This is a genomic window from Candidatus Polarisedimenticolaceae bacterium (assembly GCA_036275915.1).
Classification (GTDB): Bacteria; Acidobacteriota; Polarisedimenticolia; order Polarisedimenticolales; family DASRJG01; genus DASRJG01.
The window spans coordinates 230111-460796 of the sequence record DASUCV010000022.1 but is presented as its reverse complement, the minus strand read 5'-3'; the positions used below and the strand labels follow the sequence as shown (position 1 = coordinate 460796).

The 230686-nt window shown below is 68.0% G+C and carries 189 protein-coding genes and 2 pseudogenes (1 of these 191 only partly in view); 84 read left to right on the top strand and 107 right to left on the bottom strand.

The window, feature by feature from the left end; genetic code table 11:
• The first annotated feature begins 224 nt into the window (after positions 1-224).
• A pseudogene (locus VFV19_18730) lies at positions 225-1087 on the top strand (IS3 family transposase).
• A gap of 1468 nt (positions 1088-2555) precedes the next feature.
• Here VFV19_18730 and VFV19_18725 read toward each other — a convergent pair.
• The 3 genes from VFV19_18725 to VFV19_18715 form a co-directional block, all read right to left on the bottom strand.
• Positions 2556-3920 (bottom strand): hypothetical protein, encoded by a 1365-nt coding sequence (locus VFV19_18725; protein HEX4826342.1) that lies wholly within the window; start codon positions 3918-3920, stop codon positions 2556-2558.
• Between the two features lie 263 nt (positions 3921-4183).
• Positions 4184-5071: an ImmA/IrrE family metallo-endopeptidase gene (locus tag VFV19_18720; protein HEX4826341.1), complete on the bottom strand. Its 888-nt coding sequence runs from the start codon at positions 5069-5071 to the stop codon at positions 4184-4186.
• Positions 5058-5453 carry a transcriptional regulator gene (locus tag VFV19_18715; GenBank protein HEX4826340.1) on the bottom strand — a complete coding sequence of 132 codons (396 nt, stop codon included), beginning with the start codon at positions 5451-5453 and terminating at the stop codon, positions 5058-5060. The genes VFV19_18720 and VFV19_18715 overlap by 14 nt, the downstream gene beginning before the upstream one ends.
• A gap of 206 nt (positions 5454-5659) precedes the next feature.
• Between VFV19_18715 and VFV19_18710 the strand changes: the two genes are divergently transcribed.
• The 5 genes from VFV19_18710 to VFV19_18690 all read left to right on the top strand — a co-directional run bounded on the left by VFV19_18710 (position 5660) and on the right by VFV19_18690 (position 9863).
• Complete coding sequence (locus VFV19_18710) at positions 5660-6199, top strand: hypothetical protein (GenBank protein HEX4826339.1); 540 nt, start codon at positions 5660-5662, stop codon at positions 6197-6199.
• Positions 6200-6203: 4 nt separating this feature from the next.
• Complete coding sequence (locus tag VFV19_18705) at positions 6204-6695, top strand: hypothetical protein (GenBank protein ID HEX4826338.1); 492 nt, start codon at positions 6204-6206, stop codon at positions 6693-6695.
• Positions 6696-6735: 40 nt separating this feature from the next.
• The gene (locus tag VFV19_18700) at positions 6736-7182 is read left to right on the top strand and encodes a Mov34/MPN/PAD-1 family protein (GenBank protein ID HEX4826337.1); all 447 of its coding nucleotides are present in this window, start codon (positions 6736-6738) and stop codon (positions 7180-7182) included.
• A 5-nt stretch (positions 7183-7187) separates the two neighbouring features.
• A complete protein-coding gene (locus tag VFV19_18695; GenBank protein HEX4826336.1) occupies positions 7188-8627 on the top strand; it encodes a ThiF family adenylyltransferase in 1440 nt (479 codons plus the stop codon).
• A gap of 417 nt (positions 8628-9044) precedes the next feature.
• Complete coding sequence (locus VFV19_18690; protein HEX4826335.1) at positions 9045-9863, top strand: aldo/keto reductase; 819 nt, start codon at positions 9045-9047, stop codon at positions 9861-9863.
• A 180-nt stretch (positions 9864-10043) separates the two neighbouring features.
• Here VFV19_18690 and VFV19_18685 read toward each other — a convergent pair whose 3' ends face one another.
• The 4 genes from VFV19_18685 to VFV19_18670 form a co-directional block, all read right to left on the bottom strand.
• Positions 10044-10994, bottom strand: coding sequence for a hypothetical protein (locus VFV19_18685; GenBank protein ID HEX4826334.1), 951 nt, complete (start codon positions 10992-10994; stop codon positions 10044-10046).
• Between the two features lie 89 nt (positions 10995-11083).
• Positions 11084-13870 carry a putative Ig domain-containing protein gene (locus tag VFV19_18680; GenBank protein HEX4826333.1) on the bottom strand — a complete coding sequence of 929 codons (2787 nt, stop codon included), beginning with the start codon at positions 13868-13870 and terminating at the stop codon, positions 11084-11086.
• Positions 13871-13945: 75 nt separating this feature from the next.
• Positions 13946-14710, bottom strand: coding sequence for a polysaccharide deacetylase family protein (locus VFV19_18675; GenBank protein HEX4826332.1), 765 nt, complete (start codon positions 14708-14710; stop codon positions 13946-13948).
• 1 nt (position 14711) lies between these two features.
• Positions 14712-15908, bottom strand: coding sequence for a glycosyltransferase family 4 protein (locus VFV19_18670; GenBank protein ID HEX4826331.1), 1197 nt, complete (start codon positions 15906-15908; stop codon positions 14712-14714).
• A gap of 105 nt (positions 15909-16013) precedes the next feature.
• Here VFV19_18670 and VFV19_18665 point away from each other — a divergent pair, with 105 nt between their 5' ends.
• A complete protein-coding gene (locus VFV19_18665) occupies positions 16014-17705 on the top strand; it encodes a glycosyltransferase family 39 protein (GenBank protein ID HEX4826330.1) in 1692 nt (563 codons plus the stop codon).
• Between the two features lie 30 nt (positions 17706-17735).
• Here the strand turns inward: VFV19_18665 and VFV19_18660 are convergent, their stop codons facing one another.
• A complete protein-coding gene (locus VFV19_18660) occupies positions 17736-19247 on the bottom strand; it encodes a peptide ligase PGM1-related protein (protein ID HEX4826329.1) in 1512 nt (503 codons plus the stop codon).
• A 93-nt stretch (positions 19248-19340) separates the two neighbouring features.
• Here VFV19_18660 and VFV19_18655 point away from each other — a divergent pair, with 93 nt between their 5' ends.
• Positions 19341-20195, top strand: coding sequence for a cobalamin-binding protein (locus VFV19_18655; GenBank protein ID HEX4826328.1), 855 nt, complete (start codon positions 19341-19343; stop codon positions 20193-20195).
• 14 nt (positions 20196-20209) lie between these two features.
• Positions 20210-20953, top strand: a complete 744-nt coding sequence (locus VFV19_18650) for an endonuclease/exonuclease/phosphatase family protein (protein ID HEX4826327.1) — start codon at positions 20210-20212, stop codon at positions 20951-20953.
• 42 nt (positions 20954-20995) lie between these two features.
• Here the strand turns inward: VFV19_18650 and VFV19_18645 are convergent, their stop codons facing one another.
• The 4 genes from VFV19_18645 to VFV19_18630 form a co-directional block, all read right to left on the bottom strand.
• Positions 20996-23389, bottom strand: a complete 2394-nt coding sequence (locus VFV19_18645) for a serine/threonine-protein kinase (GenBank protein HEX4826326.1) — start codon at positions 23387-23389, stop codon at positions 20996-20998.
• Positions 23386-24810 carry a serine hydrolase gene (locus VFV19_18640; protein HEX4826325.1) on the bottom strand — a complete coding sequence of 475 codons (1425 nt, stop codon included), beginning with the start codon at positions 24808-24810 and terminating at the stop codon, positions 23386-23388. The genes VFV19_18645 and VFV19_18640 overlap by 4 nt, the downstream gene beginning before the upstream one ends.
• A gap of 28 nt (positions 24811-24838) precedes the next feature.
• Positions 24839-26962, bottom strand: coding sequence for a S9 family peptidase (locus VFV19_18635; GenBank protein ID HEX4826324.1), 2124 nt, complete (start codon positions 26960-26962; stop codon positions 24839-24841).
• A 125-nt stretch (positions 26963-27087) separates the two neighbouring features.
• Positions 27088-28131 carry a DUF2914 domain-containing protein gene (locus tag VFV19_18630; protein ID HEX4826323.1) on the bottom strand — a complete coding sequence of 348 codons (1044 nt, stop codon included), beginning with the start codon at positions 28129-28131 and terminating at the stop codon, positions 27088-27090.
• A 181-nt stretch (positions 28132-28312) separates the two neighbouring features.
• Here VFV19_18630 and VFV19_18625 point away from each other — a divergent pair, with 181 nt between their 5' ends.
• The gene (locus VFV19_18625) at positions 28313-29329 is read left to right on the top strand and encodes a hypothetical protein (protein HEX4826322.1); all 1017 of its coding nucleotides are present in this window, start codon (positions 28313-28315) and stop codon (positions 29327-29329) included.
• Between the two features lie 14 nt (positions 29330-29343).
• Here the strand turns inward: VFV19_18625 and VFV19_18620 are convergent, their stop codons facing one another.
• The 6 genes from VFV19_18620 to VFV19_18595 form a co-directional block, all read right to left on the bottom strand.
• Positions 29344-30375 (bottom strand): MBL fold metallo-hydrolase, encoded by a 1032-nt coding sequence (locus VFV19_18620; protein ID HEX4826321.1) that lies wholly within the window; start codon positions 30373-30375, stop codon positions 29344-29346.
• Complete coding sequence (locus tag VFV19_18615; protein HEX4826320.1) at positions 30375-31010, bottom strand: NAD(P)H-dependent oxidoreductase; 636 nt, start codon at positions 31008-31010, stop codon at positions 30375-30377. Before VFV19_18615 ends, VFV19_18620 begins: the two co-directional genes overlap by 1 nt.
• Positions 31011-31146: 136 nt before the next feature.
• On the bottom strand, positions 31147-31575 hold the full coding sequence (locus tag VFV19_18610) for a hypothetical protein (GenBank protein HEX4826319.1): 429 nt from the start codon (positions 31573-31575) through the stop codon (positions 31147-31149).
• A gap of 71 nt (positions 31576-31646) precedes the next feature.
• The gene (locus VFV19_18605) at positions 31647-32210 is read right to left on the bottom strand and encodes a hypothetical protein (protein HEX4826318.1); all 564 of its coding nucleotides are present in this window, start codon (positions 32208-32210) and stop codon (positions 31647-31649) included.
• 2 nt (positions 32211-32212) lie between these two features.
• Complete coding sequence (locus VFV19_18600) at positions 32213-32755, bottom strand: BON domain-containing protein (protein HEX4826317.1); 543 nt, start codon at positions 32753-32755, stop codon at positions 32213-32215.
• A 13-nt stretch (positions 32756-32768) separates the two neighbouring features.
• Positions 32769-33026, bottom strand: a complete 258-nt coding sequence (locus tag VFV19_18595) for a GlsB/YeaQ/YmgE family stress response membrane protein (GenBank protein HEX4826316.1) — start codon at positions 33024-33026, stop codon at positions 32769-32771.
• 225 nt (positions 33027-33251) lie between these two features.
• Between VFV19_18595 and VFV19_18590 the strand changes: the two genes are divergently transcribed.
• Entirely contained in the window at positions 33252-34892 is a 1641-nt protein-coding gene (locus VFV19_18590) for a DEAD/DEAH box helicase (GenBank protein HEX4826315.1), read from the top strand.
• Here the strand turns inward: VFV19_18590 and VFV19_18585 are convergent.
• Positions 34889-36163 carry a hypothetical protein gene (locus tag VFV19_18585; protein HEX4826314.1) on the bottom strand — a complete coding sequence of 425 codons (1275 nt, stop codon included), beginning with the start codon at positions 36161-36163 and terminating at the stop codon, positions 34889-34891. The two genes, VFV19_18590 and VFV19_18585, sit on opposite strands and share 4 nt — an antisense overlap.
• Positions 36160-36999 carry an AraC family transcriptional regulator gene (locus VFV19_18580; protein ID HEX4826313.1) on the bottom strand — a complete coding sequence of 280 codons (840 nt, stop codon included), beginning with the start codon at positions 36997-36999 and terminating at the stop codon, positions 36160-36162. The genes VFV19_18585 and VFV19_18580 overlap by 4 nt, the downstream gene beginning before the upstream one ends.
• Before the next feature lie 66 nt (positions 37000-37065).
• Here VFV19_18580 and VFV19_18575 point away from each other — a divergent pair, with 66 nt between their 5' ends.
• Positions 37066-38868: a serine hydrolase domain-containing protein gene (locus VFV19_18575; GenBank protein HEX4826312.1), complete on the top strand. Its 1803-nt coding sequence runs from the start codon at positions 37066-37068 to the stop codon at positions 38866-38868.
• Here the strand turns inward: VFV19_18575 and VFV19_18570 are convergent.
• Together VFV19_18570 and VFV19_18565 are read right to left on the bottom strand one after the other, a co-directional pair.
• Positions 38809-39909, bottom strand: coding sequence for a DJ-1/PfpI family protein (locus VFV19_18570; protein ID HEX4826311.1), 1101 nt, complete (start codon positions 39907-39909; stop codon positions 38809-38811). The two genes, VFV19_18575 and VFV19_18570, sit on opposite strands and share 60 nt — an antisense overlap.
• Positions 39906-40916, bottom strand: coding sequence for a GlxA family transcriptional regulator (locus VFV19_18565; GenBank protein HEX4826310.1), 1011 nt, complete (start codon positions 40914-40916; stop codon positions 39906-39908). Before VFV19_18565 ends, VFV19_18570 begins: the two co-directional genes overlap by 4 nt.
• A gap of 101 nt (positions 40917-41017) precedes the next feature.
• Between VFV19_18565 and VFV19_18560 the strand changes: the two genes are divergently transcribed.
• Positions 41018-41329: a cytochrome c gene (locus tag VFV19_18560; protein HEX4826309.1), complete on the top strand. Its 312-nt coding sequence runs from the start codon at positions 41018-41020 to the stop codon at positions 41327-41329.
• A gap of 3 nt (positions 41330-41332) precedes the next feature.
• On the opposite strand, the gene dacB is transcribed toward VFV19_18560, so the two are convergent.
• Together dacB and VFV19_18550 are read right to left on the bottom strand one after the other, a co-directional pair.
• Positions 41333-42898, bottom strand: a complete 1566-nt coding sequence (gene dacB, locus VFV19_18555; GenBank protein HEX4826308.1) for a D-alanyl-D-alanine carboxypeptidase/D-alanyl-D-alanine-endopeptidase — start codon at positions 42896-42898, stop codon at positions 41333-41335.
• A 17-nt stretch (positions 42899-42915) separates the two neighbouring features.
• Positions 42916-44313: a serine hydrolase domain-containing protein gene (locus tag VFV19_18550; protein HEX4826307.1), complete on the bottom strand. Its 1398-nt coding sequence runs from the start codon at positions 44311-44313 to the stop codon at positions 42916-42918.
• Positions 44314-44390: 77 nt separating this feature from the next.
• Here VFV19_18550 and VFV19_18545 point away from each other — a divergent pair, with 77 nt between their 5' ends.
• Complete coding sequence (locus VFV19_18545) at positions 44391-45602, top strand: amidohydrolase family protein (GenBank protein ID HEX4826306.1); 1212 nt, start codon at positions 44391-44393, stop codon at positions 45600-45602.
• Positions 45603-45654: 52 nt separating this feature from the next.
• Here the strand turns inward: VFV19_18545 and VFV19_18540 are convergent, their stop codons facing one another.
• Entirely contained in the window at positions 45655-46131 is a 477-nt protein-coding gene (locus VFV19_18540) for a peptidylprolyl isomerase (protein ID HEX4826305.1), read from the bottom strand.
• A 229-nt stretch (positions 46132-46360) separates the two neighbouring features.
• On the opposite strand from VFV19_18540, the gene VFV19_18535 reads away from it, so the two are divergent.
• The gene (locus VFV19_18535) at positions 46361-46819 is read left to right on the top strand and encodes a hypothetical protein (protein HEX4826304.1); all 459 of its coding nucleotides are present in this window, start codon (positions 46361-46363) and stop codon (positions 46817-46819) included.
• 20 nt (positions 46820-46839) lie between these two features.
• Here VFV19_18535 and VFV19_18530 read toward each other — a convergent pair whose 3' ends face one another.
• Entirely contained in the window at positions 46840-47283 is a 444-nt protein-coding gene (locus VFV19_18530; protein ID HEX4826303.1) for a MarR family winged helix-turn-helix transcriptional regulator, read from the bottom strand.
• Between the two features lie 30 nt (positions 47284-47313).
• Here VFV19_18530 and VFV19_18525 point away from each other — a divergent pair, with 30 nt between their 5' ends.
• A complete protein-coding gene (locus VFV19_18525) occupies positions 47314-49086 on the top strand; it encodes a chloride channel protein (protein HEX4826302.1) in 1773 nt (590 codons plus the stop codon).
• Here the strand turns inward: VFV19_18525 and VFV19_18520 are convergent.
• Both VFV19_18520 and VFV19_18515 read right to left on the bottom strand, forming a co-directional pair.
• Positions 49083-50144, bottom strand: a complete 1062-nt coding sequence (locus VFV19_18520) for a sensor histidine kinase (protein ID HEX4826301.1) — start codon at positions 50142-50144, stop codon at positions 49083-49085. The two genes, VFV19_18525 and VFV19_18520, sit on opposite strands and share 4 nt — an antisense overlap.
• Entirely contained in the window at positions 50141-50899 is a 759-nt protein-coding gene (locus VFV19_18515) for a LytTR family DNA-binding domain-containing protein (protein HEX4826300.1), read from the bottom strand. The genes VFV19_18520 and VFV19_18515 overlap by 4 nt, the downstream gene beginning before the upstream one ends.
• Before the next feature lie 115 nt (positions 50900-51014).
• Here VFV19_18515 and VFV19_18510 point away from each other — a divergent pair, with 115 nt between their 5' ends.
• From VFV19_18510 to VFV19_18500, 3 genes are all read left to right on the top strand, one after another.
• The gene (locus VFV19_18510) at positions 51015-51824 is read left to right on the top strand and encodes a hypothetical protein (GenBank protein HEX4826299.1); all 810 of its coding nucleotides are present in this window, start codon (positions 51015-51017) and stop codon (positions 51822-51824) included.
• Positions 51825-51875: 51 nt separating this feature from the next.
• Positions 51876-52952 carry a hypothetical protein gene (locus tag VFV19_18505; protein HEX4826298.1) on the top strand — a complete coding sequence of 359 codons (1077 nt, stop codon included), beginning with the start codon at positions 51876-51878 and terminating at the stop codon, positions 52950-52952.
• Between the two features lie 96 nt (positions 52953-53048).
• Positions 53049-55121, top strand: coding sequence for an alkaline phosphatase D family protein (locus VFV19_18500; protein HEX4826297.1), 2073 nt, complete (start codon positions 53049-53051; stop codon positions 55119-55121).
• Between the two features lie 3 nt (positions 55122-55124).
• On the opposite strand, the gene VFV19_18495 is transcribed toward VFV19_18500, so the two are convergent.
• From VFV19_18495 to VFV19_18480, 4 genes are all read right to left on the bottom strand, one after another.
• Entirely contained in the window at positions 55125-55898 is a 774-nt protein-coding gene (locus VFV19_18495; protein HEX4826296.1) for a phytanoyl-CoA dioxygenase family protein, read from the bottom strand.
• Between the two features lie 125 nt (positions 55899-56023).
• A complete protein-coding gene (locus tag VFV19_18490) occupies positions 56024-57667 on the bottom strand; it encodes an MFS transporter (protein HEX4826295.1) in 1644 nt (547 codons plus the stop codon).
• 18 nt (positions 57668-57685) lie between these two features.
• Entirely contained in the window at positions 57686-58900 is a 1215-nt protein-coding gene (locus VFV19_18485; protein ID HEX4826294.1) for a M28 family peptidase, read from the bottom strand.
• Positions 58900-59478, bottom strand: a complete 579-nt coding sequence (locus VFV19_18480; protein ID HEX4826293.1) for a hypothetical protein — start codon at positions 59476-59478, stop codon at positions 58900-58902. The genes VFV19_18485 and VFV19_18480 overlap by 1 nt, the downstream gene beginning before the upstream one ends.
• 159 nt (positions 59479-59637) lie before the next feature.
• On the opposite strand from VFV19_18480, the gene VFV19_18475 reads away from it, so the two are divergent.
• Positions 59638-63816 (top strand): S8 family serine peptidase, encoded by a 4179-nt coding sequence (locus VFV19_18475; GenBank protein HEX4826292.1) that lies wholly within the window; start codon positions 59638-59640, stop codon positions 63814-63816.
• 88 nt (positions 63817-63904) lie between these two features.
• Here VFV19_18475 and VFV19_18470 read toward each other — a convergent pair whose 3' ends face one another.
• The 12 genes from VFV19_18470 to VFV19_18415 all read right to left on the bottom strand — a co-directional run bounded on the left by VFV19_18470 (position 63905) and on the right by VFV19_18415 (position 76632).
• Entirely contained in the window at positions 63905-64453 is a 549-nt protein-coding gene (locus VFV19_18470; GenBank protein HEX4826291.1) for a porin family protein, read from the bottom strand.
• Between the two features lie 140 nt (positions 64454-64593).
• The gene (locus VFV19_18465; GenBank protein HEX4826290.1) at positions 64594-65454 is read right to left on the bottom strand and encodes an SAM-dependent methyltransferase; all 861 of its coding nucleotides are present in this window, start codon (positions 65452-65454) and stop codon (positions 64594-64596) included.
• A 103-nt stretch (positions 65455-65557) separates the two neighbouring features.
• A complete protein-coding gene (locus VFV19_18460) occupies positions 65558-65956 on the bottom strand; it encodes a cytochrome c (GenBank protein ID HEX4826289.1) in 399 nt (132 codons plus the stop codon).
• On the bottom strand, positions 65953-67962 hold the full coding sequence (locus VFV19_18455) for a c-type cytochrome (GenBank protein ID HEX4826288.1): 2010 nt from the start codon (positions 67960-67962) through the stop codon (positions 65953-65955). Before VFV19_18455 ends, VFV19_18460 begins: the two co-directional genes overlap by 4 nt.
• A 10-nt stretch (positions 67963-67972) precedes the next feature.
• Entirely contained in the window at positions 67973-68683 is a 711-nt protein-coding gene (locus VFV19_18450; protein ID HEX4826287.1) for a hypothetical protein, read from the bottom strand.
• Entirely contained in the window at positions 68680-69450 is a 771-nt protein-coding gene (locus VFV19_18445) for a cytochrome b N-terminal domain-containing protein (GenBank protein ID HEX4826286.1), read from the bottom strand. The genes VFV19_18450 and VFV19_18445 overlap by 4 nt, the downstream gene beginning before the upstream one ends.
• The gene (locus VFV19_18440) at positions 69447-69893 is read right to left on the bottom strand and encodes a ubiquinol-cytochrome c reductase iron-sulfur subunit (protein HEX4826285.1); all 447 of its coding nucleotides are present in this window, start codon (positions 69891-69893) and stop codon (positions 69447-69449) included. The genes VFV19_18445 and VFV19_18440 overlap by 4 nt, the downstream gene beginning before the upstream one ends.
• A 10-nt stretch (positions 69894-69903) precedes the next feature.
• Positions 69904-71739: an FAD-dependent oxidoreductase gene (locus tag VFV19_18435; GenBank protein HEX4826284.1), complete on the bottom strand. Its 1836-nt coding sequence runs from the start codon at positions 71737-71739 to the stop codon at positions 69904-69906.
• Positions 71740-71745: 6 nt separating this feature from the next.
• Positions 71746-72324, bottom strand: coding sequence for a plastocyanin/azurin family copper-binding protein (locus VFV19_18430; protein HEX4826283.1), 579 nt, complete (start codon positions 72322-72324; stop codon positions 71746-71748).
• Between the two features lie 10 nt (positions 72325-72334).
• Positions 72335-73747 carry a hypothetical protein gene (locus VFV19_18425; protein ID HEX4826282.1) on the bottom strand — a complete coding sequence of 471 codons (1413 nt, stop codon included), beginning with the start codon at positions 73745-73747 and terminating at the stop codon, positions 72335-72337.
• Positions 73748-73842: 95 nt separating this feature from the next.
• On the bottom strand, positions 73843-74520 hold the full coding sequence (locus VFV19_18420) for a LuxR C-terminal-related transcriptional regulator (protein ID HEX4826281.1): 678 nt from the start codon (positions 74518-74520) through the stop codon (positions 73843-73845).
• Between the two features lie 87 nt (positions 74521-74607).
• Positions 74608-76632: a M13 family metallopeptidase gene (locus VFV19_18415; GenBank protein HEX4826280.1), complete on the bottom strand. Its 2025-nt coding sequence runs from the start codon at positions 76630-76632 to the stop codon at positions 74608-74610.
• Between the two features lie 55 nt (positions 76633-76687).
• On the opposite strand from VFV19_18415, the gene VFV19_18410 reads away from it, so the two are divergent.
• From VFV19_18410 to VFV19_18400, 3 genes are read left to right on the top strand one after another with little or no spacing between them, the layout of a single operon-like run.
• On the top strand, positions 76688-77749 hold the full coding sequence (locus VFV19_18410) for a family 16 glycoside hydrolase (protein HEX4826279.1): 1062 nt from the start codon (positions 76688-76690) through the stop codon (positions 77747-77749).
• A 7-nt stretch (positions 77750-77756) separates the two neighbouring features.
• On the top strand, positions 77757-79022 hold the full coding sequence (locus VFV19_18405; GenBank protein HEX4826278.1) for a crosslink repair DNA glycosylase YcaQ family protein: 1266 nt from the start codon (positions 77757-77759) through the stop codon (positions 79020-79022).
• A 52-nt stretch (positions 79023-79074) separates the two neighbouring features.
• Entirely contained in the window at positions 79075-79476 is a 402-nt protein-coding gene (locus VFV19_18400; protein ID HEX4826277.1) for a septal ring lytic transglycosylase RlpA family protein, read from the top strand.
• A 9-nt stretch (positions 79477-79485) separates the two neighbouring features.
• On the opposite strand, the gene VFV19_18395 is transcribed toward VFV19_18400, so the two are convergent.
• A complete protein-coding gene (locus VFV19_18395) occupies positions 79486-81984 on the bottom strand; it encodes a prolyl oligopeptidase family serine peptidase (GenBank protein HEX4826276.1) in 2499 nt (832 codons plus the stop codon).
• 596 nt (positions 81985-82580) lie between these two features.
• Here VFV19_18395 and VFV19_18390 point away from each other — a divergent pair.
• Positions 82581-84956, top strand: coding sequence for a hypothetical protein (locus VFV19_18390; GenBank protein ID HEX4826275.1), 2376 nt, complete (start codon positions 82581-82583; stop codon positions 84954-84956).
• Positions 84957-85016: 60 nt separating this feature from the next.
• Here VFV19_18390 and VFV19_18385 read toward each other — a convergent pair whose 3' ends face one another.
• The 5 genes from VFV19_18385 to VFV19_18365 are packed head-to-tail and all read right to left on the bottom strand — an operon-like array spanning position 85017 to position 94410.
• The gene (locus VFV19_18385) at positions 85017-88637 is read right to left on the bottom strand and encodes a hypothetical protein (protein HEX4826274.1); all 3621 of its coding nucleotides are present in this window, start codon (positions 88635-88637) and stop codon (positions 85017-85019) included.
• A gap of 37 nt (positions 88638-88674) precedes the next feature.
• Positions 88675-89430, bottom strand: a complete 756-nt coding sequence (locus VFV19_18380; protein ID HEX4826273.1) for a methyltransferase domain-containing protein — start codon at positions 89428-89430, stop codon at positions 88675-88677.
• Positions 89427-90386 (bottom strand): glycosyltransferase family 2 protein, encoded by a 960-nt coding sequence (locus VFV19_18375; protein ID HEX4826272.1) that lies wholly within the window; start codon positions 90384-90386, stop codon positions 89427-89429. The genes VFV19_18380 and VFV19_18375 overlap by 4 nt, the downstream gene beginning before the upstream one ends.
• Positions 90383-92203, bottom strand: coding sequence for a hypothetical protein (locus VFV19_18370; GenBank protein ID HEX4826271.1), 1821 nt, complete (start codon positions 92201-92203; stop codon positions 90383-90385). Before VFV19_18370 ends, VFV19_18375 begins: the two co-directional genes overlap by 4 nt.
• Positions 92200-94410, bottom strand: coding sequence for a protein kinase (locus VFV19_18365; protein ID HEX4826270.1), 2211 nt, complete (start codon positions 94408-94410; stop codon positions 92200-92202). The genes VFV19_18370 and VFV19_18365 overlap by 4 nt, the downstream gene beginning before the upstream one ends.
• A 27-nt stretch (positions 94411-94437) precedes the next feature.
• Here VFV19_18365 and VFV19_18360 point away from each other — a divergent pair, with 27 nt between their 5' ends.
• Positions 94438-97107 (top strand): serine/threonine-protein kinase, encoded by a 2670-nt coding sequence (locus VFV19_18360; GenBank protein HEX4826269.1) that lies wholly within the window; start codon positions 94438-94440, stop codon positions 97105-97107.
• A 4-nt stretch (positions 97108-97111) separates the two neighbouring features.
• Here VFV19_18360 and VFV19_18355 read toward each other — a convergent pair whose 3' ends face one another.
• Genes VFV19_18355 through VFV19_18335 form a run of 5 tightly spaced genes read right to left on the bottom strand, consistent with a single transcriptional unit; the run spans position 97112 to position 99666 of the window.
• Positions 97112-97681 (bottom strand): hypothetical protein, encoded by a 570-nt coding sequence (locus tag VFV19_18355; protein HEX4826268.1) that lies wholly within the window; start codon positions 97679-97681, stop codon positions 97112-97114.
• A complete protein-coding gene (locus VFV19_18350) occupies positions 97678-98220 on the bottom strand; it encodes a zf-HC2 domain-containing protein (GenBank protein ID HEX4826267.1) in 543 nt (180 codons plus the stop codon). Before VFV19_18350 ends, VFV19_18355 begins: the two co-directional genes overlap by 4 nt.
• A complete protein-coding gene (locus tag VFV19_18345; protein HEX4826266.1) occupies positions 98217-98780 on the bottom strand; it encodes a sigma-70 family RNA polymerase sigma factor in 564 nt (187 codons plus the stop codon). Before VFV19_18345 ends, VFV19_18350 begins: the two co-directional genes overlap by 4 nt.
• Before the next feature lie 60 nt (positions 98781-98840).
• A complete protein-coding gene (locus VFV19_18340; GenBank protein HEX4826265.1) occupies positions 98841-99365 on the bottom strand; it encodes a hypothetical protein in 525 nt (174 codons plus the stop codon).
• Positions 99366-99423: 58 nt separating this feature from the next.
• Positions 99424-99666 (bottom strand): YtxH domain-containing protein, encoded by a 243-nt coding sequence (locus VFV19_18335; protein HEX4826264.1) that lies wholly within the window; start codon positions 99664-99666, stop codon positions 99424-99426.
• A 42-nt stretch (positions 99667-99708) separates the two neighbouring features.
• Between VFV19_18335 and VFV19_18330 the strand changes: the two are divergent.
• Positions 99709-100533, top strand: a pseudogene (locus VFV19_18330) (DUF72 domain-containing protein).
• A gap of 13 nt (positions 100534-100546) precedes the next feature.
• On the opposite strand, the gene ligD reads toward VFV19_18330, so the two are convergent.
• Entirely contained in the window at positions 100547-103063 is a 2517-nt protein-coding gene (ligD, locus tag VFV19_18325) for a DNA ligase D (GenBank protein ID HEX4826263.1), read from the bottom strand.
• Positions 103064-103103: 40 nt separating this feature from the next.
• Between ligD and VFV19_18320 the strand changes: the two genes are divergently transcribed.
• Together VFV19_18320 and VFV19_18315 are read left to right on the top strand one after the other, a co-directional pair.
• On the top strand, positions 103104-103994 hold the full coding sequence (locus VFV19_18320; GenBank protein ID HEX4826262.1) for a Ku protein: 891 nt from the start codon (positions 103104-103106) through the stop codon (positions 103992-103994).
• 4 nt (positions 103995-103998) lie between these two features.
• Positions 103999-104841, top strand: a complete 843-nt coding sequence (locus VFV19_18315; GenBank protein ID HEX4826261.1) for a tetratricopeptide repeat protein — start codon at positions 103999-104001, stop codon at positions 104839-104841.
• Here VFV19_18315 and VFV19_18310 read toward each other — a convergent pair.
• Genes VFV19_18310 through VFV19_18295 form a run of 4 tightly spaced genes read right to left on the bottom strand, consistent with a single transcriptional unit; the run spans position 104835 to position 108058 of the window.
• On the bottom strand, positions 104835-105485 hold the full coding sequence (locus tag VFV19_18310; GenBank protein HEX4826260.1) for an alpha/beta family hydrolase: 651 nt from the start codon (positions 105483-105485) through the stop codon (positions 104835-104837). The two genes, VFV19_18315 and VFV19_18310, sit on opposite strands and share 7 nt — an antisense overlap.
• Positions 105486-105501: 16 nt before the next feature.
• Positions 105502-106659 carry a hypothetical protein gene (locus VFV19_18305; GenBank protein HEX4826259.1) on the bottom strand — a complete coding sequence of 386 codons (1158 nt, stop codon included), beginning with the start codon at positions 106657-106659 and terminating at the stop codon, positions 105502-105504.
• A gap of 11 nt (positions 106660-106670) precedes the next feature.
• Complete coding sequence (locus VFV19_18300) at positions 106671-107516, bottom strand: HEAT repeat domain-containing protein (protein ID HEX4826258.1); 846 nt, start codon at positions 107514-107516, stop codon at positions 106671-106673.
• Positions 107513-108058 (bottom strand): RNA polymerase sigma factor, encoded by a 546-nt coding sequence (locus VFV19_18295; protein ID HEX4826257.1) that lies wholly within the window; start codon positions 108056-108058, stop codon positions 107513-107515. The genes VFV19_18300 and VFV19_18295 overlap by 4 nt, the downstream gene beginning before the upstream one ends.
• A gap of 120 nt (positions 108059-108178) precedes the next feature.
• Between VFV19_18295 and VFV19_18290 the strand changes: the two genes are divergently transcribed.
• From VFV19_18290 to VFV19_18240, 11 genes are all read left to right on the top strand, one after another.
• Positions 108179-109993, top strand: a complete 1815-nt coding sequence (locus VFV19_18290) for a hypothetical protein (GenBank protein HEX4826256.1) — start codon at positions 108179-108181, stop codon at positions 109991-109993.
• Between the two features lie 25 nt (positions 109994-110018).
• The gene (locus VFV19_18285; protein HEX4826255.1) at positions 110019-110765 is read left to right on the top strand and encodes a tetratricopeptide repeat protein; all 747 of its coding nucleotides are present in this window, start codon (positions 110019-110021) and stop codon (positions 110763-110765) included.
• The gene (locus VFV19_18280; GenBank protein HEX4826254.1) at positions 110762-111499 is read left to right on the top strand and encodes an ABC transporter ATP-binding protein; all 738 of its coding nucleotides are present in this window, start codon (positions 110762-110764) and stop codon (positions 111497-111499) included. Before VFV19_18285 ends, VFV19_18280 begins: the two co-directional genes overlap by 4 nt.
• A complete protein-coding gene (locus VFV19_18275) occupies positions 111496-113256 on the top strand; it encodes a putative ABC exporter domain-containing protein (protein HEX4826253.1) in 1761 nt (586 codons plus the stop codon). The genes VFV19_18280 and VFV19_18275 overlap by 4 nt, the downstream gene beginning before the upstream one ends.
• A gap of 4 nt (positions 113257-113260) precedes the next feature.
• Positions 113261-113416, top strand: coding sequence for a hypothetical protein (locus VFV19_18270; protein ID HEX4826252.1), 156 nt, complete (start codon positions 113261-113263; stop codon positions 113414-113416).
• On the top strand, positions 113413-114072 hold the full coding sequence (locus tag VFV19_18265; protein HEX4826251.1) for a glutathione S-transferase family protein: 660 nt from the start codon (positions 113413-113415) through the stop codon (positions 114070-114072). The genes VFV19_18270 and VFV19_18265 overlap by 4 nt, the downstream gene beginning before the upstream one ends.
• A gap of 35 nt (positions 114073-114107) precedes the next feature.
• Positions 114108-114548: a hypothetical protein gene (locus VFV19_18260; GenBank protein ID HEX4826250.1), complete on the top strand. Its 441-nt coding sequence runs from the start codon at positions 114108-114110 to the stop codon at positions 114546-114548.
• Positions 114545-115870: a transglutaminase domain-containing protein gene (locus VFV19_18255; protein ID HEX4826249.1), complete on the top strand. Its 1326-nt coding sequence runs from the start codon at positions 114545-114547 to the stop codon at positions 115868-115870. Before VFV19_18260 ends, VFV19_18255 begins: the two co-directional genes overlap by 4 nt.
• 84 nt (positions 115871-115954) lie before the next feature.
• Positions 115955-117217 (top strand): efflux RND transporter periplasmic adaptor subunit, encoded by a 1263-nt coding sequence (locus VFV19_18250; protein HEX4826248.1) that lies wholly within the window; start codon positions 115955-115957, stop codon positions 117215-117217.
• 4 nt (positions 117218-117221) lie between these two features.
• Positions 117222-118436 (top strand): ABC transporter permease, encoded by a 1215-nt coding sequence (locus tag VFV19_18245; GenBank protein HEX4826247.1) that lies wholly within the window; start codon positions 117222-117224, stop codon positions 118434-118436.
• A gap of 12 nt (positions 118437-118448) precedes the next feature.
• Positions 118449-119720 carry an ABC transporter permease gene (locus tag VFV19_18240; GenBank protein HEX4826246.1) on the top strand — a complete coding sequence of 424 codons (1272 nt, stop codon included), beginning with the start codon at positions 118449-118451 and terminating at the stop codon, positions 119718-119720.
• On the opposite strand, the gene VFV19_18235 is transcribed toward VFV19_18240, so the two are convergent.
• Both VFV19_18235 and VFV19_18230 read right to left on the bottom strand, forming a co-directional pair.
• On the bottom strand, positions 119721-121076 hold the full coding sequence (locus VFV19_18235; protein ID HEX4826245.1) for an aminotransferase class I/II-fold pyridoxal phosphate-dependent enzyme: 1356 nt from the start codon (positions 121074-121076) through the stop codon (positions 119721-119723).
• 20 nt (positions 121077-121096) lie between these two features.
• Positions 121097-122326 (bottom strand): MFS transporter, encoded by a 1230-nt coding sequence (locus tag VFV19_18230; GenBank protein ID HEX4826244.1) that lies wholly within the window; start codon positions 122324-122326, stop codon positions 121097-121099.
• Between the two features lie 94 nt (positions 122327-122420).
• On the opposite strand from VFV19_18230, the gene VFV19_18225 reads away from it, so the two are divergent.
• Positions 122421-123083: a TetR/AcrR family transcriptional regulator gene (locus VFV19_18225; protein ID HEX4826243.1), complete on the top strand. Its 663-nt coding sequence runs from the start codon at positions 122421-122423 to the stop codon at positions 123081-123083.
• Here the strand turns inward: VFV19_18225 and fdhD are convergent.
• Positions 123080-123964 carry a formate dehydrogenase accessory sulfurtransferase FdhD gene (gene fdhD, locus VFV19_18220; protein ID HEX4826242.1) on the bottom strand — a complete coding sequence of 295 codons (885 nt, stop codon included), beginning with the start codon at positions 123962-123964 and terminating at the stop codon, positions 123080-123082. The two genes, VFV19_18225 and fdhD, sit on opposite strands and share 4 nt — an antisense overlap.
• A gap of 61 nt (positions 123965-124025) precedes the next feature.
• On the opposite strand from fdhD, the gene fdnG reads away from it, so the two are divergent.
• Genes fdnG through VFV19_18205 form a run of 3 tightly spaced genes read left to right on the top strand, consistent with a single transcriptional unit; the run spans position 124026 to position 129941 of the window.
• Positions 124026-127094 carry a formate dehydrogenase-N subunit alpha gene (gene fdnG / locus VFV19_18215; GenBank protein HEX4826241.1) on the top strand — a complete coding sequence of 1023 codons (3069 nt, stop codon included), beginning with the start codon at positions 124026-124028 and terminating at the stop codon, positions 127092-127094.
• Positions 127091-129259 carry a 4Fe-4S dicluster domain-containing protein gene (locus VFV19_18210; GenBank protein ID HEX4826240.1) on the top strand — a complete coding sequence of 723 codons (2169 nt, stop codon included), beginning with the start codon at positions 127091-127093 and terminating at the stop codon, positions 129257-129259. Before fdnG ends, VFV19_18210 begins: the two co-directional genes overlap by 4 nt.
• Complete coding sequence (locus tag VFV19_18205) at positions 129249-129941, top strand: formate dehydrogenase accessory protein FdhE (protein HEX4826239.1); 693 nt, start codon at positions 129249-129251, stop codon at positions 129939-129941. Before VFV19_18210 ends, VFV19_18205 begins: the two co-directional genes overlap by 11 nt.
• Here VFV19_18205 and VFV19_18200 read toward each other — a convergent pair.
• Positions 129938-130615 (bottom strand): outer membrane beta-barrel protein, encoded by a 678-nt coding sequence (locus tag VFV19_18200; protein HEX4826238.1) that lies wholly within the window; start codon positions 130613-130615, stop codon positions 129938-129940. The genes VFV19_18205 and VFV19_18200 overlap by 4 nt on opposite strands.
• Before the next feature lie 222 nt (positions 130616-130837).
• On the opposite strand from VFV19_18200, the gene VFV19_18195 reads away from it, so the two are divergent.
• Positions 130838-131218, top strand: coding sequence for a hypothetical protein (locus VFV19_18195; GenBank protein ID HEX4826237.1), 381 nt, complete (start codon positions 130838-130840; stop codon positions 131216-131218).
• On the opposite strand, the gene VFV19_18190 is transcribed toward VFV19_18195, so the two are convergent.
• Positions 131190-131816: a sulfite oxidase-like oxidoreductase gene (locus tag VFV19_18190; protein HEX4826236.1), complete on the bottom strand. Its 627-nt coding sequence runs from the start codon at positions 131814-131816 to the stop codon at positions 131190-131192. The genes VFV19_18195 and VFV19_18190 overlap by 29 nt on opposite strands.
• Before the next feature lie 24 nt (positions 131817-131840).
• Here VFV19_18190 and VFV19_18185 point away from each other — a divergent pair, with 24 nt between their 5' ends.
• A complete protein-coding gene (locus VFV19_18185) occupies positions 131841-132836 on the top strand; it encodes an AraC family transcriptional regulator (protein ID HEX4826235.1) in 996 nt (331 codons plus the stop codon).
• 44 nt (positions 132837-132880) lie between these two features.
• Entirely contained in the window at positions 132881-134740 is a 1860-nt protein-coding gene (locus tag VFV19_18180) for a PDZ domain-containing protein (protein ID HEX4826234.1), read from the top strand.
• A 71-nt stretch (positions 134741-134811) separates the two neighbouring features.
• On the opposite strand, the gene VFV19_18175 is transcribed toward VFV19_18180, so the two are convergent.
• Positions 134812-137412 carry a serine/threonine-protein kinase gene (locus VFV19_18175; GenBank protein ID HEX4826233.1) on the bottom strand — a complete coding sequence of 867 codons (2601 nt, stop codon included), beginning with the start codon at positions 137410-137412 and terminating at the stop codon, positions 134812-134814.
• 62 nt (positions 137413-137474) lie between these two features.
• On the opposite strand from VFV19_18175, the gene VFV19_18170 reads away from it, so the two are divergent.
• Genes VFV19_18170 through VFV19_18155 form a run of 4 tightly spaced genes read left to right on the top strand, consistent with a single transcriptional unit; the run spans position 137475 to position 142463 of the window.
• Complete coding sequence (locus VFV19_18170; protein HEX4826232.1) at positions 137475-138041, top strand: DUF6624 domain-containing protein; 567 nt, start codon at positions 137475-137477, stop codon at positions 138039-138041.
• Positions 138025-138987, top strand: coding sequence for a threo-3-hydroxy-L-aspartate ammonia-lyase (locus VFV19_18165; GenBank protein HEX4826231.1), 963 nt, complete (start codon positions 138025-138027; stop codon positions 138985-138987). Before VFV19_18170 ends, VFV19_18165 begins: the two co-directional genes overlap by 17 nt.
• Positions 138988-139034: 47 nt before the next feature.
• A complete protein-coding gene (locus VFV19_18160) occupies positions 139035-139883 on the top strand; it encodes a hypothetical protein (GenBank protein HEX4826230.1) in 849 nt (282 codons plus the stop codon).
• A 27-nt stretch (positions 139884-139910) separates the two neighbouring features.
• Entirely contained in the window at positions 139911-142463 is a 2553-nt protein-coding gene (locus VFV19_18155; GenBank protein ID HEX4826229.1) for a protein kinase, read from the top strand.
• Here VFV19_18155 and VFV19_18150 read toward each other — a convergent pair.
• On the bottom strand, positions 142460-143080 hold the full coding sequence (locus tag VFV19_18150; GenBank protein HEX4826228.1) for a dienelactone hydrolase family protein: 621 nt from the start codon (positions 143078-143080) through the stop codon (positions 142460-142462). The genes VFV19_18155 and VFV19_18150 overlap by 4 nt on opposite strands.
• Complete coding sequence (locus VFV19_18145) at positions 143077-143997, bottom strand: ring-cleaving dioxygenase (GenBank protein ID HEX4826227.1); 921 nt, start codon at positions 143995-143997, stop codon at positions 143077-143079. Before VFV19_18145 ends, VFV19_18150 begins: the two co-directional genes overlap by 4 nt.
• A gap of 81 nt (positions 143998-144078) precedes the next feature.
• Between VFV19_18145 and VFV19_18140 the strand changes: the two genes are divergently transcribed.
• The 4 genes from VFV19_18140 to VFV19_18125 all read left to right on the top strand — a co-directional run bounded on the left by VFV19_18140 (position 144079) and on the right by VFV19_18125 (position 150368).
• Positions 144079-144462 carry a hypothetical protein gene (locus VFV19_18140; GenBank protein ID HEX4826226.1) on the top strand — a complete coding sequence of 128 codons (384 nt, stop codon included), beginning with the start codon at positions 144079-144081 and terminating at the stop codon, positions 144460-144462.
• 78 nt (positions 144463-144540) lie between these two features.
• Positions 144541-145755, top strand: coding sequence for an efflux RND transporter periplasmic adaptor subunit (locus VFV19_18135; protein ID HEX4826225.1), 1215 nt, complete (start codon positions 144541-144543; stop codon positions 145753-145755).
• Entirely contained in the window at positions 145755-148796 is a 3042-nt protein-coding gene (locus tag VFV19_18130) for a CusA/CzcA family heavy metal efflux RND transporter (protein ID HEX4826224.1), read from the top strand. The genes VFV19_18135 and VFV19_18130 overlap by 1 nt, the downstream gene beginning before the upstream one ends.
• Before the next feature lie 15 nt (positions 148797-148811).
• Positions 148812-150368: an FAD-dependent oxidoreductase gene (locus VFV19_18125; protein HEX4826223.1), complete on the top strand. Its 1557-nt coding sequence runs from the start codon at positions 148812-148814 to the stop codon at positions 150366-150368.
• Here the strand turns inward: VFV19_18125 and VFV19_18120 are convergent.
• Positions 150365-150730: a hypothetical protein gene (locus VFV19_18120; protein HEX4826222.1), complete on the bottom strand. Its 366-nt coding sequence runs from the start codon at positions 150728-150730 to the stop codon at positions 150365-150367. The genes VFV19_18125 and VFV19_18120 overlap by 4 nt on opposite strands.
• A 92-nt stretch (positions 150731-150822) precedes the next feature.
• On the opposite strand from VFV19_18120, the gene VFV19_18115 reads away from it, so the two are divergent.
• On the top strand, positions 150823-151539 hold the full coding sequence (locus tag VFV19_18115) for a hypothetical protein (protein HEX4826221.1): 717 nt from the start codon (positions 150823-150825) through the stop codon (positions 151537-151539).
• Positions 151540-154263 (top strand): protein kinase, encoded by a 2724-nt coding sequence (locus tag VFV19_18110; protein HEX4826220.1) that lies wholly within the window; start codon positions 151540-151542, stop codon positions 154261-154263.
• Between the two features lie 60 nt (positions 154264-154323).
• On the opposite strand, the gene VFV19_18105 is transcribed toward VFV19_18110, so the two are convergent.
• Both VFV19_18105 and VFV19_18100 read right to left on the bottom strand, forming a co-directional pair.
• Positions 154324-154539 (bottom strand): hypothetical protein, encoded by a 216-nt coding sequence (locus VFV19_18105; protein ID HEX4826219.1) that lies wholly within the window; start codon positions 154537-154539, stop codon positions 154324-154326.
• 63 nt (positions 154540-154602) lie between these two features.
• Complete coding sequence (locus VFV19_18100; GenBank protein HEX4826218.1) at positions 154603-155241, bottom strand: TlpA disulfide reductase family protein; 639 nt, start codon at positions 155239-155241, stop codon at positions 154603-154605.
• Positions 155242-155276: 35 nt separating this feature from the next.
• Between VFV19_18100 and VFV19_18095 the strand changes: the two genes are divergently transcribed.
• From VFV19_18095 to VFV19_18085, 3 genes are all read left to right on the top strand, one after another.
• A complete protein-coding gene (locus VFV19_18095; protein ID HEX4826217.1) occupies positions 155277-156191 on the top strand; it encodes an aldo/keto reductase in 915 nt (304 codons plus the stop codon).
• Positions 156192-156206: 15 nt separating this feature from the next.
• A complete protein-coding gene (locus VFV19_18090; GenBank protein ID HEX4826216.1) occupies positions 156207-156653 on the top strand; it encodes an SRPBCC family protein in 447 nt (148 codons plus the stop codon).
• Positions 156654-156757: 104 nt separating this feature from the next.
• Positions 156758-157363: an OmpW family outer membrane protein gene (locus VFV19_18085; GenBank protein HEX4826215.1), complete on the top strand. Its 606-nt coding sequence runs from the start codon at positions 156758-156760 to the stop codon at positions 157361-157363.
• A gap of 57 nt (positions 157364-157420) precedes the next feature.
• Here VFV19_18085 and VFV19_18080 read toward each other — a convergent pair whose 3' ends face one another.
• The 5 genes from VFV19_18080 to VFV19_18060 form a co-directional block, all read right to left on the bottom strand.
• Positions 157421-157885 carry a hypothetical protein gene (locus VFV19_18080; protein HEX4826214.1) on the bottom strand — a complete coding sequence of 155 codons (465 nt, stop codon included), beginning with the start codon at positions 157883-157885 and terminating at the stop codon, positions 157421-157423.
• Positions 157886-158050: 165 nt separating this feature from the next.
• On the bottom strand, positions 158051-158800 hold the full coding sequence (locus tag VFV19_18075; protein ID HEX4826213.1) for a hypothetical protein: 750 nt from the start codon (positions 158798-158800) through the stop codon (positions 158051-158053).
• A 23-nt stretch (positions 158801-158823) separates the two neighbouring features.
• Positions 158824-159855 (bottom strand): hypothetical protein, encoded by a 1032-nt coding sequence (locus tag VFV19_18070; protein HEX4826212.1) that lies wholly within the window; start codon positions 159853-159855, stop codon positions 158824-158826.
• Positions 159852-160556: a right-handed parallel beta-helix repeat-containing protein gene (locus VFV19_18065; GenBank protein HEX4826211.1), complete on the bottom strand. Its 705-nt coding sequence runs from the start codon at positions 160554-160556 to the stop codon at positions 159852-159854. The genes VFV19_18070 and VFV19_18065 overlap by 4 nt, the downstream gene beginning before the upstream one ends.
• A 103-nt stretch (positions 160557-160659) precedes the next feature.
• Positions 160660-161133 carry a DoxX family protein gene (locus VFV19_18060; GenBank protein ID HEX4826210.1) on the bottom strand — a complete coding sequence of 158 codons (474 nt, stop codon included), beginning with the start codon at positions 161131-161133 and terminating at the stop codon, positions 160660-160662.
• A 149-nt stretch (positions 161134-161282) separates the two neighbouring features.
• Between VFV19_18060 and VFV19_18055 the strand changes: the two genes are divergently transcribed.
• The gene (locus VFV19_18055; protein HEX4826209.1) at positions 161283-161597 is read left to right on the top strand and encodes a helix-turn-helix domain-containing protein; all 315 of its coding nucleotides are present in this window, start codon (positions 161283-161285) and stop codon (positions 161595-161597) included.
• Here VFV19_18055 and VFV19_18050 read toward each other — a convergent pair.
• Positions 161587-162723: a PP2C family protein-serine/threonine phosphatase gene (locus VFV19_18050; GenBank protein HEX4826208.1), complete on the bottom strand. Its 1137-nt coding sequence runs from the start codon at positions 162721-162723 to the stop codon at positions 161587-161589. The two genes, VFV19_18055 and VFV19_18050, sit on opposite strands and share 11 nt — an antisense overlap.
• Before the next feature lie 85 nt (positions 162724-162808).
• On the opposite strand from VFV19_18050, the gene VFV19_18045 reads away from it, so the two are divergent.
• Positions 162809-164296, top strand: coding sequence for a M20/M25/M40 family metallo-hydrolase (locus tag VFV19_18045; protein ID HEX4826207.1), 1488 nt, complete (start codon positions 162809-162811; stop codon positions 164294-164296).
• Positions 164297-164307: 11 nt separating this feature from the next.
• Here the strand turns inward: VFV19_18045 and VFV19_18040 are convergent, their stop codons facing one another.
• From VFV19_18040 to VFV19_18020, 5 genes are all read right to left on the bottom strand, one after another.
• Positions 164308-165414, bottom strand: coding sequence for an AI-2E family transporter (locus VFV19_18040; GenBank protein ID HEX4826206.1), 1107 nt, complete (start codon positions 165412-165414; stop codon positions 164308-164310).
• Positions 165415-165518: 104 nt separating this feature from the next.
• On the bottom strand, positions 165519-166544 hold the full coding sequence (locus VFV19_18035; GenBank protein ID HEX4826205.1) for a HEAT repeat domain-containing protein: 1026 nt from the start codon (positions 166542-166544) through the stop codon (positions 165519-165521).
• Positions 166541-167830 carry a HEAT repeat domain-containing protein gene (locus VFV19_18030; protein ID HEX4826204.1) on the bottom strand — a complete coding sequence of 430 codons (1290 nt, stop codon included), beginning with the start codon at positions 167828-167830 and terminating at the stop codon, positions 166541-166543. Before VFV19_18030 ends, VFV19_18035 begins: the two co-directional genes overlap by 4 nt.
• Positions 167827-168528 carry a hypothetical protein gene (locus VFV19_18025; GenBank protein HEX4826203.1) on the bottom strand — a complete coding sequence of 234 codons (702 nt, stop codon included), beginning with the start codon at positions 168526-168528 and terminating at the stop codon, positions 167827-167829. Before VFV19_18025 ends, VFV19_18030 begins: the two co-directional genes overlap by 4 nt.
• Entirely contained in the window at positions 168512-169096 is a 585-nt protein-coding gene (locus VFV19_18020; protein HEX4826202.1) for a sigma-70 family RNA polymerase sigma factor, read from the bottom strand. The genes VFV19_18025 and VFV19_18020 overlap by 17 nt, the downstream gene beginning before the upstream one ends.
• An 80-nt stretch (positions 169097-169176) precedes the next feature.
• On the opposite strand from VFV19_18020, the gene amrB reads away from it, so the two are divergent.
• Positions 169177-170310 carry an AmmeMemoRadiSam system protein B gene (amrB, locus tag VFV19_18015; GenBank protein ID HEX4826201.1) on the top strand — a complete coding sequence of 378 codons (1134 nt, stop codon included), beginning with the start codon at positions 169177-169179 and terminating at the stop codon, positions 170308-170310.
• Here the strand turns inward: amrB and VFV19_18010 are convergent.
• Positions 170307-171665 carry a cyclase family protein gene (locus VFV19_18010; GenBank protein HEX4826200.1) on the bottom strand — a complete coding sequence of 453 codons (1359 nt, stop codon included), beginning with the start codon at positions 171663-171665 and terminating at the stop codon, positions 170307-170309. The two genes, amrB and VFV19_18010, sit on opposite strands and share 4 nt — an antisense overlap.
• On the bottom strand, positions 171658-172050 hold the full coding sequence (locus VFV19_18005; protein HEX4826199.1) for an MmcQ/YjbR family DNA-binding protein: 393 nt from the start codon (positions 172048-172050) through the stop codon (positions 171658-171660). The genes VFV19_18010 and VFV19_18005 overlap by 8 nt, the downstream gene beginning before the upstream one ends.
• A 37-nt stretch (positions 172051-172087) precedes the next feature.
• Between VFV19_18005 and VFV19_18000 the strand changes: the two genes are divergently transcribed.
• Both VFV19_18000 and VFV19_17995 read left to right on the top strand, forming a co-directional pair.
• A complete protein-coding gene (locus tag VFV19_18000) occupies positions 172088-172258 on the top strand; it encodes a hypothetical protein (protein ID HEX4826198.1) in 171 nt (56 codons plus the stop codon).
• Between the two features lie 20 nt (positions 172259-172278).
• On the top strand, positions 172279-173223 hold the full coding sequence (locus tag VFV19_17995; protein ID HEX4826197.1) for a methyltransferase domain-containing protein: 945 nt from the start codon (positions 172279-172281) through the stop codon (positions 173221-173223).
• Positions 173224-173226: 3 nt separating this feature from the next.
• Here VFV19_17995 and VFV19_17990 read toward each other — a convergent pair whose 3' ends face one another.
• Genes VFV19_17990 through VFV19_17980 form a run of 3 tightly spaced genes read right to left on the bottom strand, consistent with a single transcriptional unit; the run spans position 173227 to position 175564 of the window.
• Positions 173227-173817: a carbonic anhydrase gene (locus VFV19_17990; GenBank protein HEX4826196.1), complete on the bottom strand. Its 591-nt coding sequence runs from the start codon at positions 173815-173817 to the stop codon at positions 173227-173229.
• A complete protein-coding gene (ribA, locus tag VFV19_17985; protein ID HEX4826195.1) occupies positions 173814-174545 on the bottom strand; it encodes a GTP cyclohydrolase II in 732 nt (243 codons plus the stop codon). Before ribA ends, VFV19_17990 begins: the two co-directional genes overlap by 4 nt.
• A complete protein-coding gene (locus VFV19_17980) occupies positions 174536-175564 on the bottom strand; it encodes an FAD-dependent oxidoreductase (protein HEX4826194.1) in 1029 nt (342 codons plus the stop codon). Before VFV19_17980 ends, ribA begins: the two co-directional genes overlap by 10 nt.
• 53 nt (positions 175565-175617) lie before the next feature.
• Between VFV19_17980 and VFV19_17975 the strand changes: the two genes are divergently transcribed.
• Complete coding sequence (locus VFV19_17975) at positions 175618-176730, top strand: NAD(P)-dependent alcohol dehydrogenase (GenBank protein ID HEX4826193.1); 1113 nt, start codon at positions 175618-175620, stop codon at positions 176728-176730.
• Between the two features lies 1 nt (position 176731).
• Here VFV19_17975 and VFV19_17970 read toward each other — a convergent pair whose 3' ends face one another.
• The 7 genes from VFV19_17970 to VFV19_17940 all read right to left on the bottom strand — a co-directional run bounded on the left by VFV19_17970 (position 176732) and on the right by VFV19_17940 (position 188509).
• Entirely contained in the window at positions 176732-178735 is a 2004-nt protein-coding gene (locus VFV19_17970; GenBank protein ID HEX4826192.1) for a DUF4185 domain-containing protein, read from the bottom strand.
• 17 nt (positions 178736-178752) lie between these two features.
• Positions 178753-181464 carry a bifunctional serine/threonine-protein kinase/formylglycine-generating enzyme family protein gene (locus VFV19_17965; GenBank protein ID HEX4826191.1) on the bottom strand — a complete coding sequence of 904 codons (2712 nt, stop codon included), beginning with the start codon at positions 181462-181464 and terminating at the stop codon, positions 178753-178755.
• A 66-nt stretch (positions 181465-181530) separates the two neighbouring features.
• Positions 181531-182457, bottom strand: coding sequence for a hypothetical protein (locus VFV19_17960; protein ID HEX4826190.1), 927 nt, complete (start codon positions 182455-182457; stop codon positions 181531-181533).
• 219 nt (positions 182458-182676) lie between these two features.
• Positions 182677-183924, bottom strand: coding sequence for a phospholipase D-like domain-containing protein (locus VFV19_17955; protein ID HEX4826189.1), 1248 nt, complete (start codon positions 183922-183924; stop codon positions 182677-182679).
• A gap of 82 nt (positions 183925-184006) precedes the next feature.
• Positions 184007-185884: a DUF4910 domain-containing protein gene (locus tag VFV19_17950; protein ID HEX4826188.1), complete on the bottom strand. Its 1878-nt coding sequence runs from the start codon at positions 185882-185884 to the stop codon at positions 184007-184009.
• Positions 185885-185999: 115 nt separating this feature from the next.
• Positions 186000-186542 (bottom strand): hypothetical protein, encoded by a 543-nt coding sequence (locus tag VFV19_17945; protein HEX4826187.1) that lies wholly within the window; start codon positions 186540-186542, stop codon positions 186000-186002.
• On the bottom strand, positions 186539-188509 hold the full coding sequence (locus tag VFV19_17940) for a hypothetical protein (GenBank protein HEX4826186.1): 1971 nt from the start codon (positions 188507-188509) through the stop codon (positions 186539-186541). The genes VFV19_17945 and VFV19_17940 overlap by 4 nt, the downstream gene beginning before the upstream one ends.
• 71 nt (positions 188510-188580) lie before the next feature.
• Between VFV19_17940 and VFV19_17935 the strand changes: the two genes are divergently transcribed.
• From VFV19_17935 to VFV19_17915, 5 genes are all read left to right on the top strand, one after another.
• Positions 188581-189321: a hypothetical protein gene (locus VFV19_17935; protein HEX4826185.1), complete on the top strand. Its 741-nt coding sequence runs from the start codon at positions 188581-188583 to the stop codon at positions 189319-189321.
• On the top strand, positions 189318-190052 hold the full coding sequence (locus VFV19_17930) for a hypothetical protein (GenBank protein ID HEX4826184.1): 735 nt from the start codon (positions 189318-189320) through the stop codon (positions 190050-190052). The genes VFV19_17935 and VFV19_17930 overlap by 4 nt, the downstream gene beginning before the upstream one ends.
• Positions 190053-190100: 48 nt before the next feature.
• Entirely contained in the window at positions 190101-193439 is a 3339-nt protein-coding gene (locus tag VFV19_17925) for a kelch repeat-containing protein (GenBank protein HEX4826183.1), read from the top strand.
• A gap of 38 nt (positions 193440-193477) precedes the next feature.
• Positions 193478-194497 (top strand): hypothetical protein, encoded by a 1020-nt coding sequence (locus tag VFV19_17920; GenBank protein ID HEX4826182.1) that lies wholly within the window; start codon positions 193478-193480, stop codon positions 194495-194497.
• 93 nt (positions 194498-194590) lie between these two features.
• Positions 194591-195955: an NAD-dependent succinate-semialdehyde dehydrogenase gene (locus VFV19_17915; GenBank protein ID HEX4826181.1), complete on the top strand. Its 1365-nt coding sequence runs from the start codon at positions 194591-194593 to the stop codon at positions 195953-195955.
• On the opposite strand, the gene VFV19_17910 is transcribed toward VFV19_17915, so the two are convergent.
• From VFV19_17910 to VFV19_17900, 3 genes are all read right to left on the bottom strand, one after another.
• Positions 195952-198702, bottom strand: a complete 2751-nt coding sequence (locus VFV19_17910) for a serine/threonine-protein kinase (GenBank protein ID HEX4826180.1) — start codon at positions 198700-198702, stop codon at positions 195952-195954. The two genes, VFV19_17915 and VFV19_17910, sit on opposite strands and share 4 nt — an antisense overlap.
• A 46-nt stretch (positions 198703-198748) precedes the next feature.
• A complete protein-coding gene (locus tag VFV19_17905) occupies positions 198749-199297 on the bottom strand; it encodes an ECF-type sigma factor (GenBank protein ID HEX4826179.1) in 549 nt (182 codons plus the stop codon).
• Between the two features lie 75 nt (positions 199298-199372).
• Complete coding sequence (locus VFV19_17900; protein HEX4826178.1) at positions 199373-199915, bottom strand: hypothetical protein; 543 nt, start codon at positions 199913-199915, stop codon at positions 199373-199375.
• A 133-nt stretch (positions 199916-200048) separates the two neighbouring features.
• On the opposite strand from VFV19_17900, the gene VFV19_17895 reads away from it, so the two are divergent.
• A complete protein-coding gene (locus VFV19_17895) occupies positions 200049-201224 on the top strand; it encodes a hypothetical protein (protein HEX4826177.1) in 1176 nt (391 codons plus the stop codon).
• On the opposite strand, the gene VFV19_17890 is transcribed toward VFV19_17895, so the two are convergent.
• From VFV19_17890 to VFV19_17880, 3 genes are read right to left on the bottom strand one after another with little or no spacing between them, the layout of a single operon-like run.
• Entirely contained in the window at positions 201193-202074 is an 882-nt protein-coding gene (locus VFV19_17890) for a phospholipase D-like domain-containing protein (GenBank protein ID HEX4826176.1), read from the bottom strand. The two genes, VFV19_17895 and VFV19_17890, sit on opposite strands and share 32 nt — an antisense overlap.
• Positions 202071-202982 carry a metallophosphoesterase gene (locus VFV19_17885; protein HEX4826175.1) on the bottom strand — a complete coding sequence of 304 codons (912 nt, stop codon included), beginning with the start codon at positions 202980-202982 and terminating at the stop codon, positions 202071-202073. The genes VFV19_17890 and VFV19_17885 overlap by 4 nt, the downstream gene beginning before the upstream one ends.
• On the bottom strand, positions 202979-203557 hold the full coding sequence (locus VFV19_17880) for a hypothetical protein (GenBank protein HEX4826174.1): 579 nt from the start codon (positions 203555-203557) through the stop codon (positions 202979-202981). The genes VFV19_17885 and VFV19_17880 overlap by 4 nt, the downstream gene beginning before the upstream one ends.
• 306 nt (positions 203558-203863) lie before the next feature.
• Between VFV19_17880 and VFV19_17875 the strand changes: the two genes are divergently transcribed.
• The 3 genes from VFV19_17875 to VFV19_17865 all read left to right on the top strand — a co-directional run bounded on the left by VFV19_17875 (position 203864) and on the right by VFV19_17865 (position 214194).
• Positions 203864-208567 carry a hypothetical protein gene (locus VFV19_17875; protein HEX4826173.1) on the top strand — a complete coding sequence of 1568 codons (4704 nt, stop codon included), beginning with the start codon at positions 203864-203866 and terminating at the stop codon, positions 208565-208567.
• Positions 208568-208653: 86 nt separating this feature from the next.
• The gene (locus tag VFV19_17870) at positions 208654-212160 is read left to right on the top strand and encodes a DUF11 domain-containing protein (protein HEX4826172.1); all 3507 of its coding nucleotides are present in this window, start codon (positions 208654-208656) and stop codon (positions 212158-212160) included.
• A gap of 84 nt (positions 212161-212244) precedes the next feature.
• Positions 212245-214194, top strand: coding sequence for a matrixin family metalloprotease (locus VFV19_17865; GenBank protein HEX4826171.1), 1950 nt, complete (start codon positions 212245-212247; stop codon positions 214192-214194).
• Here the strand turns inward: VFV19_17865 and VFV19_17860 are convergent.
• The 5 genes from VFV19_17860 to VFV19_17840 form a co-directional block, all read right to left on the bottom strand.
• Positions 214191-214439: a PF20097 family protein gene (locus VFV19_17860; GenBank protein ID HEX4826170.1), complete on the bottom strand. Its 249-nt coding sequence runs from the start codon at positions 214437-214439 to the stop codon at positions 214191-214193. The two genes, VFV19_17865 and VFV19_17860, sit on opposite strands and share 4 nt — an antisense overlap.
• Entirely contained in the window at positions 214436-214627 is a 192-nt protein-coding gene (locus tag VFV19_17855; GenBank protein ID HEX4826169.1) for a DNA-binding protein, read from the bottom strand. The genes VFV19_17860 and VFV19_17855 overlap by 4 nt, the downstream gene beginning before the upstream one ends.
• Before the next feature lie 10 nt (positions 214628-214637).
• Positions 214638-215507 (bottom strand): SPFH domain-containing protein, encoded by an 870-nt coding sequence (locus VFV19_17850; protein HEX4826168.1) that lies wholly within the window; start codon positions 215505-215507, stop codon positions 214638-214640.
• 136 nt (positions 215508-215643) lie between these two features.
• Entirely contained in the window at positions 215644-216348 is a 705-nt protein-coding gene (locus VFV19_17845; GenBank protein ID HEX4826167.1) for a hypothetical protein, read from the bottom strand.
• 44 nt (positions 216349-216392) lie between these two features.
• Positions 216393-216554 (bottom strand): hypothetical protein, encoded by a 162-nt coding sequence (locus VFV19_17840; protein HEX4826166.1) that lies wholly within the window; start codon positions 216552-216554, stop codon positions 216393-216395.
• A gap of 129 nt (positions 216555-216683) precedes the next feature.
• Between VFV19_17840 and vorB the strand changes: the two genes are divergently transcribed.
• From vorB to VFV19_17810, 6 genes are read left to right on the top strand one after another with little or no spacing between them, the layout of a single operon-like run.
• Positions 216684-218087 (top strand): 3-methyl-2-oxobutanoate dehydrogenase subunit VorB, encoded by a 1404-nt coding sequence (gene vorB / locus VFV19_17835; protein HEX4826165.1) that lies wholly within the window; start codon positions 216684-216686, stop codon positions 218085-218087.
• Complete coding sequence (locus tag VFV19_17830) at positions 218084-219502, top strand: 2-oxoacid:acceptor oxidoreductase family protein (protein HEX4826164.1); 1419 nt, start codon at positions 218084-218086, stop codon at positions 219500-219502. The genes vorB and VFV19_17830 overlap by 4 nt, the downstream gene beginning before the upstream one ends.
• 2 nt (positions 219503-219504) lie before the next feature.
• Positions 219505-220563 carry a cytochrome c3 family protein gene (locus tag VFV19_17825; protein HEX4826163.1) on the top strand — a complete coding sequence of 353 codons (1059 nt, stop codon included), beginning with the start codon at positions 219505-219507 and terminating at the stop codon, positions 220561-220563.
• A complete protein-coding gene (locus VFV19_17820; protein HEX4826162.1) occupies positions 220560-221279 on the top strand; it encodes a cytochrome b/b6 domain-containing protein in 720 nt (239 codons plus the stop codon). Before VFV19_17825 ends, VFV19_17820 begins: the two co-directional genes overlap by 4 nt.
• Positions 221263-222879, top strand: coding sequence for an ATP-binding protein (locus VFV19_17815; protein ID HEX4826161.1), 1617 nt, complete (start codon positions 221263-221265; stop codon positions 222877-222879). The genes VFV19_17820 and VFV19_17815 overlap by 17 nt, the downstream gene beginning before the upstream one ends.
• Before the next feature lies 1 nt (position 222880).
• Positions 222881-223528, top strand: a complete 648-nt coding sequence (locus VFV19_17810) for a response regulator transcription factor (protein HEX4826160.1) — start codon at positions 222881-222883, stop codon at positions 223526-223528.
• Here VFV19_17810 and VFV19_17805 read toward each other — a convergent pair.
• Positions 223525-223818: a hypothetical protein gene (locus VFV19_17805; protein ID HEX4826159.1), complete on the bottom strand. Its 294-nt coding sequence runs from the start codon at positions 223816-223818 to the stop codon at positions 223525-223527. The two genes, VFV19_17810 and VFV19_17805, sit on opposite strands and share 4 nt — an antisense overlap.
• 121 nt (positions 223819-223939) lie before the next feature.
• Positions 223940-226717 (bottom strand): fused MFS/spermidine synthase, encoded by a 2778-nt coding sequence (locus VFV19_17800; GenBank protein HEX4826158.1) that lies wholly within the window; start codon positions 226715-226717, stop codon positions 223940-223942.
• Between the two features lie 195 nt (positions 226718-226912).
• Here VFV19_17800 and VFV19_17795 point away from each other — a divergent pair, with 195 nt between their 5' ends.
• From VFV19_17795 to VFV19_17780, 4 genes are all read left to right on the top strand, one after another.
• Positions 226913-227860 carry a hypothetical protein gene (locus VFV19_17795; protein HEX4826157.1) on the top strand — a complete coding sequence of 316 codons (948 nt, stop codon included), beginning with the start codon at positions 226913-226915 and terminating at the stop codon, positions 227858-227860.
• Positions 227861-227874: 14 nt separating this feature from the next.
• Positions 227875-229146, top strand: a complete 1272-nt coding sequence (locus VFV19_17790; GenBank protein ID HEX4826156.1) for a hypothetical protein — start codon at positions 227875-227877, stop codon at positions 229144-229146.
• Positions 229147-229249: 103 nt separating this feature from the next.
• Entirely contained in the window at positions 229250-230593 is a 1344-nt protein-coding gene (locus VFV19_17785) for a hypothetical protein (GenBank protein HEX4826155.1), read from the top strand.
• Positions 230590-230686 carry the 5' portion of a hypothetical protein gene (locus tag VFV19_17780; GenBank protein ID HEX4826154.1) on the top strand. 2069 nt of this gene lie beyond the right edge of the window, so 97 of the gene's 2166 nt are visible here — the first part of the coding sequence; the start codon lies at positions 230590-230592; its stop codon lies off the right edge, out of view. Before VFV19_17785 ends, VFV19_17780 begins: the two co-directional genes overlap by 4 nt.

Genomic DNA, 230686 nt, shown 5'->3' with positions numbered 1-230686 from the left:
CGCCGTGCCGAACCGACTCTTCAGCTCAAGAGCATCTGGGAGACCAAGCCCTCGGAGAACCCTAATGGCGCTCTTCAAGTACGTCCCTGCTGAACGAATCGATATCCTCACGAATCGGCGAATTGGAGTTCCCAGGATTTGGTGGAGGCGCGTTAGCATCGGGATAGCACGAGAGGTCAAAGCCGATGTCCACGCGATTCCGTATTGGGCGAGTTCGATCGACCTATGAGTTCATCAAGGCACACCGAGACCGATACGACGTTCAGTCGATGTGCCGCATCCTCGAAGTCGCCCAGAGCGGCTACTACGAATGGCTCAAGCAGCCGATTTCCAATCGAGCCCAGGAGGATGCGAGACTTCTTCGCCTGATCCGCGCTGCCTTTACCGCAAGTCACGGAGTCTACGGCGCTCCACGAATCTTCCTGGATCTGCGGGAGGCAGGCGAGACGTGCAGCAAGCATCGCGTCGCTCGCCTCATGCGGGTGAACAACCTTCGTGCGCTTCACGGCTGATCCGGCGCTGGTCCGTTGGAAAACCGGCGGTATTGATCCCAAACATCCTGCAGCGACGGTTTACGGTCACACGCCCCAACAAGGCCTGGGTCACGGATATCACGTACATTCGGACATGGCAGGGCTGGCTTTATCTCGCGGTCGTCATGGATCTATTCTCGCGCAAGATCGTCGGCTGGTCTGCAAGTCCCACCATCCGTCGTGAACTTATTCTCGATGCGGTGCTGATGGCTGTACGCCGACGACGACCAAGAGGCACGCTGATTCATTCGGATCAAGGTTCCCAGTACGGGAGCGACGCGTGGCGTCGATTCTGCCGCTCCAACCACCTCGAGCCAAGCATGAGCCGTAAGGGGAACTGTTGGGACAACGCCGTGGCTGAGTCATTCTTCAGCAGTCTGAAGAAGGAACGGATCAAGAAACACATCTACAAGAGCCGGGAGCTCGCGCTGAAGGATGTCGCTGACTACATCGATGGGTTCTACAATCCCACTCGCCGTCATGGTCATCTGGGCGGCGTGAGCCCCGAGCGGTTCGAAACGGATCAGAAATCGGCCCGACGGCGTCTCCAGTGAATCCTGGGAACTCCAATGCGGTCATCGCACCAACGCGGGAAAACGCTTCTGAAGGTGTCATCCATCCCAGTGTCTGTCGAGGCCGCCCGTTGAGCTCGGCGGCGATCGCGTCCAATTGCCTCTGGTTGTCCACCGTCAGGTCTGTGCCCTTGGGAAAATACTGGCGCAACAGACCATTGCTGTTTTCGTTTGTCGCCCGTTGCCAGGGGCTCCGCGGATCGCAGAAGTAAACCTGTACGCCGGTAGCGACGGTGAATCGAACGTGCTCGCCCATCTCCTTGCCGCGATCCCAAGTCAACGATCGCCGCAGCTGCTCGGGGAGATCACGGACCTTGTCTGCCAACGCATTCCTGACATGAATAGCAAGGCGACCCTTGCTGAGATTCATCAGCATGACGAACCGGGTCTGTCGTTCCACCAACGTCCCGATGGCGGACTTTCCATTCTTACCGACAATCAGGTCGCCTTCCCAGTGACCCGGCACCGCTCGGTCTGCTACCTCAGCGGGTCGATCACTGATCAGCACCATGTCTGTCAAATGACCACCGCCGATGGCGCGTCCGCGTGTCCGTCGTTGGGCTCGTCCTGTGCGCAGACAGCGAGTGAGTTCCTTGCGTAAGGCCCCGCGGCCCTGCACAAACAGTGATTGATAGATCGTCTCGTGCGACACGCGCATCTCCAGATCGTCGGGGTAGTCGTGGACCAATCTCGCCGCGATCTGTTGAGGCGACCACCGCAAAGCGAGCCACCGCTCTACCTCACGTCGAAGCCTAGGCGACGCCGCCAGCTTGGCGGTCTTCGGTCGGCGCACTCGCCGGCGAGCGCGCTCCTCAGCCCGCCAAGCTCGATACCGAACTCTACGACCACCGGCCGAGACTTCTCGTGACACGGTCGATGACGACCGGCCCAGCCGAGCGGCGATCCGGCGGCACGACTCGCCAGCAAGGAGGCCACGCGAAATCTCCTCCCGCTCAGAAAGCGACAGACGCAGCGGTGACTGTGGTGTCACTCTCGGCATCAACCCTCCTGTCTTCACCAGAAGGCGCTGCACCGACTTCGCGGAACACCCGATGGCCACAGCGGCAGACTGGTGCGTCTCACCGGACCGATCTCGACGCTGCAATTCCAGCCGCTCAGCAGAAGTCAATCGGTGTCCGTTACCCGATCCCCGGCCCATCTTGCCACCTCCTCAGGACGATCCAGATCATGATCTAATCGCCACGAGTGGTGCGCGGACCACTTGAGAACGCCGGGGGAAGGCCAAAGCGCGTGCTGTGGCGATCGTGCGAATCTGGGGTCGCGGTGCCAACAGTCAAGACTTGCGCGTAGGTGGCTTCACGGCCCGTGGGTTATACGGGCTATTTACCGCTGTCGCACCTGGCTTGTAAGCATCACTGTTCCGACGTACTGCAGCTGGATCATAAGGGCTGACTTGCGGACGGGGCTTAGGCTTGTCGCTCATGTCGTTCTACTCCGTGAATTGATCGATGTAGTAGTTCCAAAACGCATTTGTCAACATTCGGTCACCCGTCATGACGCGATAGACTGAGTTCGAAATTCGCTCACGAAGCAGGAGGTACTCCTGGCCGTCCTCCTGAATTGTTTCGACAGTGAACTCCAGCGAGTTCGTCATGATTCGTTTCACCAACTGTGCGCATTGGTCGACCGTCCGAACAACCAAGACGCCGTTGGCGACACCTGATTCGAGATCAACCTGAATCCCGAGGGGGTGATGCTCCTTCAAAGTCTCGGCACGGCGGTCATAGTGCGCTTGCATTTCATGGATGAGGAGCGCGCCCGCAGCCGCTTCGTCCCAGGAGGCGGGATCGATCAGCCACCGTCGAACGTCGCCGTCCACCCACGCCAAGCCGGGATTCAGCAGCCTAAGTTGCTCAAGGATTATTCGCTTGCGCTTCTCACCGTCCGCGCCAGCAAGTATTTCATCGACATATGCTTCGTCCACCAAAGGGACGAACGCGATAACCGGCTTACCCTGAGCGAGAGTCGAGGCAAGCTCTGAGTCTTTGCCAAGGGTATCGGATTCCTGGACGAGATAGATCGTGCAGGTTGCCCTGCGCAACATCAGAGCCTCTGATAAGCCCTTGTCGATTCGATGAGGGCAATACGCCTGGGTTGGATCAAACCACCGCAGCTTCAGGGCTGTCAGCGCGGGATGGCTGAAGATCTCCTGCGTCAGCTTGCTGACGGCCACGTACTCCTGAGGTCGACGCATCGAAGTTGCCACATACACATCAAGGTGATCAGAGGCCAAATAGGATTCGTGATTCCTTTTTCCTGCGGCCATCACCGCATTCATCCTGGTCTCCGCTTCTCGGGCTGCAGGATCGTTCGGGTGATCCGCAAGGCGCTCCCGAATCTCTCTTTGGATGATGTATCCGAGATACGGGGTGTCCTCTGCATCAACCAATTCAATCGGCGTTATTGGATTGTTTCTCGCCTGAAACGCGTCCTCTGGCAGAGGTGCTAGGTAGCTGAGCACGCGTCGGAGCTCAGTTGGGTCCCTTGAAAGGGTCTTGAAGCCGAACTTCGTGTTTCCATACAGCAGAAGGGACAGCTTCGTCAGCCGTTCTGTGGCGCGTTCAAGGGCGTCAAGGTCCTTGATGAATGCCCCTGGGATGTACTCGGTTCTCTCATCAACGAGGTATTGAAAGAAGGTCTGACTCACGCGGTCGTATCCGAGGAGGAGAAGCAGCTCATTCAGTTGGCTATATCCCAGGGGCGATCCGCCGGCGCAAAACGCCGCGAGGTTCGCCGACCGATCAGCGGGCAGCGGTGCGTCTTGGCCGGTGAGACGACGAAGAATGTTGATCAACGTAGTCCATTGGTCCATCGCTCGCGGATCCTTCTTTACGCGCCGAACCTATCGCGATCGTCGAGGATACAGCGGACCAAGTCAAGGTGAAACAGGGGAGCGTCGATCCGGGATGGCACCTGTCGCTCGCCACAGTCCGTTGTCACAGGCGAGCTCGGCCGGGGCGTTGGCAACCGCGTACTTGGCGCACGACCCGCCAGGCGAAGTGTCTAGCCCGCGTGTTCCGCCGGTAGTCGCGCAGCGTGCTCACAAAGTACCCGCTCCTACCTACGGCGTTTCTTTCCAGGCCAAGGGAGATGTCCATCTAGCTCCTGCAATCCGAGTTCTTCCTCATCCTCTCGGAGGCCAACGGCATCGTCGTCGTCGCGTGCACGACGCTTCAACGGTGGCACTTCATCATCGTCAAACCATAGCAGTGTCAGGGTCTGATCCCACTGGTCCAGATACCTGGCTTCCTCGAGGAGCTTGCCGCCGCGTTCCCAATTGCTGAACCAAACAGCGGCGTCAACTTCTTCCCGATCCATCGGCCCGCCTGCGTGTGCCCTGTGTGAAAGGGTACCGCGCGGCAGATCAGTCCGAGGTGGAATCCAAGCGCTGGCGTCGATCAGCGATTTGGACCTCGATGCGTATCTGATTTTCCCATGCTCGGAGAGCACGAATGCGCACGGCGTCGTGACCACGCTGGCAAACCGGGAGCCGGTTGCAGTTGTGGATGCGAGAAACCGGTCAGCCAAGGCGTCCACCGCGGCCAGCCCGGTGGACGATTCCACCGCCGCGGGTTGAAACGACTTGTACGGCAGAAGCAATTCTGCGGCGAACACGTCGCAAAAGATCTCGGCGAGCGGTCGCTTGGCGTAACTCCATTGCGGTTCACTGTGGTCGGACTGGAGCCCGAGGACGATGTGCGCGACCTCGTGACATACCGTGAATCGCTGGCGCTCCGGACGATCTCCGGCGTTCACACAGATATATCGCTTGCCGTCGTGAGCGAAGGACATGCCGGGTTCGTCGGGCCCGAGATCGGTTTGTGGGCGAATCACGGCGCCAACGCTACGCGCGTAGTCCTCAACCGAGACCGGGATGGCGGTCGGATTCACGTCGATGACAAACTTCCGCGCCTTATGAACGACTGCAAATTCAGTGAGTGCCATGCTCGTCATCCAGAATTCTGCGTACCCGCTCGAAGAGCTTCGGCAAGTCCGGTCGGGCAGCGCCACGGAAGGCGATCGCCGCCACCGAGGTGAAAAGCTCGTAGGTGATCGTCTTGTCGTCGAGCACGAAGGCCACGAGGGCGGGGTTTGTGTCGCTGTGCTCCGCGATGTATCGGAGCATATTCCCCTCGCGCTTGCCGACGACCTTCAAGGCGCGGATCAATTTTGAAAGCGTTTCTTCTGAGGGGGACTCCTTGTCGCCGGCTTCCAAGCGATAGATGTACGCGTGATCGACTTCTGCGAACTGCGCCAGTTCGCGCAACGACAGTCCTCTTTCTTCGCGTAGTCGCTTAAGCAGCAATCCGAGTGCTGGCTGCGCCATTCCTCCTCCTTGACAGGGCTACCGTGGACCTCTAGCATGTTGTCTGTATGGACAACAGACCTCTGATCGGCGCAAGATTCGTTGGCCTCACGAGGGAATTTATCACGGTCACGTCGTTGTCCCAATGGACAGCTTACCAGGGCGCCTCGACCCCCCGAGCGCAGGGTTCGTGGATTCGTTGGCGCCTTTCGGAAAGGTGAAAAGTCATGGCCGATCAGAACGTTGAATTGTTCGTTCACGCACAGGGCGCGAAACCGACGGTCGCCACGGGGTCCGCAGCGGAAACGCTCCGCACGGTGCTGGTGCGGGCCGGGGTCATCACCGGCGAGGGGGGAGAAGTTTACGTCTTCGTGGGCGAGTGCGGTGAGGCGCTGACCGAGCTGGAGGACGTCGAGGACGGAGTCGACAAGCACGACCCGGCTGACGTCAATTTGACGCTCGAAGAGCTCGATCTCAGGCGGCACCGGCATGTGCACGTCCACAAGTGCCGGCACGTCGCAGTCGAGGTCCATTTCAGCGGCCAGACGAAGCGCCACCGCTTTTCACCGGCTACGACGATCGCGGTCGTCACGACATGGGCGCGCCGGAAGCTGCACCTCGACCCGGCCGCGGCCGCTGAATACGTTCTGCAGCTTTGCAACTCCACCGAGCGGCCGAGGGCCGATCGGCACTTGGGCGAACTCGTGCAGGCGGCCGTCTGCTCGATCTGCTTTAACCTCGTCCGGGAAGTCACGCCCCAGGGATGAGCACATGGAGCAGCCTGACCAACGCCTCTTCCAAGCTGACCTCTTGTCGGCCGATTTCCGAAATGGCGTGCTGAATGGCTGGTGGGGCCGGCCCGAGAAAGAGATGCAGCCGACCGATCTGACTTGGCCACGCGTGATCTTCTGGATCGAGGCGGCGACCCGCGCTGGCGCGCCGGACCGTTTCTATCTTTCGCTCGACGCGGCCGGGTATCGATCCGTCGCACCAACGGGTACGTTTTGGGACCCCGCCACCAACGCTGCGCTCGATCTCGCCAGGCGTCCGAAGGGGAAGCCGGACAGTCGCTTCGCCAAGGTATTCCGGACGGACTGGAACAACACCGTTTTCTATCATCCATACGACCGGGTCGCGGCTCAAAGTCATCCGAATTGGACCACCGAGCAGCCGCACCTGGTTTGGACCGCGGACCACACAATCACTGATTACCTCGCGGAGTTTCATGCACTTCTGAACAGCGGAGATTACCTTGGCGTCTAGCGTCCCCGACACGACGATTCAGATTCCCAGGCTGACGTGGATGCGGGTGATTCTCCAATTGCGGCGACGCGGAGGCGGCAGGCGCGAAAGCGGCGCCTTCTTGCTGGGTCGCCAACAAGGGAGAATCACGCGCGTCACGACGTTCGTCTGCTACGACGATCTCGATTCGGTTGCCTATCAAGCGGGCGCCATCGCCTTCCACGCAGACGGATATGCCGCGTTCTGGAAATACTGCCGGGAAAAAGGTCTCGCTGTGCTCGCGGATGTGCACACGCATCCCGGCGATGGCGTCGGACAGAGTTCGATCGACCAGCGAAACCCCATGATGCCGATCGTCGGTCACACCGCGATCATCGTGCCGAAGTTTGCTCGCACGAGTTCGTGGTCGTTAAGCGGCGTCGGCATCTATGAGTACCTCGGCGATTTCAAATGGCGAACCCACGCGCCGGGCGACAAGACACGGCGGGTGGTCTTGACTCTTTGGTGAGACGCATGACCACGCCCGACATCCAGCTCTCGCGCATCTCCAAGTTGTTCGTCGACCGCGATGAAATGAACGTGGAGGACGCACTCGCCCGTCGGCAGTCGCATGGCGTCACGCTAGTGTGTGGCTCTGACGTGGCGTCCTCGTACACGCTGCAACTCGCCGTCCTGACGGCTGCCAACATCGCGACGCGCTGCTTTCCCGGCGCCGTGCGCGTCTCCCTTCACGCACATCTGGCGGAAACGCCGCTGTTGCTATGGCCTGTGCTCAACCTCACCTTCGGCCAGGCGCTCATGAACATCTTGGGGCCAAAGGCTTTGACGGGCTTGGGGAGCTACCAGCCGGGTTGCCACGCCGTGGTTTTCGGAAACGCCGTTCCGCCGATCAAGGCCCTCCGCGTCACGTTCGACGGCTGGATTGCGAAGGTCGGTCCCGCTTGCGAGATGGAACGCCTGACCGAGCGGGAGTACTGCTCCGTCTCTGGCATCCTTGCCGCCGCTCTCGCAATGTCGGAGATATTCCTGTCGTTCGCCGATTTCTGCATCGAGGCGGGCCGACGTACGGTCGCGCTATCTCTCTGGCAGCCTGACGCTGACGTTCGCGACCCATCAGCGCTCGGGGTTCCCGCGGAGTTCCTACCTGGCGACCTCTGGGTACTGGGCTTGGGGCACTTGGGGAACGCCTATCTGTGGGCGCTCGCCACCTTGCCGTACGCAAATCCGCGATCGATGGAGCTCTTCCTGAACGATTTCGATAAGGTCGCATCGGAGAATCTCGAAACCAGCCTCATCTTCAGAACTAACAATGTTGGTTCGTACAAGACGCGGGTTTGCAGTGCGTGGCTGGAGCAACGCGGATTCAAGACCAGAATTATCGAGCGGCGGTTCCATTCTGACTTTCGTTGTCACACCGATGAGCCGCAGCTGGCGTTGTGCGGTTTTGACTCAAACTCGGCGCGTAGACACTTAGCCACGGCCGAGTTCACGCGGGTGATCGAGAGCGGGCTCGGAGGGATGACCAGCAACTTCGACACGATCAGTCTCCATTCACTTCCCAATCCCCGAAGAGCAGTGGAACTTTGGCCGGACGTCTCCCCAGAAGAAGTCGCACTAGAACAGGAGCATCGAGCGCGCGTAGCTCGTGAGAGTGCCGCCTACGCGCGCCTCCACGGTGATGAGTGCGGACGCGTCCAACTCGCTGAAAAGGCGATCGCGGTGCCTTTTGTTGGCGCAGCCGCTGCAAGTCTTGTCGTCGCAGAATCGATCCGACTGCTACATGGTGGGGCGGCGTACACAGATTTCAAAATGGGACTGGTCGCTCCTGCCGGCGGGATCGGAGTGACGTCCGGCAATTACGGCGCCCACGACTTGGCGGGTCTGACCTACCGCGACTCCCAGGCTCCGACAGGCCACGGTCCAAGGACTAACGAGGGACGCCCGACTTCGTGAACCCGTCTCCAAAATGTCTCCAGGACTGCGGTGGACTCCAGGGGACTGGAGGGGACTCCAGGGGACTCAACGGGGCAACGGATTCGGCGGAGAAACGAGCCCTGGCAGCGGAAGTCGCGCGCCATCGCTCTTTTCGTTTGAACCTGGACGCGGGTTCGATTCCCGCCGCCTCCACCAAGCGCGACGAAAGCAGTGCGCTTTCAACCGTTTGTTCTTCAGGCGGATGCGGGAAGACTGCCCGCCGCCTCCACTACTCAACTCTCTCGGAGAACGCAACTTAGCGTGGCTCTTCTTGCCCGTTGTGCTCCTGTTATGCTCCGGATGCGAGCACGAACCCGTTCACGCGGGGTGCCGTTTCCGACGCAAGCTCAAGTGGAGATGCCAATGCAACAGGTAGTACTTTCAAACGGGCTCCCGATGCCGATGCTCGGATTCGGCGTGTTCCAAATCACGGATGCAGCGGTTTGCGAACAGTGCGTCGTCGACGCGATTGCGACCGGGTATCGGTTGATCGACACGGCCGCGTCCTATCTCAATGAAGAAGCTGTAGGTCGGGGAATCCGGCGCAGTGGAGTCGCCCGGGAGGAGTTGTTCGTCACGACAAAGCTATGGATCCAGCGAAACGGGTACGATGGGACCATAGAAGCGTTTGAGCGATCCCAGAAGCGTCTGCAATTGGACTACGTGGATCTCTATCTCATCCATCAGCCGTTTGGCGACGTGTATGGCGAATGGCGTGCCATGGAACATCTGTACGCGGAGGGAAAGGTCAAGGCAATTGGCGTCGCGAACTTTCAGCCTGACCGCGTCATGGACCTCATGCTGCACAACGAAGTAGCACCAACGGTCAATCAGATCGAGGTCAACCCCTTCTTGCAGCAGCATGAGACGCAGACGTTCTTGCAGTCCAACGGAATCCAGCCTGAGGCATGGGCTCCATTTGCCGAGGGGCGGAATCATCTTTTCGAAAATCAGACGCTTGTCATGCTCGCAACAAAATACAAGAAGAGCGTAGCTCAGGTGATACTTCGCTGGTTATCGCAGCGCGGAATCGTGGTGTTATCCAAGTCAGTGCGGAAGGAACGAATGGTAGAGAACTACAACGTGCTCGACTTCGATCTGAGCACCGAGGACGTCGAAGCCATCGCGACACTCGACACTGGAACCAGCAGTTTCTTCGATCACCGCGACCCGGACAAGGTCAAGTGGCTGGGCTCGAGGAAACTGGATGTGTAGTGGGATTGGATCAGAGAGGGAAGCACCAGTTGGAACGGGGGGTGCGTAGGTCGGCAGGAGCGCTGTCCGCTTGGTCAGCGCTTCCTGAACTCCCCAAGCAATTCTCGACCACGACGATGCGGCTCTCCTGAATCAGCGCGACGACACTGGGACCAACGCGAGGCCTCGAAGCCGAACGAGTTATCTCCAGGTCGCGTCGGTGCCCGAGGGACAGACGCAGCCGTTGTTCGCGGTATTCAGGTTCACGTGTCCGGCTGGTGAGCTCAGCCCCGTCGCGTTCTTGAATTCCCACACCGCGCAGCTCGTCGCCGTCTGGCGATACACGCACGTCGTCGTGGTCCCGGTGCCGCAAATGCAGTCGTCATCGATGACGGCGGGGAACGGCCACGCCGCCCGCGCCTCGACGGCCAGGGTGTGGGTGTAGGTGGAGCCGGTTCCGGGTGTACCGAGCGGCGCGCAGTCGTCGAAGCTCTGCCCGAGGCCGTTGAAGTGCGCGGGCTCGCACGCGCCGCTGCAGCAGAGGTTCCCTCCGCACTCGCAACCGTTCGTCGCGGAGCCGTCGCAGTTCATGAACCCCGTGTTGCAGGCGATGGTGCACGTTCCGCCGCCGCAGCTCGGGGTGCCGTTCACCGTGGAGCACACGTTGCCGCAGTTGCCGCAGTTGTCCGTGTTGGTGGCGAGATTGCGGCAAAAGCCGCTGCAGCAGGACGTGGTGACGCAGTCGAAGTTGTTGAAGCACTGCCCGCCGTCGCTCTGCGGGCATGCGGCGCCGGTGCGCGGATTGCCGTTGGATCCGGATCCCAGACTGCTACCGCAGGCATTGCGGCTCCGGACCAGGTAGTAGCGAATGCCCGTGAAGCCGCTCTCGTCGTACGTGGTCGCCGACGTCCCGCTGGCGAGGCATTGCGCGGCCGAGAAATCTCCGGGGGTCGAGCTGCCCAGGACGTCGTAGAGGATGGTGGTCGAGCCGCCGGCATCGGCGGGTGGCTGCCAACTCAGGTGCGTCGGGTTGCTGCCGGAGACGGTCAGGTTCCGGGCCTCCGAGGGTGGAGTCGAGCAGACTTGCGCGCTCGCCGTGGAGGCGGCGGTCAGGAAGATCCCGAGGATCAGCGAGCTGCGCATCAATGACATGGCGTGGGTCCCCGCGTCGGTGTCCGGCGGAATGTACGTCGAAGATCCGTCCGGAGGACAACATCTTTCCCCCCGATGCTGAACTCAGGTCACGGGCACGCGCCCGAGGAGTTGACGGTGCGGAACCCCGCGCTCGCGTCGCCGGCAGATCCCTCGCCCGCGGTGTTCACAGCGGTCACGAGGTACCAGTAGAAGTCTCCCTCTTGCAGGAGCGATGGATCGCCCGCTCCCCAGGACAGCGCGGCAGCGCCCTCGTAGACGGTGCAGGAGTTGGCAGTTCCGTCCAGCAGGGCGGGTAGGCTCGAGCGCGTTCCTCGGTACAGGTTGTAGCTCCAAGCTCCCGCGACGGACGGCCATGCGAGCGTGTCCTTGTCGATCCAGTTCAACGGAGCAGCCTCGACGGGGATCGAGCAGGTCTGAAGCGTCACCGTCCCACATTCCCCGCCGGGCGGGAGGCAGCAGACCCCTTCGGCAGTGGCGAAGTAGGTATACGTCCCGCCGCATTGGAGGCCCTGATCTTCGTATGCGGTGCCCTCGAGCGGGATGTCGGTGATCTTCACCGCGTCCGAGCACGAAGGTCCCTGCGCGCGCCAGACGGAGTAGCCGGTCGCCCCGTCGACGCCGGTCCACGACATCGAGACCGATGTGTCGGTGGCCGAAGAGAAGGCGGTGATGGGGATGGGGCTGACCACCGAGAGCGAATAGGCCTGGCTCCCGGCGGACTCGGTGCCGTCGAGCGCTCTCGCGACGACGGTGAAGTCGAAGGTCCCCTCGAGCGTGGGGACTCCTTCGAGGGTGCCGGTATCGGCATCGAGCGCGAGGCCCGGAGGAAGCGCGCCGTCCCAGATCTCGAAGGAGAACGGACCGCCGGCTCCGCCGCCGCTGAACGCTCGGATGGTCTGACTGTACGACGTCGCGAAAATGCTGATCGGGAGAGAGACGGGAAACACGATGATCGGGTTGGGGTAGCAGGGAGCAGGATCGAAGAGCTCCGCTCCCGTCAATCCGAGGGAGCCCTTCCATCCTCCCGCCACGAGGACCTTGCCGTTCGGCAGGCGCGTGGCGGTGTGGAATTCCCTCGTCGTCGCCATCGAGCCGGCCGGACCCCAGGTTCCCGCCGAAGGATCGTAGAGCTCAGCGCTGGAGAGGAAACCGCTCCCTCCGGAACCTCCCGCCACGAGGACCTTCCCGCTGAACAGAAGCGTTTCCGAGTGGAAGAATCGCGGCGCGATCATGGCGCCGGTCGAGGACCAGGTGCCAAGCGATGGATCGTAGATCTCGGCGCTCGCCACGAGCCCGCTCGTACCGAGACCTCCGGCCACGAGCACCTTGCCATTGGACAGGAGAGTTGCCGTGTGGCCCGAGCGCGCCGAGACCATCGAGCCGGTGGGGCTCCAGGTTCCGGACGACGGGTCGTAGAGCTGCGCGGTCGGGACGGCCCCGCTGCTCCCCGAGCCCCCGGCCACGAGGACCTTCCCGTTGGGGAGAAGGGTCGCGGTGTGGTTGAGCCTGGCGCCGACCATGGGGGGCGCGGCGCTCCAGGTTCCGGACGACGGGTTGAACACCTCCGCGCTGGCGAGAGCAGCGCTGCCTGCGGTGCCTCCGGCCACGAGCGCCTTCCCGCCGGGGAGGAGCGTCAGCGTGTGGTTGTAGCGCGGCGTCGCCATCGCTCCGGTCGCGCTCCACGTTCCCGACGCCGGGTTGTAGATCTCGGCGCCGGCGACGGCGAAGCCGGAGACATCCGTTCCACCGGCGACGAGGACCTTCCCGCCGATCAAGAGGACGGCCTTCTGCCCGCCTCGAGCCGTGGTCAGCGGGCCCGTGGGGCTCCACGTTCCGGCCGCGGGGTCGTAGAGAACGCAGCTCGAAAGAGCGCTGGCCGGGTTGCTCGACCCATTGCCACCCGCCACCAGGACCTTCCCCGCCGGGAGAAGCGTGGCGGTGTGGCCTTGGCGAGCCGCGGCCAGCGATGCCGCCTGCGTCCATGCGGGGGGCAGCGTGCACGTCGAGACCGTGACGGAGTAGTTCTTCGTCCCGACGCAGCCGTTGGCGTCAGTGGCCGAGATCGTGAAAGACGAAGGGCCCGACGTCGTGGGGAGGCCCGAGATCGCGCCGGTCGCTCCGTTCAAACTGAGCCCCGACGGCAGAGAGCCCGCGGCGACCGCGAAGGTGTAGGGAGCCGCGCCTCCGCTCGCTGTGATCGTCTGGTTGTAGGGAACATTCACCGTGGGGTTCGGCAAGGACGACGGCGAGAGTGAGATCGTCGGGCAAGTGACGGCCACCGTGTAGGCCTGGCTTCCCGTGCATCCCCGGGCGTCGGTCGTCGTGACGGTGAAGGAGAAGCTTCCGGTTGCCGTGGGCGTGCCGGTGAGCGCGCCGCTCCCGGCGTTCAGGCTGAGCCCGGGTGGGAGCGCGCCTGCCGTGACGGCGAACGTGTAGGGGGGGTTCCCACCGCTCGCGACGAGGGTCTGGTTGTAGGCCACTCCGAGGGTCGCTCCGGGCAAGGAGGACGGAGAGATCGCGAGAGTGGAGCAACCGATCACGATCGAGTAGGGCTGGCTCCCGGTACAGCCGAGAGTGCCGTCCGCGCCGCTGGAATCCAGAGCGGTCACCGTGAACGCGTAATTACCGAGCGCGGTCGGCGTGCCGGAGAGGACGCCGTTCGAAGCCAACGAGAGCCCCGGAGGGAGTGCGCCGGCCGAGACGGCGTAGGTGTACGGCGCCAATCCGCCCGTGGCCGAGATCGTCTGACTGTACGCCGTCGCGAGCGTTCCCCCGGGGAGACTCGGGGGTGAAAGGGTGATGGGTGGGCACCCGGCCGAAGCTGGCGTCCAGAGAAGACAAACCACCGTCAAAATGAAGGTGAGAACCCGCATGCCGCCCCCCCCCAACGCCTCGGCGCGAATGTACCGCGAGAACAGCATGCAGCCAAACGTCTTGGACGCCGCCGCTTACGCTCGCGCCCCAAGAACGGTGCGAAGGAACGACCGCAGCGACCGAGAGCGGTAGCGGGCGGTGATGCGACGGAGAGCCAGCGAAGGGGTATCGGCGGTGTTGACGCCGAATTCCGTTGTGCAGGCGGTTCGATAGCCCGCCTCCAGGACCATTTCCGCCACTTGGCTGTTCCAGGAGCCGAAGGGGTAACAGAAGTGATCGATCGAGACCGCGAACAGATCTTCGAGACGCTTCTTGCTCGCGACGATCTCCTCGCGGGCGCGGACGGGAGAGATGCGAGTGAGATCCGGGTGCGTCATCGAGTGCGCGCCGATGGAATGTCCCGCGGCAACCCACGTGCGGACCTGCGCTTGGTCCATGAGCCGCTCCTCCACCTCTCCGCGCTCCGCGTCCCACGCGTTAGTCCCCCCCAGCAGGCCGGCGACGAGGAACTGGATCGCACGGAATCCGAACCTCTCGAGAGGCTCGAGTCCGTGGTCGAGCACGCTCGCGCACCCGTCGTCGAACGTCACGACCACGCTCGGCCTCGCACTCACCACGGCGCCGGGCAGCGCATCGAGGCTCCCCGAGGCGAACCCGGCGCGGCGCAATTCGCCGAGCTGGCGGTCGAAGAGGAAGGTCGACAGGTAGAGTCCCTTGCGTCGAACGCGGGGCGGCCGCGGTCCGAGCTTGTGGTACGTGAGGATCGGCGTGCCAGTCGAAAACAGGGACCGGAACTCCGCGAGGCGTGTGTAGTAGGCCGGCAGCTCGGCTCGGCTCACGCTAGAGCCGCCCCGCGCAGATTCGGCGGTAGATGCCGAGGACTCGCCGGGCCGACTCCGAGCGCGTGAATCGGGCGAGCACGTGCGCCCGCCCGGCCTCCCCGAGCGTGCGCCGCGCCTGCGGATCACGCGCCAAGTCCTCCATGGCGCGGGCGAGGGCCGCGACGTCTCCGGGCGGCACCAGAAGGCCGTGCCGTCCGTCCTCGAACGCCTCGGGAATGCCGTCGAGCCGCGAGGCGATGACCGGCTTCCCGTTCGCGAGCGCTTCCCAGAGCACGATCCCGAGCGCCTCGGTGCCGACCGCGGGGTGAACCACGACGTCAAGTGCGTTCATGACACCGGCGACATCGTCCATGAACGGGACCATCGTCGCGATGCCGTCGAGCGAGGACGTGCGGATCCGCTCCCGAAGATCGGCCTCCATCGAGCCCCGCCCGACGATCGCGAAGCGCGCCTCCGGGAAGGCGGCGTGAACCTCCCGCGCTGCGGCGAGGAATTCCATCTGGCCCTTCCCGCGCGGATGGTTGAAGACTCCAATCACTCCGAAGACGACGTCCCGCTCGCCCCACCCGAAGCGGGAACGCAGCTCGCGGCGAAGCCCGGCCGGTGACGGCGCGAATCGGTCGGTCTCGATGCCGCCGTGCACGACGTGCAGCCGATCGGAGGGTCCGATGAGATCGCGCCTGAGGACCTCCTCGACCGCCCGTGAGACCGCGATGACGTCCGCCGTCCGCAGCAGCAGCCACCGGCTCAAGGCCCGAGGCCGCTTCATGAGGTGGCGGGTGACAACCGCGCGCGTGTTCCGTCCGGAGGTTCGCGCGGCGAGAACCGCAGGCCAGTAGTCGCGCCCTTGATGTGCGTGCACGACGTCCGCGTCGAAAGAGCGGACGAGCGAGGCGAGCGCGCGCCCCACGCCCACGGGCCGGTTCGTCCGACCGGGAAGCCACACCACGCGCACTCCTCCGAGCCCTCGCGCGAGCGGTGCCCAACGGCTCTCCTCGGGGATGACGAGAGTGACCTCTTGGCCGAGCGCGGCGAGCCCGGCGGACAGCTGGAGCGTCTGGTTGTCCACGCCGCCGCCGCTGAGGAGCGAATTGACCTGGACGATGCGCAAGGGACGCACGCTCTGGGCATCGGGCATGCTCGCATCGTCCTGCGCCGCACCCGACGTTCGCTCGACGACCATGTGTCGTCCCATGGAAGGACAGGACACTACACCCCGCGGGCGCTACTGTCGCTTAACGGTGACCCAACAAATCCCTGCCGCCGCCACCACGTCCCCCGAAGCGGATACGCTGCGCTCATGACTCGGAGAGGACATCTCGTCACGGCGGGCGGCGTCGCGGCGTTTCTCGTCGCAGGGACGGTGTTTATCTCGGGCCTCGGCTCGCTTCCGCTCATGGAGCCGGACGAGGGCCGGAACGCCGAGGTGGCGCGCGAGATGGCGGAGCGCGGCTCGTGGCTCGTGCCGACCCTCGAAGGGCTACCGTACCTGGACAAGCCGGCGGCGTACTTCGACGCCGTTGCCCTCTCCCTGCGGGCGTTCGGCAACGATGCCTGGGCCGCGCGCCTCCCCTCCGTCGTCTGCGGCTTCGCGACGCTGGCGCTGCTCTACGCGTTCTCGCTGCGCGTCTACGAGCCGGTCACCGCCGCGCTCGTGGTGATCGTCGCGGGCACGGCGCCTCTGTTTATCGCATTCTCACGCATCGTGATCATGGACGGCGCCTTGTGCGCGTGCACGACCGCGGCGATTCTGGCCGGGTTCATCGCGGAAGCCGGGGCCATGCCCGACCGGCGCTGGCACGCCGCCGGTGCCGCCGCCGCGGGGCTCGGTACGCTGGTCAAGGGCCCCGTCGGTACGATCGTCCCAGCGCTTGTGCTCGTCGCGTTCTTCGTCGCCGACGGACGGCCCCGCGCGCTGCGGCGAGTGTTCGCACCGGTGAACGTCGCGATCGTCCTCGGCCTCGTACTTCCGTGGTTTCTCCTGCTCGTCCGGGCGCACCCGGAATTCGCGCGCTACGGTCTCGTGGAGGAGTCGCTCAACCGGTTCTTGACCCCGGCGTTCCATCGGGGCAAGCCGCTCTGGTTCTTCTTGCCGGTCTTCCTCGCGACGCTCATGCCGTGGACGGTCCTGCTCGCTCCCATGGCAGTCGCCGCGTGGCGCGAGCGCGCCCGGCTGACCTCTGCCGATCGACTGCTCGTCGCTTGGGCGCTCGTCGTCCTCGTGTTCTTCTCCCTCTCGCGTACGAAGCAACCCGCGTACATCCTCTCCGGCGTCGTCGCGGCCGCAGCGCTCGTCGGCCGCGGGCTCGGCTACGCGTGGCGTCGCCGTGATGGGCGCGCGTCGCACCTCGTCGCGCGGACCGCGATCGTTCTCGCGGGGATGGCGCTCGCCGGGGCCGCCGCGCTCGGGTGGCTCGCGCTGCGGGGCTCGCAAGACGGCCCAAGCGCGTGGCTCGGCCTCGTGTGGCCGCAGCTCGTGTGCGCCCTCCTCCTGATGGCGCTCTGCGGGCTCCTCGCGTGGCGCGAGCGGCGCGTCGGGTTCGCCGTCGCCGCCGGATGTGTCGTACAGATCGCGCTGTTCACGGTAGCGCTTCCGGGTGCTGCTGCCTATGCGCGCGCTCGCTCGGTCGAGCCCCTGGCGGAGAGCCTCGCCCGCGTCCCGCAACAGGTCGAGATCGCGGCGTACGAAGGCTACCCAGCCGGCCTCTCGTTCTACCTCGACCGGACGATCACCCTGATCGGCGACGATGCGCATGCTCTCCCGAGCAACTTCGTGCCCTACTGGCTCAGGCGGTCTGCCGCGCTCCCGGCGACGATCGTAAGCTCCGCGGGGCGCGAAGCGTGGATCTCCTCGCGCGGTAACGAAGTCCTGGTCCTGGCGCCGGCGGCCCAGCGCGAGGCGCTCGCGTCGTGGCTCGGTGACCGCGGACGCGTCCATCCCGTCGGCGCGAACTGGTGGGGCGCGTTCATCGCCCCGCGCGCAGGCCGCTGAGTCAAATTCGCGCCGGCGGCGCGGCGCACGCTACGCGCGACGCGCGGCCTCCACGTCGAGCGCCGCGACCGTGTGCTTGAACAGGACATCGGCGTCGGCGATCGTGTCGGCCACCGCGGTCAGGCCGACGCGGCCGCACTCGCCAAGAGCGCTCATCATGTGAAAGACGACTCCGGTCTGTCGCGTCGGCTCGAAGTGCAGCCGGCGGCACACCGCGATGTCGAACAGATCATCCGGCGTGAGCCGGCGGTAGGCCGGCGACTCCACGTCGTCGCTTGCGACGAAGAACTTCTCACGGCCGGACGGGGCCAGGAAACGCCCCGCCTCGGGGTCGTAGACGCCGTCGGTCAGGAACTGCAGCGTCAGATACGGGTGCGTCGTACCCCCTTTGCGTAGGTTGATCTCGATCGCATACACCTTCCAATCTCCGGCCGGCTCGCGCACCGCGACGAAGTCGAGGGCGAAGCGGCCGATCACCCCTTCCTCGGCGAGGCGCGAGCCGACGCGCGCTGCGTCGCGCATGATCGCGGCGGCGTACGCGGGATCTGCCGGAAACCTGCAGCCCATGTAGAGCTGGCCCGACGGGCCGCCCAGAATCTGGTCGTGCGTCGAGAGCCGCTCGACCTCCCCGAGCGGTGATATGCGTAGCTGCGCGCTCGGGCTGCGAAAGTCGTCCCCGGCGATGCGCTCTTCGGCAACGCCCCCGACCGCCCTTAGCTTCGCCATGTAGCCGTCGTGCGTCATGGAAGGCGTGTCGAAGCGCATGCCGCGGATCCTCGAGCGGATTGCCGTCCCGCTGCCCCCGCCGGCGAGATCGGACAGATCGACGATGGCGTTGCCTTCCCCCGAGACGCCTTCGTTCAGCTTGACGATCACCTGCGCGATGGACGGTTTGCGCGCGCGCATCTCCGCGATCGCACCGGCGAGGTCGTCCTCGGTCGTGAGCCCCTCGGCGCCGAGAGGATGATCGACCCCGAGCTCGGCGAAGATTCGCCTGCACCCCGACTTCGTTCCCAGGTGGAAGTGCTTGGGATCGCAGCCGTACATCGGGATACCCAAAGCGACGGCAACGTCGCGCTCGTACGCCGTGGTATTGAACGGAACGAGGTGCGCGCGATCCGGGTCGGGAATCAGCCCACGGATCCGCTCGAGCAGCTCGGGGCGACCCAGCAGCTTCAGGCTCAGGGGCCTCGAGGACGGATCGAGCGGGGACACCAGGAACAGCCGTCGTCGCGCGTGGCTCGCGATGACACCCGGGAGGAGCCCCAGGTAGTAGTCGATCACCGCGGGTGCGATGGCGAGCGACGTCACGTAGACCATGCGTGCGCGCGGTTGGCGCAGGAGGAAGAGAAGGAAGAGAAAGCGCTCCTCATAGGCCTGCTGAACGGCACCAGGGAAGACCTTGTCGACGGTCATCGAAGGGACGACCACGATCGTCTGCTCGTCCTCTCCCATGGCGCGGATGGACCGCCAGAGGGGGACGAGCTTGCGCTGAAGCTTTTCGAACCGCTCCTGCGTCTCGGCTTCGTCGTTTATCTGCAACGCACCTTCATCCGCGGAAAGTTAACCACTTCACGTGGGGAGAGGGAAGGTCGCAGATCATAGAGCCGCTTCTCTCGCCTGTATGATTACGACGTGAGCGGGTTCCCTGAAAGAATCGTCTGCCTGACGGAAGAGACGACCGAAACGCTCTATCGGCTCGGGCAAGGCGATCGGATCGTGGGCGTCTCCGGGTACACCGTTCGCCCGCCCGAGGCGCGTTCCAAGCCGAAGGTCTCAGCCTTCATCAGCGCGAACCTGGACAAGATCGAATCGCTTCGGCCCGATCTCGTGCTCGCGTTCTCGGACCTGCAGGCGGACATCGCCGCGGCGCTCGTTCGCCGCGGAATGACGGTCATGGTGTTCAACCAGCGATCGGTGGCCGAGATCCTTCAGATGATTCGCGCTCTCGGGGGACTCGTGGGTTGCCCCGGCGAGGCCGAGTGCCTTGCCGGCGAGCTGGAGTCCGGCATTGCAGCGATCCGACGCTCCGCCGGAGTCTTTCCAAGACGGCTCCGCGTCTTCTTCGAAGAATGGGACGCGCCTCTCATCTCGGGGATTCGGTGGGTCGAGGAGCTCGTCTCGATCGCCGGAGGCGATCCGGTTTTCCCGGAGCTCGCGCGCGCGGCTCTGGCACGCGATCGGATCGTCGAATCGGAGGAAGTCGTGCGCCGCGATCCGGAGGTCGTGTTCGCTTCGTGGTGCGGCAAGAAGGTCAGGAAGACGAGGATTTGCGATCGACCGGGATGGAACACCGTGAGCGCCGTGCGCCATGGCCGCATCTTCGAGATCAAATCGACCTACATCCTCCAGCCAGGGCCTGCATCCCTCTCGGAGGGACTCCGCCAATTGCACGCGTTGTTGGCGCGATCCCACGGGGTCGAGATCGAGCGCGAGCTCGCACCGCTCGAAAGGCTCGACGTGGAGCTGACGGCGATGCCTCGGGCCTAGGTGCGGACGGACGAATGTCGTCCCTTCGCATCGTCGCGTACAACTTCCTCGCTGGAGGCAGCAGGAAGCGCGCCGGACACTGGTCGCGACTGATCCGCGATCTGAAGGCCGATCTGCTGCTGGTCCAGGAGTGTCGCCGCCCCGAGGAGGCTCCGAACGAGAGGTTCCGGCCTGCCGGGGAGGATGCTTTGGTCTGGGGTCGGGCGGGCAGGTCGCTGTGGGGCAGCGCCATCTTGGCCCGCTCCGCGCGACTATCGCCGATTGCGGTTGCCGGCTACGACGGCTGGATCGTGGGCGGCACGCTCGAGAGCGCGACGTGGACGAACGGCAGGCCGGTCCGGGCGTTCAGCGTTCATTGTCCGGTGGGAGACCGCGGGTACGTGCGCACGATGCACGAGATCCTCGACCGTCTGGCTCCCTTGGCGGCCGGGGCCGATCTGATTCTGGGAGGCGACTTCAACGTCGTCGTCGGATACCGCCGTCCCGAAGAGAGCCGCACGATCAGCCGCGGTGAGCGCGGCATCCTGGAGAGGCTTGCGGGGGAATTCGATCTGATCAGCTGCTGGCAGGCCGCGAATCCCACGCGCGCCCTCGCGCAAACCTTGAGGTGGAGCGCCAATCGCGCCACGCCCTATCACTGCGACGGAATCTTCGTCCCCCGGTCGTGGATGGAACGTCTCACATCGTGCCGCGTCGTCCGAGGCTCTCGCTGGGACGAGCTCAGCGACCACAACCCGGTGATCGCGAATTTTTCATGACTGCCACCGACATCTGCGCGGCGCGACCGCAATGTGAGCCGATCAGTCCCCGCACTTCGCCATCTCCTCGTCGAACCTCTTGATCCAGACCGCCTCGTCGGGGTTGTCGCCCTTCAAGGCGCTTTTTGCCGTGGCGGCCGTGGCGCTCGCGGCGCGCCGGTCCCGCTCCTGGCACTGGAGCCTCGTGATCAGGACGAGCGTCTGCATTCGTCCTCCGTCGGTGGGCGCTCTGCCCGCATCGTAGATCGCCAGCGACGCCTGGTACTCCTTCATCGCGCCGGTCGGATCGCCGAGCCCCTTGAGGCAGCTGCCGCGTTGCGAGAGAGCGACCGCGACCTCCGTGCTCTTGTCCCCGGCGCCTTTGCGGAACGCCGGGATCGCCCCGTCGGTCAGCTCGAGAGCGCGCTGGTACTCCTTGTTCGCCAGAGCGACCGCGCCGACGTTGAAGCGGGTGCGGGCGGCCGCGAAGCTGTCGGCGCCGAAGATCTTCTCGCGGATCGACAGCACCTGGTTCAAGAGCGTGAGCGACTTCTCGAGGTCGCCCTTCTTGTAGGCGACGGCGGCCATGTTCTCGAGAACGCGCGCCGTGGCCTGGTGCTGCTCGCCGTGTTCGGCTCGCTCGATCGCGAGCGCTTCTTCGTAGACGGCGTTGGCTTCGTCGTAGTGCTCGCGCTGCATCTTGATGACGGCGAGGTCGTTGAGCTGGGTGGCGAGCAGGATGCGGTCACCGTGCTCGCGGTAGAGCGCCGCCGCGGCGGTGGACAGGCGCTCGGCCTCGGCGAGATCGCCTTTCCAATTCTTGATCAAGATGGCCCGGTTGGCCTGGATGTCGGCACGCTCGGCCGTGTGGTCGCCGGGGAGCCGATCGAGGATCGCTTGCGCGTTGTCGAGACACTTCCCCGCCTCCTCGTATTGCGAGAGCTCGGTTCTGACGCGTCCCGTCGAGCTGTAGTTCATCGCCAGATCTTTCGCGTGCGATGGACCGAGCGCCGCCAGGACCGTCCCCGCGCGCTCGTACGTCTTCGCGGATTCCTCGAGGTCGCCGTTGTCGTCGAGCGCCCAGGCCAGCCCGCGTAGGGCCTGGACGTGGGCATCGGTCCCGGCTCCCGCGCCGGCATCGTGCAGCGCGACGGCGCGCCGCAGCTCCTTCAGCGATTCATCGAGCTTGCCGAGGGAGTGGAAGGTCGCTCCGAGGAGCATGCGCGCGTCCGCTTCCACCTCCGGCTGCTGCTGCAGCGTCTTGTCGGCCTTCTCGGAGGCGAGGGTCAGCACCTGGGCGACCGTCACGTCCTTGTCGCCCTGCGATTCGGGGTCGGCGGCGCTGAGCATCTGCTCCATGAAGCCGTTCATGGCCTTGGCGCGGGCGCTCTCTCGCCGCGCCCGGACCGCCTCCCACGTGGCCGCGACCATTCCCACCGAGAGAGCCAGGAAGACCGCCGCGGTCCCCGCCACGAGCGCTTTGTGCCTCAAGCCGAACTTCTTGAGCTGGTAGCCGGTGCTCGGCGGCCGAGCCACGATCGGCTGATCCTCCAAGTAGCGGTGAAGGTCGGCCGACAGGCTCGCGGCCGAGGTGTAGCGGCGCTCCTTGTCCTTCTCGAGCGCCTTGCGGACGATGGTGTCGACGTCTCCGCGATACGCGCGACTGACGGAGCCGAGCGAAGGAGCCTCCGTTCGCAGGATCGTCTGGACCGCATCGGGGAGCGTCCGTCCGATCTCGTACGGCCGCTTCTTGGCGAGCAGCTCGTAGAGGATGACGCCGAGCGAGTAGACGTCCGTGCGCGTGTCGACTTCGAGAAGATCGCCGCGAACCTGCTCGGGGCTCATGTATTGAAGCGTGCCCAGCACCTGTCCCATGTCCGTCTGGCGCGTCGCCTGCGCATCGCTGTCGGTGACACGCGCCAGGCCGAAGTCGAGGACCTTCGGCTGCCCGTGCTCGTCGACGAGGATGTTGGCCGGCTTGAGGTCGCGATGGATGATGCCCCTTCGATGCGCGTGCTCGACCGCGTCGCAGACCTGGATCACGAGCGTCAGCCGCTCGCGCAATCCCAGGCCGCGCGCATCGGCATACTCGGTCAACGGGCGGCCGTGGATCAGCTCCATCGCGAAGAACGGCTGCGCGCCGAAGCTGGTCTCCGCGGTCCCGGATTCGTAGATCTGAGCGATGCCGGGATGCTGGAGACGGCCGAGCGCGGTCGACTCTTGTCCGAAGCGCCGAAGAAGATCGCTATCGGCCCATGCCGCCTTGATGACCTTCAGCGCGACCCTGCGGTGGGGCCGCTCCTGCTCGGCCTCGTAGACGGCGCCCATCCCGCCTTCCGCGATGAGACGCAGAACCTTGTACTGACCGATCGCCGCCGGCAAGGACCGGGCGGCGGCTTCGGAGGCCAGCTCGCCCGGGGTGCGGGTCGCCTCGTCGTCTCGCGGGTCGTCGTTCATCTCGTCCCCCCACGCTCGAGAACCGCCTTCTCCGGCTCGTGTCCAAACGAGGACATCGTCATCCCAACGACCTTGCCGGCGCCGTCGCGATCGAAGCTCAGGGTGTTCAGGGTCTCGGCATAGAAGAACTGGTCGGGCGCCGTGGGAATCGCCTCGGCCTTCCGGCCGCCCGACCGTTGCGTGTAGAGCTTGCCGGCATCGTACGTGACGCTGCGGGTCGAGTCGGCGTCGATCCTGTAGATGCCGACGTATTCGCGCAGCTTGCCTTCGGAGACGGCGATGCGAGGCCGAGCGTCGTACGGCTTGCCCAGCGCCTCGGTGACGATCCGTTCGGCGACCGTGTCGGAACCCGGCTGATGGTCCTCGTCGTTGCTGAGCACCGCGACGAAAAGACGATCGTCGGGCAGCCTGATGCCGTCGCTGCTGAAACCGTTGATCCCGCCGTCGTGCTCGATCACGCGATGTCCATCCCACGAACCGATTTCCCATCCGTAGCCATAGCCCGTCGAGGCGCCGCTCGGCAGCCGGTGCGCCGTCCACGCGCGGGCGAGAAGCTCCGGCCGGACCAGCTTGCCGGCATAGAGCGCCTCGTCCCATCGGGCGAGATCGTCGACCGTGGAACACAGGGCTCCCGCGGCGTACGGCTGCGTCATGCTGAGAAACGGCGCGTTCACGAGCTTGCCGTTCTCGTCGTGCGAATACCCGGAAGCGCGATGCGGAATGACCTGATCGTTGCTTCCGATGTAGGTCGACTTCATTTTCAGGGGATCGAGGATGCGCTGCTGAAGGAACGCGCCCCACGCCATCCCGCTCGCCTTTTCGATGACCGCACCGAGAAGGAAGTAACCGGAGTTGTCGTAGTGCCACTGGGAGCCGGGCGGAAAGTCGAGAGGCTCCTTCGCGAAGCGATCGATCATCTCGGGGACGGTGTAGTCGTTGCGCATGCCGGACTCGAAGTCGGGCATCTCGGTGTAGCTACGGACGCCGGAGGTGTGCGTGAGAAGATTCTCGATGGTGATCTTCTCGCCGCCGGCCGGATAGTTCGGCAGGAACTTCTTCAGCGGATCGTCGAATGCGATCTTCCCCTCCTGGACGAGCATGAGCACCGCTACCGCGGTGAACTGCTTCGTCATGGAGCCGATGCGGAAGACGGTATCCGGAGCGTTCGGCACTCCGAGCTCGACGTTCGCCATGCCGTAACCCTTGCGCAGGATCGTCTTTCCGTCGCGTACGACGATCGCCGCGGCGCCCGCTCCGCCGGGCGGATACGCGGCCGAGAGCTCGGCGTCGATCCTGGCCGCAATCGGATCGGCGGCAGCGGAGGCGAGCGGCGCGCGGGCGAGGGACATCAGCGCAAGCGCCATGACCGGGGCGACGCCGCGCGGCCAAACGATTCGAGCTGCGGCTCCGGTAGGATCCATCAGGAGACGATCGTCCGTGGCCTCGCCTCTAGCTGCGGCGGCCGATGAGGTTCAGCAGGAACGCGTACTCCTCCGCCGTCTCCTGCAGGCGTGCGAAGCGGCCCGACTTGCCGCCGTGCCCCGCCTCCATGTTGATCTTGAAGAGGAGCGGGTTGGCGTCTGTCTTCATGGCGCGCAGCTTCGCGACCCACTTCGCCGGCTCGTAGTACTGGACCTGCGAGTCGTTGAGGCCGGTGGTGACGTAGAGAGCCGGGTACGCCTTCGCCTGCACGTTGTCGTAGGGCGAATACGAGAGCATGTAGTCGTAGTACGGCTTCTGCGCCGGGTTGCCCCATTCGTCGAACTCGTTCGACGTGAGCGGGATCGAGTCGTCGAGCATGGTCGTCACTGCATCGACGAACGGCACGTGCGCGACGATGGCGCGGTACTTCTCGCCGGCCATGTTGGCGACCGCGCCCATCAGCAGGCCGCCGGCGCTGCCGCCCATGGCGAACACCTTGTCGGGGGCGGCGTACTTCTCCTTCACGAGGTAGTCGGTCACGTCGATGAAGTCGGTGAAGGTGTTCTTCTTGTGGAGCAGGTGTCCGTCGTCGTACCACTGCCGGCCCATCTCCTGCCCGCCGCGGATGTGCGCGAGCGCGTAGACGAAGCCGCGGTCCATGAGCGAGATGGACGAGATGCGCAGCGCCGGATCCGACGACGCCCCGTACGATCCGTAGGCGGTCTGGTACATCGGCGCGGTGCCGTCCTTCTTGAATCCCTTGCGGTAGGCGAGCGACACCGGCACCTTCGTGCCGTCGCGCGCCGTCGCCCACACGCGCTCGGTCACGTAGTTCGACGCGTCGAACCCCCCGAGGACCGGCTGCTCCTTGAGGAGCTTGCGCTCGCCCGTCTTCATGTTGGTCTCGAAGGTGCGCGTCGGTGTGACCAGCGAGTCGTGCGTGTAGCGCAGGAGATCGGTGTCCTGCTCGAGGTTGACGCCGAGCTCCTCGGCGTAGGCCGGCTCGTCGGAGCGGATGACCGTCGATGAGGCGAGATCGGACCACGGCCTCACGCGAATGCGCAGCAGCCCCTCGCTGCGCTCGTTGACGACCAGGTAGTCACGGAAGAGCGCGAAGTCCTCGATGAAGACGTCCTTGTCGTACGGCAGGACGTCGCTCCACTTCTCCACCCCGCCGGTCACGTCCTTGTCGGCGACCGCCATCAGCTTGTAGTTCTGGGCGTTCAGGTTGGTGCGGATGATCCAGCGGCCGGCGATGTGATCCGCGCCGTAGAGATGATCCTTCGTCCGCTTCGCGAGGAGCTTGGGCGCCGCCGCCGGCGCGGCGGCGTCGATGAACAGAAGCTCATCCGCGACCGTGCTTCCCAGCCGGATCAAGACGAACTTGTCGTCCCCCGACTTGTCGATCCCGAGGTAGTAGGCGTGGTCCTTCTCCTCGTACACCAGCGGGTCGGTCTTCGGGTCGGTCCCCAGCACGTGCCGCTTGACGCGCGTCGACAAGAGCGTCGTCGGATCGTTCTCGACATAGAAGATCGTCTTGTCGTCGTTGGCCCAGACGGCGGCCGGGCTCAGCCCCTTGATCGCCTCGGGGCGATCCTTGCCGGTGGCGATATCGCGGACCTTGAGCGTGTACTGGCGCCGGCCGGCGGTGTCCTCGAGGTAGGCGACGAGCGCCTGGTTCATGCTGATCGCGCGGCCGCCGAGCGCGTAGAACGGCTTCCCCTCCGCCTGCTTGTTGCCGTCGACGAGGATCTGCTCCTTGTCCGAGCCGACCGCGTGCCGCGCCTGGATCGGGTACTCCTTGCCCGGCTCGAAGCGCGAGTAATAAATGTAGTCCTTCCACTTCGACGGGACGCTGCTGTCGTCCTGCTTCAGCCGGCCGATGAACTCCTTCGACAGCTTCTCGGTGAGGTCCTTGTACGGGGCGCTCTCGGCGGCGTAATAGGCGTTCTCGTCCCTGAGGTACTTCAGGACGTCCGGCTTCGAGCGCGTATCGTCGCGCAGCCAGTAATAAGGATCGTTGCGCGTCCCGTTCGGCGACACGACGTCGTGGGGCTTCTGGGCGGCAACCGGCGGCTTCAGCTCGACGTCGGCGGGAGCGGCGGCGAGCAGGAGGGTCGCCGCCAGCGGCAGGGAGATCATACGGATCATCGCTTTCTCCTCAGGGATTGAGCGGGATCCTACTACGGACCCCCCTCAGACCCTTCGCGAGAAAGTCGCGCGCCTGAACCCGCAGGATTGTTGCCGCTACGCGGCGCTTTCAGGATCAGGAGCCTTCAGTCGGCTGCCACGCAGGTGAAAGCGGCACTCGCGATCACGTGTCCTTCTGGATCGCGCGCTTCCACGGTCCAATCGCCGGTCGATCCTTCCGGAAGCGGCCGGCGGCTCTGCGTGCGCCAGTGCGCGCCGTTGACGTTGAGCTCCGTGACGGCGACCGACCGGCCGCCGTGCAACCACACATGTCGAATCTTGTCCCCAGGTCGGCCGCCGGTCACGCTCGTCCAGAACGATACGACCGTCCCTTCGCGAAACCGGTCCGCGCGACCCACGAGGTGATGGGCGACGACGTCCGTTCCCACGCCGGAGTCCTCGACCTTCATCGGGCCCGAGCTCGATGACTCCGCCTCGACCGGAGGCGCGGGCAAGCGCTTCGCGGCGCTGGCGACATCGGAGACCCGCGCATTCCGCTCCGCGTGCTTCGGTGCTTCGACGGCGATCGGCTCGGCTGGAGACGCCGGCAAGGGCTTCGCCATGGTGGCGACATCGGAGACATCCTTCGGCGGGGGCGGGGCGGCCGGGGCGGCCACTGCAATTCGCTCTGCGTGCTTCGGCGCGCCGACGGTGGCCGGCGCATTCCGAGCTTGGACAGTGGCCCCAGGAAAGAGGAACGCCCAGACCGCGACCGCTGCGAGGCCGGCTCCGCTCAGGCCCAGCACGATCCACTTGGTCCTCGTTCCGATCCCGCCCGTCTTGACTCCATGAGTCCGGGCGAGCCTCTTGAGGATGGCCTTGGCGTCGTCGTCGAGAACATCGCCCGCGCCGGCGATCCGTCGTTCCCTCGCGTACGCCTTGAGCAGATGCTCGTGATCCAGCCCGAGGTACTCGGCGTAGCTGCGAACGTAGCCGCGCGTGAACACGTCGGCGGGGAGGGCCTTCCAGTCGTGGGCCTCGATGGCTTCCAGATAGGTCGTTCGGATCTTGGTGGCGTCGGCCACCTGCCGGAGCACCTGACCGCGGCGCTCCCGCTCGGCTCGAAGCTGGTCGCCGAGCGGCGTCACGCCGTCACGCCGCGATGGCGAAGTGATGCCCTCGCTTCCCATACGCCCTCTTTTCAAGACGCCTCGCAGCAAGCCACGTGCCCGGGCGGAAACCGTTCTGCGACTCGAAGGAGCTCGCTCATCGAGCAGGCCAAGCACGATCTTGGCTCGCTCGGTTTCGAAATCGTTACGGCGTCGGTCGTATACTCATTGGCTCCGCTTCCGGGGATTCCGTGGAGCTCTCATGCGTCGAACGTTCGCTTCGATCCTCGCGCTGACCGCGGTGCTTTCGGCCCCAGCCGTTCGTGCTCAGGCCGAGCCGGTCAAGCCGTCGTCGGGAACGACCCCGAAGGACAAGCAGAAGACCCAGCTCCTCGCTCTCGTCGACCACACGAGAGCGCTCGCGCGATGGATGCCGAACGAATCGTCCTTCCTCACCGTGCTCGACCGGGTCCAGGACCGCTTGGCTGCGGCGAAGGAGAGCGATCTCGCGCCCTTGGCCGAGTTCGACCCGTACGTCTCCAACCTCACCGAGACGCTGGCGAGGATGGAAAGTCGCGTCAGCACGCTCCAGACACCCGTCGACATCTGCGATCCGTCACGCAAGAGGGATCTGTTCCTGCTGTTCCTCGACGTGCTCGACGTCGACGGCCAGGGACAGGTCCAGGCGAAGATCTGCGAGAAGCTCTCGTCCGAGCAGGGAACGGAAGGAAGCCTCTCGGAGGCGTGCGTCGCGACGAGCCTCGGCCTCCTCGCCGCACGATCGATGCAAGACCTGATCGTCGCCTGCGATCCGTCGCTGACGCACGCGAGCGCCGATGCCGCTCGCTTCGAGAAGCTGAGCGTCGAGCTGGCCGGGGTGCAAGCCGGCGTCCAGGCCAGCGTGAAATCGGTGAAGAGCGAGATGACCCAGGCCATGACCGTGGTTGCGGGCCAGATGATCGACGTGTCGTCGCTGCAGACGAAGCAGCTCGGAGATCTCACCGTCCGCCTCGAGATCGAAAAGGCCTTGCAGCAGGGGACGCCGTACGGTTCGCTCTATCTTCCCGCGGCGAACGGCGGCCGGCTCGAGACCGTGCGGGCCATCGTGGACGAGACGATCGGAAACGTCGTCCGGTCAGGCGAGTCGGCGAATCAGGCGACCGAGAAGCTCGCGGCGGGCGACGACCAGGTCAAGCTAGGCCACTTCAAGCAGGCGTTCCGCTTGTACAGCGATGCGTACAAGGCGGCGGTGGCGCTGCCTTCGAAGCCGCGCCCCTGACGCCAGTCCACACCTCACGTCGCGCGCAGAGCGTAGAGCGATCCGACGACGCTGGGCCCGTAGTGTCCTGGCGCGAATGCCCTTGCGAGTGCCGCCTTCGCACGCCACCCGGTGCAGTGCCCCGGCGCGACGACCCGCGGCTTGATCCGATGGGCGAGATCGTGGACGGTCGCCTCGATCCGCGGCTCCATGCCGGGGCCCGCCAGGTGATAGCCGCCGAGGATGACGTCGATCGGCTCGCCCGGAAACGCGCTCTGCGCTCCGAGCGCTGCGTTGACGACGCCGGCGTGCGAGCACGACGAGAGCACGCTGACGCCGCGACCGCGCACGCGCGCCGCGAGGAAGCGCTCGTCGAGGATCAGGGGATCCGGCACGGCGTGTCCGTCGCGTATCGTGTGGTGTCCGACGAATCCCGCCTCGTACGGCGTCACGCGCATGATCTCGCCGCTGACGAAGAAAAACTCGGCAAGCGCGTGCGCCTCCGCGTGTTTCGCGATGCGCCCACCGGCACGCTCGAGCGCCTCGAACGTCGGCTCCGGGTTGAGCAACACGAGCGTCCCGTTCGGGGTCATGAAGCCGCGCTGCTCGGGCCGGTCTCTGTGAAGATCGATCATCGGCGGCGGGAGCCCTTCTTCGCGGCGCGACCGGGCGATGGCCGCCACCACGTCCGGAAATCCGCCGCTGTGATCCGCGTGCCAGTGCGAGAGGCACACGGCTTCGATGGACGCGAGCCGGACGTCCAGTCGACGCGCGTTCTCCAGCCAGACATCGGCGGAGGGTCCGACGTCGAAGAGGACCGAGCGCTCTTCGGAGCCGCGCCGCCCCGTGACCAGCGCCGAGAAGCCGTGGCAGGCGAGGCACACGTGATCCCATGGCTCGACGCAATCGTGGCCGTCGATGGGCGCGCGATGAGGTAGACGCGCGATCAGCTGTCTGAGCTCGGGGGATTGCGGAACGCCCTGATCCACGCTGGAGAGCGTGTCGCTCTCGTTGTCCACGACGACGAGCAAGTCCAGCGCATCGAGCGCCGAGTCGACCGGGAGCATCAGCTCTGCACCGGATCCACGCGATCGGCGCCGGCGCCCGGAGGCTCACCGAGGAACTCGACCCATGCTCTCTTGATGCACGGGTAGTTCTTGGCGGCCTCGGCGAGCGAGAGGAATGCGTGGAGATTCTTCCCGAAGCGCACGCGCAATGCCTCGTCGGCGATGTCGTCACCCACGAACGCCTTGTGTGCCATCGCGAGCGAGAACATGTCCGGGAAGATGCGCGCACCCAGATGCTCGAGCGGCATCCGCAGCGCCCACAGGCCGCGATTGCCTCCGGCGAGAGATGGCGAGGCGGACATCAGGAGTCCGTGCTTGCCGTCGAACGGCTGCGGCCGAAAGCGCGAAGTCCAATCGATCAAGTTCTTGATCGTGCCGGGCATGGAGGCGTTGTACTCGGGGGACGAGATGATGAAGGCATCGCTCGCGACAAGTCGGTCACGGAGCGCCTTCGCCCCCGCGGGGATCCCGTGCGCCGTGTCGATGTCGCCGTCGTAGAGGGGCACGTCGAAGTCGCGCATCGATGCAAAGTCGACGCTCGCACCGAACTCACGCGCCATGCGCGAGGCCAGCCCGGCCATTTTCCGGTTCAGCGATTCGTCGCGGAGGGCTGCTGCGAATACGAGGAGCCTCAGTGGCTCCGGTGACGATGGGTTCGCGATGATGAGGCCCTCCGCGCGCCCTACTGTGCTCTCGTCAACGGGGGAGAGTCAAACGGTGCCCGAGCGATTGCGGGCCGCGCCTTCGGGCGCGACCCGCAATCGCTCCCGCTTACCTCTTCTCGATCTTGAAGTCCGAGAAGTCGATCCCGACGTCCATGCCTTCGCCGGCACCGGAGAGAGCGATCGAGACGGTACCCTTGGTCATCACGGCCACCTGTCCGGCCTTGACGACGCCGGCATGGGCCGAGCCCATCGCGTACGAGCCGTAGATGTCGTTCATCGAGTGAACGCCCGAGATCTCGGCCTTGCCGTTGTAGATCTCGGTCTTGCCGAATGTGACGCCACCGCCCTTCACGCTGATCGCCACTTGCGCGGTCTCGCCGTTGCTGCAGGTGATGGAGCCCTCTCCCTTGGCCGTCTTGTACATCGCCGACCAGCCCTTGAGGGAGTACGTCATGTCGCAGTCCTTCTTCGGTGCATCGGCCGACCAGGCGGCCGGGGCAAGGACGAAGAGGAACGAGGCCGTCGTTGCCGTCATGATGGATCGAATGAGATTTCGATTCATGGTTGGGACCCTTCCTTTCTTGGATAAATGAGCGGGACGAAGACTCAAGCCTTGAACGGCGCCTTGACCACGACCTTGACGCCGGAGATCGTCTGGGTCAGCGCGTGACGGACGGTGGCCACGGCGGCCGAGCCGACCCTATCGGCCGCCTTCAGCGCTCCATCCGCTGCGGCCGAGGCGGCTTGCTCCGCGCTCACGCCGATGCCCTTGGCGGAATGAATGGCGCCTTCCACCAGTCCGGTCGCCGCGAGCTCGAGCGCGCCGCCCGCGGCGGCGGTGTGATGGATCACCGCCTCGGCCGTGTGGCCGATGGTGTCCATAGCTTCGGTGCCGACGTGCTTGGTGCCGCGCAGCACGCCGACCATCGTTCCCTTCGCGGCTTCGCCCATGTGGGCGCCGATTTCGGACGCCCCTTGGATCGCGCCTCCGGCGACGTGGCCGATGGCCGTCGTCGCCGAATGGCCCACACGGCCTGCATCCGTGAGCGCCGTGGAAAGCGCGCCGCTGACGGAGTCGATCGTCGCCTTGGCGACGTCACCGGTCCCCTTGACGGTTCCCATGACGCCGTTCTTCACCGACTCGACCAGTCCTGTCTCTTTCGTCGTCATGACTAGGCTCCTTTGATCGTCAGGTTCGCCTGGACATCCTTGACGCCCTTCGTCTCGCGCGTCAGCTTGATCGCCTGATCCTTCTCCTTCTCGCTGCCGACGCTTCCCGTGAGGAAAACGACGCCGTCGCGCGTGTCGACGTCGATCTTGTGCGCCTTGACCAGCGGGTCGTCCATGAGGCGGGTCTTCACGCGGATCGTCGTTCCGGCGTCGTCGATCGTGACGCCGATCGTACGATCGGGCTCGGGGGCTTCGCCGCGGGTCGACGCCGTCCTGACCTCGATCATGTCCCTGACCTCGACGACGCCCTTGGTTTCCCGCGCAAGCGCGAGCGCGCGCGCCTTCGCATCGGCGCTGTCGATGTTCCCCGTGAGTGTGACGACGCCGTTTTCGGTCGTGACCACGATCTTGGAGTCTCGAACGGTGTCGTCCACGGCGATCTTGGTCTTGACCTTCGTCGTGATGCCCACGTCCGTGTGAGCGCACGCCGCGGTCAGAAGGACTGCCGCGATTGGCGCGAGCCATGACACTTTTCGATGGGTCATCGCGTTCCTCCTCTCAAACTTTCCTGAGCAGCCGCACGAGTGCCACGACCACGACCGCTCCGAGAATGGCGACGAGAATGGCGGGGATGAGTCCCCCGGAAGTCGTGAATCCGAGGGATCGCATGAGCATCCCTCCGACGACCGCTCCGATGATGCCGAGGCCGATGTCCATGAGCACGCCGTACCCGGCACCTCTCATGATCTTCCCGGTCGCCCAGCCGGCCATCAGTCCAACAACGATCCACCACACGACGTACATCGGACCCTCCATTCAGGGAGTGATCGCATTCCCGCTGAAGCGCGCCGGTGTGTCGGTCCGGCGACTCGGGAAATCGATCGTCGTGCATCGGATGTTGCGATGCGCGTGCCGACGACCGGAATTTGAATTTTTCCGGGACTCGTCCACGAAAGCTCAAGCAAACTGCGCCTGGTTCGGCGCAAGCGAGACGAAGAGCCGCGGTGTTGTAGCGTGTAAGTCCTACATCGAAAGGTCCACATGAACTCAGACGACGACGTCACTCCACCGCGGTTCGAGGCTCTCGGCCTCTCGGGTCCGCTTCTTCGCGCGCTTCAGGAGATCGGGTACGAAGCGCCGACCTCGATCCAGGCGTCGGCCATCCCTCCGCTCCTCGCGGGAAACGATCTGCTGGGTCAGGCGCAGACCGGCACCGGCAAGACCGCTGCCTTCGCTCTTCCTCTGTTGAGCCGGCTGGATCTGTCGCTCGCCTCTCCGCAGGTCCTCGTGCTCACGCCCACGCGCGAGCTCGCGATCCAGGTCGCCGAAGCGATGCAAACCTACGCGCGCCACCTTTCGGGCTTTCACGTCCTGCCGATCTACGGTGGCCAGAGCATGGAGACGCAGATCCGGCATCTCGCGCGCGGTGTGCACGCGGTGGCAGGAACGCCCGGACGCATCCTCGACCACCTGCGCCGTGGCACGCTCAAGCTGGATCGCCTCTCGGCCGCGGTGCTCGACGAAGCCGACGAGATGCTGCGCATGGGCTTCATCGACGACGTGACGACGATCCTCGAGCAGGCCCCCTCCACGCGTCAGATCGCGCTCTTCTCCGCGACGATGCCTCCCTCGATTCGCAAGGTCGCGGAGAAGTACCTGCGGGAGCCCGTGGTCGTCCGCATCGCCACCCGGACCACGACCGTGGCGACCGTGACCCAGCGCTACTGGGAGGTGACGGGGGTCCACAAGCTGACGGCGCTGACCCGGATCCTCGACGCGGAAGACATCGACGCCATGCTGATCTTCGTGCGCACGAAGAACGCCACCGTCGAGCTCTCGGAGAAGCTCGAAGCGCGCGGCTTCCCCTGTGCGCCACTGAACGGCGACATGGCGCAGTCGCTGCGCGAGCGCACCGTGGAGCGGCTCAAGCAGGGCGCCCTCGACATCGTCGTGGCCACGGACATCGCGGCGCGCGGCCTGCACGTCGAGCGCATCAGCCACGTCGTGAACTACGACGTGCCGCAGGACCCGGAAGCCTACGTGCACCGGATCGGACGTACGGCGCGCGCCGGAAAGGAAGGGCAGGCGATCCTGTTCGTGTCGCCCCGCGAGCGTTTCCTTCTGCACGCCATTGAACGAGCGACCGGTCAGAAGATCGCCGCGCTACGTCTTCCGACGCCGAAGGACATCGCCGATCGCCGGATCGCGCAGTTCAAGGCGGGAATCTCGTCGATCCTCGCGTCGGAGGATCTCGACCTCTACGCCCGTGTGATCGACGAGTACCGCGAAGAGCAGGGCATCGAGTGGCGCGACGTCGCCGTCGCGCTCACGTACCTGGCGCAGCGCCAGCGGCCGTTCGTTCCCGCGCGGCCGAAGGAAGAAGAGCCTCAGGCCGTGAGCGCCCCCGTCGAGAAGGCGAAACCGGCCAAGCCGCGTGCGCCGCGGCCCGGGAGACTTCTCTACCGCCTCGAAGTCGGGCGTGAGCACGGCATCTCGCCCAAGCTGCTCGTGGACATCATCGTTACCGAGACCGGGGTCGAGCGCCGTCACATCGGCGACATCACGATCCACCGGACCGACACCACGATCGAGTTGCCGGCGATTCCCCGTGATCTGCTGCGTCACCTGAAGAAGGTGCGCGTGAAGGGGCGTCCGCTGCGCATCGCGCTCGCGAACGCCTAGTGGTTCGAGGTGGACTGGGCGCCGTGAATCATCGCGGCGGCGAAGGCGGCTTCGACGTCCCGTGCCATCTCCGGCGACACCTCGTGCGCGACGCCGGGATACATCTTGAACGTCGCCCGGAGCTTCGCCGCCTCGTAGAGGCTGCGCGCCTCATCCCAGCGCGCGACCGGCGTCTTCCCGAACGCCTTCATGACGAGGGCCTCGTCGTCGGCCGTGAAGCTGTCGCGGAAGGGGACCGAGTCGTTCGCGTCCTGGTCGCCCATGAATAGGAACAAGCTGACCTTGCGCAGTGCTCCGAGATCGACCTTGGCGCCGGTCAAGTCCGCCACGTCGGCGATGCCGACCGGATAGGTCCACGCGGTGCTCGGCGCGATCGGCCAACCGCCCGGAGAGCCGATCGCCGCGGCGAGCACGCGCTCGGGGTGGAGCATCGCAAACCGGCCGGTGAAGCTTCCCGAGGCCGAGAAGCCGCTCATCAGCACCCGGGGTCCGATCTTCTTGCCGAGGAGCGATCGCGCATGATCGATCATCGCGATGAGCTGGAGATCGACGCGCGCGACCGAAGGCGTCTTCGTCGTGAGCGCATCGCGCGAAAGGGCGTGCGTGTAAACCTCCGGCGTTCGCGGGAACATCGGCACGAGCACGGCCACGCCGAGGCGGTCGGCCATGGCGACGGCCCCCGCCAGCTCGCATGTGGCCGATGCGCGCAGGAGCTCGAGGTCCTCGGAGAGGAAGCCGGTGTTGTTGGGAATGACGAGCAGCGTCGTCGCGTCCGCCGATCGCGGTGCCAGGAGCAGGTAGGGCCACGAGAATCCCGATGCCGGAGCGTGCTCGGAGAGCCGGGACGCATCGACCTGGCAGCGCCCGACGACCGAGCCCTTGACGCCGATGAGACCGTGGCCCGCGGCGCCGCCGACCTCGATGACGTATTTCCCGGGCGCCAGCGCGCGCACGAAGCGCTGCTCGCCGCTCCGGCCCTTCCAACCGGCGATTGCCTCGCCGCCGGGTCCGGTCATGCGCACGGAGACCTCGCCCTCCGGAGCGGCGAACCACAAGACGACGGTGGTGGTCTCATCGCCGTGGGACGGCGCCACGAGCAGCTCGACCGACCGGGGCGACGAAGAAAACGTCATGCGCTGGGTGAGGTTGAAGCCTTCCTTGACCAGCAGATCGTTGCGCGTGTCGGCTTCGGCCGCGAGCGCGTCGTCGGCCCGCACCGGTCCGGCGTAGGCCAGAAGGACGGCCACGAGGATCGGAAGGAGTCGCCTCACGCTCGAGACTCTCGGCGTGTGCCGCTGGGAGTCCGGCCGTAGGCGGCACGGAAGCTTGCCGTGAAATGAGCGTGGCTCGCGAAGCCGCAGCGGAGGGCGAGAGCGGTGAGGTCGTGGCAGCCGTCTTCGATCTCATCGAGAGCGGCGCGCAAACGAAGCGAGACGATGTGCTGATGAATGCTCCCTCCCGTGAGCGCGGCGAAGGCCCGACAGAGCGCGAAGGACGATCCGCCGACGACCGAGGCGACGTCGGTGAGACTGAGCTTGCGGCGGAAGGTCTCGGCGAGGAACGCGCGCGCGGCCGCGACGCGCTGGGTCATCCGGCCGGACGGCCGGCGCCGGTCGAGGTGCGATCGCGAGGCACCTTCGTGTGCGCACAGAGCGTGAGCGATCACCTCGTGAAGGGCTTCCTCCACTCCCAAGGGGTCCGCCCGCGGGCCGTCGCCGAGTCGTTTCGCGAGCCGCCGTCGCATGAGGTCGGCCGCAAAGCTCGAGGCGGACGTCGATCGCCGGAACGGCAGCTCGGGGTCCACTTCCATTGCGTTCGTTTCCCACCAGCCGGCGCCGATCTGAATCCACAACCCTGCGTTGTCCGCGCCGAGCGGATGCTCGATGCGGAAGCGCTCTCCGGGATTGAAGTAGGCGATCGCATTGCGATCGACGCACTCGGGTTCCCGCGACCGGTGCTTCACGAAGCTCCCGTGCTCGAGCAGCTCGATGATCGCCATCGGCGCTTCCGCGCTCGACGTCGAGGGGTGCTCGTCGCGGTGCCAGTGCGTCGCGACGACCTGGAGCTCGTCGAGCTCGAACAAGACGCGGGTCCCGAGGCGAGCCATCCGTGTTCTCCAACGAGCACGATTTCGACAGCGGAGCGCCGGCGGCCCCGCCTATCCTTTCTGCCGATGGCCGCCGATCGCGTCCGATTCTACCGAATCAGCCTCGTGATGCTGCTTGGCGTGGCCTGTTCGAGCGCGAGACCCAGGCCGCGCGTGGAGCCGGGGGGCGGCGCGCTCCACGAGTATCTCGATCGGCTCGCACGGCTGGGCGCCTTTAGTGGTAGCGCGCTCGTGGCGCGCGGCGACACCGTGCTCCTGGACGGCGGTTACGGCCTCGCGGATCGGCGGCGCGGGATCCCCGTGACGCGCGCGACGGTGTTCGACATCGGATCGGTCGCCAAGCAGTTCGCTGCGGCCGCCGTCCTGCGGCTCGAGATCGACGGACACATGCGCACCGACGATCCGCTGGAGCGTTACTTCCCGGACGCTCCACCGGACAAGCGAGCGATCACGATCGACGAGCTTCTGACGCACACCTCGGGATTGCCCGGAGACTTGGAGACCGGTGACGCGCGCGTGACGGCCCCGGACGATCCCAAGCTGGCGGCCCGGCTCCTCGCCCTCCCGCTCGAGTCGGCTCCGGGGACGACCTTTCGCTACTCGAATGCCGGATACGCGCTCGTCCGTCTTGCGATCGAGCGGGTGACGCACGAGCCCTACGAGCGCTACGTCACCGATCATCTCCTGAGACCGGCAGGCGTGATGCGGACCGGATGGCACGGTGACCGGGCGCTCTGGGCGCCGGACCAGGTAGCCCGGGGAGCGTGGGGACTGTACGACTCGGGATCGCCGCGGGATTGGCCCCTCCGTGGGGCGACGCTCGGAGCGGGCGAGATGGTCTCGTCGCCGGAAGAGCTGTTTCGCTGGCTGCGGGCGCTCGACGCCGGACGGGTGCTTCCCGAGGACGCGCAGCGGAAGCTCTTCACCCCTCGCGCTCGCTGGGACGGGGCCGGCGCCGAGGGGCGAGGCCCGGATGCGCATTACGCGTACGGATGGGAGGTGCGGACGAGAGCGGATGGAACGGTCGGCCTCATCTTTCACAACGGAACGTACGACAACTTTCGGACCACGGTGAGGCGCTACCCGAAAGACGACGCGGTCGTGATCGTCGCGACGAACGCCCGGCAGCAGGACTCGGGCGACCGCGCGGACGAAGTGGGGAACGCGTTGCGCAACTTGATGCTCGGCAAGGAGGTCGCCATGGCGCCTCCGACGATCGATCTTCCCTCCCGCGCGCTCGCCTCGTTCGCAGGGACCTACGAGGCCGTCCCCGGCGCCGGTTTCCATCTCTGGGTCACACCGCCGAACCGGCTCTGGCTCGCCCCCCATGGGCAAAGAGCGTTCGACGCCATCTGGCGGCCGGACCGCGAGCGGGCGACGCTCCAGGAGTCCGTCGCGCGTCGCACGCTCGAAACCATCGACACGCTGCGTTCCACGCCCTGCGTCGCGACCCGCTCGGGATGGAGCGGGATGTTCTGCGACTTGATCGACAGCCTCGGTCCGTTCGAGCGTGCCGCGCTCGAAGGCGTTGCGCCTTTGACCTGGTCCAAGGACTCGTCGATGAGCTACACCGTGTTGCACTTCGCGCGTGGTCAGATCGCGGTCACGTGGGAGTGGCGCGGCGAGGAGCTCGTTCAAACGATGTCTTCCGACGACGTTCCCGAGCCTCAGAGCGTTCCGCTCGCGGCGACGGCTCCGGCGGAGCTCATCATGTACGACTGGTTCACGGACCGTACCCTGCCGGTCCACTCCGGGCGAGACGCCATCGTGGTCGGCGACGGCCCGGAGCGGCTGCGTGCAGAGCGCGCTTCAACCCTCTCGGACGATCGTCAGCTTGACGGAGTATTTCCCCGCGGCGCCGGGCAGTGACTCGACGAGCAGCGTGCCGCCCCAGGGCTTTCCGTCGCGCCCCGTGAATTTCCAGCGGCTCGTGCTCCCGGGAACGCTCGTCCACTTCCCTTCCTTGGTGCAGACCTTCCCGAAGTGATCCGATAGCTCGGCGGCGCTGAGGCGCGAGGTCCCCTTGGCGACGACCTCCCAGCGATCGGTCCCGCCCTGCGTGCTGACGATCTCCCAGTCGCCCGTTCCGTCCAGCGACGCGTCGATCCAGGTTTCGATCTGCGTGTCGGCGAGCGTGCCGCGGGCGAGGCCGCCGTCGGCGCGCCAGTCGTACTCCTCTCCGAGCGCGACCTGCTGCGCCTGGCCTTTGCCGAGCGTGAGCGCGACGACGTGGAGCGCGCCGTCGATGCCCGCGGTGAGTCCACCGGTGGTGATGATCTTGCCGTTGTCCACGAAGCGCTGGTCGTCCACGACCTTCGTCTTGGGATACTCGGCGGCGAGCCTGGAGACGTTCCCGTGCGTCGTCGTCGCGGTGAGGCCGTCCAGCAGGCCGGCCTTCGCAAGGATGAACGCGCCGTTGCACACCGACATCGTGTGCTGCGTCTTCGCGGTCGTCTCCTTGACCCACTTCAGGGTCGCGGCGTTCCCCAGCGTGCCGGCGACGCCGCCACCGGGAACGACCAGGATCTCGGGCAAGGGCGCATCCGCGAACGTGTACTTCGGGACCACCGTCATCCCCGCGACCGTGGTGATCGGGTCCTTCGTCTCGGCGACCGTATAAACGTCGAATCCCGCCCCTTGGAAGATCTCGTACGGGCCGGTGTAGTCGATGATCTGGACGCCGTTGAAGATCAAGATGCCGACCTTCTTCTTGGCGGCGGCCTGCGCCTTGGCTTCGTCCTGGTCGATGAGCGCCATGCCGCACTTGGGGCACGACCCCGGCTTGTCCGAGACCTCGGCATCGCACGGCAGGCCGCACGGAGGACAGACGTAGTGCTTGGGCTTCGCCGTCTCCCCGTGAGAGAGCGCGGCGGCGAGAACGACGGACGCGAGAACGATCGTGATTCTCATGCGAGCCTCCGCTTTCCGTGACGGTTGAACCGCTCCCGATAATGGCCGGGGGGAACGCCGACGACGCGCAGGAACGCCCTCCGCATCGCCTCCGGGGTGGAGAGACCGCTCATCGCGCAGATCGTCTCCAGGTCATCCGACGTCTCCTCGAGGAGCCGCCGCGCCGTCTCGACGCGCACGGAGTTGACGTAGCGGGCCGGCGTCGTTCCGACCTCGCGCGTGAAGACCCTCGCGAAGTTGCGGGGGCTCATCGCGACGCGGCGCGCGAGCCTCTCCACCGAGAGATCCCCGCCGGGGTGCTCGAGGACAAACGTCTGGAGATCGCGAATCGGCTCGCGCTCCGCCTGCTGCACCGAAAGCTGCGCGCTGAACTGAGCTTGGCCTCCAGGACGCCGGAGGAACATGACGAGCGCGCGCGCGACCGCGAGCGCCGTTTCGCGCCCTTGATCTTCTTCCACCAAGGCCAAGGCGAGGTCCATGCCGGCCGTCACACCGGCGGACGTGTAGACCGCGCCGTCCTGCACGAAGATCGTGTCCGACTCGACGCGTACACCCGGATACGAGCGCGCCAGCTCCTCGCAGGACCCCCAGTGCGTCGTCGCGCGCCGGCCCTTCAACAACCCGGCTTCGGCGAGGAAGAACGCTCCCGTGCAGACCGAGGCCAGGCGTCTCACCGAACGAGCCTGGCGGCGGATGAAGCGCAGCAGCTCGGGATTTGAGCGGTAACGCTCCGTTCCCATTCCTCCTGCGATCATCAGTGTGTCGACGCCGCGACCCACCTCGGAGACCGAGCGGTCGGCGTAGAAACGCAAGCCCGACGACGCTCGAAGCGGTCCTCGCGTCAGGCCGACGATCTCGACGCCGTAGGCGTCGTCCGCTCGCCGGCCGTTGTCCTTGAGCCAGCGCGAGGTCCGCGAGAAGACCTCGAGCGGGCCCATGACGTCCAGCATCTGGACGCCGGGATAAGCCAGCATCGCGACACGCAGCGTCCCTCGTTTCTCCGGCATGGAAAGAGGATGACCCCGTGCGGGGGCGGTGACAATGACAATGTTCCCACCTTTCCTGCCAACGGTTATATGCTCAGCACCCATTCCAAGGGAGACACACCATGCGCCCTCGTCTTGCACTCGTCGCCGCCTCGATCCTGATCGCCGCGCCTCTCGCGATGGCCGCGGACGCTCCCGCCCCGGACGGGAAGGCTCTCTACGAGAAGAAGTGCGCCATGTGCCACGGCGCGAACGGCGTCGCGAAGCCGGCGGGGAAAGGATCGGCGAACTTCAACGATCCGGCCTGGGAGGGAAAGGTCGCGGACGCCGACATCGAGAGCGCGATCACGAAGGGCAAGGGCAAGATGAAGGCGATCAAGATGTCGGCGCAGGACGCGCACGCGATCGTCGCCCACGTGAGGACGCTGAAGTAGCGCTCACGGCACCTCTTCGAACACCGCCTCCGCCGCCTCCGCCAAGGCGCCGCCGACCGCCTGCGCCGCGGCGATGTCCGACCCGATCGGTGCGTTGTTGATGAACGCCGCGAACGCGAGCTTCTTCCCGCTCCGCGTGGTGATGTACCCGGCGAGGCCCTTGCCGGCGAGAAGCGAGCTGCGGTTCAGCGCGTCATAGAGCCTGGCGGTGCCGGTCTTCGCCGCGACGTGGCCGGCGGCGGGTGAATCTTTCATCTCGGTCGACAGGGTGCCGTCGCGTCCGAGGACGGGGAGCGCTTGCGCGAACACGGTGGAGGATCGTGACCGCGCCATGAAGGCCAGATAGCGGCACATGAAATCGGGCGTGAACGCGGCACCCGGCCCGCCCGCGCCGTCTGCCTGCGAGGCGGAAGACAGGTCGAGGCCGGCCTTCACGAGAAACTCCCGCTCGACGTCGAAGCCCGCTTGGTAGAGGTCCTCGCTCTTCGGCCGCAGCGTGGCACCCACGATGTAAGGCGTCATCGAGGCGTGGAGGTTCTGGCTCACCTTCAGCGTGACCTTGATCTCCTCCGCGAGCGGCAGGGAGCGGTGCTCGGCGACCGCACGGTCGGCGGTGTACGCATCCGGGGTGGCCGGCACAGACGCCGCGTCGATCGAGACCCCCAGCTCTTCCAGCGCTGAAGCGAGCACGTCCTGCGCGAAGCGGCTCGGTTGCGGGACTTTGTAGGCGAGGAGCTTGGCGTCCGCTCCTGCCGGAACGCTTCCCGCCACCGTGACCGTGCGGATGCCGTCGTCGCCGGCGACGTCCGCGGTGAAGCCGATGTCGCTCTTCGAGTCCGACGCGCCGGTCGTCACCTGGTTCGTGAAGCGGACGTACCGGCTCGCGGGAGACGCCTTCAGGACGGCCGGTGCGCCCGCAGCGCCGCCGGACTCGAGCGTGACGTCCACGATGTTGTCGTTCACGACGACGGGAGAGATCACCGCACCGGTGCCGGCTTCCGCCTCACCCTCGGGGAAGAGGCCGACATCGACGAGCACGTTGCCGCGGATGCGCTTCACGCCCTTCGCGACGACCTGTCGCGCAAGGTCGCGAACGACGGCCAGCGGATCGCCCGCGACCACGCGCGCAGCCGGCACGACTCCGGCATACGAGTGGTCGAAGTTCTCGTACGCCAGCGTGCCGTCGGGGCGAATCCTTCCCGAGATGTTGGGATCGCCGCTGGCGACCCAGACGAGGTTCCCGTCGAGCGTCCCGTCGGCGCCGATCGGGCCGGTCCGATAGAGCCTCGTCACGAAACGGTGGTCCGGCCCGAGAAGCTCGAGGGCCGCTCCCTCCGTGAGCAGCTTGGTGGTCGATCCCGGCGTGAACAGCTTGTCGGCGTTGATGGCCAGGAGGACCTTGCCGGTGTCGATCGCAAGCACCTCCATGCCGAACGTGGCGTGCGCGAGGGCCGGCCGGTCCGTGATGCGTTGCAGGCGTTTGGACAGCGGCGACGCCGCCTGAGCCTGCAGGAGTGACCACGGGAGGACCAACGCGAGCGCGATCGTGACGCGGTTCAGAGGAGTCATGGCGGGAGCATACCGAACTACTCGAGCGGTATGCGGGCGTCGAGCCAATCTCCGATGCGCGATGCCGAAGGGCCGTCGAGGTTGCAAAGCACGATCACCGACTGGCCCGACTCCGGGTACACGCGAAGGATCGCGTTCATTCCCGGCGCGCCGCCGCCGTGGCCGTAGGTGCGCGCATCGTCCGAACGCCAAAGCTGGAAGCCGTAGCCGTAGTCGCCGGTCGTGAACTGCGGGCGCGTGGCCTCGGCGAGCGTCGCGGCCTTCAGGAGCTTGTTCGACATCAGCGCGTCGGCGAACTTCATCAGATCGGCCGCCGTCGTGGTGCCGCCGCCGGCTGAAGTTCCCCGCCAGGGCAGCGTCGGTTCGTTCCCGACCATGTCGTACCGGTCTCTCATGTAGCCCTTGCTCCGGTTGGCGACCTTCACGCTTTCCGGCTCGGACCCCGAGTGGGTCATGCCCGCGGGCTTGTAGATGTTCTCGGCGACGTAGTCGTAGTACGACTTCCCGGTGACCTTCTCGATCATCACGCCGAGCAGCAGGAAGCCATAGTTGGAGTAGTCCCACCTGGTGCCGGGCTCGAATTCGAGGTCGCGCGCACCGTAGAGCTTCACGTAGTCCTGAAGCGTCTTGAGCTCGAGCCGATGCGCGTCGAACTCGGGGCCGAAGATGTCGCCCGTGCCGCCGGTGTGCGACAACAGATGGCGGACCTTCACCTTCGACGCCACGCCGGCGTTCGGATAGTCGGGCAGGATCTTCCCGATCGTATCGTCAAGCGAGAGCTTGCCGCGCTCGACGAGCTGAAGGGTCGCGACCGCCGTGAACATCTTGTTCATCGAGCCGATGCGGAACCGCGTGTCGAGCGTGTTGTCGATCCCACGTTCGCGATCCGCCTTGCCCGCGGCGCCCGACGTGATCACTTTGCCTTTCCGGGCCCACAACCAGACGCCCGAGAACTTTCCGTCGGATGCGGCCTCGTCGATCTCGGCTTTCCACGCCGCGACCGCCGCCTGCTGGGTGAGCCGCCCGGGAACCGGCGCGCCGGCGGGAGGGGGGATCAGCACCAGCTTGAAGCTCGTGATGACCGCCGGTTCGCCGTCGCTCACGGTCACCGTCGCGCGGTCGTATCTGCCGTTGCCTTCGCGTTCGTGGACCACGGCTTGAATGGTCAGCGGCTGCGAGGATTCGATCGCATAGAGATCGAGCCCGCCGGTGTTCCACCGGAGATCGAGCATGCGATCGAGAGCGTCGGGACGGTCCGGCCGGTGCGCCTTGATGAACGGCTCGAGCTTGTCCTTGGCACCGGAATTCATCGCTTCGAGATAACCGGCGAAGACCTTCCCGGCCGGAGTGGACGGAATCTCCGGGGGAGCCGCCGCCGCGGGCAGGCCCAGCGAGAGGAACGCAGCGAGGATCACGCGCATAGGAAGGTATGCGAACAACCAACCGTCATGGTTTCATCGATGAGAGTTGGACCCAGGCTTAGACTCCGCGCATGCGCCACGTCGCCGCCCTTCTATTTCTATGCACCACCGCCGCTTTCGCGGACCCGATCGTCATCCGCGCGCCGCGGGTGATCGACGGGCGCGGGCACGTGCTGCGGAACGCCGCCATCGTCGTGGACGGCGGGAAGATCGTCCGGGTCGATGCCCATCCGAAGAAGGCGGACATCGATCTGGCGCACGCGACCCTCATGCCGGGCGGGATCGACACCCACGTGCACATCGGCTGGCACTTCGACGCCGACGGCCGCTCCCATTCCGGCGACGAGACGGATCGCAAGGAGACGCCCGAAGAGAGCGTCCTCTACGCGGCCGAGAACGCATACGCCACGCTGATGGGCGGCGTCACCACCGTGCAGTCCCTCGGTGCGCCGGTCGACAAGCCGCTCCGCGACGCCATCGCACGCGGTGTCCTTCCCGGCCCGCGCATCCTCACGGCCATCGACCCTCTGTCCGACGAGAAGCTCACCGTGGATGCGCTCCGTGCGCAGGTGGACAAGGCGGCGGAAGCAGGTGCGGACGTGATCAAGGTCTTCGCATCCGAGAGCATCCGCACGGGCGGCGGCCCGACGATGTCGCAAGAGCAGATGGACGCCATCTGCGGTGAGGCGAAGCAGCGCGGGCTCCGCGTCGCCGTGCACGCGCACGGCATCGAGAGCGTCTCGCGCGCAGTCCGCGCCGGGTGCACTTCCATCGAGCATGGAGCGCTCGTCGATCAGGCGACGCTCGACCTGATGGCGGAGCACGGCGTCTACTTCGATCCCAACACCGATCTCGTCTTCCGGAACTACTTCGAGCACAAGAGCCAGTTCCTGGGGACTCCGGGCTACACCGAAGAAGGCTTCGCGGCGATGGAGAAGGCGGTGCCGCGCGTCCTCGAGATGTTCAAGAAGGCGATTCGAACGAAAGGCCTGAAGATCGTCTTCGGGACCGACGCGCTGGCGGGCTCGCACGGCCGCAACTTCCAGGAGCTCGAGTACCGCGTGCGCACGGGAGGGCAGTCCCCGATGGACGCCATCACCTCCGCCACCTCCCTCGCCGCGGAATCGCTTCGCCTGGGCGACCGGATCGGCAGCCTGGCGCCGGGCTACGACGCGGATGTCATCGCCGTGCAGGGCGATCCCCTCGAAGACATCGGCGCGCTCGAGAAGGTGGTGTTCGTGATGAAGGGCGGGAGAGTGCTCGAATCTCGCCCGCAGAACTAGGGATGATGAGGCGGCGGCGAAGCCCGCCGCCTCCACCACGACCCTGGACGAGCTACTTCAAGCGCTTGACGATGTGCCAGCCGTAAGGCGACCGCGCCTTGTCGTATGACGCCATGCCGATTTCTCCGACCTGGAGCGGGAAGCCCGCGTCGCCGAACGCGGCAACCATGCGCCCGCGGGCATACTCGCCGGAAGCCGGCGTCACGCCGTTGTTCGCCATCGAGTAGATCCCGGGCGGCGAATCGTCGGTGTACTGCTTGACGAGGGCGTCGAAGTTCTCGCCCTTCTTCGCGCGAGCCAGGATGTCCTCCGCCAGCTTCTTCGCCTCGTCCTGCGTTCGGGTGATGTTCTTGCCGGGGACGCTGCCGATGAACCCGATCAGCACGTGCTGAATCGTGATGTGGTCGGGCTCTTTGCCGGCCGCGGCCGCGGGCTCAGGGGCCGCAGCGGGCTTGGGCGGCGGGGGAGTCGCGCCGGCCGCGAGCAGAAAAGGCGCGGCGAGCAAGATCGCGAGAGTGCTTGGATGCATCCATTCCTCCGAGTGAGTTGGGTCCGACAGGCCGCAGACTCTACTCCCACGACCCCGCGCGAGAGAAGCTTTACGTTGCCGCCGCTCCCGCGCCGACTCATCAATAATCCCAGGGCGTCGTGATCGTGGCGGCCGCGGAAACGCCTTGACCATTTTGCAATTGGCGGTAAAGGTAGGGTTCTCGGGAGTGGTCGTGGCAAACTCCAGAGATCTCCATACGGGGGCTTCCATGATTCGAAACAATCGGCTTCGAGCGTTCGCGCTGCTGGCGGTCGCGACACTCCTGGCACCGGTGTTTGCGAGCGATCTGACCGTCGGCCACTTCTACTCGGAGATCGCGAAGATCAGGCACATGCCGGCGGTCGACGCCTCGTCCGTCGAAGCCGGCTTGCGCGCGGCGGGGTTCAAGCTGCCCGCGCTCGCGTTGAACAAGGCGTTGACCGAAGGCGACGTCATCGGGATTTCGAACGCCATGGGAATCCACGTCACGACGCAGCGCCCGTCGCAGCCGTTCGGCGAACAGGAGCTGACGGTCTTCTCGGCGGTGTTCGGCCAGCAGCTGAAGGGTGCCGCGGTCGACGGTCATGGAATCGTGTACCAGGTGAACGGGAACAGTCAGGGACAGAACAACAACAACCAGGGACAGAACAACGATCATCAGGGTGATAAATCGCCGTCGCACCCCTGACCGGCCCGGCCGGCACCGCCTCAGCGACCGCGCTTCCTCGGCCGGAGATCGGCGAGCAGGAGCTCGATCTGAGGTGCGAGGCGCCGTAGCTCGTCCCGGTGCGACAGGGCGAGCCTCTCGAGCAACGCCTCGCCGCGACGGGTCAACACCAGCTCGACGCGGCGGCCGTCGTCGGCACCGCGCCTCCGGATGACGAGGCGCTTTCCGGCCATGCGATCCACGAGCCCGACGACGCTGTGATGCCGGAGCTGTAGGCTCTCGGCGAGCGCGCCGATCGTGATCCCGTCGCCGGGGAACCCCTTGATGGCGATGAGGGCCTGATGCTGGCGGGCCGAGAGCCCCGCTTCGGCCGCCGCGTTCTCGCTGAATCTGAGGAAGGCCCGGAGCGCGTGCCGGAAGCCCGCGAGCCTCTCGTATTCGGAGCGCGTGATGCCCGTGGCGTCCTCCGCGGCTGCACTTGCCAATCGCCGTCGCGAATCATATCGTAACGCGATATGAATCGAGTGGGGGGCGAGGATCGACAGTCCGATTTCCGCGTCGACCGGCGGCTCATGCTCTTGTCGCTGCTCGCGGTTCCCGTCGGTGCGCTGAGCGCCGCCATCGCGCGCGCCTTGCTCTGGCTCATCGCGCTCATCACGAACCTCGCGTTCTTCCAGCGGCTGTCGACGTCCCCGGCGGTCCCTCAGGGCCATCATCTGGGCGCCGGTGTCGTCCTCGTGCCCGTTCTCGGCGGTCTCGCCATCGGCCTCATGGCGCGGTACGGATCGGAGCGGATCCGCGGGCACGGCATCCCTGAGGCGCTCGAGGCCATCCTGCTCGGCCGCAGCGTCATGGATCCGAAGGTCGCCGTCCTCAAGCCCGTGTCGTCCGCGATCTCGATCGGAACCGGCGGGCCGTTCGGCGCCGAAGGTCCGATCATCATGACCGGCGGTGCGTTCGGCTCGATCTTCGCGCAGCTCTTCCGCCTCACGGCCGCCGAGCGGAAGACGCTGCTCGTGGCCGGAGCCGCGGGAGGGATGTCGGCGATCTTCGCCACTCCGGTGGCGGCCGTCCTGCTGGCCGTCGAGCTGCTCCTCTTCGAGTGGAAGCCTCGCAGCTTCATCCCGGTCGCGATCGCGTCGGTCGTCGCCGGCCTTCTCCGCGTGCCGATGCTCGGGTCGGGTCCGATCTTCCCCATCCCTCCGCACACGGGTCTCGGCCCGATCGATCTGGGTTGGGCGCTCGGCATCGGTCTCGGCGCGGGCCTGGTCTCGGGCCTCCTGACGATGATGGTGTACGCATGCGAGGGCAGTTTCGAGCGGCTGCCGATTCACTGGATGTGGTGGCCGGCGATCGGCGCGCTCGCGGTGGGCCTAGCGGGGTGGATGGACCCGCGCGTGCTCGGCGTCGGATACGACTCGATCCACGCGCTCCTCCTGGGGCAGGTCCTCGGCACGGCGCTCGTCACGCTTCTCATCCTCAAAGCGGTGGTCTGGTCGGTCGCGCTCGGATCGGGGACCTCGGGCGGCGTGCTCGCGCCGCTTCTGATCATCGGCGGCGCGCTCGGCGCGCTGCTCGGCGGGCACATCCCAGCGGGAGGCGCGGGACTCGGAGCGGCCCTCGGCATGGCCGCGATGATGGGCGGCACGATGCGCTCGCCGCTCACCGGCACCGTGTTCCTGCTCGAGCTCACGAACGACGTCAGCGCGCTTCCGGCGTTGCTTCTCGCCGCCGCGGCGGCGACGGCGGTCACCGTGCTCCTGATGCGGCGATCGATCCTCACGGAGAAGCTCGCGCGGCGGGGGCAGCACATCGCCCGCGAGTACAGCGTCGACCTCTTCGAGCTGACCCGCGTGGGCGACGTCATGGACGAGGACGTGCCGGCGGTCCTCGCGGGAACGACGGTCGCGGAGCTCTCCGAGCGGATCGGAAAGAACGATCCGGCGGTGGCCAAGCGCCAGGGGACCCTCCTCCTCGACGGAGACGGGAGGCTCTGCGGCATCATCACGCGAGGCGACATCGTGCGAGCGCTCCGCGTGGACCCGGCCGGCGCCATGACCGTGCTCGAAGCCGGCAAGCGCGACCTGATCGTGACGTTTCCCGACGAGCCCGTGCACGACGCGATCTCGAAGATGCTTCGGCACGACGTCGGCCGCCTTCCCGTCGTCGATCGCGGCGCGCCGGAGCGCGCCGTCGGCTATCTGGGCCGCGCCGGGATCCTCGGCGCGCGGCAACGCCACCACGAAGCCGAGGAAGTTCGCGAGAAGGGGCCGTTCGCGCTCGGCTAGATGGCTCGGCGCGGAATCAGCAGGGTCGCCTCGGTTCCGCCGCCCGCGCAGGGCGCGAGCTCGAGTGTTCCGGCCGCGCCGTAGAGACGCTGCAATCGCGCCCTCAGGTTCGCGAGGCCGATCCCGCCGGGGGCGGAGGCGCGCCCTTCACTTAGCCCTACGCCGTCGTCCACGACGCGCACCGAAAGGCCGCGGTCGCGCTCGGCCACCTCGACCACGATGCGCCCGGGCCCGCTCTTGCGCGCGATGCCGTGGACGATGGCGTTCTCGACCAGCGGCTGGAGGACGAGTGCCGGCACGAGCCTTTCCGGATCGACGTCGACGCGCCACAGGACCTCGAGACGATCGGAGAACCTCACCTTCTCGATGTCCACGTAGAGCCGCGTGAGCTCGAGCTCCTGCGCGAGCGGGATCTCCTGGGTGTCGGCCGTGCGGAGCGCCGCGCGGAGCAGCTCGGCGAGCTGGATGATCATCCGCTGCGCGGCTTCGGGATCACGGTCGATCATCGCGACGATCGAGTTCAGGGTGTTGAACAGGAAGTGCGGCCGGAGCTGCCCTTGCAGCGCGCGAAGCTGCGCCTCGACGAGGTCCCGGCCCAAGCTCGCCGCCGCGAGCTGCTGCGCGCGGTATGCGGCGCTCCAGCGGATCGCGCCGTGAGCGACCACGATGCCGCAATAGATCACGGTGAACAGATCGCCCCACAGGCGGACGCCCACGGCAATCGTGCTGCCGAGGGGCATCGGCTCTCGGAGGCCGCTGACGACCTCCACGCCGGTCATCGCGAGGATCTGCAGCACGACGACGATCGCGCACAACGGGATGTGGACCGCGAGCGCCCGCCCGACTTTGCCGCGCTCGAAGGGGAATCGATCGCCGACGGCGAAGATCAGGAGCGTCGAGAGCCCCCACGGCAGCCAGAGCGCGAGCTGGATGAGGAGGATCTCGCCGGCGGTCATGTCGGGACGGACACGGGAGGGCACGAGCTGCATGCCGAGCGTCGCGACGGCGGCGGGCACCGCCCAGAACGAGATCAAGCCGAAGCGCGCCCAGCGCGTCATCGCCGCTCCCGTAGGCGCGCTTCGAGCTCGTCGCGATGATTGCGGCTGACCGGAAGCTTGGCTCCGCCGTCGAGCACGACCAGCTGATCGCCGCCCGACCACGCGCGGACTTCTCGCAACGCATCGAGCGCGACGAGATAACGACGGTGAATGCGGGCGAACCGCGTGGGATCGAGCCGTGCTTCGATCGAGGCGAGCGTCCCGCGGATGCGCGTCGGTCCCTCCGCCGCGTGGAACAGGACGTGATTCCCCGACGATTCGATCCATCGCACGGCGTCCAGCCGGACGACGACCGAGCGGCCCGCGTCCTTCAGCACCAGGGTGGGTGAGTTCTTGGCGGCAGACGCGAGGAGGCCGCGCAACCTCTCGGCTTCGCCCAGGATCTCGCGCGACCCGATGCGATCCTCGACCTTCCTCCACGCCGTGCGGAAGCGCGCCTCGTCCACCGGCTTGAGGAGATAGTCGAGCGCGGCCGCATCGAATGCGGCGAGCGCGTGCTCGTCGTAGGCGGTCACGAAGACGGTAGCGGGCATCCGCTCCGGCCCGATCACGTTCACGACCTCGAAGCCGCGGCGCCCCGGCATCTCGATATCGAGGAACACGACCTGCGGCGCGTGCGCCCGAATGAGGGCGATCGCGTCGTCGCCGTCGCCGGCGTCCCAGATCGTGGCGCCGGGCGCTACGCGGGACACGAGCTGACGCACGCGCTCGCGAGCGAGGGGCTCGTCGTCGGCTACGAGGACGCGCTCAATCATGCCTGGAGGGAAATATACCAACCGGTCGAGCGAAGGCGATCACGGCTCGTCACGCCCGGCTCACGTCTCGTCCCACGGCACGCGCAGCGGGCTCGTTTTCGCGTATCCCTTCGCCATGCGAACAACACTCTTCACGACCCTGATTCTCGGGTGGTCGATGACCGCGCTCGCCGATGCCGAGTACGTGATCGCCGACACCCACGCGGACGTCGTCCTGAGCCTCGACCCGCACGAGACGCTGGTCTACATGAACACCTTTCCCGTCGACCCGTCGGGACAGTACATCGACCTGATCCGCACGTCGTACGGGCGGGTCTTCGGACCCAGCGCGTTGAACGGCACCCCGGTGAAGATCTTGCTGTACGAAGACCCCGACGGCGGCTCGCCGCAGAACGCGACGCTGCTGTGGTCGCAGGACGCCGTGGTCGCCAACGGCAACACGGACACGCTCAACCAGTACGTCGTGCCTCACGTGCTCGTGCACGGAACCCTGGTGGCGGCGATCTACTTCCAGAATACGAAGACGGCTCCGGTCTACATCACGCCGCTCGACACGACGGCTCCGACGTACTCGCAGCAGTCGTACTTTGGCTACGTCGGCGCGTTCGAGACGCTCGACCCGGCGAACCTGTCGGCGATCCCATTGGGGCAGTTCATGGCGCAGGAAGATTCCGGACCGGCGGGAAACTACCGGATCGAGGCTCGGGGCCGCTCCGACGACGGCATCGCTCTCACCGTGTCGTGGCTCGTCAGCCCCGATACTCTGCGGCTCACCTGGACGGGAGGGCAGCCGCCCTACGACGTCGAGCGCGCGTCGCAGCCCGACTTCTCCGATGCCGTGGTGATCGCTCCGGGGGTGACGTCGACGACGTACGACGATCCGGTGGCCCCCGACGGGCCGACGTGCTTCTACCGCGTGCGATAGCGGTTCCGAAAACCATTGGTATCGCGCGGGACTCGCGCGAGAATCACGGCCATGCGTCTCTTCCGGCTCTTCGCGGGCGTGTGGCTCCTTCTGGCGTGCTCGAGACTCATCGCCTCCGAATCGGCGGATTCAAAGCCGCCTCCCGAAACGCCGGCCAAGCGTTCTCCTTGGCTCGCGGTGCCGATCGTCTCGTCGAACCCCAAGCTCGGCACCACGGGCGGGTTCCTGGCGGCGTATCTGCACAAGTTCGACGCCGACTCGCGCGTCTCGCTGTTCGGCCTGACCGCTCAGTACACGACGACGCATTCGCTCGTCGCCAGCGCCTTCGCGCGTGCGTCGTTCGGCGCGGATCACCATCGTGTCATCGGGATCCTCGCGTTCGGCGACATCAAGAACGACTACGACGATTACCTCGGCACCGGTCAACCGCTCAAGACGAACGACAACCTCTTCGCGTTCGGCACGCGTTACCTTTACAGGTTCACGGGCAACTGGTTCGTCGGAGGGCAGGCGTCAGTTGCCAACTACCAGGTGTTCGGCGACTCGGAGGCCGACGACCTGACGCTCGACACGCTCGGTGTCGTCGGTTTCAAGTCGGCGGGCGTGGGCGCCGTGATGATGCACGACTCACGCGACAACCAGGACATGCCGACGCGCGGCTGGTTCGCGAACCTCAACAACGTCGCCTACCGCGAATGGCTCGGCGGTGACGACAGCTTCGACGTCTATCGCCTTGACACGCGCGCGTTCTGGCAGCACGGCAAAGGCCACGTCTTGGCCGTCCGGCAGTTCAATCAGTTCACCGTCGACGCGCCCGGAGCCGCGCAGGCCACCGTGCAGCTCCGCGGATACAAGTTCGGCCAGTACCTCGCGAAGGACATGTCGTCGATCGAGGCCGAGGAACGATTTCACATCGCGACGCGGTGGGGCGCGACGCTGTTCGTGGGTGGGGCCTGGCTGTACGGCGGCGAAGTCGCCGTGACGAGCAGCGAAGGGTTCTATGGGTCCTACGGCGGAGGGTTTCAGTTCATCCTCAAGCCGGTGCAGCGCATCCTCGCCAGCCTCGAATACGCCCACGGGAACGCCGACAACTACGCCATCATCTTGAAGCTCGGTTACGCGTGGTGAAATCCCGACCGCGGTAGCACTTGGAACGGCTGGAACTCTTCCAAGCGTCGAACTTTGTTCCCCGACTTTCGTACACCGTGACAGTCGAGGGACAACATGAAGCTCAGCCGCCGAGAGTTCATTTATCAAGCCGCGCTGGCGATGGGCGCGTCGGTCGCCTGGGGCGGCCGCGTGCTGGCGACCCAATGGCGCTGGAACGAGCGCCGCGACCTCTATCCCGAAGGGGTCGCGTCGGGCGACCCCGACTTCGACAGCGTGATCCTCTGGACCAGGCGACCGTTCGAGGGTGGCGGCACGCAGACCCTCACGGTCGAGGTCGCCGAGGACCAGGCCTTCCGCCGCGTCATCGCGCGGGCACCCGCGATCGTGTCGGCCGCTTCCGACTGGACCTGCCGCGTGCTCGTCGGCGGCCTTCATCCTGCGCGCGAATATTGGTATCGTTTCACCGACGCAGACGGGCTCGGCAGCCGGATCGGGCGGACGATCACGGCGCCCAAGGATTCCGACACGAGGCCGGTGAAATTCGCGTTCGTCAGCTGCCAGAATCCCACCTGGGGCTCGATGGGTGCGTATCGCCGGATGATCTTCGAGGACGAGAGGGCCGCACCGGAAGACCAGCTCGGCTTCGTGCTTCACCTCGGCGATTTCATCTACGAGCTCGTCTGGTATCCCGAGGACCGTCCGAAGGGGTACTACGATCGCAAGATCTACGACATCTTTCGCATTCCGAACGGCGAGAAGGTGTCCAACTTCCATATCCCGACCGACGTCGAAGGGTACCGCACCATCTATCGTGCGTACCTGCACGACCCCGACCTGCAGGACGCGCGGGCACGCTGGCCGTTCGTGGCGATGTGGGACAACCACGAATTCTCCTGGCAGGGCCGGCAGGGCCTCGTTCAGGTCGGCCCCGAGCCGCGGCCCGGCCAGACGGTCAAGGTCGCCGCGAATCAGGCCTGGTTCGAATACTTGCCGGCCCGCATCATCAAGCCGAGCGGTCCCTCGCTCGAGACGTTCGACCCGCCGAAGGTCGAGAACGTCGCGATCGAGAAGTTCGACGATAACGGACTGGGTCTCGAGCCGAACAACCTCATCGCCATCCGTAGCCTGACGGCCTACCGCGTGTTCCGCTACGGCCGCCACCTCGACCTCTTCATCACCGACCAGCACAGCTACCGCAGCGAAAACCCGATAACCCATCCGGACCTGGGCAAGATCGCCGTCGACTTCCCGAACATGTTTCCGCAGGAGACCGGAGAGATCCTGGATGCCGGCCGGACCTACGGCGGCGGCAAGCCGCCGGCCGAGATCCGGTTCGGTGACGTGCACATCGCCAATCCGCGCAAGGACGCTCCGCCGCAGACCATCCTGGGGGCCGAGCAGAAGGCGTGGTTCAAGGAGCGCCTCAGGCGGTCTCGCGCGACGTGGAAGATCTGGGGGAACTCGATCGGCACTCCTGACGAGCGCGCCGACCCGCAGAACTTGCCCGAGGGGATCATCGCCCATCCCTGGCCCAAAGACGCCGGTTACGCCAGCCTCGGCGGCGGCGACTTCGGCGGCGCCTACGTCGAGCGGGGGGAGATCTACGATCTCATCCACGACGAGCGCATCACCGGCTTCGCGATCGTCTCGGGCGATAAGCACAGCTTCTGGGCGGGTTATGCCGCCAAGGAGCTCCCGCCTCGTCCCTTCGTACCGGTCGGTCTCTCGTTCGTCGGCGCGTCGATCACGAGCCCCGGCGGGGTCGAGGCGAACGAGCACAATTTCCCGAAGGACGAGCCGCTCCGGCCTCTCTTCCTGGCCGATCGCCCCGGCGCCGACAAGCCGGCGCCGACGATCAACATGCTGCTGCTGCACGGAGTGCGCTCGTGCCTGGAGTACGCCAAGAGCGGCGATCTCGCGAAGGCACGAGCGCTCTCGAACCCCGACAATGCGCCGCACCTCTCGTTCGTCGACCTGGGCGGTCACGGCTATGCGACCGTTCGTCTCACCGCGGCGGAGCTGCGCACCGATTTCGTCTGCATCCCGCGTCCGATCGCACGCAGCGACCGCCCCGACGGCGGACCGCTTCGCTACCGCGTCTCCCATGTCGCAAAGCTTTGGCGCCCCGGCGAGCGGCCTCTCCTGGAGCAGCGCGTGATCGAGGGAGATCCCGGGCTGTCGATCTGAGGCTTACGCGGCGTCGCCTTCGACGGTCAGCAGCCGGCCCGCGCCTTCGCCGGGGTAGACCCGCGAGTTGGCGCCCGGATAGGCGAAGCCGTTGATGAACGTGCGTCGCGGATGGGCCGAACGATTGGGCAGGCTGCGGTGGATCGTGTACGGCCCGAAGAGGATCACGTCTCCCGCGCGCGGCGTGGGCGCCACCGCCTGTGACGGATCGACGGTCGACGGAAGTGCGCCGTCCGTGAGGCCGAGGTGGCCCAGGCGGCCGCTGCCACGGATGAACTCGATCGGGCCGCTCTCCGCCGTGACGTCATCGAGCGCCGTCGCGATCTGAACGTAGCTGCCGCGGCCGTTCACATCGCACCACTCGGCCTGGCCGTACCGGCGGTGGGTGCTGTCCTGATGCCAGGGGAACGAGACTCCATCGCCCGGAAGCTTGAAGTGCGCCTGGTTGATGAGCTGGCTCATGGTGCTCGACCCGAGCAGCTGGGCGGCGAAGTGGACGAGACGTTGGTCGCACCCGAAATACGAGAGCACGGGCGCGGCCGCGCCACACCAGACGATCCGGTGAATGCGAACGCGCGGCACGTCCCCTGAGGTTCGCTCGACGACGAATTGCGAGCCGCGAAGCATCGTGGGCGCCGCGAGCTGCTGCGCCAGGCGTTCGAGGCGATCGAACGCGCTCTGCATGTACGCCACTTCCCGCGCCGAGAACACCTGGGGCACGACGACGAATCCGTCTTCGAAGAACTCTCGGACTTGCTTGTCGCTGAGCTCCCGCACGCACAGGCCTCTCTCGGAAGCATGTACGGTGCATCGAGCGCCGGTTCGATATCGAGATTCGTAACCCGGGAAAACGGCGGCTCTTGGTTCCCGACTTCGCCAAAAATCGCGGATCTAACCCGCCCTCAGCATCCGGTTCGCTGCTCGACGGCGCGCACCGCTGCCGCTGCCGATCGCGGCGACTCGGGCGTGATGAAGTGCCGCGTCGTGATCGCCGATCCGCCGCGGGTCAGGTCGCGGACCCGCTGCTCGACTGCCTGGTGGGCGACCGACACGCGTTCGTGACTGCGAAGGTGATCTGCCCAGGTCTCCTCGATCCAGGTCTCGACGAAGCGCGACGGCTCTGCCGTGTCCTGGAACAACCACCATTCGATCGCGCCGTCGCGCCTCCGGCTCCGGCCGAGCTCGGCCACGATCGACCGGAATTCGTCCGTGCGCGACGCATCGACGACGTACTCCACCTGGACCATGACCGGTCCCCCCTCGAGCGAAGGGTCCCCGGCCACGACGGGGTCGGCCCAGTGCCGCGCCGGCGTGAAGTCGATCGCCGCTCCCGCGATGCCCCGGAGCCGGACCGCGGCCGCCGCGCCGAGGAGAAGTCCGGCGGCGATGCCGATGTACGCGGCGCTCAATCCGCGACGCGACGCGACGAAGCCCCACAGCGCGCTTCCTCCGGCGATCCCGGCTTGAAACACGATCAGGTACACGGCGAGCGCGCGCGCTCTGACCCACGGTGGCGCCGCTTGTTGGGCTCCGAGGATGAGGGTCGAGAGCACCGAGATCCAGGCGACACCGCCGAGGAGCATGACGGGGCAGAGGACGGCGAGCGTGCGGGACATCGAGGCCGTGAAGGCGACGCCCGCGAACGTCACGGATCCCGCGGCGACGAGCGTCGCGAACGAGGTGCGCGATCGTACCCGCGGCAGCAATGCGGCGCCGGCCACGGCCCCGACGCCGAGCGAGCCGAGCAGGGATCCGAATCCGATCGCGCCGTGTCCCGTCTCGCGCCCCAGGACCGGCATCAATCCCATGATGCCGCCGCCGCACGCCATGAACAGGAACGTGGCGAAGAGCACGCGGCGCAGCGCATCCGAGTAGCGCGCGAACCGCAGCCCCGCACGGATGGCGCCGAGCATGCGCTCCGCCGGGAGCAGCGATCGAGACCGCTCGCGCCGCCATGCGAGGATCACTCCCACGACGCCGAAGAACGAGAGGGCGTCGAGGGCGAAGACGCCGCCCGGGCCGAAGGCGGCCACCACGAACCCGCCGAGCGCGGGTCCGAGCGTTCGCGCGATGTTGACGCCGACGCCGCTCACCGTGACGCCGGCCTCGAGCTCCTCCTTGGGGAGGATCTCGGGGACGACCGCGTACCAGGTCGGATCGTTGAACGCCGTCGCGATGCCGAGCGCGAACGCGAACCCCAGCATCATCCAGGGCGACGCGGCGCCGAGCACCGTCGCGACGGCCAGCCCGCCCATCACGAGTGCCATCGCCAGCTGCGTGACCATGAGCAGCCTGCGGCGATCGACGATGTCCGCGAGAGCGCCGGCGGGAAGGCCGAGCATGAAGAACGGCAAGCTCTCGGCGGTGACCAGGAGGGACACGACGAGCGGGGACGGGGTGAGCGACGACATCAGCCACCCCTGGGCCACGTCCGACATGTACGAGCTGACGTGCGAAGCGGTCGAGGCGATCCAGAGCGCCCGGAAGACGCGATGCGTCAGAGGACTCCACGTCGAGCGCGCGGTGCCGATCGACGGCTCGGTCATGCGCCTACTCTGACGAACCTAAGGTTTGCTGCGCGCCGCAGCCGGCATCGCAATGGAGCGCTCGCCGTTCTTTCCGACCGAGCGGACCGCGAACTCAACGTCGTCGATCGTGCGGGCCGGGATCGTCACGGGTCCGGCGGCCGCGACCGTGCTCACCACCGTCCACCGGAAGTCGGTCGTCGCCCGCGAGAGGACCTCGAACGACGCTCTCTGCGCGTCGTCCGGTGCTTCGAACGTCACGGTCGAATCCTGCTTGACGATCCCCGTCGCGTAGGCCGAGGTCGGCGGCGCGGGCGCGTTCGCGAGGCGCAGCGCCGATTCGGCGTTCACGTGCGCGACCCTGGCGACGAACTTGAAGTCGACGAACTCGAGATTGTCGCCGTACGTGACGCCGCCCTCGACGCGAAGATTCTGGTGCTCGTGCCGGTAGTCTTCGCGCGGCTCGGTGAAGCGCACCGCCGGAAAGCCGCCCTCGAGAAAGGGCAGGTGGTCGCCCCCACGTCCGAAGCGGTCCTTCCGGAAGATGAGCCGGATGAGGTCGCGACCCGCAAACTCGTCGAGCCAGACCCCGAGCTGCCGCGCGGGCGCCTTGTCGTCGTCGCCGCAGTAGAGCCGCATCCGTTTGTCCGAGGCACCGTTGATCGCGCCGACGATGTCGTTGTTCAAGACTCCGCCGACCGTGTACCCCTCGGTCTTCACCCACTCGAAGAGACGCTTCCCGCCGAAGAGCCCCTGCTCCTCGCCCGCGAGCGCGGCGAGGACGAGCGTCGCGCGGCGCGGACGTCCAGCGAGGAGGCGCCCCGCCTCCATCGCGACCGTCGTGCCGGACCCGTCGTCGTCCGCACCGGGAGCATCGCAGGCCGCGTCCATGACGTCGGTGCAGCGCGAGTCGTAGTGCCCCGAGACCACGAACACCGTCGACCTGAGAGAGGGATCGTGGCCCGGAAGGACGAGGTAGACGTTGTCGAGACCGATCGTCTTCCCTCCCGTTCGCTCGCCCGAGGTCTCGAAGTGGTCGACGACGACTTTCGCGTCGGGATCCACCTTGGCCGACTCCTTGAAGTACGCGGCGATCTTGTCCCGCGCGCAGCCGATGCCGCGCTTGGGGTCCGACGAGCTCGAGATCGTGTGGCGCGTGCCGCACGCGACGAGCGATTCGTCGATGGCTCGGACGTCGTCCGCCTTGGGCGTCGGAACGGACAGGGCCGCGGCGAGGAAAAGGGTGGCCGGCATTACTTGGAGGGCGGAACCTTCTCGACGGAGACGGCCAGAGCCTCGGCGGCGGTCACGATGACCGTGTCTCCGATGTGCGGCTTCAAGAGAACGGCCGGATCCTGGACGCGGACGGTGAGGTACCTCCCCTTGGGTCCTCTGAGAGTGACCGTCTGCGAAGGACGATCCAATCCCTCGATGGTCGCGACCACGCGCACGGTCCGCGCGACGCCGGCGCCGGGCGCTTCGCCCTTCGGCGTCTTCGCGGTGTCGTTCATCACGACGTACGGCTGCGCCTTCTCCGCGTCCGTCGGCGCACGCAGCTCGGCGGCGATGCCGATGTAGTACTTCGCCGTCACCTCGTCGCCGACTTTGATCTCGTCGAGACGCTTCACGCTGTCGTCGACGACGACCGTCTCGACGTTGCCGAGAGGCCCCTTCAGGGTCACCTCACGCTTGGCCGGGTCGATCGCCTCCACCTTCGCCGTGACCGAGACGAGCTGCTCGAACGCGCCGGTGTGCTTCGCGTCGGCGGCATGGAGCCCCCCCGCGGCGGCAACGGCGGCGAGCGCGGAGAAAGCCACAATCCGATAGGTCATCGTTTCCTCCCGTCCATGACGGACCGCGAGATCCTACCCCAGTCCCGTTCGCTCATGGCCGAGGGCGGGCGACCGGCGTACAGTCTTGAGGAAACGCGCGGGTCATGTGGCGCGTAATCATTGGCGCAAGGTCGATTCGAAGACTCAAGGGGGCGTCCCATGGCAACGTGCTCGCCGCGCGTCGTGTTCTCGCTGGCTATGATCTCGGGCCTCGTGCTCACGTCGGCACCCGCACCGGCGGCGGTGCCGAGCGGCCCGGCGCAAAAGGCGGTCGCCCGTCGCGCCGGAGGCGTCGCGGCGACGACCGGGGACACCTTCCGTCTCTACGACGGCTCGACCGTGACGCTGGGCGCCGACGGCTTCGGCGCGCGCACCGACGCGAACGGGCGGATGCATCCCATCACGATGATGCGGCCGGCGGGCCGGTCGGCGATGGGCGGCTTCGGGCCCGACGCGCGATCGATCGTCAAGCGCGCTTCGCTGCCGGAGCGCGGCCGGTTCGTGCCGGGCGAGCTGCTCGTCGCGCTCGAGCATCCGGCGACCGGCAAGGTGGACGCTCTCACCGGCGACCCTGCCGCCGATGACGCCCTCCGCGGCGTGGGCGCGATCTCCGCGCGGCCGCTCGTCGCCGGGAATTCCACGAAGACGAGCGCGAGCCCGAGCCTCGATCTCTCCCGGTTCTTCGTCGTGCGCACGACCGCGGCGGATCCCCAGGCCGCCGCCGAGAAGCTGCGCGGTGCGCCCGGGATCGCGTACGCCGGTCCGAACTGGATCGTCTCGTCGATGGCGCTCGAGCCGCACACGATCCCTGCGTGGGTCGCGGACCGCGCTCGCTCCACGAGCGCTCCGCCGGAGACGTTCGCCGCGCCGCGCGCGGCGACCGTTCCCGTGAACTACGGTCTCGCGTCGTCGTTCCAGGCGCACCTCAATGCGGGCGGCGTGAACGCGGTCGGCGCGTTCGACATCCTCGGCCGCCGCTACGGCGCGCTCCCCGGCGACGGCGTGATCGTCACGAACGTCTCGATCGGCGATCTCACCGACCAGTCGATGGCGGACGCGGGGGACTTCTACGTCCAGAACTTCGGGCCGACGACCGTCGTGACCGGAGGGCAGCGCTACCTGGACATTCCCTCGATGCCGCTCATCCCGGCGTGGGGCGCGGCGCTCGACGGAACGCTCGACCCCGTGGCGCAGGTGGAATTCGTCGACCCGTTCCTGAGCGAAGTGCTGCTCGATTTCGCCGTGATGGCTCCGCTTCCGCACGACCGGCAACGTCCTGAGGCGACGGGCAGCGGGCTGACCGACCTGCTCGGCATCGCGCCCGGCGCCCAGTACCGCTTGATCGTTCCCGAAGAGCCGACGATCGCGAACATCCTCTCGGCGATCGTCGCCGCCGCCCACCAGCAGCCGCGGCCCGACGTGATCACCGCCAGCCTCGGCTTCGGCTTCGATACCACCGGGTTCCCGGCCCGCTACCTCGAGGACGATCCGGTCGTCCGCGCGGCGGTGCGATCGATCGTGAATGACCTCGGGATCGTGGTCTGCATCTCCGCGAACGACGGCACCCGTGCGTTCACGCCCGCCGCCATCGGTCCCGACGGCGGCAGCGCCCCGACCGATCTCCCGACCGCGGGATCGAGTCCGACGTCGGTCGATCAGATCGCGGCGTCGACCGCCCCCTCGCGTCTCGACGACAGCGGAAGCTTGGACGTCGGCGGCTCGACGCTCGACGACATCTTCAGCGGGGCCGGACAGTTTCCCGCGACCCGCTACAACGGCTCGACCGGGTTTTCGAGCGGCTTCGGAACGCGCGTGAACCTCGCCGCCGCCAGCGACAACATCCCCGCGTTCGTGCACTCCTGCGACGGGATCGATTGTCCCCCGAGCGCCGTGATCCCCGTCCTCAACGGTGGAACGTCGGCCTCGACGCCGATGGTCGCCGCGGCGGCGGCCGTCGCCATCCAGAGCGCGCGGCTCGCCGGCCGGCCATTGACGCCCGCGCAGGTCCGCGACGTTCTCGCGCGGACGGGGAAGAGCTTGCCGAACCCGCCGCAGTCGGTGGTCCCGATCTCCGTCGGCAGCCAGATCGACGTCACCGCCGCCGTCGAGTCGATCCTCGGCGCCGACGCCGCGGCGTCGATCGTGCGGCTGTCCGTCGCGCACCGGCAGGCGCTCAGCGATCTCGGCGCCACGTTCACCGAGGCGACCGATCCGGGCGCCATCGATCTGGCCGGCCCGCCGATGGACTTCGAGCCACCGTCGGGCCAGAACCTGACCGGTCCGATCACGATCGCGGCGGACGTCGTCGCCAGAGGCGCGGTCTCGAACCCGACCTACGTGCTGACGATCGGGCAGCAGACGTTCAAGAGCACGAGCCCGTCCTTCCGGCTCGTCCCGTCGCAGATCCTCGCGGCGGCAGGGCTCCCCGTCGTCTCCACGAATCCGCGGAACGTGCCGGTCAACTTCCAGATCCGCAGCGGCCAGAACGTAGCCGCTTCGCGTGGCGTGACCCTCACCTTCGGACCGACCGACGGAACCTACTCCGATGCGTTGCCGCCGGTCGGGCCCGCCGTGGCGACCGCAGGGAAGCCGTTCAAGGTGACGTACGACCTGACCCACGTCCGTCAGGTGAACAAGCCGCGGCTCATCGTCTCGTCGGTCGATCACTGGAGCCCGGCGGCCGCGCCCCTGTTCCGCAACGAGCGGATCATCCCGATCAGCGCCAGCGACACGCAAGTGACGGTGCCCGCCGATGCGTTCACCGGGGGTGCGGGGCTCTACGGCATCGGCATTCAGCAAGACTCGGTGGAAGGGGTCTACGGCTGGTTCGTCCCGATCCGCGTCGTGGCCGCGTCGGGCGATGCGCGCCCGCCGGCTCCCATCCTGACGGTTGCAGGAGGCACGCCTACCTACAACGCGACGGTCTCACGCGCAGCGCCGCAGTTCTCCGTGCAGTGGGATGCGAGCAAGATCGCCGGGGCGACGGGTGCGGTACTGGAGATCTCGGCCCCGGGGCAGACGCTCTACGGGTCGATCAACACCTTCACCAACCAGAACGGCGACCGCCGGGACAACGACGGCGTCGACGCGGGCTCGACACTCTGGCGGCCGCTGCCCGGTGTGTCCGGAACGACGACCCTCGACGCGGCGGCGCTCGGCTTGCCGTCTTCCCTCATGTACTCCGCGCGGATCCTGGCGACCGGGGCCAAGGGTGCCGTCGTCGGATCAGCGTCCGCGGTCTCCGGCCTCGAGTTCGACGACGGTCTGACGCCAGGCGGCGCGACGATCAACGACTTCGACGTCGTGCCGGGAGGCGGATCGATCGTCGCGACCGCCGGGTTCGATGCCTTCGGCAACCTCGCCGACAGCGCGCTCCTGCGGTACGACCAGGGGCAAGGTCTTTACGGCGCTCCGATCGCCGACGATCCCTCGGGCCAGTCCATCTATTACATGTTCGGCAGCGACACGTCGCTGCACCGCACCGTGACGATCCGGTACGACTGGTTCGGCACGCTGCAGAACGTCGAGTCGTTCGACTCGCTGACCGGGAACAAGCTGGCGAGCGTCCCCGTCGATGCCGGCACCGATTTCTCGATCATCGGAGGACGCGTCGACTCGAGCCGGCATCGCGCGGCGCTCCTCGCGTGGAGCGGCAACGACTTTTCCGACAACGTCCTCCCGTTCCACACCGACACGGGAACGCTCGACGCGGCCATCTTCGCCGACGCCGGCACCGACGACCGCGGGACGTTCACCACACTCGACGTCGACGCGGCGTCCGGCCACGCCCTCCTGGCCTCGATGGTCTGGGGCGATCTGTGCATGTTCTTCGACACGTTCGCCGGGGCGGTCGATCTCGACCAGAAGTCGGCGTCGCCGGTCGCGACGGTCCAGAACTGCGTCTCGGGCCTCGCGGCGGACAATGCGGGCCGGCGTGGCTATCTGACGATCGGGCCGATGTTCGCGTTCCCGCGGCTGTTCCCTCCGGCACAGCTCCAGACGTTCGACCAGGGATCGCTGCACACCTCGCCGCTCGCCGGGCTCGGCCCGCGCTCGCCGCTCTTTCCGGTCGTCGATACGAGGAACGGCCTCTTCATCGCCGGCTTCGTCGCGCAGGACAGCTATCTGGTCGACAACAACGCGATGAGCGCGATCGGGGTGTTCAATTCCAGCTCGGGCAGCCCGATCAGCATCCTGCCGACGTTCAACTACCTGGCGCAGCTGTTCGGCAACAACGGCTTCGTCGGCAACGAGCGTGGGATCCAGCTCGATCCCGCGACGCGGACCGGGTGGACGTACGGGCCGGGAGGGGTGCAGGTGCAGCGGTTTCACTACTGATGGATGGGAACGAAAACGGCGCCAGGGCCGGCTCCTGAGAGAGCCGGCCCAGGCGCCGCAGGGAATTCAACATTCCGGTCGCCTGGAGCTACCGGCCGAACATCCAGATGAAGCCGACGTTCAGATCGTTGTGAGTCGAGCTCTCGTTGAACGTCTTCTCATTGAGACTCGCAAGCTCGACGCGGACCCCCGCCTGCTTCTTCTGGCCGAAGAAGAAACGGCTGCCGACGGCCACCTGAAACGCATTCGAGCTGTCGCTGACGCTGCCGAGCGAGCTGCTGGCCGACAGGCTGGCATACCCGACGCCGCCGAGGACGTAGGGCTCGATGGAGTCCTTGGGATGGAAGTTGAACACCGCGTTGACCATGTAGGTGTTCAGTCCGAGATCCACACCCGAGTCCGATGCGGAAGTGTCCGAGATCTGACCTTCGAGCTCGAACAGCTTCGTGAAGTTGTAGCCGCCTCGGACGCCGATGGCCGTTCCGCTGTCGTTCGTGTTGCTGACGGACTTGTTCGAATCCATGCTGGTGTAGCCGACGCCGGCTCCGATCTCACCGGTTCCTTGACCGATCTCCGCGCTCGCCGGAAGCGCGAGAACGAGCGCGCTGAACAGACTGAACGCAACGGTCTTCTTCATTGCACGATCCTCCCTAGCTCTTGGGGCGTTACGCATACTCGGCAGAAGGTAGGTGCCGGCGCGGAGCGGTCAAGGCCAGAGAGTGTCACTCCGAAGTACGGGCGCGTGATGCAGGGAAGCGCGCCAGCGGAGGGCGAGATTCACCTCAATGCCACCATCACATGCCCTGCGGAGCCGACCCGCAGCCCGTCGGCCCGACGTGCGAAGTAACGTGCGTTGAGCGCGGCGCCGTCGAGGTCCTCGATGGTCGAGAATCCGAGCTCGTGCATCCCGCGGGTCAGAGCGCCGGGATCGAGGAAGCTCCGGAACGGCTCGCCGGCCCTCCTCACACGTCGCTCGAGCAGCCAGAGCCCGATCCGCGATCGCCAGTCGAGCTGCGGGGCGGGCACGACGTAATCGAACACCACGCCGCCACCGGGGGCCGTCGCGGCTGCGACGTCACAGAGCGTCGTCCATACCGCGGCGGCCTCGAGGTACATCGACACGCCGAGCCACGAAAACACCGTCGCGGCGCCGAAGTCCACTCCCGACGAGCTGAGCGCGTCGCGCAGGTTCCGTTCTGCGAAGTCGACCGGAACGAACGTCAGCGTTTCAGGGATCGCGATGCCGGCGTCGGCGAGCCGCCGGCGCTTCCAGGCCTGCGTGGCAGGATGATCGATCTCGAAGACACGCACGTCCGCGATGCCATGACGATACGCGAAGGTATCGAGCCCTGCTCCCAGGATCACGACCTGGCGCACGCCCTTCGCGATCTGAGCCGTGATCACGTCGTCTGCGATCCGGCTCCTCACGACGAGGAACGCGCGCATCATCTTGTCGTAGCGGCCATTTCCGACTCGATGAGGATGCTGTCGCAGCGCGTCGACGGCGTCCCGGCTCAGGATGCGCAGCGCCAGTGGATCCGAGAAGACGAGCGGCGCGTCGAGGACTTGGTGAGCGGCGCGGCGGAAGGCGACGCGCGACGCGGTGCGGGAAGCGCGACCTTCTTTCAAGGCGTTCATACGGTCATGAAGGTACGCCGGGACGGTGGACCGACGGGCTCGATCCGTCGGCACCGACCTCCTCGACAGAGACGGCTAGGCCTCGGCGGCGGTCCCGTTTCCGCTACCGACTCTTTTTCAAGCTACGCACGTAGAGCACCACCTCGGCAACTTGGCGATCGGAGAGCGTGTGGGCCCACGGAGGCATGAGGCTCGACAGCCCGACACCGCTGCCCCCACGGCTGATCGCATCGGCGATCTGCGCATCGGTCTTCTTCTGAACCGCAGCGTCGGAGAGGTCGCGGGGATGCGGGTCCAGGTTGTAAGCGTTGAACCCGTCTCCCGCGCCGGCGTCGCCGTGGCAGGTCGCGCAGTAGTGGACGTAGGTGTCCCGTCCCAGTCGCATCTCATAGCTCGGCGGCACCGCCGCGGCGGCATCCGCGGGCTTCGGAGGCGCGCTCTTGCGCGCACAGGCGACGAGACCGAGAGCCACGAACGCGATGACGAGGCTCCGCGCGCTCATCGTTTGGCACCCGTCGCGTCGGCGGCCGGTGCTTTCAGCGTCTCGAGATAGGCCGTCAATCTCAGCGCGTCTGTGTCGGTGAGCCCATAGTCGGGGCAGCGCACGTCGGCGCGCCACTTCTGTGGACCCTTGAGCCACGTGAACACCCAGCCGGGCTGGAGCCGCGTCTGCGTGTCGGTCAGCGGTGGGCCGACGTAGCCGCCGGTCGGGCCGATGATGTGGCAGGCGCGGCACCCGAGGGTCGTGTACAAGCGCTGTCCCTCTCCGGCGTCCGCGTCGGACGCGGGTCGCCCGGCGAACGGGTCCTGCGGGATGCGGGGATCGACATAGAGGCTGGTGATCGCACCGGCCAGGAGCTCCGCGTCTGCCCGCGGCATCCGGAAGATCGGCATCCTCTCCTCGAGGATCGGGCGAATCGAATAGGAGACGAGGAGATAGTCGACGAGCCAGGCACGGCGGACCTTGCTCCCCTCGAACGTCAGCGGCGCCGTCGAGATGTCGCCGCCTGCGTTACCGATCATGTGACACGACAGGCAGCGGTAGCGGTCGACGAGCCGCCCGACGTCGCCGCCGGGAACGAGCGACGGCGTCCCGTGCGCCTCCGTGCGATACGCCTCGGGGACCGGCTGAGCGCCCAGCGAGAGGAGTGCGGTGACGGCGGCCTGCACGTCGTCGGCGGGTAACTCGAACGTCGGCATCTTGAGGCCCGGCGCGAACGAATGCGGCTGCTCGAGCTTTGCCGCCAGCCACGCCGGTGCGGTGCGAGGAAGGTCGTCTCGCTTCCCGAAATCGAGCGACGTCGCCTTCTTGTCGCCGATCCCGTTGAGGTCGGGGCCGAACCGTTCGGCCGCCTGCGCGTTCTCCGCCGGATGGCAGGCGACGCAGCCCCGCATGCGAAACGTCTTCTCGCCCTTCTCGGCGAGGGTGAGGTTGACGTGGAGTGGCTCGAGGATGTCCTTGGGCGCGTCGAAATCGCGCAGCTCGTCTTCGAGGTACGCGACGACGTCGCGCGACTCGGATTCCGAGAAGCCGTACTGCGGCATACGCGTGCGGGGGTTGAACGCGTGCGGATCGCGCAGGAAGGCCAGGAGCCAGCCTCGCGTCGCCGAAGTCGCCACCTTGGACAGCTCGGGAGCGGTCCCGTGTCCCTTGCCCTCGACGGTGTGGCAGCTGATGCAACGCGCCTCCGCGAAGAGCTTCTTCCCGGAAGCGGGGACTCCCGCCGGCTCGCGCTCGGCGGATGCGATGGCGGCGGCGAGGGCGGGCGAAGGGGTCCTCGCGAAGAGCGCGTGCGACAGCTCCTCGATGTCGTCGTCCGAGAGATCGAACCGCGGCATCGTCGTGTTGGGATCGACCGCCTTCGGATTCTTGAGCCACAGGCGGAGCCACGGGGCTCCGGTCTTGAGCGCGATCGTCCTCAGCGGGGGCGCCTCGGAGCGGAAGGTCTCGTGGTCGCGGACGAGATGGCAGGCGTAGCAGCCGTAGCGCGTCATCACGGCGCGGCCGCGGGAGAGGACCGGCGCCCCTGCAATCGACTCGCCGGCATGGCAGCGCCCGCATCCGGCCTCGAGGTTCTCCATCGGGAGCATCGGCGGGCCCGCGTCTTCCGCGGTGCCATGCGCCTCGGCGCGGCTCGTGGCTTGACCTTGGCCGCCGTGACAGGTGGTGCACCCGAACCGATCGAACTCCATCGGCGTGTGCGCGGTCGCCGGATGGAGGCGGTACGGCTCCGGCGCCCCGGCCATCGCCGCGTCGGCGGCGCCGAGATGGCAGGTCGGACAGCGGTCCACACGGTCGTCGAGGTGCTGGAGCCAGATCTGGCGGATCGCGATCGGCATCGTCTCGTACCGCTGGGCCTCCTTGAGGCTGCGCGCACGCGCAACGCCGAGCGAGCGGAACTCTTTCTGATAGGCGCGGTGCGGCCGGAAGGCGTTCTTCGCGGGAGAGATCGCGAGCACCGCGAGGAAGAGGAAGCTCGTCGCCGCGAAGGTCCGTCTCAGGCTCACGGTCGTCCTTTCACCACGAGCGGAAGGAGGCCCAGGGCCAAACGAACGACCAGCCCGGGCCGCGGAAGAAGGTGCCGATGACCGTCAAGACGCTCGCCACGACGACGAACCACGTCATGATCCACTCCGGCAGCGTGACGTGGGCCAGGGCGCTCCGGATCGCCCCGGCGCGCTCGCCTCCCCGGGCCGCCAGCACGAGCGCACCGACGACGACCGTCGCGGCGGCCACCGGCCAGCAGTCGAAGAGGACGGCGAAGGCCGTCACGGCGAGGAGCGTGACGAGAATGCCCGCGATCCGGCGCGGCCGGCGGTCCTCCCACAACGGGCGGGCCGCGAGATTGACCCGGGCGTAGGGGATGACGACGAGCGCCACGACGACGAGTCCCGGAAGGAGCACGCCGGCGACGACGGGCGGGAAGTAGTGGAGCAGCTCCTGGAGGCCTAGGAAATACCAGGGAGCCTTCGCGGGATTCGGCGTCTCCGTCGGGTTGGCGATTCCCTGGAGGGGGGCGTCGAACAGGAGGGCCGCGATCGCGAGCACGATCGTGACGGCTTGGACGAGGATGATCTCCCGCACGACGAGGTGCGGAAACGTCATGACGAACCTCTCGTCTTCCTTCCTCACCGTGGGCCTGATGTCGGGACGGACGAGGGCGACGCGTCGCGGCACGGCGAGGGGATCGTTCGATTCCTCGATGACGATGGGCGGGAGATCGCTCACGGAAGTTCTTCCTCACGCAGCGGGGCGCTGGGCTCGGGGGGGCCCTGGACGCCCCCGTCCTTCCGCACGCGCCAGATGTGGACCGAGACCAGGAGGATGAGGGTCACGGGAAGCACGACGCAGTGGAGGACGTAGAAGCGGAGCAGCGCGTTCTCCGAGACGACGTGCCCGCCGAGGAGCAGGAACCGGAACGGCTCGCCGATCCAGGGCGCCGCGCGCACCATGTTCGTTCCGACCGAGACCCCCCAAAACGCGAGCTGGTCCCACGGCAGAAGGTAGCCCGTGTACGACAGCAACAGCGTGGCGAGAAGGAGGACGACGCCGACGACCCAGTTGAACTGACGGGGCGGGCGGTAGGCGCGGTGATAGAAGACGCGCAGCATGTGCGCGAACGCCGCGAAGACCATGAGGTGGGCGCCCCACCGATGCAGATTGCGCAGGAAGAGACCGTCGTCGACGACGAACTGCAGCTCCTTCATGTCGCGATAGGCCTGCGGGACGGAAGGGTGGTAGTAGAACATCAGCAGGATGCCGGTCGCGTAAAGGATCGCGGTGCATGCGAGCGTGATGCCGCCGAGCCAGTACGTGTGCTTCGTCAGGAGCGTCTTGGCCCGCACCTTGATCGGATGCACGTGGAGGAAGAGGTTCTCCATGACCACGAGCGCCCGATTCAAGTTCGTGTCCGCGACTCCGTGCCGCACGATCGAGCGGTAGACGCTCGTGTCCCGGATCCAGGCCGAGACGCCGGAGGCCGTCGGCGCTTTCATACGCGCACGATCGTCCCGGCGGGGACCAACGACGCCGTGTCGACGACGAGGTTGCCCGCACCGTCGGGCTTGATCTCGATCCAGGGCAAGGGGCGCGGCGCCGGCCCGTGCACGACGTTGCCTTCGAGGTCGAAGCGGCTCCCGTGGCAGGGGCACGCGATGACGTTCTCGTCGGAGAGGAAGCGCGTGATGCAACCCAGGTGCGTGCAGACCGCGGTCATCGCGTAGACGCCGCCCGAAGCGCCGATGACGTAGGCGCGATGCTCGCGGTCGAACCGGACGGTGCCCTCCGGGAACTCGAGGGCGGTTCCGGCGACGAAGCGGGTCGGCGGCTCGAACAGCACCTTCGGCTGGAGAAAGTCGAGCGTGACGACGCCCGCTCCCGCGGCCGCGCACGCGCAGGCGCCGACGCCCGCCATCGTCAGGAAGTCTCTGCGCTTCATCCCCCGGCTCTCACGCGACGACATGGTCGGGCTCCTTGGTCGCGAAGCTCTGCATCGTGATCGTGCCGGCGGGACATCGCCGCGCGCAGAGGCCGCAGCGGATGCACGTCTCCTCGTCCTTGAGGATGATCGAGCCCCACGGCTCGCCGGCGACGAAGACCGGAGCGAGCATCCGCGATCCCGCCGGCGCCGAGCGGATCGATGCCGCGGTGCGGATCTCGATGCAGCTCTCGGGACAAACGTCCTGGCAGCCACCGCACAGGATGCATTCGGTGCCTTCGGCCTCGCTCTGATCGAAGATCGTGTTGGTCCAGCAGTGGAGGCACCGCGTGGCTTCGCGTCTGGCCGCCGGCTCGCTGAAGCACTCCTCGACCTCCGCGATCCCGATGCGGCGATCGATCGGCCTCGTCGGGGGGGACTGCCGCGGGATCGACTCGTAGTCGAGCGTGCGGCGGTAGCGCGATTCCACGTCGATCTCCACGACCGGGTCCTCGTCGGGCAGGGAGCGCCCGCGGAGAAATTCGTCGATCGATCGGGCGGCGCGCTTTCCGTTGGCCACCGCGGTGATCGCGATCCTCGGGCCGAACGCGGCGTCGCCGCCGGCGTAGATTCCCGCGGCGGTGGTCGCCAGGGTGTCCGGGTCGACGACGATCCTCCCCTGGCTCGTCGCGACGCCGTCCTCCTCGTTGAGGAAGCTGAGGTCGCCCGTCTGCCCGATCGCGACGACGACGGTGTCGGCCGGCAGGATCGACTCCGAGCCGTCGACGAAGCGGGGCGAGAAACGTCCGCGCTCGTCGAAGACCCGCGACACGGTGAGGAGCTCGACTCCGGTCACGCGCGCGTGCTCACCGACGAGCCGCTTCGGGCCGACGCGATGGAGGAACGTGATGCCTTCCCGCTTCGCCTCCTCGATCTCTTCGCGAGCGGCGGGCATCTCGCGCTCCGATTCGAGACAGCAGACGGTGACCTCGCGCGCCCCGAACCGGATGGCGCTCCGGGCGACGTCGAGCGCCTGGACGACCGAAAGGTTGCGCTGGAGGTTCTCCTGCTCGCCGCCGCGCGCCGCGGTGCGTGCGACGTCGAGGGCGACGTTGCCGCCTCCGATGACGACGATGCGGCTCCCCATCTCCACCCGATAGCCGAGGTTGACGTTGAGGAGGTAGTCGACCCCTTTGAGCACGCCGTCCAGATCCATCCCTTCCACCGCCAGCTCGCGGCCGCGCATCGCCCCTACTGCGAGGAACACGGCCGCGTACCCCTGCTGGCGCAGATCGCGGAGCGTGAAGTCCCTGCCGAGGCGCGCGTCAACCCGCAGCTCGACCCCGAGCGAGAGGATGGCGTGGATCTCGAGCTGGATCAGCGCGCGCGGGAGCCGGTATTCGGGGACGCCGAGGCGCAGCATCCCGCCGGCGACCGGGGCCCCCTCGAAGATCGTGACGGGGTATCCCCGGAGCGCGAGGTCGTGCGCGCAGGCCAGCCCCGCCGGACCCGAGCCGATCACCGCGACCCGCTCCGAGTGGCGGTCCGTTCTCCTGCCGTAGATCTCGGAGAGGACGGAGAAGTCCATCATGCTCTCGACGCCGAACTTCTCGGTCACGAACCGCTTGAGCGCGCGGATCGCGATCGGCGCGTCGAGCTCGCCGCGGCGGCAGACGGTTTCGCACGGCGCGGCACAGATCCGGCCGCAGATCGAGGCGAGGGGGTTGGGCCGGCGCGCGACCGCGTACGCCTCGCGGAACCTCCCCTCGGCGATCAGTGCGACGTACTTGCCCGCCTCCGTGTGCACGGGACACGCCCACTTGCAGGGGAAGTTCCGCTCGAGCCACTCGCGGCTGGCCTCGGCCACGGCCTCTTACCTCGCGATCTCGAAGCCGACGTCGGTGCTGCCGGCGACCGTGACCGGCTTCGTCGCCGCCTTGAGCTTGGGATGCCACACCTTGAGCGTGTAGGCGCCGTCCGGAACGTCCGCGATCTTGTACGAGCCGTCGGCCTTCGTGACGGCGAAGTACGGCGTCGGCACCGCGACGACGAACGCCTCCATCTCAGGGTGGACCTTGCACAGCAGCGTCGCGACGCAGTCCTTCTTGAACGTGTAGCTGCGTGTCTGACCTTTGGGCCACGTCCCGAGGTTGAACTTTTCGGCGCAGGCATCCGGCGAGAAGACGTTGTGCTGCACCGCGTCGGAGTTGAGGAAATCGACCGTCGTGCCGGCGAGCACTGGAAGGACGTGCGGGTCGAACACGAGATTCTGCTGGTTGATCTTCTGGTGCTCCTGCGGTGCCGGGAACGTCTTGCCGGGAATCGCATCGACGTAGACGACGGCGCCCGCGCTGTCGCGCACGCCCTTGCACGCGACGGTGCCGTGGATTTCCCCCGCGACCGCGGGGAGGGTGAGCACGAGGGCGAGGCCGGTGACGATCGGGATTCTCACGATGGTCCTCCTAGAACGCGAACCGCAGGACGGCGGCGGCGTTGTAGTTCTTCGACTCGTGAAGGTCGCGCTGGTACTCGAGCATGAGCTTCATGTTCGCGACGATGAGATAGGTGAAGTTCGCATTGCCGACGCGGATCGACGCCGCGGAGGGGTCGCCCGGCGCGACGTCCTCGTACCGGAGCGACACCTGGAAAGGCGGCCGGATCACGTAGTCGGCCTGGACGAACCAGGCGTCGTAGGTTGGGTTGGGCTGGGTCACCGCGGCGGTCGTGAGATCGGTCGTCGTCAGATCGTCCTTGCCGTGGAGGTAGACGCCGAAGACGTTGAGATCGCGCCAGAGCCACGAGGCGTAGAGCCCGGCGCGGACGTAGCGGCGATCGATCACGTCGAACGTCGGGTTGCCGAGATCGTCGAACTCGTGGAACACGACGTCGTTTCCGGTCCCGTAGTAGCCGAGCAGGCCGACGCGCACGGAGCTCTCCCGCCAGTTCTCGGGCGGCAGGGTCTTCCCGGTCGTGTCGCCGTCGAGACCCATGCCGCCGAACTTGTAGTCCACGCGCGCGTACCAGTCTTTCGCGCTGTGGACGTCGTTGCCGGTGCTCTGCGGGTTGGAGCCGGGATCGGTCGAGACCTGCCCGAGCCCATCGGTGACGCCGAGCGTATAGAAGAGCCGGTGCTTCGCCACCCCGTAGAACTCGATCGCCTTGACGTTCTCGGGGAGCGAGATGCCGCCCCCCTCCTCCGCGGTCCCCGTCCCCCCGTTCGGGCCGATCGGGTTGTAGGTGAACAACGAGTCGATGCCGTTGTTCGTCATCAGCCACATCTCGTGGAAGCCGTCCTCCAGGTCGGGCGCGAACATGCCGACCTTGAAGTTGACGGCGTGCCCGGCGCCGAAGAGGGAGTTCGCGGTGAGCTGCGCGCGCTCGATGCTCACCCCGGCCCCGTTCTCGAACGTCAGCTCGGCGAGATAGCCGAAGGTGTCGCCGAACGTCCCCGCGGCGAAGAGGTTGACCTCCTGGGGGAACTGGAAGTCGTTCCTCGTGATCGTGCGGTTCGTCCCGTCGGTCTGGGACGCGTAGACGTCGGCCATCTTGATGTTGATCGCGAGGGGAACGTGTCCGGGGATCGTGCTCGGGTAGACCATCGAAGGCCACGTCTTCTTGTAGGCCTCCGAGCCGAGCGAGACCGGCGTCTCCTTGATCTCCTCCTCGGTCTCGGCGGGCATGCGGTAACCGTTCAGGCGGAAGGCCTCTCCGAACGGGTTCAGCTTCGGAAACACGACGTGGCACGTCTGACAGGACGTCTGGTACTTGCGCGCGAATGCCGGGATCGCGGAGGCCGGTCGGTGCGCTCCGAGGACGACGGCGAAGGAGACCATGGCGAGCGTCAGACAGCGTGCGATCGGTCGGGCGTGGCTCATCGAATCGCTCCTTTCCCTGGACGGGAGGGAGGATCGCCCCTGAGCCGCCCGCCGCACCATCCGGCGGACGCATCAAATTCAGTGGTGAGAACGCACTAGATCAGGTGCTTTTGGAACGCGAAGGCGACGGCCTCGGTCTTGGAGTGCAGCTCGAGCTTGTCGAGGATGTTCTGGACGTGGTTGCGGACCGTCAGCGCCGAGATGCTCAATCGCGACGCGATCTCGGCCGTGGGGTTGCCGGCCGCAAGCATGCCCAGCACCTCGATCTCGCGCGCCGTGAGCTTCCTGGCCCGCGCGTCGTCGGACTCGCGGACGGTCAAAAGGGTCGGTCGCGGCGGGGGAGTCTCCTCGGAAGACCGCTCGGGCGCTCTCTTCTCCCGGCGTCGTGAAGGCCGGACGATGTGCGCGAGGAAGAACAAGTCGGGAGGCGGCGCGGCCAGATGAAGCACGCTGACGTCCGTGTCGAGCTCACGATCGCCCTTCGCGCGGAGCGTCAGCTCGAAGTTCCGGACAGGCTCGTGCCTCATCGCGAGCTGCGTGATCGGGCAATTGTCGGAGCAATAGCGGTTCCCGTGGGCATCGCATCCCTGGAGCATCGCCGCGCACGGCAGTCCCAGCACCTCGTGCGCCTTGAACCCCAGGAGATGCTCGGCGCTCGCGTTCCACCAGACGATCCGATTCGACCGGTCGGTGACGAAAACGGGATCCGGGGACGTGACCAGCGCGTCCAAGATCGTGCCGATCGGATGCGGAAACGTGAACGGTCCGGCCATCCGAGACTCCGCGCAGACCACGAGGCGAGTCCGCCCCCGCGGCCGCGCGGCGAGGCTAACACCCCACCCCCGGCCCGGCAACCGCGCCTACCAGACCTCGCAGCGCTTCTCCGCCGGCCGCACCATCGCGGCGTCCTGCTTGCACGCGAACGCCTGCTGGAACGCGGGGATGTTCGAGAGCGGGCCGTTGACGCGGTACTTGGCGACCGGGTGCGGATCGCCCTGGACCATGCGGCGCTGCGTCTCGGGGCGCGTCTCGTCGCCGCGCCACTGTCCCCACGAGATGAAGAACTGCTGCTCGGGGGTGAAGCCGTCGATCGTGGGCTCCGGCGGCTTCCCTTCGCGCGACTTCTCGTACGCGAGGAAGGCGAGCTTCGCACCGGCGAGATCGCCGATCGACTCGCCGAGCACCAGCCTGCCGTTGTGGTGGATGCCGGGCTCGATGAAGTAGCCCTCGAACTGATCGACGACGCACTGACCCTGGGCTTGGAACTTTTTGAGGTCACCCGCGGTCCACCAGTTCTTGAGCTGTCCCTGGGCGTCGTACTGCGCTCCCTGGTCGTCGAAGCCGTGGCTGACCTCGTGGCCGATGACGACGCCGATCGCGCCGTAGTTCACCGCATCCGTCTCTTCGACCGAGAACGCGGGCGGCTGGAGAATGCCGGCGGGGAACACGATCTCGTTCATGAGCGGGTTGTAGTACGCGTTCGAGGTGGGAGGCGTCATGCCCCAGCGCCCGCGATCGACCGGCTTGCCGATCGTGGCGTAGCTGTCGCCAACGCCCCATCGCGACGCCGACTCGACGGCGTTCCAGAACGAGTCGCGCGTCACCGTGACGCCGGCGTACGTCTTCCACTTGTCCGGGTAGCCGATCTTGGGGTTGAACGTCGCGAGCTTGGCGAGCGCCTTCTGCTTGGTCGCGTCCTCCATCCAGGGAAGGCCGTTGATCCTGTCCTTCAGCGCGAGCAGGATGTTCTTCACCATCTCCTGCATGCGCGCCTTCGCTTCGGGAGGGAAATTCTTCTCGACGTACTTTCTTCCGAGCGCCTCACCGAGGAGGCCGTCCACGTTCTCGACGCAGCGCTTCCAGCGCGGCTTCATCTCCGTCGCGCCGCTGAGATACTTACCGTAGAACGCGAAGCTCTCTTCCTCGAACGGAGCGGAGAGCGCGCCGGACGATGCGTGGAGGAACTGCCAGGTCAGGTAGGTCTTCCATGTGGGAAGGGGCGCCTTCGCGAGCTGCCGGTCGACCTCCTTCATGAACTTCGGCTGCTGCACGTTGAGCGCGACCGCGGGGATCTTCGCGCCCATGAAGTAGGCCGCCCAGTCGAAGCTCGGCGTCATCTTGACGAGATCCTTGAACTCGGTCTTGTGGTCGGTCGCGGCCGGATCGCGCAGCGCGACGTTGTCGAGCGAGATCTGGGCGAGCTGCTTCTCGAACGCGAAGACGGTGTCGGAGGACTTCTGCGCCGCGGCCGCGTCCTGCCCCGCGAGCGCGAACATCTTCTTCACGTGCTCGCGATACTTCTCGCGGGCCTCGGCGAAGCGCTTCTCCGGCTTGAGGTAGTAGTCCCGGTCGGGCATGCCGAGCCCGGCCGCGAAGACGTCCCCGATCACGTGCGTCGGATCGTGATTGTCGGGGGAGGCCGCGATTCCGAACGGCGCGGCGATGCCCAGATCCTGGAAGTGTCCGATGACCTTGACGAGCGCGGCTCGGTCCTTGATTCCATCGATCTCCGCCAGCATCGGTTTCGCCGGGTCCAACCCTCGCTTGTCGATCGCGCCCTGATCCATGCAGGCGCCGTACATGTCCCCGATGAGCTGCTCGGGGCTTCCCGCCGGCCAGTCCTTGCGGGCGCTGACGTCGTCGAGGATCGCGTGGAGCTGATCCTTGTTGATCTCTCCCGAGGCCCAGCGGCGGCTCCAGCGATCCATGTACGACGGAATGGGATTGTTCGCGCGCCAGGTTCCGTTCGCGTACTGAAAGAAGTCGGTGCACGGATCGGCCGTGCGGTCGAGATCGCCGACCTCGATGCCGCGCAGGTCCGCCGCGAAGGCCGTGGCCGTGATCGAAAGCACGAAGACGATGGACCCCGCTCGTTGAAGTCGCATGCGATTTCCCCCTGCGCATCATACGGCGGGGACACGAGATCGGTTTCGCGGGCGCGTGACGAAACTCGGGGAGCCGCAGGCCGTACGCCAGGTCATGCGCAAACGATGGATGGCGGTGGTGCTGGCGGGCGGATGGACCTTGGCTTCCGCACAGACCGGCGTGCAGATGTTTCCGCTCCGCGACACCTCGGGCCTCCAGGCTCGAGGCGTGAAAGCGGAGGCGGTGACCTACAAGGGCCGTCGATGCGTGAAGATCACCGTCGACGGCGAAGACCGCGCCGGCCCCGTGCTCCTGCCTGGAACCGACTTCCAGGACGGGGTGATCGAGGCGGACATTGCGCTCAAACCGACGACGCCGCCGGGGATGCGATATCCCGGGTTCGTCGGCATCGCCTTCCGCGCGCGAGCGGACGCGTCGCACTACGAGCTGTTCTACGTGCGCCCGGGAAACTCGGACGCCGCGGATCAGTCCAAGCGGAACCACACGGTCCAGTACGTGTCGGAGCCGGACTTCGGCTGGTACCGGCTGCGCCGGGAGTGGCCGTCGCAGTACGAGTCCAATGCCACGCTCGCGATGGAGACGTGGTTCAAGCTGCGCATCGAAGTCGCCGGCCGCGTCGCCAAGCTCTACCTCAATGGTTCCACGCTGCCCAGCCTCGTCGTCGACGGCCTCAAGGGCGAGGATCTCCACGGCGCGATCGGATTGTGGGGATACACCGACGAAGAAGCGTACTTCTCGAATGTGCGCATCGTCCCCGCGCCGCCGCAAGATGTGAAGAACGGGTCCGACGTGGGCGGCACCTGGGAGGCGCAATCGGGGAGCGACGCCGGCCCCATCACCGGGACCATGGACCTGCGCCGCGAGGGGACCGTCGTGACGGGAACCTGGTCCGGTTCCCTCGGCGACGCTCTTCCCGTCACCGGAACGTGGCGGAACGGTTACGTCGAGCTCTCGTTCGCCGGGGATTGGCCGAAGGGAAGCCGTCAGGGGGCGCCCGGTCCGGTGCGCGCGTTCCTGTTCTTCTGGATCGACGGCGACTCGGCCAAGGGACGGATGCGCGTCGAAGGCCGGGCCGACGGAACATGGGTCGCGCAGCGAAAAGTGCCGTTACATTGAACGGCGCATGGCAAAGATTCCTCTCCGCGCCGTGGCCGCGCTGTTCCTCGAGCGCCAGCATCTCCGCGACCCGCGCCGGCGGCGGCTGACGGAGCGCAACCTCGTCCGGTTCGCCTCCGACACGGGTGGAATCCAGCTCGACTCGATCAACGTGATCGACCGCGCGCACTACCTGACCGTGTGGAGCCGCTTCGGACCGTACGACCGTCGTGTCCTCGACCGTCTCGTCTACGAGCGGCGCGCGATGTTCGAGTACTGGGCTCACGCGGCCTGCCTGGTGCCGACCGATCATTTCGGCCACTGGCGGCGGGCGATGCTCGACTATTCGCTCCGCAGCCGGGCTTGGGGGAAATGGCTCAGGAAGAACGCGGCGCTCGTCGCCCAGGTCGAGGCCGAGATCACGACCCGCGGACCGCTCGGGAACGCCGACTTCGGAAACGATCGCAAGCGGCGCGGCGGCGGATGGTGGAATTGGAAGCCGGCCACGCACGCGCTCGATTACCTGTGGATGAGCGGGCGCACGATGATCCATTCACGGGTTCACTTCCAGAAGCGCTTCGATCTGGCGCCAAGGGTCATGGGTGAGGCGCTCGCTGCCGAGCCGCCGCGCGCCGACGAGTTCCGCCGCTGGCACCTGCGCCGGTCCCTGCATGCGATGGGTGCCGCGACGGCGACCGATCTCCGCATGTACCTCACCTTCCCTCGGACGGAGATCCGGGAGCGCCGCAAGGCGCTCGCCGAGGCGCTCGCGGCCGGCGAAGTCGTCGAGGTCGCCGTCGAGCACGGCACGACACCGTGGTTCGCCCTCGCCGACGATCTCCCGGCGCTGCGCGCCGCCGCACAGCGGCGCGTGGCCGCGCGCGGCACCACACTGCTCGCGCCGTTCGATTCGTTCCTGTGGCACCGCGAGCGCGCCCAGCGCCTGTTCGGCTTCGACTACCGCGTCGAGGTCTACACCCCGGGCCACAAGCGGGTGCACGGCTACTACGTGCTCCCGCTCTTCCATGACGGCCAGCTGATCGGGAGGATCGACGCCAAGACTCACCGCGCCGAGCGTCTCCTCGAGATCCGGCAGATCCACTTCGAGCCCTGGTTCGCTCGGGGCAAGCGACCTCCCGCGGCCGACTGGGGTTCTCTCGACCGCGACCTCGCGCTCGACGGTGCCGCGGACGCGTTTCGATCGCTGGCCACCTTCGTCGGCGCCGAGACGATCACGCTCGGTCGCGTCTCGCCCCCGGCTATGGCCGCGTCTCTGCGACGTCGCTTTGCGTAGGAGGCGCCATCGCCGTTTGCCTTCCCGGCCCGGGGAGCCGATCGTTGATGCGATGCGCCGGAAACTGCTGCCGAACGTCTTCGTCTCGATCGTGCTCGCCGGCGCCTGCGCGCAGCAGAAAGCACCCGCGACCTCGCCGGCGTCGATCGAGCATGGCCACTCGGAGAAGGGACTGGCCTCCTGGTACGGAAAGGCGCACCAGGGCGAGCGCACGGCGAACGGTGAGCGCTTCGACATGCATGCGTTGACCGCCGCCCACCGCACGTTGCCGTTCGGCACGATCGTGAGGGTGACCGACATCGAGAGCGGCAAGTCGGTGAAGGTTCGGATCAACGATCGCGGGCCGTTCCGTCACGATCGGATCATCGACCTGTCCTACGAGGCCGCGAGGCAGCTCGGGTTCGTCCGGCGCGGCGCCGCCCGGGTCGAGATCACCGTGATCGATCGCGGGTGATCGCCGAGCCTAGTTCGTGCTTCGAGTCTCCGGCGGCGGCTCCGTCTTGATGCGAGGCGGCGCGTTCTTGACGTACGTGTCGAACCAGTTCAGCTCCTCGTAGGCGAGCTGCTCGTTCGATTCCATCGACGAGTACCAGTGAGGCTCGTGCGGGAGCATCACGAGCCGCGCGGTGCCGCCGTTGCCGCGGATCGCCTCGTAGAGCGTGACGGCCTGGAGCGGCGTCGTCCCCGGATTGGCGTCGTCCGTGCCGTGCACGATGAGGAGCGGCAGCTTGATCTTGTCGGCGAAGAAGAACGGCGACACCTTCAGGTAGACGTCGCGGCCCTTCCAGACCGAGCGGCGCTCGTTCTGGAAGCCGAACGGCGTGAGGGTCTTGTTGTAGGCGCCGCTCGTCGCCGCCCCGGCGCGGAACAGATCGGTGTGCGCGATCAGATTCGCCGTCATCATCGCGCCGTGGCTGTGCCCCGTGACGCCGATGCGATCGCGATCGACGACGCCCGTCTCGACCGCCGCGTCGACCGCGGCGCGCGCGTCGTCCTCGAGCTGCTCGAGGTAGGTGTCGTACGCTTTCTTGGGATCGCCCACGACCGGGAACGCGGCCCTGTCGATGATCGCGTAGCCCGACAGCAGGAGCAGCCGGTAGTCGTCCAGCACCATGAACTCCTGCTCCGAGCCGCTGACCTGTCCGGCCGTCGACGCGCTCGCGTAGTCCAGCGGATACGCGTAGAGGATTGCCGGGATGCGCGTACCCGGTTCATATCCGGGCGGTGTCAGCAGCGTGAACGAGAGCTGAGTCCCATCCCGCCGTTTGTACTTGACGAGCTGCTGCTTGATCCCGCGTACGGCGGGTGTCGGATCGGGAACGTGCGTGACCGCGCGCGCCGCCGACGCGAACGTGGCCTCGCCCGGCACCGGCGCCGCACGATCGCCGAGCGTCCTGACCATCGCATTCGGCGGATCGGTCCGCGATTGGCGCCAGGTCAGGAACGCGCGGTTCGTCCCGTCCGTGAACGCGAGGAACCTCTCGAGCGCCGTCTTGTCGCTGCGGAACAGGCGCGCGGTCGTTTTCGTCTCGAGATCGAAGCGGTCGAGGAAAGGACGGTTCCCGTCGACCGAGGCGCCGTTACCGCTGAGAAAGATCGTGCCCGCATCCTGGCGCACGACCCACTGGCCGTTCGGCAATATCTTGAAGATGGGGCGGCCGGGATCCTTGTAACGCTCGTCGCTCGACATGTCCCAGATGACCGACCGTGCGGTCTCCTTGTGATCCACATCGAGGACGGAGACCTTGCGCCAGTGCTTGTTCTCGTCGTGCTCGGTGATCATCGCCTTGCCGCGCTGCTCGAACCAGTCGGCGCCGACGAAGCGCTGCTCGGTCCGTAGGATCTCGCGAGGCTCGGCGCTGAACGGAGCGGCGAGCGTCATGACCTTGTCGCGCGCCGGCACGGTGACGTTCCAATCGCCTCCGTCGAGCGCCTCGGCCCACACCAGGGTCGCGGGCTCGGTCGGGCGCCACCCGAGATCGCGCGGGCCCGTCGGCACGCCCGCAATCGGAACACGATCGGCGAGCGGCAGCCGGGCCACCGTCTTGATCTTCCTGCCGGTGCGGTCCCACAGCTCTTCGTCGTGCGGGAAGTTCACGTAAGTCGTCACGTAGGAGTAAGGCTTGTGGACCGTGGTGACGAGCAAGTCCTGGCCGTCGGGCGAGGGCTCGACGCCGGAGATGATGGCCGGCGCTCCGAGCCGCACCACCGCTCCCGATCCCGCGTCGACGAAGGCGAGCTGGCTCGTCGCGTAGTAATCGAAGAGATCTTCGTCGTGCTTGCCGTTCAGCGTGTCGCGCGTCTCATAGGTGCTGCTCTCGCCCGTTTGACCCTTCGTCTCCTGAATGCTCGGACCGTCCGTATCGGCCGATCCCGCGGGCGCGGGCCCAGCATCCGCCGGCACGAGCTTGACGAGCAACGTGTCCTGGTCGGGCATCCACTGCAGCGAGCTGCCCAGCATCGGGTTCAGCCGCGCATCGCCGAGACGCTTGGTGGACGCGGTCGCGGCATCGCCGACCCAGAGCTCGACGGCATCGGTCGAGGTGTTCCGAAAGGCGAATCGCTTCCCGTCGGCGGACCAGGTGAACGCATCGGCGCAACCGCCCGGCGGCAACGCGACCGGAGATTCTTTCCCGGTGGCGACGTCGACCAGCGTGAGCTGCTGCGCGCACGGCGCGATCCCGTACCCGCCGCGCGTGTCGTGCTTGCGTCTCGTGCGCGGCTCGACGCGCACACCGGCGAGACGGAGGAACGGCTCGGCGACCTGCGCGATCGGCGGGTATCGGACCCATGACACGAGCAAGATCCGGTCGGCCTGCGGGCTGACCTGAGGGCTCGGTGGCGCCGGCGCATGCAGGACGTCGAGAACGTTCTGCGGCGGCTTGTCGTAGCCGCAGCGGATCGGTTGCGATGTCGACGCGGAGACCACGAGCAAGACGACGACGAAGATGTGAGGGCGCATGAGCCGGAGGTTAGCACGCGTGATGGCCTCCTCGGAGACAGTGCTCACGTCGTGGCACGGCAAGGCGCATCAGGGACATCGCACGGCGAGCGGTGAGCGCTTCGACGTGCACGGGTTGACCGCCGCTCACCGCACCGCACGCGTCGAGATCTCGTCATCGACCGCGGCTAATCCGTCGCGATCGCGCGTGGTCACACGCCGTTAACGAATCGCGTCGTTGTGTTAACGCGAGTGGCACGTCGCCTGCTGGCTTTCCGTCCGCAAGCGGATCGGGAACAGCACGGCTTCAGAAAAAGTTCGGAGAGCGAAGAGGGTTGTCTCGAGCACGCTCGAACTCGTTACCGGGGTGTCACGAGTGTGCAGAAAGGAGTCTACAAATTTTGCGAGGGGTGGAATCCGAAACAACGTTTTCTGCTCACTGCTAAGACCTCGAGGAGATGTCAATGGCACGACTTATTCCAAAGCTTGCACGCATCCTGACGTGTACCACGCCGGTGATCTGTGTCTTGACGGTCGGCGCGGCACTCTCGACACCAGCGCAAGCGCAAACCGTCTGCAACTCGACATTGATCATCGGGTTTCCCAATGGAGACAACTTGAACCGCGTCGTCGGCCAGACCGTGAGGATGAGCCTGACGGTCACCAACGGACCGAGCGAGGACGGGGGCGCTCCGGACAATCAAACATTCACACAGGTCGATTTCTTTCCCGCGTGCACCAGCGTCACCGGCGGTGTCTGCACGCCGGATCCGGGATCGGTCCCGGGGGCGCCGCCGGCGATCGAATACGTCGGCAACCTTGCGACATCCAACTGTCCCTCGCTGCCGACCGCCGACACGACCGATCCGTTCGACATCAAGTTCAGCTTCGGCCCTCCTCTCGATTTCGCCGACACCGTGGGATGCACCTTCTCCTTCGATGTCCTGGTCGCCGAGACCGGAAGCGACGGGACGCCGGCCAACATCGCCCAGCTCGCGAACACGGACGGCGTGTGTGACAGCACGCTGACGTCCCAGGCGGGGGGCACGGCGGCGATCACGCTGACTTGCCCTCCGTGCAACGACGGCAACGCATGCAACGGGATCGAGACCTGCAACGCGTCGACGGCGCAGTGCGTTCCGGGGACCCCGCTCAACTGCGACGACGGCAATGCCTGCACGAACGACAGCTGCAACCCGGCGACAGGTTGCGTCCACACGCCGACCAGCTGCGACGACAGCAACGCCTGCACGAACGACAGCTGCAACCCGGCGACGGGGTGCGTCCACACGCCCGTCGGCTGCGACGACGGCAACGCTTGCACGGAGGACAGCTGCAACCCCGCGACGGGATGCGTCCATACGCCCATCACCTGTAACGACGGCAGCGCGTGCACGGACGACACTTGCAACCCCGCGACGGGATGTGTCTACAAACCTGTCAGCTGTGACGACGACAACGCCTGCACGAACGACAGCTGCAACCCGGCGACGGGGTGCGTTCACACGCCCGTCACCTGCAACGACAGCAACGCGTGCACCGACGACAGCTGCAATCCGGCGACAGGTTGCGTCCACACGCCGACCAGCTGTGACGACGACAACGCCTGCACGAACGACAGCTGCAACCCGGCGACGGGATGCGTTCACACGCCCGTCACCTGCAACGACAACAACTCCTGCACGAGCGACAGCTGCAATCCGGCGACGGGGTGCGTTTACACACCTGTCGGCTGCGACGACGGCAACGCGTGCACGAACGACAGCTGTAGCCCGGCGACGGGATGCGTTCACACGCCCGTCAGCTGCAACGACAGCAACGCGTGCACGAACGACAGCTGCAACCCGGCGACGGGATGCGTTCACACGCCGACCAGCTGCGACGACAGCAACGCGTGCACGAACGACAGTTGCAACCCGGCGACGGGATGCGTCCACACGCCGACGTCCTGCGACGACGGCAACGCCTGCACGGCGGACAGCTGCAACCCGGCCACGGGGTGCACCCACACCACGGAGCCGCCGAGCTTCTGCGACGACCACAACGCGTGCACGAGCGACAGCTGCAACCCGTCGACAGGCTGCGTCCACACGACGATCTCGTGCGACGACAGCAACGCGTGCACGACCGACACGTGCAACCCGTCGACGGGATGCGTCCACACGCCGATGGTTTGCAACGACAACAACGTCTGTACGGTCGACACGTGCAACCCGGCGACCGGGTGCGTCTACACGCCGAAGCCACCGAGCTTCTGCGACGACAACAACCCTTGTACGGATGATTCCTGCGATCCGGAGCAGGGTTGCATCCATACGACTCCCAACCCGCCGCCGGAGGGCTGCACTCCGGCGATTTGCAGGACGCCTGGGTTCTGGGGAACGCACGCCGGTGTGGAGAAGAAGGGTAGCGTCAACATCACCGCTGCCGTCCTCGACTGCGCCGACGGGAATTGCGCCGATCACACCGCCGCCGACTTCATCACGATCTGCGGCCAGAAGATCGACAGCCCCGACACGAACCCAGCGGACGGCACGACGGACGTCAACGACGCCGCATCGTCCACCGAGGCGATGTGCGTCGCGGTCCAGGGCTCGCCGACCGCTCAGCTCGCCCGGCAGCTCACCGCCGGCGCGCTGAACTGCCTCATCAGCGGTGGCGGCGGGGACTGCGCCGGCACGCCGCTCTACACCGAGGTGTTCACAAGCTGCAACGCCGCGTGCGCCAGCGGCACGGCCTCAAAGGCCGAGCTCTCGGCGTGCATCGGTGAGCTCGACTGCCTCAACAACGGCGGCCAGTTCCAGAACGGCCGCTGCTCCGGAGGCGGAACCGACAACTGCCACAACCGCGTGCTCGTGAACGAATCGCTCGGCCTCAACTTCGAGCCGCCCGGCCCGGCCGGCAGCTCGAACGCTTGCAACGAGGCGAACGGGACGGCCTGCATGGTCGTGGGCCCGAACGAAACAAAGTGCCACACCGACAGCTTGCCGTAAGGTAGGGTCTTCCGTCCTCAGCGGGTGCGTCACCCATCGGGGTGGCGCACCCGTCTTTTTCTAGGGACAAGTCGCGAGCCGCGGGAGGCCGCATGTGCCCGCGCCGTCGCTCCCCAGCCTTCCTTCGTATCCCGATAGAACGGGCGCGACGAGGTAGTACTCGTCGCCGTCGCCGGGCGTGAACGTCGCCGGCGAGCTTCGATCGCACCGTCCCGCGATCGGTGCATCGACGTAGGCGCCCGTCGCGCGCAGCGCCGCGAGATCGCCGGCGTGGACCGCGTAAGTCTGGCCGGGAACGCTCGCCGCGTTGCACGACGCTCCCCACGACGCGAGGAGGTCGGAGCCCGCCGTCTTGTCGATCGTCAGCGAGCCGTCGGGGACCGAGCCGGGCCAGGGGATGACGTCGCACACGAGCGGCGCAGCGGTCTCGATCTCGACCTTGAACCGATCCACGTACCAGCCTTCGCCGTCGCCTTGCCGGCTGCTGTCGGAGCCGAAGACGAGCGCGATCCATACGGTGCTGCCGCGGTAGGGGGTCAGATCGAACGTGCTCGTGACCCAGCCGCCCGAATCCCCCTGGAACGCGCGCTTCCCGGCAAGGCCGTTGCAGACGGCCGGCGAGATCACCCCGGAGGGATAGCCGCCGGCCGGGCTCAACACCGAGAAGACGTCCTGACCGTCGTCGACGGCGTCGATGAGCACGCTCCCGCCGTCTCCCGCGATCGTCGTCTGATACCAGTGCTCGATCGTGAGTGTCGCCACCTGCGCGCTCGCCGGAATGACGAGCCCGGATCCGCCCGAGGAATCGAGCCCGCCGTAGTGAAGCCACGCGAAGTTGTTCGTGTCGTAGACGGTTCCCGGGCCGTTGCCGCAGTCGTAAGACGTCCCGCGGGTGGCATCTTTGGTCGCGAGGTGCCACTGGTCCTTCGTCGTCTTGTTGCATCCGGCGATCCCGTCGTCCAGGACGCGATGGGACCAGTTCGGCGGGTTGGGGCTGTCGAATCGCTCGTCGAGCAACACCGTGTGGATCGGGGGAGGCGTCTCGCTGTTCACGCCGACCTGGAACGCGTCGATCTTGTCGCCCTGATCGCTCTGTGGATTCGTCGTCGCGATGTCGACCACGTCGAAATGCGCGACGCTCCCGCAGGAGGTCGCGGGGTCGACGGTGAATGCGACGGACGCGGCGGCAGTGGCACCGGGAGCGATGTCGCCGAACGTTCGCGGGGAGGGATCGAGCAGCACGATGCCCGGCGTCGTGGGCACGATCCGCGCCGTCACGCCGGACGCGATCGCGCTGCCGGCGTTCCTCAAGCGCGGCGACACGGCCCAGGTCTCGCCGGGCTCGACATAGGCGTCACCGTCGCCGTCGACCTGAACGTACGGCAGGGCGACGGAGTCGTAGAGGACGATCGGGCCGAACGACTCGACGGCGACCTGCCACGCGCCGCGGCCGTAGGTCGCCGCGGTGACGACGCTCTGGCTGGCGTTGTACTCGAGGTCGGTCACGACGAGGCCCTCGGGCAAGCCGTTCATGTAGGGAACGAACGTGGCGCCGCCGTCCGCGCTGCGAAAAATTCCGACGTCGGTTCCGACGAGGACGTCGCTTGCCGTGAGGAGGAGTACCGTGTTCGCGGGCACGTTCGGGAGCCCGCTCCCCGTCGACGTCCAGCCGATCCCGGATCGCCACTCGTAGAGGTGAGGTCCGTTGAAGCCTCCGAGCGTGGCGAGCACGCGACCCGGGTCGCTCGGGTCGGCGCCGAGGTCGTTGATCGAGCGGCCGGGAAGACCGGAGCTGAGGTCGGTCCAGGTCAGGCCGGCGTCGGCGGAACGCCAGACGCGCCCCGAATCGCTACCGGAATAGACGACCTCGTCGTGGATCCTGTTGACCTCGACCGTCAGAATCGTCCCCGAGCCACCGGTCAGATCGGCCGGCCCCACCTGCGTCCAGGTCGTGCCGCGATCGTCCGACCGGTAGACGCGGTGGGTGCCGAGGAAGAGCCGCTGGGGCTGGAGCGGGTCGACGATGTAGGGCGTCACCCAGTTGATACGGTCGCCGCCGATGATGCCGCTGCCGGCGCCCGTGATCCCCGCATAGCTGCCGAGGACACCGGTCGTCGAGCGCGACACGCTCGGGTAGCCGCCGCTCGGATACGACGTGATGTAGGCGACGTTCGACTGGAACGGGTCGATGTGGCACACGAAGCCGTCGCCGGTGACGGCCTGGAGATCCCAGACGTCGCTCGACGTGCGCACGAGCGAGGAGTTGTCCTGCGCGCCGCCGCAGATCACGTCCGTATTCGAGGCGTCGACGCCCACGGCGTAGAACTGCGTGATGTTCATGTTGCCGTTCTTGTTGGTGAAGGTCGCCCCGAGGTCGCTCGTCTTCCAGAGACCGCCGTCGCCGCCGGCATAGAAGGTATTGGGATCGGCGGCGTCCATGAGCAGCTCGTGCATGTCCTGGTGCACCTTCTGAGACGAGCCCCAACCGTTGCTCATGTCGGACCATGTGAGCGCGCCGTCGGTGGACTTCCAGATCTTGATCGTGCCGCGGAGCACGATGTTCGGGTTCGTGCGATGAACGCGGAGGACCATGTTGTAGTCGCACTGTCCGTCGCAGGCGTTGCTGCCCGTCGAGCGCACGGCCCACGTGGCGCCGCCGTCGGTCGTCCTCCACAACGCGTTCGGACTTCCGAACAGGGCGTAGACGGTGCCCGACGCGGACGGCGCGATCGCCAGCTCCGTCGTCCCGGTCGAGCCGTTCGGAAGCCCCGATGCGGTCTGGAGGACCCACGTCACGGCGTTATCGATGGACTTGTAGATACCGCGCGAGGTCGCCGCCCAGAACGTGCTCTGGACCGTCGGGTCTTGCTCGATCTCGTAAACGGACGTGTTCGCGAGGCGCTGCGTCCACGTGAGTCCGGCATCGCCCGAGGTGTAGATCGCGCCGTTGCCCTCGGTTCCCGAAGTGCATCCGGCGATCCTGCCTCCGGTGACGAGGTGCGCGGAGTCGCGGGGATCCACGACCACGTTCGCGAACGACGAAAGATCTTGCAGCGTCGAGGCGCCGCTGCCGTTCCGCGCCTCCCACGTGAGCCCGCCGTCCGTCGAGCGCAGGAGGCCGATGCCGAAGTACGACTCGCACCCCTGGTTGTTCTCTCCGGTCCCGACCCAGACCACGTTCGAGTCGTGAGGATCGATGGCGACCGTGCCGACCGTCATCGTTCCCGCCGAGTCGAACGCGCTCGTCCACGAGAGCCCGTCGTTGTCCGAGCGCCACACGCCGCCGGATGCCGTCCCGACCCAGAGCCGGCCGGTGACGGGGTCCTTGGCCAAGGACGCGATGCGCCCCGCCACGTTGCCGAAGGTCCATCCACCGAAGGTCGACGGAGACGGCCCCTTTGCGACCCAGAAGTTCTGTGCGGCCTCGACCCCCCGTTCGCGGCGGGTCGCCTGGGCCCGGAGCGCGCGATGCGTGTCGAGGACCGCCGCCGCCCGGAGCGCCGCCATCTCGGCGGCGGACGCCACCCCCGCGCGTCGCGTGGAGAAGAACCAGTCGTGACGCCGCTGGATCCGCTCCTCTTCATCGAGCTTGGTGTCCTCGATGCGCGGGGCCGGCTTGGATTGCGCGGTGGCGAGGAGGAGCGTGACGGGCACGAGGACGAGATGGAGCCATCGCGGCATGTGGAATACCCCCCGGTCCGGATGGTATACGGCCAGGTCAGCGGGTGTGCGCCCTCTTCTTGAGGACGGCGATCAGCGCGACGCCGATCGGCTGTCGCGGCCATTCCCAGCACGCCGGCGTCACGAGGCTGCGGTAGAGCAACGTGTTGAGCCACCGCGACGGCACGCGATCCTCCGCGCGATCGGCGCCGGGAGCGGGCGGACGGATCCGCCGCCAACCTCGGACGATGCCGATGAGCGGCAGCGCGGCCATGTTGTAGTAGCTGCATCGGACGAGATCGACCTCGGGGAGATCGATCAACCGGAGGAGCTGACGGCGGTCATAGCGCCGCCGGTGGCCGAGCGCGACGTCCCAGTCGCTCCAGAGCGCCATCAACGCCGGGACCGTCACCACGATGAGGCCGCCGGGACGCGCGATCCGGATCAACTCCCGGAGAGCGAGACGGTCGTCGTCGAGGTGCTCGAGGACGTCCATCGCGGTGACGACCGTCGCGGCGCCGTCCGGCAGGTCGATCCGCTCGAGGGGACTCTTCTTGACCGAGCCGCCGACGGACCGCAGCTTCGGCTCGGCGAGGCGGATGCTCTCGTCGTGATGGTCGATGCCGAGCACGCGGCAGGTCGTACCCATCTCGAGCGCGAACGTGCCGGTTCCGCAGCCGACGTCGACGAGGAGATCGTCGTGCGTCAATGCGAGCGAGCGCGCGATCCAGTGGCGGACGACCGCGCGCTTGCCCGCGTAGAACCAGTGCTCGCGATCGATGCGGTCGAGCTTTTCGTACTCGTCGACGTTCATGAGTCCCGATCGGAGCGGTGGACCTCCCGGATCAGGAAGAGTGGCCGGCGCTTCACCTCGTCGTAGATCCTGCCGATGTACTCGCCGAGGATCCCCACGCAGATGAGCTGCGTGCCGCCGAGGAACAGGATCGAGACGATCGTCGTCGTGTAGCCGTCGACCACCGGGATTCCGAACATGCCGACGCCCATCACGCGGCAGGCGACGAGGACGATCCCGTAGATCACGGCCACCGTCGCCGCGGTGAGGCCGAGCACCAAGCTCAGGCGGAGCGGCTTGTAGCTGAAGCTGAAGATCGCGTCGAGCGCGTAGCGCGTCAGCTTGAAGAGCGTCTGCTTCGGCTCGCCCGCGGCGCGCGCCTCGCGCGCATACGTGACGACCCGCGTGGGGAATCCCACCCACGCCCGGAGGCCGGGCAGGTAGCGGTTGCTCTCCTCGAGACGGTTGAGCGCGTCGACGACCTGGCGATCGAGAAGGCCGAAGATCCCCGAGTTGAGCGGGATCGGCATGTCGGAGAGGAACCCCAAGAGGCGGTAGAAGGTCGCCATGAGCAGCTTGCGAAGGGGAGCTTCCTTCCGGCTCGTGCGCTCGGCGATGACGACCTTGCCGCCGCTCTTCCATTCGGCGACGAGCCGCGGGACCAAGGATGGCGGATCCTGCAGGTCGCCGTCCATGAGGACGACGGCGTCGCCCCTCGCCACGGTCAGTCCCGCCGCGATCGCCGGCTGGTGGCCCCAGTTCCGCGTCAGCCGCACCACGACGACGCGCTTGTCCGCCGCCTGCTTTGCGAGCAGCAGCTCCGCGGAGCGGTCGCGGCTCCCGTCGTCGACGAAGACCGCTTCCCACGGCAGCCCCAGCGGCTCCATGGCGGCGACGACCTCCCGGTAGAGACGATCGATGAGCGGCTCCTCGTCGTGGATGGGGATGACGAGCGAGATCGTGGGCGCTTGGTTCATGGGATGAGCCCGTCGCCGTGCCGGTCGTTTCGCATGCGCAGGTCGTAGGGACCGATCGTCCCCTCCGTGTGAAAGTTCGCCTTCAGGTAGTTCGCCAGCAAACTGTAGCCGAGTCCCTCGAAGAGCTCTTCTTCCCGCCGGTCGAGCACGAAACAGGAGTTCGGATCCCCGGCGAGGGTGCGCGCGGTCGCGAGCTGCTGGTAAGTATCGAGCATGTTCGGCCAGTAGGTGGCGTTGAACGACGTCGCCGGCTCCTTCTGCGCCCAGAGGTAAAGGCTGTTCGTGCCGGGGAAGGTCACGAACGAATCGCAGCGTTCGCGCAGGTTCCGCACGAGGCGGCCGTAGTCCTTCGCGGTCACCTCCGGGAGACGGATCCGTTCGGCGCCCGGCAATTCCAGGGAGACGTAGCTCCGGTACTCACGATGGACGATCCCGCCCCGCCAGAAGGCGATCGCCAGGAGCGCCGCAGCCGTCACCGTCTCGCCGAGCGCCACCGTCGCCGGCGCCCACGACGTCACCGCGTCGTGAACGCACAAGAGCCCGGCGAGCGGCAAGAGGACGGTCCCGAGAGCGACCTGCGTCCCCGCGATCGGAAAGACCTGAAGCGCTTGAAATGCGGCGATCAGACACAAGGCGACGCGCGCAAGGCGTCCCTCGCGCGACAGCGCCCCGGTATCCACGAGGAGCAGCCATGCGAAGGGAAGGCCGTAGAGCATGAGCGCGCCTGAAGTAGGGCCCGGACGGGTCCGTGCGGCCACGAACGGCGCTGCGGTGGCGACGATCACGGAGAGCCCGTAGAGCAGCTTCGCCGCCCGAGCCGCGACGACAGGGCACGGACGAAAACGGTAGAGCACCGCGGCGGCGGTAGCGACCACGGCGACGATCGCGGCGCGTCGTGGAACCTCGAGAACGAAGTAGAACGCGTCGGCGAATGCCACGTGCTGCCCGATCACGCCGTAGAAGAGCCTTGCGATCGGCACTCCTTGGAGCACCTGCACGACGATGACCACTGCGGCCGTCACCGCCGCTCCGACCACGAGCCGGACGTACGCGCCTTCGCCGGGGATCCGGCCGGCCTCCGGGCGCGCGACGAGCAGGATCGACGCGAGCGCCGACGTCCAGAGGATCCAGTAGAGGAGCGTCCACTCGTCCGTGAGCCAGTGGTGCATCACGACCGGCGTGACGGCGAGACCCAGGAGGATGTGAACAGCCCTCAAGACGCCCGTGATCCGGCTCTTCTCGGCGGCCATGAGGACGGACAACGCCACTGCGAGGAACAGGTAGACGCCGAGATTGATCTTGACCATCGCCAGGAGGCCGATGAGAACGCCGGCGAGGAGCATTGCGCGGTTCTCGAACGAGCAAAGCACGAGGATCGCGGCCGTGAGCATGGTGCAGAGCCCCTGGGGATGGCCCGGCTCGGCGACGATCGGGTCGAGATGCTGGAACGCGAGCAGGAAGCCGGCGCAGGCGAGGACCGTGGAGCCCGCGGCGCGATGGACGAACCACGCGTACAGCCCGGCGATGCAAAGCCAGTCGACGAGCGTGACGAAGCGCGCGGCATCGCTCGTGACGGCGACGCCCCCGATGCCGTGCAGCAGCCACGCATAGCTGTAGAACAGGGGACCGTACTGAGTGAAGACCTGGCTGTAGAGCCGGTACCCCTGGAGGAAGAACTTGATCGAGATCAGGACGTAGCCTTCGTCGTCATTGTCGACGAACGTCGAGAACGACCGGTACAACCCGTAGCGCGCGCAGACCACGACGGCCACGATCAGCAGCAGAGCGCCGAGGAGCCATCTCCAGGACCGGCTCATGGGGTCAGTCCGAGCCTCGATTGCAGCGCGCGGAATCTCGCATCGCCGCGGAGCGTGTCGAATCCCGGCTGGCCCGTGTAGTAGAGCAGGCCTTGGTGCTCGTCTTCCGCGCGGGCGAGCACGTCGAACGCCGCGTCGATCTCCCCCAGCGCGCCGAGAACCCACGCCTCGGTGACCGCGGTCGGCGAGCCGGTTGGACGAGCCTGGATCTCGCCGAGGATCGCACGCGCCTCGGGCACGCGACCCGCCGATGCGAGCGCCCAGCTCAGGATGCCGAGGAAGTAAGGCGCGCGGTAGGTGACGGCGACGCAGCGCTCGGCCGCCGCGATTCCGGCGTCGTGTTTCCCCACGGCGACGCTCGCCATCGCCAGCGACGCGAGGGCCGACGCGTCATCCTTCTCGAAGGTCAACGCGTCCTCGATGTACGCGAGCGCCTCCGCGGACCTTCCGCACTCCACCAGCCCCCAGCCGGTGAGCATGTAAGGGAAGGATGCGAGCGGGTCGGCTTCGCGCGCACGTGCGAAGAGCGGAAGCGCCTCATCGACGCGCCGGCGGGAGCAGAGGGTGACGGCCCAGGACGCGAGCGCGAGGACGTGATCGGGCTGCAGCTCGATCGCCCGGCGCCACGACGCTTCCATCGCGTCCCACCTTCGCTCGAGAAAGGCCGCGAACGCCTCGGCATGGCAGCCGTCCGCCGACTCACCTTGCAGGTCCCTCGCGGTCGCGAGCGCCTTGCGCGCCGCGGCGCATGCGTCGCGCGGCGGCAGCATGCCCACGTGCGCCGACAGCACGGTGATCTCCGCGAGGCCCGTCCAGGAAGGCGCGTGCGAAGGGTCGAGCCGCGTCGCCTCGCCGAAGGCGTGCAGCGAGCCCCCGAAGTCTTCCTTCCCTCGAAGGTGCCGGCCCTTCAGGTACCACCGGTAGGCGTCGAGGCTCTTGGCCTGCGGCCGCGCATGGACGCCGTCCGCGCCGGGCGCGAGACGGGCCCGCACGGCGCTCACGACGTCCGCAGCGATCTCGTCCTGAATGGCGAAGACGTCGACCGCCTCCTTGTCGAACCGCTCCGAGAAGAGCTGGTATCCGCTCGCGACGTCGGTGAGCTGCGCCGTGACGCGCAGCCGGATCCCCGCCGTGCGCACGCTGCCTTCGAGCACGTGCCCGACCTGGAGCGCGCGCGCGAGCGCGGCGAGGTCGCCGCCGTCCTTGGCGGCGCGGAACGCCGAGGTGCGCGAGGCGACGCGGATCCCGTCGATCCGGACCAGCGCATTCATGATCTCCTCGGCCATTCCTTCGCAGAGATAGTCCTGGTCCTTCGCCGCGCTCATGTCGGAAAACGGCAGCACCGCGATCGACACGGTGGCGGGCGCGGCGATCGGCCGCGCCGCCCTGCCGAGGAGCGCGCTCCGCAGCTCATGAGCCGTCGTGAAGCGATCGGCGCCGCGCTTCTCCAGGCAGCGCCCGATCGCCTCCGGAAGACCCGCGGGCAGGTCGTTCCGTCGCTCGGACAGCGGCCGAGGCTGATCGCGCAGGATCGCGGAGGCGAGCTCGGCCGCCGATCTCCCGGCGAACGGCCGCTCGCCGCTCGCCATCTCGTACAACATGATCCCGAGCGAGAAGATGTCGGTCCGGTGATCGACCGCTTCGCCACGGAGCTGCTCGGGCGACATGTAGGGCACGGTGCCCATCACGACGCCTTCGCTCGTCAGCATCTCGGTCGGCAGCTCCGCACCGGCCGCCGCAGGCATCCTCGCGAGCCCGAAGTCGAGGACCTTGACGCGTCCGTCGTTCGTGACCATCACGTTCGCGGGCTTGAGGTCCCGATGGACGATCCCCTTGTCGTGGGCGGCCGCGAGCGCCTCCGCGAGACCGGCGGCGATCGCGAGGAGGCGCGGCATCGCCATCCCGCCTTCGGGGATGAGGCGGTCGAGCGGCTCGCCCTCCACGAGCTCCATCGTCAGGAAGTGAACGCCCTCGGCTTCCTCGACCGAGTAGATCGTGACGACGTTCGGATGGTTCAACGCCGCGACCGCGCGCGCTTCGCGGCGGAACCGTTCGAGCCGCTCGGGGCTCCCCGCCGTCTCGGCCGGCAGCACCTTGAGCGCGACCTCGCGGTGCAGCCGGGAGTCGGTCGCGCGGTAGACCTGGCCCATGCCCCCCGCGCCGATCGCGGCGGTGATCCGGTAGTGGGAGAGGGAGCGGCCGATCATCCGGGCCCACATGTTAGCCTCGGCGGGATGGCCGTCTCGACGACCTGCTCGCATTGCGGCGCACCGCTCTCGGCGGGCAGCCGGTTCTGCAACGTTTGCGGGCAGCCGGTTTCTCCCTCCTCCGCGCTCCCGACGATGAACGTGCCGGCGTCGCGCGGACGGCCCGGCGAGGCTCGATTCCTTCCGGGCGCGATCCTCGCAGGCCGCTACCGCGTCGTCGGTCTGCTGGGTCGAGGCGGGATGGGGGAGGTCTACCGCGCCGACGATCTCAAGCTCGGACAGAGCGTCGCGCTGAAGTTCCTTCCGCCGGAGTTCGAGGCGGACGCCGATCGCCTCCAGCGCTTCCTCGACGAGGTCCGTACCGCGCGTCAGGTCTCGCACACGAACGTCTGCCGGATCTACGACGCGGGGGAGGCGGACGGGCATCACTTCCTCTCGATGGAGTACGTCGACGGCGAGGACCTGGCGTCGCTCCTGCGCCGGATCGGCCACATCCCGAAGGACAAGGCGATCCAGATCGCGCGCCAGCTCTGCGCCGGCCTCGCGGCGTCGCACGAGACCGGCGTCCTTCACCGCGATCTCAAGCCTGCGAACATCATGATCGACGGCAAGGGGCGGGCGCGCATCACGGACTTCGGCCTCGCCGCGTTCGCGGCGGAGATCGAGGGCGCGGAGATCCGCTCCGGCACGCCGGCGTACATGGCGCCGGAGCAGCTGGAAGGCCGCGAGGTCACCGCCAGGAGCGATCTCTACGCGCTCGGCCTCGTGCTGTACGAGCTGTTCACGGGAAAGGCGGCGTTCGCCGGCCGGAGAGATCACACCGCGACACCCTCCACTCCCTCGAGCGTCATGGATGGGTTCGACCCGGCGGTCGAGCGCGTGATCCTGAGGTGTCTCGAGACCGATCCGGCGCGGCGGCCCAGCTCGGCGCTCGCCGTCGCCGCGGCCCTCCCCGGCGGCGACCCGCTCGCGGCGGCGCTCGCGGCCGGCGAGACGCCGTCGCCCGAGATGGTCGCGGAGGCGGGGGAGAACGTCGTGGTAGCCCCTCGGCTCCTGTGGGGAGCCCTCGGCGTCTTCGTCGCGAGCGTCATCGCGATGATCTTGCTCTCGTCGCGCACGTCACTCGTGGGGTTGACCCCTCTCGAAAAGCCTCCCGAAGTTCTCCGCGAGCGGGCGCGCGAGATCTTGAAGACCGCGGGCCACGACGCCATGCCCGCCGACAGCCTGTTCATGTTCCAAGAGAACCAGCCGTATCTCGACAACGTGCTCGGTCACGCGCAGCCGGGCGCGGCACGATGGGACGTCCTTCGCTCCGCTCCGCCGAGCGGGATCCACTTCTGGTATCGCGAGAGCCCGCGGCCGATCGTGCTGCGCAACTTCGGGTCGATCGGCGACTGGATGAACGATCCACCGGAGACCGCTCCCGGCATGGCGCGCGTCGAGCTCGACCCGGATGGAAGGCTCCTGTCGCTCCTGATCGTTCCCGGCGAAAAGACCTTGGTAGCGACGGCCGCGCCGGAGCCCGACTGGAGCCCGCTCCTCCACGCGACGGGTGTCGATCTGGGCAAGCTCGTGACCGTCGATTCGGAGTGGGCGCCGCCGGTCTTCGCCGATCGACGGATGGCGTGGACCGGCTCGTGGCCCGAGAGGCCGGAGCTTCCCATCCGGATCGAGGCGGCCTCGGCAGGGGGGCGGCCGGTCTCGCTCCGTGTCGTCGCGCCGTGGACCCGCCCGGCGGAAGAGAGCGCGCCGCGGGAGGACGTCTATTCGCGGTGGCTCTCGGGCATCGTTTACGTCGGCGTCATCGTCGCCGCCGCGTTCGTGGCACTCCGTAACGTGCGGCGTGGACGAGGGGATCGTCGCGGCGCGCTCCGCTTCGCGCTGTACCTCGGTGCCGTTCGCATGCTCTGGTTCCTCGGCGCGCACCACGTCGCGTCCGCGGCCGAGGCCGATCTCTTCGGCGCCCACCTGGCCTACTCCCTCCAGCGGGTCGGCGTCGCGTACGTGTTCTACCTAGCGATCGAGCCCTACGCGCGAAGACTCTGGCCCCACATGCTCGTCTCGTGGGTCCGTATGCTCGACGGAAAGTTTCGCGATCCATTGGTCGGCCGCGATCTGCTCCTGGGCGCGGCGTGCGGTGCCGCCGTCCGGCTGATCGCCGATCTCGGCGCGTGGGTTCCTTCGATGCTGGGAGGCGGGTCCGCCGTGCCGAGCTCGGGAGCGGACCCGACCTGGGCGTTCGAAGGGATGCGCGGGGCAATGCACGCGCTCGTCTCGATCCTGGGGATCCACACGCAGCACCTGTTCGAGATCATCTATCCGCTCACGCTCATCCTCGTCTTCCGGCTTCTGCTCCGAAGCGACCGTTGGGCCGTCATCGTCGTCTCGATCATCGGGACGGGGATCTTCCTTCCGGAGACGGGGAGCCTTCCGGGATACATCGTCGCGACGGCGATCATTCTGTTCATCGAATGGTCGCTGCTCTTCCGCGCCGGCCTTCTCGCGTTCGCGACGATGCTGACCGGAGCGAACCTGATCGGCACGCTGCCCGTGACGCTTGGAGCGCCGGGCTGGTACGCCGGAGCGATGCTCCTCTCGCTCTCGGCCATCGTTGCGCCGGCAGTCTGGGGCTTCTGGACCGCGCAAGGCGGCCGCCCCCTCTTCGGAGATGAGCTGGAGCGAGGACCGGCGCGTTAGCGGACTACGCCATGGGCCGCGTCTTGGAGTCTTTCACGGCCTTCACCACCAGCCACACGCCGAAGAGCATCGGGACGACCGGCCACCAGTCGTTCAACCAGTCGAGAGGCACCCCGAAGCGCGTGTGAAGGAGCGCGATGAGCGCGGCGGCGATGACGGCCAAACCGCCGACGATCGATCCGCCCAGGCCGGGCATCGCGAACCCCGCGGGGAGATCGGGCTCGCGCCCGCCGGAGAGCGCACGGTTGTAGAGCGCGGCGAGTCTTGCCGCGTCGATCATGTTGTACAGCCAGAAGAACGCCAGGAAGAGCGCGAGCAGGGGAACGTACGCGGCCTCGCCGGTCGTCCACGCGAGGATGCTGATGATCCCACCGGCGACCACGCTGTTCACGAAGCCGCGCGGGTAGTAGCCGACGTAGATCTGCCCGAGACCGGGGAGCGCGGAAAAGGCGGCCGCGAGCGCCGGCGACCGGAGGCGCGAGTCCCGCATCGCCGCGCTCGGGTGAGTCGCGTACGCGGGATCACGAAGCTCGTGACCGGAAAATTCCTGGGCTCGGGACTCCGTGGCATTCATCGTGATTTCTCCTTGCTCGGCTCTCCTGACGCACCGGCCTGGAAAAAAGTTCCGCGCGTGGCGCGCACCCATTTGCCCACGCTCGCGGAGGTCGCGTGCGAGGCATGCCTGAATGCGTCGAGCGATGAGTGGCGGGACGCTCCGACTGGAAGGACCAGAAGCACCGCGCCGACGAACGCTCCTTCGAGCGCGATGCGGGGGCGATCGAGAAGCCGCCGTGCGGCGGCCCGGCATCGTTCGGCGAGCCGCGGGGTGCGGTTCCTCGCCGTCGTCCGGTCGAGGACCTCTTGGAGGAATGCCGGATCGGGATGGTCCCCGAACAGCCGGGGAAGCTCGCGCCGCATCGAGGCGAGCGCCTCCGCGAGCGCCGCGCACTCGGCGCAGCCCTCGAGGTGGCGGCCGACGAGCTCCGCGTCGATCGAATCGAGCGTCCCGTCGGCAACACCGCACAGTTGGTCGCGTGCGGCGCCGCACACCGGGCCCGACGTTCGCGCCAGGATCGCCGCGGTGAGCTCGGGGTCGTCGTGCTCGAATCTCATGCCGGCCTCTCGCTGAACGAGGGGTCGAGCATGCGGATGATCTGGGCCAGCTCGATGCGGCCACGGTTCGAGCGGGACTTCACGGTGCCGATCGGAACGCCGAGCACGTCGGCGACCTCCTCCAGAGTCAACCCGTGGATCTCCTTCAGGAGAACGACCTCGCGGTGCTGCTCCCCCAGCCGCGCGAGCGCCCGGCGCAGCAAGCTCTCTCGAGCCGCTCGACCGGCGCACTCCTCGGGGTCGCTGCCGGCCTCGAGCGGGAGGTCGGTGAAGGGGATGTCCGACGCCGGAGGACGGGCGTTGATCCGCCGGATCCGGTCGATGCTGGCGTTCCGGGCCATGCGGAGCAGCCAGGGCTTGAAGCGGTCGCCGCCCGAAAACGAGCTCAGGTTCTCGTAGAGCCGGACGAAGACATCCTGCGCCACGTCGCGGGCCTCTTCGGGATCGCCGAGGTAATGGCGGGTGACCGCGAGCACGCTCGCCTGGTACGACCTGACGAGCGCCTCCCATGCCAGTCCGTCTCCCGAACGGCATCGCGCGAGCAGCCTCGCTTCATCCACCGCGTCAGCCCCTCCGCCCGTTCTTGACGCGCGGTCGCCCGAGAAGGTTCCGGGTTTCGCTCAAGAATTGACGTTGCGGATCAGCTCCTCTCGATCGCCGTCGCTGAGCTCCGGGCTGAAGTGCAGCAGCGCGGGAACGATGTCCGCGCCCTCGAAGTAGGCGTGCTGGCAGCCGAGGTGAAGGAATCCGCTCGCGGCGAAGCGCCCGTCCTCGTAGTGGACCAGCCGGATGCGCCAGCTCGTTTTCTCGATCGCCAGGTGGCAGTGCCGGCACTTGGCCTGGCCCGTCGGGGCTCGATCCGCCCCATTGACCCGCGGGAGGCGCCGGTGCGTGGCGGTCTGCTTCGCCGCGCTCTCGAGCGCCTCGGCATCGCTCAGGTCGGGAGGGGCCGCCGGCAACGCCTCGAGCAGCGCCTCCGGCCGCCGGTACGCCGCGCAGAGCGGGTGATACCAAAGGGTGGTCTCACCCTCGGCGTAGGGGTTGGCGACGCGCTCGCCGAAGCGAAGAACTCCGCGATCGATCGGCCGTGCGCAGCCACGGCACTTGGCGCGACCTGTCGCTGCGTGCTCGAAGAGATGGGGCATGAGCCAAGTGTACCGGGAGCGGCGTCGCCGGGCTGCGACGCCGCTCCGGGTTCACTTGCTACGCGTGAGGCTGGTGCCCGTTCTCTCCCCGGTACGACTCGGCGAACGCTTCCTTCCCGGCCTTCGCAGCGTGGCGGATTGCCGTCGGAATGACGACCGCCTTGTCGCGCGCGTCACGAGCCCAGGTTTGCAGGCTCGCGCGCATTTCTTTTCCGGTGCGCGGCGCGGTCAGGTAGGCCGCCACGGCTCCGGCGGCGGCGCCCGTGGCGAAGGCGATGAAGAGGTGCTTTCTCTGGATCATGAGCTGGTCCTCCAAGTTTCGCTCCCGTCTCGATACACCGCAATGTCGGTGCCATCGCGCGTCCGTAAGAAAGCGCCTGACCGCTTCGTGAGGGAGGAGGGATTTCCTACATGCAGAGTAAGCACTTACCGTATCGGCGTGTTGCGGCCCGCAGGAGTTCACATTAGGTTGGGGTCGAGGCCAGTCATGGCACAGGCAAGGGTCGGTACATCGGGGTTCAGCTATCCGGAGTGGAAGCCGTCTTTCTATCCGGAGAAGCTTCCCCAGGAAGAGTTCCTCGCGTACTACGCCGGGCGTTTCACCACCGTTGAGATCGACTCCACGTTCTATCGGATGCCGAACACGAAGAAGATCGACACCTGGAAAGCGGCGGTGCCGGAGGGTTTTCGTTTCGCGATCAAGGCGTCGCGAAGGATCACGCACCTGGAGAAGCTGGCGGTGCCGTCGGAGGCGCTTCCTTACCTCGTCAAGACCGTGTCCCGCCTCGAGGACCGGCTCGGCACCGTGCTCTTCCAGACGCCTCCCACGCTGCGCTGCGATCTCGCACGCCTCGAGAGGTTTCTCGGTGAGCTCCCCGCAGGCTTTCCGTCCGCCTTCGAATTCCGGCACGATTCCTGGCTGACCGACGAGGTCTACGAGCTCCTGCGGCACCGTGGCGCCGGGCTCGTCATTCACGATGCCGACGATCACACGACGCCGCTCGTGGTGACGGCCGGTCTGTCGTACCTGCGCCTCCGCAAGTCCATTTACTCGCGCGAGGATCTGGCGGCGTGGGCCGAGCGTGCCCGCGCCTGGGTCGCGGACGGTGTCGACGTCTCCATGTACGTCAAGCACGAGGACAACCCCGACGCGCCCCAGATCGCGCTCGAGCTCCGCGCGATCACCGAGCGAGGCGCGCTCCGAGCCGCTCCAGAGCGCCGCGAAGGTCGGGAGCGTCCTCGAGCAGCGGCGCGAGGGGATCGTCCTTCAGCTTCTTCATCCGGCCGGGGACGGTCTCGATCGTGAATCGCGAAGGGTCGAGGCGCGCGTTCGCTTCGCTCCATCGGAGCGGCGTGGACACCTGCGCCCCCGGAACTGGCCGCGCGGAGAACGGCGCCACGAGCAGCTTGCCGTGGCCGTTCTGCAGGAAATCGATGTAAACCTTCCCGTCGCGCGCGTCGAGCGCGCGGGCGATTGTCGCGATCTCGGGAAACTCCGCCGCGAGAACGCGGGCGAGCAGCTCCGCGAGAAGCTTGCTCTCCTCGAACGTGCATTGCCGGCCGAGCGGGATCAGGACGTGCAGCCCCGTCGAGCCGGAGGTCTTGAGGTACGCGGGGAGCTCGAGCTCGTCGCACAGCGCCTTCGCGGCGACTGCCAGCTTCACGACGTGCTTGAACGGCGCTCCCTTCGGGTCGAAATCGAGGATGCACCAGTCGGGGCGTTGCAGGCTCGGCACGCGGCTCGACCAAACGTGGAGCGGGATCGTGCCCAGATTGATCACGTAGAGGAGCGAGGGCTCGTCGTCGCACACGAAGTAGTCGATCTCACGACCGCCGTGCTCGCTCCACATCCGCTCTTTCCGGAGCCACTCGGGGCCGAAGCCCGGGGCGTCTTTCTGGAAGAAGGACTTGCCGTGGATCCCATCCGGGTAGCGCGTCATCACCAGCGGGCGATCGTGCAGGTAGCGGAGGATCCAGGGCGCGATCGCGCGATAGTACGCGATGAGATCGCCCTTGGTGTGTCCCTCCTCGGGCCAGAAGACCTTCTCCAGGTTCGTGAATCGGACGGTGCGATCGACATCGGAGGGGACAGCTTCCGAAACTCGATCTGCAGAGTTTCGGAAGCTGTCCCCTCTGTCATCTGCGCAGTCCTCGGGCGTCTTGTCGTCGCGAACGCGCACGAAGACCGGATGGCGGAGCTGGCCGTCCCCGGTCCATTCCTTGTAGCGGACCTCGACGACGATCGCGGGATTCGTCCAGACGTGCTCCCGGCCTTTCGGTAGCGCTCCCGTGGCAGCGGGCTTGTCGCGTCGCTCCGCGTCGAGCCGCTCGCGAAGCGTTCCGAGCTGGCGATCGTCGAAACCGGTTCCCACGCGGCCCGCGTAGCGATAACCCTCTCCGTCCCGGACGGCCAGATGGAGCGCGCCGAATCCGGGCCGTCCACGCTTCGGCTCGGTGAACCCGACGACGACGAAATCGTCCGCGCGCTGAAAGCGCACCTTGACCCACTCGGCGCTGCGGCCGCGCCGGTAAGGCGCAGAGGCGCGCTTGCCCACGATCCCCTCGAGACCCATGCGACGTGCCGCTTCCAGGAAGTCGGCTCCGCGCCCTTCGAAGTGGTCGGCGAAGCGAACGGGACCGATCGAGGGAACGACCTTCTGAAGGATTCGCTTCCGCTCCGTCAGCGGAAGAGGCCGCGTATCGCGATCGCCGAACGCGAGAAGATCGAAGGCGAACAGGACGGCGGGATGCTCGAGCGACGCTCGATCGATCTCGGAGCGGCGGCTCAAGCGGCCGCGCTTCTGCAAGCGCCCGAAGCTGGGCTTGCCGTCGTCGTCGAGGACGACGACCTCCCCGTCGACGAGGACGCGGTCGTAGGGGAGTGCGGCGAGCGCGCGTGCGATCTCGGGGAAGGTGGACGTCGCGTCGCCGCCTCCACGAAACCGCAGCGACGGACGGCCGTCTTCACGCGCCGCGAGCAGGCGGTAACCGTCGTACTTGATCTCGAAGAGCCAGCCCTCACCGTCGGGCGGGGCCTTTGCCGCCTCGGCGAGCATCCACTCAATCTCCTTCGCGTTCACCGTTCGCTTGGGAGCCTTCAGTCGCTGAAGCTCGGCGTCGATCTCGCCCGTCTTGGCCGACGCGTCGCGCAGCTCCTCGACCGTGAGGCCCGAGAGCACCGACTCCTGGCGGAGCTCCTCGCCTTTGCGAACATGACCGTCGCGCTCCTTGATGAGGAGCCAGTCCTTCTCCGAGCGCTTGGTGCGAACGAGCGTGAATCGCCCACGAAGCTTGTAGCCGGCGAGGTCGAAGAGGAGCTTTCCCTTCTTCATGCCCGCGTGCGGATCTTCCAGGGCCGTCCACAGGCCCCGATCCCAGACGATCACCGAGCCCGCGCCGTAGTTCTCCTGAGGGATCACCCCCTCGAAGTCGGCGTACTCGAGCGGGTGGTCCTCGACGTGCACGGCGAGGCGCTTGTCGGCCGTGTCCATCGACGGCCCCTTGGGGACCGCCCAGGAGACCAGCACGCCGTCCAGCTCGAGCCGGAAGTCGAAATGAAGGCTGCGCGCGGCGTGCTTCTGGACGACGAAGAGGCCCGGCCGCGAAGGGACGCTCCCGCCGAAAGGCTCAGGAGTTCGCGCCGCCTCACGCTTGGCCCGGTAGGGCGCTAACTTGTCTGCTGGCTTACTTTTCGCCACGAGTGTATATACGAGCCGCGGGATCCTCGGAGATCACATTATGGCCGCACCCAGAGCGCTAGCGACCGCGACCGTCTCGTTCGGCATGGTGTCGATTCCCGTCAAGCTCTATTCCGCGGCGGAATCGTCGGCGGGCATCTCCTTCAACCTTCTCCACAAGGACTGCGGCTCGCGCCTCAAGCAGCAGTACATCTGCCAGAAGGACGGACAGGTCGTCGCACGCGAGCAGATGGTCAAGGGGTTCGAGTTCTCGCGCGACCAGTACGTCGTGTTCACGCCGGAAGAGATGAAGGAGCTCGAGGAGAAGGCGAGCCAGACGATCGAGATCGCCGAGTTCGTCTCCGCCTCCCTGATCGATCCGATCTACTTCGACAAGCCGTACTACGTCGGCCCCGACAAGGGAGGGGACCGCGCCTACCGGCTCCTCGCGAAGGCGATGCGCGACAGCGGCCGGGCCGCGCTGGCCAGGTACGGCGCGCGCGGCAAGCGCTATCTCGTCATGCTCCGTCCGACGGCCGACGACCGGCTCGTCATGCAGCAGCTCCACTACGTCGACGAGGTGCGGCCGACCTCGGAGATTCCGATCGGCGAGGTCGAGGTGCGCGAGCAGGAGCTGAAGCTCGCGATGCAGCTCATCGAGCAGATCTCGAGCGACGTCTTCCGGCCGGAATCCTACGAGGACGACGTCCGCAAGCGCATCCAGGAGGCGATCCAGCGCAAGGTCGACGGCAGCGAGGTCGCCATCGCACCGGTCGAGGCGCAGGGGGCCATGGTCATCGATCTCATGGAAGCGCTGAAGGCGAGCCTCGGAAAGAAGGCAGCGGCCTCGGAGGCGCAAGATCGCAAGCCTCCGAAGCGCGCGGCGCGCGAAGAGCAACCCGCTCCCGCCGAGCGCCGGCCGAAGGCGGCGGGTCGAGCCTCCAAAGCGTAGGCCCGTGTCGGTCACCACGGGATACTCGGCGCGGGAGGTGGCCAAGCTCCTCGGGCTCCCCGTCAGCCGCGTGCATTCGTACGTGCGCGCCGGGTTCCTGAAGCCAGCGCGCGGACCCAAGCGCGAGCTTGCGTTCACATTCCAGGACGTCGTCGTCCTTCGTACCGCGAGCGAGCTCGTTCGCTCGCGCATCGCGCCGTCGCGGGTCAAACGGATCTTGAAGAAACTCGCGAACGAGCTTCCCGAGGGTCGCACTCTCGCCGCGATGACGATCGTCGCGGAAGGGGATCGCGTCGTGGCGCGGGCCGGCGGGCAACGGTGGAATCCGGAGAACGGCCAGCAGCTCTTCGATTTCGACGTGGCCGAGCTGGCGGAAAGCGCCGAACCGATCGTCCGGCGTGCGGCGCGCGCGGCGAGAAGCGCCGAGGTCGAGTTCGACGCCGACGATTGGTACGAGCTGGGCGTTCACCTCGAGATCGCGGCTCCCGACGACGCGCGCGACGCCTATCGCAGGGCGCTCGAGCTGGCTCCGAGCCACGCGGAGGCGCACATCAACCTGGGCCGGCTGCTTCACGAGCAGGGTGAGCTCGCGGCCGCCGAGGAGCAGTACCGAGCCGCGCTCGCGTCTCATCCGGAATCGGTGGATGCCGCCTTCAACCTCGGCGTCGTCCTCGAGGATCAGGGCCGCAGCGACGAGGCCGTCTTTGTGTACGAGCGGATCGTGAAGAGGGAGCGCGGCTGCGCCGACGCCCACTTCAACCTGGCGAGGCTCTACGAGCGATCCGGGCGGACGATCGCGTCGCTACGCCACCTGAAGGAATACAAGAGGCTGACGGTCGATCACTGAAGACCGCTCGCCCACTCCGCAACCGTTCGCGACATCTCGGCGAGTAGATCGGCGTCGGAGCGGCCCGCCGACTTGAGGAGATGGAACATGTGATCGGCTCCCTCGAACACTTTCAACGTGGCGAGGGGTATCTCCGCGAGCACCGGGCGCAGAAGCTCGAGGTCGGCCAGCGTGTCGCGCGTTCCCTGGAGGAAGAGCATCGGCACCGTGACCCGCGACAGGTGCGCGGCGCGCGTGATCGACGGCTTTCCGGCCGGATGGAGCGGAAAGCCGAAGAAGACGAGCCCCTTCACGCCGGCGAGCGGCTCCGTCGCCGCCGCCTGCGACGTCATCCGCCCGCCCATCGATTTGCCACCGGCGAGGAGCGGCAGATCCGGCGCCGCCGCCGCAGCGGCCTTTACTGCGGCCCGCACGGTCGCCTGGAGCAACGGCGGCGGGTCGGGCCGCCGCGACTTCCGTTGCATGTAGGGGAACTCGTAGCGCAAGGAAGCGATCCCGTGCTCGCCGAGGGAAGCGGCCGCCGCCTCCATCCACGCGTGCCGCATCCCCGCTCCGGCGCCGTGAGCGAACACGAGAAGGTGGGAAGCGGATCGCGGGGCCTCGAGCAGCCCCGCGATCTCGCCGGACTCGATCGCGCGTGCCATCGAGCCGAGTGTACTGCTACCGATCCGCGACCACCGTGATGTCGCCGTTCACGGTCTTGATCGTCACCTTGTGGCCGCCGCCGCCCACCGCCGCCGACTTGCGAATGTACTTGCGCGCGCTGCCCTGGCTGTAGTCCCAATCGGGGCTGACGCTCGGCGCTCCGCCGCCCGGTGCGGTGATCGTGTACTCCTTGCTGCTGTTCTTGGTGAACGCGATCTCGAGGTCCAGGTTCATGCCGAAGCCCGACGGCACGTGGAGCACGACGGTTCCGGACATCGAGGTCAGCTCGACGTCCCCGCCGCCGCCCTTGAGGGCCACATCGATATTGCCGCCCATCGTCGTGGCCTTGACCCAGCCATCCACCGCGTCGAGCTTGATGTCTCCGCCCATCGTCTTGGCGCGGACGAACTTGCCCGCGTTCTTGACCGTGATGTTGCCGCCCATCGTCATCACGTCGGCGCCTTCCGGAGCGTCGTCGGTGTTGATCTCTCCTCCCATCGTCGAGATCTGAACCGTCTCGGGGCCGACCTCTGCACCGTCGGCGCCGCCGGTGTTCGGCGGCGACGCGAGCTTGCCGTCCGTTCGGCGCACGTTCTTGTAACTGACATTGCCGCCCATCGAGCTGCCCTTGACGTTGCCGGTCACGTTCTCGATCGTGACCTCTCCGCCCATCGTCGACACGGAACCATCGAGCGTGGAATCCTTGACGCTGATCTCTCCGCCCATCGTCTTGAGCTTCGCCTCGCCCTCGACGTCGTGGAGAGAAATCTCGCCGCCCTTGGTCTCGCCGCTGAACGCGCCCGTGACCCCGTCGATGGAGAGGCCGCCTCCCATCGAGTCGATCGCGACGTCGTAGCGGCTGGGCACGCGGATCTCGAGCTCGATGTTCGAGGTCTGGCTGTGTTGGCCGCTTTGATATTTGGTCTCGACTCTCACGTCGCTTCCGCTCTGAGTGAACTCGATCCCGCAATCGGGCGAGCATGAGAGCTTGTACGATACGGTGACGGATGACCCACCCGTTCCGGCGATCTTCACGCCGCCTCCGGTCTTGAGCTCGAGCGTCAGCTTGCCTCCTGCGGCGACCTTGAAATCGCGGCTGCCGGACGATTCCGTGGCCGATGCCACACCGACGGCGGTGAAGACCAGAGCGGCCACGAGCAGTACTCTCTTCATCGGATCCTCCTTCAAAGTTTCTTCTCGAGCTCGGCGAGCCGGACCATGAGCGCTTCGTTCCCCGGCGCCGGTCGCGTGCGGATCGCCTCGCGGATCTGCCGGCGATCGACGGGACGCGACGCGAGCGACTCGAGCGCCGCGAGGCGGACCTGCACCGACGGGTCGTCCTTGAGAGCGTCCATCAGCGCGGATCGCACCCCTTCCTCGTCGAGGCGCGAGGCGAGGACGGTGAGCGCGGCGAGGCGCACCGCGACGTTCTCGTCTCGCCGCAGGGCGAAGATCACCGCTTTCTCGATCGTCGGATCGAGGCCGCCGGCGGCGAACGACATCGCTTTCAGGCGCTCGCCCACGCTCGACGGGTTCAGGAGCGATTGCGCGACGACCTCGCGGGCGAGCGGCGAGCGGATCGAATCGACGGTCGCGAGGTGGGTCGTGACGTCGAAGTCGAGCGCGACGCGATCGTCCGGGAGTCGCCGGAAGGACACGTTCGAGTAGGTGAACGGCGAGTCCTCGACGTCCGCGAGCTCCCGGTTCGACGCCGCCTCGGCGCGGAGCGAATCCATGAGGCGCGACGAGGGGCGATCGCTCGACCGGCCGACGAGGAGCCCGATGACGAACGGCAGGACGATGCCCGCCGCGATCGCGGCGAACCGAAGAGGACGGCCGGTGCGACGGCGCGAGAGCTGCCTCAGGACGCGGACTTGACGAAGGTCGAGCTCGTCTTCGTCGGGCTCGGGCATGCGCGCCGCCGCTTCGGTGAGCGCATCGTGAATCGCCAGTAATCCTCGGCAGTGTTCGCACGACGCGGCGTGCGCGCGCAATTCGGCGATGGATTCGAAACGGGGACAGTCGCTCATCGGAGTGACTCCTCGGACGCGTTCATCAATGTGCGCAGCTTCGCGAGGCCGCGGAACAGGACGTTCCTTGCGGTCCCCTCGCTGCATTCGAGCGCCGCCGCGATCTCGCGCGTGGAGCGCTCTCCGTAGTAACGAAGAACGATGGCGAGCCGGTGCTTGGCGCCGAGCGCGGCGAGCGAGCGGGTGAGCGCGCGCCCCGCGACCAGGCGCTCGCCGGGATGACGCGCGTAACCGCTCGACTCGTCGAGCTCGGTCGTCTCCAGGCGTGCGGAGGACCTCTTCCGGTTCATCGCCTCGTTCGCCGCGATCCGCACGATCCAGCTCTTCAGCGTGCCTTCCCCGCGGAAGCTCGACAGGCGCGAGTAAACCTTCAGGAAAGTCTCCTGGACGACGTCGAGCGCATCGTCCGGGTCGCCCACGTACCCGTAGGCGACGCGGTAGACGAGGCGGCGGTATCGCCGCATGAGCCGGTCGAAGGCCAGATCCGACCCCGACCGGATCGCCGCGATCAGCTCGTCATCCGTCGGTTCGAACAGTTCCAACACGCCCTCCGACCCATAAAGACACCGGTCGCGGCGGTTTGTTAGCAGCCGGCTCTATCGCGGCCGCTGGGCCCGAGCGTTCGCCGATCGTACCACCGCGACCACGTATACTCGCGCGCGATGGTGCGGCTCGTGCTCGCGGTCTTCCTGATCTGGGGATGCGCGTCGCTCGGGCGCCGCATCTCCCGCTCGACCTTGACCGGCTTCGCTCATTTCGCCTGGGACGCGCCGGTGGGCCTCGCCGTGCTGATGGCGGCGATGCTCGCCGTCGGACTCTTTCCCGGAATGTACAGGCCGGCTCCGCTCCTCGGATTGGCGGGAGCGGTCCTCGCGGGGTCGATCGTGTGGGACCTTGCGAAGCGGACGGCGCGACCGCCCGCGACCGGGGGCGAGATCGCCGCCGGTTCGACGATCGCCGTCGTCGCCGCGCTGGGTTTTTTCTGGGATCGGGTCCCCCCGGTCTTCTTCGACACGCTGTCGTATCACTTCGCGCAGCCGGGCCTGTGGCTCGTGCAGGGCCGCATCGCTCCCGAGAGCTGGAGCCTGCACTCGTGGTTTCCTCCCGGCATGTCGGTCCTCTTCGGTGCCGCGTTGGCGGCCTCGGGGGAGGCGGCCGCGAACGATGTGAACCTCGTCGTCGGGCTCATGCTCCTCGCGATGGCCGGCGATCTCGCGCGCCGGCTCTTCCACGACGAGGCCGCGGCGCCGATCGCGGTCGCGCTTCTCGCGACGCTGCCGATCGCGATCTTCGCCTTCGGGATCCCCGCCGCCGATCTCGGGCACGGTGCGTTCTCGTTCGGGGCGTTGGGTTCGATCCTCGTCGCACGGGGCGACGCCGACCGGTCGTGGCTGCGACGCGCCGGGATCCTCGCGGCGGGCGCGGTTCTCACGAAGTATCTGGGGTGGATCGTCCCGGTCGGCGTCGGGATCGTCGTCCTTCATCCGCGCCGCGCCGCGTGGCTCCTCGTGCCGCCGCTCATCGCGGTGATCCCTTGGCTCATCGCCGATGCGCGCGCCACCGGCAACCCGGTCGCGCCGGTCTTCTCACGGGCGATCGCGACGCGCGGCCTGGCGCCGGGCGGCGCCGAGGCGTTCGCCCTCGACGCGCACGGCGGCCTCCCCGGCGCCGGCGAGATCTCCGCCGCGGCGCGCCGCCTCGTGACCGGCGACCCGGGGGCGGCGCGTAGCTATCCGAATCCGGCGTGGGGGTTCACGCTTCTCGTCGCCGTGCCGATGGGCTTCTGGCTCCGCAGGAACGAGCCGGCGATGCGCTCTCTCGTGCTGCTCGGCGTCGTGCTCGTCGCGCTCTGGCTCGTCACCTACCGCTGGGAGCGCTTTCTCGTCGCGGCGTCGGGATTGTTCGCGGTCGCGGCGTCGGGCGGGATCGCGGCCGCCTCGCGGCGTCGAGGCGTGGCTCTCGCGCTCGTCCCGATCGTCGTCCTGCTCGCCGGCCTAGGAGCCTGGCGAGCCGTGCTCGACCTCACCGCATTCACCGGCGGCGCGACGGTGGCGCTCGGCGCGCTCTCGCCGGATGCGTTCGTCGCCCGGTCGCTGCCGTTCACGGAGGTCTATGTGGCGGCGGGCCGCCGTCTCGGCCCGCGGGACCTCGTGCTCGTCGTCGGCGAGAACCGCCACTTCGGCCTTGACGTGCCGCACGCCGCGCCGACCGTCTTCAACCTCCACCCGCTTGCGGAACGGCTGGCGGCGGGCGACTCGCCTCAAGCGGCGCTCACCGAGATGCGGCGCCAAGGCTTCAGCCATCTCATCGTCGATCCGGCACGCATCCGTGCCGATGCCGCGCACTATCCTTCGCTCGCGGCGTTCCGCGGGCAAGATGCGTGGCTGAGCGCGCTCATCGCGGCGCTTCCCGCCCCGCTTGCGGCGAGCGGAAGCGCGGCGCTCTACGAGATCCCCGCGTTTGGCGAGGCTCCGTAGGCGAAACGACGTAGAATCCGCCCCCATGGGGTTCCTCACGCACCTCTTCTACCCCTATGGGATGTTCCTCCAGATCGCCGCCGTGGCGCACTTCTTCTGGCGCCGCCGCGCCAGCATGATGTGGCTGTGGATCATCTTCATTGGTGGGTTCGTCGGGGCCGCCGCTTATCTCATCGTCGAGGTCTTCTCGGAGGCGGACATCCTCCGCGTGGCCGCGAGGCGCCGGGACCGCAAGACGCGCATCTCCGCCGTCGAGGCGCAGATCGTCGACAATCCGTCGGTCGCCAATCTCGAGGAGCTGGGCGAGCTCTACTGGGACGAGAAGGAATACGCGAAGGCGCGCGAGACGTTCGACCGGGCGATCAAGACCCGGAGCGACTCGGCACGGACGTTCTACTTCCGCGGCCGCTCGGCGCTCGAGCTGGGCGATGCCGCGGCGGCCGTTCCCGATCTCGAGATGGCGTTCAAGTCGGAGCCGACCTTGGACTTCTACCGCGGCGGCATGTACCTGGCGCGCGCCTACGACGCCGTCGGCCGGGGCGCCGATGCCGAGCGCGTCTTCTCGGCGACCATGGAGCGCACGAGCACTCCGGAGATGCTGTTCCAGTACGCCGCGTTCCTGAAGGACCGGAACCGGCCCGACGAAGCGCGCGAATGGCTGACCCGTCTCGACGACACAAAGCGGACGGCTCCGCGCTTCGTGCTACGGACCGAGCGGGCGTGGTTCAGTAAAGGGAAGGCGCTGCAAAAACAGCTCTCGGCTTTGCCATGATCGACATCGACCGACTCTCGAAGCGTTATGGCGCGCTGAACGCCGTCGACGGTCTCTCGCTCCGCGTCGAGCGCGGCGAGATCCTCGGTCTCGTCGGGCCGAACGGCGCCGGCAAGACGACGACGCTCCGGTGCGCCTCCGGCATTATCCCGCCGACCGCGGGGTCGATCCGCATCGCCGGGTTCGATCTCGAGAAGGATCCCGTCGAAGCGAAGCGCCGTACGGCCTTCGTTCCCGACGAGCCGCGTCTCTTCGATTACCTGACCGCGCGCGACCATCTCCGGATCACCTCCCGCCTCTACGGCGTGGCGGACGGCGCGGCCCGCGCCGAGACGCTGCTCGACGAGCTCGAGCTGGGCGATCGCAAGGACGCCTATCCCTCCGAGCTGTCGCGCGGCATGAAGCAGAAGCTCATGGTCGCGATGGCGCTCCTCCACCGCCCGGAGGCGCTCCTGCTCGACGAGCCGCTCACCGGCCTCGACCCCGTGGCGATCCGGCGGATGAAGGACCGCATCCGCGAGACGGCACGAAGCGGAGTCGCCGTGATCCTCTCGTCGCACATGCTCCACCTCGTCGAGGAGCTGTGCCGCCGCGTCGTCATCGTCGTCGGCGGAAAGAAGGCCCTCGACGGTACGCTCGACGAGATCCGCGGCGCGCTTCCCGAAGGGGCGCGCGGTGATCTCGAGTCGATCTTCCTCAAGACCGTCGGCGAGGACGAGGACCTTCCCGCGTGATCCGCGTCCTGGTCGAGCTCCAGGCGCTCACGCTTCGCGGCCGCGTCGTCCGCTCGCTTCGCCTGCTGCGGCAGCCGAAGTACCTGGTCGGCGCGGTCGTCGGCACGCTCTGGATGCTCACGTGGGTGGGGCGTCCGCTGCTGCGGGCGAACACGCCTCTTCGAGCGGGAGGCATCGATCGGATTCCGGGACCGTGGGCCGATACCGCATCGCTCGGTGTCGCGCTCGCCGTCACGCTCGCGATGCTGCTTCCATGGCTCCTGCCGTGGGGGCGTCCCGGTCTGCGCTTTCGCGAGGCCGAGCTGACGATGCTCCTTCAGGCACCGCTCGCGCGGCGCCAGGTGATCGGCTACGGGCTGCTCAAGGCCGGGATCGGCACGGTGGTCACCGCGACGCTCCTTTCGCTCGTGCTCGGTCCGCTCCACTTTCCAGGGCTCCTCGCACTCTTCGCGTTCTGGGGCTTGAACGCCGCGTGGCGATCGATGTTCCTGCTCGAGCAGCGCGAGCACCCGCGCGCGGTCGCTCGCCGCGCGATCGTGACCGCGGTCGCCGGCGGCTATGCCGCCGTCCTGATCGCGCTCGCCTCGCGCTTCATTCAGCTGCTCGTCGCCAGTGGCGCCACATCTCCGCCGGCGGCGCCTCGACTCCTGACCGCGCTACTCTTGCCCGGACGCCTTCTGACGGCGCCGCTCCTCGCCCAAGGCACCGCGAAGATCCTCGTCGCCGCCCTTCCCGTCGCGATTCTGGCTTTGGTGCAGCTCGAGATCGTGCTGCGCAGCCGCGCGCCGTTCGAGGAGGCGTCGCTCGAGTGGGCGAAGGCGAACGACGAGCGGGGCGCCCGGGGACGCCGCGGGTCGCGCGCGCGAGGAAAGCTCGGCCGTCATTGGCAGGTGTTCGAGCTCAAGGGCGCCGGCCGCGCCGAGGTCGCGATCGTCTGGAAGAACCTGATGCGCGTCTCGCGTATTCCGATGACGCGGGCGATCGCTTCGGCGGCCCTGCTCCTCGTTGCTCTCGTCGCGATCGCGTGGATCGTGCCGGTCTACCCGGCCATCTACGGCGTCCTCGCCGGTGCCGGCCTCTTCACCGCGGCGACGGCACCGGTCTTCGGCGGCATGTCGTGGACCAACGACCTGCGCACGGAGCTCCAGCACCTCGAGCTCGTGCGCACGTGGCCCGTGGCACCGTTCCGGTTCGTCCTCGCCGAGGTGGTCTCGTCCGCGAGCCTGAGCACGCTCGTCGGAATGTTCGGCCTGGGGGTCGCGCTCGCCGGAACGTTCGGTGCGCAGATCAGCGCCGCCAACGGCGTTCCGCTGCGCATCTTCCCGGTGTCCGGCACGCTCGGAGTCTCGACCACGGGGCTCGTGCTCCTCGGCCTCCCGAGCTTCGTGCCCCTTCTCGCCGGCGCAGCGTTCGCGATCTCGGCGCTCCAGAACACGGCCACGCTCTTCATTCCGGCGTGGATGGTCCAGACGGCCGACACCCAGCGCGGCATCGCGGCGGTGGGACGCAACACGATCGTCGGGACGGCGATGTTCCTCGGGGTCGCGATCGCGCTCATCCCCAGCGCCCTCCTCGTCGGTCTCGCGATGTTGATCCAGCGTTGGATGGGCTTACCGTGGAGCGCGTGGGCGTTCCCGCTGTGGGGCGTTCTCGCGGCGGTGCCGCTCTTCGGCCTGGGCGTCATGCTCATCGGCTTCGCCACGAAGTTGTGGTCCGCGCTCGACCCGTCGCAGGAGCTGCTCGAGATCGGGAGATAGGCGCATGAAAGGACGACCGGCGGCGGTCTGGATCGCGGTCGGCATCGGCATCGGCGTCGCGATGGGGGCGGCGACGCACGCGATGGCGCTCTGGATCTGCATCGGCGTGGTTCTCGGCGCCGCGATCGGAGGAGTCGCCGCAAGACGGAGGGACGAATGACCGATTCACCGGAGCGCGTCCTCTTTCTGACCCCGCTGTCGCACTTCTCCCGCAAGGTGCGCATCGTGTTGCGCGAGATCGGCCTCGCCCACGCCGAGACGTTCGTCCCCGATCTCCTGTCCGCGGATCCCGCCGACTTCGGTGGGAATCCGATCTTGCGTGTCCCGGTCCTTCGGGACGGCACGACATGGGTCATCGAGTCGGACCAGATCGCCCGCCACGTGCTCGAGACCTACGACCGAGGCGCCGATCGGTTCGCGTTCTTCTCCATGGACGTCGCGCAGCGCAACGCGCTCTCGATCGTCTCGGCGGTGATGGGCGCGGAGGTGGAGCTTCTGCTCTCCAAGAGGAGCGGGCTCGAGACGGGGACGAGATACTTTCAGCGATACCGCGAGGTGGTGGCGCGCGGTTTGGCGTGGCTCGAAGGTAACGCCGGGGCGATCTGGCCGGACGTCCGTTTCTCGTACCTCGACATCGCCCTGATCTGCATGTGGGACCACCTCGGTCACTATCGATTCCGCGAGGAGGCGCGCGCCTTCCCCTGGATTGAAGCGCGAACGAAGCGTCACGCTTCCCGCGAAAGCGTCGCCGCGACGTCACCGGAACGGATGCAGGCCCTGCAATGGGAGCTGTACCCCAGTCAGAGACCTTCTTGACGTACGATGGAAACGATCGACCCGGGAGACGAACCATGAAGACAGCCGTCATCGCGATCCTTTTCTTCACGGTCTCACTCAACAACGTTCTCGCCGAAGAGCACGCCAGCCTCGACGGGAAGGTGTTCTCCGGCGAGCTCAACAAGGCCGGCGATTCGAAGAGCGACAAGGACACCCTCACGTTCAAGGGCGGCAAGTTCCTGTCCGCGGCCTGCGTCGCCTACGGCTTCCGCGAGGCGCCCTACACCGTCAGCGAGAAGGACGGCGTCACGACCTTCACCGCGACCGCGACCAACGACAAGGGAGAGTCGATGGCCTGGACGGGGACGATCAAGGGGGGCGCCGTCGAGGCGACGGCGGTGAACACGTCGCCTTCGGGCGCGACGAGCTACACGTTCAAGGGCAAGGCGGGCGCCATGAAGGTGAAGGGCGACGAGCATCCGAAGGGCGAGCACCCCGAGCATCCCAAGCCATGAAGGCGACTCTCGCTCTCGCGGCGCTCCTTCCATCGCTCGTTCTCGCGTCGCAGAAGCCCCCCGCGCTCCGCGTTCCGATCGAGCAGATCGAGAAAGCGATTCAGGATCACATTCTCGCGGCGACCAAGGCGGGCGACGGGTACTTCCGCGTGCCGTACGAGGGGCACGACCTGCAGCTCAAGCTCGTGCGCGTCCATACCGAGTACCTGGCCGATCTCGGCGGCGGCGTGCAGTTCGCGTGTGTCGATCTCGTCGGCACCGACGGGCCGGTGTACGACGTCGACTTCTTCATGAAGGGGCTGCCCGGTCCGGCGACGGTCACGGAGACCACCGTCCACAAGATCGACGGGCAGCCGCTCTACGCCTGGGACCAGAAGGACGACGGCACGTGGATCCGCGTGCCGGTCACCGAGGCGCCGGATGCGCTCCTCGGCGTCATCCGCGGCGAGGATCGATTCGAGTTCGATTACCGGGTCAAGGTTCCGGCGCTCTCCGGTCCCGCCAAGCTCTGGATCCCGCTCGCCCAAACGGACGCCTTTCAAACTGTCACCGTCGACGAGCTCCACGCGCCGGCGTCGCATCGCGAGCTGGACGAGAAGGCGCACGGCAACAAGGTTCTGTTCGTGACGCTCGTCCCCGAGGATGCCGGCTCGATCGTCGAGGTGAAGTACGACGTCAAGCGCATCGAGAAGGCGCCGTACGCCGGCTCCGGCTCCCCGAAGACGTTCCTGGCGCCGGAAAAGCTGGTTCCGAACGACGAGAAGTTCCGGCAGATCGCGAAAGAGGTCACCAAGGGAAAGCCGACCGATCTCATGCGCGCCCGCGCGCTCTACGATCACGTCATCGAGAAGATGCGCTACGCGAAGAACGGCGAGGGCTGGGGCAACGGCGATGCGGAGTTCGCGTGCGACGCCAAGCACGGCAACTGCACCGATTTCCACGCCTACTTTATCGCTCTGGCGCGCTCGATCGGCATCCCGGCCCGTTTCGCCATCGGCGCGTCGATTCCCTCCGAGCGCGACGACGGCGGCATCGACGGCTATCACTGCTGGGCCGAGTTCCATGCCGACGGCAAGTGGTGGCCGGTCGACGTGAGCGAGGCGGACAAGAACAAGCGCCTCGCCACCTACTACTTCGGCCACAACCCCGCGAATCGCATCGAGCTCTCCCGTGGGCGCGACCTCGTGGTCGACCCCGGTCCCGCCGGGGGGCCGATCAATTTCCTCGCCCACCCCGTGCTCGAGGTCGATGGAAAGCCGGTCAAGATCAAGGCGGACTTCAGCTTCCGGCGCGAGACCCAGTCGGCTTCGATCACGCACTGACCACGACCGGGAACAATTCACGCCCTTCCCGCGTATCCTCTTGGGTCGCCAGGGGGTTCTCCCGGGGAAAGGGGCTCAATCGGGATGTGGAAGCGGCACAAGGGGAAGCTCATCGTCGCCGTCATCGTTCTGGTGTTCGGCGGCTGGGTCGGCGCGGGCATCTATAAGAAGAAGAACCAGGCCACCGAAGTCACGATGGCCAAGGTCAAGGTCCAGGACGTCGTCGGAAAAGTCATCGCCAACGGGAAGATCCAGGCCGAGAACAAGGTCGACCTCTCGGCGTTGATCATGGGCCAGATCGTGAACCTCGTGGTCCGCGAGGGCGACCGGGTCGAGAAGGGGGACTTCCTCCTCCAGATCGACAAGAACCGGGCGGCGGCGGAAGAGGCCAGCTCGGCGGCCGCGGTGCAGGCGAGCCTCGCGGACCTCGACTCGGCGAAGGCGGCGATGGACCAGGCCGACAACGATCTCGGCCGCGCGCGGAAGAACCACGAAGCGGGGATCATCCCCGAGGCGGACTACCAGCGCGCGCAATCGAGCTTCGACAGCAGCAGGGGAGCCTACGCCGCCGCGGAGCAGCGCATCGCGCAGAATCGCGCGATCGTCAACGCGAACCACGACACGGTGACGAAGTCGACGGTGCGCGCGCCGATCTCCGGGATCGTGACGACGCTCCGCGTGAAGGCCGGCGAGGTCACCGTGCTCGGCACGATGAACAACCCGGGCACGCAGCTCATGACGATCTCCGACATGGCGACCGTCCAGGCGGTGCTCATGGTCGACGAGACCGACACGCCCAACATCACGGTCGGCCAGAAGGCGATGCTCGCGCTCGACTCATATCCCGGCAGGAAGTTCGACGGCGTCGTGACCGAGGTGGGGCACTCGCCGATCCTGAAGGACGACACCGAGCTGCAGGGTCTCATCGCGACGACCGAAGCGATCAACTTCAAGGTCAAGGTCAAGATCATCGACCCGCCGCCGACGATCCGGCCCGGGTTCTCGGTGACGGCCGACATCATCACCGGCACCAAGTCGAAGGTGCCGACGATCCCGCTCGCCGCGGTCGTGATCCGCGATTCTCCGAAGGGGGAGAAGGACACGACGGGCCGGATCAAGACCGAGGAAGGGGTCTACGGCGTCGCCGACGGCAAGGTGCGCTTCGTGCCGGTCAAGACCGGCCTCACCGGCGAGCTCGACGTCGAGGTCGAGAACGGCGTCAAGGAAGGCGAGACGGTGATCAGCGGTCCGTTCAAGACGCTGAGGTCGCTCAAGGAAGGGGACAAGGTCAAGGAGATGACCGAAGAGCAGAAGAAGGCCGCCGAGTCGGGGGCGGGGTCGTCGTAGCGCCGTGGACCTGCGCGAGCTGTTCTTCACGTCGCTTCGGTCGCTGGGGAGCCACAAGCTCCGGTCGGGGCTGACGCTGCTCGGCGTCATCATCGGCGTCATGACCGTGGTGGCCGTCGTCTCGGTCATCTCCGGCCTGAACGAGTTCGTGGCCACGAACCTCGTGAACCTGAACCCCGACGTCCTCGTCTTCACGAAATACGGGATCCTGAGGAGCCGCACCGAGTTCCTGATGGCGAACCGGCGCAAGCCGGTCACGATGATGGACTGCCGGCTCGTCGAGGCGAATTGCAGGTCGTGCGCGGCCGTCGGGGCGCAGGCCGAGCAGACCGCGACGGTCAAGGCCGGCCGTCACACGCTCGGCGGCGTCGAGGTCACGGGGTACACCTCGAACGCGGACACCATGCTCAACCTCGACCTCGAGTCGGGCCGATTCTTCAACCCCGCCGAAGAGGCGCACGCGACCGCGGTCGCCATCATCGGGGCGGACCTCAAGGACGCGATGTTCCCCGGCGTCGATCCTCTCGGCCGCACCGTCTTCGTCCAGGGTTATCCGGTGCGCGTCGTCGGCGTGCAGAAGAAGCTCGGCACGATGATGGGCCAGGCGCGCGACAAGGTCGCGTTCGTCCCGATCACCTTTCTCAAGAAGGTGCTGAGCAGCGACCAGAACCTCGCGATCCTCGCGCGGCCCATCGGCGGCATGGCCGGGCTCGACCGCATGGAGGACGAGGTCCGCACGATCCTGCGCTCGGCGCGCAAGACGCGCTTCTCGTCGGACGATCCGTTCGGCGTCGTCGGCTCGCGCGCCGTGGCGGCGATCTGGCGGTCGATCTCGCAAGGCGCGTACCTCGCGACGATCGTCGTCTCGGGGATGTCGCTCGTCGTCGGGGCGATCGTGATCGCCAACATCATGTTCGTCTCGGTCGTCGAACGGACGCGCGAGATCGGCCTCAGGAAGGCGATCGGCGCGCGCTCGAAGGACATCCGCCGCCAGTTCCTCGTCGAGGCGGCGATGCTGTCGCTCTCCGGCGGCCTCGCCGGGGCCGCGCTCGGATGCCTCGTCGCCGTCGCGATCAGCGCCGTCTTTCCCGCGTTGGTCCGGGCCGAGTTCATCTTCTTGGGGCTCGGCTTGGCGCTCGTCGTCGGCGTGGTCGCCGGACTCGCGCCGTCGGCCCTCGCAGCCAAGAAGACGCCGATCGACGCGTTGCGCTACGAGTAGGAGGGCAAGATCATGCGACGCTGGCTCGAGATCTTCCGACGCGGCTTCTGGGAGAACGTGCGCTTCGCCCTCGAGGCGATCCGCGAGCACAAGCTCCGCGCGGGACTGACGACGCTCGGCATCGTCGTCGGCGTCACCACGGTCATGGGGATGGTCGCGATCGTCGCCGGGTTCAACAACAACGTGATTGGCAACCTCCAGAAGTTCGGCGCGAACCGCATCGAGTTCAAGAAGTACGACGAGTCGTTCAACTCGGGGAACTCGGACTACGAGGAGCAGAAGAAGCGTCACAACCTCACGATGGACGATGCCGCCGCTCTGCGCGCCGCGGTGCCCGAAGCTGCCGCCGTGTCGGGGCTCTGCGGGCAGACCGACGCCGTGCTCCACATCAAGCACGGCAATCTCGAGGCGAACCTTCCCTACGTGCTCGGCGTCGACGAGTACTACCCGCAGGGCACCTCGTACGACGTCGGCCACGGGCGCTTCTTCACCTCGTCGGAGATCGCGCACTCCGCGCCGATGGCGATCGTCGGCGCCGACGTGAAGGACGCGATCTTTCCGCTCGAGGACCCGCTGGGGAAGGACATCACGGTCGACGGCATGCACTATCTCGTCATCGGCGTCCTCGCGCGGAAGGGCGAGCAGTTCGGGTGGTCGCCGGACAACAAGGTCGTCCTGCCGTTCGGCACGTTCAAGCGCCAGTTCCCGTACCGTGTGCTCGAAGATGGCGTGAATCTCAGCGTCGTCCCGCGGCGTACCGAAGACCTGCAGCTCGTCGTCGACAAGTGCATCTCGGTGCTCCGCCAGCGCCGCAAGGTGCCGTTCAACAAGCCGAACGATTTCGGCGTGTCGACCCCCGACCAGCTCATCGGACAGTTCAAGCAGATCACCGGCGGCATCACCGGCGCGATGGTGTTCATCGCCGGGCTGTCGCTGCTCATCGGCGGCGTCGGCGTGATGAACATCATGCTCGTCTCGGTCACCGAGCGGACGCGCGAGATCGGCGTCCGCAAGGCGCTCGGCGCTCTCAGGCGGGACATCGTCGGGCAGTTCCTGACCGAGGCCGTCACGCTGAGCTGTCTGGGCGGCCTCATCGGCGTGGCCATCGGCATCGGCATCGCGTCGTTCATCAAGGCGAACGTCTCCGCGCTGCCGGCCGAGATCCCCCTCTGGTCGCCGATCGTCGGCCTCGCGGTCTCGATGGGTGTCGGGATCTTCTTCGGCGCCTATCCCGCCGTCAAAGCGTCGCGGCTCGACCCGATCGAGTCGCTGCGCTACGAGTGACTAGGCGGATTCCTGCCCGGCGGCCGCGAGAGTCTCCGCGACCACAGCGTCGACGTCTTCCTCGGTGCTGCGGTGGTTCACGATGCACGCGCGGAGCGCGAACCGTCCGTGGACGGTCGCGTTCGAGAGGTAAACGCGTCCTCGCGCGATGGTCCGCCGGAGGATGCGCAGATTGAAATCGTCGCTGCCCTCGTGCCGGAAGCAGACGGCGCTCAAGGCGACGGGTGCGAGCCGCTCGAGCGCCGGCTCGGCGTCGATCCGCGAGGCGAGACGCTGCGCGAGCGCGAGATCGCCGCGGATCGCGTCGCGAAACGCGTCGACGCCGTGGTATCGCAGCGAGAGCCAGAGCTTGAGCGCGCGGAAGCGGCGCGACAGCTCGAGCGACTCGTCGAAGAAGGCGAAGCTCTCCACGGGATCGCTCTGCAGCGTCCGTGCGTAGTCGCCGGTGTGCGAGAAGGCCGCCCGTGCCGCGGTCCGGTCGCGAAAGAGGAGACAGCCGCAGTCGAGCGGCTGGTAGAGCCACTTGTGGGGGTCGAGCGAGATGGAATCGGCGCGATCCAGGCCGCGGAATCGCTCGGGGACGGTGAGCGCCGCGAGCGCGCCGTAGGCGCCGTCGACGTGAAGCCACAAGCCGCGGCGGTCGGCGATCTCCGCGATCTCCTCGAGCGGATCGATGCTGCCGGTGTTCACCGTGCCCGCGGTCGCGACGACGGCGAGCGGACGCTTTCCCGCACGGACGTCCTCCTCGATCGCGCGATCGAGCGCCTCCGGAATCATGCGGAAGCTCTCATTGACGGCGATCGCACGCACGGCGTCGTGCCCGAGGCCCAGGAGGGCGGCCGCCTTCGGGATCGACATGTGCGCTTCCGATGACGCGTAGATCGTTCCCTGCCCGTCGCGCGCCATCGCGAGCGCCATCAGATTCGCCATCGAGCCGCCGCCGGTGAGGCTGCCGGTGAAGCCGGGACACCCGATCGCCTCCGCGAGCCAGCGCACGACGGTGCGCTCGATCGTCACGGCCGCCGGGCCCGAGCGCCACGCCGTCACGTTCTGGTTGAGCACGCTCGCGACGAGGTCGGCGACCGCCGCCACAGGCTCGCCGGAGCCGAGCACGTAGCCGAAGAACGCCGGCCCGCACGGCCGGGAGTTCGCGATGACGTTCTCGATCTCGTCGAACGCCGCTGCGCCCATGCCGCGCGCGGGGAGCGGCCGGTCGAACGTGGCCAGGCTCTCGGCGCCCGACGTCGCCGGGAACGATGGCAGATCGCGCAGTCGCTCGAGGTAGCGCGCGGCCCTCTCGACGGCGCGTGCGGCGAGCCGGCGGAACTCGTCGGGGGAGACGGAGAGGCGGTCCATCGCGGTCCTCCGAGCGAAGGCTACTCGATCTCGCGCACCCCCCGCTGCCAGGCGCCGAACACGGCGACGAGCGTCACCGCGGCGCCGCCGATCGCGAACATCCACGTGACGCTCCACTCCGAAGCGACCCCGGCGGCCGCCATCGACACCGGCATCAGCCCGAACGACGACAGCATGAGAACGCTGCCGACCCGTCCGAGAACGGAGCGATCGACGCGGAGCTGGAGCCACGCCTGGAGCTGCACGTTGATGAACCCGCTGAGGATGCCCATCACGAAGAGGAGGAGGGCCATCGGCCAGAAGCCGGCGAGGAGGCCCATGCACGCCATCGCGACACCGAGGATCGCGCCCGTCCCGACGAGCAGAACGCCGCGACGCTTCGACTTGAAGGTGCCGGCGAGCAGCATTCCGACGAGCGTTCCGGCCGCGACGGCGGAGATCCAGCCGCCGAACGCGGTCGGCGAGGAGAACCGGCTCTTCGCGATGTAGGCGAGTCCGACGGAGAGCGGTCCCGACAGGCAGAAGTTCATGGCGGCGGCAAGCAGCATGAGCGAGCGGAGAGGGACGTCGCTCATGACGTAGGCGATCCCTTCGCGAATCGAGCCCCAGACGCTCGGCCGCGTGGGGGACGGCGCCCGAGGTGGATCGGGCACGACCCACAAGGCGGCGATGACGAAGAGGAAGCTCACGGCGTCGAGGAAGAAGGCCCAGGCGGCGCCGAGCGCCTTCGTGATCACACCCGCGGGCGCGGGTCCGACGACGCTTGCAAGGAGGGCGCTGCTCTGCCAGACCGAGTTCGCCGCCGGAAGCTGCTCCGGTTTGACGAGCGAGCGGAGGAGCGGGCCCGCCGACGGCAGCGCGAACGCATCCGCGACTCCGAACGCCGTCGCCAGCAGGTAAACGTGCCAGAGCTGAAGCCCGTGGACGGCCAGCAGAAGACCGATCGCCGCGACGAGGACCGCCCGCGCCGACGCCGTGATGAGGAGCACCTTGCGCGGCGAGACGCGGTCGGTGACCGCCCCGCCCATGAGCATCAGCGCCGCGCGGGGGATGCCGGCGCACATCGCGACCGTTCCCATCGCGATCGCGGAGCCTGTGATCTGGAGAACGATCCAGGGCAGCGCGACGAGGTAGAACTGATCCCCGAGCAAGGACGTCGTGGCGCCGAGCCACCACAGCACGAACGGGCGGTTCTTGAGCGGGTGAACGGTCGCGACGGGGGCGTCCGCGGTCATGGTGGCTGAGCTCATCTCGACTCCTCCTGGTTGTTTGCAAATGCGAATTTACATTTACATTCAACCGCCGTCAATCGATATTTCCGGGGGACCCGGTATAAGGGGAACGATGCCGAAGCCGAAGAAGAGCGCCAGCCTCGAGCCGCAGCAGGAGAGAAGCCGCGAATCCTTACGGAAGCTGCTCAAGGCGGCCACCGAGGTTCTCGGCCAGCACGGCGTCGAGGGGACGACGATCCCGCGCATCGCCGCGCACGCGGGGCTGACACCGGGGGCGGTCTACCGGCGCTTTCGCGACAAGGACGCGCTCCTCGAGGCGGCGATCCTCGGCATCCTCGAGCGGCAGGACGAGCGCCTCAAGACCGGCCTCACCCCCGTCAAGGCGGCGAAGATCCCGATCGAGGTCTTCATCGAGCAGATCGTGGGAGGGATGGTCGTCACGTATCGCGCCAACGCGGCGTTGCTTCGCGCCTTCCGGCATTTCACGATGGGGCGGCTCGACACCGAGTTCATTCGGAAGGCGGCGAAGCTCGAGATTCGCTCCTTCGAGCGGGTCGTCGATCTCCTCATGGCGAACCGCAAGGACATCGGCCATCCGAATCCACGGATGGCGGTCTCCCTCGGCCTCGTGATGGTGGTCAGCACGCTCTACGAGGTCGTCGTGCTCCCGACCCGCGGCGCCGACTGGAAGGACCTCGTGCCGAAGGACGACGCGACGCTCAAGCGCGAGCTGACGCGAGCGTTCTTGAGCTACCTCGAGGTGGAGTCCCGCTAGCCCACGCGTTCGGCACCCGCGTAGACGTTGAACCGGCCGCCGCGGAGAAAGCCGATGAGCGTGACACCGAAATCCCGTGCGACCGACACGGCGAGGGTGCTCGGCGCCGAGACCGCGCACACGATCGGGACGCCTGCCATCACCGCTTTCTGAAGGATCTCGTAGCTCGTTCTCCCGCTCACCATCAGGACGTGGTTCGAGAGCGGGAGGCGGCCCGACAGGAACGCCCAACCGATGAGCTTGTCGACGGCATTGTGCCGGCCGACGTCCTCGCGCACGGCCAGCAGCTCGCCGGACTCGTCGAACAGGCCGGCGGCATGAAGGCCTCCGGTCGTCGCAAAGATCCCCTGCTCCGATCGGAGCTTCTCCGGAAGCGTGGTGAGGCTCGCCGCAGGGACGACCGGGCCGGGACCGATCGGTGCCGGCGCGTTGAGACGCAATGCGTCGAGGCTCGTCTTGCCGCAGACCCCGCAGGCGCTCGACACGTGGAAATGTCGGTGCAAGGCCTCGAGATCGGGAAGCTCGGCGGTCAGGAGGTCGACGTTCACGATGTTGAGCCGCTTCGCTTCGTCGACCGAAGGGTCGTCGCAATACCCGACGGCCGAGATTTCTTCGGCCTTGCGCAGGACACCTTCGCCGTAGAGGAACCCCGCGGCAAGCTCCGCATCGGCGCCCGGCGTTCGCATGGTGACGGCCACCGCGCGGTGGGCCGGCCTTCGAGGGCCGTGAAGTGGCAATGTGTCGTTCTCGTTACGGGATGCGGCGCGGAGCCGGATCTCGAGCGGCTCCTCGGTGGCGAGATCGTCCGACCGGGCCTCTCGCCTTCCGTCGTCGAAGACGATGATCCGCGCTTCGCTCGTGGAATCCGCCCGGCCGCTCATGTGCTCCACCGCATGATCTCATGCCTTGACACCCTTTGGAGCCGGGCGTACAAGCGGTGGCATGACCGAGATCACCCGCCGGGATCTCCTCAAGCTCACGGTGGGCAGTGGCGCAGGGCTCGCCCTCGGCGGTTTGCTCGACGTTTCCGAGGTCCGCGCCGCGGTTGCGACGCAAAAGCTCGCGAACATCCGGGAGTTCACGACGTCGTGCAACTTTTGCTCGTGCGGCTGCGGGATGATCGCCTCGGTCCGCGACGGCGAGCTGATCTCAATGGAAGGCGACTACGACCACATCGTCAACCGCGGATCGCTGTGCGTCAAAGGGATCTCGATGTTCGCGACGCACGCCTCGCCGAAGCGCGCGAAGACCCCGCTCTACCGCGCCCCGGGGAGCGACCACTGGGAAGAGCTGACCTGGGAGCAAGCGGTCGACAAGGTCGCACGGAAGATCAAGACCGTCCGCGACGAGACCTGGATCGCGACGGAGAAGCTCGGCGACAAGGACGTGACGGTCAACCGGACCGACGCGATCGCCTTCATGGGCGGCGCGCAGAACACGAACGAAGAGTGCTACCTCTTCCAGAAAGCGGCGCGGCTCATGGGGTGGCCGTACGTCGAGCACCAGGCCCGCCTTTGACACAGTCCCACGGTCCCCGGTCTGGGGGCCTCCTTTGGACGGGGCGCGATGACGAACCACTGGATCGACCTGCAGCACTGCAAGGCGATCCTCGTGGAAGGAAGCAACGTCGCGGAAAACCACCCGATGGCGTTCAAGTGGATCCGTAAGGCGCAGGAGAACGGCGCGGTCATCATCCACGTCGATCCGCGCTTCACCCGCACGTCCGCCACCGCCGACATCTACGCGCGGATCCGACCGGGCACCGACGCGGCGTTCCTCAACACGATGATCCATCACGTCCTCGAGAACGGGCTCTATGACGAGGACTACGTGCTCGCGCACACGAACGCGCTCTATCTGAGCGACGAGGCGTTCGGCTTCCACGAGGGCGTGTTCAGCGGGTACGACGAGGAGCACCGTAAGTACGACACGAAGAGCTGGGGCTACCAGCTCGACGGCGCCGGGAAGCCGCGCGTCGCCAAGAGCCTGGACGACCCGCACTGCGTCTTCACACGCCTCAAGACGTTCGTCTCCCGCTACACGCTCGACATGGGCGAGCGCATCACCGGCGTCCCCGCGGCGCAGATCAAGAAGATCGCCGAGACGATGGCCGCGAACCGGCCCGGCTCGATCCTTTATGCCCTCGGCATGACCCAGCACACGACCGGCGTCCAGGGGATCCGCGCCTTCACGATCCTTCAGCTCCTGCTCGGCAACGTCGGCAAGCCGGGGAGCGGGGTGAACGCCCTCCGCGGCGAGCCCAACGTCCAGGGCGCGTGCGACATGGGCGTGCTCAACAACTACATGCCCGGCTACCTGAACTCACCCGCGCATACCGAGCCGACGATCTTCGATTACGTGAAGAAGAACGGGATCGCGGACAGCCGGTACCTCGTCAACACGCTGAAGGCGTTCTTCGGCGACGCGGCGACGAAGGACAACGACTACGGCTACGGGTGGCTGCCGAAGCGGAGCGCCGCCAAGGACTACGGGACCCTCTCGATCTTCGAGGACGCGCTCGCCGGCAAGGTGAAGATGCTCTGGGTCATCGGGCAGAACCCCGCGGTCACGGTGCCCAATCTCAACCTGCTGTTCGACGGGTTGGCGAAGCTCGACATGCTCGTCGTCCAGGAGATCTGGGAGACGGAGACGGCGACGTTCTGGCGCCGCCCAGGCGTCGATCCGAAGTCGATCCAGACGGAGGTCCTCCTCCTGCCCGCGGCGTTCTTCATGGAGAAGAACGGCACGATCAGCAACTCGGGCGGCATGGTGCAGTGGCGGCACGCGTCGGTGAAGCCACCGGGGCAGGCGCGGCCCGACGGGGAGATCGTCGACCGGATCTTCCGCCGCGTGCGCGATCTCGTGCACGATTCGAAGGATCCGAAGGACGACATCATCAAGAATGCGTTCTGGACCTACACCACCGCCGAGGACGTGCTCCGCGAGATCAACGGCTACGCCCTCAAGGACATCCCCGAGAAGGGGCTGAAGGCCGGCGACCTCATCACGAAGGTCTCCGATCTCCAGTCCGACGGCTCGACGTCGTCGGGCGCCTGGATCTACGCCGGAGTTTTTGCGGGGAACGTCAACCTGTCCAAGCGCCGCGACTCGCGCACCGATCCCGGGGGACTCGGCCTCTTCCCGGGGTTCGCGTGGACGTGGCCCAACAACATGCGGATCCTTTACAACCGCGCGTCGTGCGACAGGAACGGCAAGCCCTACGCGAACTCGAAGCCGATCGTCTGGTGGGACGCACAGGCGAAGCGCTGGACCGGCTACGACGTGCCGGACGTCCCGGTCCCCACCGACGGTCCGGACACGCCGAACGGTCAGCGCGCGTTCCACCTCGGCGCCGAGGGGGTCGGGCGCCTGTTCGCGGCGGTCTATTCCGACCCGGACACCAAGCACCCCGGCTACCCGCGCGACGTCGCGTATGTCCCCAAGGACGGCCCGTTGCCGGAGATGTACGAGCCGGTCGAGAGCCCGGTCGAGAATATCCTCCACCCCCGGGTGCAATCGAACCCGCTCCTCAAGTACCCGCGCGTGCCCTCCCATCAGCCGATCGGCACCGTGAAAGACTTTCCCTACGTGCTCATGACCTCGACGGTGGCGGAGCACTGGTGCGGCGGATCGACCACCCGCAACATCCCGTGGCTCAACGAGCTGGTTCCGGAACCGATGCTCGAGATGCCTCTCGCGCTCGCGAAGACGCTCGGTATCGAGTCCGGTGACTGGGTGAGGGTCAGCTCCGCGCGCGGTGAGCTCGAGGTGAAGGCGCTCGTCACCCCCCGCATGAAGTCGCTGCAGGCCGGCGGCCGCGAGGTGACGATCGTGTGGATGCCCTACAACTGGGGCTACGCGGGTCTGTCGAAGGGCGCCAGCGTCAATCACCTGACGATCGACGCGGCGGATCCCGGCGCGGGCACGCAGGAAACGAAGGCATGCCTCGTCAACGTGGTCAAGCTGCGCGGTCGCGTGCCGCCGTCGTCCGCGCCGCGAGGACGCACATGAGCGAGCCCGGCGGCGCCCGAGTCCCGATCAAGACGACCCTCGTCGACATCAACAATTGCATCGGATGCCGCGCCTGCCAGGTGGCCTGCAAGCAGTGGAACGACCGCGACGGCGAGATCACCGAGATGCAGGACGATCTCGGGTTCCAGAACCCCGCGACCTTGAGCGCCAAGACCTACACGCTCATCTCGTTCCACGAGATCGAGAACGAGAAGGCCGACGGGGGCGTCGACTACGCCTTCGCGATGCGCCGCTGCCTCCACTGCCTCGAGCCGGCGTGCGCGTCGGCCTGTCCGACGACCGCGCTCTCGCGGCGCGAGGACGGCCCGGTCGTCTACGACCCGGCCCTCTGCATCGGCTGCCGCTACTGCATGCTCGCGTGCCCGTGGGAGGTGCCGACCGCCGACTGGAACACGCTCAAGCCGAAGATCCACAAGTGCACGCACTGCGCCGACCGGACCGACCAGCCGCTCCCCTTGGCGCGGAACGACCAAGCTCTCGACGACGGCGAGCGCGACCGCTACTCGAGCACGATCGCGACCCCGGCGTGCGTGAAGGCGTGCCCGGCGGACGCGCTCCGTTTCGGCGAGCGGGACGAGATGCTCGCCGAGGCGCGCCGGCGCATCGCCGCCAAGCCGGACCGCTACGTCGACCACATCTACGGCGAGCACGAGGCCGGAGGCACGACCGTCCTCTACCTGTCGCGCGTGCCGTTCGCCAAGCTCGGCTTTCCCGACGTCGGGACCGAAGCCTATCCGGCGCGCACGAAGCTCGCGCTCGGCGCGGTCCCGCCGGCGGTGATGGCGGTCGGCGCCCTGCTCGGTGCCGCGTTCTCGTTCTTCAAGCGCCGCGCCCTGGCGGTCGCCGGCGACGCCCACCACCACGAGTTCGCGCCGGTTCCCGGGAAGGTGCTCACGCCGGCGAACCTGCTGCTGCTCGCGATCATGCTGTTCGGGGCCGTCTCGTTCGTCGCGCGGTTCGTGCTCGGCCTCGGAGGCAGCACGCATCTGTCCGACACCTTCCCCTGGGGTCTCTGGATCGTCTTCGACCTCGTCTGGATCGCCGCCGCGGCGGGCGCCTTCGCGAGCGCGGGCATCATCTACGTCTTCCAGAGGAAGGATCTCTACGGGCTCGGGCGCACCGCGGTGCTCATCGGCCTGCTGAGCTACTCGTTCGTCACCGTCACGCTCGTCGCCGATCTCGGCCTGCCATGGCAGTCGTACCAACTCGCGCTGCAGGCCCCCGAGCACTCGGCGATGTTCGAGGTTTCGTGGTGCGTCGGGCTCTACGTGACGATCCTGCTCTGGGAGTTCCTCCCCGTCGTCTTCGAGCGGCGGGGCAACGCGCGCGCGATGGAGCTCTGGAGCCGCTGGTCCGGCGTCTGGGTCGCGTTCGCCGTCACCCTGTTCGTGTTCATGCTCTCGCGCAACGTCGTCTACGCCGCCCTGACCGCGGCGATCTTCGCGTTCCTCGCCTGGCGGTTCCGGCCACGCGAAGGGCACTTCGAGCCGGTAATCCTCGCGATCGCGGCGGTAACGCTCTCGACGATGCACCAGAGCTCGCTCGGGTCGCTCTTCCTGCTCATGCCCGACCAGCTCGCGCCCCAGTGGTGGTCGCCGGTCATGCCGGTCTCCTTCTTCCTGTCGTCGATCGCCGCGGGAGCGTCGCTCGTCATCCTCATCGAGATGGCGATCGCCCGCGTGTGGCGCCGCACGCTGCCGATCGCGCCGCTCGCCTCGATGGGCCAGATCGCGTTCTGGGCGCTCTTCGTCTATCTCGCCTTCCGCCTCGGCGACATGGCGCTGCGCCAGCGCCTGGGCGGCGCCTTCCGCGGCGGGCTCGGCGCCCTCTTCGCGGCGGAGATCGTCCTCGGCGGGATCGTCCCGCTCGTCCTCCTGTCCCGCCGGTCGCTGCGCCTCCGCCCGGGCATCCTCGGTGCCGGCGCGGCGCTCGCCGCCTGCGGGATCGCGTTCAACCGCATCAACGTCGTCGTCACCGCGATGACCCTCGACGGGCCGATGCCGAACGTCGCGCCGCAGAGCTACACCCCGTCGGTCGTGGAATGGGGGGTCTCGGCGGGACTCATCGCCGCCACGGTTTTCCTGTTCGCGCTCGGCGTCCGCTACCTGCCGGTGCTCCCCAAGCAAGACGTCCATGCCGGGTAGCGAGGGCTGGGTCGAGCGCCACCGGTATCTCGAGAGCGTCGCGCGGTTCGAGGCCGGGATCGACGAGATCCTGAGCGGCCTCTCATGGGCGGCGCCGGCGATCCCCGCGTGGGATGCGTACGCGGACGATCTCGACGCGGGCGTCCCGGTGCTGGCGAGCACGTCGGTGACGGTCGACCTGAAGCCTCTCGAGGCGCTGACCGCCACGCTGATCGGCGCGAGCCCGGGGCACACGCGCCATCTCGGCTGGCGCACCGCCGCCCGCTATCTCGCCCCGGTCGTCCGGTCGTTCGAGGCCTGGCGCGGCGACGACGAGCGCTGGCTACGCCCCTATTGCCCGCTGTGCGGATCGCCCCCGGCGATGGCCCAGCTCGTGGGCAACGATCCCGGCCGCCGGCGCTTCCTCTGCTGCGGCCGATGCGGTTCGCGCTGGCGCTTCCGGCGGACCGAGTGCCCGTTCTGCGAGCACGACGCCCACGAGCTCGCGACGCTGAAAGTCGAAGGGGAGAACGGGCTCCGCATCGATCGGTGCGAAGCGTGCCGGGCCTACATCAAGACCTATGACGGCGAGGGGGAGGAGCGCCTCCTCCTCGCCGACTGGTCTTCGCTGCACCTGGACGTCATCGCGCTCGACCGTGGGTGGGTCCGCGCGGCGGCGTCGCTCTACGAGATTCCCGCCTAGAACGTCCAGCCCATGTTCAAGCGGACACCGTCGAAGTCTTGCGTGCCCGCTTTGCTGAAGTCGATCCAGAGAATGTTGTAGCTCGCCTCGAGGAAGAACCGGTCGCCCAGCTCGGCCCGGACGCCGGCGGCGACCCCGTACGCGAACTCACTGTCCGAAAAGGTCGGCTGCCAGGTGTTGCAGATGTAGCCGTACCACGGATCCCACCAGCACCCGCCCTGCACCGGCCCCGACGGGATGTTCGAGTCGATCCACGTCCACCCGATGCTCCCGCGGAGGAACGGCGTGATGCGGCCGGAGAGGATGTTGTACTGCGCCACGAACTGGAGGTTGGCCGCGTCGAGCGTGCCGGCGACGTCGATGCTGCTGTCCGGCCTCCCGTCGCCGTTGGCATCGGTGACGACGTGCGCGTTGTAGTTGGCGTTGATCCAGGTGAAATCGACGCCGAACATGAGCTTCTTGCTGAAGTTGTAGCCGAAGCCGAAGCCGAAGCCCACGTCCTTGTCGACGTCGACGCTCGTCCCTTCCTGGGAGTCGTAGGAAGACCCGGACGTGAAGGTGACCGGCACCGAGAACTGCCACCGGTGCTCGCGATCGCTATCGTCCGCGGCGGCGGCTCGAGGCACGGCAGACATGAAGACGAGAACAGATCCGAGAGCGAGGAGCAGCTTCATCGTTCGAGGGTGGCGCATCGGACGCATCGTTGTCTCCCTTTGGTTGAGCCCAAGTTCGGTGAGAGATCCTACTCCCTAAAAGCCTCGAATTGAACCCTTTCGATCCGACTCCACGGGACGTACTCGGGTTTAGGTGTCCCGGGGCGAAGCTCAGCATCCCGGCATTCTCCGGGCCGAGGTCGCACGTGGCCGATCTAGGTGCCGGAACCCATATTGCGCACCGTGAACTTCGAGCTTGAGAAGAATGTCGTCGTCCACAAAAAGATCGTGGTCAACGGCCAGGAGTACGAGAGCCTCGACCAGGTTCCCCCGGAGGCTCGCGCCGCGATCGAGAAGGCGCTCGGGCCCGGTGCTTCGGCCACCGCGACCACGCAGATCACGGTCAACGGGCACACCTACGCCCCGAACGACCTCCCCGCGCCGATGCGTGCCATCCTCGACGGGCTCACGCTCATGACCTTGAAGAAGGCGCAGTCGGCGAACCCGGAGGCGGTGTCCTCCGTCGGACAGGTGCGCGCCGAGCCCACGCTGTCGTTCAAGAAGATCGTGATCCTCGCCGCGCTCATCGCCCTCGTCATCTGGATCGCGCGCGCCGTTTCTTAGCGGCCTCGGCGCGCATCCTCTGCATCGCGTCGGTCTCCTGATCCGAGTAGCGCTCTTCCTTCCAAGGGTCGGCGTAGAGGTGGTAGCCGTTGACCTCCCAGAAGCCGGGGGCGTCGACGTCGAGGAATTCGAAGGCGCGGATCCACTTGGCGCTCTTCCAGAAGTACAGGTGTGGGACCACGAGGCGGCATGGTCCTCCGTGGTCGGCGGAAAGCTCCGCACCGTCATGCCTGGTGGCGAGGATCACGCCGTCGGCGCGCAGGTCGGCGAGAGGAATGTTCGTCGTGTAGCCCCCCTCGGAGTGCGCCATCACCGCCACCGCCTCGTGGAGTACCTTGACGCGCGCGAGCACCTCGCGGACCGCCACTCCCTTCCACACGTTGTCGTAGCGGCTCCACTTCGTGACGCAGTGGATGTCGGACCGGACCTCGATCTGCGGGAGCCGCATGAGCTCGGCCCACGTCCAAGAGACTTCCGCTTCGACCTTGCCGTAGCAACGGAAGGTCCACGTGCCGAGGTCGGCGCGAGGCGTGTCGCCATAGGTCAGGACCGGCCATTTCTCGGTGAGCGTTTGACCCGGTGGAAGACGGGAGGGCATGGGTGAGTCTACACTTCGGCGGTCATGGCCATCGACGTGCTCTCCGACGTGCTCGGTACCGTCCGCCTCAAGGGGGCGGTGTTCTTCGATGTGACCTGCCACGAGCCCTGGGTCGAGGAGACGCCCGCGGGAAGCGAGATCGTCGACAACGTCCTGCCGGGCGCCGAGCATCTCGTCCCGTACCACGTCGTCAGCGAAGGCGGGTGCTGGGCAGGCATCGTGGGGACCCAGCCGGTGTGGCTCGAAGCAGGCTCGGTGATCGTGTTTCCCCAGGGCGACGCGCACGTCATGTCGAGCGCGCCGGGGATGCGGCGCCCGGCGGACCCGGCGAAGTACGCGCCTCCCCGGGACGGCCAGCTTCCGATCGCGGTCACCTCGGGGGAGAGCGGCCCTCGCCCGACACGCTTGGTCTGCGGTTATCTCGGGTACGACGCGCGGCCGTTCAACCCGTTGATCGCGGCGCTCCCGCGCGTGCTCGTGATCCGCGATCGTGACGGCGCGAGCCCGGGGTGGCTGACGCGGTTCGTCGATCTCGCGCTCACCGAATCGCGGAACAAGCGCGCGGGCGGGCAGTCGATCCTCGGGCGCTTGAGCGAGCTGATGTTCGTCGAAGCGCTGCGCCGTCATCTCGAGGGCGCCGGCGGCGAGCAGACGGGGTGGGTCGCGGGGCTCCGCGACGCGAACGTTGGACGCGCGCTCTCCCTCCTTCACGAGAAGCCGAAGCACGCGTGGACGCTCGAGGATCTCGCGCACGAGGTCGGTCTGTCGCGATCGGCGCTCGCCGAGCGGTTCACGCAGCTCGTCGGCCAGCCACCGATGCAATACCTGGCGCAGTGGAGGATGCAGATCGCGGCGGGCATGCTGGCGGGCGGGGCGAAGGTGCTCGAAGCGGCGTTCGGAGTGGGCTACGACTCGGAGGCGGCGTTCAGTCGCGCGTTCAAACGCATGGTCGGTGTCTCGCCGGCGGCATGGCGCGATCGCAACGGTCCGAGCCCGGTCCCGGCCGCGCCCCAGTTCTGAACCCTCCGGCTCGCCGCACGTATTCACCGGCTCGAGGTGAGCCGATGCGGTCCGTGACTCTGGCGCTTCTCTTCCTTCTTCCGGCGGGCGGTGCCCATGCCGCCGACCCCACGGCGCGAGAGATCTGTGTGCGATGGCGGCAGGCCATGCACGCGCCGGCCCCCGGCAAGCCGGGAACTGCGATGCTCGTCGCGACGTCGAAGGAGGGGGGCATCCCCGGCAAGGTCGAGGAGTGGGTGACCACGGCAGGCGACTACCGCGCCGTCGTCACGCGTGAGTTCGACGAGACCGAGGTCGTGATCACGGCCCACAGCCAGCTCCGGCGCGATTGGAACGGCTTCCTCCGCAAGGTCGAAGGCGACGAGCTCGCGCGCCTTCGCGCGGACACGTTCGAGCGGACCGTCCTCGCGTTTGGGCCGACGAAGGCGATGGAAGCGGCCGCGATGTCCGCGAGCGCGGACGGCAAGCAGTACGTGTTGAAGCTGGCGGCGCCGGGAGGCAAGCCCGTGTCGTGGACGATCGACGCCGCGACCGCGCTCCCGGTGGCGTACGCGCGTCCCGGCGAGGACAGCGTGATCGCGACGGCATACTCCGACTGGCGCGATCTCGGCGGCGTGAAGATGCCCGCGCACGGCAAGGTCACCGAGACGAACAAGCCCGACTACGAATGGGATCGTTCCGATGCGAAGCTCTCGGCCGGGATCTCCGCCGACAAGTTCGCGGCACCGAAGGCCGGACCGTCGGACGTCAAGATGGACGCGGTCGTGCCGCCGATCCCGTTCGACTTCGACAGCGCACACATCATCTTCCAGGCGTCGATCAACGGCCGTCCGCCGATCGGGTGGCTCCTCGACACCGGCGCCGACCAGCAGGCGATCAACTCGACGCGCATGGCCGGCTTCGGCCTCAAGAGCTACGCCGCGACCCAGACCACCGGCGGCGGAGGCACCGCCGACTACGAGTTCGCCTCGGGAGCGACCTTCACGCTCCCCGGCGTCGAGCTGCGCAATCAGCACGTCGCCGTCATCGACGAGACGGGGCTCGAGAAGGCGCTCGGCGTCCCGCTGGGCGGGCTCCTCGGCTACGACTTCATCAGCCGGTTCGTCGTGGAGATCGACTACGACAAGAAGCTCCTGACCCTCCACGATCCGGCGAAGTGGACGTACACCGGGAGCGGGTTCATCGTCCCCGTCGTCTTCGACAACGGCATCCCGTTCACGAACGCGACGATCTCCGTCCCGACGAAGCCGGCGATCCCCGCGTACTTCGTCCTCGACTTCGGCGCGCAGGAGACGATGACGCTCACGTCGCCCTACGTGAAGGCGCACGACCTCGCGCGCCTCGCGCAGACGAACGCCACCGTGAACCGGCCGACCGGCCTCGAGAACCAGTTCTTCGCCCAGAACAACGTCCGCGGGCGCGTCGATAAGCTGACGATCGGCAAGATGGTCGTCGCCGACATCCCGATCAACATGTCGGTCAACACCGAAGGCGCGTACGCGAGCGAGAGCTTCTCCGGCACCGTCGGCGAGTCGATCTACCGCCGTTATCACGTCTTCCTCGACTACGCGCGCGCGCGGATCATCTTCGAGCCCACCGCGGAAGTCGGGAAGCCGTTCCCCGAGCGGCGCACGTTCGGCCTCTCGGTCCTCGCGACGGGCGACGATCTCCATACGTTTCCCGTCACCGGCGTGCGGCCAGGATCGCCCGCGGACAAGGCCGGGTTCAAGAAGGGCGACGTCATCACCGCGGTCGACGGCACGCCGGCAAAGGATTTTGCGCTCGGTCAGTTCCGCAACTGGTTGTCGAAGGAAGGAGAGAAACACCGGTTCGAGGTCGCTCGCGGCGGTGAGACGATCACCCTCCCGGTCACGGTCGAGCTGATCTCGCTCGATGCGAAGTAATGGGGACATTCTGCTCTTTCTTTCAGAGCTTCGAACTGCAGAAGCTCTGAAAGAAAAAACAAATATCCCCATTACGAAGGCAGGAGCGTCCGCTTCCCGATCGCGACGCGGAACCCGTAGATGGCGATCGCAAGCACGATGGCGAGGACGACGTAGCCGCGCCACGCGTACCAGCGGCCGATGCCGAACGGCGCCTCGACGAGGAGCGCGATCACCACGGTCATGACGGTCGCCGTGACCTGACCGATACGGAACGCGATCACCGCGAGAGTGGCGTTCGCGATGAGGAACGCAATCTTCACTCCCGGAGGGAGCGCGATCCCCGCCCAGCCGCCGGCGAAGACGAGGCCGAGGCCGATCCACGCAAGGAGCTCTCGGCGCAGCGCGAGCTTCAAGAGTAGAAACGCTCCCGTGAACATCCAGGTGTAGCCGATCGATGCGAAGACGTCGAAGAGCAGATCGGACCAGAAGCGCCCCGCGTAGAAGACCGGCGTCGCCAGCATCGCGTTCAGCCCCTTCCAGCCAAGGGGAACGCCGATGATCCACGGGAGCGCCCAGCACGCGATGCTCGTCGCTCCGATGGCGGTGCCGCAGAGCACCTCGCGTCCGACGAGCGGGTCGCGCCAGCGGCCGTCCAGAAGACGCGTCCAGGCGATGAGCCGGTGGGGAGCATTGCGCCTCAGGTAAGGCTCGATCGCGACGTAGGCGAGCCAGACGCATGCGGCGCCCATGAGCGCGATCCCGATGCATTCGATCCAAGTCCACCAGATGAACTCGGCGTCGGCCCGCCACGATTGATGGGGAAGGAGGCACAAGAAGCAGAACGCTCCGGTGATGGCTGCCGACTTCATGGCGCCGGCGCGGGACGCCCGATCGAGCCGGAGGTTCCGGCGCGCCAGAAAGGACAGCATGAGAAAGGTGGCGAGAATGACGCCGACGATGAGTCCCGCCGCGAACCTCTGGGACACGCTCGCGAACTCCGCGCCCATGCGGGACGAGCGATCGGTCGGCAGGATCACGGAGAAGCGGTCGACACGCCCACGCCAGGCGGCTCCCTCGATGCGCACCTCGGTGCTCCCGATCGTTCCCTTCCACGCACGCCGCTCGTCCGCGGGAACGAATGGCGCCCACTGCGGCTCCGCTTCCCGAAACGCCGCGAGATCGAGGCCGGCCAAACGAAAGGGGACGGCCCAATCCACGGACCCGAGAGCCGGCGTCTCGGGAGAGATCGTCTCGTCGGGCATCACGATGACATCGCGGAGATTCCCGGCCATGTCGGTGACGACCCGCGTCTCTCCCGAAAAGTACGGAGGCGGCTCCTCGAAGTTCACCCCGTCCTCTCGCCGGGGCGGGTCGAGGTACTGCGGACTCTGCCGGTAAGCGAAGATCATCGGCGAAGGCCGGAGCGTTCCCATCTCGGCGACGGAGCCTGCCTTCGCGGCCGCATCGGCGTCCCAGTGCGTTCCCCACCATGTCATGACCGGACGCGATTCGAAGCCGAGCGTCTTCAGGATCTGGCCGATGCCGTCCTCGAGGACCTCCGGAGACTTCGGCGCAGCGATGAGGTTGAGCGGCGCGTAGCGAGAGATCGCGACGACCGAGATCGCGATCGAGGCGAGCGCAACGACGAGCCACGCGGTGGCGCGGGGAAGCGAAAGCGTTCCTTCCTCTCCGGCGGCCGCGACGAGCTCGGGTGAAGGCGTCTCTCCCGCGGCGAGCGCGGCGGCGAGCGGGTCGCCGCCGGGGAGCATCGCCGCGAGGTGGGTGGCCGACGCCGGGCGTCGCGCGGGATCCTTCTCGAGGCACCGCAGCATCGCCTGCTCGGCGGCCGGATCGAGCTCGGGCACGTGCAACGACGGCTTCGATGGGATCGACGACGCGTGCGCCGATCTCCACTCCGCGAGCGTCGCCGCCTCGAGGGCGCGCTTGCCAGTGAAGACCTCGTAGAGGACGAGGCCGAGCGCGTAGAGATCCGAGCGCGCGGTCGCGGGCTTGCCGGCGAGCTGCTCCGGCGACATGTACGCCGGCGTGCCGGCGCCGTCGCCGGCTTCCTCCGTCTCCGCGACTGCAAGGCCGAAGTCGGTGATCTTCGCATGACCGCGACCGTCGATCATGACGTTCGCAGGTTTCAGGTCGCGGTGGAGCACCCCGCGCTCGTGCGCCGCGGCGAGCCCGGCGCAGAGCTGGCGCGCGATCTCGACCCCCTTCGCGGGAGGGAGCCGCCCGATGCGACGCAGCAGCGAGACGAGATCCTCGCCGTCGACGTATTCCATCGTGAGAAACGTGCGGCCGTCCGACTCGCCGACGTCGTAGACGCGGCAGACGTTCGGGTGCGCGATCGTGCGGGCGAGCCGCACCTCGTCGTCGAAGCGCTTGCGCCGGCCGGGATCGGCGGCGACGTCTTCCGGGAGGAATTTGAGCGCGACCGCTTCGCCGAGCCTGAGGTCGTCGGCGCGGTACACCTCGCCCATGCCGCCGCGCCCGACGAAGGCGACGATGCGATAACGGCCGGCGAGCATCGTGCCCGGTGTGAAAGCGCGCGGCGCGGAGATCGGGGTCTGCGCGCTGATCTCGGTCGGGGCCGACGTCGGCGTGACGAGCGGAGCGCCGCACGCGGGGCAAAAGCGGTCGCCGTCGGAAACGGGCCGCGTGCATCTCGGGCAGCGGTGCATCGGGCGGATTCTAAGACAGCTACTCGAACGGACCCTCGATCAGCGGTACGATCGGTGTCCAAATGACGCTGTGGGTCGCCGCTGGTCTCCTCGTCTCGCTCGCCGTGGGCGTCGACGAATCGCTACGGGCGACGCTTCTCCGGATGGGAAGGGACGATCAAGAGGCGATCCGGATCGCGACCGCGAATCCTTCCCGGCCGCCGAGCGAGCAGGAGAGCCGTCAGATCAACGACATCGGGCAGCGGAATCGCGGGCTCATCCGACAGATCGTGCAAGAGCACGGCTGGCCGGGGCGCAGCGTCGCCGGCGACGACGGGGCGCACGCGGCGTGGCTCGTGGTCCAGCACATGGACGAAGACGTCGCGTTTCAGCGGAGCTGTCTCACGCTCATGCAGGAGGCGTTCTCGGCGGGAGAAGTCAGCGCGCACGATCTCGCGTATCTGACCGACCGCGTCCTCACCGGCGAGGGCAAGCCGCAGATGTACGGGACCCAAGGCACGGGCGTGACCTCGCGCGAGGACGAGGCCCGCATCGACAGAAACCGCGCGGCGATCGGGCTTCCACCTTGGCGGGATGCGGTGAAAGAGCGACAGAGGGACTACGCGAACGGCTATGGACGCGGTCGCTAACGTGGTCGGGTGGGACGACATCGTCGCCGCCTCGACGCGGCTTCGTGGGATCGCGCGCAAGACCCCCGTCATGACCTCGTCTCAGCTGGACGAACGGCTCGGCGCGAAAGTGTTCCTCAAGTGCGAGACCTTCCAGCGCGCCGGGGCGTTCAAGATCCGGGGCGCCTACAACGCGATCTCGCGCATCGCCGACGAGGACCGCGCGCGCGGCGTCGTCGCCTACTCGTCGGGAAACCACGCTCAAGCGGTCGCGCTGGCTTGCCGTCTCCTCGGCATGAAGGCCACGATCGTCATGCCGAAAAACGCGGCAAAAGTGAAGCGCACGGCGACGGAAGCGTACGGCGCCCGCATCGTGACGTACGACCCCGCGACCGAGAAGCGCGAGGAGGTCGCGCGCGGGATCGGGGGCGTTCTCATTCCGCCGTTCGATCACCCCCACGTGGTCGCGGGGCAGGGGACGGTGGCGAAGGAGTTGTTCGAAGAAGAGGGCGAGCTCGACCTGCTCCTCGTGCCGTGCGGCGGCGGAGGCCTCCTCTCCGGCTCGTCGATCGCCGCGCGCGCGCTCAGTCCGCGCTGCAAGGTCATCGGCGTCGAGCCGGCAGGCGCCGACGACGCCGCGCGGTCGTTTCGGTCGGGGAGGCTCGAGCGCTGCGATCACCCCGAGACGATCGCCGACGGTGCGCGCACGGCGTCCTTGGGCGAGATCACCTTCCCCATCATCCGGAAGAACGTCGACGACATCGTGACGGTGAGCGACCGCGAGATCGTCGTCGCGATGAAGCTCCTCTGGGAGCGGATGAAGCTCGTCGTCGAGCCGACCGGTGCGTTGGGGCTGGCCGCGGCGCTCGCGGGGAAGGTCGAAATCGGCGGGAAGCGCGTCGGGGTCGTCGTCAGCGGCGGCAACGTCGATCTTGTCGAGGCGGCGGAGCTCATGAAGGCGATCTGAGAACTCGATCCGCTCGGATACGTATCGAAGCCTCTCGAGGAGGCACGATGCTCACTCTCTTGCTCGCCGCGTCCGTACAGATCGCCGCCGGCGCCCCCCAGCCGCTGACCGGGATCGAAAACGCGTTTCCGTCCTGGTCGCCCGATGGAACCAAGATCGTCTTCCAGTCGAACCGATCGGGGGAGTGGCACCTCTACGTCATGGGCCCCGACGGCTCGGGCCTCAGCGATCTCACGCCGGCGATGAAGGACTGCCGGAACCCGTCCTTCTCGCCCGACGGCTCGAAGATCGTGTTCTATTCCGCCGCGACCGGGAACGACGAGATCTATGTGATGAAGGCCGACGGCACCGCCGTCAAGAACCTCACGAACAACCCGGCGAGCGACATCCACCCGCACTGGTCGCCCGACGGGAGCAAGATCATCTTCAACTCGCTCCGCGACGACGCGAACGCGTACGACGTCTATCTCATGAACGCTGACGGCAGCGGCGTGTCGAGGCTCACCGCGACCAAGGAAGACGAGACGTGCGCGCAGTACGCGCCCGACGGGAAGCACCTCGTCTTCCTCCGCGGCTTCGGGAACGGCAACGACGACATCATGCTCGCGGGCCCCGACATGAAGGACGCGAAGAACCTCTCGGACAGTCCCAACGCGAACGAGGGGTGGCCGAGCTGGTCCCCCGACGGGAAGCGTGTGCTCTTCTCGTCGAACCGAACCGGGGTCATGGTCGTCTATGTGATCAACGCGGACGGCACCGGCCTGCGGCCGCTGACCGACGGCATGGCGACCTCCGAGGACGCGCGCGCCGTCTTCTCGCCCGACGGCACGAGGATCGCTTTCACGCGGCGGCGCGGCAAGTCCATGGATATCTGGATCATGCCGGTCTCGGGCTGAACGCACATCGGGGCATAATCCTGGGCCGTGATCGCCGCCGGCACCCGACTCGGTCCCTACGAAATCCTGGCGCCGCTCGGCGCCGGCGGCATGGGAGAAGTCTGGCGGGCGAAGGACACGACGCTCGATCGCGAGGTCGCGCTCAAGTTCCTCCCGGCCTCGGTCGCGAACGATGCGGAGCGTCTCGCTCGCTTTGATCGCGAAGCGAAGGTGCTCGCATCGCTCAACCACCCGAGCATCGCGGCGATCTACGGTTTCCACGACGAGGGGGGCCAGCGGTTCCTCGCGATGGAGATGGTGCCGGGGCTCGATCTTGCGGAGCGCCTGAAGTCGGGCCGGCTTCCGATTCAGGAAGCGCTCGACGTCGCGCTCCAGATCGCGGAGGCGCTCGAGGCGGCGCACGAGCGCGGCATCGTCCACCGCGATCTCAAGCCGGCGAACGTCAAGCTCACCCCGGACGGCAAGGTCAAGGTCCTCGACTTCGGCCTCGCGAAGGCGCTGGACGCGAGGCCCGACGGGTCGCGCGACGCCTCGATGTCGCCGACGATCACGTCGCTCGGCACCGTGTCGGGCGTCATCCTCGGCACGGCGGCGTACATGAGCCCCGAAGCCGCGCGCGGACGCACCGTCGACAAGCGCGCCGACAACTGGGCGTTCGGCTGCGTCCTCTACGAGATGCTCACGGGGCAGCTCGCTTTTCCCGGCGAGACGGTCTCCGACACGATGGCGGCGGTGCTCACGCGCGAGCCCGATTGGTCCGCCCTCCCCGCGGGCACTCCCGCGCACGTGAAGGCCCTCATCGCTCGATGCCTCGTCAAAGAACCCAAGGAGCGCCTCCGCGACATCGGCGACGGAAGGATCGCTCTCGAGGAGGCGCCGGCACGGGCGGAGTCGGTCGCCGTTTCACGATCTGTCCCCATGTGGATGTATGGAGTCGTCGTCGCTGTCGCGGCGCTCGCGGTCATCGGTGGATTGGTGTTCGGCCGCAAGGCTGCGGTCACGCGTCCGCCGGTCTTCCGTCCGCTCACGGTTGGCAACGGCATCGTGCAGTCCGCGCGCTTCACCTCCGACGGTGGAACGGTGATCTACGGCAGCGCCTTCGACGGCCGGCCGCTCTCCCTCTTCTCGATGCGCGCGGACGGTCTCGAGTCCCGACCGATCGATCTGCCGAGCGCGGACATCGCCGGGATCTCGCGGGACAGCAAGATGGCGCTCCTCCTGGGCCGGCATTACGCGGGGAGCTGGCTGCGCACCGGGACGCTCGCGCAGGTCGCCCTCACCGGAGGCACGCCGCGCGAGCTTCTCGAGAACGTCTTCGACGCCGACATCTCGCCCGACGGAAGTCAGTTCGCCGTCGTCGTCGGCGATGGAGGCGATCAGGTGCTCCAGTACCCGATCGGCAAGGAAGTTTTCCGAAGCCACGGGTGGATCGGCCAGCCGCGCATCGCCCCCGACGGTAAGCGCGTCGCGTTCGTCGACCACCGGGTCTGGGGAGACGATCTCGGTGAGATCAAGCTGATCGACGTCGACGGCAAGGTCCGGTTGCTCGGATCGGAGCAGCAGTACACGCAGGGATGCGCGTGGGCTCCCGACGGCAAGACGGTCTGGTATTCGAACTCGAGCGACTTCGAGGGAGGACAGGTCTTCGCGGTCGAACCCGGGCGGCCACCCCGACTCGTCATGCGGATTCCCGGCATTGTGCGGCTCCAGGACGTCGCGTCCGACGGACGCGTGCTGATCGTGACCGACGACACCTGGATCACGCTCGCGGGCGAGCTGGCAGGCGACATGAGCGAGCGCGTCTACTCGCTCGGGTCGAACGACACCGCCGCCGGCATCTCGGCCGACGGCTCGAGCTATGCGGGATCGGACAACGTCGTCATCGACGGTGACTACACCGTCTTCTTCCGCCGCGGCGATGCGCCCGCGGTGCGCCTCGGTCCGGGGCTCACCGTCGGCATGACGCCGGACGCCAAGTGGGTCCTGGCGACGACGACGCTCAAAGAGACGCGCGGGCTCACGCTCCTTCCAGTCGGCGCGGGACAGCCGCGCCCGCTCGACCTACACGGCGTGCTCTACAGCGGGCTCGCCGGGCATTACCTGCAGTTCTCGAGCGACGGACGACGATTCGCGTTCGTCGGCAGCAAGGGCACCGAAGGACGCGCAGCCTACGTCTTCGACCTCGGCGACGGCGTGCCGCGCAAGGTCTCGCGGGAAGGGGCGACCGGGGCGGTGATCTCCATCGACGGAACAAAGGTCGCCGTCGCCGATCCTGTGCGCGGGATGTACGTGGTCTCGTCCGCCGGCCAGGTCCCGGTCGCGGGCGTTCCGAAGGAAGAGGTGCCGCTCGGCTGGACGGCGGACAGCGCGGCCGTCCTCTCCTGGGACCAGACCCTCCCGCCGCGGATCATGAAGACCGACCTCGCAACGGGAAAGCGCGAGCTGTTCCGAGAGCTACGGCCCGTCGATCCGGTGGGGACGGCCTACGGGTGGCTCCTCATCAGTCCCGACGGCAAGTACTACCTCCAGCGCTGCCGCCGCATGCGGAGCGCGGTCGTGCTGGTGACGCCGCACGGTTAGCTCAGAAGCGCATTCACCGCATGAATCTCGTCCTGGTTCACCGTATGCGGCATGCCGGGGTAGATCCGCTTGTCGACGATGGCGCCCATCTTGGTGAGGACCGCGGTCGACTCGTGCACGCGCTCGAGAGGGACGTGCGGGTCGACGTCGCTGCTGCCGATGAAGATCGGCGTGCCGTCGAACGAGCCTGGATAGCTGCGCGGCGTTCCGGGCGGGCCGATCAGTCCGCCGGTGAAGGCGACGACCGCCGCGTAACGTCCCGCGTTGCGCGCCGCGAACTCGAGCGTGAGACAAGCGCCCTGCGAGAATCCCATGATCGCGAGTCTCTCGCGCGGGACGGCGAGCTGATCGACGACGGCGCCGACCCGGCGGAGCGCCGAGCCGAGATAAGGCTCGTTCTGCGGGATCGGCGCGAGGAACGAATACGGATACCAGGTGCCGCCGGCGGCCTGCGGCGCGACGAAGGCGACGTCGTTGACCGAGAGCTCCGACGCGAGCCCGAGGATGTCTTCCGCCGACGCGCCACGACCGTGAAGGAGAATCGCGACGAGGCGCGCCTCCCCGATCGGCGCGCCGGCGTGGAGCACCTTCTGTCCGGCGTGAGGGTCGGCGCTCACCGGCTCACGTGCGGAAGCGTGAGGGGCGGGAGCGCGCGCTCGAGGCTCTTCCGGTAGGACTCGACGTGCGGGGGAAGCATGAGGCGCTCGCCGAGGTGATCGGCGGGCTCGTCGATCGCGAAGCCCGGCGGATCGGTCGCGATCTCGAAGAGGATGCCGCCCGGCTCGCGGTAATAGATCGAATGGAAGTACGTCCGGTCCATGACCGGCGAGACGTTGAAGCCGTCGCCGACGAGGCGCTTCCGCCACGCGAGCTGCTGGGTGTCGTCCGGCGTGCGCCACGCGATGTGATGCACCGTTCCGCCGCCGAGGCGCCCGGGCCGGCTGTCGGGCGCGCAGACGACGTCGACGAGCTTGCCCGGGCCGCCCACGCCCATGCGATAGCGGAAGCGATTGCCGTCGTTCCCCGCGGGCGTCAATCCCATGACCTTCTCGAGGAGGGCCGCGGTCTTCTCGTAGCCCTCTTCCAGGAGTGTCGCGCTGTGGAAGCCGGCGATCGCGTTGCCGTGCGAAGGCGTCGTGTCCGTCCCGACGATCTCGAGCGGCAGGCCGTCGGGATCTTCGAATCTGACGACCTGTTCGCCGAAGCGTGTCTCGACGTCGCGGATTTCGTGGCTCGCGAGGCGCTCCTGCCAGTAGCCGATCGATCCCGCGGGAACGGCGAAGCTCGTGGCCGCCACCTGGCCCGTGCCGACGAGCCCGCGGCGCACGCCGACCCAGGGGAAGAACGTGAGGATCGAGCCCGGGCTCCCTTTCGCGTCGCCGAAGTAGAAGTGATAGGTGCCGGGGTCGTCGAAGTTGACGGTCAGCTTCACGAGGCGGAGACCGAGCACGCCCGTGTAGAAGTCGAGATTCCGCTGGGGGTCGCCCGCGATCGCGGTGATGTGATGGATGCCGGTGATGGTCGGTTCGCTCATGAGAGTTTCCTCCCCGATCCGACGATGATAACCGCGCGCGTGGTTGCCGGCGTCGTCACCTCGTGCCATATTCCTCGGACGATGCGTCGCTGCGGCCGATCTCTGCTCGCTCTGTCGTGCCTCGTCGTCTGGGTCTTCGTCACGCCTTCGCTGGTCCTGTGCGAGAGCGGGAATGGACACAAGGCGATCGAGCCGATGACGTCGGCGTGTTGTGAGCAAGGGTTCTTCGGCGGCACGACAAGCGGCTCGGAGATGTCGTCGAGCGATTGCGGCGACGCCTGCGTCGATACGCCGCTCATCAGCGGTGCCGAGATCTCCTCGTCGCCGTCGGTCGCGAAGCTCGGGGTCGTCGCGGTTGCCGTCGCCGTCCCATGCGCGAGCTGTTCGGCTCTGCCTCGTGTTGCCGACGCTCGCTTCGAGCCTCCGCGCGGTTCGTCCTCGCTCCCGACCGTCCTCCGCATCTGATCTTCTCCTGAGCCTCTCGGGCGCCGCGGGTCTAACGGCCTGCGGCCGGGCAGCGCCGTTCACGCACGGAGGAGATCCATGTTTCAGAGAGTCGTCGTCTTTGCGCTCGTCCTTTCGAGCAGTGTCGCTTGCGGCCGGCATGGCGAGGCGCCGGCGGAGAAGTCGCCGGCCGTTGCGCCCGAGCCGGCGATTCCTGGCAGCGTGCACTTGACCGCCGCGGCAATCGCCGAGTCGGGAATCCAGACCTGGAAGGTCCAGCCGACCGATCTCGAGCATCTGCTCGTTCTCGCGGGGACCGTCGGCCCCGATGAGAACCGATTCGTGCAGGTCGCGTCGAATCTGCGCGGGCGCGTGGCGGCGGTCCCGGTCGATCTCGGCCAACGCGTGCGCAAAGGCGAGGCGGTCGTCACGATCGAGAGCGTCGAGCTGAGCCACGCCTGGGACGAGTTCGTCAAGGCAGTCGCCGATCTCGGCGTCGCCCGGAAGTCATACGACAGGGCGCGCTCGCTCCGCGACGCGGGTGCGCTCAGCGCCGCGGACTACCAATCGACCGAGGCCGCGTACCTTGCGCGCCGCGTCGAGGCGGAGACGCTCGAACGGGCGCTCTCGCTCTACGGCGAAGACGACGGCGAGATCGGCGCCGTGAGGTCGGCAGTCGAGGCCAACGCCGAGATCCCGCTCCCGTCGCGGGAGCTGCACCGCTTGTCCGTCCGCGCGCCGTTCGACGGGAAAGTTCTCGAGCGGAAGGTGACGCCCGGGTCCCTCGTCGAGGCGCTCCAGCCGCTCGTCTCCGTCGCCGACCTCTCCCACGTCTGGGTCTTTCTGAAAGCCTACGAGAAGGATCTTCCGCTTCTCTCGGCGGGGCTCCCGGTCTCGATCCGCACCGACGCGTACCCGCAGGTCTCGTTTCAAGGCCGGGTCGATTTCCTCGGCAGCATGATCGACGCCGCGACGCGCACGGTCCAGGTGCGCGCGACGGTCCGCAATCCCGGGGAGGAGCTGCGCCCCGGCATGTTCGTCACCGCGCGCGTCGACGTCCCGCGCCCGGAGTCCGAAGCCAAGAACGTGGTCGCGATTCCGGACAGCGCGCTCCAGTCGCTCGAGGCGCGCACGGTCGTGTTCGTGAAGACGTCACCCGGCGTCTTCGTGCGCCGGACGGTCGAGGTGGGTCACACGTTCGAAGGCCTCACCGAGATCCTCGCCGGCGTGCGGGCCGGCGAGGTGATCGTCACCGAGGGCAGCTTCGTCCTCAAGTCCGAGTTCGCGAAGGCGACGCTCGCGGACCAAGACTGATGTTGCGGCGCATCGTCGACTTCAGCCTCGAGAACCGCGCGCTCGTCGTCATCGTGTGGCTCCTCGTCGTCGCGGGCGGCGCCTACGCGCTCACGCGGCTCCCCATCGATGCCGTGCCGGACATCACGAACGTCCAGGTGCAGGTGCTCACGAAGGCGCCCGCGCTCGGCGCCGTCGAGATGGAACAGTTCGTCACCTACCCGGTCGAGGCGGCGATGAACGGCCTGCCGCGCCTCGTCGAGATCCGGTCGATCTCACGCTACGGGCTGTCGGCGGTGACCGTCGTCTTCGAGGACGGGGTGGACGTGTACTTTGCGCGCCAGCTCGTCGGTGAGCGCCTCGCGCAGGCGCGCGAGGCGATTCCGGAAGGGTTCGGCAACCCGGAGATGGGCCCGGTCACGACCGGCCTCGGCGACGTCTTCCAGTTCACCGTGGAAGGGGACGGAGTCTCGCCGATGGAGCGGCGGACGATCCTCGACTGGGAGATCGCCCCGCGCCTGAGGGCCGTGCCCGGCGTGACCGAGGTGAACGCATGGGGTGGGCTACCGAAGCAATATCAGGTCGTCGTCGACCCGGCGAAGCTCCTCGCGTACGGCCTGTCCCTTCACGAAGTGTTCGACGCGGTCGAGCGCGGTAGTGGCAACTCCGGCGGCGGCTACATCGAGCGGAACCGCGAGCAGTACATCCTCCGCGGCGAAGGGCTCGTCGGCTCCCTCGCCGATATCGAGAAGATCGTGCTGCGGGCCACGCCCGATGGGACCCCGGTCACGGTCGCTCAGATCGCCACCGTGCGCGAGGGGGCGATGCTGCGGATCGGGGTCGCGACCGCGGACGGACGCGGCGAGACGGTGATCGGGCTCGTCCAGATGCTGGCGGGAGAGAACGCGCTCGACGTCGCGACGCGCGTGCGGCGGTCGGTCGACGAGCTTCAGCCGTCGCTTCCGAAGGGGGTCCGGATCGTTCCCTACTACGACCGCGCCAGCTTCGTGAACCGCGTCATTCGCACGGTGGAGACGAACCTCCTCGAGGGAAGCATCCTCGTCGTCGCCGTCCTCTTCGCGTTCCTGGGGAACGTGCGCGCGGGGCTCATCGTCGCGTCGGCGATCCCCCTCTCGATGCTCCTCGCGTTCACCGGGATGGTCGCGTCGAGGATCTCGGCGAACCTCATGAGCCTCGGGGCGATCGACTTCGGCCTCATCGTCGACGGCGCCGTGGTCCTCGTCGAGAACGTCGTCCGGCGCCGCGGGTCGACATCCGAGGCGGCGCACGAGGTCGTGCGCCCGATCGCGTTCGGCGTCGGGATCATCGTCCTCGTCTACGTTCCGATCCTCACGCTCGGCGGCATCGAGGGGAAGATGTTCCGGCCGATGGCGTGGACGGTGGTCTTCGGGATGGCGGGCTCCCTGGCGCTCACGCTGACGCTCGTGCCCGTCCTCGCGTCGCTCTTCCTGAAGCGCACGAAGTGCGCGCATGAACCGACGTTCGTCGAGCTTCTGCGGCGCGCCTACCTCCGGGCGCTCGATGTGTGCCTGAAGCGCCGGGCGATCGTCGTCCTCGCGGCGCTCGCCGCCATCGCCGGAGGCGCTCTCCTCCTGCTTCGTCTCGGCGGCGAGTTCATGCCGCGGATCGATGAAGGCGATCTCTCGGTCTCCGCGATCAGGCCGCCGTCGGTCGGCATCTCGGAGGTCGCGGCGAGCACCGGGCGCATCGAGCGGGTGCTGCGGCGCTTCCCAGAGGTCGTCACGGTGGTGAGCCGTTCGGGAAGCCCCGAGCTGGCGACCGACGTCATGGGGATCGAGCTCGGCGACGTCTTCGTGATCCTGAAGCCGAAGTCCGAGTGGACCTCGAGCCGTTCGAAAGGCGAATTGCTCGATGCGATGCAAAAGGCGCTCGAGGAGACCGTTCCGGGGATCGGCTACACGTTCCTCCAGCCGATCGAGATGCGCTTCAACGAGCTGGTCGCGGGCGTGCGCTCGGACATCGGGATCAAGCTCTTCGGCGACGATCTCGACGTGCTCCGGGAGAAGGGCGAGGAGATCGCGCGCGTCGCCGCGGCCGTCGCGGGAGCCGCGGACGTCAAGCTCGAGCAGACGAGCGGCCTTCCGGTCATCCGCGTGCGGGCCGACCGTGACCGGTGCGCCCGGTACGGCGTCTCAGTCGGCGATGTGCTCGACACCGTCGAGGCCGCCCGCGCCGGGAAGATCGTGGGAACGGTGTTCGAGGGTCAGAGGCGTTTCTCGCTCGCGGTGCGCTTCGACGATGCGACGGCGGGCTCGCTCGAAGCGCTCGGCAACATTCCCGTCGCCTCGTCCCGGGGCGGCGCGAGCATCCCCCTCGGCCAGCTCGCGGAGGTCGCGCTCGACACCGGTCCGTCGCAGATCAGCCGCGAGGCGGTGAAACGCCGCATCGTCGTCGAGCTGAACGTGCGCGGCCGCGACGTCGCCTCGTTCGCCGCGGAGGCTCAGCGGAAGATCCGGAGCGAGGTGACGCTGCCGGCCGGGTACTACGTGACCTGGGGAGGGCAGTTCGAGAACCTCCAGGCTGCCTCGCGGCGCCTCGCCGTCGTCGTCCCGCTCGCCCTCGCTCTCATCTTCGCCATGCTCTACTTCAGCTTCGGCGCGCTCAGGCCGGCACTTCTCATCTATCTGAACGTGCCTTTCGCGGCCACCGGCGGCGTCGCGGCTCTGGTCACGCGCGGTATGCCGTTCTCGATCTCCGCAGGCGTCGGATTCATCGCGCTCTTCGGCGTCGCTGTCCTGAACGGTCTCGTGCTCGTGACGCAGGTGCTCGACCTCGAGCGCGAGCCGGGGACCGGCCGTCTCGACGCGTTGAGGCGCGCGTGCGCGCTCCGCATGCGTCCGGTCCTCATGACGGCACTCGTCGCATCCCTCGGATTCGTCCCGATGGCGCTCGCGACCGGCTCAGGAGCGGAAGTCCAGCGGCCGCTCGCGACCGTCGTCATCGGCGGGCTCGTCACTTCGACCCTGCTCACGCTCTTCGTGTTGCCGGTGCTCTATGCAGCGCGGCGATCACGCGATTGAAGTACCATCGTTCCAATGAGCGATGCGGCGGCACCCTCGGGACCCGATCTCACGCAGGGCGTCGAGCTGAGCGACATTCCGAAGGGCGGATCGCTCCTCGGCCACGTGGGGGACGAGGCGGTGCTGCTCGTGCGCCCCGGCGGTGGCGACGGCGTCTTCGCGGTCGGCGCGACGTGCACGCACTACGGCGGCCCGCTCGCCGAGGGATTGGTCGAGGGAACGCGCGTGCGCTGCCCGTGGCATCACGCGTGCTTCGACGTCACGACGGGGGAGGCGGTCGCGGCGCCCGCCTTGAACGCGCTCGCGTGCTACGCGGTCGAACGAAGGGGGACGCGCGTCGTCGTCGGTGCCAAGCATGACGCCGCGCCGAAGCGCGCACCGTCGAAGGCGCCGGAGAGCGTCGTCATCGTCGGCGCCGGTGCCGCGGGGAATGCCGCGGCGGAGATGCTGCGCCGCGAAGGTTACGCCGGCCCGGTCACGATGGTCGGCGCCGAGCGCGCGCGGCCGGTCGACCGGCCCAACCTCTCGAAGGACTATCTCGCCGGAACGGCTCAGGAGGACTGGGTCTACCTCCGCGGCGACGATTTCTACGCCGAACAGAAGATCGATCTCGTCTCCGGTGTCCACGCGACCGCGATCGACGTCGCGGGGCGTCGCGTGCAGCTCTCCGACGGATCGAGCCGCACCTTCGGCGCGCTCCTCGTCGCGACGGGCGCGGAGCCGGTGCGGTTGCAGCTTCCCGGCGCCGACAAGCCGCACGTCCACACGCTCCGCTCGCTCGACGACAGCAAGGCGATCATTGCGGCGGCGACCTCGGGCGCGAAGCGTGCCGTCGTCGTCGGCGCGAGCTTCATCGGCCTGGAGGTCGCCGCGTCGCTGCGCACGCGCGGCCTCGACGTTCACGTCGTCGCGCCCGACGCGCGGCCGCTCGAGCGCGTGCTCGGCCCCGAGTTGGGCGATTTCGTGCGCGGACTTCACGACGAGCACGGCGTGACGTTCCATCTCGGCCGCAAGCCGGCATCGTTCGACGACGAGCACGTCGTGCTCGACGACGGCTCGCGCCTGGCGGCGGATCTCGTCGTGCTCGGCGTCGGCGTGCGGCCGCGCCTCGAGCTGGCGGAGAAGGCAGGGCTCGCCGTCGACCGCGGCGTGCTCGTGAACGAGTATCTCGAGACGAGCGCGCCCGGCGTCTACGCGGCCGGCGATCTCGCACGCTATCCCGACCTGCGCAGCGGCGAGCGCGTGCGCATCGAGCACTGGGTCGTCGCGGAGCGGCAGGGGCAAACCGCGGCGCGCAACATGCTGGGACACCGCGAAGCGTACCGTGCCGCGCCGTTCTTCTGGAGCCAGCACTACGACGTCACGATCGCCTACGTCGGCCATGCCGAGAGCTGGGATCGCACGGAGGTCCGCGGCAGCCTCGCGGACAAGAACGGGCTCGTCGCCTATCGCCGCGGCGGCAAGATCTTGGCACTCGCGTCGGTGTTCCGCGACAAGGAGAGCCTCGAAGCCGAGGTCCTCTTCGAGCGCGGCGACGATGCCGGCCTCGAACGCCTCCTCGCCTCCGCCTAATCGGCTCTCAAGCTGACCAAGATCGGCGGGCCGTGCGCACGCGCGATCGCCGCTTCGTCGGGTGATGGGGCAATCTCCCATCGGCCCGCGCCGGCGACGTCGAGCCTCGCGAGGAAGCGCTGATCGCCGTACGTGCGGAAGGCGATGGCGGAGATGACGGGTACCTCGGCGTCGTTCGACCGGTGGACGCCGAGGGTCGCCGCCGGCGCGCCCTCCATGGTTCGAATCGTCACCTTCCCCTCGGTGACGGCCACCCGGTAGGCGCCGGGCGCGCAGCGCACCGTCCCCGCCGAGAAGTCGAAGGGCACGCGGACGCTCATGCCGAGAACCAAGCTCATCGCGAGAAAAGTGCGGGCCGGCATCGTTCCTCCAGCGTTTCGTCTCTTACTAAGGAAGGGGCCGCCCCCCGTTACGGGCGATCGTCGTAAGATCTTCCGTTCGCGGGGGTGGCATCGTGGGAGGAGGCTGGTTCGACACGACGCGCTGGAGCGTGGTGCTCAAGGCCGGCTCCCCCGACGAGACCGAGAGCCGTGACGCGCTCGCGCTCCTCTGCCAGGCTTACTGGACGCCGGTGTTCTCGTACGTGAAGAGCCGGGAGCGCGATCCCGAAGCCGCACGCGACCTCACGCAAGGGTTCTTCGCTGCGCTCCTCGAGCGCGGCGGGATCGCCGAAGCGCGGCGCGAGCGCGGCCGCTTCCGTTCGTTCCTCCTGACCTCGGCCAAGAACTTCCTGGCCGACGAGCGCGATCGCGAGCTCGCGCTCAAGCGCGGCGGCGGCCAGGCGCCGATCTCGATCGACGCCGTCGCGTGGGAATCGATGGTGGCGGCCGCCGAGCCCGCGACGCATCTCACACCCGAAGCGGTGTTCGAGCGGCAATGGGCCATGGCGCTCATCGATCGCGCGCGGCACGACCTCGAGGACGAGATGACGCGGACGGGAGGGGGCGAGCGCTACCGCCGCCTCGGCCCCTATCTTGCCGCGGACGGCGATCCGCCGTATCGCCAGCTCAGCGCCGACCTCGGGATGACGGAGCCTGCGCTCCGCGTCGCGCTCCACCGTCTGCGCCATCGCTTCGGCGTCAAGCTGCGGGAACAGGTCGCGCAGACGATCGACGACCCCGGGAAGACCGAGGACGAGCTGCGGCATCTGATCCACGCACTGAGCGCCTAGATGCCGAGCTGCGCCGTCTGCGGCCATACGTACTCGAGCGGCGATTGTCCTCGCTGCCTGCTCGGTCTCGGGCTCGAGACGGCGCCGCCGCCGATTCCCGAGCGGCTAGGCGCTTACACGATCGTCGCTCGCCTCGGCGAAGGAGGCATGGGAGAGGTCTATCGCGCCCACGACGACCGGTTGAACCGCGACGTCGCGATCAAGGTGCTGCCCGACGTCGTCGCGCAGGGCGAAGAGCACATCGCGCGCTTCAAGAGAGAGGCGCGCATGGCGGCGTCCCTCAACCATCCGAACATCGCCGCGGTGTACGGCTTCGAGGAGGACGAGGGCACTCATTTCCTCGTCATGGAGCTCGTTCCGGGGGAGACGCTCGCCGAGCGCCTGCGCTCGGGACCGATACCGCTCGCCGAGACGCTCGCCCTCACCGGCCAAATCGCGAGCGGCCTCGAGGCGGCGCACGAGCGCGGTATCGTCCACCGCGACCTGAAGCCGGGGAACGTGAAGATCACGCCCACGGGGCAGGTGAAGATCCTCGACTTCGGCCTCGCAAAGGCGGTCGGCGAGACGCCGGAAGCGCCCGCGCCGATCACTGCGCGCTACACGAGCCCCGGCACCGTGATCGGCACCGTTCCCTACATGAGCCCCGAGCAGGCGCGCGGCCGCATCGTCGATCGCCGGACCGACATCTGGTCGCTCGGCTGCGTCCTCTACGAGTGCCTCGCGGGCCGCCGCGCGTTCGACGGCGACACCGCGACCGACGTCGTCGCGAAGATCCTCGAGCGTGATCCCGACTGGAGCGCCTTGCCGGCGCGCACACCGCCCCGTCTGCGCGAGCTCATCGAGCGTTGTCTCGAGAAGGACCCGGCGCGACGACTGCGCGACGCGGGTGACCTCCGTCTCGAGCTCGACCATGCGACGGATCCGCCGCCGCGCGCGAGTCGGCGGCCGGTCCTGCTGTGGACGATCGGGATCGTCGCCGTCGGCGTCGCGCTCCTCGAGACGTGGAGGGCCGGCAGCACCCGCGCGCGACCGCAGGTGGCGGCACCGATTCCGCTGCACGTCGTCGTCACCGACCCCGACGTCCCGCGCGTCGGGTACGAGGACACGCCGTCGCTCGCGATCTCTCCCGATGGGACGACGATCGCCTACACCGGCCGGGGCGCAGCCGACGTCAACGGCGCGATCGGCCTGTACGTCCGCCGCATCGACGGCGTCCACGCGCGGCGGATCGAGGTGCCGTGCGGCCGGGCGATCGGCCGGACGCAAGAAGCATTCGACCCGTTCTTCTCACCCGACGGCGCCTCGGTCGGATTCTCGTGCGGCAACATGTACAGGATCCCGCTGTCGGGCGGCACCGCCGTGCCCCTCGTCGAGAGCGAGATCCCGCTCAAGGGCGCGACGTGGACGCCGCGCGGGATCGTCTTCGCTCCGGCGGCGAAGTCCGGTCTCGTCCTCGTCCACGAGAACGGCGGACCGCTCGAGACCCTCACGATCCCCGATGCCTCGAAGAACGAGGTGTCGCACCGCTGGCCGAGCGCGCACGCCGACGGACGTCACGTGCTCTTCACGATCAAGAAGGAAGGGATCACGAGCTTCGACCAGGCCGAGATCGCGCTGCTCGATCTCGACACGCGCGAGGTGACCACCGTGGTCGAAGGCGGGTCGTTCGCGCGGTGGCTCCCCGACGGGAGGATCCTGTTCGCGCGCGGCGGCACGCTCCTGGCCGTCCCGCTGGACCTCACCCATGCCCGCGTGAGCGGCGCGCCGGCGCCTTATGCCGAGGGTGTGATGACCGAGCCGGGGAGCGGCGCCGCGCAATTCGCGGTCGCCGGAAAGACCGGCGCGCTCGTCTTCGTTCCCGGCGGGTCCGACGTCACCCGCAACGAGCTGACCTGGATCGACCGCCACGGCGTCACGACACCGGTCGGCGCGCCGGCGCAGCACTACCACACGACGATCGTCTCGCCGGACGGGACGCGGCTTGCGTCGACGGTCTTCGGCGCGACCGACGCCGTGTTCGTGTACGACCTCGAGCGCCGCTCGCTCGCGCGCATCACCTCCGAAGGAAATGCCGCCCCGCTCGGCTGGTCGCCCGACGGCCGGCAGGTCCTCTGGGGCACCGATCGCGGCGGGCTCGCGCTCGAGCTCGGGAACGCCGACGGCGCGGGGACGCCGCGCCGCCTGCCGCTCGACCCTGCATCGAGCGCATCGCCGCGCGAGCTCGCGCAGCTCGAACATGGTCTCGCGCTCGTTTATCCCATGAACGGAACCCTGTGGGCCGCACCGGTGGAGGATCCGGGCCCGCCGCGAAAGCTCGGCGACCTGCCGAACGGCGTCACGCGCATCGCGCTTTCGCCCGACGGCCGCTGGCTCGCCTATGCCTGCGACGCTTCGGGACGGAGCGAGATCTACGTGAGACCGTTCCCGAACGGCTCCGGGACGTGGCAGATTTCACGCAACGGCGGAGAGTCTCCCGCGTGGGCCTCGCACGGCGGCGAGCTGTCCTTCCAGCGGCGGTCGGGAGACGGTGACTGGGTCGATGCGGTCCGCATCGGCGTCTCCGGCAACCAGATCGTCGCCGGTGTGCCCGTCGACCTGTTCCAGGTCCCGAAGGATCTCATCGTGTGGGGTCCGCACCCGGACGGCGAGCGCTTCATCGCGGTCCGAGCCGGCGCGCCGGCGTTCAAGGGCGATAGAGTCGAGGCGATCTTTCCTTCGAGGTGACTCACGCTCGAGGCGAAGCGCGCGAAGCCCCCCAGCTTCGCGCGCCTCACGCGGCTGCGGTCAGGGGGCGGGACACTCCGGACAGAAGGCGTGGGAGCGCGAACAGAACGCGAACGCCCCGTTACAGCCGTAGCAGCAGACCGGGGTGGTGCCCGAGCAAGTGCTGCAGCCGCCACCACCGCCTGGCTTCGCGGCCTGCGCGGCCGGCGTCCAGCACAACGCCGAAAGTCCCACGAGCGCGACCGCGAGCAAACCCATCGACAACAGCTTCTTCATGAAGAGTCCTCCTCTTCCGATCGAGCGACCGGTAGCGGGAACTCTACACCCGTCGGGGGTGGCTCAGCGTTCCGCGAGCAGAGTGTCGATCGTCCGCGTGAGCTGCGCGTAGTCGGACCTGCACCGAGCGTGCGCCTCACCGCCCCCTTCGTGGTATTCGCCGCCGGGGTGGACCGCACGGATCGTGCCCTTGCGGTCGAGGACCCAGGTGATCGAGGTCCAATCGCCGCCGCCGTACGCTTCCCACCAGCCTCTTTCGAGCGTCCAGTCGTCGTCGACGGCCACCGGAAACGTCACGCCGAGCGACTTCACGAACGTCGCGACGTCGGCGGCCTGGATCGGGGCGGGCGGCTTCGGGTGATAGACGCCGAGCACGACGACGCCGCGGTCGCGGTAACGTTGCGCCAGGTTCTCGAGGGCGGGCATCGTCGAGGCGCAGAACGGGCACTCGTTCGTGAAATTCCGGATCACGACGACCTTGCCGGCGAGCGAGGCGAGCGTGCGCTTCTGTCCGTCGAGCCAGGAAAGCTCCGGCAGCGCCGGCGCCTGGATCCCGATGAGGCGCGACGCTTCGGCGTCGTCGCCGCGGTCGATGGGGCCGGGGCGATGAACCGCGATGCCGGGGTCGGTCGTGGGAAGCGGCGCCGCGGACGCGAGCGCCACGGCCGCGAGGACGAGGGCGGGAGCGAGCGGGTTCTTCATGCCGTCCCTCCGATGATAGGCGACAATGCTCGTCCATGCTCCGCCGCGACGTTCTTCGCATCATCGCCGCCGCCGGCGCGGGGACGGCGCTCGGCGGCCGCATCGCACGCGCCACGGAGCCCGCGACGATGATCACACGCAAGATTCCGAAGTCGGGCGAGGCGATCCCGGTCATCGGCCTCGGCACGTCGCGCGTCTTCGACGTCGGCACCCGGAAGGACGAGCGCGCCCCGCTCGCGGGCGTGCTCGACGCGATGATCGGCGACGGCGCCCGCGTCATCGACTCGTCCCCGATGTACGGACGCGCCGAAGAGGTCGTGGGCGACCTCGTCGAGGCGAGCGGGAAGCGCGACCGCTTCTTCCTGGCGTCCAAGGTGTGGACCAAGGGCCGGAAGGAAGGGGCGGACCAGATCGAAGCGTCGTTCCGCAAGCTGCGGACGAAGCACCTCGATCTCATGCAGGTCCACAACCTCCTCGATCTCGACACGCAGCTCGCCACGCTCCGGCATCTCAAGGGCGAGGGGCGCATCCGTTACGTCGGCGTCAGCCACTGGAACGCCTCGGCGTACGACGATCTCGAGAGCGTTCTCAGGAGGGAAGATCTCGATTTCGTCCAGCTCAACTACTCGGTCGTCGAGCGCGAGGCCGAGAAGGTCCTCCTGCCGCTCGCCAAGGATCGCGGCGTCGCCGTGCTCGTGAATCGGCCGTTCGCGCAGGGGCAGCTCTTCGCGAAGGTGAAGGGCCGTGCGCTCCCTGACTGGGCCGCATCCCTCGGCATCGCGAGCTGGGGCCAGCTCATGCTCAAGTTCGTCGTGTCGCACGACGCGGTGACCTGCGCCATCCCGGCGACCGCCAAGCCCGAGCACATGCACGACGACGCGGCGGCGGGCTCCGGCCCGATGCCCGACGCCGCCTCGCGCGAGCGCATCGCCGCCCTCTTCCAAGACTGATCAGGAGATCCGACCGTGCCGACCAATGCGATCAAGATTCACCGTGTGCTTCGCGCCACCCCCGACCGCGTCTACCGCGCCTTCCTCGATCCGGCGGCGATGGTGAAATGGCTTCCGCCGAACGGCTTCACGGGAACGGTGCACGCCATGGATGCACGTGTCGGCGGCTCCCACCGGATGTCGTTCACGAACTTCACGAGCGGCAAGAGCCACTCGTTCGGCGGCACGTACGTCGAGCTCGTGAAGAACGAGCGCATCCGCTACACCGACAAATTCGACGACCCGAACCTTCCCGGCGAGATGCAGGTCACGATCGCGCTCGAGGCGGTGTCGTGCGGCACCGAGCTTAATATTCTTCAAGAAGACATCCCCGCCATGATCCCACTCGAAATGTGCTACCTGGGCTGGCAGGAGTCGCTCGTGCTCCTGGCGAAGCTCGTCGAGGCCGAGATCCCGGACTAGGGCCGTCCGGGTCCGTTCGGGGGGGCATGCTAGAGTCCGGCGCGCCCGAGTCCGCGACGTCGCGGACGAAATGTTGCACCCCCCGGATCCGAAGGAGGATTGACATGGTTCGAGCGAAGGCCCTTGTCCTGATCGCGGTCGTGTTGCTTGGCGTGTCGTATGTCGCCGCCGCTTCGGGCGATGAGACGAGGAACGACGTCGGCGTCCTCGTTGGTTACATCGCCCCGTCGAGCGATTCGACGATCGGTGGGGTCAAGACCAAGGCCGAGTCCACGGTCGACTACGGGATCGAGTACAAGCACCGGTTCCTCGAGAGCGCCCGGCTGAGCGTCGGTGCGACCGTCCTCTACGCCGATTTCGACGTCAAAGCCGCGAGCACGAAGGTCGGCGACGTCACGAACACGCCGATCCTCATCGACGTCAACTGGCACTTCCTCAAGAACAAGGCGCTCTATCTCGGCGCCACCGTGGGCTACTCGATGTGGGGCAATTTCCAGCCCAACGGCGGTGGCGGCTCGGTCAACATCAAGAACGACACGCTGTACGGCGTGAACCTCGGGTACGACATCGCGATCGGGAAGCGCTGGGCGATCCTCACGAACGTGCGGTACCTCGGCATGAAGGCCCAGACCGACGTCTCGGGGGCGGCGAACCAGACGGTCGACGTGAACCCGATCGTCGCGAACGTCGGATTTGCGTTCCGCTTCTAACCGGCTCACACATTCTCGTTCGACGACGGCCCGGGATCGCTCCCGGGCCGTCTTGTTTCAGAACCTCATGCCGACGGCGAGGACCGCTTCATCGTCGTTCGAGAGCGTGACCTTGCCTTGGACGTAGGGCGAGACCTTCGAGCGCGTCTTCCAGCCGATCCCACCGAGGAGGTTGACGCCGAAGGCGTCCTGATCGCCTTCCTCGCGATGGATGTAGGCCGGGCCGGCGCCCGCCCATACCCAGTACGGCCGGTCCTGGAAGAAGTCGTAGTGGAAGTCGCCGTTCACCGTGATCACGTCACGGTCGCCGTTCAACGCCGCCTCGAGGTTCGGGTTGAAGTACCAATTCGGCGCGATGGCCGTCACGATTTCGCCGCCGAGGAATCCGGCGGAATCGTCGACATAGACGCCCGTGCGGACGCCGAAGCGGGTTTCGGCGAGGACGGGGCTCGCGAGGATCGCGGTCGCGATCGTCACGAACCCGATGCCGAGGATCCGGATCGAAGTGCGCGTGCGTGTCATGGATTGCCTCCTTGGGATGGCGCGGCCGCTGCGACGATGACGCCCGGTCGAACGGCGCGCGCGTTCAGGAAGGCATGCAGCAAGCACGGTGCCACGCTCGCGGGTTGCGCCGTTCCGGAGTTTCTCTCGGCCACGCCATCGTGGCAGACGCGAAACGACCCGCCCTCAGTTCATCGACGCGCGCACGCCGACGAGCACCTGGTCCATCCAATCGATGCGGATCAGGCCGACGCGTGGGAACTCGAGATCGAGGATGACGTAGAACGCGATCGTGAGCACCGCCGCGAACGCGAGCACGTGCGGCCAGCTCAGTCCGCTGCCGCTCATGTCCATCCCGGCGAGGAGCGCGCAGGCCAGCATCGTGACCGCGAGCATCACGAAGATGATCGCCGGCGTATGCATCTGGATCGCGGTCGTGCGCGTCGTCGTGATGTCGATCATGTCGTTCAAGGCCGGGAGCAGCAGGAGACGCACCGGCATCTCGCTTCTCGCGCTGGCGGCGATGGCGCCATTCCAAATCTCCATCTGGAGGGCCGCCATGCGGTCCACCTCGGCCTTCGCGGCATCCAGATCGGGCAGCTTGCGGTAGATCGCCAGCCTGGTGTCGACGTACTTGCGGAAGGCATCGCGCAGCGCCGGCTGCGCGTCGGCGGGGAGAAGATCGAGCCGGAGATACGCCGTTCCGATGTTGTTGGCCTCTTGCACGACGTAGCTCCGCCGCGTCTCGAACCGGACGGCGGCGCTACCGAACGTGAACGCGATCAGGAGCCCCATGAGGCCGAACACCGAGGTCTCGACGGTCGTCAGGCTCTCGAAGGTGCGCCCGCGGCCGACCCTCCGTCCGATCTCGACGAGCACGACCATGGCAAGGAACAGGCCGGAGAGGAGGACGAGCGGGAGGACGATGTGACCCATCGGGCGCGGAGCCTAGCACGCCCTCAGGGGATCGCGGTGTCCCGCCCGGGCTCGAGGCCGAGCGCGGATTGCCAGGTCGTCGGACCGCAGCCTCCGCGCTTGACGAGATACCAGAAGCCGGTGCCGGGAGCGGGCGTCGCCGCGTCGATGAACGTCGTCCCGGTGCCGAGGATCGTTCCGTCGACGGTGTAGGTGCCGATGTCGGAGGCGGAGGCGAACGGCCCGCGCACCATGCGGAAGTCGGCGGAGGTCGTCCATCGGAACGTCGCCTTGTCCGCGTCGGCGGAGACCGTCTGACCGAACGGCAGCGGCGTGCCCGGCCCGAAGTTCACCGTCGCGTGGACCGCATCAAGGTTGGCGCTGCCCCAGCTCGGGTGGTACGCGAGCGACCACGTGGCACCGTCGAACTCGAGCACGTCCTGATGGTCGAACGAGACGCCGCCGATCGTGCCGCTCCCGTCGAAGGAGACGAGGAGGTGGCCGTTGCACGGGAGGTAGTCCGCGGCGTCGAGGTTCAATCCGGGCGGGACGCCGGCGGCCGCGCCGTTGAAGTAGAGGCTGAAGCCGCTCCCATCGAACAGCACGAGGTCGGCAGGCTCGACATGGACCGCGCCCAGATCGATCGCGACGTCGAAGGAGAGGAGGAGCGACCCCGCGCGGACCGCCACCGCGTCGAGATTGGCGGTCGGGGGCACGCCCCGCGCGGCGGCGTCGAACTCGACCGAGTAGGCGCCGGCGTGGAAGCGCCAGACGTCGCCCGGGTGCGCGGTGTGGCCGTCCGAGAGCACGACGGTCGTATCGAACGAGAGGAGCTGATCGCCGTTCGGCAGGACCGCGTACGCGTCGAGATCGGTCTCGGGGGGAATCGCGCCGACGCCGACGAGTCCGTAGTTCCCCGCCAGATCGTCGGAGACGACGTCTTCGTCGTTGGCCGTCACGCTGCCGAGCGTGACCGTCGTGTCGGAAGAGACGCGCACCCCGGAGAGCGGCGTCGCGGCGAGCGCCGGCATCGCCGCCAGAATGAAGAGCGAAGGGGCAAGAGCCCGGAGGCTCACGGGCAGACCGTGTCCGCGCCGCACACGTTCGTCCCGAGCTGGAAGCCGCCGCTGACCTGCGGGTTCGCATCGCCGCCGTTGTTCGACGTGAAGACGCACGAACGGTAGCCGCTGGGTCCGTTCAAGACCAATCCGAACGACGAGTTCCCACGCGCGACCGAATCGGTCACGAGCGACCCGTCGAAGGCGCGCATCCCCGTGTTGCTGTTGAGCGCCGTGCACCCCTCGATCGTGTTGCCCTGTCCCTCGAGGTCGATGCCGAAGGTGAGATTGCCGATGACGCGGACATTGATCACGCGGATGAACTGGGAGGCGGCGGCGGTGAAGATCCCGTCCCTCGTGAAGCCGCGGACCGTCCCGTTCTTGATCTCCACGTTCTTGCTCACCCCGAGGCTGATCCCGTCGGTGATGCCGCCGGCCAGACCGTAGATCGTGAAGCCGTTGAGGTCGATCGTCACGTTGTCGGCGGCGACGTCGATGCCGTCGAAGCCGGCCGCCCCATTGAGATCGCTCGTGAGGCGGTAGCTGCCGGAGACGCTGATCTGGACCGGAAACCCCGGGCCGTCTCCGGGCGTGATCCCCCCGGCGAGCGCGCGGGACTGATTGATCTCGATGACGCCGTCGACCGCGAGCACGGGATATGCGGCGACGAGGGTCGCCGCGAGCGCGAGCAGGAAGCCCATCCATCTGCTTTGGGACATGTGAGAATTCCCCCCGATCAGGGAGGGTACGGTGAGGCCGGAGCGCGAACAACCGGATTGTGGGGGAGACCCCGCCGCCCTTGCGGCGGGGTTCCGTCGAGGTTCAGCTTCGGGCTCCCACGGCGTTCCGCGGGATCGCCGCGCCGCCGAGCTTCGGAAGGAAACTCGCCACGGCGAAGCGGCCCGGGCCGGCGAGGACGATCGGGACGAGCGCCGCGATCGCCAGCAGGTGGTACTCGAAGCCTTCGCCGGCCTGCTTCCCGGTCCAGTTCATGAAGAAGCCCACATGCGCGTGCACCATCGCGATGGCGCCGAGCATGATCACGACGATCGACGCCGCGGAGAAGCGCGACAGGAACCCGGCCGCGAGGCCGAGGCCCCCGAAGAACTCGCCGATGCTGACGAGGTAGCCGATCGGGCCCATCATCTGCACGATCGCCGGGAGGCCGGGGCCGCCGAACGCGCCGAACAGCTTCTGGGCGCCGTGCGCCATGAAGACGATGCCCAGGACCACGCGGAGGACGAGAAGGGACCAATCCACCGCCGACCGATCTCGAATCGCCGTCTCGGATGTCATGTTCGTTTCTCCTTGATTACCTAATATTAGTAGCTTACTTTTCGTAAGCAGTGACAACGATACGATCAGCGGCTACAATCGTCAAGTAGGCAATGAATCGTAAGTGAGGCGAAAGGCCGAACGCCGTGACAAGAAAAAAGCCCGAACCGGTGACCGAATCCCAGCTCTGCCCGCGTTACCACCACGCGGTCGAGCTGATCGGCCGGCGGTGGAGCGGCGCGATCATCAGTGTGATGCTCGGCGGCCCGAAATGTTTCAATGAGATCCTCGCCGCCGTGCCGGACCTCTCCGACCGCCTCCTGACCGAGCGCCTGCGCGAGCTCGAGTCGGAGGGGCTCGTGACGAGGGACGTGCGGCCGGGGCCGCCGGTCCGTGTCGCCTACGAGCTCACGCCGGCGGGGGAGAGCCTCAAGCCGGTGGTCGACAGCCTGGGCAAGTGGGCGCAGAAGTGGGTCAAGCTGTGAGCCGGCGCGCGAGGAACACGGTCTGATCGTCCCGCTGGGAGCCGTGCGCGAGCGCGCGCGCCCGCAACGCCTCCGCGATGGACGCCAGCGGCTCGCCGGCGCGATCCTGGAGCACCGCCTTCAATGCCGGCAGACCAAGCTCGCGGTCGCGGCGGTCGACGATCTCGGTGAGGCCGTCGGTCACGATCGCGAAGACGTCGCCCGGCTCGCAGGTGACGCCGGCGGACGTGTACGCGGCCTCTCCGAGCATCGCGAGGGGGAGGTTCGCGTGCCACAGCTCGTCCACCGACCCCGACGCGGCGCTGTACTTCAGCGTCGGAAGGTGCGCGGCGATGCCGAACGCCATGGCGCCGGGACCCGCGCTCAAGAATGCGGCGGTCGCGAACATGTTCGGCGCGGTGATCGGCGCCAGCACTGCGTTCATGTCGACGAAGAACGACTCGGCGCCGCCGAGGGCGAGGCGCATCCGCGCGGCGCTCTTGACCATCGCCATGAAGGTCCCGGCCGGGACGCCGTGCCCGCTGATGTCGGCGACGTAGGCGATCCAGCCTTCGCCCTTCGGGACGAAATCGACGAGGTCGCCGCCGACCTCTCCGGTCGGCCACGAGATGCCGTACACCTCGAAGCCGCCGTGACGGACCGTGATCAGGGGCACCGTGCGCATGTGGATCTCGCGCGCGAGGCGCATCTCGGCGAAGGTCGAGTAGTAGCGCATCCCCTCCCGTCGGATGAAGAGGATGAAGAGCACGTACGCGACGATGATCAGCACGAGGGCGCCCGCGCCGTTGATCGTGGAGAAGTGGGGGATGTCGGCCGCGTCGGTCCGCGGCGGCGTCAGGAGGCGGGCGACGGTGGACCTGAGCGCGATGTTCACCACCCACTGGGCGAAGAAGAGGGTGGCGAGGAGCCACACGACCCGGCGTGATCCCGCGAACGCCCAGGCGGCGCCGAAGGCCCCATACACGATCGCCGCCACAGCCGCCGAAAGGGGATCGGGCCGCTCCGAGCCCATGTTGGCGGTGATGAACCCGAACGATGCGAAGAGCGCGAAGACGCCCGCCAGGAACAGGCTGAGCGACGGTCGCGGCAGCGTCTGCCAGTACTTGGCGTTGTCGGCCCAGCTCAAGGCGCCCTCCCGATGGCGTGGATTGTATTCGTGTAGCATCCGTCCGGCCGCGCGCGACCTTCGCGGCCGACGGGGGCGACCTTTCATGAAGACGACGACGATCCTCTGCGCCGCGGCGATCGCGTGCGCTTCCCTGACTCCTTCGCCGGCTCGGGCCGACGATCTCGCCGACGTGAAGCGCGAGATCGCGAAGCGCCACGACGAGGCGGTCAAGCGCCTGCGCGACTGGATCGCGGCGCCCTCGATCGCCGCCGAGAATCGCGGCTACCCCGACGGCGCCGAGATCATGGCGAAGCTCGCGAAGGATGCCGGCTTCCAGACGGCGACCGTCATCCCGACCGACGGAAAGCCCGGCGTCTTCGCGACGCTCGATGCGGGGGCGAAGAAGACCGTCGGCCTGTACTTCATGTACGACGTCAAGCAGTTCGACCCGGCGGAGTGGACGTCGCCGCCGCTCGAAGGGCGCATCGTCGACAAGGACGGCGTCGGCAAGGTCATCGTCGGCCGTGGCGCCGTCAATCAGAAAGGACCGGAGTCGGCGTTCCTCGCCGCGCTTCACGCCATCCGCGGCGCCGGAAAGAAGATGCCGGTGAACCTCGTGCTCGTCGCCGAAGGCGAGGAGGAGATCGGCTCGCCCCACATCCCGCAGCTCGTGCGGCGGCCCGAGGTCCTGGCGGCGCTCGGGAAGACCGTCGGCATCTTCATGCCCTCGGCGGAGCAGGAGCTGGACGGCGTCGTCGCCGTCAGCCTCGGGTCGAAGGGCGTCATCGAGTGCGAGCTCGTCTCCAGCGGCGAGAAGTGGGGCCGCGGCCCGGCGAAGGACATCCACTCGTCGCTCAAGGCGATGGTCGACAGCCCGTCGTGGCACCTGATCCGCGCGCTCGACACGCTCGTCTCTCAAGACGGCAACACGATCACGATCGACGACTATCCCAAGCCGAGGCCGCTCACCGCCGACGAGAAGGCGATGATCGACAAGGCCGCCGCCCGCAGCGACGAGGCGACGATGAAGAAGCAGATCTCCGTCCAGCGCTGGATCGACGACCTGCCGTGGGCGGCCGCGAACGAGCGGCTCGCGAGCCAGCCGACCGTCAACATCGAGGGGCTCGTCGGCGGCTACACCGGCCCCGGCGGGAAGACCGTCCTGCCGCACAGGGCGGCCGCGAAGCTCGACCTGCGGCTCGTCCCCGACATGACGTTCGCCGGCGCCGTCGCCGCGCTGAAGGCCCACCTTCAGAAGCACGGGTTCGGCGACATCGAGGTCAACGTCACGGGCGGTTACGACCCCACGAGCACCCCCGCGTCGGCGCCGCTCATCCAGGCGGAGGTCGCCGTGCTGAAGCGCGACGGCATCGACCCGGTGATGTGGCTCCGGAACGCCGGCTCCTATCCCGGCTACGTCTTCACCGGCGAGCCGCTCAAGCTCGCCTCCGGGCACTGGGGGCTCGGCCACGGCAGCGGCGCCCACGCGCCCGACGAGTACTACGTCATCGAAGCGACGAACAAGAACATCCAGGGGTACGACGGCGCGGTCATGTCGTTCGTCGAGTACCTCTACGAGCTGGGGAAGTAACCGGCAAAAGGTCAGTCTCCCAAGAGGTCTCCCACGCCTTTCAAGTCCTCGACGTGGTCGCTGATCGACTTGACGACGACCATCATCGGCGCCGCGAGAAGAAGTCCCCAGATGCCCCACACCCATCCCCAGAACAGGAGCCCGATGAAGATGGCGGCTCCGTTCATGCGGAGATGCCTGCCGAGCAGGTAGGGCGTGAGCAGGAATCCCTCGAGGCTCGTGACGACGAGCGACGCGATGGCCAGCGCGATCGTCTTCTCGAGGGTGCCGAACTGGAGGAAGGCAACGGCGGCGATCCCGCCCATGACGATGAGCGGGCCGAAGTAGGGGATCGTGTTGAAGAGGCCGGCCATGAGGCCCCAGAAGACCGCTCGCTCGAGCCCGAGCCAGCGGAACACCAGCGCCGAGACGATCGCGACGAGCGCGCTCGTGATCATCTGCACGAAGAGGAAGCGGCCGATCTGAGCGCTGATCTCGTTCAAGATCTCGACGGTCACGCGTTTGCTGGCCAGAGTCGTTCCTGCGATCTTCACGATCTTGCGCCGGTGGAGGTCGCCCGCCGCGAGCAGGAAATACGCGAGGAAGACGACGGTGATCGCCTGGCCCAACAGGCCGACGACCCCCATCGAGCCCGACCACAGGTACCGGCTGATGTTGAACGGCTGCACGACCTGAACGCGCGTGATGCCGGGGTTCGCCGGCGCCGCGGTCGGGGACGGCTGGGCCGTCTTCTGGATTTCCGTCACCGCGTCGGTCAGCGTCTGCACCGTCCCCTCGCGGCCGCGCAGCTCGTACCAGCTCTCGCGCAGCTTCTTCGCCGAGGCGGGGAGCGACTCGACGATGGCGAGGGCGTCGTCGCTCAAGCTGTATACGCCGTACACCGCGGCGCCCGTGAACAGAGCCAGCACGAGGGCCGCGCCGATCGAGCGTGGGATCCGAAGCCGCGCCGCGGCGGCGACGATCGGGTCGAGCGCATAGCTCACGAAGATTCCCATCGCCACCGGGAGCCAGATTCCCCAGGCATAACGGAGCAGGAACACTCCCGCAGCGACGGCGATGACGGCGACGGCAAGGCTTCGCGTGCCGCTTTCCCGTGGCGTGACACCGGCTTCGGCCATCCGTCGAGGCTGGCCTACGCCGACGGATAGCGCAAGGGGACGGTAACCAGGTTTTTGTTACACGCGAAGTGCGTGTGTAACAAAAACCTGGTTACTGTCCCCTCTTACTTCTCCAGGATCTTTTCGATCTCCTCGAGGGCGCGAGGATCGTCCGATTGGCCGAGCCAGAAGAGCGCATGCCGCACCGAGGCGGGGTCTTTCTTGGCGCGAAGCACGGCGAGCAGCCAATCGGTTCCGTCGTGGAGCTGCGAGAGGGCGAAGATCGCCTGGTCGCGAACGTGATCGTTCTTCTCGGCGTCGAGCCGGCCGACGATCCACGCGCCCGCTCCCTTCGCCTGGGTTTGCGACAGCGAGAAGTAGGCGTGCCCGCGCACCTCGGCGTCGCGATCGTCGATGGCGACACGCTTGATCCGCTCCGGCGCCTCCGGAACGGCGCTCTGGCTCAGCGCGAAGACGGCATGCTGGCGCAAACCGGGGTCGGGCTCCTGGCTCAGCACGCGGTCGATGAGCTTGAACCCCGCTTCGCCGCGCGCCTCGCCGGCCCAGAAGACGGCGTGCTCCCGCTCCTCGAGCGGAAGCGAAGGGTCGAGGACGCGCTTCTCCAAGATCGCGTCCGCGCGAGCGTCGCGATGGTAGGCGATCGCAGCGAGCGCCGGCTCAGAGGCGTTCTCCAGGCGCTCGCCGAGGAGGCTCTCGAGCGCTGCGAGGCTCGCAGCCGCGTCGACCGGCCCCAGCCAGACGAGAGTCCTGCCGGCCCCGTCGACCTGGCACGTCGTCGAGACGATCTTGACGCGCTTCGGAGCGCCGTCCTTCGTCTCGACGAGCACGAGCATCTCGCCCGCGGGCGCCGCCGGGGAGCGGTCGCTCGTACCCCATCCGTTGTCGCGGCTCGCGAGCGAGCAACCGCGCTGCTTGAAGTCGTCGCTGAAGCAGCAGACGTCGCGCGCCTCGGCGATTGCGGCAACGCTCCATCCGATCCACGTTCCGGAGGCGCCGCTCTTCGCGCGTGCGAGCGCCGCGGGAGGTGACTCGCCTGCGCGGATTTCGACCTTGGCGTTCGTGATCGAAGGCGGCGCCTCGACCGTCGAGGCCGTGAGGGCGAGGAGGGTCGCAGCGAGGAGCACGGTCATTGCCCCAGGATGTCGAGGAGGACCTTCGTCGCCTCCGGATCGTCCATGACCGAGAGCTGCTGCAGGATCGCCTTCTTGAGCGCCGGATCCTTCTCCGCCTTGAACATCTCGACGAGCGTCTTCGCGTCGTCCTGGACCATGAGCGCCTGGAGTACCTGGCGCTTCGCGTCGACCGACGTGTACTCGCCGTAGAGCCGCTTCAGCGCGCGCCGCGCCTCGGGACCCTCCGCGATGCCGAGCCCGTCGATCGCCTTGCGGCGCAGCTCCGGATCGGTCGTCTCCTTCGCCGCTTTCGCCAACGTGTCGACGTCGCCCGCGACGCCGAACGCCTGGAGGAGCTTGGCGCGAAGATCGGGATCCTTCTCGGTGGACCAGAGCTGCCGGAGCGCGGGGAGCTGCCCGTTCGCGCCGAGCGCGTCGATCGCCTTCTCGCGGATCCGGGGGTTGGGGTCCGCGGTCGCCATCGCCGCGAGCGCGTCGGGCTTGTCCGCGATCAGGTACGCCTCGACGAGCGCGTCGCGGACCTCCTCGGGCTGGGTCGTGTCGCGCGCGATCTCGCCGAGCGCCGCGATGTCGGGAGGATCGCCCGCGACGCCGAGCGTCTTGATCGCCTCGCGCCGGAGCGAGACCGGCTGGCCGGTCTTCGCCGTGCGCACGAGGATCTCTCTCGCACGCGGCGAGTCGCTCTGCGAGAGGACGAACAGCGCGCGCTGCTTGACGCGCTCCGACGCGTTCCCGGCGAGGAGCTTCTCGAGCACCGGGACCGCCTTCTCGGGCTCGACCTGCATGAGGCCGTCGAGCGCGTAGAGCTTGAGCTCCTCGTCGCTTCCCCCGGCTCCATTCCCTTCGGACACACCCGCGCTCCGGCCGCCGCCGGCGCTCGCTCCGCCGGCCGCGCTCGCTCCGCCGCCGACCGCCTTCCCTCCGCCGCCGCGGATCTCGACCTCGAGCGCCTTGGCGTCGTCGGCCCACGCGCTCTTCGGGTACGCCGCCACGAGATGCCGCAGCTCCTCGATCGACTCCTTCTTCTTGAGCTGCTTCCAGTCGGCGTACGCCTTCCAGTAGAGGGCCGCATCGGCCTCGTCGGTGGATCCCGAGGCGATCGTCCCGAACAGGCGCGAGGCTTCGTCCCACGCGCCGCGATCGAGGGCGCGCTGCGCCTGGCGGTAGCTCGTGCTCCGCTGCTCCGAGCCGCTCTCGGAGGTCGCGTAGAGGGCGGAGGCTCGCGCGGGCGTCGCGAGGGCGGCGGCGATGAGGACGACGGCCGGGGTCAGGCGGCGGATCATGAGGTCTCCTTCAGATTGTTGCGGGTGACGCGAAGCTTGAAGAGGAGGTCCGTGCGCTCGATCTCCTGCTGCGTGCCGCTGCGGTCGAGCGCGTCGGGCGATTCCGCGAGGCGCACGAGGATCGGCTCGATCTCGGCGAGCACCGCAGCGACACGCCGCTGTCCCGCGCGCTCCGCGGCGCGGCGGTAGAGGCGGTTCTCGGAGAGCAGAGAGGCGGCCCACACCCGCTCTTCCTCGAGCGGCTTGTCGCCGTTCTGGACCTCGAGGAGCAGGCGCTGGGAGGTATCGAGATGGTCGGCGAGCGCCGCCTGGAGCACGCGCTCGCGCGCGGCCTGCGGGAGCGCCTTGAGCTTCGCGGTCACGTCGGCCTCGTTCGGCTCGGGGCCGATCGCGCGCCCGCCGAGGAACGCGGCGACGGCGATCGCCGCCGCCGCGGCGCCGATCGCGGCCCACACGCGCCACGAGAGTATCCGGCGCTTCGGCTGGAGCTCGGCGCTGACGCGCGCCCACATCCGACCTTCGAGCCCCGGCCGAGGATCGGGCACTTCCAGGCGATCGAGCGCGGAAAGCTCCCGCGTCAGCGTTTCGTAACGACGCTTCAGATCGGGATCGGCCGCGAGCGCCCGCTCGATCTCGTTCGGGCGCTCGTGCTCGCCGTAGAAGAACAGGATCAATTCTTCGTCAGGCCGATTCGCCACGACTCACCTCCATGAGCGGACCGAGCACCGCGCGCAGCTTGTGGACCGCACGGAACACCGCCTGCTTCGCGGCGCTCTCGCCGGCACCGAGCACCTGCGCGATCTCCGCGATCGAACGTCCCTCGAAATGCCGGAGCACGATCGCCGTGCGCTCCGCTTCGGGCATGCCGGCGATCACGTCCTGAGCGCGCTCGATGAGACTGCGCGAGACGGCGGCACGATGGGCGTCGGGCTCGGTCGAGCGCGCCGTCGTCTGTCCGTCGAAGTCTTCCGGGAGCGGTCCCGCGAGCGCGTGCCGTCGCCGCCGCTCGCGCCGCGCGTCGATCGCCGCGTTCATCGCGATGCGGTAGAGCCAGGTCGACAGCTCCGCGCGCTCGTCGAATCGGTCGAGCGCCCGCCACGCGCGGAGGAACGTTTCCTGGACCGCGTCCTCCGCCGCCGACGCGTCGCCCAAGATCCGGTACGCCGCCCGCCACAGCGGCTGGGCGTACGTCTCGACGATGAGGCGGAACGCCTCGGCTTCCCCGCGACGGGCGCGGCGAACGGTCTCGAGCTCGGCGGCTTCCATTCACGGAGGTTAGACGAACGGAGGCGGATCCCGGTTAGGGCGCCGTCATGGCGCCCGAAAATCTCCCCCTGAAGCGTAAAATGCCGATCCTCATGCTCGACGGTCTCGTCCTCCTGACCGCCTGCGCGCTCCTCGCGCAAGCGACGGTCTATCCCGCCGGCGACCGCGCCCCGACGCTCGAGGAGACGCGATCGACGATGGGAATCGCCTCGACCGACGCGCTGCGCGGCCAGCGGGACGCGATCGGGTTCTCATCGACCGCGGAGCAGATGAAGACGACCTGGGATCTCTCGGCGGAGGGGCCCGCGCCCGACAAGCTCGGCCCCGCGCCTCCCGCCGGCGTTCTCGGCGCGCTCTCGCCGCACGACGACTACCTCTACGCCGGGCGCGTCTACCGCGCGGTGCTTCCGCTCGTCACCGCGAAGACCGTCGTCGTCATCGGCGTCTTCCATCAATACCGGAAGTACCGCGTGCGCGACCGCATCGTCTTCGACACCTACCCGGCGTGGCGCACGCCCGACGGCCCGGTTCCGGTCTCGGCGATGCGCGAGGACCTCCGTGCCGCGATGAAGGACGACGCGATCCAGGACGCCGCGTCGCACGACATGGAGCACTCGATCGAGGCGGAAGTCTACTGGCTGCGTCACGCCGACCCCGCCGTCGAGATCGTGCCGATCCTGGCGCCGGCGACCAGGTTCGAGCGGCTCCAGGAGATCGCGGCGAAGCTCGGCGGCGCCATCGCCGCCTCGATGAAGAAGCGCGGCCTCACGCTCGGCAAGGACGTCGCGATCGTGATCTCCGCCGATGCGGTGCACTACGGCCTGGACTTCAGGCAGGTCCCGTTCGGCGACGGCGGCATCGACGCCTACACGAAGGCGACGGCACGGGATCGCGATCTCTTGCAAGGACCGATCGCGGGCCCGCTCGAGGTCGCGAAGATCAAGACGCTCTACGGGACGTTCGTCGATCCCGCCGATCCCGACACGTACCGCGTGTCGTGGTGCGGGCGATTCTCCGTGCCGTTCGGCATGCTCGTCATGAAGGAGACGGCGAAGGCGATGGGGCTCGGCACGCCGGTGGGGATGCCGCTCGCCTACGCGACGTCGGTGGGCGCGCCGGAGCTGCGCGTCCGCGACACCGGGATGGGGGAGACGGCGCCGGCGAACCTCTACCACTTCGTCGGCTATCCGGCCGCGGTCTGGGTCGCTCCCTAGGGCAGGAGCGCGACGATACGTAGAGGCGCACCCGACCCGCCGCCGATCTTCATCGGGAGCGCGACGATCCACGCGCCGGCGTCCGGGACGCGATCGAGCGCGTCGAGATTCTCGAGGCCGGGGACCCCTCGCGCCGACGAGATCCGATGCACGATGAAGTCCTTCGACGGCCCGTAGTCGATGCTCGGCGTGTCGACGCCGAGCGCCGCGACCTTCCGCTCGTCGACGAGAAGCTCCGCGGACTCCTTCCCGTACGACGGAAAATGAAGCTTGGTCGCGTCGTGCGGCGTGTCGTCGCCGAACGTGCGCTTCCGGTCGGGCCAGCGTTTCGACCAGCCCGTTCTCAAGAGCACGACGGCGCCCGGCGGGATCCTTCCGTGAGCCTTCTCCCATCTTTGGACGTCGTCGGCGGTGAGCCGGTAGTCCGGATCGCTCGCTGCCTGGGCCGACACGTCGATCACGATCCCGGGCGCCACGATCTCGATCGCCTCGGCGGTCCGACCCTTCTCCGCGAAATGGAACGGCGCGTCGAGGTGCGTGCCGCCGTGCTCCGGCGCGCAGAACGAGTTCGCGGCGTAGAACCAGCCGCCCGGCGTGGGGCCGCGACTCACGGTCGTCAACGTGAACGAGATGTCGGACGTCGGCCAGTAGAGCGTCGTCGCATCGAAGGTGTGCGTGAGATCGACGACGTGCGCCGTTCTCAGGTCGACGTCGGGAGGGCGGGAGGTCACGGCGATCTTGTCGAACGGCAGGTCGAGAATCGGGTACGACGTCCAGTCCTTGTAGTCGAAGTGCCACCACTCCCACGGGTAGACGAAGAACCCCTCGTGCCCCATCGTGTCCCGCAGGAGGTCCCGGCGGGTGCGCGCGTCGACGTCGCCGCCGGCGTAGGTCGCGTACGCCTTCTCGGTCATGTCGTCGTACGGCGACGGCATCGCGACCTCGCGACCCGTCGCGAGATCGTAGAGCGAGAGGTCGACCGCACATCCGCGGTTGTGCTTCGATCCCTTGCTCGGGTCGGCGACGAAGACCTTCTTGTCTTGCGGTGTGAGGTCCCAAAACGCCTTCGTCACCGACCACGGGCGGTAGCCGTCGAAGACGAGCAGGCCGTAGCCGCTCTTCGCGAGCGCCTTGTGCGCGCGCACGAGCGCCTCCGCCGCGGGACGCTCCAGGAACACCCGCGCTTGCGCGTAGACCGCCTTCCCCGTGAAGTTGTTCGCGGTGGCGTAGCGCACGTCGAGCTTGATCGTCGGGTCGAGCGAGACCAGCTCGACGAGATCGGCGGAACGGAACGTGCCGGTCTCCACCGGAGGCCGGTCGGCAGCCAGGGCGAGGAGCAGGATCGTGCTAAGCATCGCGCCCTCCGAGGTACTTTCGAGCCAACGTCTTCGGCGCCTTCGCGAGCCAAGCCTCGATGAGCAGCTCCTCGAGGTCACGGGCTTTGATCTTCCCGAGCTGGACCAGGACGGCGGGATAGCCGTCGAAGTGCGGGGTGGTGAAGCAGACCTTCGATCGTGCGGCCAGCACGGCTTCCTTCACCGTGAGGTCCGCGACGCGCACGCCGAGGATGTCGCCCTTCGGTGCGCGGGAGCCGAGCGCTTCGAGATCGGACTTCCGGAGCGGCCGCTCCCACGCGAATGCCTTGCCCTTGACCATCCAGGCGGCGTGCTCATGCCGGCGCTCTTCCGTCGTCTCGGGAAGCCTCAATGCGAGCCGCTGGACGTCTTTCCAGGTCGCCACCGGCGCATCGTACAATGCGCCCAGTCTCGGGGCGCCGATGGCCGACGAATCGCCCAAGCTCGACCAGCGCCTGAGACGGCTCGAAGCGCTCGACCCGCTGTTCAAGACGCTCGCGCAATCGCTCGACATTCGCGACGTGTGGGCCCAGGTCGCGGCGGTGGCGCGCGAGCGTTCCGGACGAAGCTCGCGATGGAGCTTTCGGGGCTGAAGAACCGATGAGGCCGTGTCATGATTCACGCCGTGCTGGAGCGCCTGAAGCCGTACGTCATCGGCCTCCTGACCTATACGCCGGCGGCCGCGCGCTACCGGATCCCGCGAACCGGTGGAACCGATGATCCGGACTACTGCTACGGCGTGTTCCTCCGCCACCTGGTTCACCGCCATCGCGCCGGTCTCGCCGGGATCCCCGAGGTCGTCGCGGAGCTCGGTCCCGGCGACTCGCTAGGTACCGGGCTCGCATGGCTGATTGCGGGGGCGCAGCGTTACCTCGCCTTCGACGTGCGACGCTATGCGACGACGGAGCGGAATCTGATGATCTTCGACGCCCTCGTCGAGCGATTCCGCGCCCGCGCTCCGGCGCCCGGGCGCGACGCGTTTCCGGAGATGAAGCCGGATCTCCCCTCCACGTCGTTTCCGTCGGCGGTGCTCGGCGATGCGCATCTCGAGGACGTGCTCGCCCCCGAGCGGTTGCGGCGGATCCGGGAATCCCTCCTGACGCTCGAGGGCTCGATCGCCTACATCGTGCCTTGGGACGACGCCGCGAACGTACGCGAGGGGAGCGTCGATCTCATCTTCTCGCAGGCGGTCATGGAGCACGTCGAGGAGGTCGACCACGTCTACGCCGTGTGCCGTCGATGGCTCAAGCGCGGCGGCATGCTCTCGCACCAGATCGACTTTCGCAGCCACGGCACGGCGCCGACGTGGGACGGGTACCGAGCGTATTCCGAGCTCGAATGGCGCGTCGTGCGCGGACGCCGCGACTACCTGATCAATCGCGTCTCCGATGCCGGCCATCTCGAGGCGATCGAGCGTCACGGGCTCAGAGCCGTGACGAAGATCCCGTCGCTCTCGGAGCCGACCGTCGCACCCGGCCGGTACGCTCCTCGATTCCGCTCGCTTTCAGAGGCGTCGCAGCGCACCTCGGGACTGTTCGTGCAGGCCGTCCTGGACTGACGGTCACTCGAGGAAGCGCACCTGCCCCGTCGTGATCGCGACCACCGCCCCGACGAGATGGATCTTCCCCTCGCGAAGGCGCGCCTGCGCCTCGGGTGTCTCGAGCACGCGGCCCATCATGGCGCGGACGTTCGCCTCGACCGCGCGGGTGAGCTGCGCGCCTTGATCGAGCGTGGGATCCGGGTCCGGCAGCCCCGCGGCGATCGTGTCGGCGAGCGCCTGGATCCGCTCGCGCTCGCGGTGCCCGTGCGTTTTCGTGGCGAGGGCCGCCTTGACCGCGCCGCACTCGTCGTGGCCGAGGACGACGAAGAGGTTGGTCTCGAGATGGACGGCGGCGTATTGCATCGTTCCGAAGATCTCGGGCGAGACGACGTTGCCGGCGACGCGGATGACGAAGAGTTGCCCGAACCCGGCGTCGAAGAGCAGCTCGGGCGGCACGCGGGAGTCGCTGCAGCCGAGGATCGTCGCGAACGGCCGCTGGCCCTTGGCGAGCTCGGCGAGCACCTCCTTCTGGAGGGTCGGGAACCGGGCCTCGCCGCGGAGGAAGCGGTCGTTGCCCTCGCGAAGCCGGGCCAGCGCCTCGAGCCCGGTCATGCGCGGCCTCGCGCGACCTCGATCGTCTCGCCCTGCTCGGCGAGATGCGGCTTCCCGAGCAAGTCGAGGATGTGCCCCGACTTCTCGCGCTTGGTCTCGAGGTAGAACCGGTTGAACTCGTTCGGCGGGATGACGTGCGGGAGGCGCCCCGTGATGCGCACGCCGTAGCGCGACAGCTCGTCGACCTTCTTCGGGTTGTTCGTCATGAGACGGATCGATCCCACGCGAAGGCTCTCGAGCATGTGCGCCGCGATCGAGTACTCACGCTCGTCGTCGCGGAATCCGAGGGCGAGATTCGCCTCGACGGTGTCGAGGCCGCGGTCCTGGAGGGCGTAGGCGCGCATCTTGTTGAGGAGACCGATGCCGCGCCCCTCCTGCCGCAGGTAGAGGACGAGCCCGCAATCGTGCGCGGCGATGCCGATGAGGGCCGCTTCGAGCTGGTCGCGGCAGTCGCACCGCAACGAGCCGAGGGCGTCGCCGGTCAGGCACTCCGAATGCACGCGGGTCGGGACGTCGTCGCGACCGAGGGCGTTCCCGTGCATGATCGCGATGTGGTCCTTCCCGTCGCGGTTGTTCCAGAACGCGACGACCTGGAACCGGCCGAAACGCGTCGGCAGATCGGCGATCGCGGCGATCTTCACGCAGATGCGGTTGGCGCCGACCCCTTCGCAGTCGTGGTCGGCCTCGGCCTTGAGGATGGCGTCGATCTCGGTTTCGTTCAGCGACAAGGGTTCTCCTTCAACATGCCGGCGAGCCGCCCGGCAAGGGCGAGGCCCGAGAGGTAAGCACCCTCGAGCCCGCCCGCGTGGTGAAAACCGTCGCCCGCGAGGCCGAGCGTCGCACCCGACGGAAGCTCGAGCACGAGCGGTCCGGCGAGCTGCGACGGCGCGTCGACGCGCGCGTGGCGCCAGACGTGGGTCTCGACGTGCACGGGATCGCCGATCCACGCTCCGTGACGCCGCCGCGCTTCTCCGAGCATGACGCGCGTCCAGCGTTCCGGCTCGTCGCCCTCGTGCTTCCGCGAGAACCGCGCGCGCGCCTGGAGCACGAGCGTGAGCGGCGATCCCCGCGCACGTTTCGACGAGTCATGGAGCACCGCTTGAAGGATCGGGCTCGTTCCGGGATAGCTCGCGTCCCAGTCGGGTCGGGGAACATGATCGGCGTAGCGGGCGATGACGGTGAGGCACGGCACCGTGCGGATCAGCTCGAGCGTGGGAACGATCGCGGCTATCGGCGTGTCCCGCACGAAGGCGACGATCTCCGGCGCCGGCATCGTCAGCACGAGAGACCTCGTCCTCAGCTTCTCGCCGCCGGCGAGCGAGACCTCCCAGGAATCGCCCGCCGCGATGGCGGTGACTTCGGCATCGCGGCGGATCGCGAGCCCCTCGGCGAGGCGTTTCGCGAACACGTTGACGCCGTCCACCGGCGCGAGCCGCAGCTCGCTCGCCTCGAACGCTTCCGGCTGACACGGAAGGCCGGCACCGTCGCGTGTGCGAGGCCAATCGTCGACGCGCTCCGCGGGCGGGATCGCCTCCAGCTCGGCGCGCATCTCGTCGGAGCGCCCGTGGAGGAACGGCGCGCCGTGATCGACCGGCACACCGTCGACGCGCCTCGTCGCGCACCGACCGCCGACGCCGCGCGCACGCTCGAGCAAGAGCGCCCCGACACCGCGCGAGGCGAGCGCTCTCGCGCAGGCGAGACCGGCGATGCCGGCGCCGACCACGATCGTCTCGGCGGAATCGACCATCGCGGCAAGATAGCGCACTGGAGCGGCTCGAGGGGAGTATCCTCCCCCGCGGCATGAAGCCCAGGCTGAGGCGGATCGTCCGGTGGACGGTGATCGCCGTCCCGCTCGTCGCGGTCGCGGCGTTCGCGGTCGCCTACTTCACCTCCGACAACGCGTGCAGCGAGCCGAAGCGACCTGTTCGCGACCCGATGAAGGCGATCGTGTATTGCGACTACGGGACCTCGGAGGTCCTCCGCCTGGAGGAGGTCGAGAAGCCGGTCCTCGCCGAGGGCCGCGTCCTCGTCCGCGTCCGCGCCGCCTCCGTCAACCCGCTCGATTGGCACTTCATGCGCGGGACCCCGTACCTGATGCGGATGGGTACCGGCCTGCGCCGCCCCAAGGACACGCGGCTCGGCGTCGACTTCGCGGGCACCGTCGAAGCCGTAGGATCGAAGGTGACGCGCTTCAAGCCGGGGGACTCGGTCTTCGGAGGTGCCGACGGCGCCTTCGGCGAGTACGTCTCCGTGCGCGAGGCCGGCGCGATCGCGAAGGTCCCGGACGGGGTCTCGTTCGAGCAGGCGGCGGCCGTCCCGATCGCGGGGCTGACCGCGCTCCAAGGTCTCAGGAGAGGCGGCGCGAAAGCCGGCGAGAAGGTCCTCGTCAACGGAGCGTCGGGCGGGGTCGGCACCTTCGCCGTGCAGCTCGCGAAGGTGCTCGGCTGCAACGTCACCGGCGTCTGCAGCACGCGCAACCTGGAGATGGTGCGCGGGCTCGGCGCCGATCGCACGATCGACTACACGAAAGAGGACTTCACCGCGGGGACCGAGCGGTACGACCTCGTCCTCGACAACGTCGGCAACCGGTCGCTTTCGGAGTGCCGGCGCGTGCTCGCGCCCGAGGGGCGTTATTTCCTCATCGGAGGCGGAGGACCGAACGCCAGCCCCGTCATCGGGCCCTTCGGCCGGCTCCTCCACACAGCGATCGTCAAGCCGTTCGTCTCCCAGCGCCTCGAGTTCTTCATCGCGAAGCTCGACGCCAAGGACCTCGAGGAGATCGCGGAGCTGATCCGGTCGGGGAAGGTGACGCCGGTCATCGACCGGCGCTACCCCCTCGCCGAGCTGTCCGCGGCGATCGCGTACCTCGAGCAGGGCCACGCGCGCGGCAAGGTCATCATCACGAACGAGTGAGCTACGGGCATGCCGACGCCGCGGGAATCCGCGAAGGCGTCGAGCCGTCGGAGAGGAGCGCGCGTCCGAAGTCGGGCGATCCGGACGCGCGGACGAGGTAGAACGACCCGTCGCCGACCGGCTGGTCCGGATCGGCCGCGCGCACCAGCGCGCCGGTCGACGAGGCGTCCGCGCAACGAACCGGGCCGAGATCGACGGCTCCGCCCGAAGCGCGGAGCGCCCCGATGCGGCCGAATACGAACTCCATCGAAGGGCCGCCGGCCGATCCGCACCCGCCCGCAGGCTCGCGCGCGACGCGCAAGGCGTCCTCGCCGCCCCGGGCGTCGAGGCAGACCGGGGTGCCGTTCGCGTACCAGCCCAGGCGGAGGATCGCAGCGGTGCCGGTGCCGGCCGACAGGTCGTCGAAGCACCGGATCTTCTGCTTCACCGACATCTCGGGAAAGACGAGCCCGAGATGATGACCGGCCGTCCAACCCGGACGGTCGACGACCTCCTGCACGAGCGCGCGGAGCTCCGGGGTCGTCACCGTGGCACCGGCCGCCGCGTCTTCGGGCGTCCACGCGGCGCCGGCCGCGGTCATGGGATAGGTGGCGGTGAACGACCCCGAAGCGCCGCCGACGAACGGCGCGACGTCGTCCTGCGCGATCGCGCGCACGGTGCCCGTGTACGTCCCCTGGTTGTGTCCCGACGAGACGAGCTGCACCGTCGCCGACGTGATCGTGGCCGGGTGCGGTACGCCGAGCCGGAATTGAACCGCCGCCTGCCGCCCTTGGTGCTGATCCATCCCCATGCAGATCTGGCCTGGGTAATCGACGTCGCTCAGCATGACACCGTCGACGGGATCGAAGTCCGCATCGCGATCGCCGGTCTCGACACGGTTCTTGAACTCGACCTCGACGATCCGCCGTTCCTGCGCGAGGGGCCCGGTGTCGCGGACGTACGTGAAGTACTCGAGACGGCCGCCGTCCAGCGCCAGCTCGCCGTGCGCCGTTCCGGAGTAGACCCAGCCGTTTCTGACCGGGGGTAGCGCGACGAACATCAGCGTGGGGTCGGACCACGGACCTTCCGGCCGGTCGGCGACGCGCGCGACGGCGTTCTGCGACAACGGCTGCAGGTACATCGCCACGTACCGGCCGAGGAAATCGCTCCAGTGGACGGAGAGCTGGTCGGAGCCGTCGAAGATCTCGATCGCGTCGGTCGCGAGCTGGCTCCAGACGCCGCCTGCCGCATAGAAGCGCCATTGCGAGCGGTCGAGGATCGCGTCGATCGGGACCCGCGCGACGTGCATCGGCTTCGTGAAGCCGTCGCCGCCCGAGCAGTCGTAGAGATAGACCCAGGTCGTGCCGCTCTCGCGCACCTTGACCGAGGCGTTGACGTAGAACGGCTCTCCCTCGTAGAAGAGGAGCGTGGGGTCCGAGCTCTGCGGGTCGACGATCGGACGCACGATGCTCCCGCCCGGCATTGCGGGCCCTACCGCGATTCCGGTTCCGACCCCCGTGAAATTCCAGGCGCCCGGGCCGAGCCACAGCTTCATGTAAGGGTAGAGCACACGCTCGTGCTCGGGGTCGAAGAGCGGCATTCCCGGCCAGAGGCCGAACTCGTAGTTGCACGGTGCGACCTGGCAGTTGTCGCCTTGGTGGAGCGCGTTCGTGGCGATCTCGTCCTGAGTCAGCGGCAGGAACGTCACCGGCGCGCCGGAAGCGTCGGCCCAGTCGGCGAAGCCGGTGAGCGCGTCGAACGCGTCGAGATCGTGCGTCCACGAGAGGGTGTTGTGCCGCCACGTCCCGCCGTCGACCCCCGGGGTGGTGAGGCCGGTGTCGCCGTAGACCCAGACCGAAGCCGCTCCGACGCGGGTCGAGAACGCCCCGTCGCGCAGCGCGATGATCGGGCTCGTCTCGAGAAGACCCATGTCCCGCGAAGAGAGAACCTCGGGAGCGGGCGGCGCGCCCGGGTCGGCGGCGTGCGCAGCGAAAGCGATGAGACCGGCGAGGGCGATCGGCTTCATGACACTCCTGCAGGAGTCTACTCGCCTTCGGGAGGTACGAGGCGTCGAGACGGCCTCAGCCCCGCTCCCACCTCCGCGATGGAAGGGTCGATGTGCTCGCGCGCGGTCACCCGCGCCATCGTCGCGAGCGAGCCGCGGCCGCCGCCTCGCATGACCCGGCGCATCGGACCGTCGTCGACGGGGATGCGCTCACCGGTCTCCGGCCTCACCGGGCAGTCGTAGACCTGGAACCAGTCGCGACACCATTCGCCGACGTTCCCCGCCACGTCGTGGAGACCGAACGGATTGGGCAGCAAGCTCCCCACGGGAGCGAGCGCGGCGAACCCGTCGTCCAGCCATGACTCGTACCGGGCGTAGGCTGTCCCTCTCTCCGCCCGCAATGCGGCGAGGTCGTGCAGATTCGCATGCCCGGCGAGCGATCGCGGATCGTCGCCGGTGTACCAACGGGTCGTCGTGCCGCCGCGCGCCGCGTACTCCCACTGGGCCTCCGTGGGCAGCTCGAGACCGATCCTGGCGAGCACATCGTGGCTCTGCTGCCAGTAGACCTGGTCGACCGGCTGGACGTCATGAAGGGCCCGCTCGGTCTCCGTCGGCGCGCGTGGGGGAGTGAACAGCGAGGGATCCGAAGCCGCGACGCGGCGCCACTGACCGCGCGTCATCTCGTACTTGGACAGGAAAAACGGAGCGAGCGTCACGCGATGAGGCGGCCCCTCGGCCCTCCAGGCGAGTGGGTCGCTGCCGCGATCGGTTCCCATCGTGAAGCTTCCGCCGGGGATGAGCACCAGCACCATGCCGGTCTCGGGGGCGATGACGTACCGTCCGTCCGCCCGGCGAACGGGGCGCTCGCCGCTGCGCCAGTGCAGGAACTCGTAAAGGCCCGAGATCGGGTCGGCGCCGAGAGGCACGAGGCCGATCTGGGGTGTGACCGCGAGCCCAGCGTAACGCGGCGACGCCGCGATCGCCGCCGCCGCCGCGGCCCACTCGGCTGTGGCGTCATCAAGGGTCGCACGCTCGAGCGCGTGGATCTGCGCGATGCGACGCCGCATGTCGGCGATGAGCCCACGGTCGGGATCGCCGAGCGTGCGAAGGTCCAGGACGAGGGCGGCCAGCTGATCGTGGAGCTTCTGGTCTTCCGGCAAGTCGAAGACGTAACGTTGCGCCCGCGCCGCATCCGCCCGCAGCGCGGCGATCTGGTCCTCCGCTTGCTTCAGCTTCATCGCGACGAAGTCGGCCTCACCGGACGGACTCATCGCGGCCAGCTCCTTTCGAAGCGCGTCACGCACCGCGACGAGGTCGTCGAGGCGACCGCCCGCCGGCGGAGCGACGGTCTCGACCCGTGCGCGCCGCCGCATCTCCTGCAGGCGCCTTGCATGGAACTCCGTCCGCACGGCGAGCCTCGACGCGCCGTCGATCCAAACCTCCATCCTCGGGATGTTCTCGGGCCATGTGGGCCACAGCGTGTCCGCGCGCTTCTTGAAGTCGTCCAGGAGGAGCCGGTCGGCGAGATTCCGGTAGTCGGCGAGCCGCTCCTCGGCGACCTCGTGCTCGCGCACCCAGACCGCAGCCCCGAGGATTGCGACGAGGCCGACGATCGCCGCGGCGGCGACGAGACCTCGACGGCGCACGACGAAGCGCCGCGCGCGGTAGGCGAGCGAAGGCGGCCCGGCGAGGACCGGCTCGGAGAAGAGGTACCGCTGGACGTCGGCAGCGAGCTCGGAAGCCGACGCATAGCGGTGCCTCGGGTCCTTCTCCAGCGCCTTGAGCGCGATCCAGTCGAGGTCGCCGGCGATCGCGCGGGCGAGCGCGCGACGGGAGGTTCCGCGCGCCGCCGCCGCTCCGGCATCGACCGCCGCGCTCGGTGGACGCGTCGGCTCTTCCACGATCCTCCGCTGCAAGTCCGCGAGCGCACCGACCTCGCGGCTCCGCAGCTCGAACGGACGCCGCCCCGAGAGAAGCTCGTAGAGGAGGACGCCGAGCGCGTAGACGTCGGAGCGGGTATCGACGTCCTTCGACCCCGGCGTGGCCTGCTCCGGGCTCATGTGCTCGAGCGTCCCGACGATGACCGCCTCCGACGTACGCTCCGGCGCGGCGCCCGCTTCGACCGCGCGCGCCACGCCGAAGTCGATCACCTTCGGCGAGCCGCCGTCCTCGTCGGCGACGAGCACGTTCGTCGGCTTCAGGTCGCGGTGGATGATCCCCTTCTGATGGGCGTGATGGACCGCGAGGCAGACCTTGATGAACAGCTCGAGGCGCCGCGGCAGGCCGAGCGTCCGCTCGTCGCAGAAGCGCGTGATCGGGATACCGTCGACGTACTCCATGACGAAGTACGGGCGGCCGCGCCTCGTCGTCCCCGTGCCGTAGACCCGGGCGATCCCGGAGTGCTCCATGAGAGCGAGCGCCTGACGCTCGCGCTCGAATCGCGCGAGCATCTCCCCGGCGTGCAGGTCGCTGCGCACGATCTTGAGCGCCACGCGCCGCCGCATCGGGTGCTGCTCCTCGGCGAGGTAGACCGTTCCCATCCCACCTTCCCCGAGGACCGAGAGCACACGGTAGGGGCCGATGCGCCTGGGGACAAAGCCGCCGGCGCGCAGACGTGACGTCAGCTCGTCGAGCAACGCGGGATCGTCGCGGCACGCGTCCTCGAGGTAGGCGATTTGATCGGCCGGGTCGAGGGCCGCCGCCTCGCGCAGGATGCGCTCGATCGCCTCGCGGCTATCCCCTCGATCCATCCCAGGCGCCCCCGCGAAAGTGTACGTCGCGTGCGGATGGCGAGAAGGCCCTTTCCGGCTCAAATGTCAAAGGCGCAAGTGCCAGAACTCTTCGTGCGCGAGTGTCGCGGGCAGCGCGGGCCGGAGGAAGCGCGGCGCGCCCACGACGCGCTCGAAGCAGAACGCGCGCGGCACGTTCTCGTAGAGCGAACGCGGCGGAGGTCGCCGGTCGATGCGCTTCAGCTTGCATCCGCTCGCGTGCGTGTGCATCGCGATGCGGCGAATCCCGAGGTGCTCCCGCAGGAACCAGAGGCTGGCAGCGAGCGTCGCCTCGGACCACAGTCGCCGATGGAAGCCGAGCACGTGCTCGACGTAGCGGAACAGGTCGAGGGAGTCGCAGCCGACCTCGTCCATCCACCAGGGCAGCTCGAACGTACCCTCGGCGAGAAACAGGAGCGCGGCCTCGGACGCTTCCTCGGCGTCACGAATCCAGTCGGTCTGGATCTCCTCGATGAGCGCCTCGCCGTGCTTCCCGTCGATGTCGAGCCGCGCCCACGCCATCGTGTGGAGACCGTCTTCGTTGACCGGGTGGCCGCCGCGCGCAAACGGCGTCTCGTTTCCGGGCCGGATGTACCGACGGTACGCGCGATCGTGCGCCCTGGGGAAGTTGAGCTGAAGGACGACGTTGAAGCCCGGACGGCTCGTCTGGTTCCAGTGCCAGTCGCGATCGCTGCCCCAGAGTCCGAGCGTGATCTCGTAGTCCTGGGTCGGCGCCGGGAAGTACGAGTCGAGCAGATCCCAATCGACGCACCGCTCGCGTGTCGCGAAGAGACGGCGGACCGACGGCTTCTGGAAGAGCGCACCGAACCGACCCCGCCGCATCTCGGGCAGGCTCCGCCCTTCCGCTGCCGCGTAGGCGAGCAGCTGCAGGGCGTACCGGTCGCGGAAGTACCGAAAGAGAGTCCCGCCCCTCGGCAACGAGGCGCGGACCTCCTCGGCCAGTCGTCGGTCCAAGGCAGTATCCGGCGCGTGAACGCGCATGCGGTCATTCGTGGCTCCATGGCGGTACGGACGTGCGTCCACACCGCCGCCCGAGGTCACGGGCGATCGATCAGTCGTGGTGAGCGGTCGTGTGCGCCGGCGAGGCGATCAGTCAGAACGCTCTGTGGTTGTCCATGACACGCATCGCCGGTCTCCCGAGGTGACGAACGCGCGGTAGCGTAGCACGCGCCCTCAATAGAGCGGCTTGAACAGGCGCGACAGGAGCTCGGTCATCCTCTTCTCGACGCCCCGATGGTGCCAGGCCTCGTAGGTGATCTCCTTGCAGTCGTGGGCGTCGCGCTCGAACATCGTCTCGACCGTCGTCGCGAACGCGCGGTCGTAGAACGAGACGCACTCCTCGGCGTTCTTCGACATCGAGCGCGCGTCGAAGTTGATCGAGCCGATCGAGGTGAACAGGCCGTCGACGACGAGCACCTTCGAATGGATCATCGTCGGCTGGTACTCGTAGATCCGGACGCCGCCCAGGAGCAGCTCGCCGAACTCGCTGCGCGAGGCGGTTCTCACCGGCGGGACGTCGATGTCGGGGCCCGGCACCATGACGCGCACGTCGACGCCGCGCTTCGCCGCTGCGACGAGCGCCTTCCGGATCTGCGCGTCGGGGAGGAAGTAGGGGTTCTGGATGTGGATGCTCGTCGTCGCGGCCTCGATCGCCATGAAGTAGAGCATCTTCGGGAGCGACGACGCGTCGCCCTTCGACGCCTTCATCGCCTGTGCGAGGATCTCGCCCGTCGGCGGCAAGGCCGGGAAGAACCTCTCGCCCGCGAGGATCTCGCCGGTCGTGTAGGTCCAGTCCTCGCCGAAGATCGCCTGCATCTGCGCGACGACGGGGCCGGTGACGCGGACGGCGGTGTCGTGCCACTCGTCCTTCGCCCGGCCGTCGCCGAGCCAGCGCTTGTCGATGCAGAAGCCGCCGGTGTAGCCGATCTTGCCGTCGACGATGAGCAGCTTCCGGTGCGTGCGGCGGCCGAGGTAGTTGTAGCTCTTCGCCGGACGGTAGTCCTTGACGATCACGCCGGCTTTCTCGAGCTCTCCGCGCAGGGTGTCGAGCTTGCTTCCCTCCGCGTCGGGCATGAGGCGGACCTCGACGCCGCGGCGGCTCGCTTCGATGAGCGCGTCGGCGACCTGGCGGCCGGCCTCGTCGTCGCGGTAGATGTAGATCTCGAGGTTGATCGTCGACTTCGCCTCGCGGATGTCGCCAAACATCGCGCCGAAGATCCCGTCGCCGTTCTCGAGCAGCTCCGCCGAGTTCCCCTTGACCATGACGCTGCCGAAGTTGTCGAGCGAGCGCAGGAACGCGGAGTCTTCGACCGTCAGCGGCGCGTCGAGCGCGTACGTGTGTTGCTGTCTCTGATGGAGGAGCGAGCAGTCGCTCGCCGCGAGCGCGGCGATGAGGGCGAGGGGCGCGGCCACGCGAGGCATCGCCCCTCATCGAATGCATGGATCGCGCCGCCCGGAAAGGCTGCGCCGTGGGGGGAAACCCGGAGTCGCCGGGTAAATCTTGCTAGGACGCGACCAGTTTGAGCTTGCCGAGGACCGCAATCAGCCGGTCGACCCACGCGGCGTCGACCGTGGTGTCGAACTCGCAGGAGAGCGACTCGGCGATCTCGGCGCTCGTGCGCCGGCCGTTCATGAAGTTGACCGCTTCGTAGACGACGAGATCGCGCCCGGGCCCGCCCGCGCCGAAGCGCTTCTCCTGGTCCTTCCACCACGCGAGATCCGCGCCGGCGAGCGGCTCGAACGCGGATCCCTCGAACGGCTGGATCGCGAGCGGGTGCGCGCCATGGCCCGTACCAGGGACGATCGGAACTGGTCCCGACGTACTCGTGAGCGCGCCGAGCGCGGCACGGTAACGAGGCACGCATGCGCCGTCGCCGAACGCGCTCGCCCGTCCCGCCCGCCGCGTGAAGTCGGCGACTTGCTCGGCGACGGCGAGCGTGCCGAGACGTTTCCAGGCGTCGTCGCCGGCGCTCGCGAGAAACGCGGCCGCGGCGGCGGCGAAGACGCCGACCCGCTTGAACTCCGTCGCGTCGGTCTTGTCGATCGTGTCCTCGCTCGTGTGATGGGTCCAGTCGGGATCGTGGCCGAGCATCGTCGAGGGGACACCGAGCGCGAGGAAGACGTCGTGATCGCTTCCCTGCATGTACGGCGCTTCCTCGGCGGGCCAGGTGTGCCGCGAGCCGGTCGGGGCGACGAGCGCCGCGCCCTTCGTCTGGTCGAGCACGTCCTCGAGGAGCGCATTCAGGAACGACGGCACCGAGTCCGGCGTGCGTGTGAAGTAGAAGCGTGAATTCGTCTTGACCGTGTCCTCGCCGACCATGTCCATGTTGAGGTTCGCGACGATGTGCGGTGCCTTCGCCTCGGGATGCTTCGTGACGTACGCCATCGTCCCGTAGAACTCCGGCACCCACATGAAATGAAGGGTCGAGCTGAGCGTGAGCTTCTTCGCCGCGACGAGCGCCTGCACGGTGCGCGCGACCTCGATCATCGCCCCCGAGCCGCTCGCGTTGTCGTTCGCGCTCCACTTCGGGTGGTCGAGGTGCGCCGTGATCAGCACCTCGCGCGCGTCCGTGCCCCGGACGTACGCATGGACGAGCGTCAGCTTTCCGCGGCCGAGCGTCGCATCGATCGTCCCTCGGACGCGCACCGCGCCGTGCGCCATCAGCTCATGGAGCCGGGCGACCTGGGTCGCCGAGATCTGGAACGAGCCGCTCGTCTTGCCGATCTCGCCGGCGCGCGTCCAGAGGCCGTTGTAGCGGACCATGTCGGGATGGTCGGGGCGGTCGAGGGCGTCGGGATAGACGACGGCGCCGGCCGCGCCCCGCTTGATCACCGCTTGGCGAACGACCTCGGCGGCGTAGCCGGTCGCGAGCACGACCTTCCCCGCCACGGTCTTGCCCTCGTAGTCCCTGTCGGAGGTCCCCGCGCCGACGTCGACGAGCTCGCCCTGAAACGAGCCGCCCTTCGAGTAGGTCGAGACGCACATCGGGACGTCGGAGTAGCGGCAGAGACGGTAGGGGACGAACGTGTCGTCGCCCGCGACCGACTCGACCCACAGCTCACCCCCGCGCATGTCCCATCCCATCGGTGAGATCCACGTCTGGTAACGCGTGGCGCCGTCGGAGTCGAATTGCTCGATCGACGCCTCGAGGCCGAGCGCCTTGAGCTTCGGGAGGACGACGTCGCTCGCGACCGCCTCCATCATCGGGCTCCCCTGGATGCGGTGGTACTGGACGATCTGCCGCGTGTTCTCCTGCGCGGCTTCGCCCGAGTACTCGCTCGCGATCGCGTCGAACTGGGACTGCGGAACGAGGTGGGCCCGCTCGACGGCGCGAGCGGAGATCGCCAGGAGAGCGGCGGCGGCGAGGCACGAGGCGCGCATCGACCGCGGATGCTACCGCAAGGAGGGGACAGTGCGTGGTGGAGGTTCTTGACCTGCTGGACCGTGACCTCGGCGGGGCCGGCGCACGACGCCGTCGATCCGCCGTGTGAATCGCTCACGGACAGGGCGACGGATTCGCCTCCTCGATTCCGCCCGAGCGATAGCCCTTGGGGCCTTCTTCGCGGAGACGGTTGCGCGCGGTCACGAGGTAGAACCAGCCCTGCCCCGTCACCGGAGTCGAGGCGTCGGTCGCCGACTCGGCGGTCAGCTCGCTCGCGAGGCAGCCTCCGAATGCGCCGCCGGGGAGGGCCGTGAGAAGGTCTCGATAGACCTCGTACTTCCCGATCGAGCGCTCGGGGTTCCACTGAAGCGTTGTCTTGCCGCTCCACGTCAGGCTCGTCACCTCGCCCGGCGGGCGATAGCGCCCGACGAATCCGGTGTCGGCATGGAAGGACGCGCTCGTAAGGCCTGACCCGACGACACCGTCGCCGATCGCGTCGAGCTTCACGTGAAAATGAGCCGACGCGAGGGTCGTGGCCGTAGGGTTCCCGCCGTCGTTGATCGCCGTCTCGCTCAGCTTGTAGCTCGCGCTCGTCTGTGCCGCGGCGGACGCGGCCAGAGCGATCGAGAGCGTCGCCATGATCAATGGTTTTCTCATGGCAGCAGCACCCGCACGAGCCCCTGTCCCGCCTCGAGCGCCGTGAGGGCACGGCCGACGAGCGGAGCCGGAACCTCCGGCCTGGCCTTCATGGCGCGGCCGGGAGTTGCCGACGCGGTCAGAAGATCGCCGGGATGAATCGCGCCCGTTCCCGCGTCGGCCGCGACCATGGCGAAGCGTCCGGTCGTCACGGCGACCGTCGAGGAGCCGTCGACGATCCGGGACGGCGCGTCGGCGACGCCGACGACCTCGGCGTTCACCGCCCGTCTGAGGGCGCCCGGAGTCTCGGGATCGAGCGCGAGAAGATCGCCCGCGTCGATCGGCTCGCTCGCGGGGAAGACGAGCTCGGCGGGCGGTGCGACCGCCGCCGCTTCCTCCACCCGAGGCTCGATCGAGGCCGGGGTCGCCGCGTTTGTCCGTCGTGCCTCGATCCCGGGGAGACGCGCCGTCTTCGCGCTCGGACTCTCGGTGACGCCGTGGTCGGCCGCCCTGATCTGCTCGAGGAGCGCGTCGGTGCGCGCGTGCGCCGGCACCTCGCGTCCGGCGGCGCGCTCCATCGCCTCGAAGCGCGCGCGGGAGGTCGTCTGCGCCAGCTCGGGATGGCGCGCCTGCTCCTCGAGGAGGCCGGTCATCGTGGGGACGGGGGAGGGCTCGGTCTTCTCGCGAACGACATTGACGTTCTCGAAGCCGACGCGAAGGCCGACCGCGATCCAGTCGAAGGCGACGTCCGGCTCGCCCGCGGCGGTCTTGACCACGATGCCGGTCGTCGACTTCTCGGCGACGTAGAGGAGGGACGGCGCGCCGATCGGCGTGACGTAGACGGTCAAGCCGAGATCGGGGTCGGTGACGTAGCGGAAGGTATCGCCCAAGGAGACGTGCGCCTCGCCGTGAACGGTACGCGCCGTTCCGCGCGTGTACGTGCCGACCTCGTCCCCTTCGAGGGCCGCGTAGACGATGGCGCGGTCGTCGCGCTCGGGGTGATTCTGGATGAAGCTCTTGGAACCATTCCCCTTGACGCTCGTGCCGTCGGAGTCGGCGAGCCAGGTGTGAGTCCCCGAATAGGTATTCTCGAAATAGCCGCCGGTGTAGTAGCCGTGCGCCCAAAGGCCGTAGTACTTGGAGCCGTCGAAGAAGCCGAGGTCGCCGTAGGTCTCGCCGCTCGAGCTGTAATAGACACCACGCGTGGCGCCGGCGACCGCGATGCCGGCACCGTCGGGCGCGTCGCCCAGGTACGCATAGTTGTCCCACGTCGGCCCGACGATGACGCCGCCGACGCTGCCTCCGTAGGAGCGCAATCCGTACTGGTCGCCGATCGCGACGACGCCGGTCGAGGTACTGCCGTGAGTTTCGAAGTAACCGCCCGTCTCCGAGCATCCGACGGTGGAGAAGCCGTTCGAGGAGCCGCCGCCGCACGATGCCGCGACCGCGGGGATCGAGGGATCGTAGTTCCTGAACATCACCGCGCCGCTCTTCGTCTGATAGGTGCTCGACGTGTCGAGGTAGAAGTCCGACGTTTGGCCGTTGAGCTGGCTCGAGTTGGTCGCGGTCACCGCATTCGTCGCGTTGAGCGCATAGGGCGCCGACTGGATGCGGGTCCGTGGCGCCAGCGTCTCCGCGCCCACGCGCACTTCGAGCCATACGGCGGAGTAATCGCGGAAGACGGCGTCGAGCGTGGCGTACGTGCCGGGGCCGGCCCCGTCCGTCACGCTGCCGGAGCCCAGAACGACGTTGAAGAGCCCTCCGCTGACCGGAACGCCGGCCGGCGCGACGTGCTGGTCGACGAGAATCTCGTTCCCCGCCGTGGCGGCGTCCATGAACCGGAACGTCATGTCATACGTGCCTGAGAGCGGCTTGTCGTTTTGATCGCGAAGCACCCCCTGATAGTTCACGGTGGCGGGCGGCGTCGCGGCGATCGACGAAGCGACCCAGAGGGCCGCGAGCGGGAGCACGAGACTGCGGTGCGCCATGAGTGGATCCTCCTACCTCTCAGGACGCAGTCGGGGCGCCGGACCCGTCACCCGTGCTAGCCTTTCCGTTCTTGAGAAAGCTCGCGTATCTCCTGCTCCTCGTCCCGGGCGTCGCCCTGGCGGACCAGGTCTTCCTGAAGGACGCCGGCTCGATCGAAGGACGCATCGTCGAGCAGACCGCCGACACGGTGAAGGTCGACGTCGGCGACGGCGTGATCGGCGTTCCCGCGTCACGCGTCGAGAAGATCGTGAAGGGGAAGTCCCATCTCGACGAGTATGACGAGCGCGCCGCGAAGCTGAAGGCCGGCGACGTCAACGGCTGGCGCAGCCTCGGCCAGTGGGCGTCCCAGCAGGGCCTCGCATCGCAGTCTAGAGCCGCGTACCAGAAGGTTCTCGCCGTGGCTCCCGACGATCCCGCCGCGCGGAAGGCCCTCGGATTCGTCTCCCTGGACGGGAAGTGGGTCACCGAAGAGGAGAGCTATCGCGCGCGCGGCTACGTCAAATACGAGAACGAGTGGATGACGGCGGCGCAAGCGCAGGTGGCCCAGCAGAACGACGCCAACGAGCGGGCGCGTCGCGACGCCGAGCACCGCGCGATCGCGGCCGAGAACGCGGCGCGCGAGGCGCAGGCGCGCGCGGACGAGGCCGAGAAGAAGGCGAAGGAAGAGGAAGAGCTGCGTCGCCGGCAGGATCCCGTTTATTGGGGCGGATGGGGCTACGGGATGACGTACTGGCCGACCGCCCCGATGGGGAACGGCACCGCCACGCTCAACCTGGCGCCGAAGTACGGCGGGGGGACGATCAAGAAATGATCCTCGCGATCGCGCTCCTCGCGGCGGCGGCTTCGACGCCGGCGCCTGCGGCTCCCACGGTCGATACGATCGTTGCCGGCTACGTCGCGTCGCGAGGCGGCCTGGCGAAGATTCGCTCGATCCAGACTCTCCGCCAGCAAGGGCACGCGACCGCCGGGCCGGGGCGGAACGCGGTCGTCATGCGCGAGCTGAAGCGCCCCGGCAAGACGCGCTTCGAGTTCACGCTCCAGGGGATCACCGCGGTCTTCGCGTCGGACGGGACGCGCGGCTGGCAGGTCTCGCCGTTCCAGGGCGACGTCGATGCGCATGCGCTTCCGCCGGAGGCGGTGGCCGAGGCGGTCGAGCAGGCCGACATCGAGGGACCGCTCGTCGACTGGAAGGCGAAGGGACACAAGGTCGAGCTGGCCGCGACCGAGCCGGTCGACGGCCGTCCGGCGTACAAGCTCAAGGTCACGCTCAAGAGCGGCGACATCCGCTACGACTACATCGACACGAAGACGTCCCGTCTCGTGCGCACCGACTCGACGCGGCAGCTCCGCGGGAGCCCCGTCGCCATCGTGACGACTTTTGGCGACTTCAAGATGACCGGCGGCGCGCTCTTCCCCGGTCACGTCGAGGTGGCGGCGGAAGGCCGTCCGAACCACCTCGTTCTCGACGTCGACAAGGTCGAGATCAATCCCCCGATCGCCGATTCGCGATTCACGGTTCCCAGCACGACGCCTTCGCGGTAGATTCCCGGCAACGAACAGGGTCGGCGAGCGCGCGACAAGGGGGGATCCGTGATCAACCTCATCGCTGCCGTATGGCTCATGGCTGCGTCCTCGACCGGCGACGGTGCATCGCCGGATCGCGTCGGCGATCTCGCGGCAATCGAGCGGCTCCGATTCGAGCGACGGACCTGGCCGGGAGCGAAGGACGCCACGCGGCCTCCTTTCGAGGTCGCCGTGCCGGAAGGAGTGATTCGACGACGCGTCGAGAGGACGCTCACGGAGTCGGCGCTGCTCCTCGAGCGCTACGGCCACGGGATCTCGAAGGACGACTTGCGGTCCGAGCTCGAGCGCATGATCCGAGGCTCGAAGGACCCGGCGGTGTTGCGAGCGATGTTCCGCGCGCTCGGAGACGATCCGCGCCGGATCGCCGAGACGATCGCACGGCCCGTCGTCGCGGACCGCATGCTCCGCGACGCCTTCGCTTCCGATGCGACGATCCACGCACCGCTCCGCGACCTCGCGGCCGCGGCGGTCTCGCACGCACGCGGCGCCGGCGAGGCCTGTCCCGCCGGTGCGCAGTGTGTCGACCTCGTGGTTCGAGCGGATCAAAGCGATTGGAACGCGTTCGTGAAGGACCTCTCTCATCGGCGCTTCCAGTGGCCGGGGATGTCACGACGACCGGCGTTGCTCGATCTGGCCGAGGCGACGAAAGCGCTCGCGAGCATTCCCGTGGGACCGTGGAGCGACGTCACGGACGGCGGCTCGAGATACCTGGCATGGCGCGTGACGGCGAAGGATGCTCGCGCGCTCCACCTCGCGGTCGCCGTCTGGAAGAAGCGGAGCTTCGACGAATGGCTCGACCGCGAGAGCGCGGGACGCGGTGTCGCCGACATCGCGCCGCTCGATCCGGGTGCGCTTCCCGACCTCAGCCCGGATTCCACGTGCACGCCGGACACATGGTCGCTCATGGATCCCGAGTTTCCGGCGTCGCGCACGGGCCACACCATGGTGTGGGACGGGAGCGAGGTGATCGTGTGGGGCGGCTTGGGTGTCGCGCTCTTCGACGACGGATGGAAATACAGCCCCGCGACCGACACGTGGACGCCGATCTCCCGCGTCGGCGCGCCGTCGCCTCGCGCCTGGCACGTCGCCGTGTGGAGCGGAACGGAGATGATCGTCTGGGGCGGTATCAACTACACCGACAGTACTTCCGGTCCCGGCAGCGGCGGGCGCTACAACCCGGTGACCGACAGCTGGGTCGCGACGTCCTTGACGGGCGCACCAGGTTTTCGCCAACAAGCCGCAGCGGTGTGGAGCGGAACCGAGATGATCGTATGGGGAGGGTCGGACGATTCGGGCCAGTACCTCGGCGATGGGGCGCGCTACCGCCCCGCCACCGACAGCTGGGTCGCCGTCAGCGCTACGGGGGCCCCGACTCCGCGCGCTATCCACGTCGCCGTATGGACGGGATCCGAGATGGCTGTCTGGGGCGGGTTCGGTCTGGACGACCAGGCGAACACCACCGCCTTGAGCTCGGGAGCGAGGTACAAGCCGTCGACGGACTCCTGGTCGGCGATGGCCAGCTCCGGCGCGCCGGCCGGCCGTTACTATTTCACGGGTGTCTGGAGCGGCACCGAGCTCATCGTGTGGGGCGGAGTCGATGCGAACGGCGTCGATCTCGGTGACGGAGCACGCTACAAGACTCAGAACAACCACTGGTCGACGATGGCGAGCGCCGGAGCTCCGGTCGCTCGCGATAACCATGTCGCGGTGTGGACGGGTTCGCGGATGGTCCTGTGGGGAGGCTACGGTCCCGCAGGATCGACGGCGACCGGCAGCCGTTACGATCCGGCGGCGGACAGCTGGCAGGCCATGACGACGAGCGGCGCGCCGTCGAACAGCGCGAGCACGGCGGTCTGGACCGGCACACGGATGATCACGTTCGGTGGAAGCGGTCCTCTGGGATTGAGCCACAACGGAGGACGCTACGACCCGGTCGGCGATACATGGCTTCCGGTGCGCTCGACGTGGCGGCCGGCACCGCGGTCACGTCAGGCGACCATCTGGACCGGATCCGAGATGATCGTCTGGGGCGGATATACGAACGCGTTTCCGGAGCAGCTCGACGCCGGTCGATACGAGCCGGCGACCGACACGTGGACCGCGCTCTCGATGGCCGGCGCACCGACGGATCGCTGGGACCCTTCGGCGGTCTGGACCGGCTCACGCATGGTCGTTTGGGGCGGCGGCGAGTTCGATCCGGCGGTCGGGAGCGAGCGTCCGACGAACGGGGGTGGACGGTACGACCCAGCAGGCGACAGCTGGAGTCCGATGAGCACCGTGGGACAGCCGCTACCACGGGAATGGCATACGACGGTCTGGACCGGAACCGACATGATCGTGTGGGGCGGGATCACGACGGGTAGCCAGAATCTCGGTGACGGCGGTCGATACCACCCCGCGAGCGATCTCTGGTTCCCGATGAGCGCGAGCGGGGCCCCGTCGGCTCGCGCCTACCATGTCGCCGCATGGACCGGTCGCGAGATGGTCATCGCCGGCGGGAACACCGCGTCGGCCCTGGACTTCGGCGGCGCTCGCTACGACCCCGATCGGGACCTATGGACTGGGAACCGCGATACCGGCGCGCTCCGGCTCAATAACGGCGCGGCGTCGTGGTCCGGCCGCGCTTTGATTCACGCGTTCGGCGATGTCAACGGTCTACGCGTGACCGGCGACCGCTACGATCCATATCAGGACACATGGAGCGGGCTGCCCGACTCCGACACTTGGCTCCAGGTCCGACAAGGCGTCGCGGTTTGCGGCGGCATCGCGTTCTGGGGAGACGACAACGCTTGGCCGAACCCGACCGGCGATGGACGTATCTTTGATGACACCGCGAACAGTTGGTCAGCGATGAACACGAGCGGCGCGCCGCTCGGTTGCGTTCAAAGTGGTGCGGTATCAGACGGAACGCGGCTCATCGTCTTCGGAGGAGAAGGACCGGGGGGCGGCCAGAGCGGTCTATCCGATTCCGGTGGGGTCTACTGCGGTTGCTCCGCACCGCCGCCACTGCGATTGCCCATCCTCTTCGTCGATCACACCGCGACGGGCGATCGCGTCTCTTGGTACCTGCTTCCCGAGGCCACCAGCTACGACGTCGTTCGCGGCGACCTCGGGATTCTCCGAAGCAGCGGGGGCAATTTCGCGGCGGCGACGACGGCATGCCTCGCCAACGACACGCCGGTCTCGACGTCGTTCGATCCCACGGTCCCCGCAGTCGGACAAGGGTTCTGGTATCTCGCTCGCTCGGGACGGCCCGGTGAGGCGTCCACGTTCGACTCGGGTGCACCGAGACAAGTGGCCTCGCGAGACGCCGGCATCGCGGCGTCCGGAGCCTCCTGCCCCTGAGACTCGCCGTGCGGGCCGCCGCCGCGCATGATGGGCGGATGTCCCGGAAGCGACACGCCCGCATCGACCCCATCGAGTCGGCGAAAGCCGCCGGCCTCCGTTACGTCTCCGATGCGACGCCGGGCTATCGCCGCAAGACGTGGGGCGGGGGATTCGTCTACATCGACGCGGACGGACACCCGATCCGCGACAAGAAGATCGTGAAGCGGATGCGCACGCTCGTGATCCCGCCCGCATGGAAGGACGTCTGGATCTGTCCCTCCGAGAACGGCCACATCCAGGTGACCGCGCGCGATGCGCGCGGGCGCAAGCAGTACCGCTATCACCCGAAGTGGCGCGCCGTCCGGGACGAGGACAAGTACGAGCACATGATCGCGTTCGGCGAAGCGCTCCCCGCGCTGCGCAAGCGGATCGACGAGGACCTGGCCGAGCGCAAGCTCTCGCGCGCCAAGGTGCTCGGGACCGTCGTGCGCCTCCTCGAGCTGACCTTGATCCGTGTGGGGAACGAGGAATACGCCCGGGACAACGAATCGTTCGGGCTCACGACGCTGCGCGACCGGCACGTGCGGATCTCGGGTACGAAGGTCACGTTCAAGTTCAAGGGGAAGAGCGGGAAGGAGCACGAGGTCGAGGTCGCGGATCGCCGGCTCGCGGCGATCGTCAAGCGCGTTCGCGCGCTCCCCGGCCAGGACCTCTTCCAGTACCTCGACGACGACGGCACGGTGCAGTCGATCAGCTCGTCCGACGTCAACGATTACCTGCGCGAGGTCATGGGCGGGGAGTTCACGGCCAAGGACTTCCGGACGTGGGCCGGAACGGTGATGGCGTCGCAGATCCTGAGCGGCGCCGGCGAGGAGACCGATGCGAACCGCCGCATCGTCGCCGCGGTGAAGTCGGTCGCCCAGCGCCTCGGCAACACGCCCGCAACCTGCCGCAAGCACTACATCCACCCGCTCGTCCTCGCGGCCTTCGCCGCGGGCAAGCTCGCCGGTGCCGAGGAGAAGGACGACCTCGCCTTCCACGAGGCGGCGGTTCTCAAGCTGCTCAAGGCCGGTTGAGTGGGAAGCGCCCTCCCCGCCTGGTCCAGCCCTTACGGAATTTAAATAATTTAAGCTATGGCTCTATCATCTATATAGGGAGGATCGCGGAATATGGCGATCGCGACGATCGACCCGGTCACCGGCACAACCATTGAGACGTTCTGCGAGATGGACCCCGCGCGGATCGACGGGATCGTGCGCGAGGCTCACGACCGCTCGCGGACATGGCGCACGACTCCGATCGACCGGCGAGCGGTCTTCGTCCGGAATGCGGGTCGAGCGCTTCTCGAGAGCCGGGACGAGCTCGCGCTCCTCATGGCCGAGGAGATGGGAAAGCCGGTCACGGAAGGCCGCGCCGAGATCGAGAAGTGCACGCGGGCGTGCGACCACTACGCCGAGCACGCCGAGCGTTACTTGACGCGCGAGGACGTGGCGACGCAGCACACGCGGGCGTACGTCGTCTTCGAGCCGCTCGGCGTCGTCCTGGGCGTCATGCCATGGAACTTCCCGTTCTGGCAGGTCTTCCGCTTCGCGGTCCCGGCGATCATGGCGGGGAACGTCGCCCTCCTGAAGCACGCGTCGAACGTGCCGCGCGTCGCGCTCGCGATCGAGCGCGTGTTCGCGGCGGCATCGTTTCCTCCGGGCGTCTTCCAGACTCTCATCGTGGGAAACGCGCGCGTGCGCGATCTCGTCGAGCACCCTCTCGTCGCCGCGGTCACGCTCACCGGGAGCAGCGCCGCCGGGGCCGCGGTCGCGGCCGACGCCGGCCGCATGATCAAGAAGACGGTGCTCGAGCTGGGCGGCTCCGATCCGTACCTGGTCCTCGACGACGCCGACCTCGATCGCGCGGCCGCGGTGTGCGCCGCCGCGCGTCTCGTCAATGCCGGCCAGAGCTGCATCGCCGGGAAGCGTTTCATCGTCGTCGAGCAAGTCGCCGAGGCGTTCCTTTCGCGATTCGTCGATGCGATGCGATCGAAGCGCGTCGGCGATCCCAAGGACGAGGCCACCGAGATCGGGCCGCTCGCGCGGCACGATCTCCGCGACGCGCTCCATCGCCAGGTCGAAGAGTCGGTCGCGCGCGGCGCCACGCTTGTCCTCGGGGGGAAGGTCCCCGCCGGACCGGGCGCCTTCTATCCGCCGACGGTGCTCACCCACGTCCGGCCCGGCATGCCGGTGTACGACGACGAGGTCTTCGGCCCCGTCGCCGCGGTTCTCGTGGCGAGAGACGAGGACGACGCCGTCCGCATCGCCAACGACAGCCGCTTCGGCCTCGGTGCGGCGGTCTTCACGGAGAAGCGTGCGCGCGGCGAAGCGGTCGCGCGCCAGCTCGATGCGGGAGCCGTATTCGTCAACGCGCAGGTCGTCTCGGACCCTAGGCTCCCGTTCGGCGGGATCAAGGCGTCCGGCTACGGACGCGAGCTGGGCGCCTTGGGGATCAAGGAGTTCGTGAACGCGAAGACGATCGTGGTCGCCTAGCGGGGAGGGATCCCCCAGCGCCCGTAGAGCGTCGTCAGGCTCGCCGCGATCAGCGGAGCGTCGATCGGGGCGGCCACGGTCAAGATCGAGCGCGCCTCGTGGAGCGCCGCTTCGGCTTCTTCGTAGCGGGCGAGCGACGTGAGGCACCGTCCGTGCCGGAGGAGGGCGCCGCCCAGCTCGGCCTGCGTGGGGAGGAGCGTCCGCCGCGCACCGGCCACGGCGGAGGCGAGGAGCGGCTCGGCCTCGGCCGGCCTCTCCGCATCGGTCAGGATCGCTCCGAGCTCCGTCGTCGCCATGATCGTGGTGATGCCGTCGTCGGTGAACAGCTTGCGGCTCCGTGCGACGGCGTCCCGTGCCAGCGGCTCCGCTTCGGGGAATCGCTTCTGCTCGTCGAGGACCCATGCGAGGTTGATGAGCGAGAAGATCGTCTCGAGGTGATCGTCGCCGAGCTTGGCGCGGCGCTTCGCGAGCGCGTCCCGGACGTCGCGCTCGGCTTCGGTCAGCCGCCCTTCCCGCAGCTCCAGCAGCCCGAGCGAGTTCAGGACCGTGAGCGTGCGGGGATGATCGGGGCCGAGCACCCGGCGGAGACCGTCGAGCGCCTGCGTCGTGTAGCCGCGGGACTCCGCGAGGCGCCCTTCGCTGCGAAGGCAGTCCCCGACGAACCCGGTTGAGTAGAGGGTCTGCGGATGGTCGGCGCCGAGGATGCGGCGCCTCCTGTCGAGCGCATCCCGCAGGTACGTCTCGGCCTCGGCCGGCCGTCCTTCCGCCAGGAGAAGGAGACCGAGATTGCTCACCGCGACCAGCGTGTGCGGGTCATCGTCGCCGAGCACGCGACGCGCCTTCTCGACCAGCTCGGCCAAGAGGGGCTTCGCCTCGGCGAGCTTCCCCTCGGCCTTGAGGAGCATCGCGAGATTGTTGATCGGCGGAAGGAGGTCAGGGTCGTCGGCGCGCTCCGTCTGCCGCTTTCCCCCGAGCGAGGTGCGGAAGAGAGGCTCGGCTTCCGCCAGCTTGCCGCGGGCCTGAAGGACGAGCGCGAGGTTGTTCTCCGCGTTCAGCGTGTCGCCGGCGAGCGGCCCGAGCACGCGTCGTCGCCGCTCGAGCGCTTCCCGGAAGAGCGCCTCCGCTTGGTCGAGCTTGCCCTGATTCTGGAGGAGGGTCGCGAGATCGTTGATCGACTCCATCGTCTCGGAATCGTCCGAGCCGACGAGCCGGCGTCTGAGGTCGAGCGACTTCTCGAGCAGCGGGAGCGCCGAGTCGTACAGTCCGAGGTGCTGATAGACCGTTCCCATCGTGATGAGGAGATCCGCCTGAACGAGCGGCTCGCCTTCGAGCTCGCCGATCTTCGCGGTGCCCTTGTCCAGGATCTCGCGCGCGGTGACCGTTTTTCCGTTCGTCTCGTTCGGATCGACGACCTTGAAGAGCGAGGTCAGAAAGCTCGAGACGTGCTCGGCGCGATCGCGCTGGCGCTCCGCCGCCCGCATCTCGAAAAGAGCGAACGCCAGGCTTCCCAGGACGGCGGCCGTCACGGCGGCGGCGACGCCGACGCCGACGCGATGGCGCACGGTGAACTTCGACAGCCGGTAGAGGCGCGTGTTCGGCCGCGCCTCGACCGCCTCGCCGGCGAGGAAGTGCTCGAGGTCGCGGGCGAAGGCCTCGGCCGAGGCATAGCGACGGCCCGGCGCGCGGTCGATCGCCTTCAGGAGGATGCCGTCGAGATCGCCCGCGAGCTCACGGACGCGCCGCCTTCGGTCCGGGAACCCGGCGGGCACGGCGCGGCTCGGCGGCATCGTGTCGCCGCCGGCGATCGCCGCCTGAATCTCCGCGCGCGTCCCGGTCTTGAGCCGGTAGGGGAGGGCGCCGCTCAGGAGCTCGTAGAGCATGACGCCGAGCGCGTAGACGTCGCTCGATGTCGTGATCGTGCCGCCCTCGATCTGCTCGGGGCTCGCATAGCGTGGCGTCATCGGCGAGCCGCCGAGCTCGGTCGCGTCGCTCGCCGCCGTCGCGTCGCCGCCCGCGCCCAGGAGCTTCGCGATCCCGAAGTCGAGGAGCATCGGCGTACCGCCGGCGGTGACGAGGACGTTCGACGGCTTGAGGTCGCGATGGACGACGAGGTTCCGGTGGGCGTACTGGACCGCGTCCAGGACCGGAAGGAAGAGCCGGATACGCTCGGGAACGCCGATTCCGTTCGCTTCGGCGAAGGCGGTGATCGGGACCCCGTCCACCGCCTCGAGCGCGAGGTAGGGGCGCCCTTCGGCCGTCACGCCGGCGTCGTAGAGGCGAGCGATATTGGGGTGAGCGAGCTCGGCGAGGATGTCGCGCTCCCGGTCGAACCGCTCCCGCCCGCCGCGGTCGTCGAGGCCGGCGTACGGCAGCTTCAACGCCACCGCGCGCTTGAACGCTCCGTCGGACCGTTCGGCGAGCCAAACGGTGCCCATGCCGCCGCGCCCCAGCTCCCGCGCGAGCGTATAGGGCCCGATCCTCTCACCGCCGCGGAGCGACGGCTCGACGGGCCCGCCGCCCCCGGTCTCCGTGTCGTGGAGAGTCAGGCCCGCCGCGTCGCGAAGGAACCCCTCCGATTCCGCGCTCGCATCGGCGGCGAGCAGGCCCGCGACGTGGCCGTGGATCGCGGCATCCTCGGCGGCGAGGCGCGCCAGCCACGAGGCGCGCTCCTCGCGCGGGACGCGGAGCGCCTCGTCGAGCAGCGCCTCGACGCGCTTCCAGGCTTCCGGATCGAGACCGGTCGTCATGCGCCTCTCTCCCACTCCCTCGGACGCAACGACGAGCCGCGACCCTTCATCTCAGCGACGCGAAGAGGAAGGCGCGCGCGGCGCGCCAGCGGCGCTCGACCGTGGACACGCTGGTGCCGAGCGCGGCGGCGATCTCGGGCACGGCGAGGCCGGAGAAGTACCGCATCTCGACGACCGCGGCAGCGTCGGGATCGAGACGCTCGAGGCCGTCGAGCGCTTCGTGGACGCGGAGGATCTCGTCGCTCCGCGCGGGAGCGGCCTCGACCTCGGCGGGGAGCGAGACGAGCGACACGCCGCCCCCCCGCCGCGCGGCGATGCGACGGCGCACGAAATCGACGACGACGGAGCGCATCGCCCGAGAGGCGTAGGCGAGGAACTGGCTGCGGTCGGACGCGGCGACGCGGCCGGCCTCGTGCATCCGCAGGAAGCTCTCGTGAACGACCGCGGTCGTGTCGAGGACCGCGTCGCGGCCCCCGTCGCGGAGACGCGCCCGCGCGAGCCGCCGGAGGGTCCCGTACAGCTCGTCGTAGATGCGCGCCGCGGCGTCGCGGTCGCCAGCGTGCGCCGCCCGCAGGAGCTCGGTGATTTCGCCCAACGTCGCCCTCTCCGACGTGGGCCGGATGATACGCCTAGTCGCGCATGCGTTCTGTCATCGTTCCCTCGGCTGCCGTCAAGCAGCGGTCTCGAGCAGGTTTTCGAAGAGGTCCCGGTAGTGGATCGTGGCCCGCCGCAGGTCTTCCGTGCGGGCGGTCCCGCGCTGCGCTTCGACCGCGATGGCGTGCGCCTCGCGGTAGTTCTCGACGAACCTCGGGTGATCGACGGAGATGTCGGAGGCCCGCATCTCGAAGTCGGCGACCGGGTATCCGCGCGCCCGCATGACCTCGTCGACGAGCGCCGAGGCTTCAGTCACCGCGCGAACCGGGTTGTCGACGAACGAAGCCTGGGTGGCGCGCCAGCGCTCGGCGAATCGGTCGCGGTCGCCGGGTGCGAGCGGGTGAATCGCGAGGTTCTCGACCCTGCGTGTGCGGGCGGCGAGGTCGGCCTCGGCCGCGGAGCGGCGGCCGGTGTTCTTGAGCGTGCGGTCGTATTCGGTGCCGAAGCGCCGCCGCAGCTCTTCGGTGCGGCGGTTGCGGACGACCAGATACGCCACGGCTGCGATGACGATCACGGCGATCGCGACGGCGGTGAAGATCGCGCTGGTCTGAGGGTTCATGGCGGCTCTCCTTCTCGGTTCGCTTCGGAGGCTACGCCGCGCTTCCGGCTCGCGCGATCGGGTGTTCTCCCTACGTGAAAACCGGCGGGACGATGCAGGGAGCGGCCCCGGTCAGGATCCGTTAACCTCCCGCATGGAGATGCGCACGTTCCTCGTGCTCCTGGCCGCCGCGGCGCTGGGCGCCTCGTCGGCGGAGCCGAAGAAATTCCCGAAGCCGAGTGACGAGGAACGTCTCGATCTCGTCCGGCGTGCGCACGTCTTCGCACCGACGGACGTCGCGTCGAAGGACCTCTTCCAGGGGCCGCCCGGCAAGCTGCGCATCCATCCGATGGACGACGTCACGTGCACGTTCTTCCCGAAGCAGATGAACGGCTGGACCGAGAAGTTCTCGTGCAAGCTCGAGAACGGCACCGTCGTCAAGGTCAAGTACAACGGCCCGAGCGCGTACAAGGAAGTCTTCGGCGAGGTCCTGGGCACGCGCCTCTTCTGGGCCCTCGGGTTCTACGCCGATCGCATGATCCCGGTCAGCGTCACGTGCCTTCAGTGCCCTGAGCACCCGTGGGAGTACGTCGACCATCGCAAGCGCGTGCCGCGCGACGAGAAGGGCCACATCGAAGATCTACCGCGCGACGCATTCCCCGGGACGTATCACTTCGACCTCGCCGCGATCGAGGAGCCGATCGATGCGGAGGTCATCGAGCAACAGGGCCGGCAAGGGTGGGACTGGAAGCTCCTCGACTCGGTCGACGAGGCCGCGGGCGGATCGACGAAGGCGGAGGTCGATGCGCTCAAGCTTCTCAACGCCTTCGTGCGGAACTCGGACAACAAGGCCGCGCAGAACACCCTGGCGTGCCCCCGCGACGCGATCGTCGAGGACGGCTCCGGCAACCTCTCGTGCTCGAGGCCGATCATGTACGTCGACGACCTCGGCTCGGTCTTCGGCGAGGGGGGGATCACGACGGGAGGGACCGCCCGCATCGACTACGAGGGATGGAAGGCGCACTCCGTCTGGAAGGACGCGAAGAAGTGCGAGGCGCGGCTCGCGGCGATCGGCGGCGTGTTCCGCCACTCGACCCTGCACGACCCCGTCATCGGCGAGGGCGGCCGCAGGCTGCTCGCGGCGCAGCTCGACAAGCTCACCGACGAGCAGATCGCGGACCTCTTCCGTGCGGGACGCGTCCTGCGCCTCGAGCAGAAGGTCCGGGACGGTGCCTCCGGCGAGCGGCCGGTGACGATCGACGACTGGGTGGCGCTCTTCAAGCAGAAGCGCCTCGAGATCACCGAGCACCCGGGCTGCCCGCTGCCTTGACCTCCTCGCTGCCGATCGCGCGCGGCCCGGGCCAGTCGGACTCGAAGATCGCCAGGAGCTGCCGGGTCACCGTCGGATTGCTGATGAGGAGGCCGACCTCGCGCCGGTCGTCGAGCTCGATCTTCCGGAGGCTCTGGCTCCCCACGAACGCGCGCGTTCCGTCGCGAATGACGGCGCGCACGTGGAGGCGCATCGGCGGCTTCCCGACGCGGACGCCCTCGATCGAGCCCTTGAGCGATCCGATGATCCGGATCCGGACGCCGCGGCGCGCGCGCTCCTTCAGGACCTTGATCATGAGGGGGTCCTGGACCTTGACGTCGTAGATCGCGAGGTCCTTCCTGGCGCCGGAGATGAACTTGGCGAGCGAATCGCGCGCGGTCTCGGGGCTGACGACGAGGTTCGACCGGCCCGGGTTGTAGAGCTGCCGCGTCGTGTCGGCTTCGAAGAGCTTCGAGGCCTCGTTCACGGCGCGCGTGTCCCTGGTCGCGATCGCGAAGCTGCGGCTCTTCGCGATGTCGAGCTTGGTGAAGTTGAAACCGAAGACGTAGAGCGTGCCGTCGGCGATCATGTACTTGCCGTGGTAGCGGACGAGCTCGTCCGAGGTGCGCGTGACCATGACGCCGCCCGCGAGCAGGCGCTGCTCCAGCTTCCTGAGATTCGCGTCGCCGCCGGTATTCGTGTTCGCGATGAGCGCCCGCACTTTGACCCCGCGGGTCACCGAGGCGGTGAGGGCGACCTCGATCTCCTTCCGGTCGAGACGGAAGATGCAGATGTCGATCGAGGTGCGGGCGCGCCGGATCGCGGCGACCACCGGGTTGAGGCCCGCGTCGGGCTGGACGATCGCCTTCACGATTCCGGCATGCGGCGCAGGGCGATCCCGGAGTCGACGACCTCCCCCGTCGCCGAGACGGCGTTGAAGTACATCTTGTCTCCCGAGATCTCGACCGCGAGGAACGCGTTGTCGGTGTCGAACCCCTTGGCCGTCAGACCGGTCCCCTTCTGGATGTCGCCCGCGGCGAGCTGGCCGCCCGAGCCCACGACGAAGTGCACGATCCCGTGCTGCGGCTTGATCCGCTCGTAGAAATGGTCGTGGCCCGTGAAGACCACGCTGACGTTGTACTTGATGAAGAGCGGCTCCAAGGTCTCACGGAGCTTGACGTCGGATCCGTGCCGTCCGCCCGAGGAGTAGAGCGGGTGATGGAAGACCGCGATCTTCCAGTCCTCCTTCGAGCCTTGCAGCTCCTTCTCGAGCCACGCGATCTGCTCGGGCACGGGATACGTGCTGTCGAGCACGAAGAAGCGGACGTTCTCGTGAGGGGCCTTGAACGAGTAGTAGAGCTTCCCGTCCATGTTGAACAGCTTGTAGAACCGCTGCTCCCGGGCGTCGTGATTGCCGAGGGCGCCGTAGAACTTGACGTCGGCGTCGAGGAGCGGCTTGTAGGGGGTCTCGAACTTCGACTTGAAGTCCTGCGGCCGCTCGGAGCCGTAGAGGTTGTCGCCCACCGTGATCACCATGTCGGCGGGGAACGACTCGTGGAACTTCACCATCTCGGCGGCGAGGGCGTACTCGCCCTTTCCGGCGGTGCCGAAGTCGCCGAGGACGATGAACTTGAGCGAGCCCTTCTGGTCGGGAAGGGCGACCGGCGCCGTCTCGACCTGGGCCGGTCCCGCGGTGACGGTGGTTCCAGCGCGGCAACCCGAGGCGGCGAGCACCGCGGCGAGTTCCGTCGCGAGCAGTCGGCGCCGCAAGCGGGTCACGGCAGCACGTCGTTCGTGAAGTCGACGATGACGTGCGCGTGCGTGTCGACGAGGATGAGCCGCTTGCCGATGAAGCGGTACTCCATGTCTTCCTCGAGCTTCGGCAGCGGCTCGAGCACCTGAGGCGGCATCGTCGAGAGCGGGACGTCGTCGGGGTACCGCTCGTCGATCCTGAGATCGGGGATGCCGGGATTCTCGTCCATGATCGACGCTTCGATCGTCTTCCCGCCGGGCCCGGCGAGCACGGCCTTGACGGTCCGTTTCACGAGCGCCTCGATCGCGGGCGAGAAGAGATCGCCCCGCTTCGCACCGGCGCGATTCGTCTTGATCGCGGTTCCGAGCGCGCGCTGGTTCTTGTCGAGGTCCTGCGGGCTCGCATCCTTCGCCAGTTTCGGCAGCGCGGCCTCGAGCTTCTTGTGGAGCGAGACGTAGTCCTTGAGGCGGGCCTCGAAGTCGAGCGCCGCCTTCTTCTCCGCGGGCGTCAGCGCGATGACCTGGCGTTCCGGCGGAATCGGCTCCTTCGCCGCGAAGGCGGCGGTGACGGCGAGAAGGGTGGCTCCGAGAAATCGCGACATGTGCCCCCATCGTAAGGGGGTCGGTCGCGCGTCGCATGTGCCGCAGCAATGCGGCTTCGGACCAATCGAGCGACCAGAAGCCGACAACGAGGTGAAGTTCGACGTCCGTTAGGCCACCGGGGAAATGCGCGCAAAAAAAGATGCGGCAAATCCCGCGCGCTTGTGTATTTAGAGTGTCAGGCAGCGGTTCGTGTGGGGGTGGCACGTGGTCGTGTGTTCGGGGCAGTTGCCTCATCCCCATACAAACCGATGGCTTGAGGGGTCGGAGATAACGATTCGCTCGCTCCTTTCGAAGTGGGGGTCTCAATGCAGACGGTCAGTCCATGTCGATGTATCAACTCTAGAGCTCTGTTCGCCATCCTCTCCCTCGTCTCGTGCCTCCTGCTGGGCGGCTTCGCCCTAGGGCAGGACGATCCCAAGCGCGTCGAGACGAACAACCCGGGCCAGATCGCCGGTCAGCTGGTCCTGATCTTGGGTCAGGGCTTCAGCCCGAACGAGATCGTCGAGCTGGACGTCGTCCACGCCGACGGCACCGCCGAGCCGGGCATGGGCCATACTGCGTTCACGGTCGTGGCCGGCGCCGACGGCGCCTTCGTCACCAACTGGACGATCCGCCCCGAAGACGCCCAAGGAGACCAGTTCCAGGTCTCCGCGCGTGGCGGCACGACGGGCGTCGTGACGACCGCCTCCTTCGGACGGACGGTCGCGATCGGCACCGACAAGTTCGCGTACGGACCGACCGAGAGCGCGCTCATCACCGGGACCGGCTTCCTCCCGGGTGAGGGCGTCACCCTTCAGGTCGTCCACGACAACGGCGGCGCCGAGCCCGGTGAGGGCCACGATCCTTGGGTCGTGACCGCCGACGTTTCGGGAACGATCAACTCCACGGTTCCGATGAATCCGGGCGACACCGCCGGGAACGAGTTCATCGTGACCGCCAAGGGCGGCGACACCGGCCTCGCCGCGGGCGCTGCGATCATGGATTCGCTCGCGTGCCCGCCGACGCCTCCGCCGGACCCGGTCGTACCGACCCCGCTTCCTTCGGCCCCGTGCCCGCCCAACCTGAACTCCTGCACCGCGAACGACGTCGTGACGACGGTCGTCGCCGCCGATCCGGGCAACAACGTCTGCGGAACGCGGTCTGACACGCTGGCCCTTACGTTCACGGTCAAATTCCAGACGACGGCCAGTCAGCGCTACGACCTCGGCATCTTCGTCTCGGAAGACGGCGGCACCGTCACGAACGGCTCCGGCAACACGCCTCCGACCGCGCTGGTCTGCGGCGGTCTGGCCCCGCAGGTCGGCGACGGCGACGGAAACGCGGACACGTCGGACTGCGACTCCGACCACTTCCTCGACCTCGATCCGACGGGCCACGCGCCGAACAACGCGGCCGTCGACACCTGCGGCGACCTCCAGCAGAACGCAGGCCCGGTCTTCCTGACCGTCTCGGCCGTCGTTTCGTGCGAGACGGTCGACCAGAACCTGCACCTCAAGGTCCCGTCCTGCCGTGTGTGGGAGCAGAACGCGAACCACCAGGTTGCCTGCACCTCGCTCGCCCAGGCCGGCACCGGATCGAAGTGCGACTGCACCGACCTCGACTTCACGACCGTCCTGAACCCGTGCGTCACCGCGCTGTGCGACGACGGCAACGACTGCACGACCGACAGCTGCACGGTCGAGGGCGGCGTGGCGGTGTGTCACAACGTCCCGGTCGATGACGGCACGTCCTGCAGCGACGGCAATGCGTGCACGACGGGCGACACCTGCGGCAACGGCGTTTGCCACTCCGGCACCCCCGTGGTGTGCGACGACGGGAACGCGTGCACGAACGACAGCTGCGACCCGGCGACGGGCAACTGCGTCTACACGAACAACACCAACCCCTGCAGCGACGGCAACGCCTGCACCACCGGCGACGTCTGCGGCAACGGGACCTGCAACCCCGGCACGGCGGTCGTGTGCAACGACCACAACGGCTGCACGGACGACAGCTGCGACCCGTCCTCTGGTTGCGTCTACTCTCCCAACACGGCTCCGTGCGACGACGGGAACGCCTGCACGACCGGCGACGTCTGCGGTGCCGGAAGCTGCCACGCAGGCGCCCCGCTGAACTGCAACGACGGGAATCCCTGCACGGACGACTCGTGCAATCCGGCGAGCGGCTGCGTCCACACGAACAACACGGCGCCGTGCGACGACGGGAACGCCTGCACGACGAACGACACGTGCGGCGGCGGCTCGTGTCATGGCGGGGCGGCTCCGAACTGCAACGACGGGAACCCCTGCACCGACGATAGCTGCAACCCCGCGACCGGCTGCGTGCATACCGACAACACGGCACCGTGCGACGACGGGAACGCCTGCACCACGGGCGACACCTGCGCCGGCGGCTCTTGCGTCGGCGGGCCTGCGCCCAACTGCGACGACGGAAACCCCTGCACGGACGACTCGTGCAATCCGGCGTCCGGCTGCGTCCACACCAACAACACGGCACCGTGCGACGACGGGAACGCCTGCACCACGGGCGATACCTGCGGCGGCGGAAGCTGTCACGGCGGTCCTGCGCCGAACTGCGACGACGGGAACCCCTGCACCGACGACTCGTGCAACCCCGCGTCCGGCTGCGTCCACACCAACAACACGGCACCGTGCAACGACGGGAACGCCTGCACCACGGGCGACACCTGCGGCGGCGGAAGCTGTCACGGCGGTCCGGCGCCGAACTGCGACGACGGGAATCCGTGCACGGACGACTCGTGCAACCCCTCGACCGGTTGCGTCCACACCAACAACACGGCACCGTGCGACGACGGGAACGCCTGCACCACGGGCGATACCTGCGGCGGCGGCACCTGCAACGGCGGCCCGGCGCCGAACTGCGACGACGGGAATCCGTGCACGGACGACTCGTGCAACCCCTCGACCGGTTGCGTCCACACGAACAACACGGCGCCGTGCGACGACGGTAACGCCTGCACCACGGGCGACACCTGCGGCGGCGGTACCTGCGTCGGCGGGCCGGCGCCCAACTGCGACGACGGGAACGTCTGCACCATCGACAGCTGCAACCCGGCGACGGGCTGCGTGCACGACGCCGGCGGAGCGAACGGCAACCCCTGCGACGACGGGAACGCCTGTACCGGCGTGAACGGGAACGAGGACCACTGCAACGACGGCTCGTGCCAGCCCGGCGGCACGGTGCCCTGCGACGACGGGAACGTCTGCACGACCGACACCTGCAACCCGGCGTCCGGCTGCGTCTTCACGAACAACACCGCCCCGTGCAACGACGGGAACGCCTGCACGACGGGCGACACCTGCGGCGGCGGCACCTGCCACGGCGGGCCGGCCCCGAACTGCGACGACGGCAACCCGTGCACGGACGACTCGTGCAACCCGGTCACCGGCTGCGTCCACACGAACAACACGGCCCCGTGCAACGACGGGAACGCCTGCACGACGGGCGACACCTGCGGCGGCGGGACCTGCCACGGGGGGGCCGCTCCGAACTGCGACGACGGCAACCCGTGCACCGACGACAGCTGCAACCCCTCGAGCGGTTGCGTCCACACCAACAACACGGCGCCGTGCAGCGACGGCAACGCCTGCACGACCGGCGACACCTGCGGCGGCGGGACCTGCCACGGCGGCGCTCCGCCCAACTGCAACGACGGGAACCCGTGCACCGACGATAGCTGCAACCCCTCGAGCGGTTGCGTCCACACGAACAACACGGCCCCGTGCAACGACGGGAACGCCTGCACGACGGGCGACGCCTGCTCCGGCGGTACCTGCGTCGGCGGGCCCGCCCCGAACTGCAACGACAACAACGTCTGCACGACCGATTCGTGCAACCCGGCGACGGGCTGCACGCACGTGAACAACACGGCGCCGTGCGACGACGGGAACGCGTGCACGACGAACGACACGTGCAGCGGCGGGACGTGCCACGGCGGATCCGCGCCGAACTGCAACGACGGCAACCCGTGCACCACCGACAGCTGCAATCCGGCTTCGGGGTGCGTTCACACCGGCTCGGACGGCTCGGACAACTCGTGCGGTCAGGTGACCGACACGATGTTCTGCGCGCTTCCGACCGGGCTCTGCGGGAACTCGCCTTCGACGCCGGAGTTCCGCCTGCTCGATCTCCAGAACCCGACGTTCAGCAGCGTGCTCAACAAGACGGTGATGAACGACTACATCATCAACGCCTCGAACCCCGGGCAGTTCTACTACAACGTCTTCTACTCGGGGACGCCGGGGAGCGCCGTCAACCTGACGATCGAGCTGTCCTACCCGTTCGTCACGCAGGGCGCGAATCCGATCCAGGTCCACAGCGGCGTGAGCCTGAGCGGCGGCTGCTATCAGCCGAGCCCGTCGCTCTCCGGCTTCACGATCACGACCGACGGCGGGCAGTCGTCGTCCGGCAGCCCCATCGTCGCGCTCTCCGATTACGGCGCTCAGCAGCTCGGAAGCACGACCGCGGTCTACGTCTCGGGGACGGTGCCGGCGAGCGGCCTCGTTTACGTGACGATCCACGTCGACTACGGGCTCAAGAAGGTCTCGGGGTGGCAGCAGGCGACCAACGGGACCACCGCCCAGGGTCCGGATACCAACCTCGACAACGTGCTCGACGGGTTGGGCGACGGACCGATCTACATCAACAGCCCGCAGCCGTACACGTTCGACTTCAGCGGCGGCGGTCCGACCCACACGTACACACCGTCCTCCTGCAACACGTTCAAGAAGAACTCGGGGGTGAACGGCAACACGCTCAAGGCGTCGACCGGCAACCCCGTGACGGGTGTCCGGGTCCAGTTCTTCGATCCGAAGGGTGTCCTCATCGCGACGACGACGACCGATGCGGACGGCTTCTACAACTTCATCTACAAGGCGAAGGGCAAGGCACAGAGCTACACCGTCAAGCTACCGGATTACGGGAAGCAACAGACGGTGACGCTCAAGGCGAACGGTTACTCGCGTGCCGACTTCGTGGACCTTCCCTGACGGGCGGGTCCTAGCGTTCGAGGACTGACTCGACCGGGCGGCGGGCTTCGGCCCGTCGCCCGGTCGAACTTTTTCGAGGGTGGACGATGGGCACGAGGGCGCGCGCGTCACGACTGCTGGTTGCGACGCTCTTCGTGTTCACCCTCGCCTCCGCCGCCACGGACCGTTCCTTCGATCTCGCGCTCTCGGGGGCGGACACCTGGACGGCAGCGAACGCGAGTCAGGGGTACCGCCTGACGCTGTCAGCCGGCGGTGCTTCGGTCGTGACGCGCAAGGGCGCGTTCACGATGTCGCTCCGGCGCGACGATGGCGCGCCGATGGCCTCCGGGCCGCGGCTCGACGTCCTTCACAATGATCTCGACGAGTCGTTCGTCAACGACCGATCCGGCTTGCTGTACGGAATCCGTCTCATCGACGGCGACGCACACGGGACGACCGTGCTCGCCTACGCCTTCGGCGGCGACCTGAGGCCGAAGCTTCGCGACGATGGCAGGGAGATCGCGCTTTCGCGCGTGCTCGTCCTCGGCGATCTTCGCGCGGCCGATGCGGAGGGCCGCGACGTCGATCTCGCGTGGCGCGACGGGACGAAGCTCGTCGTTCAGACCCAGGATCACGTCTTTCCCGTCACGATCTCGATGCGCCTCACGACGGCGAAGTCGGCGGAGCCCGCGGCGTCGCCGGCGGGACCGCTCGTCGTCCCGCCGAACGATCAGTGCACGGGGGCCGAGGTCATTCCCGCGGCGGGTCCTTTCCCGTACACGTCGGGCGCCTACGACATCACCGACGCGACGTCGACCGGCGACCCGGCTTTGCCGAGCTGCCAGAGCGACGTCTCGCGCAGCATCTGGTTCAAGTTCACACCCTCTGCGAGCGGCAACTTCACCTTCGCGACGTGCAGCGACGCGCCGAGCGCGACCACCGTGCCGGATACCGTCCTCGCGGTGTACGCGGCGACCGGCTCCTGCACCGGCCTCAGCGAGGTGACGGGCGGCTGCGACGACGATTCCTGCGTCTCCGGATCGCAGCAGTCGGTGATCAGCGCCATCCGGTTGACGGCCGGACAGACCTACTACGTCGTCGCGTGGCAATTCAGCTCGACCCCGCCGTCTCCGGGCGCCTCGACGATCCAGCTCGTCGTCAGCCAGAACTCGTCCGGAAGCGCGCCACCGAACGATCAGTGCGGCGGCGCCGAGGTCATTCCCGCGGCGGGTCCGTTCCCGTACACGACGGCGCTGACGGCCGACATCACGAACGCGACGGAGACCGGCGACCCGGCGGCACCGTCCTGTCAGCCGCTCGTCTCGCGCAGCATCTGGTACGTCTTCACGCCGTCGGCGTCCGGGAATTACACCTTCTCGAGCTGCGCCGATGCGCCGACGGGAACGACGGTCGACGACACGGTGATCGCCGTCTACTCGAGCGCCGGAGTCTGCTCGGCCCTCAATGAAGTGGCCGGCGGCTGCGACGACGACTCCTGCGGTGTCGAGGATGCGCAGGCGGTGGTGAGCGGGCTCCCGCTCGTCGCCGGGCAGACCTATTACGTCGTCGTCTGGAAGTACGACACGATCGCACCGACGGTCGGCAACACCGCCGTTCAGCTCCGCGTCGACAAGGGAACCGGCCCATCGAACGATTTCTGCAGCGGGGCGATTCCGCTGGCCCTGGATACCCCGCTCGCCGGCACCACGCTGAACACGACCGACGACTACGAGCTCTCCGGAACGGCGTGCTTCACCGGGATCGGTCAGACGCCGATGTCCGCCGTCGGGGGCGATGCGGTCTACCGTTACGCGGCCGCCGTCGCCGGAAGCTACTCGTTCCGCGTCAACGCCTACGATCCGACGAAGAACGTCATCCTCTACGTCGCCTCCGACTGTCCGGGCGGCACATCTCCCGCGACGATCGGAAGCTGTCTCGCCGCGGCGAACCGGAACAGCGGCAATCCGGCGGAAGAGGTGAATTGCCTGCCCCTCACCGCCGGCCAAAACGTCTACGTCTACGTCGACGAGGCGGTGGCGGGCGGGGGAAGCACCTTCAACCTGGAGGTCAACCGGTGTACCCCGGAGGCCGAGCCGGACGACTCGGTCGCGACCGCGTCGACGTTGGCCTGCGGTGTCGAGGGCGGTATCGGGGTGAACGGCGACGCGGACTTCTTCTCGCTCGGGGCTCCGGACTCGGGCTCGCGGGTCTTCGCCATCGCCGACGGCGTCGCGGCGAGCAGCACCGATTTCGACATGCGGGTGACGACGGCGACCGATACCCTCGAGTTCGACGACGCGAACGACGACACGCCGTTCGGCGCGCTCTCACCCAACGTGGCGGGGACACCGCTCACCGGCGTGCCCGGCTACCTCCGGCTCAGTCTCCACAGCGCGATCATGACCTCGGAGCCTTACCGTCTCTACGCCGCGATCCAGCCGCCGTCCTCGAGCGCGACGCCGGAGGTCGAGCCGAACGGCACGACCGCGGCGGCGACCGCGGGAACGAACCTCTACTGGAGCGGCTCGCTCAGCAGCACGAGCGACGTCGACATCTTCAAGTTCACGGCGACCGCCGGCGATCTCGTGTCGATCGGCCTCGACGCGGATCCGGCACGCGACAATACCCCGTTCAACGCGATCCTGGCGCTCCTCGACTCGGGCGGCGCCGCGCTCGTCACGGTGAACGACAGCGGAGCGACGTCGTCCACGACGTCCGGGGCCGGGACGCTCACCGCGACGACGCCGAACTCGCCGGGAGAGGCGCTCACGTATCGCATCCGGACGAGCGGCACGTACTACGCCCGCGTGACGTACTCGAGCGGGACGACCCCCGCGGACTACCTCCTGTCGGTCGCCCGCAACTGCAAGATCAGCCCCGCGACCGACGTGTCGGTGACGCAGTCCGATTCGCCGGATCCCGCCGCGCTCGGAGCGAGCGTCACGTACACGATCACGGTGCACGACCTCGGCGCGGCGCCGGCTTCCGTCATCGAGCTGCGCGACGATCTTCCTGCCGGCAGCAGCTTCGTCTCGGCGACCCCGTCGCACGGCACCTGCAACGGTACCGGCCCCGTGTTCTGTCACCTCGGGACGCTCGCGGCGAGCGGCACCGCGACCGTCGCGCTCGTCGTCACGGCGCCCAACGCGAACGCGACGATGGTCAATACGGCGCGGGTCCAGACCGCGGTCATCGACACGAACGCGGCGAACGACACCTCGACCGAGTCGACGACCGTCGGTGCCGCCGACAGCGACGGGGACGGCGTCCCAGACACGTCCGACTGCGCGCCGAACAACGCGGCGGCCTGGGCGATCCCGGGCGAGGCGACCGCGCTCATTTTTCCCACCGCGGGAAATAAGGCGTCGATGCAGTGGACGGCCCCCGCGATACCCGGCGGGACAACCGTCCTCTACGATCTCGTGCGCGCCACCGCCCCAGGCGGCTTCGCGACGCCTTCATGCCTCGCGACCGGGATCTCCGCGACGAGCGCTTCGGATCCGGCGAGCCCTGCCGCCGGCTTCTATTACCTCGTTCGATCGGAAAATGTCTGCGGCGGCAACGTGGGCACCGGCGTGAACGGAGCGCCGCGCACCGTCGGATCCTGCCCCTAGCTTCGCCCCTGACCGGCCCCCTGGCACGTCCCCTGCTCTTCCCGATCTCCGCCCGAGCGACGACGGTCGTTCGGCGGGAGATCCATGAACGCGACCGTCCGGCGGGCCGTTTTGGTCATCGCGATGACGCTCCCGTGCTTGCGCGCTGCACGCGCGGCGAGCTCGGTGTATTTGCCGCTCGACCGGCTCGCCGCAGCGGCGACCCTGGTCGTGGAAGGACAGGTCGTCCGCACCGCGTCGGGGCTCGACCCCGCCATGGGGGCCCTGGCGACGTACGTGACGATCGACGTCTCCTTCGTCCACAGAGGACCCGCGACGCTCACGCGCATCGTCGTCCGCGAGCCCGGTGGCCACGTCGGCGACCTCGTGAACGCGATCGATGCCGTACCGGTCTTCGAGGCGGGGGAGAACGTCCTCCTCTTCCTCGAGCCCGCGCGCGATCGCGCGCTGCGCGTCGCAGGGCTCTTCTTCGGCAAGTTCACGCTCGTCGAGACCGCGTGGGGCGGCCGCGCGGCGCGCCGCGACCTCTCCGGTCAAGGATTGATCTTCGGGCGCGCACCGGCCGAGACCGAGGAGTTCCCGGCCTCCGAGATCGAATCGCTCGTCGCCGCCGTTCCCGGCCGGTCCGCGAGGGACTGGTCGGCGGTTCCACCGGAGCTCGACCGGCTCGTCTGGGACGATGTCCGCGAGGCGTCGAGCACCGTCATCGGCGGAAAAGCGCCGGTCGCGAGCGGACCGTCCGCCGATTTCACCACGATGTCGACGAACTACCCGGTGCGCTGGATGGAGTCGGACAGCGCGACTCCGGTGAGCATCAACATCCAGCCGGGCGGCAACCCGTTGAACGACGATGTCGCGGCGGTCGGAGCGATCCGGCGCGGGATGGCGGCGTGGACGAACGTGCCCGAAGCCCGCATCGTCCTGCAGTCGGGGAACGAGAGCTACGCGTTCACCGCGAGCAACGCGCAGAGCCCGACGACGGTGATGCCGCCGGTCAACATCATCCTCTTCGGCGACCCGTACAACGAGATCACCGATCCTTCCGGGTGCACCGGCACGCTCGCCATGGGCGGTTACTGGCGGTCGGGCACGGGAACCAAGACCGTCAACGGCGTCACCTTCTATCCGACGCTGCGCCAGTACGTCGTCTTCAACAACAACTTCCAGTGCTTCCTCGGGAACGCGGACAATCTCGCGGAGGTCGCCGCACACGAGCTGGGCCACGGCCTCGGCTTCGGTCACTCGACCGTCGCCGACGCGATCATGCGTGCGACCGCCTACGGCAACGGGCGCGGCCCGAGGCTGGGGGACGACGATCGCGACGCCGCTCACTGCGACTACCCGCACACGCTGACGCTCACCTCGCCGAACGGCGGCGAATCCTGGAGCGCGAACACCGTTCACGCCGTGACATGGACGGCGACCGCCGAGGTGGGTCCCGACCCCGGAACGGTCGACATCGAGCTGTCGCAGGACGGCGGCACGACATGGACGCCGATCGCGACCGGCGAGCCGAACGACGGCTCGTTCGCGTGGACGATCGGCGTAGCACCGGGGACGCAGAATCTCGTGCGCGTCATCCGTCACAACCGGGTGTCGCCGACTCCGGCTCCGTACCCCGAGGCGTGCAGCCAGGATGCGTCGGACGGGGTCTTCACGATTGCGGCGCCGCAACCGGTCGCCGGATGTGTTCCCGACGGAAGCAACGGTCCGGCCCTGCGGATCGATCGCGGCAGCGGAGGTGCGCTGGTCCTGACGTGGGGCGCATCCTGCTCGTCGGGTGCCACGAACTATGCCGTGTACCAGGGGACGCTCGCGGCGCTTCGTTCGGGCACGTGGGACCACGCCCCGGTGACGTGCGCCGGTGGGACGGACCTCACCGAGACGATCGTTCCCGGGGCCGTGTCGGCGTACTACCTCGTCGCACCGACGGCGTCGGGGCAGGAAGGCATCCTCGGGAATCTGTCGTCGGGTGCCCCGCGACCCTCATCGACCGCCGCGTGCGCGCCGCGCGAGCCCTCGTCCTGCCCTTAGTCGGCGGAAGGCTCGCGCGCGACCTCCGGGGCGAACGAGATCAGCCATCCGCAGCGCGGGCAACGGAACGTCACGGTGTCGAGCTGGCGGCGGTTCTTGATCCGCACGCCTTCGAAGAAAGACTTCTCCGGCGGCCCCTCGACCCACTTCGCACGACCGGGGCGGCTGTTGTGGGCGAAGTCGACGAGGAAGCCGGGCTCCATGCGCTCGCGGCACGCGGGGCATTCGGGAATCGGGGTCGTCATCGCGTACGTCCTTCCGTGCCGTCGTCCCGCCGCTTACGCCGCACGGGACGGCCGCTCTCCGCCAGCTTCTGGCGGAGGAGAAACTCGATCTGACCGTTCAGGCTGCGCAGCTCGTCTTCCGCCCATCGCGCCAGCGCGTCGTACAGATCGGGATCCATACGTAGCAGGAACGATTTGCGCTCGGCCATCCGCCCGTCCTCAGTGGTAGAGCGATCCGGTGTTGACGACGGGCTGCGTGTTCTGCTCGCTGCACAGGACGACGAGCAGGTTGCTCACCATCGCGGCCTTCCGCTCCTCGTCGAGGTCGATGACCTTCTTCTGCGCCAGCATCTCGAGCGCCGTCTCGACCATGCCGACGGCACCGTCGACGATCGTGCGGCGCGCCGCCACGACCGCGGCGGCCTGCTGCCGGCGCAGCATCGCGGCCGCGATCTCCGGTGCGTAGGCGAGGTGGCTCACGCGCGTCTCCAAGACCTCGACCCCCGCCTTATCGAGGCGGTCCTGGATCTCGGTCCTGAGCTGCGTCGAGACCTCGGCGGTATGGCTCGACAGCGCGATGTCGTCGTCCTTGTGCGCGTCGTAGGGATAGCCGGTCGCGAGGTTGCGGAGGGCGGCCTCGCTCTGCACGTGGACGTAGTTCTCGTAGTTATCGACCTGGAACGCGGCCTCGGCGGTGTCGACGACCCGCCAGACGACCACGGCCGCGATCTCGATCGGATTGCCGCGCTTGTCGTTGACCTTGAGCTTGCCGGTCTCGAAATTGCGGATTCTGAGCGAGAGGCGCCGCTTCGTGTAGAACGGATTGGCCCAGCGCAGGCCGGGCTCCCGCGCGGTGCCCCGGTAGGCGCCGAAGAGCTGGAGGACGCGCCCCTGATTCGGGCCCACGGTGAAGGCGCCGCCGAGCATCACCAGGAGCAGGATCATCGCGCCGACCGCCGCGAGGATCTCGGCGACCGCCGCTCTCCGCGCCGCGGACACCAGCCAGGCGACGGCGGCGACGAAACCCACCAGAATCAGCAGCAGCATCGGAATTCCCGGAAGAGAGTCCCGCTTGACCTCGCGCATCATGGCTTCGACCTCCTTGATCGATGTCGATACTAATATGATATCACTCTGATGCCATGTCAAGAGCCATCCCGGTCGGCGTCGAGGCGAATCCCTGGAGGCCGCTATCGCGCGAGAGTAGAAGAAACGCCGGAGCGACTCAGCCGGAGCGGCGCGTGAAGCGGAGGTCGCCGGCCCGCAGCTCGCCACCGACGAGGCGCAGGGTGAACTCGATCGAGGCGGACGGGCAGCAATCGCGATCGCCTGCCGCCCACGCGGAACCCTTTCCTCTGAGCGCGAGCAGATCGATCGCCGGGTTCATCCGGAGATCGAACCGCGGCGGCAGCTTCGCGCGGATATCGGCGACGGTGAGGTCGCGGACGGGAACCATGTGGCCTGCCGCCCACGCGGCCAGCTCGCGCCCGCACTCGCCGGTCTCGGGGACGCAGACGAGCGATTCGATCACCGGCTGACCGGCCACGATGAAGATGTGCAACGGCGCCGGACGGACGTGCGCTTCGTCGTCCTGAACGGCGTAGAGCCGGCGCACGACCCCGGTGCCACGGCGCCCTTCGAAGAGAACCTCGGACAGGACGCGCAACGGCGCCTTCGCGGGTGACGGGCTCGGCCACGCGTAGCGTGCGCTGTAGAGGACGCGGCCGTCGCGCTCGGCCAGGACCTTCCACGCCATCTCGCACTCGGGGTGAGCGGGAGACGTCCAGTTCGGCAGCTCGCCCGTCGGGGCGATGCACCACGTGCGCGCGGTGTTGATCGGCATCTCCGCGCCGTCGAGCACGCGCCCCGCCGCGCGCGCGGAGGATGCCGCGGCGAACCCGAGTACGAGGACGAACGCGGAGCGACGCATGGGGGCAATGTGGGGCGCGGCGGGCGCGCCGTCAAAAGGGCGATTCAGTCGCGGCCGGGCGGCCTGATCGAGGGGAGATGCTCGTCCCGTACCGCCGCGGCGAGCGCGCGCTCGCAGGTCTCGCACGATCGTCCGAGCGTGGGGCAGGGGACGCCGTCGCACTGCGCCTCGGGACAGCAGAGCGTGAGATCGACCCGATTCGTCATGACGGCATTGTGCAGGCGCGGCGCCCTCACACGCTCGCTTCATTCCGGACAAAAGCGTTCTCTTCGGATCGGAACGCCGTCACCGATCGCGCTAGCTTGATCGACCAGCAGGGAGAAAGGAGTCGCCGCATGACCGAGCTCCGCGAGCGACCGAAGCCGTTCCTCCTTCCACAGTTCTGCAAGGGATGCGGCCGGTGCTTGGACGCGTGTCCGAAGCACTGCATCACGCTCGGGACCAAGATCCATCCCGAGACCGGATTGGCGCCGGTCGTCCTGAGCCTCGAAGCGTGCAACGGCTGCGGACTCTGCCTGTCCGCCTGCCCCGAGCCGTACGGTCTCGCCGCGACTCCCGCGGGGACCACCGACCACGAGGTGCAGGATCCCGCACGACTGTTCGGGCCACGGACCGCGGCGCCGGCGGCCGCACCCGACGTCCCCGATCTCGGGATGGCGTTTCCGGCTGCCGAGCCGCTGGTCGTCAAGGGCACGTACGCATCCGCGATCGGCGCGCTGCTCGCCGGCTGCCGTCACTTCTTCGGCTATCCGATCACGCCGTCAACGGAGGGCGCCGAGCTGATGGCGAAGATCCTGCCGAAGCTCGACGGCGTCTTCCTGCAGGCGGTCAGCGAGACCGCCACCGTGAACATGATGTACGGCTGCTCCGGCGCCGGGCTCCGCTGCATGACGTTCACGTCGTCCCCGGGGTTCTCGCTCATGCTCGAGGGGATCTCCTACATGATCGGCGCCGAGCTACCCGGCGTCTTCGTGAACGTCATGCGCGGAGGCCCGGGGCTCGGCAACATCGCCCCGGAGCAATCGGACATCAAGCTCGCGTGCCGGGGGCTCGGGCACGGGAACACGTTCGCCATCGTCCTCGCTCCTTCGACCCCGCAGGAGATGCTCGACGTCACGATGCTCGCGTTCCACCTCTCGTTCCGCTACCGGAATCCGGTCGTCATCCTGGGCGACGGGTACCTGGGACAGATGACCGGGAAGGTCTCGCTGCCGGCCGAGGTGCTAACGCCGGGACTGCCGTCGTGGGCCGTCTGGGGCGACGCGGGCCACCGGGGCAACTTGAACTGCTCGATCTTCCTCGCCGAGTCGGATCTCGAGGCGCACAACGCGCGGCTCAACGAGAAGTACGCCCTCATGACGGCGCGCGAGCAGCGCGCCGACCTGTTTCTGTGCGACGACGCGGAGGTCGTCCTCGTCGCCTGCAACACGCCCGCGCAGATGGCGAAGGGCGCCGTGCGCGATCTCCGGGCGCGCGGCCTTCGCGCGGGGCTGTTTCGGCCGATCACGCTGTGGCCGTTTCCGATCGACGCGCTCAGCCCGGTGGCCGAGCGGATCCGGCGCCTCGTCGTCGTCGAGGCGAGCGCCGGCCAGCTCGAGGACGAGCTGCGCCTCGCCTTGAGCAAGACCGGAGTGTCGACGGCAGCGGAGATCTCGAGCGTGCGCCGCATGGGCGGCGTGCTCCCGCAGCAGCGCGAGATCGTCGATCGCGTGCTGGCCCTGGAAGGAGCGGCCCGATGAGCACGATCTTCTACGAGCGCTTTACGCGGCACGCGCACGGCGAGGGCTTGAAGGGCCAATCGACGCACTACTGCCCCGGCTGCGGCCACGGACTCGCGCACAAGTACCTCGCGGAGGCGATCGACGAGCTCGGGATCCAGGACCGGACCGTCGCGGTCTCCCCGGTCGGGTGCAGCGTCTTCCTCTACTACTACTTCGACGTCGGCAACACGCAAGCCGCTCATGGACGCGCGCCGGCGGTCGCGATCGGGCACAAGGTCGCCAATCCCGAGGCGATCGTGGTGAGCTACCAGGGCGACGGCGATCTCGCGTCGATCGGACTCGCCGAGATCGTCAGCACGGCGCAGACGGGGATCCCCATCTCGGTCATCTTCATCAACAACGCCATCTACGGCATGACCGGCGGTCAGCTCGCGCCGACGACCCTCGTGGGCCAGTCGACGTCGACGACGCCTTCGGGGCGCCCCCTCGGGATGGGGCAGCCGCTCAAGGTCGCCGAGATGATGGCGGGCCTCGACGGTCCGATCTACGTCGAGCGGGTCGCGCTGTACGACAACAAGCAGCGCACGCGCGCGAAGAAGGCGATCAAGAAAGCGCTCACGCTGCAGGTCGAGAACCGCGGCTTCTCGTTCGTCGAGGTCCTCGCCGAGTGCCCGACGCATCTCGGGATGACCGCGGTCGAGTCCGAGGCGTGGGTGCGCGAACGGATGACCGAGGTCTTCCCGCTCGGGGTCAAGAAGGACGTCGCGACCCCGTCGCATCCGGTGCCCGTTCGGCCGAGCCACGACATCGCCCGCCTCTTCGCGGCGGTCGAGGCGAGCGACGAGCGTCCGGCTCGGTTCTGCACCGGCTTCCCGGTGCACCTCGACCCGTCCGACGTCGCGCTCAAGCTGGCGGGGGCGGGGGGCGACGGCGCCCAGACCGCAGCCCTCCTGCTCGCGCGCGCAGCGATCAACGAAGGCTTCGACGCGACCCACATCCCGAGCTACGGTCCCGAGTCCCGCGGCGGGACGTCTTACGCGGACGTCCACGTGGCGCGGGAGGACGTGCTGAATCCGGCGTCGCCGCACCCGCACGTCCTCGTCGCCTTCAACGCGCCGAGCCTGGCGAAGTTCGGTCCGGAGGTCGCTCCCGGCGGGATCGCCCTCTACGACAGCTCCGTCATCGCCGAGCCCCCAGAGCTCCCGGAAGGGGTGCGGCTCGTCGGCGTTCCGATGACGGGCATCGCTTTGGACCTCGGCCGCGCGCTCGTCAAGAACGTCGTCGCCCTGGGAGCGCTCCAAGCGGCGACGACCATCTTCCCGGGCGAGACGTTCCTCACCGCGATCCGGCACGCGCTCAAAGCGAAATGCGCCATGATTCCGCTCAACGAGGAAGCATTCCGCTGGGGGGCGCGCGCGGTCGCGGAGCGCTGACCATGGCTCCGCTCCTCCCCGTCCTCCTGCTCGCGGCGGCGGCCGCGTCGGCTCCGGCTCCTGCGGTCACGCCGATCGAGCAGGAGGTCGATCTGTGCATGAGCTGCCACGGCGACAAGGACGCGCGCGTCGAGCTGCCGGGAGGAGAGAAGTTGCCGCTCTTCGTCGATCGCGCCGCCTTCGCCTCCTCGATCCACGCGCGCGACCTGCGCTGCACGGACTGCCACGCGGGGATGGACGAGATCCCGCATCCGGAGCGAAACGTGAAATCCACGGCGGAGTTCCACGCCGGGTTTCGCGACGCCTGCAAGGCCTGCCACTTCGACAAGTACGCGCTCTCGCAAGGCGGCGTGCATTACAAGCAGTTCGCGATGGGGAACGATGCGGCCCCGGGGTGCGTCGATTGCCACGGGGCGCACGACGTCTTCCCAGCCGCGAAGCCGCGGTCCCGGATTTCCGACACCTGCTCCGGCTGCCACCCCGACGTCGCCGACACCTACCTGAAGAGCGTCCACGGCAAGGCGATGGCGGATGGCAATCCCGACGTCCCGGTGTGCACCGACTGCCACCGCGCGCACGACATCTCGGATCCGCGCGTGGAATCGTGGATCGTCAAGACGCCGGAGCTGTGCGCGCACTGCCACACCGACAAGACGATGATGGCCAAGTACGGCCTGTCGACCGCCGTCGTCGACACGTACCTCTCCGATTTCCACGGCGTGACGTCGACGCTCAGCCGCGCGCGCGGAAGCTCGGCCGAGAGGCGCGCACCCGTCACCGCGCTCTGCATCGACTGTCACGGCGTCCACGACATCACGAAGACCGGTGACGCCCGGTCTCCGGTGCTGCGCGCGAACCTCGTGAAGACGTGCCGCAAGTGCCATCCCGACGCCTCGGAGTCGTTTCCCGACGCGTGGCTCTCGCATTACGAGCCGAGCTTTGCGAAGACCCCGCTCGTCTACGGCGTGAAGATCTTCTACGGAGTCTTCATCCCGTTCATCATCGGAGGATTGGTTCTCCAGGTGCTCCTCCACCTCTGGCGCGTCGTGGTGAACCGATGAAGGAGACATTCCTCCGTTTCTCGCTGCGTCAGCGCCTCGAGCACCTCTCGGTGATGATCCTGTTCCTCGTGCTCGCGGTCACCGGATTCCCGCAGAAGTTCGCGGGTGCGGCGTGGGCGCAGACGACGATCCGGCTCATGGGAGGCGTCGAGATCGCCCGCTTCGTGCACCGATTGGCGGGGATCCTCTTCGCGGTGCTGACCGCGGTGCACCTCGGCACCGCGATCGCGCTCGTGCTGAGCGGCAAGTCCCGGCCGAGCATGGTCCCCGGGCGTAAGGACTTCGCCGACGCGATCAAGACGCTCCGGTACTACCTCGGCCTCTCCGACGCCGAGGCACGGTTCGACCGGTTCGACTACCGCCAGAAGTTCGAATACTGGGGGCTCGTCATGGGCGGGCTCCTCATGGTCGGAACGGGGCTCGTCCTGTACATGCCCCTCCAGGTCACCTCGTTCCTGCCGGGGGTCGTCATCCCGGTCGCGAAGGTCGCGCACAGCAACGAGGGGCTCATGGCCTTCCTCGTCGTCATCACCTGGCACATCTACAACGCGCACCTGAACCCCGACGTCTTCCCGTTCGACCTCACCATCTTCAACGGGAAGATCAGCCGTCACCGCATGGAGCACGAGCATCCGCTCGAGCTCGCGCGCTTGGCCGGAGAGCGGCCGCACACCGAGCACGAGCCGGAGCTCGTCCACGATGGAAAGGACGCCTGAAGCTCCGCACGAGCCCGCGGTCGACCGGGGGATCCAGACCCGGGTGGCGATCCTCGTCCTCGTCGCGGCATTGGCCCCCGTCGTCCTCCTCGGGTCGGCGAGCTTCGCCAGCCTCGCCGCGATGCGGGACGCGCTGCTCCGCGAGCGCGAGGCGTTGGTGGCGAGCGCGACGCAAAAGGTCGAGCGCGGCGTGCGCGAGATGTTGGAAGCGCTCGCCGCCGTCCCGGCCGGCCCCGACGGATCGGGCCGCCTCCGGGCGGCGCAACGGGACGCGCTGCGCGAAGCGGGACTCCGCTCGCGGCTCCTCTCCGGCGCCCTCGTGATCGATGCCGGCGGAGAGATCCTCTCCGAGAGCGGGATCGCCGATCCCGCCGCGAGCGAGGCCGCCGCCCGCTGTGCCCAAGTGCGCGAGGCGATCCGGACCGGAATGCCTGTGGTCTGCTCCGCGGGCGGGGACGAGCACCCGCGCCACGTCGCCGTCGTGCCCCTGCGCGGCACGAGCGGGCGGACGACCGCGGCGGCGGTCGGCCTCATCGACACGCAAGCGGCGGCATGGACGGCGCTGACGCCGCGCGTCGCGCTCTCCGGCTCGGCGCACCTGGCGCTCTTGGATGCCGACGGCGGCGTCATGGCGGGGACGCCGGGCCGCGCGGGTGAGCTCGTCGTCGAGCGGCCGTTGACCATTCTTCCGTGGCGGGTCGTGCTCTCGCAGCCGGAGTCCGAGGTCTTCGCGCCGGTCCACGCGCTCGAGCGTCGCCTGGCGATCCTCACGCCGGCGCTCGCGGCGTTCGCGGTCGTCTTCGCGTGGGGGATCGCCCGCAGCGTCAAGCGGCCGCTCGCCCAGCTGGAGAACGCCGCCGCGCGCATCGAGGCCGGCGATCTCCTCCATCCGGTCCCGACGCTGAGTCGTGACGAGATCGGTCGGCTCGGCCGCTCGTTCGAGGCGATGCGCGTCGCGCTCGCCAGAGACGAGACCCGTCGCAAGCTCCTGCGGAAGGTCATCTCGGCGCAAGAGGACGAGCGCAAGCGCCTCGCGCGCGAGCTCCACGACGAGACCTGCCAGACGATCACCGCGCTCAAGATGAGGCTCGACCCGAAGGCTCAGCCAGACGCCGCCGCGATGGCGGATCGCTCGCTCGACGAGCTGCACCGGATCATCTACGACCTCAGGCCGTCGATCTTGGACGACCTCGGGCTCGTCGCCGCGATCCGGTGGATGGCACAGCGCCACCTCGCGGCGCAGGGAATCCAGGTCCGCTGCGAATTCGACGACGTGCCCGAGCATCTGCCGCCCGAGGTCGAGATCGCCGTGTTCCGAGCCGTCCAGGAGGCGATGAGCAACGTCGCCCGGCACGCCCAGGCCGACAAGGTGCTCCTCGAGATCGCTTCCTCGGACCACGTGCTGGAGGTCGACGTCGAGGACGACGGCGAGGGATTCGACACGCAATCGGTGGGCGAGCCGTCGGCCTCGGGGCGCGGACTGGGAATCCTCGGCATGCACGAGCGGATGGAGCTGATCGGCGGGACGGCGCACGTCGCGTCATCGCCGGGTGGAGGGACCCGCGTGACCCTCCGCGTCCCGATCCCCGAGGCGGCCTGAGATGCCCAAGATCCGCGTCGTCGTCGCCGACGATCACGGCCTCATGCGCGAGGGGGTCAAGGCGCTGCTGCGGGTGACCGACGACATCGAGGTCGTCGGCGAGGCCGAGGACGGGGAAGAAGCGATCCGCGAGGTCCGCCGCCTCGATCCCGACGTCGTGCTCATGGACGTCGCGATGCCGGGCCTCGGAGGCCTGGAGGCGACGCTCGCCATCCGCAAGGAAAAGCCGGCGGTCAAGGTGCTCGTCCTGACGCAGTACGACGATCGCGAGTACGTGGCCCGCTTCCTGAAGGCAGGCGTCGCCGGCTACGTGCTCAAGAGGGCGGCGGCGTCCGAGCTGACCGCCGCGATCCGCGCGGCTCATCGCGGGGGGCTCGTGCTCGACCCCGAGATCGCGCGCGAGGCCTGGGGCGACGCGCACGGAACGGATCGGGCCGAAGGCGATCCCTACGACGCGCTGACCGATCGCGAGAAGCAGGTCCTGAAGCTCGTCGCGGAGGGACGGTCCAACAAGGACATCGCGGAGACGCTCGACATCAGCGTCAAGACCGCGATGGCCCACCGCGAGCACCTCATGGAGAAGCTCGACGTCCACAACCGGACCGAGCTCATCCGCTTCGCGCTCAAGCGCGGCGTGATCCGGGTCTAACGGCTCACCGGCTTGGGCTTGACCTCGGCCTTCCGTCCCAAGAGGGCCAGCGCACGGCGACCGATCTCGCGAGCCACGAGCGCGAAGCCGATCAACGGAAGGAAGATCACGAAGAAGAAGCCCATGACCGGGCCCAGGAGCAGCAGGGCCACCGCGGGGATCCGTGTATAGCGCTCGTCCGGGCTGCCCGGCAACGCGTCGCCGCTCGTCTTGTGGAGGTGGATCTCCCAGGTCCGGAAATTGAAGTAGAAGCCCGCCTTCACCGCATCGCCCGCTCTCTTCGTGCTCATCGGAACCTCCTCGCGTCCGTTCGTTCTTTCTCGCAAGAGGAGGTTACGATCGCAACGGTCGCATCCCCATCGGGCGTCCGCCCCGGTAGGCCGGGAGCGATTCCCTAGTCGCCGGGAACGGTTACCGGAGGCGGGACTTGAACGCGTCGACCACCGCCGCCTCGGCCGGTACGTCGCCGAGGCGCGCGTACGAAGCGCGGAAGTCGCCGAGCGTCGTGCCGGCGAAGCCGGCGACGTCGCGGTCGAGCGTCTCCGCGGAGCCGTCGAAGTAACGCTGGCCGAAGATCGTGTGCGTCTCGTTGTCGACGAACATGGCGACCGCACGCCGCTCTCCGATCCGCATCGTCACCGCCGACACCGTCAGCGTCCGCGTGGCGCCCACGGGCGTGCGCACGCGGAACGTCGCCTCGTCGATCGCCCGCGGAATCGCGGCGAGACGCGCCCGCTCCTCCCTCTCGAGGAAGCGGAACGGCGCGTACTCCGGGAACGACGTCGCCAGCTTGGCTTGAAGCTCCTGGAACGGGGCGCCGTCCGACTCGCCCCAGAGGAAGAGGGCGTGCGCGGGATCGTAGAGTTTCGCCGCTTCGTCGAGCCGTGTGGCACCGGGGACGGGAACGGGCTCGCGGATCGCGGCGAGCGCCCGCACGTTGTCTCCCATGATCTCCGCCACGCCCATCGAGCGCGGGGCCGAGAACTCGAGTGCGAGGTTGTCGTCGGTGTTGACGCGCCCCGCGGCGGCGAACGCGCGCGCGCCGCGGTCGCCGGCGAGGAAGAAGCTCAGGAAGTCGTCGACCGTGCCCATCTCGACTGCAGCGAGATCCTGGGCCACCGCCGGAACGGCGAGGCGCCGGGCCAGGGCTTCCTCGTCGAGGACGATCGGCGCGTTCGCCCCGACGATCTCCGCATCGTAGTGGGTGAGCCAGATCATCGTGTGAGGGAAGCTCTCGGTGAACGTGCGCACGACCATCGCGAGGTCGGCCGGCGTCAGCTCGTAGATCGGCAGCCACTGGCACGCAATGCCGCCCGGGTTCAGGTGCCGCGCCACGGTGCGGAAATACTCCGCGGTGTAGAGGTACGCCGCACCGCCGGACCAGGGATGGATCGGGTCGGCGGTGACGACATCGAAGGTCTCGGCGGTCGTCGCGAGGTAATTGCGGCCGTCGTTCAAGACGATGCGGAGCCTCGGATCGTCGAGAACGCGGTGGTTCCAGGCAGCGAACGTGCGTGCGGCCACGAGGGCCTTCGGCTCGATCTCGGCGAGCACGATCGATTCGACTCCCGGGTGGACCGACGTCGCGCCGAGGGTCATTCCGGTGCCGGTGCCGAGGACGAACACGCGCCGCGGGTGCGGGTGGAGGAGCATCGGAAGATGTCCGAGCGTGCGCTGGCACTGCATGTCCATCGGCGATGTCGTCGCTTCCGGCCGGCCGTTGACGATGAACGATTGCCAGCCGCCGCGTGGCTGGATGACGCTGATGATCTCGTTCGCGCCCTCAGCGTAGTAGAGGACGTCGGTGTTCTCGAGGGCGTCTTCGATCCGCTCGGCCGAGTCGAAGGCGTTGCGCTGCGTATTGCGAAAGATCGCGAAGTACTTTTCGTTCCACGCTCGGCCCCAGCCAGGGACGATGGCGAGCGCGGCCACGACCGCCGCCGTCGCGAGGGTCGCCGCGCGCGCCGCCGGCCTGCCGCGCCAGGCGTGGGTCAGCACCACGGCGCCGACGCCCAGGTTGACGGTCACGAGCATCTGGAGCGCGCGCTCGATGCCGAACGCCGGGATCAAGACGAATCCGCTCGCCGCGGCTCCGAGGATCGCGCCGACCGTGTTCACGGTGAGCACGCGCCTCACCGGCGCATTCTCCGCCGCAAGCGGGAACGCGACGCCCATGAAGAACGCGGGGACCGACATGGTGGCGAACGCGATCGCGAAGCTCGCCGCCTGGCGCGCGGCGAATTCCGTCGAGACGGTCCCCGAGAAGGCGCCCTGCAGGCGGACGGCGTGCGACGGCAGGTCGCGCATGAGGAAGGTGACGCCGAGCGCCGACACTCCGATCACGAGCTGAACGATCCCGAACGCCCTCAGCGGCCTCGCCTTGAACCACGCTTCGGCATGGCTGCCGAGGCCGATGCCGAACAGGAACGCCGCGAGCATGATCGTGAAGGCGTAGACCGACGTCCCCAGGACGAGCGTGAGCATCCGCGTCCACAGAACCTCGTACCCGAGCGCGCAGAAGCCGCTGACACCGATCCCGACGACGACGGGAGTCAGCTCGAGTTCCGCAAGAGCATGTGACGGAGCCGCAACCCCGGTCCTGAACCGCGCGGCGAGCGCGATCGCGGCGAGGCCGACGGCGGCGTTCGTGGCGACCGCGGCGAAGATCGTCGCCCGGACCCCGAGGACCGGAAGGAGGAGAAAGCCGGAGCCGAGGGCGCCCGCGACCGCGCCGAGCGTGTTGATCCCGTAGATCGCGGCGAGCCGACCCGGCGCGGCACGCTCGAGCGCCGGCAGCGTCCCGCCCATGAGCGTCGTCGGAACCAGGAGCGCTGCCGAGGAGAACAGCGTGCGAAGGAACGTCAGCCACGCGCGATCGGTCTCGGCGAGGCGCGCGAGCGGCTCGTAGAGAAACGGATAGGCCATGAGCAGGCCGAGCACCGCGACGGCGGAGATCCCGATGCCCAGCTCGAGGAGGCCGAAGAGCCGAAGCGGACGCGTGGCGCTCTCGGCACGGCGGCCGAGGAGCCATCCTCCGAGCGCGATGCCTCCCATGTACACGGACAGCACGACCGTCACGGCGAGGTGCGAGCCGCCGAACACCAGACTCAGCGATCGCACCCAGGCGACCTCGTAGATCAACGCGGCCGCGCCCGAGAAGAACACGAGGAGGTAGAGGAGAGGCGTCATGGCGGCGGCCGGATGCTAGCGCACGCGCCCCGCGCCGATTCCGGACAAATCCGGGCCGGAATTCGATTCATGCGGGGTATCGCGCAGCGCGGTGGGGCATATCACGCAGGGTCTCCGCGACGGGGGCCCGAAACACTCGAATCCGTCTCCGTCGCGATGTGTTTTCGTGGCATCGCGGTTGCTGTGAAGAAGGGCATGAGATGCCGCCCAATGCACGCCGCCGCCGCCATCCTCCTCGGGGCGGTGTGCTCGGTCGGGCGGGCTGCGGGACCCGTGGAAGCCGGAAGACTCTACGAACTGTCGGACTTCACCGGCCCGGTGCCGTGCTCCGACGCCCTCGTGGTCGCCGACGCGGCCCACGACGAGACGTACACGATCTTCGCGAACGAGGTCCGGATCTTCAACGCATCCGGGATGCAGGTCTACCGGTTCGTCGTCGATCCCTCCGCCTGGCAGCTCACGAGCCTGGCGGTCGACGCCCGCGGCGATCTATTGCTCCTCGTTCACCGCCAGGGCGTCGACGGCGCTCCTTGGTCGATCGTTCGCGCCGACTACCGCGGCCGGATGCAAGATCCGCTCACGCTCGCCGTTCCGGCGGAGCTGGCCGGGTTCCACCCCAACCGCATGTCGCTCCGGGCCGGAGCGATCTGGCTCGTCAGCACCGATCAGATGCTCGCCGCCTCCTTCAGCCCCGATGGAGCCTGGATCCGCACGCTGGATCTGGCCGCGGTCGCCGGAATTCCCTCCGGCGATCGCGGCAGCTTCGGGCTCGGCGGATTCGCGTTCGAAGCGTCCGGCTCGGTGCTCTTCGCGGTGCCGACGCAATTCAAGGTCTACCAGGTCGCGGCGGATGGCACGGTCGCGACGTTCGGCCGCGTCGGTTCGAGCGCCGGCGGCTTCGGGATCGTCTCCGGGCTGGCAGCGGACGATCGCGGGAACATCTTCGTCGCCGACCGCCTGCGCAACGTCGTCATGGTCTTCGACGAGTCGTTTCGGTTCGTCCGCGAGTTCGGGCAGAGCGGAGCGGCCGCGAAGCGTCTCGTCCGCCCCGGCGATCTCGCCGTCGGCGCGTCCGGCAAGGTGTACGTCTCCCAGCTAGGGAACGGCGGCGTCGCGGTCTTCGCGACCGCCGCCGCGTCATGATCAAGGAGGAAGCGATGAGATCCGTCCGATTCGGTCTAGTGGCCCTCACCGCGGCGGTGGCGCTCGTTGCCTTCGGCAACGTCTATGCGTTCCACTCCGGCGGCGTGGCCGAGTGCGGAGGGTGCCACAGCATGCACTCTCCGGATCCCGCGGGCACCCACCTGCTCATCGGGCCCGACACGAGCTCGACCTGCCTGAGCTGCCACCAGCAGTCGGGGCTCACGACGCCGAGCAGCTACCACATCAGCACCGCGGATGCCGACATGCCGTCGGGGACTGCGCCGCGTCAGCGCACGCCCGGCGGTGACTTCGGTTGGCTCAAGAAGACGTACACGTTCACGGTTCGCGGGACGACAACGACCGAGGCCGGGCAGACCCACGGACACAACATCGTCGCGTCGGGTACCGGTTTCGGCTACACCGTCGACACCGATAACCCGACCTCGCCGGGCGGAACGTACCCCTCCGCTCAACTCGGGTGCGCGAGCTGCCATAACCCGCACGGCAAGTACCGCCGCCTGAGCGACGGCACGATCTCGCCGACCGGCGCCGCCATCATCGGATCGGGCTCCTACAACAACAGCGTCACCCCGGCCGCCGGCCAGGCAGTGGGCGTCTACCGCCTCCTGAACGGTAACGGCTACACGACCGATGGCGTGACCTTCCAGGGCAACCCGCCGGCCGTCACCCCCGCAACCTACAACCAGTCCGAAGCGACGAACATGGTCCGCACCGCGTACGGGTCGACCGCCGGCATCACCCAGTCGGGCCACGAGAACTGGGGCACCTGGTGCGCGACCTGCCACGGCGACATGCACTCGAGCGGCAACTACGTTCACCCGACGGACGTGGCCCTCTCCGGCGTCGCCGACACCTACAACGCCTACGTGATGAGCGGTAATCTCACCGGCACGAGCGCGAGCTCGTTCAACTCGCTCGTTCCGTTCGCGGAGGGGTCGACCGTCACGAGCTATGCACTCCTGGCGACCCTTGCGAAGAACGACAACACGGCGGTCGGCGGTCCGTTGGGAAGCGACCAGGTCACCTGCCTCTCCTGCCACCGCGCGCACGCGTCGGGTTTCCCCGAGATGCTCCGATGGAACATGGAAGGCGAGTTCATGGTCTACAACGGCCAGTATCCGGGCACCGATACGACCCCGACGGTTCCGCAGTTCTCGCGCGGCCGCTTGGGCGCCGAGATGCAGGCTGCCTACTACGATCGGCCCGTGACGCAGTTCGCCACGTATCAGCGCGTGCTCTGCAACAAGTGCCACGCTCAAGACTAGGCCGCTGACGCCCGAGGGCGTCGTGACCCGAAGGGGGGCCGATCTCGATCGGCCCCCTTTTTGCTTTTGTCGATCCCCTATGATGCGCGGCGGGAGAAAGCGGGTGCGGTTACGCTCTGCGGTCGGCGCGGCGGCGTTCGCGTGTGCGCTCGCGGGATGCGCGGGCGCGCATCGCGGGACGGGAGACGCCCATCCCGCGAGGGCGCCGGGCGCTGCGAGCTTGTTCGTGTTCGCGCGCGGCGGCGCGCCGCCGGCGGACGCCGTGTTCGCTCGCCGCGAAGACGGTGGCCTGGCACCGCTCGAGGTCGCCTCGATCCCGGCCGGATCCCGGCCCGACGCGGAGCACGCATGGCTCACGGGCTGGATCCCGCCCGGCCCGTATGCCGGCCTCGAGCTGCACACCGGTCCCGAGACGGCGGTCGACGTTCCGTTCCCGTTCCTCGCGATCGCGGACATGGGAACCGTCCTCCTCGCCGGCGCGCCGCCCGCGGCGACGCCCGGCGCTCCCGCGCCGCCTCTGGTGCTCGCCAAACCTCCAGCGATCGCGAGCGGCCTTCTCGGGCTCGTCAGCGTGGCCTCCTGGGATGCGCTCGAGCTGTTCGACAAGCGTTCCGGCCGCGTCGCCCAAGTCCTCCCCGTGGGGCGCGGACCCGGAGGCATCGCGATCGACGTTGCGCACCTCCGTGCCTACGTCGCCCTCAGGGGGGACGACGGTGTCGCGGTGGTCGACCTCCTCGAGGAGCGCGTGCGCGAGCGCGTCATCCTCCGGGGTGGCGACGCCCCTGCCGACGTCGCCGTGACCCCTGACGGTCGCACGCTCCTCGTCGCCAATGCCGGCTCCGACACCGTGAGTTTCGTCGACACGATCGCGGCGGTCGAGACCGAGCGTGTCGCCGTCGGCGCGCGCCCGGTGAGCGTCGTGATCGCGCCGGACGGCCGCAAAGCCTACGTCGTCGCCGAGCGCGGCACGGCGGTCACCGTCGTCGACGTGAACGCGCGCACCGTGGCGGGGACGATCGCAACCGACGCGGGGCCCGTCCAGGCGCGGCTCGGCGGACGCTCGAGCGAATTCCTCTACGTCGCGCACGGCGACTCGCCGTATCTCCTGGTCGTCGATGCGCCGTCGCTCTCGGTCCTTCGGCGGGTGTACGTCGGCAACGGCGCCCGAGCGCTCGAGGTCGAGCCGAAGACGGGACGCGTGCTTCTCGCGCGTGCCGGCCAGCGAAAGGTCGAGGTCTTCGATCCCGGCTCGTTCCTCCCGGTCGACGAGATCACCCTCTCCGGCGACGCCGTCTACCTCGCCCTCGAGAACGAAGGAAACGCCCTCGGCGTTCTGGTCGCCGGACCCCGGGAAGCCGACCTCTTCGGCAACTCCGGGCGGCGGCTCCAGACGCGTGCGGCGGTTGGTCCCGATCCGGTCGCTTTGCGGTTCGTGGATGCGCAATGACCCGGAGGCGGACGGTTGCCGTCGTCCTCGTCGCCGCGGGAGCCTTTCTGAGGCCGTCCTTCGCCGGCGATCTCACCGGGTACGTCGAGCTTT

Bases quoted from the DNA above. Each gene is read 5' to 3' on its own strand.
- VFV19_18720 (HEX4826341.1), bottom strand. From the start codon at position 5,071: ATGGCACTCACTGAATTTGCAGTCGTTCATAAGGCGCGGAAGTTTGTC.
- VFV19_18715 (HEX4826340.1), bottom strand. From the start codon at position 5,453: ATGGCGCAGCCAGCACTCGGATTGCTGCTTAAGCGACTACGCGAAGAA.
- VFV19_18710 (HEX4826339.1), top strand. From the start codon at position 5,660: ATGGCCGATCAGAACGTTGAATTGTTCGTTCACGCACAGGGCGCGAAA.
- VFV19_18705 (HEX4826338.1), top strand. From the start codon at position 6,204: ATGGAGCAGCCTGACCAACGCCTCTTCCAAGCTGACCTCTTGTCGGCC.
- VFV19_18700 (HEX4826337.1), top strand. From the start codon at position 6,736: ATGCGGGTGATTCTCCAATTGCGGCGACGCGGAGGCGGCAGGCGCGAA.
- VFV19_18695 (HEX4826336.1), top strand. From the start codon at position 7,188: ATGACCACGCCCGACATCCAGCTCTCGCGCATCTCCAAGTTGTTCGTC.
- VFV19_18690 (HEX4826335.1), top strand. From the start codon at position 9,045: ATGCCGATGCTCGGATTCGGCGTGTTCCAAATCACGGATGCAGCGGTT.
- VFV19_18685 (HEX4826334.1), bottom strand. From the start codon at position 10,994: ATGTCATTGATGCGCAGCTCGCTGATCCTCGGGATCTTCCTGACCGCC.
- VFV19_18680 (HEX4826333.1), bottom strand. From the start codon at position 13,870: ATGCGGGTTCTCACCTTCATTTTGACGGTGGTTTGTCTTCTCTGGACG.
- VFV19_18670 (HEX4826331.1), bottom strand. From the start codon at position 15,908: ATGGGACGACACATGGTCGTCGAGCGAACGTCGGGTGCGGCGCAGGAC.
- VFV19_18665 (HEX4826330.1), top strand. From the start codon at position 16,014: ATGACTCGGAGAGGACATCTCGTCACGGCGGGCGGCGTCGCGGCGTTT.
- VFV19_18650 (HEX4826327.1), top strand. From the start codon at position 20,210: ATGTCGTCCCTTCGCATCGTCGCGTACAACTTCCTCGCTGGAGGCAGC.
- VFV19_18645 (HEX4826326.1), bottom strand. From the start codon at position 23,389: ATGAACGACGACCCGCGAGACGACGAGGCGACCCGCACCCCGGGCGAG.
- VFV19_18640 (HEX4826325.1), bottom strand. From the start codon at position 24,810: ATGGATCCTACCGGAGCCGCAGCTCGAATCGTTTGGCCGCGCGGCGTC.
- VFV19_18635 (HEX4826324.1), bottom strand. From the start codon at position 26,962: ATGATCCGTATGATCTCCCTGCCGCTGGCGGCGACCCTCCTGCTCGCC.
- VFV19_18630 (HEX4826323.1), bottom strand. From the start codon at position 28,131: ATGGGAAGCGAGGGCATCACTTCGCCATCGCGGCGTGACGGCGTGACG.
- VFV19_18625 (HEX4826322.1), top strand. From the start codon at position 28,313: ATGCGTCGAACGTTCGCTTCGATCCTCGCGCTGACCGCGGTGCTTTCG.
- VFV19_18620 (HEX4826321.1), bottom strand. From the start codon at position 30,375: ATGCTCCCGGTCGACTCGGCGCTCGATGCGCTGGACTTGCTCGTCGTC.
- VFV19_18610 (HEX4826319.1), bottom strand. From the start codon at position 31,575: ATGACGGCAACGACGGCCTCGTTCCTCTTCGTCCTTGCCCCGGCCGCC.
- VFV19_18605 (HEX4826318.1), bottom strand. From the start codon at position 32,210: ATGACGACGAAAGAGACAGGACTGGTCGAGTCGGTGAAGAACGGCGTC.
- VFV19_18600 (HEX4826317.1), bottom strand. From the start codon at position 32,755: ATGACCCATCGAAAAGTGTCATGGCTCGCGCCAATCGCGGCAGTCCTT.
- VFV19_18595 (HEX4826316.1), bottom strand. From the start codon at position 33,026: ATGGAGGGTCCGATGTACGTCGTGTGGTGGATCGTTGTTGGACTGATG.
- VFV19_18590 (HEX4826315.1), top strand. From the start codon at position 33,252: ATGAACTCAGACGACGACGTCACTCCACCGCGGTTCGAGGCTCTCGGC.
- VFV19_18580 (HEX4826313.1), bottom strand. From the start codon at position 36,999: ATGGCTCGCCTCGGGACCCGCGTCTTGTTCGAGCTCGACGAGCTCCAG.
- VFV19_18575 (HEX4826312.1), top strand. From the start codon at position 37,066: ATGGCCGCCGATCGCGTCCGATTCTACCGAATCAGCCTCGTGATGCTG.
- VFV19_18570 (HEX4826311.1), bottom strand. From the start codon at position 39,909: ATGAGAATCACGATCGTTCTCGCGTCCGTCGTTCTCGCCGCCGCGCTC.
- VFV19_18565 (HEX4826310.1), bottom strand. From the start codon at position 40,916: ATGCCGGAGAAACGAGGGACGCTGCGTGTCGCGATGCTGGCTTATCCC.
- VFV19_18560 (HEX4826309.1), top strand. From the start codon at position 41,018: ATGCGCCCTCGTCTTGCACTCGTCGCCGCCTCGATCCTGATCGCCGCG.
- dacB (HEX4826308.1), bottom strand. From the start codon at position 42,898: ATGACTCCTCTGAACCGCGTCACGATCGCGCTCGCGTTGGTCCTCCCG.
- VFV19_18545 (HEX4826306.1), top strand. From the start codon at position 44,391: ATGCGCCACGTCGCCGCCCTTCTATTTCTATGCACCACCGCCGCTTTC.
- VFV19_18540 (HEX4826305.1), bottom strand. From the start codon at position 46,131: ATGCATCCAAGCACTCTCGCGATCTTGCTCGCCGCGCCTTTTCTGCTC.
- VFV19_18535 (HEX4826304.1), top strand. From the start codon at position 46,361: ATGATTCGAAACAATCGGCTTCGAGCGTTCGCGCTGCTGGCGGTCGCG.
- VFV19_18525 (HEX4826302.1), top strand. From the start codon at position 47,314: ATGAATCGAGTGGGGGGCGAGGATCGACAGTCCGATTTCCGCGTCGAC.
- VFV19_18520 (HEX4826301.1), bottom strand. From the start codon at position 50,144: ATGACGCGCTGGGCGCGCTTCGGCTTGATCTCGTTCTGGGCGGTGCCC.
- VFV19_18515 (HEX4826300.1), bottom strand. From the start codon at position 50,899: ATGATTGAGCGCGTCCTCGTAGCCGACGACGAGCCCCTCGCTCGCGAG.
- VFV19_18510 (HEX4826299.1), top strand. From the start codon at position 51,015: ATGCGAACAACACTCTTCACGACCCTGATTCTCGGGTGGTCGATGACC.
- VFV19_18505 (HEX4826298.1), top strand. From the start codon at position 51,876: ATGCGTCTCTTCCGGCTCTTCGCGGGCGTGTGGCTCCTTCTGGCGTGC.
- VFV19_18500 (HEX4826297.1), top strand. From the start codon at position 53,049: ATGAAGCTCAGCCGCCGAGAGTTCATTTATCAAGCCGCGCTGGCGATG.
- VFV19_18490 (HEX4826295.1), bottom strand. From the start codon at position 57,667: ATGACCGAGCCGTCGATCGGCACCGCGCGCTCGACGTGGAGTCCTCTG.
- VFV19_18485 (HEX4826294.1), bottom strand. From the start codon at position 58,900: ATGCCGGCCACCCTTTTCCTCGCCGCGGCCCTGTCCGTTCCGACGCCC.
- VFV19_18480 (HEX4826293.1), bottom strand. From the start codon at position 59,478: ATGACCTATCGGATTGTGGCTTTCTCCGCGCTCGCCGCCGTTGCCGCC.
- VFV19_18475 (HEX4826292.1), top strand. From the start codon at position 59,638: ATGGCAACGTGCTCGCCGCGCGTCGTGTTCTCGCTGGCTATGATCTCG.
- VFV19_18470 (HEX4826291.1), bottom strand. From the start codon at position 64,453: ATGAAGAAGACCGTTGCGTTCAGTCTGTTCAGCGCGCTCGTTCTCGCG.
- VFV19_18465 (HEX4826290.1), bottom strand. From the start codon at position 65,454: ATGAACGCCTTGAAAGAAGGTCGCGCTTCCCGCACCGCGTCGCGCGTC.
- VFV19_18460 (HEX4826289.1), bottom strand. From the start codon at position 65,956: ATGAGCGCGCGGAGCCTCGTCATCGCGTTCGTGGCTCTCGGTCTCGTC.
- VFV19_18445 (HEX4826286.1), bottom strand. From the start codon at position 69,450: ATGAAAGCGCCGACGGCCTCCGGCGTCTCGGCCTGGATCCGGGACACG.
- VFV19_18440 (HEX4826285.1), bottom strand. From the start codon at position 69,893: ATGAAGCGCAGAGACTTCCTGACGATGGCGGGCGTCGGCGCCTGCGCG.
- VFV19_18425 (HEX4826282.1), bottom strand. From the start codon at position 73,747: ATGAGCCACGCCCGACCGATCGCACGCTGTCTGACGCTCGCCATGGTC.
- VFV19_18420 (HEX4826281.1), bottom strand. From the start codon at position 74,520: ATGGCCGGACCGTTCACGTTTCCGCATCCGATCGGCACGATCTTGGAC.
- VFV19_18415 (HEX4826280.1), bottom strand. From the start codon at position 76,632: ATGCGACTTCAACGAGCGGGGTCCATCGTCTTCGTGCTTTCGATCACG.
- VFV19_18405 (HEX4826278.1), top strand. From the start codon at position 77,757: ATGGCAAAGATTCCTCTCCGCGCCGTGGCCGCGCTGTTCCTCGAGCGC.
- VFV19_18400 (HEX4826277.1), top strand. From the start codon at position 79,075: ATGCGCCGGAAACTGCTGCCGAACGTCTTCGTCTCGATCGTGCTCGCC.
- VFV19_18395 (HEX4826276.1), bottom strand. From the start codon at position 81,984: ATGCGCCCTCACATCTTCGTCGTCGTCTTGCTCGTGGTCTCCGCGTCG.
- VFV19_18385 (HEX4826274.1), bottom strand. From the start codon at position 88,637: ATGCCGCGATGGCTCCATCTCGTCCTCGTGCCCGTCACGCTCCTCCTC.
- VFV19_18380 (HEX4826273.1), bottom strand. From the start codon at position 89,430: ATGAACGTCGACGAGTACGAAAAGCTCGACCGCATCGATCGCGAGCAC.
- VFV19_18375 (HEX4826272.1), bottom strand. From the start codon at position 90,386: ATGAACCAAGCGCCCACGATCTCGCTCGTCATCCCCATCCACGACGAG.
- VFV19_18370 (HEX4826271.1), bottom strand. From the start codon at position 92,203: ATGAGCCGGTCCTGGAGATGGCTCCTCGGCGCTCTGCTGCTGATCGTG.
- VFV19_18365 (HEX4826270.1), bottom strand. From the start codon at position 94,410: ATGATCGGCCGCTCCCTCTCCCACTACCGGATCACCGCCGCGATCGGC.
- VFV19_18360 (HEX4826269.1), top strand. From the start codon at position 94,438: ATGGCCGTCTCGACGACCTGCTCGCATTGCGGCGCACCGCTCTCGGCG.
- VFV19_18355 (HEX4826268.1), bottom strand. From the start codon at position 97,681: ATGAATGCCACGGAGTCCCGAGCCCAGGAATTTTCCGGTCACGAGCTT.
- VFV19_18350 (HEX4826267.1), bottom strand. From the start codon at position 98,220: ATGAGATTCGAGCACGACGACCCCGAGCTCACCGCGGCGATCCTGGCG.
- VFV19_18340 (HEX4826265.1), bottom strand. From the start codon at position 99,365: ATGCCCCATCTCTTCGAGCACGCAGCGACAGGTCGCGCCAAGTGCCGT.
- VFV19_18335 (HEX4826264.1), bottom strand. From the start codon at position 99,666: ATGATCCAGAGAAAGCACCTCTTCATCGCCTTCGCCACGGGCGCCGCC.
- VFV19_18320 (HEX4826262.1), top strand. From the start codon at position 103,104: ATGGCCGCACCCAGAGCGCTAGCGACCGCGACCGTCTCGTTCGGCATG.
- VFV19_18310 (HEX4826260.1), bottom strand. From the start codon at position 105,485: ATGGCACGCGCGATCGAGTCCGGCGAGATCGCGGGGCTGCTCGAGGCC.
- VFV19_18305 (HEX4826259.1), bottom strand. From the start codon at position 106,659: ATGAAGAGAGTACTGCTCGTGGCCGCTCTGGTCTTCACCGCCGTCGGT.
- VFV19_18300 (HEX4826258.1), bottom strand. From the start codon at position 107,516: ATGAGCGACTGTCCCCGTTTCGAATCCATCGCCGAATTGCGCGCGCAC.
- VFV19_18290 (HEX4826256.1), top strand. From the start codon at position 108,179: ATGGTGCGGCTCGTGCTCGCGGTCTTCCTGATCTGGGGATGCGCGTCG.
- VFV19_18285 (HEX4826255.1), top strand. From the start codon at position 110,019: ATGGGGTTCCTCACGCACCTCTTCTACCCCTATGGGATGTTCCTCCAG.
- VFV19_18280 (HEX4826254.1), top strand. From the start codon at position 110,762: ATGATCGACATCGACCGACTCTCGAAGCGTTATGGCGCGCTGAACGCC.
- VFV19_18270 (HEX4826252.1), top strand. From the start codon at position 113,261: ATGAAAGGACGACCGGCGGCGGTCTGGATCGCGGTCGGCATCGGCATC.
- VFV19_18265 (HEX4826251.1), top strand. From the start codon at position 113,413: ATGACCGATTCACCGGAGCGCGTCCTCTTTCTGACCCCGCTGTCGCAC.
- VFV19_18260 (HEX4826250.1), top strand. From the start codon at position 114,108: ATGAAGACAGCCGTCATCGCGATCCTTTTCTTCACGGTCTCACTCAAC.
- VFV19_18255 (HEX4826249.1), top strand. From the start codon at position 114,545: ATGAAGGCGACTCTCGCTCTCGCGGCGCTCCTTCCATCGCTCGTTCTC.
- VFV19_18250 (HEX4826248.1), top strand. From the start codon at position 115,955: ATGTGGAAGCGGCACAAGGGGAAGCTCATCGTCGCCGTCATCGTTCTG.
- VFV19_18240 (HEX4826246.1), top strand. From the start codon at position 118,449: ATGCGACGCTGGCTCGAGATCTTCCGACGCGGCTTCTGGGAGAACGTG.
- VFV19_18235 (HEX4826245.1), bottom strand. From the start codon at position 121,076: ATGGACCGCCTCTCCGTCTCCCCCGACGAGTTCCGCCGGCTCGCCGCA.
- VFV19_18230 (HEX4826244.1), bottom strand. From the start codon at position 122,326: ATGAGCTCAGCCACCATGACCGCGGACGCCCCCGTCGCGACCGTTCAC.
- VFV19_18225 (HEX4826243.1), top strand. From the start codon at position 122,421: ATGCCGAAGCCGAAGAAGAGCGCCAGCCTCGAGCCGCAGCAGGAGAGA.
- fdhD (HEX4826242.1), bottom strand. From the start codon at position 123,964: ATGAGCGGCCGGGCGGATTCCACGAGCGAAGCGCGGATCATCGTCTTC.
- VFV19_18210 (HEX4826240.1), top strand. From the start codon at position 127,091: ATGAGCGAGCCCGGCGGCGCCCGAGTCCCGATCAAGACGACCCTCGTC.
- VFV19_18205 (HEX4826239.1), top strand. From the start codon at position 129,249: ATGCCGGGTAGCGAGGGCTGGGTCGAGCGCCACCGGTATCTCGAGAGC.
- VFV19_18200 (HEX4826238.1), bottom strand. From the start codon at position 130,615: ATGAAGCTGCTCCTCGCTCTCGGATCTGTTCTCGTCTTCATGTCTGCC.
- VFV19_18190 (HEX4826236.1), bottom strand. From the start codon at position 131,816: ATGCCCTCCCGTCTTCCACCGGGTCAAACGCTCACCGAGAAATGGCCG.
- VFV19_18185 (HEX4826235.1), top strand. From the start codon at position 131,841: ATGGCCATCGACGTGCTCTCCGACGTGCTCGGTACCGTCCGCCTCAAG.
- VFV19_18180 (HEX4826234.1), top strand. From the start codon at position 132,881: ATGCGGTCCGTGACTCTGGCGCTTCTCTTCCTTCTTCCGGCGGGCGGT.
- VFV19_18175 (HEX4826233.1), bottom strand. From the start codon at position 137,412: ATGCACCGCTGCCCGAGATGCACGCGGCCCGTTTCCGACGGCGACCGC.
- VFV19_18170 (HEX4826232.1), top strand. From the start codon at position 137,475: ATGACGCTGTGGGTCGCCGCTGGTCTCCTCGTCTCGCTCGCCGTGGGC.
- VFV19_18165 (HEX4826231.1), top strand. From the start codon at position 138,025: ATGGACGCGGTCGCTAACGTGGTCGGGTGGGACGACATCGTCGCCGCC.
- VFV19_18160 (HEX4826230.1), top strand. From the start codon at position 139,035: ATGCTCACTCTCTTGCTCGCCGCGTCCGTACAGATCGCCGCCGGCGCC.
- VFV19_18145 (HEX4826227.1), bottom strand. From the start codon at position 143,997: ATGAGCGAACCGACCATCACCGGCATCCATCACATCACCGCGATCGCG.
- VFV19_18140 (HEX4826226.1), top strand. From the start codon at position 144,079: ATGCGTCGCTGCGGCCGATCTCTGCTCGCTCTGTCGTGCCTCGTCGTC.
- VFV19_18135 (HEX4826225.1), top strand. From the start codon at position 144,541: ATGTTTCAGAGAGTCGTCGTCTTTGCGCTCGTCCTTTCGAGCAGTGTC.
- VFV19_18130 (HEX4826224.1), top strand. From the start codon at position 145,755: ATGTTGCGGCGCATCGTCGACTTCAGCCTCGAGAACCGCGCGCTCGTC.
- VFV19_18125 (HEX4826223.1), top strand. From the start codon at position 148,812: ATGAGCGATGCGGCGGCACCCTCGGGACCCGATCTCACGCAGGGCGTC.
- VFV19_18120 (HEX4826222.1), bottom strand. From the start codon at position 150,730: ATGCCGGCCCGCACTTTTCTCGCGATGAGCTTGGTTCTCGGCATGAGC.
- VFV19_18110 (HEX4826220.1), top strand. From the start codon at position 151,540: ATGCCGAGCTGCGCCGTCTGCGGCCATACGTACTCGAGCGGCGATTGT.
- VFV19_18105 (HEX4826219.1), bottom strand. From the start codon at position 154,539: ATGAAGAAGCTGTTGTCGATGGGTTTGCTCGCGGTCGCGCTCGTGGGA.
- VFV19_18100 (HEX4826218.1), bottom strand. From the start codon at position 155,241: ATGAAGAACCCGCTCGCTCCCGCCCTCGTCCTCGCGGCCGTGGCGCTC.
- VFV19_18095 (HEX4826217.1), top strand. From the start codon at position 155,277: ATGCTCCGCCGCGACGTTCTTCGCATCATCGCCGCCGCCGGCGCGGGG.
- VFV19_18085 (HEX4826215.1), top strand. From the start codon at position 156,758: ATGGTTCGAGCGAAGGCCCTTGTCCTGATCGCGGTCGTGTTGCTTGGC.
- VFV19_18080 (HEX4826214.1), bottom strand. From the start codon at position 157,885: ATGACACGCACGCGCACTTCGATCCGGATCCTCGGCATCGGGTTCGTG.
- VFV19_18075 (HEX4826213.1), bottom strand. From the start codon at position 158,800: ATGGGTCACATCGTCCTCCCGCTCGTCCTCCTCTCCGGCCTGTTCCTT.
- VFV19_18065 (HEX4826211.1), bottom strand. From the start codon at position 160,556: ATGTCCCAAAGCAGATGGATGGGCTTCCTGCTCGCGCTCGCGGCGACC.
- VFV19_18060 (HEX4826210.1), bottom strand. From the start codon at position 161,133: ATGACATCCGAGACGGCGATTCGAGATCGGTCGGCGGTGGATTGGTCC.
- VFV19_18045 (HEX4826207.1), top strand. From the start codon at position 162,809: ATGAAGACGACGACGATCCTCTGCGCCGCGGCGATCGCGTGCGCTTCC.
- VFV19_18040 (HEX4826206.1), bottom strand. From the start codon at position 165,414: ATGGCCGAAGCCGGTGTCACGCCACGGGAAAGCGGCACGCGAAGCCTT.
- VFV19_18035 (HEX4826205.1), bottom strand. From the start codon at position 166,544: ATGACCGTGCTCCTCGCTGCGACCCTCCTCGCCCTCACGGCCTCGACG.
- VFV19_18030 (HEX4826204.1), bottom strand. From the start codon at position 167,830: ATGATCCGCCGCCTGACCCCGGCCGTCGTCCTCATCGCCGCCGCCCTC.
- VFV19_18020 (HEX4826202.1), bottom strand. From the start codon at position 169,096: ATGGAAGCCGCCGAGCTCGAGACCGTTCGCCGCGCCCGTCGCGGGGAA.
- amrB (HEX4826201.1), top strand. From the start codon at position 169,177: ATGCCGATCCTCATGCTCGACGGTCTCGTCCTCCTGACCGCCTGCGCG.
- VFV19_18010 (HEX4826200.1), bottom strand. From the start codon at position 171,665: ATGCTTAGCACGATCCTGCTCCTCGCCCTGGCTGCCGACCGGCCTCCG.
- VFV19_18000 (HEX4826198.1), top strand. From the start codon at position 172,088: ATGGCCGACGAATCGCCCAAGCTCGACCAGCGCCTGAGACGGCTCGAA.
- VFV19_17995 (HEX4826197.1), top strand. From the start codon at position 172,279: ATGATTCACGCCGTGCTGGAGCGCCTGAAGCCGTACGTCATCGGCCTC.
- VFV19_17990 (HEX4826196.1), bottom strand. From the start codon at position 173,817: ATGACCGGGCTCGAGGCGCTGGCCCGGCTTCGCGAGGGCAACGACCGC.
- VFV19_17980 (HEX4826194.1), bottom strand. From the start codon at position 175,564: ATGGTCGATTCCGCCGAGACGATCGTGGTCGGCGCCGGCATCGCCGGT.
- VFV19_17975 (HEX4826193.1), top strand. From the start codon at position 175,618: ATGAAGCCCAGGCTGAGGCGGATCGTCCGGTGGACGGTGATCGCCGTC.
- VFV19_17970 (HEX4826192.1), bottom strand. From the start codon at position 178,735: ATGAAGCCGATCGCCCTCGCCGGTCTCATCGCTTTCGCTGCGCACGCC.
- VFV19_17965 (HEX4826191.1), bottom strand. From the start codon at position 181,464: ATGGATCGAGGGGATAGCCGCGAGGCGATCGAGCGCATCCTGCGCGAG.
- VFV19_17955 (HEX4826189.1), bottom strand. From the start codon at position 183,924: ATGCCTCGCGTGGCCGCGCCCCTCGCCCTCATCGCCGCGCTCGCGGCG.
- VFV19_17950 (HEX4826188.1), bottom strand. From the start codon at position 185,884: ATGCGCGCCTCGTGCCTCGCCGCCGCCGCTCTCCTGGCGATCTCCGCT.
- VFV19_17945 (HEX4826187.1), bottom strand. From the start codon at position 186,542: ATGAGAAAACCATTGATCATGGCGACGCTCTCGATCGCTCTGGCCGCG.
- VFV19_17940 (HEX4826186.1), bottom strand. From the start codon at position 188,509: ATGGCGCACCGCAGTCTCGTGCTCCCGCTCGCGGCCCTCTGGGTCGCT.
- VFV19_17930 (HEX4826184.1), top strand. From the start codon at position 189,318: ATGATCCTCGCGATCGCGCTCCTCGCGGCGGCGGCTTCGACGCCGGCG.
- VFV19_17920 (HEX4826182.1), top strand. From the start codon at position 193,478: ATGTCCCGGAAGCGACACGCCCGCATCGACCCCATCGAGTCGGCGAAA.
- VFV19_17915 (HEX4826181.1), top strand. From the start codon at position 194,591: ATGGCGATCGCGACGATCGACCCGGTCACCGGCACAACCATTGAGACG.
- VFV19_17910 (HEX4826180.1), bottom strand. From the start codon at position 198,702: ATGACGACCGGTCTCGATCCGGAAGCCTGGAAGCGCGTCGAGGCGCTG.
- VFV19_17900 (HEX4826178.1), bottom strand. From the start codon at position 199,915: ATGAACCCTCAGACCAGCGCGATCTTCACCGCCGTCGCGATCGCCGTG.
- VFV19_17895 (HEX4826177.1), top strand. From the start codon at position 200,049: ATGGAGATGCGCACGTTCCTCGTGCTCCTGGCCGCCGCGGCGCTGGGC.
- VFV19_17880 (HEX4826174.1), bottom strand. From the start codon at position 203,557: ATGTCGCGATTTCTCGGAGCCACCCTTCTCGCCGTCACCGCCGCCTTC.
- VFV19_17875 (HEX4826173.1), top strand. From the start codon at position 203,864: ATGCAGACGGTCAGTCCATGTCGATGTATCAACTCTAGAGCTCTGTTC.
- VFV19_17870 (HEX4826172.1), top strand. From the start codon at position 208,654: ATGGGCACGAGGGCGCGCGCGTCACGACTGCTGGTTGCGACGCTCTTC.
- VFV19_17865 (HEX4826171.1), top strand. From the start codon at position 212,245: ATGAACGCGACCGTCCGGCGGGCCGTTTTGGTCATCGCGATGACGCTC.
- VFV19_17860 (HEX4826170.1), bottom strand. From the start codon at position 214,439: ATGACGACCCCGATTCCCGAATGCCCCGCGTGCCGCGAGCGCATGGAG.
- VFV19_17855 (HEX4826169.1), bottom strand. From the start codon at position 214,627: ATGGCCGAGCGCAAATCGTTCCTGCTACGTATGGATCCCGATCTGTAC.
- VFV19_17850 (HEX4826168.1), bottom strand. From the start codon at position 215,507: ATGATGCGCGAGGTCAAGCGGGACTCTCTTCCGGGAATTCCGATGCTG.
- VFV19_17845 (HEX4826167.1), bottom strand. From the start codon at position 216,348: ATGCGTCGCTCCGCGTTCGTCCTCGTACTCGGGTTCGCCGCGGCATCC.
- VFV19_17840 (HEX4826166.1), bottom strand. From the start codon at position 216,554: ATGACGAATCGGGTCGATCTCACGCTCTGCTGTCCCGAGGCGCAGTGC.
- vorB (HEX4826165.1), top strand. From the start codon at position 216,684: ATGACCGAGCTCCGCGAGCGACCGAAGCCGTTCCTCCTTCCACAGTTC.
- VFV19_17830 (HEX4826164.1), top strand. From the start codon at position 218,084: ATGAGCACGATCTTCTACGAGCGCTTTACGCGGCACGCGCACGGCGAG.
- VFV19_17825 (HEX4826163.1), top strand. From the start codon at position 219,505: ATGGCTCCGCTCCTCCCCGTCCTCCTGCTCGCGGCGGCGGCCGCGTCG.
- VFV19_17820 (HEX4826162.1), top strand. From the start codon at position 220,560: ATGAAGGAGACATTCCTCCGTTTCTCGCTGCGTCAGCGCCTCGAGCAC.
- VFV19_17815 (HEX4826161.1), top strand. From the start codon at position 221,263: ATGGAAAGGACGCCTGAAGCTCCGCACGAGCCCGCGGTCGACCGGGGG.
- VFV19_17810 (HEX4826160.1), top strand. From the start codon at position 222,881: ATGCCCAAGATCCGCGTCGTCGTCGCCGACGATCACGGCCTCATGCGC.
- VFV19_17805 (HEX4826159.1), bottom strand. From the start codon at position 223,818: ATGAGCACGAAGAGAGCGGGCGATGCGGTGAAGGCGGGCTTCTACTTC.
- VFV19_17800 (HEX4826158.1), bottom strand. From the start codon at position 226,717: ATGACGCCTCTCCTCTACCTCCTCGTGTTCTTCTCGGGCGCGGCCGCG.
- VFV19_17795 (HEX4826157.1), top strand. From the start codon at position 226,913: ATGAGATGCCGCCCAATGCACGCCGCCGCCGCCATCCTCCTCGGGGCG.
- VFV19_17790 (HEX4826156.1), top strand. From the start codon at position 227,875: ATGAGATCCGTCCGATTCGGTCTAGTGGCCCTCACCGCGGCGGTGGCG.